This window comes from Ruegeria sp. HKCCSP346, assembly GCF_017872595.1.
Taxonomy (GTDB): Bacteria; Pseudomonadota; Alphaproteobacteria; order Rhodobacterales; family Rhodobacteraceae; genus Ruegeria.
In genome coordinates this window covers 53,722-284,407 of sequence record NZ_JAEDOT010000001.1, presented here as the reverse complement: position 1 = coordinate 284,407, position 230,686 = coordinate 53,722, and the positions used below count along the sequence as shown (strand labels likewise).

The 230,686-nt window shown below is 58.7% G+C and carries 219 protein-coding genes, 5 tRNA genes, 1 pseudogene and 1 riboswitch (2 of these 226 running past the window's edge); of the genes and pseudogenes, 110 read left to right on the top strand and 115 right to left on the bottom strand.

Features of this window, described 5'->3' with window-relative positions:
- From I9185_RS01450 to rpiA, 4 genes are all read right to left on the bottom strand, one after another.
- On the bottom strand, nt 1-160 hold the 5' portion of the coding sequence (locus I9185_RS01450) for a protease modulator HflC (protein WP_152457590.1). It extends 737 nt beyond the left edge of the window; 160 of the gene's 897 nt are visible here — the first part of the coding sequence; its start codon is at nt 158-160; the stop codon falls past the left edge of the window.
- Complete coding sequence (hflK, locus tag I9185_RS01445; RefSeq protein WP_171633351.1) at nt 160-1,302, bottom strand: FtsH protease activity modulator HflK; 1,143 nt, start codon at nt 1,300-1,302, stop codon at nt 160-162. The genes I9185_RS01450 and hflK overlap by 1 nt, the downstream gene beginning before the upstream one ends.
- Nucleotides 1,303-1,374: 72 nt before the next feature.
- Nucleotides 1,375-2,733: a glutathione-disulfide reductase gene (gene gor, locus I9185_RS01440; RefSeq protein ID WP_210092172.1), complete on the bottom strand. Its 1,359-nt coding sequence runs from the start codon at nt 2,731-2,733 to the stop codon at nt 1,375-1,377.
- Between the two features lie 126 nt (nt 2,734-2,859).
- Nucleotides 2,860-3,648: a ribose-5-phosphate isomerase RpiA gene (gene rpiA, locus I9185_RS01435; RefSeq protein ID WP_210092171.1), complete on the bottom strand. Its 789-nt coding sequence runs from the start codon at nt 3,646-3,648 to the stop codon at nt 2,860-2,862.
- A 167-nt stretch (nt 3,649-3,815) separates the two neighbouring features.
- On the opposite strand from rpiA, the gene I9185_RS01430 reads away from it, so the two are divergent.
- From I9185_RS01430 to I9185_RS01415, 4 genes are read left to right on the top strand one after another with little or no spacing between them, the layout of a single operon-like run.
- Nucleotides 3,816-4,517 carry a glutathione S-transferase family protein gene (locus I9185_RS01430; RefSeq protein ID WP_210092170.1) on the top strand — a complete coding sequence of 234 codons (702 nt, stop codon included), beginning with the start codon at nt 3,816-3,818 and terminating at the stop codon, nt 4,515-4,517.
- A gap of 1 nt (nt 4,518) precedes the next feature.
- Nucleotides 4,519-5,892, top strand: coding sequence for an L-serine ammonia-lyase (locus I9185_RS01425; protein WP_171633361.1), 1,374 nt, complete (start codon nt 4,519-4,521; stop codon nt 5,890-5,892).
- A 23-nt stretch (nt 5,893-5,915) separates the two neighbouring features.
- Entirely contained in the window at nt 5,916-6,332 is a 417-nt protein-coding gene (locus I9185_RS01420; RefSeq protein ID WP_171633363.1) for a GFA family protein, read from the top strand.
- A 45-nt stretch (nt 6,333-6,377) separates the two neighbouring features.
- Nucleotides 6,378-7,292, top strand: coding sequence for a DMT family transporter (locus I9185_RS01415; RefSeq protein ID WP_210092169.1), 915 nt, complete (start codon nt 6,378-6,380; stop codon nt 7,290-7,292).
- Here I9185_RS01415 and I9185_RS01410 read toward each other — a convergent pair.
- A complete protein-coding gene (locus I9185_RS01410; RefSeq protein WP_348539703.1) occupies nt 7,237-7,848 on the bottom strand; it encodes a thiamine diphosphokinase in 612 nt (203 codons plus the stop codon). The genes I9185_RS01415 and I9185_RS01410 overlap by 56 nt on opposite strands.
- Before the next feature lie 219 nt (nt 7,849-8,067).
- Here I9185_RS01410 and I9185_RS01405 point away from each other — a divergent pair, with 219 nt between their 5' ends.
- Nucleotides 8,068-9,768, top strand: a complete 1,701-nt coding sequence (locus tag I9185_RS01405) for a hypothetical protein (protein ID WP_210092167.1) — start codon at nt 8,068-8,070, stop codon at nt 9,766-9,768.
- A 242-nt stretch (nt 9,769-10,010) separates the two neighbouring features.
- Here the strand turns inward: I9185_RS01405 and I9185_RS01400 are convergent, their stop codons facing one another.
- From I9185_RS01400 to nthA, 5 genes are all read right to left on the bottom strand, one after another.
- Nucleotides 10,011-10,247 (bottom strand): DUF2842 domain-containing protein, encoded by a 237-nt coding sequence (locus I9185_RS01400; protein WP_171228487.1) that lies wholly within the window; start codon nt 10,245-10,247, stop codon nt 10,011-10,013.
- Nucleotides 10,247-11,542 (bottom strand): adenylosuccinate synthase, encoded by a 1,296-nt coding sequence (locus I9185_RS01395; RefSeq protein ID WP_171723506.1) that lies wholly within the window; start codon nt 11,540-11,542, stop codon nt 10,247-10,249. Before I9185_RS01395 ends, I9185_RS01400 begins: the two co-directional genes overlap by 1 nt.
- 224 nt (nt 11,543-11,766) lie before the next feature.
- Nucleotides 11,767-12,096, bottom strand: a complete 330-nt coding sequence (locus I9185_RS01390) for a nitrile hydratase accessory protein (protein ID WP_171723507.1) — start codon at nt 12,094-12,096, stop codon at nt 11,767-11,769.
- On the bottom strand, nt 12,093-12,770 hold the full coding sequence (gene nthB / locus I9185_RS01385) for a nitrile hydratase subunit beta (RefSeq protein ID WP_210092166.1): 678 nt from the start codon (nt 12,768-12,770) through the stop codon (nt 12,093-12,095). Before nthB ends, I9185_RS01390 begins: the two co-directional genes overlap by 4 nt.
- Nucleotides 12,767-13,381, bottom strand: coding sequence for a nitrile hydratase subunit alpha (gene nthA / locus I9185_RS01380; protein WP_210092165.1), 615 nt, complete (start codon nt 13,379-13,381; stop codon nt 12,767-12,769). The genes nthB and nthA overlap by 4 nt, the downstream gene beginning before the upstream one ends.
- Nucleotides 13,382-13,532: 151 nt before the next feature.
- Between nthA and secG the strand changes: the two genes are divergently transcribed.
- The 12 genes from secG (at nt 13,533) to I9185_RS01320 (ending at nt 22,777) form a co-directional block, all read left to right on the top strand.
- Entirely contained in the window at nt 13,533-13,898 is a 366-nt protein-coding gene (gene secG / locus I9185_RS01375; protein WP_171723509.1) for a preprotein translocase subunit SecG, read from the top strand.
- 160 nt (nt 13,899-14,058) lie between these two features.
- On the top strand, nt 14,059-15,702 hold the full coding sequence (locus I9185_RS01370; RefSeq protein WP_171723510.1) for a CTP synthase: 1,644 nt from the start codon (nt 14,059-14,061) through the stop codon (nt 15,700-15,702).
- A gap of 122 nt (nt 15,703-15,824) precedes the next feature.
- The gene (locus tag I9185_RS01365) at nt 15,825-16,307 is read left to right on the top strand and encodes a bacterioferritin (protein WP_152457573.1); all 483 of its coding nucleotides are present in this window, start codon (nt 15,825-15,827) and stop codon (nt 16,305-16,307) included.
- A gap of 168 nt (nt 16,308-16,475) precedes the next feature.
- The gene (locus I9185_RS01360) at nt 16,476-17,252 is read left to right on the top strand and encodes an isocitrate lyase/phosphoenolpyruvate mutase family protein (RefSeq protein ID WP_210092164.1); all 777 of its coding nucleotides are present in this window, start codon (nt 16,476-16,478) and stop codon (nt 17,250-17,252) included.
- A 75-nt stretch (nt 17,253-17,327) separates the two neighbouring features.
- Nucleotides 17,328-17,621, top strand: coding sequence for a DUF1330 domain-containing protein (locus I9185_RS01355; protein ID WP_209833731.1), 294 nt, complete (start codon nt 17,328-17,330; stop codon nt 17,619-17,621).
- Nucleotides 17,622-17,663: 42 nt separating this feature from the next.
- On the top strand, nt 17,664-18,113 hold the full coding sequence (locus I9185_RS01350) for a TerB family tellurite resistance protein (RefSeq protein ID WP_171633393.1): 450 nt from the start codon (nt 17,664-17,666) through the stop codon (nt 18,111-18,113).
- A 20-nt stretch (nt 18,114-18,133) separates the two neighbouring features.
- On the top strand, nt 18,134-18,571 hold the full coding sequence (locus I9185_RS01345) for a TerB family tellurite resistance protein (RefSeq protein WP_152457569.1): 438 nt from the start codon (nt 18,134-18,136) through the stop codon (nt 18,569-18,571).
- Entirely contained in the window at nt 18,568-19,335 is a 768-nt protein-coding gene (locus I9185_RS01340) for a PhnD/SsuA/transferrin family substrate-binding protein (RefSeq protein WP_210092163.1), read from the top strand. The genes I9185_RS01345 and I9185_RS01340 overlap by 4 nt, the downstream gene beginning before the upstream one ends.
- A 109-nt stretch (nt 19,336-19,444) precedes the next feature.
- On the top strand, nt 19,445-20,221 hold the full coding sequence (locus I9185_RS01335) for an ATP-binding cassette domain-containing protein (RefSeq protein WP_171633399.1): 777 nt from the start codon (nt 19,445-19,447) through the stop codon (nt 20,219-20,221).
- A gap of 33 nt (nt 20,222-20,254) precedes the next feature.
- Nucleotides 20,255-21,004 (top strand): transporter substrate-binding domain-containing protein, encoded by a 750-nt coding sequence (locus tag I9185_RS01330; RefSeq protein ID WP_171723514.1) that lies wholly within the window; start codon nt 20,255-20,257, stop codon nt 21,002-21,004.
- 82 nt (nt 21,005-21,086) lie between these two features.
- Complete coding sequence (locus tag I9185_RS01325) at nt 21,087-21,974, top strand: ABC transporter permease subunit (protein WP_171170555.1); 888 nt, start codon at nt 21,087-21,089, stop codon at nt 21,972-21,974.
- Complete coding sequence (locus I9185_RS01320; RefSeq protein ID WP_209833474.1) at nt 21,971-22,777, top strand: ABC transporter permease subunit; 807 nt, start codon at nt 21,971-21,973, stop codon at nt 22,775-22,777. Before I9185_RS01325 ends, I9185_RS01320 begins: the two co-directional genes overlap by 4 nt.
- 94 nt (nt 22,778-22,871) lie before the next feature.
- On the opposite strand, the gene I9185_RS01315 is transcribed toward I9185_RS01320, so the two are convergent.
- Both I9185_RS01315 and I9185_RS01310 read right to left on the bottom strand, forming a co-directional pair.
- A tRNA-His gene (locus tag I9185_RS01315) sits at nt 22,872-22,948 on the bottom strand.
- A 47-nt stretch (nt 22,949-22,995) separates the two neighbouring features.
- Nucleotides 22,996-23,478, bottom strand: coding sequence for a GNAT family N-acetyltransferase (locus I9185_RS01310; RefSeq protein WP_210092162.1), 483 nt, complete (start codon nt 23,476-23,478; stop codon nt 22,996-22,998).
- Between the two features lie 77 nt (nt 23,479-23,555).
- Between I9185_RS01310 and I9185_RS01305 the strand changes: the two genes are divergently transcribed.
- On the top strand, nt 23,556-23,744 hold the full coding sequence (locus I9185_RS01305) for a DUF6324 family protein (RefSeq protein WP_152457562.1): 189 nt from the start codon (nt 23,556-23,558) through the stop codon (nt 23,742-23,744).
- Nucleotides 23,745-23,746: 2 nt separating this feature from the next.
- Here I9185_RS01305 and I9185_RS01300 read toward each other — a convergent pair whose 3' ends face one another.
- Nucleotides 23,747-24,178 carry an MmcB family DNA repair protein gene (locus I9185_RS01300; RefSeq protein ID WP_210092161.1) on the bottom strand — a complete coding sequence of 144 codons (432 nt, stop codon included), beginning with the start codon at nt 24,176-24,178 and terminating at the stop codon, nt 23,747-23,749.
- A 114-nt stretch (nt 24,179-24,292) separates the two neighbouring features.
- Here I9185_RS01300 and I9185_RS01295 point away from each other — a divergent pair, with 114 nt between their 5' ends.
- Both I9185_RS01295 and I9185_RS01290 read left to right on the top strand, forming a co-directional pair.
- Nucleotides 24,293-24,616: a metalloregulator ArsR/SmtB family transcription factor gene (locus I9185_RS01295; protein WP_171363162.1), complete on the top strand. Its 324-nt coding sequence runs from the start codon at nt 24,293-24,295 to the stop codon at nt 24,614-24,616.
- Nucleotides 24,609-25,034 carry an SRPBCC domain-containing protein gene (locus tag I9185_RS01290; RefSeq protein WP_210092160.1) on the top strand — a complete coding sequence of 142 codons (426 nt, stop codon included), beginning with the start codon at nt 24,609-24,611 and terminating at the stop codon, nt 25,032-25,034. The genes I9185_RS01295 and I9185_RS01290 overlap by 8 nt, the downstream gene beginning before the upstream one ends.
- 214 nt (nt 25,035-25,248) lie before the next feature.
- Here I9185_RS01290 and I9185_RS01285 read toward each other — a convergent pair whose 3' ends face one another.
- The 5 genes from I9185_RS01285 to I9185_RS01265 all read right to left on the bottom strand — a co-directional run bounded on the left by I9185_RS01285 (nt 25,249) and on the right by I9185_RS01265 (nt 28,455).
- Nucleotides 25,249-25,554, bottom strand: coding sequence for a hypothetical protein (locus I9185_RS01285; RefSeq protein ID WP_210092159.1), 306 nt, complete (start codon nt 25,552-25,554; stop codon nt 25,249-25,251).
- Nucleotides 25,555-25,613: 59 nt separating this feature from the next.
- On the bottom strand, nt 25,614-26,096 hold the full coding sequence (nusB, locus tag I9185_RS01280; RefSeq protein WP_171119535.1) for a transcription antitermination factor NusB: 483 nt from the start codon (nt 26,094-26,096) through the stop codon (nt 25,614-25,616).
- A complete protein-coding gene (locus tag I9185_RS01275) occupies nt 26,093-26,644 on the bottom strand; it encodes a 6,7-dimethyl-8-ribityllumazine synthase (protein ID WP_209833480.1) in 552 nt (183 codons plus the stop codon). Before I9185_RS01275 ends, nusB begins: the two co-directional genes overlap by 4 nt.
- 2 nt (nt 26,645-26,646) lie before the next feature.
- Nucleotides 26,647-27,768 carry a 3,4-dihydroxy-2-butanone-4-phosphate synthase gene (gene ribB / locus I9185_RS01270; protein WP_171723520.1) on the bottom strand — a complete coding sequence of 374 codons (1,122 nt, stop codon included), beginning with the start codon at nt 27,766-27,768 and terminating at the stop codon, nt 26,647-26,649.
- Nucleotides 27,769-27,867: 99 nt separating this feature from the next.
- Nucleotides 27,868-28,455 (bottom strand): riboflavin synthase, encoded by a 588-nt coding sequence (locus I9185_RS01265; RefSeq protein ID WP_171723521.1) that lies wholly within the window; start codon nt 28,453-28,455, stop codon nt 27,868-27,870.
- 142 nt (nt 28,456-28,597) lie between these two features.
- On the opposite strand from I9185_RS01265, the gene I9185_RS01260 reads away from it, so the two are divergent.
- The 3 genes from I9185_RS01260 (at nt 28,598) to I9185_RS01250 (ending at nt 33,114) form a co-directional block, all read left to right on the top strand.
- On the top strand, nt 28,598-29,896 hold the full coding sequence (locus I9185_RS01260; protein WP_210092158.1) for a capsular biosynthesis protein: 1,299 nt from the start codon (nt 28,598-28,600) through the stop codon (nt 29,894-29,896).
- Between the two features lie 80 nt (nt 29,897-29,976).
- Nucleotides 29,977-31,110 carry a polysaccharide biosynthesis/export family protein gene (locus tag I9185_RS01255; RefSeq protein WP_348539510.1) on the top strand — a complete coding sequence of 378 codons (1,134 nt, stop codon included), beginning with the start codon at nt 29,977-29,979 and terminating at the stop codon, nt 31,108-31,110.
- A gap of 3 nt (nt 31,111-31,113) precedes the next feature.
- Entirely contained in the window at nt 31,114-33,114 is a 2,001-nt protein-coding gene (locus I9185_RS01250; protein WP_210092157.1) for a capsular polysaccharide biosynthesis protein, read from the top strand.
- Between the two features lie 2 nt (nt 33,115-33,116).
- On the opposite strand, the gene ribD is transcribed toward I9185_RS01250, so the two are convergent.
- From ribD to I9185_RS01230, 4 genes are all read right to left on the bottom strand, one after another.
- Complete coding sequence (gene ribD / locus I9185_RS01245; RefSeq protein ID WP_210092156.1) at nt 33,117-34,217, bottom strand: bifunctional diaminohydroxyphosphoribosylaminopyrimidine deaminase/5-amino-6-(5-phosphoribosylamino)uracil reductase RibD; 1,101 nt, start codon at nt 34,215-34,217, stop codon at nt 33,117-33,119.
- Nucleotides 34,214-34,684, bottom strand: a complete 471-nt coding sequence (gene nrdR / locus I9185_RS01240; RefSeq protein WP_117869416.1) for a transcriptional regulator NrdR — start codon at nt 34,682-34,684, stop codon at nt 34,214-34,216. The genes ribD and nrdR overlap by 4 nt, the downstream gene beginning before the upstream one ends.
- Before the next feature lie 120 nt (nt 34,685-34,804).
- Nucleotides 34,805-35,218: a secondary thiamine-phosphate synthase enzyme YjbQ gene (locus I9185_RS01235; RefSeq protein WP_171206899.1), complete on the bottom strand. Its 414-nt coding sequence runs from the start codon at nt 35,216-35,218 to the stop codon at nt 34,805-34,807.
- Nucleotides 35,219-35,239: 21 nt separating this feature from the next.
- The gene (locus I9185_RS01230; RefSeq protein WP_171633427.1) at nt 35,240-35,644 is read right to left on the bottom strand and encodes a hypothetical protein; all 405 of its coding nucleotides are present in this window, start codon (nt 35,642-35,644) and stop codon (nt 35,240-35,242) included.
- A gap of 459 nt (nt 35,645-36,103) precedes the next feature.
- Here I9185_RS01230 and I9185_RS01225 point away from each other — a divergent pair, with 459 nt between their 5' ends.
- Nucleotides 36,104-37,144, top strand: coding sequence for an AraC family transcriptional regulator (locus I9185_RS01225; RefSeq protein ID WP_171723526.1), 1,041 nt, complete (start codon nt 36,104-36,106; stop codon nt 37,142-37,144).
- A gap of 161 nt (nt 37,145-37,305) precedes the next feature.
- Here I9185_RS01225 and rpoD read toward each other — a convergent pair whose 3' ends face one another.
- The 4 genes from rpoD to I9185_RS01205 form a co-directional block, all read right to left on the bottom strand.
- Nucleotides 37,306-39,294, bottom strand: coding sequence for an RNA polymerase sigma factor RpoD (gene rpoD, locus I9185_RS01220; RefSeq protein WP_171633431.1), 1,989 nt, complete (start codon nt 39,292-39,294; stop codon nt 37,306-37,308).
- A 113-nt stretch (nt 39,295-39,407) separates the two neighbouring features.
- Nucleotides 39,408-41,354 carry a DNA primase gene (gene dnaG, locus I9185_RS01215; RefSeq protein WP_210092155.1) on the bottom strand — a complete coding sequence of 649 codons (1,947 nt, stop codon included), beginning with the start codon at nt 41,352-41,354 and terminating at the stop codon, nt 39,408-39,410.
- An 80-nt stretch (nt 41,355-41,434) separates the two neighbouring features.
- The gene (locus I9185_RS01210; RefSeq protein ID WP_152457544.1) at nt 41,435-41,731 is read right to left on the bottom strand and encodes a hypothetical protein; all 297 of its coding nucleotides are present in this window, start codon (nt 41,729-41,731) and stop codon (nt 41,435-41,437) included.
- Nucleotides 41,732-41,850: 119 nt separating this feature from the next.
- Nucleotides 41,851-43,281 carry a Glu/Leu/Phe/Val dehydrogenase gene (locus tag I9185_RS01205; RefSeq protein WP_171723528.1) on the bottom strand — a complete coding sequence of 477 codons (1,431 nt, stop codon included), beginning with the start codon at nt 43,279-43,281 and terminating at the stop codon, nt 41,851-41,853.
- A gap of 335 nt (nt 43,282-43,616) precedes the next feature.
- Here I9185_RS01205 and I9185_RS01200 point away from each other — a divergent pair, with 335 nt between their 5' ends.
- Genes I9185_RS01200 through I9185_RS01190 form a run of 3 tightly spaced genes read left to right on the top strand, consistent with a single transcriptional unit; the run spans nt 43,617 to nt 46,382 of the window.
- The gene (locus I9185_RS01200; protein ID WP_209833493.1) at nt 43,617-45,254 is read left to right on the top strand and encodes a TadE/TadG family type IV pilus assembly protein; all 1,638 of its coding nucleotides are present in this window, start codon (nt 43,617-43,619) and stop codon (nt 45,252-45,254) included.
- Nucleotides 45,251-45,781 carry a TadE/TadG family type IV pilus assembly protein gene (locus tag I9185_RS01195; protein ID WP_171723530.1) on the top strand — a complete coding sequence of 177 codons (531 nt, stop codon included), beginning with the start codon at nt 45,251-45,253 and terminating at the stop codon, nt 45,779-45,781. Before I9185_RS01200 ends, I9185_RS01195 begins: the two co-directional genes overlap by 4 nt.
- A 4-nt stretch (nt 45,782-45,785) precedes the next feature.
- Nucleotides 45,786-46,382 (top strand): pilus assembly protein, encoded by a 597-nt coding sequence (locus I9185_RS01190; RefSeq protein ID WP_171633443.1) that lies wholly within the window; start codon nt 45,786-45,788, stop codon nt 46,380-46,382.
- Here I9185_RS01190 and I9185_RS01185 read toward each other — a convergent pair.
- Complete coding sequence (locus I9185_RS01185; RefSeq protein WP_171723532.1) at nt 46,344-46,823, bottom strand: hypothetical protein; 480 nt, start codon at nt 46,821-46,823, stop codon at nt 46,344-46,346. The two genes, I9185_RS01190 and I9185_RS01185, sit on opposite strands and share 39 nt — an antisense overlap.
- Nucleotides 46,824-46,980: 157 nt before the next feature.
- Here I9185_RS01185 and I9185_RS01180 point away from each other — a divergent pair, with 157 nt between their 5' ends.
- A complete protein-coding gene (locus tag I9185_RS01180; protein WP_209833495.1) occupies nt 46,981-47,892 on the top strand; it encodes a pirin family protein in 912 nt (303 codons plus the stop codon).
- 21 nt (nt 47,893-47,913) lie between these two features.
- Here the strand turns inward: I9185_RS01180 and I9185_RS01175 are convergent, their stop codons facing one another.
- Entirely contained in the window at nt 47,914-48,501 is a 588-nt protein-coding gene (locus I9185_RS01175; protein ID WP_171633449.1) for a TetR/AcrR family transcriptional regulator, read from the bottom strand.
- A gap of 102 nt (nt 48,502-48,603) precedes the next feature.
- On the opposite strand from I9185_RS01175, the gene I9185_RS01170 reads away from it, so the two are divergent.
- From I9185_RS01170 to I9185_RS01145, 6 genes are all read left to right on the top strand, one after another.
- Nucleotides 48,604-48,852: a hypothetical protein gene (locus I9185_RS01170; protein WP_171170524.1), complete on the top strand. Its 249-nt coding sequence runs from the start codon at nt 48,604-48,606 to the stop codon at nt 48,850-48,852.
- A gap of 127 nt (nt 48,853-48,979) precedes the next feature.
- The gene (locus I9185_RS01165; protein WP_171633452.1) at nt 48,980-50,266 is read left to right on the top strand and encodes a homoserine dehydrogenase; all 1,287 of its coding nucleotides are present in this window, start codon (nt 48,980-48,982) and stop codon (nt 50,264-50,266) included.
- 69 nt (nt 50,267-50,335) lie between these two features.
- Nucleotides 50,336-51,319: a class II fructose-bisphosphatase gene (gene glpX, locus I9185_RS01160; protein ID WP_171633455.1), complete on the top strand. Its 984-nt coding sequence runs from the start codon at nt 50,336-50,338 to the stop codon at nt 51,317-51,319.
- 93 nt (nt 51,320-51,412) lie between these two features.
- Nucleotides 51,413-53,155 carry a single-stranded-DNA-specific exonuclease RecJ gene (gene recJ, locus I9185_RS01155; protein WP_210092154.1) on the top strand — a complete coding sequence of 581 codons (1,743 nt, stop codon included), beginning with the start codon at nt 51,413-51,415 and terminating at the stop codon, nt 53,153-53,155.
- A 98-nt stretch (nt 53,156-53,253) separates the two neighbouring features.
- Nucleotides 53,254-53,328, top strand: a tRNA-Glu gene (locus tag I9185_RS01150).
- 24 nt (nt 53,329-53,352) lie between these two features.
- Nucleotides 53,353-53,427 (top strand) — tRNA-Glu (locus I9185_RS01145).
- Nucleotides 53,428-53,493: 66 nt separating this feature from the next.
- Here I9185_RS01145 and I9185_RS01140 read toward each other — a convergent pair.
- The 9 genes from I9185_RS01140 to I9185_RS01100 all read right to left on the bottom strand — a co-directional run bounded on the left by I9185_RS01140 (nt 53,494) and on the right by I9185_RS01100 (nt 61,806).
- Nucleotides 53,494-53,949, bottom strand: coding sequence for a hypothetical protein (locus I9185_RS01140; RefSeq protein ID WP_245223383.1), 456 nt, complete (start codon nt 53,947-53,949; stop codon nt 53,494-53,496).
- Nucleotides 53,950-53,984: 35 nt separating this feature from the next.
- Nucleotides 53,985-54,251 carry a DeoR family transcriptional regulator gene (locus I9185_RS01135; protein WP_210092153.1) on the bottom strand — a complete coding sequence of 89 codons (267 nt, stop codon included), beginning with the start codon at nt 54,249-54,251 and terminating at the stop codon, nt 53,985-53,987.
- A gap of 168 nt (nt 54,252-54,419) precedes the next feature.
- Nucleotides 54,420-56,261 (bottom strand): V-type ATP synthase subunit A, encoded by a 1,842-nt coding sequence (locus I9185_RS01130; protein WP_210092152.1) that lies wholly within the window; start codon nt 56,259-56,261, stop codon nt 54,420-54,422.
- Nucleotides 56,258-56,950, bottom strand: coding sequence for a hypothetical protein (locus I9185_RS01125; protein WP_210092151.1), 693 nt, complete (start codon nt 56,948-56,950; stop codon nt 56,258-56,260). Before I9185_RS01125 ends, I9185_RS01130 begins: the two co-directional genes overlap by 4 nt.
- 1 nt (nt 56,951) lies before the next feature.
- Nucleotides 56,952-57,629: a hypothetical protein gene (locus tag I9185_RS01120; protein WP_171633464.1), complete on the bottom strand. Its 678-nt coding sequence runs from the start codon at nt 57,627-57,629 to the stop codon at nt 56,952-56,954.
- Nucleotides 57,629-58,072, bottom strand: coding sequence for an ATP synthase subunit C (locus tag I9185_RS01115; protein WP_152457528.1), 444 nt, complete (start codon nt 58,070-58,072; stop codon nt 57,629-57,631). Before I9185_RS01115 ends, I9185_RS01120 begins: the two co-directional genes overlap by 1 nt.
- A complete protein-coding gene (locus I9185_RS01110; protein ID WP_210092150.1) occupies nt 58,069-59,865 on the bottom strand; it encodes a V-type ATP synthase subunit I in 1,797 nt (598 codons plus the stop codon). Before I9185_RS01110 ends, I9185_RS01115 begins: the two co-directional genes overlap by 4 nt.
- Entirely contained in the window at nt 59,862-60,467 is a 606-nt protein-coding gene (locus tag I9185_RS01105; protein ID WP_210092149.1) for a V-type ATP synthase subunit D, read from the bottom strand. The genes I9185_RS01110 and I9185_RS01105 overlap by 4 nt, the downstream gene beginning before the upstream one ends.
- Entirely contained in the window at nt 60,445-61,806 is a 1,362-nt protein-coding gene (locus tag I9185_RS01100) for a V-type ATP synthase subunit B (RefSeq protein WP_210092148.1), read from the bottom strand. Before I9185_RS01100 ends, I9185_RS01105 begins: the two co-directional genes overlap by 23 nt.
- Nucleotides 61,807-62,051: 245 nt before the next feature.
- Here I9185_RS01100 and I9185_RS01095 point away from each other — a divergent pair, with 245 nt between their 5' ends.
- The 8 genes from I9185_RS01095 (at nt 62,052) to I9185_RS01060 (ending at nt 69,611) form a co-directional block, all read left to right on the top strand.
- Nucleotides 62,052-63,791, top strand: coding sequence for an ABC transporter substrate-binding protein (locus tag I9185_RS01095; protein ID WP_171633478.1), 1,740 nt, complete (start codon nt 62,052-62,054; stop codon nt 63,789-63,791).
- Between the two features lie 83 nt (nt 63,792-63,874).
- The gene (locus I9185_RS01090) at nt 63,875-64,924 is read left to right on the top strand and encodes an ABC transporter ATP-binding protein (protein WP_171613596.1); all 1,050 of its coding nucleotides are present in this window, start codon (nt 63,875-63,877) and stop codon (nt 64,922-64,924) included.
- Between the two features lies 1 nt (nt 64,925).
- Nucleotides 64,926-66,002, top strand: a complete 1,077-nt coding sequence (locus I9185_RS01085) for an ABC transporter ATP-binding protein (RefSeq protein ID WP_171633480.1) — start codon at nt 64,926-64,928, stop codon at nt 66,000-66,002.
- Nucleotides 65,999-66,862 carry a sugar ABC transporter permease gene (locus I9185_RS01080; protein ID WP_152457521.1) on the top strand — a complete coding sequence of 288 codons (864 nt, stop codon included), beginning with the start codon at nt 65,999-66,001 and terminating at the stop codon, nt 66,860-66,862. Before I9185_RS01085 ends, I9185_RS01080 begins: the two co-directional genes overlap by 4 nt.
- Nucleotides 66,859-67,656, top strand: coding sequence for a carbohydrate ABC transporter permease (locus I9185_RS01075; protein ID WP_210092147.1), 798 nt, complete (start codon nt 66,859-66,861; stop codon nt 67,654-67,656). Before I9185_RS01080 ends, I9185_RS01075 begins: the two co-directional genes overlap by 4 nt.
- A gap of 8 nt (nt 67,657-67,664) precedes the next feature.
- Nucleotides 67,665-68,066 (top strand): DUF2160 domain-containing protein, encoded by a 402-nt coding sequence (locus I9185_RS01070; protein ID WP_210092146.1) that lies wholly within the window; start codon nt 67,665-67,667, stop codon nt 68,064-68,066.
- Between the two features lie 65 nt (nt 68,067-68,131).
- Nucleotides 68,132-68,527 (top strand): BlaI/MecI/CopY family transcriptional regulator, encoded by a 396-nt coding sequence (locus tag I9185_RS01065; protein WP_170346648.1) that lies wholly within the window; start codon nt 68,132-68,134, stop codon nt 68,525-68,527.
- The gene (locus I9185_RS01060; protein ID WP_171633486.1) at nt 68,514-69,611 is read left to right on the top strand and encodes a M56 family metallopeptidase; all 1,098 of its coding nucleotides are present in this window, start codon (nt 68,514-68,516) and stop codon (nt 69,609-69,611) included. Before I9185_RS01065 ends, I9185_RS01060 begins: the two co-directional genes overlap by 14 nt.
- 10 nt (nt 69,612-69,621) lie before the next feature.
- On the opposite strand, the gene I9185_RS01055 is transcribed toward I9185_RS01060, so the two are convergent.
- The 5 genes from I9185_RS01055 to xylF all read right to left on the bottom strand — a co-directional run bounded on the left by I9185_RS01055 (nt 69,622) and on the right by xylF (nt 75,645).
- Nucleotides 69,622-71,025, bottom strand: a complete 1,404-nt coding sequence (locus I9185_RS01055) for an MATE family efflux transporter (RefSeq protein ID WP_348539702.1) — start codon at nt 71,023-71,025, stop codon at nt 69,622-69,624.
- A gap of 150 nt (nt 71,026-71,175) precedes the next feature.
- Complete coding sequence (gene xylA / locus I9185_RS01050; RefSeq protein ID WP_171633489.1) at nt 71,176-72,483, bottom strand: xylose isomerase; 1,308 nt, start codon at nt 72,481-72,483, stop codon at nt 71,176-71,178.
- A gap of 10 nt (nt 72,484-72,493) precedes the next feature.
- Complete coding sequence (locus tag I9185_RS01045) at nt 72,494-73,291, bottom strand: ATP-binding cassette domain-containing protein (protein ID WP_210092788.1); 798 nt, start codon at nt 73,289-73,291, stop codon at nt 72,494-72,496.
- Entirely contained in the window at nt 73,291-74,589 is a 1,299-nt protein-coding gene (locus I9185_RS01040) for a sugar ABC transporter permease (RefSeq protein ID WP_210092145.1), read from the bottom strand. The genes I9185_RS01045 and I9185_RS01040 overlap by 1 nt, the downstream gene beginning before the upstream one ends.
- A gap of 75 nt (nt 74,590-74,664) precedes the next feature.
- Complete coding sequence (gene xylF, locus I9185_RS01035) at nt 74,665-75,645, bottom strand: D-xylose ABC transporter substrate-binding protein (protein ID WP_245223441.1); 981 nt, start codon at nt 75,643-75,645, stop codon at nt 74,665-74,667.
- Between the two features lie 192 nt (nt 75,646-75,837).
- Here xylF and I9185_RS01030 point away from each other — a divergent pair, with 192 nt between their 5' ends.
- Together I9185_RS01030 and I9185_RS01025 are read left to right on the top strand one after the other, a co-directional pair.
- On the top strand, nt 75,838-77,055 hold the full coding sequence (locus I9185_RS01030) for an ROK family transcriptional regulator (protein ID WP_209547302.1): 1,218 nt from the start codon (nt 75,838-75,840) through the stop codon (nt 77,053-77,055).
- Between the two features lies 1 nt (nt 77,056).
- Nucleotides 77,057-78,556, top strand: a complete 1,500-nt coding sequence (locus I9185_RS01025) for a CRTAC1 family protein (protein WP_245223381.1) — start codon at nt 77,057-77,059, stop codon at nt 78,554-78,556.
- Here the strand turns inward: I9185_RS01025 and I9185_RS01020 are convergent, their stop codons facing one another.
- The 3 genes from I9185_RS01020 to xylB are packed head-to-tail and all read right to left on the bottom strand — an operon-like array spanning nt 78,557 to nt 82,256.
- The gene (locus I9185_RS01020) at nt 78,557-79,816 is read right to left on the bottom strand and encodes a cytochrome c peroxidase (RefSeq protein ID WP_210092787.1); all 1,260 of its coding nucleotides are present in this window, start codon (nt 79,814-79,816) and stop codon (nt 78,557-78,559) included.
- A 35-nt stretch (nt 79,817-79,851) separates the two neighbouring features.
- Nucleotides 79,852-80,799 carry an aldose epimerase family protein gene (locus tag I9185_RS01015; RefSeq protein ID WP_209547296.1) on the bottom strand — a complete coding sequence of 316 codons (948 nt, stop codon included), beginning with the start codon at nt 80,797-80,799 and terminating at the stop codon, nt 79,852-79,854.
- The gene (gene xylB, locus I9185_RS01010; RefSeq protein WP_209547293.1) at nt 80,799-82,256 is read right to left on the bottom strand and encodes a xylulokinase; all 1,458 of its coding nucleotides are present in this window, start codon (nt 82,254-82,256) and stop codon (nt 80,799-80,801) included. The genes I9185_RS01015 and xylB overlap by 1 nt, the downstream gene beginning before the upstream one ends.
- 323 nt (nt 82,257-82,579) lie before the next feature.
- On the opposite strand from xylB, the gene I9185_RS01005 reads away from it, so the two are divergent.
- Both I9185_RS01005 and I9185_RS01000 read left to right on the top strand, forming a co-directional pair.
- Nucleotides 82,580-85,009, top strand: a complete 2,430-nt coding sequence (locus tag I9185_RS01005) for an FAD-dependent oxidoreductase (RefSeq protein ID WP_209547290.1) — start codon at nt 82,580-82,582, stop codon at nt 85,007-85,009.
- Nucleotides 85,010-85,039: 30 nt separating this feature from the next.
- Nucleotides 85,040-86,044: an Ldh family oxidoreductase gene (locus tag I9185_RS01000; RefSeq protein ID WP_171633509.1), complete on the top strand. Its 1,005-nt coding sequence runs from the start codon at nt 85,040-85,042 to the stop codon at nt 86,042-86,044.
- A gap of 62 nt (nt 86,045-86,106) precedes the next feature.
- Here the strand turns inward: I9185_RS01000 and I9185_RS00995 are convergent, their stop codons facing one another.
- The 13 genes from I9185_RS00995 to I9185_RS00935 form a co-directional block, all read right to left on the bottom strand.
- Nucleotides 86,107-86,814 (bottom strand): ABC transporter ATP-binding protein, encoded by a 708-nt coding sequence (locus I9185_RS00995; RefSeq protein WP_152457508.1) that lies wholly within the window; start codon nt 86,812-86,814, stop codon nt 86,107-86,109.
- Entirely contained in the window at nt 86,814-87,545 is a 732-nt protein-coding gene (locus I9185_RS00990; protein ID WP_171119617.1) for an ATP-binding cassette domain-containing protein, read from the bottom strand. Before I9185_RS00990 ends, I9185_RS00995 begins: the two co-directional genes overlap by 1 nt.
- Nucleotides 87,542-88,489: a branched-chain amino acid ABC transporter permease gene (locus tag I9185_RS00985; protein WP_209547287.1), complete on the bottom strand. Its 948-nt coding sequence runs from the start codon at nt 88,487-88,489 to the stop codon at nt 87,542-87,544. The genes I9185_RS00990 and I9185_RS00985 overlap by 4 nt, the downstream gene beginning before the upstream one ends.
- Nucleotide 88,490: 1 nt before the next feature.
- A complete protein-coding gene (locus tag I9185_RS00980) occupies nt 88,491-89,342 on the bottom strand; it encodes a branched-chain amino acid ABC transporter permease (protein ID WP_171633515.1) in 852 nt (283 codons plus the stop codon).
- A gap of 65 nt (nt 89,343-89,407) precedes the next feature.
- On the bottom strand, nt 89,408-90,688 hold the full coding sequence (locus I9185_RS00975) for an ABC transporter substrate-binding protein (protein ID WP_171170476.1): 1,281 nt from the start codon (nt 90,686-90,688) through the stop codon (nt 89,408-89,410).
- 95 nt (nt 90,689-90,783) lie between these two features.
- A complete protein-coding gene (locus I9185_RS00970; RefSeq protein WP_209547284.1) occupies nt 90,784-91,194 on the bottom strand; it encodes a Rid family hydrolase in 411 nt (136 codons plus the stop codon).
- Entirely contained in the window at nt 91,191-92,372 is a 1,182-nt protein-coding gene (locus tag I9185_RS00965; RefSeq protein ID WP_209547281.1) for a malate dehydrogenase, read from the bottom strand. The genes I9185_RS00970 and I9185_RS00965 overlap by 4 nt, the downstream gene beginning before the upstream one ends.
- Nucleotides 92,372-92,995, bottom strand: coding sequence for a BMC domain-containing protein (locus tag I9185_RS00960; RefSeq protein WP_171633523.1), 624 nt, complete (start codon nt 92,993-92,995; stop codon nt 92,372-92,374). Before I9185_RS00960 ends, I9185_RS00965 begins: the two co-directional genes overlap by 1 nt.
- On the bottom strand, nt 92,992-94,371 hold the full coding sequence (locus I9185_RS00955) for an aldehyde dehydrogenase family protein (RefSeq protein ID WP_209547277.1): 1,380 nt from the start codon (nt 94,369-94,371) through the stop codon (nt 92,992-92,994). Before I9185_RS00955 ends, I9185_RS00960 begins: the two co-directional genes overlap by 4 nt.
- Nucleotides 94,371-95,555 carry a hypothetical protein gene (locus I9185_RS00950; RefSeq protein WP_171666586.1) on the bottom strand — a complete coding sequence of 395 codons (1,185 nt, stop codon included), beginning with the start codon at nt 95,553-95,555 and terminating at the stop codon, nt 94,371-94,373. Before I9185_RS00950 ends, I9185_RS00955 begins: the two co-directional genes overlap by 1 nt.
- A gap of 22 nt (nt 95,556-95,577) precedes the next feature.
- Nucleotides 95,578-95,886 carry a BMC domain-containing protein gene (locus I9185_RS00945; RefSeq protein WP_117869464.1) on the bottom strand — a complete coding sequence of 103 codons (309 nt, stop codon included), beginning with the start codon at nt 95,884-95,886 and terminating at the stop codon, nt 95,578-95,580.
- A 40-nt stretch (nt 95,887-95,926) separates the two neighbouring features.
- Nucleotides 95,927-96,193, bottom strand: a complete 267-nt coding sequence (locus I9185_RS00940) for a EutN/CcmL family microcompartment protein (protein WP_209547267.1) — start codon at nt 96,191-96,193, stop codon at nt 95,927-95,929.
- A complete protein-coding gene (locus tag I9185_RS00935) occupies nt 96,193-97,485 on the bottom strand; it encodes a glutamine synthetase family protein (protein WP_171119485.1) in 1,293 nt (430 codons plus the stop codon). The genes I9185_RS00940 and I9185_RS00935 overlap by 1 nt, the downstream gene beginning before the upstream one ends.
- 91 nt (nt 97,486-97,576) lie before the next feature.
- Between I9185_RS00935 and I9185_RS00930 the strand changes: the two genes are divergently transcribed.
- On the top strand, nt 97,577-98,716 hold the full coding sequence (locus tag I9185_RS00930; protein WP_209547264.1) for an FAD-dependent oxidoreductase: 1,140 nt from the start codon (nt 97,577-97,579) through the stop codon (nt 98,714-98,716).
- Here the strand turns inward: I9185_RS00930 and I9185_RS00925 are convergent.
- The 5 genes from I9185_RS00925 to I9185_RS00905 form a co-directional block, all read right to left on the bottom strand.
- Complete coding sequence (locus tag I9185_RS00925) at nt 98,713-99,063, bottom strand: DUF1127 domain-containing protein (RefSeq protein WP_171633536.1); 351 nt, start codon at nt 99,061-99,063, stop codon at nt 98,713-98,715. The genes I9185_RS00930 and I9185_RS00925 overlap by 4 nt on opposite strands.
- 87 nt (nt 99,064-99,150) lie before the next feature.
- On the bottom strand, nt 99,151-99,846 hold the full coding sequence (locus I9185_RS00920) for a type 1 glutamine amidotransferase (RefSeq protein WP_209547261.1): 696 nt from the start codon (nt 99,844-99,846) through the stop codon (nt 99,151-99,153).
- Nucleotides 99,843-101,267 carry an FMN-binding glutamate synthase family protein gene (locus tag I9185_RS00915; RefSeq protein ID WP_152457492.1) on the bottom strand — a complete coding sequence of 475 codons (1,425 nt, stop codon included), beginning with the start codon at nt 101,265-101,267 and terminating at the stop codon, nt 99,843-99,845. The genes I9185_RS00920 and I9185_RS00915 overlap by 4 nt, the downstream gene beginning before the upstream one ends.
- Nucleotides 101,252-101,965 (bottom strand): glutamate synthase, encoded by a 714-nt coding sequence (locus tag I9185_RS00910; RefSeq protein ID WP_152457491.1) that lies wholly within the window; start codon nt 101,963-101,965, stop codon nt 101,252-101,254. Before I9185_RS00910 ends, I9185_RS00915 begins: the two co-directional genes overlap by 16 nt.
- Nucleotides 101,962-102,906 carry a hypothetical protein gene (locus tag I9185_RS00905; protein ID WP_209547258.1) on the bottom strand — a complete coding sequence of 315 codons (945 nt, stop codon included), beginning with the start codon at nt 102,904-102,906 and terminating at the stop codon, nt 101,962-101,964. The genes I9185_RS00910 and I9185_RS00905 overlap by 4 nt, the downstream gene beginning before the upstream one ends.
- A 128-nt stretch (nt 102,907-103,034) precedes the next feature.
- Between I9185_RS00905 and I9185_RS00900 the strand changes: the two genes are divergently transcribed.
- The 3 genes from I9185_RS00900 (at nt 103,035) to I9185_RS00890 (ending at nt 108,680) form a co-directional block, all read left to right on the top strand.
- Nucleotides 103,035-103,706 (top strand): GntR family transcriptional regulator, encoded by a 672-nt coding sequence (locus I9185_RS00900; RefSeq protein ID WP_209547255.1) that lies wholly within the window; start codon nt 103,035-103,037, stop codon nt 103,704-103,706.
- Nucleotides 103,707-103,959: 253 nt separating this feature from the next.
- On the top strand, nt 103,960-104,352 hold the full coding sequence (locus tag I9185_RS00895) for a hypothetical protein (protein WP_171723560.1): 393 nt from the start codon (nt 103,960-103,962) through the stop codon (nt 104,350-104,352).
- Between the two features lie 38 nt (nt 104,353-104,390).
- The gene (locus I9185_RS00890) at nt 104,391-108,680 is read left to right on the top strand and encodes a thiopeptide-type bacteriocin biosynthesis protein (RefSeq protein ID WP_209547252.1); all 4,290 of its coding nucleotides are present in this window, start codon (nt 104,391-104,393) and stop codon (nt 108,678-108,680) included.
- 167 nt (nt 108,681-108,847) lie between these two features.
- Here I9185_RS00890 and I9185_RS00885 read toward each other — a convergent pair whose 3' ends face one another.
- From I9185_RS00885 to I9185_RS00860, 6 genes are read right to left on the bottom strand one after another with little or no spacing between them, the layout of a single operon-like run.
- Nucleotides 108,848-111,070, bottom strand: coding sequence for a geranylgeranyl reductase family protein (locus tag I9185_RS00885; RefSeq protein WP_209547249.1), 2,223 nt, complete (start codon nt 111,068-111,070; stop codon nt 108,848-108,850).
- A 1-nt stretch (nt 111,071) separates the two neighbouring features.
- Nucleotides 111,072-112,046: a polyprenyl synthetase family protein gene (locus I9185_RS00880; protein ID WP_209547246.1), complete on the bottom strand. Its 975-nt coding sequence runs from the start codon at nt 112,044-112,046 to the stop codon at nt 111,072-111,074.
- On the bottom strand, nt 112,039-112,494 hold the full coding sequence (locus I9185_RS00875; RefSeq protein WP_209547243.1) for a hypothetical protein: 456 nt from the start codon (nt 112,492-112,494) through the stop codon (nt 112,039-112,041). Before I9185_RS00875 ends, I9185_RS00880 begins: the two co-directional genes overlap by 8 nt.
- Nucleotides 112,495-112,524: 30 nt before the next feature.
- Nucleotides 112,525-113,922, bottom strand: a complete 1,398-nt coding sequence (locus I9185_RS00870) for a S8 family serine peptidase (RefSeq protein ID WP_171633559.1) — start codon at nt 113,920-113,922, stop codon at nt 112,525-112,527.
- A 16-nt stretch (nt 113,923-113,938) separates the two neighbouring features.
- Nucleotides 113,939-118,168, bottom strand: a complete 4,230-nt coding sequence (locus tag I9185_RS00865; RefSeq protein ID WP_209547240.1) for a PKD domain-containing protein — start codon at nt 118,166-118,168, stop codon at nt 113,939-113,941.
- 48 nt (nt 118,169-118,216) lie between these two features.
- Entirely contained in the window at nt 118,217-118,960 is a 744-nt protein-coding gene (locus I9185_RS00860; protein WP_209547237.1) for a hypothetical protein, read from the bottom strand.
- Nucleotides 118,961-119,314: 354 nt separating this feature from the next.
- Between I9185_RS00860 and parE the strand changes: the two genes are divergently transcribed.
- Complete coding sequence (gene parE / locus I9185_RS00855; RefSeq protein ID WP_209547234.1) at nt 119,315-121,273, top strand: DNA topoisomerase IV subunit B; 1,959 nt, start codon at nt 119,315-119,317, stop codon at nt 121,271-121,273.
- A 3-nt stretch (nt 121,274-121,276) separates the two neighbouring features.
- Here the strand turns inward: parE and I9185_RS00850 are convergent, their stop codons facing one another.
- The gene (locus I9185_RS00850; RefSeq protein WP_209547231.1) at nt 121,277-121,957 is read right to left on the bottom strand and encodes a hypothetical protein; all 681 of its coding nucleotides are present in this window, start codon (nt 121,955-121,957) and stop codon (nt 121,277-121,279) included.
- Between the two features lie 345 nt (nt 121,958-122,302).
- On the opposite strand from I9185_RS00850, the gene I9185_RS00845 reads away from it, so the two are divergent.
- The gene (locus I9185_RS00845) at nt 122,303-123,271 is read left to right on the top strand and encodes a UDP-glucuronic acid decarboxylase family protein (RefSeq protein ID WP_209547229.1); all 969 of its coding nucleotides are present in this window, start codon (nt 122,303-122,305) and stop codon (nt 123,269-123,271) included.
- 83 nt (nt 123,272-123,354) lie between these two features.
- On the opposite strand, the gene I9185_RS00840 is transcribed toward I9185_RS00845, so the two are convergent.
- The gene (locus I9185_RS00840; RefSeq protein ID WP_171633575.1) at nt 123,355-123,966 is read right to left on the bottom strand and encodes a hypothetical protein; all 612 of its coding nucleotides are present in this window, start codon (nt 123,964-123,966) and stop codon (nt 123,355-123,357) included.
- Between the two features lie 144 nt (nt 123,967-124,110).
- On the opposite strand from I9185_RS00840, the gene I9185_RS00835 reads away from it, so the two are divergent.
- Entirely contained in the window at nt 124,111-124,458 is a 348-nt protein-coding gene (locus I9185_RS00835) for a hypothetical protein (RefSeq protein WP_209547226.1), read from the top strand.
- A gap of 39 nt (nt 124,459-124,497) precedes the next feature.
- Here I9185_RS00835 and I9185_RS00830 read toward each other — a convergent pair whose 3' ends face one another.
- Nucleotides 124,498-125,337, bottom strand: coding sequence for a DMT family transporter (locus I9185_RS00830; protein WP_171633580.1), 840 nt, complete (start codon nt 125,335-125,337; stop codon nt 124,498-124,500).
- 98 nt (nt 125,338-125,435) lie between these two features.
- On the bottom strand, nt 125,436-126,206 hold the full coding sequence (locus tag I9185_RS00825; RefSeq protein ID WP_209547222.1) for an alpha/beta hydrolase: 771 nt from the start codon (nt 126,204-126,206) through the stop codon (nt 125,436-125,438).
- A 103-nt stretch (nt 126,207-126,309) separates the two neighbouring features.
- On the opposite strand from I9185_RS00825, the pseudogene I9185_RS00820 reads away from it, so the two are divergent.
- Nucleotides 126,310-127,065, top strand: a pseudogene (locus I9185_RS00820) (hypothetical protein); the annotation flags it as partial.
- Nucleotides 127,066-127,072: 7 nt separating this feature from the next.
- On the opposite strand, the gene I9185_RS00815 reads toward I9185_RS00820, so the two are convergent.
- On the bottom strand, nt 127,073-127,747 hold the full coding sequence (locus tag I9185_RS00815) for a TIGR04283 family arsenosugar biosynthesis glycosyltransferase (protein ID WP_209547219.1): 675 nt from the start codon (nt 127,745-127,747) through the stop codon (nt 127,073-127,075).
- Nucleotides 127,748-127,820: 73 nt separating this feature from the next.
- Between I9185_RS00815 and I9185_RS00810 the strand changes: the two genes are divergently transcribed.
- Both I9185_RS00810 and I9185_RS00805 read left to right on the top strand, forming a co-directional pair.
- Complete coding sequence (locus I9185_RS00810; protein WP_171633587.1) at nt 127,821-128,558, top strand: folate-binding protein YgfZ; 738 nt, start codon at nt 127,821-127,823, stop codon at nt 128,556-128,558.
- Between the two features lie 113 nt (nt 128,559-128,671).
- On the top strand, nt 128,672-129,613 hold the full coding sequence (locus I9185_RS00805; RefSeq protein WP_171633590.1) for an ABC transporter transmembrane domain-containing protein: 942 nt from the start codon (nt 128,672-128,674) through the stop codon (nt 129,611-129,613).
- A 53-nt stretch (nt 129,614-129,666) separates the two neighbouring features.
- Here the strand turns inward: I9185_RS00805 and efp are convergent, their stop codons facing one another.
- Nucleotides 129,667-130,230, bottom strand: coding sequence for an elongation factor P (efp, locus tag I9185_RS00800; RefSeq protein ID WP_170346480.1), 564 nt, complete (start codon nt 130,228-130,230; stop codon nt 129,667-129,669).
- Nucleotides 130,231-130,448: 218 nt separating this feature from the next.
- Between efp and I9185_RS00795 the strand changes: the two genes are divergently transcribed.
- A complete protein-coding gene (locus tag I9185_RS00795) occupies nt 130,449-130,769 on the top strand; it encodes a DUF6280 family protein (RefSeq protein WP_037310273.1) in 321 nt (106 codons plus the stop codon).
- Between the two features lie 87 nt (nt 130,770-130,856).
- Here I9185_RS00795 and I9185_RS00790 read toward each other — a convergent pair whose 3' ends face one another.
- A complete protein-coding gene (locus I9185_RS00790; RefSeq protein WP_209547216.1) occupies nt 130,857-131,426 on the bottom strand; it encodes a cobalamin biosynthesis protein CobQ in 570 nt (189 codons plus the stop codon).
- A 62-nt stretch (nt 131,427-131,488) separates the two neighbouring features.
- Here I9185_RS00790 and I9185_RS00785 point away from each other — a divergent pair, with 62 nt between their 5' ends.
- Complete coding sequence (locus tag I9185_RS00785; protein ID WP_209547213.1) at nt 131,489-132,946, top strand: cobyric acid synthase; 1,458 nt, start codon at nt 131,489-131,491, stop codon at nt 132,944-132,946.
- Between the two features lie 3 nt (nt 132,947-132,949).
- Here I9185_RS00785 and I9185_RS00780 read toward each other — a convergent pair whose 3' ends face one another.
- The 3 genes from I9185_RS00780 to I9185_RS00770 form a co-directional block, all read right to left on the bottom strand.
- Nucleotides 132,950-133,723 (bottom strand): hypothetical protein, encoded by a 774-nt coding sequence (locus I9185_RS00780; protein ID WP_171723578.1) that lies wholly within the window; start codon nt 133,721-133,723, stop codon nt 132,950-132,952.
- A 73-nt stretch (nt 133,724-133,796) separates the two neighbouring features.
- Nucleotides 133,797-135,215 carry a TolC family outer membrane protein gene (locus I9185_RS00775; RefSeq protein ID WP_171633600.1) on the bottom strand — a complete coding sequence of 473 codons (1,419 nt, stop codon included), beginning with the start codon at nt 135,213-135,215 and terminating at the stop codon, nt 133,797-133,799.
- Nucleotides 135,216-135,309: 94 nt separating this feature from the next.
- Complete coding sequence (locus tag I9185_RS00770; RefSeq protein WP_209547210.1) at nt 135,310-135,963, bottom strand: protein-L-isoaspartate O-methyltransferase; 654 nt, start codon at nt 135,961-135,963, stop codon at nt 135,310-135,312.
- 225 nt (nt 135,964-136,188) lie between these two features.
- Here I9185_RS00770 and I9185_RS00765 point away from each other — a divergent pair.
- Nucleotides 136,189-136,262: transfer RNA gene (locus I9185_RS00765), tRNA-Cys, on the top strand.
- Nucleotides 136,263-136,342: 80 nt separating this feature from the next.
- On the opposite strand, the gene I9185_RS00760 is transcribed toward I9185_RS00765, so the two are convergent.
- Entirely contained in the window at nt 136,343-136,726 is a 384-nt protein-coding gene (locus tag I9185_RS00760; protein ID WP_209547207.1) for a hypothetical protein, read from the bottom strand.
- A 189-nt stretch (nt 136,727-136,915) separates the two neighbouring features.
- On the opposite strand from I9185_RS00760, the gene I9185_RS00755 reads away from it, so the two are divergent.
- The 8 genes from I9185_RS00755 to cobJ all read left to right on the top strand — a co-directional run bounded on the left by I9185_RS00755 (nt 136,916) and on the right by cobJ (nt 147,257).
- Nucleotides 136,916-138,772 (top strand): SLC13 family permease, encoded by a 1,857-nt coding sequence (locus I9185_RS00755; RefSeq protein ID WP_171633868.1) that lies wholly within the window; start codon nt 136,916-136,918, stop codon nt 138,770-138,772.
- 227 nt (nt 138,773-138,999) lie between these two features.
- Nucleotides 139,000-139,207, top strand: a riboswitch (cobalamin riboswitch).
- A gap of 91 nt (nt 139,208-139,298) precedes the next feature.
- The gene (locus tag I9185_RS00750; RefSeq protein ID WP_171633608.1) at nt 139,299-139,670 is read left to right on the top strand and encodes a DUF1636 domain-containing protein; all 372 of its coding nucleotides are present in this window, start codon (nt 139,299-139,301) and stop codon (nt 139,668-139,670) included.
- A 1-nt stretch (nt 139,671) separates the two neighbouring features.
- Complete coding sequence (cobW, locus tag I9185_RS00745; RefSeq protein WP_171231961.1) at nt 139,672-140,727, top strand: cobalamin biosynthesis protein CobW; 1,056 nt, start codon at nt 139,672-139,674, stop codon at nt 140,725-140,727.
- A gap of 3 nt (nt 140,728-140,730) precedes the next feature.
- The gene (cobN, locus tag I9185_RS00740; RefSeq protein ID WP_209547204.1) at nt 140,731-144,024 is read left to right on the top strand and encodes a cobaltochelatase subunit CobN; all 3,294 of its coding nucleotides are present in this window, start codon (nt 140,731-140,733) and stop codon (nt 144,022-144,024) included.
- Nucleotides 144,021-145,142: a cobalamin biosynthesis protein CobG gene (locus tag I9185_RS00735; protein WP_209547201.1), complete on the top strand. Its 1,122-nt coding sequence runs from the start codon at nt 144,021-144,023 to the stop codon at nt 145,140-145,142. Before cobN ends, I9185_RS00735 begins: the two co-directional genes overlap by 4 nt.
- Nucleotides 145,142-145,771, top strand: coding sequence for a precorrin-8X methylmutase (locus I9185_RS00730; protein ID WP_152457460.1), 630 nt, complete (start codon nt 145,142-145,144; stop codon nt 145,769-145,771). The genes I9185_RS00735 and I9185_RS00730 overlap by 1 nt, the downstream gene beginning before the upstream one ends.
- Nucleotides 145,768-146,496 carry a precorrin-2 C(20)-methyltransferase gene (locus tag I9185_RS00725; protein ID WP_171633615.1) on the top strand — a complete coding sequence of 243 codons (729 nt, stop codon included), beginning with the start codon at nt 145,768-145,770 and terminating at the stop codon, nt 146,494-146,496. Before I9185_RS00730 ends, I9185_RS00725 begins: the two co-directional genes overlap by 4 nt.
- Entirely contained in the window at nt 146,493-147,257 is a 765-nt protein-coding gene (gene cobJ / locus I9185_RS00720) for a precorrin-3B C(17)-methyltransferase (RefSeq protein ID WP_209547198.1), read from the top strand. Before I9185_RS00725 ends, cobJ begins: the two co-directional genes overlap by 4 nt.
- On the opposite strand, the gene I9185_RS00715 is transcribed toward cobJ, so the two are convergent.
- A complete protein-coding gene (locus tag I9185_RS00715; protein ID WP_209547195.1) occupies nt 147,248-147,979 on the bottom strand; it encodes a cobalt-precorrin-6A reductase in 732 nt (243 codons plus the stop codon). The genes cobJ and I9185_RS00715 overlap by 10 nt on opposite strands.
- On the opposite strand from I9185_RS00715, the gene cbiE reads away from it, so the two are divergent.
- The 13 genes from cbiE to mdoH all read left to right on the top strand — a co-directional run bounded on the left by cbiE (nt 147,978) and on the right by mdoH (nt 162,688).
- Nucleotides 147,978-149,177 carry a precorrin-6y C5,15-methyltransferase (decarboxylating) subunit CbiE gene (gene cbiE / locus I9185_RS00710; RefSeq protein WP_171633622.1) on the top strand — a complete coding sequence of 400 codons (1,200 nt, stop codon included), beginning with the start codon at nt 147,978-147,980 and terminating at the stop codon, nt 149,175-149,177. The two genes, I9185_RS00715 and cbiE, sit on opposite strands and share 2 nt — an antisense overlap.
- A complete protein-coding gene (locus tag I9185_RS00705) occupies nt 149,174-149,554 on the top strand; it encodes a cobalamin biosynthesis protein (protein ID WP_209547191.1) in 381 nt (126 codons plus the stop codon). The genes cbiE and I9185_RS00705 overlap by 4 nt, the downstream gene beginning before the upstream one ends.
- Nucleotides 149,551-150,345, top strand: coding sequence for a precorrin-4 C(11)-methyltransferase (gene cobM / locus I9185_RS00700; protein WP_171723587.1), 795 nt, complete (start codon nt 149,551-149,553; stop codon nt 150,343-150,345). Before I9185_RS00705 ends, cobM begins: the two co-directional genes overlap by 4 nt.
- The gene (locus I9185_RS00695) at nt 150,332-151,654 is read left to right on the top strand and encodes a cobyrinate a,c-diamide synthase (RefSeq protein ID WP_209547188.1); all 1,323 of its coding nucleotides are present in this window, start codon (nt 150,332-150,334) and stop codon (nt 151,652-151,654) included. Before cobM ends, I9185_RS00695 begins: the two co-directional genes overlap by 14 nt.
- Entirely contained in the window at nt 151,651-152,379 is a 729-nt protein-coding gene (gene cobA / locus I9185_RS00690) for a uroporphyrinogen-III C-methyltransferase (protein ID WP_209547185.1), read from the top strand. The genes I9185_RS00695 and cobA overlap by 4 nt, the downstream gene beginning before the upstream one ends.
- Nucleotides 152,372-153,142 carry a precorrin-6A synthase (deacetylating) gene (cobF, locus tag I9185_RS00685; RefSeq protein ID WP_171633636.1) on the top strand — a complete coding sequence of 257 codons (771 nt, stop codon included), beginning with the start codon at nt 152,372-152,374 and terminating at the stop codon, nt 153,140-153,142. The genes cobA and cobF overlap by 8 nt, the downstream gene beginning before the upstream one ends.
- 58 nt (nt 153,143-153,200) lie before the next feature.
- The gene (locus I9185_RS00680) at nt 153,201-153,659 is read left to right on the top strand and encodes a DUF302 domain-containing protein (protein WP_171613504.1); all 459 of its coding nucleotides are present in this window, start codon (nt 153,201-153,203) and stop codon (nt 153,657-153,659) included.
- A 78-nt stretch (nt 153,660-153,737) separates the two neighbouring features.
- The gene (locus I9185_RS00675; RefSeq protein WP_209547182.1) at nt 153,738-155,357 is read left to right on the top strand and encodes a thiamine pyrophosphate-binding protein; all 1,620 of its coding nucleotides are present in this window, start codon (nt 153,738-153,740) and stop codon (nt 155,355-155,357) included.
- The gene (locus I9185_RS00670; protein WP_209547179.1) at nt 155,344-156,528 is read left to right on the top strand and encodes a CaiB/BaiF CoA-transferase family protein; all 1,185 of its coding nucleotides are present in this window, start codon (nt 155,344-155,346) and stop codon (nt 156,526-156,528) included. The genes I9185_RS00675 and I9185_RS00670 overlap by 14 nt, the downstream gene beginning before the upstream one ends.
- Before the next feature lie 179 nt (nt 156,529-156,707).
- On the top strand, nt 156,708-158,078 hold the full coding sequence (locus tag I9185_RS00665) for a tetratricopeptide repeat protein (protein WP_209547176.1): 1,371 nt from the start codon (nt 156,708-156,710) through the stop codon (nt 158,076-158,078).
- A gap of 28 nt (nt 158,079-158,106) precedes the next feature.
- Complete coding sequence (locus tag I9185_RS00660; protein WP_209547174.1) at nt 158,107-159,324, top strand: OpgC domain-containing protein; 1,218 nt, start codon at nt 158,107-158,109, stop codon at nt 159,322-159,324.
- On the top strand, nt 159,321-160,820 hold the full coding sequence (locus I9185_RS00655) for a glucan biosynthesis protein G (protein ID WP_209547171.1): 1,500 nt from the start codon (nt 159,321-159,323) through the stop codon (nt 160,818-160,820). Before I9185_RS00660 ends, I9185_RS00655 begins: the two co-directional genes overlap by 4 nt.
- On the top strand, nt 160,817-162,688 hold the full coding sequence (gene mdoH / locus I9185_RS00650) for a glucans biosynthesis glucosyltransferase MdoH (protein ID WP_209547168.1): 1,872 nt from the start codon (nt 160,817-160,819) through the stop codon (nt 162,686-162,688). The genes I9185_RS00655 and mdoH overlap by 4 nt, the downstream gene beginning before the upstream one ends.
- On the opposite strand, the gene I9185_RS00645 is transcribed toward mdoH, so the two are convergent.
- Both I9185_RS00645 and I9185_RS00640 read right to left on the bottom strand, forming a co-directional pair.
- A complete protein-coding gene (locus I9185_RS00645) occupies nt 162,689-163,513 on the bottom strand; it encodes a PHB depolymerase family esterase (protein WP_209547165.1) in 825 nt (274 codons plus the stop codon). It abuts the gene before it with no gap.
- Nucleotides 163,510-163,983 carry a rhodanese-like domain-containing protein gene (locus I9185_RS00640; protein ID WP_245223378.1) on the bottom strand — a complete coding sequence of 158 codons (474 nt, stop codon included), beginning with the start codon at nt 163,981-163,983 and terminating at the stop codon, nt 163,510-163,512. Before I9185_RS00640 ends, I9185_RS00645 begins: the two co-directional genes overlap by 4 nt.
- Before the next feature lie 223 nt (nt 163,984-164,206).
- On the opposite strand from I9185_RS00640, the gene I9185_RS00635 reads away from it, so the two are divergent.
- From I9185_RS00635 to selD, 7 genes are read left to right on the top strand one after another with little or no spacing between them, the layout of a single operon-like run.
- Nucleotides 164,207-167,077, top strand: a complete 2,871-nt coding sequence (locus tag I9185_RS00635; protein ID WP_209547162.1) for a monovalent cation/H+ antiporter subunit A — start codon at nt 164,207-164,209, stop codon at nt 167,075-167,077.
- Nucleotides 167,077-167,436 (top strand): Na+/H+ antiporter subunit C, encoded by a 360-nt coding sequence (locus tag I9185_RS00630; protein WP_171633661.1) that lies wholly within the window; start codon nt 167,077-167,079, stop codon nt 167,434-167,436. The genes I9185_RS00635 and I9185_RS00630 overlap by 1 nt, the downstream gene beginning before the upstream one ends.
- On the top strand, nt 167,433-168,977 hold the full coding sequence (locus tag I9185_RS00625; protein WP_209547159.1) for a monovalent cation/H+ antiporter subunit D: 1,545 nt from the start codon (nt 167,433-167,435) through the stop codon (nt 168,975-168,977). The genes I9185_RS00630 and I9185_RS00625 overlap by 4 nt, the downstream gene beginning before the upstream one ends.
- Nucleotides 168,977-169,474, top strand: a complete 498-nt coding sequence (locus tag I9185_RS00620; protein ID WP_171633666.1) for a Na+/H+ antiporter subunit E — start codon at nt 168,977-168,979, stop codon at nt 169,472-169,474. Before I9185_RS00625 ends, I9185_RS00620 begins: the two co-directional genes overlap by 1 nt.
- On the top strand, nt 169,471-169,740 hold the full coding sequence (locus I9185_RS00615; protein WP_152457439.1) for a K+/H+ antiporter subunit F: 270 nt from the start codon (nt 169,471-169,473) through the stop codon (nt 169,738-169,740). Before I9185_RS00620 ends, I9185_RS00615 begins: the two co-directional genes overlap by 4 nt.
- Nucleotides 169,741-169,747: 7 nt before the next feature.
- The gene (locus I9185_RS00610) at nt 169,748-170,134 is read left to right on the top strand and encodes a Na+/H+ antiporter subunit G (protein WP_171633669.1); all 387 of its coding nucleotides are present in this window, start codon (nt 169,748-169,750) and stop codon (nt 170,132-170,134) included.
- A 5-nt stretch (nt 170,135-170,139) separates the two neighbouring features.
- A complete protein-coding gene (selD, locus tag I9185_RS00605) occupies nt 170,140-172,299 on the top strand; it encodes a selenide, water dikinase SelD (RefSeq protein WP_209547156.1) in 2,160 nt (719 codons plus the stop codon).
- Here selD and mnmH read toward each other — a convergent pair.
- Nucleotides 172,290-173,342: a tRNA 2-selenouridine(34) synthase MnmH gene (mnmH, locus tag I9185_RS00600; protein WP_209547153.1), complete on the bottom strand. Its 1,053-nt coding sequence runs from the start codon at nt 173,340-173,342 to the stop codon at nt 172,290-172,292. The two genes, selD and mnmH, sit on opposite strands and share 10 nt — an antisense overlap.
- Before the next feature lie 47 nt (nt 173,343-173,389).
- Entirely contained in the window at nt 173,390-174,055 is a 666-nt protein-coding gene (locus tag I9185_RS00595) for an SOS response-associated peptidase (protein ID WP_209547150.1), read from the bottom strand.
- Between the two features lie 94 nt (nt 174,056-174,149).
- Between I9185_RS00595 and I9185_RS00590 the strand changes: the two genes are divergently transcribed.
- A complete protein-coding gene (locus tag I9185_RS00590) occupies nt 174,150-175,763 on the top strand; it encodes a tetratricopeptide repeat-containing sulfotransferase family protein (RefSeq protein WP_245223376.1) in 1,614 nt (537 codons plus the stop codon).
- Between the two features lie 61 nt (nt 175,764-175,824).
- Here the strand turns inward: I9185_RS00590 and I9185_RS00585 are convergent, their stop codons facing one another.
- Nucleotides 175,825-177,402, bottom strand: coding sequence for a bifunctional metallophosphatase/5'-nucleotidase (locus tag I9185_RS00585; protein WP_209547144.1), 1,578 nt, complete (start codon nt 177,400-177,402; stop codon nt 175,825-175,827).
- A gap of 107 nt (nt 177,403-177,509) precedes the next feature.
- Between I9185_RS00585 and I9185_RS00580 the strand changes: the two genes are divergently transcribed.
- Genes I9185_RS00580 through arsC form a run of 4 tightly spaced genes read left to right on the top strand, consistent with a single transcriptional unit; the run spans nt 177,510 to nt 179,669 of the window.
- Complete coding sequence (locus tag I9185_RS00580; RefSeq protein ID WP_152457432.1) at nt 177,510-177,848, top strand: DUF952 domain-containing protein; 339 nt, start codon at nt 177,510-177,512, stop codon at nt 177,846-177,848.
- Complete coding sequence (locus tag I9185_RS00575; protein ID WP_209547141.1) at nt 177,845-178,276, top strand: DUF1330 domain-containing protein; 432 nt, start codon at nt 177,845-177,847, stop codon at nt 178,274-178,276. Before I9185_RS00580 ends, I9185_RS00575 begins: the two co-directional genes overlap by 4 nt.
- Nucleotides 178,273-179,331 carry a quinone-dependent dihydroorotate dehydrogenase gene (locus I9185_RS00570; protein ID WP_209547137.1) on the top strand — a complete coding sequence of 353 codons (1,059 nt, stop codon included), beginning with the start codon at nt 178,273-178,275 and terminating at the stop codon, nt 179,329-179,331. Before I9185_RS00575 ends, I9185_RS00570 begins: the two co-directional genes overlap by 4 nt.
- The gene (arsC, locus tag I9185_RS00565) at nt 179,328-179,669 is read left to right on the top strand and encodes an arsenate reductase (glutaredoxin) (RefSeq protein ID WP_152457429.1); all 342 of its coding nucleotides are present in this window, start codon (nt 179,328-179,330) and stop codon (nt 179,667-179,669) included. Before I9185_RS00570 ends, arsC begins: the two co-directional genes overlap by 4 nt.
- Here arsC and I9185_RS00560 read toward each other — a convergent pair.
- Genes I9185_RS00560 through I9185_RS00550 form a run of 3 tightly spaced genes read right to left on the bottom strand, consistent with a single transcriptional unit; the run spans nt 179,666 to nt 181,924 of the window.
- A complete protein-coding gene (locus I9185_RS00560; protein ID WP_209547132.1) occupies nt 179,666-180,982 on the bottom strand; it encodes an MATE family efflux transporter in 1,317 nt (438 codons plus the stop codon). The two genes, arsC and I9185_RS00560, sit on opposite strands and share 4 nt — an antisense overlap.
- 2 nt (nt 180,983-180,984) lie before the next feature.
- Complete coding sequence (locus I9185_RS00555) at nt 180,985-181,503, bottom strand: PaaI family thioesterase (protein ID WP_152457427.1); 519 nt, start codon at nt 181,501-181,503, stop codon at nt 180,985-180,987.
- Nucleotide 181,504: 1 nt separating this feature from the next.
- On the bottom strand, nt 181,505-181,924 hold the full coding sequence (locus tag I9185_RS00550; RefSeq protein WP_171723606.1) for a PaaI family thioesterase: 420 nt from the start codon (nt 181,922-181,924) through the stop codon (nt 181,505-181,507).
- Nucleotides 181,925-182,039: 115 nt separating this feature from the next.
- Here I9185_RS00550 and I9185_RS00545 point away from each other — a divergent pair, with 115 nt between their 5' ends.
- From I9185_RS00545 to I9185_RS00510, 8 genes are all read left to right on the top strand, one after another.
- Complete coding sequence (locus tag I9185_RS00545) at nt 182,040-182,408, top strand: MerR family DNA-binding transcriptional regulator (RefSeq protein WP_152457425.1); 369 nt, start codon at nt 182,040-182,042, stop codon at nt 182,406-182,408.
- Between the two features lie 267 nt (nt 182,409-182,675).
- On the top strand, nt 182,676-183,077 hold the full coding sequence (locus tag I9185_RS00540; protein ID WP_152457424.1) for a MerR family DNA-binding transcriptional regulator: 402 nt from the start codon (nt 182,676-182,678) through the stop codon (nt 183,075-183,077).
- A 42-nt stretch (nt 183,078-183,119) separates the two neighbouring features.
- A complete protein-coding gene (locus I9185_RS00535) occupies nt 183,120-184,901 on the top strand; it encodes an acyl-CoA dehydrogenase C-terminal domain-containing protein (protein ID WP_209547128.1) in 1,782 nt (593 codons plus the stop codon).
- Between the two features lie 53 nt (nt 184,902-184,954).
- Nucleotides 184,955-185,167 (top strand): hypothetical protein, encoded by a 213-nt coding sequence (locus tag I9185_RS00530; RefSeq protein ID WP_152457422.1) that lies wholly within the window; start codon nt 184,955-184,957, stop codon nt 185,165-185,167.
- Nucleotides 185,168-185,227: 60 nt separating this feature from the next.
- A complete protein-coding gene (locus I9185_RS00525; protein WP_209547125.1) occupies nt 185,228-185,866 on the top strand; it encodes a glutathione S-transferase family protein in 639 nt (212 codons plus the stop codon).
- A gap of 11 nt (nt 185,867-185,877) precedes the next feature.
- Nucleotides 185,878-187,089 carry an acetyl-CoA C-acetyltransferase gene (locus I9185_RS00520; protein WP_171633703.1) on the top strand — a complete coding sequence of 404 codons (1,212 nt, stop codon included), beginning with the start codon at nt 185,878-185,880 and terminating at the stop codon, nt 187,087-187,089.
- Nucleotides 187,089-187,577 (top strand): cupin domain-containing protein, encoded by a 489-nt coding sequence (locus I9185_RS00515; RefSeq protein ID WP_209547121.1) that lies wholly within the window; start codon nt 187,089-187,091, stop codon nt 187,575-187,577. Before I9185_RS00520 ends, I9185_RS00515 begins: the two co-directional genes overlap by 1 nt.
- The gene (locus I9185_RS00510) at nt 187,570-189,771 is read left to right on the top strand and encodes a 3-hydroxyacyl-CoA dehydrogenase NAD-binding domain-containing protein (protein WP_209547118.1); all 2,202 of its coding nucleotides are present in this window, start codon (nt 187,570-187,572) and stop codon (nt 189,769-189,771) included. The genes I9185_RS00515 and I9185_RS00510 overlap by 8 nt, the downstream gene beginning before the upstream one ends.
- Nucleotides 189,772-189,827: 56 nt before the next feature.
- Here I9185_RS00510 and I9185_RS00505 read toward each other — a convergent pair whose 3' ends face one another.
- Together I9185_RS00505 and I9185_RS00500 are read right to left on the bottom strand one after the other, a co-directional pair.
- Nucleotides 189,828-190,601, bottom strand: a complete 774-nt coding sequence (locus tag I9185_RS00505; RefSeq protein ID WP_348539514.1) for a Hint domain-containing protein — start codon at nt 190,599-190,601, stop codon at nt 189,828-189,830.
- Nucleotides 190,602-190,883: 282 nt separating this feature from the next.
- Nucleotides 190,884-191,819, bottom strand: a complete 936-nt coding sequence (locus I9185_RS00500) for a DMT family transporter (protein WP_209547115.1) — start codon at nt 191,817-191,819, stop codon at nt 190,884-190,886.
- A 147-nt stretch (nt 191,820-191,966) separates the two neighbouring features.
- Between I9185_RS00500 and I9185_RS00495 the strand changes: the two genes are divergently transcribed.
- Nucleotides 191,967-192,980, top strand: a complete 1,014-nt coding sequence (locus I9185_RS00495) for a hypothetical protein (protein WP_209547112.1) — start codon at nt 191,967-191,969, stop codon at nt 192,978-192,980.
- A gap of 6 nt (nt 192,981-192,986) precedes the next feature.
- On the opposite strand, the gene upp is transcribed toward I9185_RS00495, so the two are convergent.
- The 7 genes from upp to I9185_RS00460 form a co-directional block, all read right to left on the bottom strand.
- A complete protein-coding gene (gene upp, locus I9185_RS00490) occupies nt 192,987-193,619 on the bottom strand; it encodes a uracil phosphoribosyltransferase (RefSeq protein WP_171633718.1) in 633 nt (210 codons plus the stop codon).
- A complete protein-coding gene (locus I9185_RS00485; protein WP_209547109.1) occupies nt 193,616-194,602 on the bottom strand; it encodes an adenosine deaminase in 987 nt (328 codons plus the stop codon). Before I9185_RS00485 ends, upp begins: the two co-directional genes overlap by 4 nt.
- Complete coding sequence (locus I9185_RS00480) at nt 194,599-195,810, bottom strand: phosphopentomutase (RefSeq protein ID WP_209547106.1); 1,212 nt, start codon at nt 195,808-195,810, stop codon at nt 194,599-194,601. The genes I9185_RS00485 and I9185_RS00480 overlap by 4 nt, the downstream gene beginning before the upstream one ends.
- Complete coding sequence (locus I9185_RS00475; RefSeq protein ID WP_210092785.1) at nt 195,807-197,114, bottom strand: thymidine phosphorylase; 1,308 nt, start codon at nt 197,112-197,114, stop codon at nt 195,807-195,809. The genes I9185_RS00480 and I9185_RS00475 overlap by 4 nt, the downstream gene beginning before the upstream one ends.
- 4 nt (nt 197,115-197,118) lie before the next feature.
- The gene (locus I9185_RS00470) at nt 197,119-197,535 is read right to left on the bottom strand and encodes a cytidine deaminase (RefSeq protein ID WP_171723615.1); all 417 of its coding nucleotides are present in this window, start codon (nt 197,533-197,535) and stop codon (nt 197,119-197,121) included.
- 68 nt (nt 197,536-197,603) lie between these two features.
- Complete coding sequence (locus tag I9185_RS00465; RefSeq protein ID WP_209547102.1) at nt 197,604-198,707, bottom strand: cupin domain-containing protein; 1,104 nt, start codon at nt 198,705-198,707, stop codon at nt 197,604-197,606.
- Nucleotides 198,670-199,374: a hypothetical protein gene (locus I9185_RS00460; RefSeq protein WP_209547099.1), complete on the bottom strand. Its 705-nt coding sequence runs from the start codon at nt 199,372-199,374 to the stop codon at nt 198,670-198,672. Before I9185_RS00460 ends, I9185_RS00465 begins: the two co-directional genes overlap by 38 nt.
- A 185-nt stretch (nt 199,375-199,559) precedes the next feature.
- Here I9185_RS00460 and I9185_RS00455 point away from each other — a divergent pair, with 185 nt between their 5' ends.
- The 3 genes from I9185_RS00455 to I9185_RS00445 all read left to right on the top strand — a co-directional run bounded on the left by I9185_RS00455 (nt 199,560) and on the right by I9185_RS00445 (nt 205,630).
- Nucleotides 199,560-201,833 (top strand): NADP-dependent malic enzyme, encoded by a 2,274-nt coding sequence (locus I9185_RS00455; protein ID WP_171633733.1) that lies wholly within the window; start codon nt 199,560-199,562, stop codon nt 201,831-201,833.
- A gap of 366 nt (nt 201,834-202,199) precedes the next feature.
- Nucleotides 202,200-204,089 carry a propionate-CoA ligase PrpE gene (prpE, locus tag I9185_RS00450; protein WP_209547096.1) on the top strand — a complete coding sequence of 630 codons (1,890 nt, stop codon included), beginning with the start codon at nt 202,200-202,202 and terminating at the stop codon, nt 204,087-204,089.
- An 89-nt stretch (nt 204,090-204,178) separates the two neighbouring features.
- Nucleotides 204,179-205,630, top strand: a complete 1,452-nt coding sequence (locus tag I9185_RS00445) for an amidase family protein (RefSeq protein ID WP_209547093.1) — start codon at nt 204,179-204,181, stop codon at nt 205,628-205,630.
- 241 nt (nt 205,631-205,871) lie between these two features.
- On the opposite strand, the gene I9185_RS00440 is transcribed toward I9185_RS00445, so the two are convergent.
- The gene (locus tag I9185_RS00440) at nt 205,872-206,633 is read right to left on the bottom strand and encodes an NAD kinase (protein WP_245217987.1); all 762 of its coding nucleotides are present in this window, start codon (nt 206,631-206,633) and stop codon (nt 205,872-205,874) included.
- A gap of 168 nt (nt 206,634-206,801) precedes the next feature.
- On the opposite strand from I9185_RS00440, the gene glyA reads away from it, so the two are divergent.
- A complete protein-coding gene (glyA, locus tag I9185_RS00435) occupies nt 206,802-208,097 on the top strand; it encodes a serine hydroxymethyltransferase (protein ID WP_209547090.1) in 1,296 nt (431 codons plus the stop codon).
- Nucleotides 208,098-208,367: 270 nt separating this feature from the next.
- Here glyA and I9185_RS00430 read toward each other — a convergent pair whose 3' ends face one another.
- Nucleotides 208,368-208,742, bottom strand: coding sequence for a hypothetical protein (locus I9185_RS00430; RefSeq protein ID WP_209547087.1), 375 nt, complete (start codon nt 208,740-208,742; stop codon nt 208,368-208,370).
- Between the two features lie 91 nt (nt 208,743-208,833).
- On the opposite strand from I9185_RS00430, the gene I9185_RS00425 reads away from it, so the two are divergent.
- Nucleotides 208,834-209,592 (top strand): alpha/beta fold hydrolase, encoded by a 759-nt coding sequence (locus I9185_RS00425; protein WP_171724360.1) that lies wholly within the window; start codon nt 208,834-208,836, stop codon nt 209,590-209,592.
- Here the strand turns inward: I9185_RS00425 and I9185_RS00420 are convergent, their stop codons facing one another.
- The 6 genes from I9185_RS00420 to I9185_RS00395 form a co-directional block, all read right to left on the bottom strand.
- Nucleotides 209,593-209,778 (bottom strand): hypothetical protein, encoded by a 186-nt coding sequence (locus I9185_RS00420; protein ID WP_152457401.1) that lies wholly within the window; start codon nt 209,776-209,778, stop codon nt 209,593-209,595. It lies immediately after the preceding gene.
- 93 nt (nt 209,779-209,871) lie between these two features.
- On the bottom strand, nt 209,872-210,249 hold the full coding sequence (locus tag I9185_RS00415; protein WP_209547084.1) for a rhodanese-like domain-containing protein: 378 nt from the start codon (nt 210,247-210,249) through the stop codon (nt 209,872-209,874).
- A 79-nt stretch (nt 210,250-210,328) separates the two neighbouring features.
- Complete coding sequence (locus I9185_RS00410; RefSeq protein WP_209547081.1) at nt 210,329-211,681, bottom strand: HlyD family type I secretion periplasmic adaptor subunit; 1,353 nt, start codon at nt 211,679-211,681, stop codon at nt 210,329-210,331.
- Between the two features lie 2 nt (nt 211,682-211,683).
- Nucleotides 211,684-213,900 carry a type I secretion system permease/ATPase gene (locus I9185_RS00405; protein ID WP_209547078.1) on the bottom strand — a complete coding sequence of 739 codons (2,217 nt, stop codon included), beginning with the start codon at nt 213,898-213,900 and terminating at the stop codon, nt 211,684-211,686.
- Between the two features lie 38 nt (nt 213,901-213,938).
- Complete coding sequence (locus I9185_RS00400) at nt 213,939-215,879, bottom strand: type I secretion protein (protein ID WP_209547074.1); 1,941 nt, start codon at nt 215,877-215,879, stop codon at nt 213,939-213,941.
- Nucleotides 215,880-216,010: 131 nt separating this feature from the next.
- Nucleotides 216,011-218,287, bottom strand: a complete 2,277-nt coding sequence (locus I9185_RS00395; protein WP_209547071.1) for a hypothetical protein — start codon at nt 218,285-218,287, stop codon at nt 216,011-216,013.
- Between the two features lie 763 nt (nt 218,288-219,050).
- Here I9185_RS00395 and I9185_RS00390 point away from each other — a divergent pair.
- Together I9185_RS00390 and I9185_RS00385 are read left to right on the top strand one after the other, a co-directional pair.
- Nucleotides 219,051-219,641 carry a response regulator transcription factor gene (locus I9185_RS00390; protein WP_171638123.1) on the top strand — a complete coding sequence of 197 codons (591 nt, stop codon included), beginning with the start codon at nt 219,051-219,053 and terminating at the stop codon, nt 219,639-219,641.
- Entirely contained in the window at nt 219,634-220,131 is a 498-nt protein-coding gene (locus I9185_RS00385) for a hypothetical protein (RefSeq protein ID WP_245223373.1), read from the top strand. Before I9185_RS00390 ends, I9185_RS00385 begins: the two co-directional genes overlap by 8 nt.
- 118 nt (nt 220,132-220,249) lie before the next feature.
- Here the strand turns inward: I9185_RS00385 and I9185_RS00380 are convergent.
- Nucleotides 220,250-220,335 (bottom strand) — tRNA-Leu (locus I9185_RS00380).
- Nucleotides 220,336-220,721: 386 nt separating this feature from the next.
- Here I9185_RS00380 and I9185_RS00375 point away from each other — a divergent pair.
- Both I9185_RS00375 and I9185_RS00370 read left to right on the top strand, forming a co-directional pair.
- Nucleotides 220,722-221,648, top strand: coding sequence for an MBL fold metallo-hydrolase (locus I9185_RS00375; RefSeq protein WP_209547065.1), 927 nt, complete (start codon nt 220,722-220,724; stop codon nt 221,646-221,648).
- Nucleotides 221,645-222,589: an MBL fold metallo-hydrolase gene (locus tag I9185_RS00370; protein WP_209547061.1), complete on the top strand. Its 945-nt coding sequence runs from the start codon at nt 221,645-221,647 to the stop codon at nt 222,587-222,589. The genes I9185_RS00375 and I9185_RS00370 overlap by 4 nt, the downstream gene beginning before the upstream one ends.
- A 1-nt stretch (nt 222,590) precedes the next feature.
- Here I9185_RS00370 and I9185_RS00365 read toward each other — a convergent pair whose 3' ends face one another.
- The 8 genes from I9185_RS00365 to soxB form a co-directional block, all read right to left on the bottom strand.
- Nucleotides 222,591-223,649, bottom strand: coding sequence for a YeeE/YedE family protein (locus tag I9185_RS00365; RefSeq protein WP_209547058.1), 1,059 nt, complete (start codon nt 223,647-223,649; stop codon nt 222,591-222,593).
- Between the two features lie 58 nt (nt 223,650-223,707).
- Complete coding sequence (gene hemA / locus I9185_RS00360; protein WP_171638131.1) at nt 223,708-224,931, bottom strand: 5-aminolevulinate synthase; 1,224 nt, start codon at nt 224,929-224,931, stop codon at nt 223,708-223,710.
- A 1-nt stretch (nt 224,932) separates the two neighbouring features.
- On the bottom strand, nt 224,933-225,367 hold the full coding sequence (locus tag I9185_RS00355; RefSeq protein ID WP_171638133.1) for a DUF302 domain-containing protein: 435 nt from the start codon (nt 225,365-225,367) through the stop codon (nt 224,933-224,935).
- A gap of 81 nt (nt 225,368-225,448) precedes the next feature.
- Nucleotides 225,449-226,711 (bottom strand): NAD(P)/FAD-dependent oxidoreductase, encoded by a 1,263-nt coding sequence (locus tag I9185_RS00350; RefSeq protein WP_171638135.1) that lies wholly within the window; start codon nt 226,709-226,711, stop codon nt 225,449-225,451.
- 24 nt (nt 226,712-226,735) lie between these two features.
- A complete protein-coding gene (locus tag I9185_RS00345) occupies nt 226,736-227,443 on the bottom strand; it encodes a c-type cytochrome (RefSeq protein WP_171724371.1) in 708 nt (235 codons plus the stop codon).
- Between the two features lie 2 nt (nt 227,444-227,445).
- Nucleotides 227,446-228,771: a c-type cytochrome gene (locus tag I9185_RS00340; RefSeq protein ID WP_209547055.1), complete on the bottom strand. Its 1,326-nt coding sequence runs from the start codon at nt 228,769-228,771 to the stop codon at nt 227,446-227,448.
- Nucleotides 228,755-230,017, bottom strand: coding sequence for a sulfite dehydrogenase (gene soxC, locus I9185_RS00335; protein WP_171638141.1), 1,263 nt, complete (start codon nt 230,015-230,017; stop codon nt 228,755-228,757). The genes I9185_RS00340 and soxC overlap by 17 nt, the downstream gene beginning before the upstream one ends.
- 24 nt (nt 230,018-230,041) lie before the next feature.
- Nucleotides 230,042-230,686: the final stretch of a thiosulfohydrolase SoxB gene (gene soxB, locus I9185_RS00330; protein WP_209547052.1), read on the bottom strand. The gene runs 1,053 nt beyond the window's last position; 645 of the gene's 1,698 nt are visible here — the last part of the coding sequence; the start codon falls outside the window, past its right edge; its stop codon occupies nt 230,042-230,044.

The following is a 230,686-nucleotide window of genomic DNA, read 5'->3' as shown; positions in this document are numbered from 1 at the left end:
GCGGGATCTTGAACGCCAGACCCGGCTCTTCCTTGACCGCAACAACGCGGCCAAATTGCAGAACCAACGCGCGCTCACGTTCATCCACGATAAAGATCGAAGACAGTACACCAACAATCGCGATGAAAACGATCGGCAGAATAAAGGTCGCTTTACGCATCAGTTGCTCTCCTGTCCGGAATTGCGGCGCAGTTCGTTCAGCGGCAGGTAAGGTACGACGCCCTGCCCCGATCCGGTCGAGTTTTCGTCCAGAATGATCTTGTCCACGTCACCCAGAACCTGCTCCATCCGCTCCAGGTACAGACGTTTGCGAGTCACATCAGGCGCTTTGGAATATTCTTCCAGAACCGCGCTGAAACGGCTCGCCTCACCCATGGCGCTGTTGATCTGCTGTGCGCGGTAGGCTTCGGCTTCTTCCAGTACCTGGGCAGCTTCACCGCGCGCCTCAGCCAAAACCCGGTTGGCGTAGGCGTCGGCGACGTTTTGCAGCCGATCACGCTCCTGCGCGGCGGCCTGAACATCGCGGAAGGCGGCGATCACGTCCTGCGGCGGGTCGGCCTTGTCGAAGTTCACTCGGATGATGTTCACACCCGAATCGTAGCTGTCCATCGTCGTCTGGATCAGTTCCTGAAGGCGCTCAGCAATGATGCCGCGATCCCGGTTCAGGATTGGTGCCAGCTCGCTCTGCGCGATAATCTCGCGCATCGCCGATTCCGACACGGCACGGATCGTCTGACGCGGATCACGCAGATTGAACAGGAACTTGGCCGGGTCGTTGATGTTCCAGACGACCTGATAGTCGATATCGACCACGTTTTCGTCGCCGGTCAGCATGAGGCCATCGTCGCTGCCCCGGGCTCCGCCCATATCTTCGGTCTGTTCGCGGGTGACCGGAATCACCTCGGCAGTGACAAACGGCCATGGCGCAAAGTTCAGACCCGGATTACCCACGGCCGAAAACTCACCCAGAAACAGCTCAACTGACTGTTCTTCCGGTTTTACAGTATAAAAGCTGGCCAGCCCCCACAAAACGGCAGCTGCCACCAGACCAATCGCAACCGTACCTTTGGTAAAGGCCGGGCCTCCACCGCCCTGACCACCGCTGCCACTACGGCCACCGCCGCCGCGACCGCCCATCAGGACGCGCAGCTGCTCCTGGCCTTTTTTCATCAGCTCATCAATCTCGGGGATCTGCGGGCCTTCGCCTTCGGGGGGCTTGCGCCCGTCACCGTTGTTGCCCCGATTTCCTCCACCTCCGGATGAGCCTCCGCCCCCCCAGGGGCCACCGCTGTTGCCCGCCATATGTATCAATTCCTTCGTTTTGGCCCGTGTGATCACGGGCACACTTGTAACTTGTGTGCGCGCGCTTGCAAATCAAGCACAGCGTACAGGTTGCCGCATTGTCACCAGTTCTTCCGCCATAACGGGATGTACTGCAACCGTGCGATCGAAATCTTCCTTTGTCGCGCCCATCTTTACGGCAATTCCGGCCAGCTGGATCATCTCTCCTGCTCCGGGGGCGACAATATGGCAACCCAGTACCTTGCGCGTGGCCTGAGACACGATCAGTTTCATCAGAACCCGTTGCGTGCCACCGGCAAACGCCTTCTGCATCGGTTTGAACGAAGTGGCATAGACCTCGATCGGTTCCTGGGCCGAGGCTTCTTCCTCGCTCAGGCCGACTGTGCCGAATTCCGGTTGGGTGAAAATGGCGGTTGGGATCAGCGCGTGATCCACAGGGGTTGGGTTGCCTTTGAAGACGGTTTCCACAAAAGCCATACCCTCGCGGATGGCCACGGGTGTCAGGTTGACCCGGTCGGTCACATCGCCAATGGCATAGATCGACGGAACGGCGGTCTGGCTGTATTCATCCACGACGATCTCGCCCTTGCGCCCACGTTCGACGCCCAGCTCTTCCAGCCCGAGGTTATCGGCATTCGGTGCCCGGCCCGTGGCGTACATGACGACATCGAAACGATCTTCAGTGCCGTCCGTCGCCTTGACGCGGATCTGGTCACCATCTTTGGCCATTTCCAGCACATTGGTGCCCAGACGGACATCGATGCCGTTCTGGCGCATCTCTTCGCAGATCAGCCCACGCGCTTCTTCGTCAAAACCACGCAGGATCTGCGCACCGCGGTAGAATTGCGTGGTCTTGACACCCAGACCGTTCATGATCCCGGCAAACTCGCTGGCGATATAACCGCCACCAACAATCAGAATGCTTTCGGGCAGCTTGTCCAGATGGAAAATCTCATTCGACGTGATCGCAAGATCCGATCCCGGGAAGTCCGGCACCACCGGTCGACCGCCTGTTGCAATCAAGATGTGTTTGGCGGTTTTTCGGGTGCCATCGGCCAGCTCGACCGTGTGCGCATCCACCAGGCGCGCGCGCTGATCAAAGCTTTCAACGCCGTTGTTTTTCAGGATGCTGCGATAAATCCCTTCCAACCGGTCCAGTTCGGCAACCAGTTTGCCGTGAAACATGCCCCAATCAAACGGGCCGGGCTGAACATCCCAACCATAAGCTTGCGCATCTTCGATCATGCCCGAGTATTCACTGGCAAAGACCATCAGTTTCTTAGGCACGCAGCCCCGGATCACACAGGTGCCGCCATAGCGGTCTTCTTCAGCCAGCGCGACCTTTGCACCGGCTTCACCCGCCGCTACGCGTGCCGCCCGGACCCCGCCCGAGCCTCCGCCGATGACAAAAAGATCATAGTCAAAGCTCATGCCGGGTTCCTTCGTTCAACTTGCAAAATTCCTCTGGATATCTGGGCGCGAAAACCCCGGTGCCAACCCCCGGGCGCGGAATTTTCGATCTTTTGCCGACGCTTGTCCGATTGGCTTGCATAAAACTCAGTCCGTTTGGTCGGAAAACAGGTTTTCACGGGATCCGCTCAGCAGCTGATCCAATTCCAGGGTGCCCGCGTTGATATCCCGCAGTTCGACCCGCCCGTCGCCGTGGCCGATGATGACCTTGTCACAAATATCGATAAACAGGCCGTTTTCCACCACGCCAGGAACCTGGTTGAGGATCAGGGCCATCTGACGGGGATTGCCGATGCGTTTCAGGTGCAGGTCCAGAATGTGATTGCCTTCATCCGTCACGAACGGGGCCGCGCCATTCATACGCAGCGCCGACGAGGTTCCAAGTACATCCATCGCGTCCAGCGCTTCTTCGATCAGTGTTCGCGTGGTTTGCCAGCCAAATGGAACAACCTCGACCGGCAAGGGGAAAGCACCCAGCGTTTCCACCTCTTTCCCGGCATCTGCGATGACAACCATCTGATCGCTGGCCGTGGCAACGATCTTTTCCTGCAAATGCGCGCCGCCGCCGCCCTTGATCAGGTTCAGGTCAGGGTCGAATTCATCCGCGCCGTCGATGGTCATGTCCAGCCACCCGGCCTGATCCAGAGAAATGACTTCGATCCCGACTTCGAGTGCCAGCTGCGCGGTGCGGGTGGACGTGGGAACGCCCTTGATCCGCAGACCTTCGTCTTGCACCCGTTCGCCCAAACGACGGACCAGCCAGGCCGCAGTGGATCCCGTTCCAAGACCCACGCGCATGCCGTCCTCGACCATCTCGGCGGCACGACATGCGGCCACGTATTTTGCGGTGTCGATGGGCGACAGTTCTCCGGTCATGGCAGCTTTCCCAGTTTGGCCTGCCGGAGTTATAGGGAATGCGCCGCGCGACTGCGACCACATTTTGCGGTTCGGCAAGCGTAAAGATGCCTGAAGACTGCGCGTTTCCTATCGGAAACGTCGCAATCATGTCTTACGCCCTCATCTTTGTCATATAGATTGCCCGCATGTTGAACCGATACCGCCTGCACTACGCCCCTGACAACGCCTCGCTGGTGATCCGGCTGGTGCTGGAAGAAATGGGTGTGCCCTATGAAGCTGTGCTGGTCGATCGCCGTCGAAACGAACAGGACAGCGCGGCGTACAGGTCATTGAACCCCAACGGGCTGATCCCGGTGCTTGAAACTCCGCAAGGGCCGATCTTTGAAACGGCGGCAATTCTGCTGTGGCTGTCCGAGCGCCACGGGCAACTGGCCCCGGCGGCAGACGCCCCCGAACGCGCCGAGTTTTTGAAATGGCTGTTCTTTGCGTCCAACACGCTGCACGCCGATCTGCGCATTCTGTTCTATGCCGAGAAATACATCACCCCGCCACAGGCTGATACCCTGCGTGCAGGCATCCGACCCCGTTTAAAGCAGCACCTGCAACTGCTGGACGCGCTGGCAAAACGCGCGCCAGCCTGGTTCTGCGCGGAATGCCCGTCGGTTCTGACCTATTATGTCGCCTGCATGATGCGTTGGATGGCCTTGTATCCGGCCGATGCAAATCGCAGTTGGTATGCGCTGTCTGACACCCCGACCCTGCAAACCATCCTGGCACAGCTCGAGACACGCCCCGCCACCCACACGGCCATCGTGGCCGAGGGCCTGGGCCCCGCACCGTACACCTCTCCTATTTACGCCAACCCCTTAGAAGGCTCAGCTACCTGACATGTTCCTCTCTGTCTTCGATATGTTCAAAGTGGGCATCGGCCCGTCCTCCTCGCACACCATGGGCCCCATGGTGGCAGCGGCGCGCTTTCTGGATATGATGCGTGCTTCACCTTTCGAATTTGCGGGTCTGAAGGGCTCGCTGCATGGCTCGCTCGCCTTTACCGGCGTCGGCCATGCGACCGACCGGGCGACCATTCTGGGCCTGGCCGGCTTTGTTCCGGACACCTATGACAACAACAAGGCCGAGGCCGCATTGGCGGATATCGCCAAGACGCACACGGTTACCCCCGACGGCCTGCCGACGCTTCAGTTCGATCCCAAAACAGACCTGATCTTCGACTATGACACCAACCTGCCGGGACACGCCAACGGGATGATCCTGATGGCCACGGACGCGCAGGGGGACGTGATCCTGCGCCAGGTATTCTATTCCATCGGTGGCGGCTTTGTCCTGACCGAAGAAGAACTGGCCGAAGGCAAGGCAACGGATGAGGGCGCACCGGTGCCGTTCCCGTTCAAATCCGCGGCTGAAATGCTTGAGATGGCCAAGTCCAGCGGCAAAACCATCGCCGAGATGAAGCGCGCCAATGAGATCGCGCGCGGCTGCGCCGACAGTTTCGCCAAAGGATGCGCTCGTCTGTGGGACGTCATGAATGCCTGTATCGAACGCGGTTTGAGGACCGACGGCATTCTGCCCGGCGGGCTGAAAGTGCGACGCAGGGCAAAGGGTATCTATGACGCGCTGATCGCCGAACGCGGCATGAACCTGACCGCGCCGCACACGATCAACGACTGGATGAGCGTCTACGCCATGGCGGTCAACGAAGAAAACGCCGCCGGTGGGCAAGTCGTAACGGCACCGACCAACGGGGCAGCGGGCGTTCTTCCTGCGGTGCTGCGCTATTATCTGGACCACGTTCCCGGTGCCTCGGAGAGCCATATCGAAGATTTCCTTCTGACCGCGGCCGCGATTGGCGGGCTGGTCAAATACAATGCGTCCATCTCGGGTGCCGAAGCGGGGTGTCAGGCCGAGGTCGGCAGCGCATCAGCCATGGCCGCGGCGGGGCTCTGCGCCGTGATGGGCGGTACGCCCGAACAGGTTGAAAACGCCGCCGAGATCGCGTTGGAGCATCATCTGGGCATGACCTGCGACCCCGTCGCCGGGCTGGTTCAGGTGCCCTGTATCGAACGCAACGGGCTGGGGGCCATCAAGGCTGTGTCCGCTGCGTCTTTGTCCCTTCGCGGGGATGGAGAGCATTTCGTGCCGCTGGATGCGGTGATCGAGACGATGCGTCAGACCGGCCATGACATGCACGAAAAATACAAGGAAACCTCGCTTGGCGGATTGGCCGTGAACGTGCCAAACTGCTGATATCGCAACAAATGGGGGTCGATATGCGTGGACATTGCCTGTGCGGCAGCATCAAGTACGAGATCGACCCTCCTTCCCTGTCCTGCGTCACCTGTCATTGCGACAGCTGCCGACGCCAATGCGCCGCGCCGATGACAACCTATTTCGCGGTTCGTGACGGTCACTGGCGCTGGATCGGAGAAGAGCCGAAACGCTTCAACTCTTCGCCCGGAGTCGAGCGCAGCTTTTGCCCGGATTGTGGCACGCCAATCTCGTTCCGCTCGGCCAAAATGTCGGATGTGCTGCATCTATACGTCGCCACTTTGGAGACCCCCGAGGCAATGCAGCCCACATTGCACGTGGCTCATGAGGAAAGACTGAGCTGGCTGCATCTGGATGACAACCTGCCCACCTGCACCGGACCGGATTACACAAAGGTTCACCCCCTGCCCGACGCCTGACATTCGACCTTTCCACTGCGCCGCGAAGCAGATAGCGTCGCGCGCATGACTCAGGATCGTCCCGTCTTGGGCATCTTTTTGATGCTCGGTTTTTGCGTGCTTGCACCCTTGGGGGATGCGATGGCAAAGCTGTTGGGCGAAACGACACCGTTGGGTTTGCTGGTTGCAGCCCGGTTCGCGGTGCAAGCGCTGATTCTCATTCCGCTGGTGATGATGACAGGCCGGCCCTGGCGGATGCATGGACGCATCCTGCGCCTGACAGTCATCCGCACGCTGCTGCACATCATCGGCATAACCGCGATGTTCAGTGCGTTGCAGTTCCTACCCCTGGCTGATGCGGTCGCCATTGCCTTTGTCATGCCGTTCATCATGTTGCTGCTGGGCAGATACGTTCTGGGCGAAGAGGTCGGCGCGCGGCGCCTCGTGGCCTGCATCGTCGGTTTCATCGGCACACTTCTGGTCATCCAGCCCAGCTTTGCCGAGGTGGGCTTACCTGCCCTGCTGCCGTTGATCGTTGCCGTGGTCTTTGCCCTTTTCATGCTGGTCACGCGGCAAATCGCCAAGGAAACTGATCCGATTTCCTTGCAGGCGGTGTCTGGTGTCATGGCCACTGTGGGGCTGGTTCCTGTCCTTGTGATCGGAACATCGCTTGGTATCTGGAACCTGTCAGCCGCCTTGCCCGCCCCCGACATGTTTTGGCTGTTGATCGCTATCGGCATTCTAGGAACTGTCGCGCATCTGCTGATGACATGGTCGCTGCGCTATGCACCTTCGGCCACGCTGGCCCCGATGCAATATCTGGAAATCCCGGTGGCAACCCTGATTGGCTGGGCAATCTTCAGCGACCTGCCTGACGGACTGGCAGCGGTTGGGATCATGATCACCGTCGCCGCCGGTTTGTACGTTATTCTTCGCGAACGGGCCACCGCTCGCTCTGCCCCGACAGAAACACCTGCATGAGCGGATCGAGTGCGGCGCGGGGAACCATCACCAACAGGCCCGGGCCATCCATCTGCAATTCAACCACTGACAGCGCGCGATTAGAGGTGCCCACCCTGTCGTCCGGTTGCAACCGCAGGCCGTCGATGGGCCATTCCAGCCCGGTGCTGCGCCCGGTCACAGGGCGCATTGGAAACAGCGACACCACATCCCCGGGCAAAACCGGCAGCCGGATTTGGCGAGGCGCGTGAAACACCACCTCATGCGCGCCCAGCAGAATGCAGGTCTGTTCCTGACGTCTGACCAGCACGTTCAGAACAGCAAGCTGATGATCAAGCCGTCCGCCCAGAAAACCGGCCCCCAAAACCAGTGGAGCCTGCACATTGCGCAAGGCCTTGTCGAAATCGGTGCTGTCCTGTTCACGAATGGCAAAAAGCCGGTCAGACGGGATTTTGGCTTTTGTTGCTTTGTCCAGCGAATCGAAATCCCCGATGACCGCGTCCGGAATCCGGCCTGATTCTGTCAGAACTGCCGCCCCACCATCCGCCGCTACGACTGAAGTGACGCGGTTCAGCACCAAATTCAGGTCCTCGGAACCAACAAAACCACCCCCAAACAGCCCGATTGGATCAGCAGAGCGTACAATTGGTTCATTTTTCCTAAGATTGGCCATTTTTCCCGGATTTGGACACATTAAGACCACAAAATGATAGGTTCATGCATAAAGTTCAGAGCCTTCGTGTGCTCCCGATTCCGGGTAAGTGGGCTCTCGTAGTTTGTAAAGGACGTGCGTCTGATGGTACAGAATAACAAGGTATTAACCGTTTCATATGGAACCTTCTCCTGCACTTTGGAAGGATTCGACGATTCCTTTGAAACGATGAAAGCCATTGCCGAATATTTCCGCGATCTTGCTGCAGATGATCGTTACTTCGGCTCAGAGCCTCCACAACCAGACGCCGAAATGCTGACCCGTATCGCACGCCGCGACGCATCGCAACGCGTCGAAGCCAGCCAAAACGAATCCGGGCTCCTGCTGCGTGCCGCTCCAAACACCGAAGCCCCGGCACCGGTCGCGTCTGACGCACCGGTCTCGCAAGCGCAAAATGCAGATGCCATGACCACTCCCCCTCCCGAATATACCCAAGCAAGCCCGGGGCGGACCGCGTTCACGGACGCGGAGGCCGTCGACGCCACCACATCTCCGCCGGCCGACAGCATTGCCGCAAAACTGCAACGCATCCGGGCCGTTGTTTCTCATTCGGACGTCCCCCCCACTGCCTATTCCGAAGACGAGGAATCTTCGCTGCTGGCCAACACCACCCCCCCGGTGGACGCCGTGGCCGCCGCGTTCGAAGCAGGCGCTCTCAACGAAGAAGACTTTGCTGAACCTGCCCAGCCCGAGGCTTCGGAAATCGAGGATCTGCAAGCGCTTGACGCCGAAGACGTGCAAGACGACGCGCCGGCAGAATCTGAAAACCAGGCCTTCGAATCCGCCGAGCCGAATATCGACAGCAATTCCGAACAGCAGGTGCAGCTGACCCCCGACCACCTGCGGGATGAAGATATCAAGGTCGCAACCGACTCCGCGCAGCTTCCTGTTGAGCCCCTGTTCTCGGATCTTGAAGAGGATACCGACGAGGAAATCGACGAGGAGGATGTTCCAAACATCCTCAACGTCGAAGACGTGGCGATCGAATCCGAAGATGAAGCAAGTGACGATCCGCAAGACGATCAGGCGCAAGGAGTATTGTCGGAAGAGGACGAAATTCAGCTGCTGTCCGAGATTTCCGAAATCGAAAAAGACATGGCAGGCCGTTCTAGCCAAAAACTGACGGATGACGCCGATCCTGATCAGGATATCTCGCGACTGATGGCCAAAACCGGTGAACATATGGAGGATCCGTCCAGCAGCGACGCGCGAGAAACCTATTCGCACCTTCGCACCGCCGTTGCCGCGACCGAGGCCGACCGTGATGACCAACCGGCCCCGAACACCTCGCCTGTTGATGAGTATCGCGTTGATCTTGCGTCAGCGGTCAGCCCGCGCCGCCCCGAAGTAAACGTGACCAGCATACGCCCGGAAGCAGACGCTCCGGCTCCGTTGAAGCTGGTTGCCGAGCAGCGCGTGGACGATCAAAGCGAATCCAACGGCCCCGTGATGCCGCGTCGCGTGACCACTCAGGCAGAAGAAACCGGGTCGGCAGAAGGCGGTTTTGCGCAATTCGCACAAGATCAGGGTGCACAGTCGCTTCAGGACCTGCTTGAAGCGGCTGCGGCCTACCTGTCTTTCATCGAAGGACAGCAACAATTCTCGCGCCCGCAACTGATGAACAAGGTTCGTTCTTTGAAGCAGGATGAGTTCAATCGCGAAGAAAGCCTGCGTTCCTTCGGACAGCTGCTGCGCGATGGAAAAATCGAAAAAGCCGGCGGCGGCCGTTTTGCGGCCTCTGACCTGATCGGCTTCCGTCCTGATGATGAGCGCGCAGTCGGCTGACTGCCGCGCCAATTGACAAAAAGGGCCGGGTGAACCCCGGCCCTTTTGCTATGGCACGTCCAGAGACAAACGCCCGCTGTTAAACAAGACCCAGCGTTGCCCATTGTACCCGGCCCGACCAGCCGCCTTGGTCCGAGCAATGGCCCGGCTCAATTCAGCAAAGTCACAGAACCCACGTATAATTGCGCGCGTTTACACGCACGGCGTTTGCCCGCTTAATCTTTTGCAGTGCCAAACCCGGCTCAGGATTGATCCGGGTCCTCTTTGCCAACGCCGCGAAAAACGAACTTGAACGGCAGGGCCCAAAGAATGCCAAGAACGATATAGACCAGAAGTTCCACCCATATCGGGGGGCGCTCCAGCCAGTTCAAAACCGTCACCACCGCCACAATGTAAAGTGGCAGGCCGATCACAAGTATAACCAACGACCAGCGCCGGCGCGCTTTGTAGCTCAGGCCTGTTTTCTGCTCTTTGTTCATCAATCTGCAAACGGGTCGGTCACCAGAATGGTGTCGTCCCGCTCCGGGCTGGTGGACAAAAGGGCCACAGGGCATTCGATCAGCTCTTCCACCCGGCGCACATACTTGATTGCGTTGGCGGGCAATTCGGCCCAGCTGCGCGCGCCTTCAGTGGATTCGCTCCAGCCCGGCATTTCTTCATAGATGGGGGTGCACCGTGCCTGTTGATCGGCTGCGGTGGGCAGATAGTCCAGCCGTTGGCCATCCAGCTCATATCCGGTGCAGATTTTAAGCGTTTCAAACCCGTCCAAAACATCCAGCTTTGTCAATGAGATACCGTTCACGCCACTGGTCGCGCAGGTCTGACGGACCAGGCACGCATCAAACCAGCCACAGCGGCGCTTGCGACCTGTCGTTGTTCCGAACTCATGCCCACGTTCCCCAAGGCGCTGACCATCCGCATCCTCAAGTTCGGTCGGGAATGGGCCTTCGCCGACACGGGTGGTGTAGGCTTTTACAATCCCCAGCACAAAGTCGATCGATCCCGGTCCAATCCCCACCCCTGTCGCGGCCTGGCCTGCGATCACGTTGGACGAGGTCACAAATGGATAGGTGCCGAAATCGATGTCCAACAGCGCGCCTTGCGCCCCTTCAAAAAGGATGCGTTTTCCGGCTTTGCGCTTTTCGTTCAGCACTTTCCACACAGGTGCGGCAAAAGGCAGGATGCTCTGCGCGATCTCTTTCAATTGGGCAATCAGCGCGTCGCGGTCGACCGGTTCGATTCCCAGACCTTTGCGCAGCGGGTCATGGTGCTGCAAAGCACGGTCCACCCGAGCCTCGAGCGTGGCTTCATCCGCCAGATCCGCGACACGAACAGAACGACGCCCGACCTTGTCTTCATAGGCCGGTCCAATCCCACGACCTGTTGTGCCGATCTTGGTCCCCTTGCTGGCCGCCTCTTCACGAGCGCGATCCAATTCACCGTGGATCGGCAGGATCAACGGGGTGTTCTCGGCAATCATCAGCGTATCGGGGGTGATCTCTACACCTTGTGCCTGGATGGTCGCGATTTCCTTGACCAGATGCCAAGGGTCCAACACCACGCCGTTGCCGATTACGCTCAGCTTACCGCCGCGCACGACACCGGACGGCAGAGCGTGCAGCTTGTAAACTTCGCCATCAATCACCAGCGTATGTCCGGCATTATGCCCGCCCTGAAAACGCGCGATCACGTCCGCCCGTTCGCTGAGCCAGTCGACGATCTTGCCTTTTCCTTCGTCACCCCACTGGGCGCCGACAACAACCACGTTGGCCATATCCGGTCCTTTTGCGCTGAGTTATCAAACCCGGCTCATATAGCTGGGCGGAAACGACAGGGAAACCGATATTTCGCCGCAGATGAAAATCGCGCGAACACGCGATGCCTCCGGCGGGGATATTTATGGCCAGATGAAAAGCGGATCCCCTGCTTCATCTGGCTGAAAATATCCCGGGGGAGCCGCACGGAACGGGCGGCGGGGGCAGAGCCCCCTGCCCGGCATCAACGCAGATGCACCGGTTGCCCATGAGGTGTCGTCAGATAAGCCTTTTCCCAAGATTTATGTAGCCCTTTCACCTCCTGCGGCGACGAGACGCCCTGCTCGGCCAGCAACCCTTCGAGCGTTTCCAGCCATGCACGGAAATAGTCGTCGCCGCCGTCCAGCTCTCGCGCGAGCCCGTGGCGCTTCAACGTGTCCGAGAACCGGGCCGCCCAATCCGCCCATTCGAACCGCCCGGCCTCGTTCAGGGCAACGGTGACGGCAAAGACCTGAGCGTGCCAGGGTTCGGCAAACACCGGTTCTGGGGCTGAATGTTCGTTGCAGCCGCTCATGCCGGTTCCAGATAGCTTTGCCAGAGATCCAGTACCACTTCGTCATCCGGATGCTCCGGGCTGGTCCAAAGTTCCGATGCGGGGAAGACCACGGCATAGATCGGTTCAGGCGCTTCGCCCAGCCCATGAGCATTGGAATCGGGCAGGACATGGGTTCCGTGCAGGCGCAGTATTCGACCCCTGGCACCGGACGCATAATTCGGCAGGCGTGTGTGCCCTCCATCCACAATGCGATTTCCCGCCGGACGGGTCGTGACCACCTGTTGACCGACAGAAAACTGCACCGCCACGTTCGAAGGTCTGTCCGCCGGTCCACCTTTGGCCAGAGCGGCTGACACGGCGTCCGCCTTGAGCATCCGTTCCGCCAACGGATGCGGCCCATCCTCTCCGCCGCTGCGCAGGTCATCCAGGGAAAGAACGCCGTGTTCTACCAACAGGTCAGCCAGGCCCGAAATCCATTTCTCGTAATATGAAAACCGGGTATAGTCCTTTGGCGACAACCGTTCCCTTGCGTGGCGGGATACGTCGATATTCCACTGCCCCAGAAAGCCGGATGCAAGTGTCACTGCCAGCGCCCGTGCGTGCCAGTCTTCGGCAAAAACCGGCGCGTCCTCGGCCTCGGGATTTATCGGACCATCTCCAAAGCGGCCGCCCATATCGTGAACGCGGGTCATGAAGGGGCCTTCGGCAAACCCGTGCCGATCATGCTGTCACGTGTCACAAGTGCGGCAAGCGCCTCCTCGCTCATCCCATCAGTTCCATCGGGACGCATCGGCAGAACGAGATAGCGAACCTCGGCGGTCGAATCCCACACCCGCACCGAAGTGTCTTCAGGCAGGGTGAGGCCGAATTCGGCCAGTACCTTGCGGGGTTCACGCACCGCTCGGGCACGGTAGGCATCAGATTTGTACCAGCCCGGCGGGATACCCAGCAACGGCCAAGGATAGCAGCTGCACAAGGTGCAGACGACCATGTTGTGTCGGGTTGGCGTGTTCTCGACAACAACCATGTGTTCGCCCTGGCGTCCATAGTAACCAAGATCCGCGACCATCGAGGTGGCGTCTTCCAGCAGAGCGGCCTTGAAAGCTGGGTCGCTCCAGGCTTTGGCAACCACCCGCGCGCCGTTCTGCGGGCCAATTCTGTTCTGATAGGTGTCTATGATTTCGTCCAGAGCCGCCGGGTCGATCAAGCCCTTGCGGGTCAGAATCGTTTCCAGCGCTTTGACGCGAAGCGCGGGTTCGGGCGGCAAAAGGGCGTGCGAGTGGTCGTGGTCGTCATGAGGCATGGGCCGCAGCCTGCGTCACGCATCGGCGTTCTGTCCAGTCCCTTTGACGTGATATGACATATCACGTGCGGTGATGCGAACTCCTCACTTGCCCCCGCTGGCAAACTTGCATAGATACCACGCGATACACGCCACGCTGTACAGGAACACCATGGAAAACGTCGTTCTCATCATCCACCTTCTTTTGGCCCTAGGCTTGATTGCCGTTGTTCTGATGCAGCGGTCCGAAGGCGGTGGCCTTGGCATGGGTGGCGGTGGTGGCGGAGCCATGACAGGCCGTGCAGCAGCGACCGCTTTGGGCAAACTGACCTGGATCCTTGCCGCTTGCTTCATCGTGACCTCGATCACGCTGACCATTCTGGCGGCGCAGAAATCTTCGGGCAGCTCGGTGATCGACCGTTTGGGCGTGCCGGCTCCGGCTTCAAACGAAGAAAATACTCCGGCAATTCCGTCGGCGGATGACCTTCTGCCGCCTGCACAGGGCGACAACGCGCCGCTGATCCCGCAGGCCGACTGACCTACAAAACCTAGAAACATGGAAGAGGACTGCAACAGCATCTTGCGGTTCTCTTGCGCTTTTGGCGCGAATCCTTTATACGTGAAGTCCCGTGATGCAGCGGTTTTTCGAAACCGTCGGGCAGCTGATTTTGACGTCTCACGGGAGCAGCCGAAAAACTATGGCGCGATTTATTTTCATCACTGGTGGTGTGGTTTCGTCCTTGGGCAAAGGACTGGCTTCGGCGGCGTTGGGCGCGCTTTTGCAAGCCCGGGGATATTCGGTGCGGCTGCGCAAGCTGGACCCCTATCTGAACGTCGATCCCGGCACGATGTCTCCGTTTGAACATGGCGAAGTGTTCGTCACCGATGACGGGGCCGAAACCGATCTGGACCTGGGCCATTACGAACGATTCACCGGCGTGGCCGCGCGCAAGACCGACTCGGTCAGTTCGGGGCGGATCTATTCCAACGTGCTCGAAAAGGAACGCCGCGGGGACTATCTGGGTAAGACCATTCAGGTGATCCCGCACGTCACCAACGAGATCAAGGATTTCATCGCCATCGGCGAGGATGAGGTTGATTTCATGCTGTGCGAAATCGGTGGCACCGTGGGCGATATTGAGGGCCTACCGTTTTTCGAGGCGATCCGCCAGTTCAGTCAGGACAAGCCGCGCGGGCAGTGCATCTTCATGCACCTGACGCTGCTGCCTTATATCAAGGCCTCGGGCGAGCTGAAAACCAAACCGACTCAGCACTCGGTGAAGGAACTGCGCTCGATCGGTCTGGCGCCGGATATTCTGGTCTGTCGCTCTGAAGGTCCGATCCCGACCAAGGAGCGCGAGAAACTGGCGCTGTTCTGTAACGTGCGCCCCGACAGCGTGATCGCAGCGCAGGACCTGAGCACCATCTATGACGCGCCGCTGGCCTATCACCGCGAAGGTCTGGATCAGGCCGTTCTGGACGCGTTCCAGATCAGCCCAGCGCCCAAACCCGATCTGGCAAAATGGGAAGACGTCAGCGACCGCATCCACAACGCCGAGGGCGAAGTGAAGGTCGCCATCGTAGGCAAGTATACGCAGCTTGAAGACGCCTATAAATCGATTGCCGAGGCGCTGACCCATGGCGGCATGGCCAACCGGGTCAAGGTCAAGGTCGAATGGGTTGACGCCGAGGTGTTCGACAACGAAGACGTCGCCCCCCATCTTGAGGGTTTCCACGCCATCCTCGTCCCCGGAGGCTTTGGCGAACGCGGCACAGAGGGCAAAATCAAGGCCGCGCAATATGCGCGCGAGCAAAAAGTCCCCTACCTGGGCATCTGCCTTGGGATGCAGATGGCCGTGATCGAGGCCGCCCGAAATGCGGCTGGCATCAAGGAAGCTGGTTCGGAAGAATTCGACCACGAAGCCGGGAAGAAACGTTTTGAACCTGTCGTGTACCATCTGAAGGAATGGGTGCAGGGCAATCACAAGGTCGAACGCAAGGTCGGTGACGACAAGGGCGGCACCATGCGCCTGGGCGCTTACAATGCGGTGCTGGCAGAAGGATCGAAAGTCGCTGAAGTTTATGGCGGCACACAGATCGAAGAGCGCCACCGTCACCGCTATGAAGTGGACATCAAGTACCGTGAGCAGCTTGAAAAGGCCGGGCTCAACTTCTCGGGCATGTCGCCGGACGGACGCCTGCCAGAAATCGTAGAATGGTCAGATCACCCATGGTTCATCGGCGTGCAGTACCACCCGGAACTGAAGTCCAAACCGTTCGACCCGCATCCCCTGTTCCGCGATTTCGTGCGCGCTGCGAAAGACACTTCTCGCCTGGTCTGACCCTGGGCTGTGTCGGACTGTCACCCCGCGTTGTTTTGTGCGGGCTGATCTCTTAACTGTATGTGCAAGCAGAATTTCTGCTTCGCAGGCTCTATGCCGTTCAGAGTTTCAGGAGATTTCCGATGAGCAACGCAACAACGATTACCAACCTCCAGCAAGCGCTTCATATGGAGCTGACGGCAGCGCACCAGTACCAGCTGCATGCCCATGTGCTGGAGGACTGGGGGCTGGACATCCTTGCCGAAAAAATGCGCGCTGAAATGCAGGAAGAATTGGGTCACTCCGACGCGTTCATCGAGCGTATCCTGTTCCTTGGCGGCGTGCCCGAGCTTGCGTTTCAGAAAAGTCCAGTCGCAGCGGGGTCTCTGGAAGACATGTTTGCCGCGGACCTGAAGGATGAAACCGAGGCGGTCGACTTCTATACCAAGGCCGCGTTGCAGGCCGCCGAGGTCGGCGATGTCGGGTCAAGGACCCTGTTCGAACGCATCTTGCTGGAAGAAGAAGGCCACAAGGACTGGCTGGACACTCAGCTGAACCTGTTGAAGCGTTTGGGTGAGGCCAACTTCAGCGCAAAATTTGTATCCGGCGCGGCAGAAGAAGCCTGAGGCACGCACCGCCGTTTGCCCATGCACCAGCATGACCCGGACCATCTTGCCGTGGACCGGGCCGTGCGGTTTCCGTCACTTCAATGTGACGCTGCCGAGCAAAAAAACCTCTACTCGGTCTGCCCTCATGGGGTTAACTGTTGATCACACCACGACAGGAGAGCCTCGATGAGCGATCAATCCCAACGCGCGAAGACCTTTGCCAGCCTTCACAAAAAGGGCGACCCCGTCATTCTGTTCAACATCTGGGATGCCGGCAGTGCCGGCGCGGTGCGGGATGCTGGCGCGCAAGCCATTGCCACAGGCAGCGCACCTGTCGCCATGGCACAGGGTTTTGGCGACGGTCAGAACATCCCGCTTGAGACCGCATTGGACAATGCGCGCCGCATCGTTGCAGCGGTTGATCTTCCGGTGACACTGGATTTCGAAGGGGCATATGCCGAAGATCCACAGGGCATTGCGCAAAACGTCAAGCGTGCGCTGGATTGGGGCGTGGTTGGTTTCAACTTCGAAGATCAGATCATCGGCGGCGACGGGCTGTACGATACAGCGGTTCAGGCCAAACGTATCGAAGCCATGCGCGCGGCCTGCGAAGACGTGGGCATACCTGCCTATGTCAACGCAAGAACTGACATTTTCCTGAAGGCCCCGGCAGAAACACATGATGAGGCCATGCTGAACGACGCCATTGCCCGTGCTTCGGCCTATGAGGCAGCGGGTGCCAGCGGTTTTTTTGCTCCGGGGCTGAAAGACGAGGCGATGATCGGCCATCTGTGCGAGCGTACCAACCTGCCAGTCAACATCATCGCCCTGCCCGGCACCCCCGGCACTCTCCGCCTGGCTGAACTTGGGGTGGCGCGCGTCAGCTATGGCCCGGTTCCTTATCGTCAGATGATCAAGTGGTTAACAGATCAGGCACACGCCGCTATTCACTACCGCGACTGATCACCCTGAAGTTGTGGGATTGCAATTGCCGCCACTTCTCATCACCCTGCTTTTGAAACCGAACAGGAGGCAAGCCTGATGAAAGGCTATTGGGTTGCACATGTCGATGTGGACGACATGGACACGTACAAGACCTACATTGCTGCAAATGCGGAGCCCTTTAAAGCTTATGGTGCGCGCTTTCTGACACGCGGAGGAAAGCGCGAAGTGAAGGAAGGCGCAGCGCGCGCCCGGACCGTTGTGATCGAATTTCCCAGCTATGAGGATGCGCTTGCCTGTTACGAAAGCGAAGCATACCAGAAAGCCAAAGCACTGCGCGCCCCGGTATCGATGGGCGATCTTGTGATCATTCAGGGCTATGACGGGTAGACTACGCTTGGCGCACCACAAAATATGGAATAATCTTTTACCATGTTGAAAAAGTTCCTTCAGGCGCTCAGACCGCCCCAGCATGAACATCTTCCGGACCCGGATGCCGAACTTGCTCTGGGCGCGCTCATGGTGCGCGTGGCGCAGGCTGATCGGGACTACAAGCTGGAAGAGATCCGCCTGATCGACAAAATCCTGGCCCGTCTTTACCAGCATAACGCAATCGAAGCAGCCAAGGTGCGCGCCACTTGCGAAAAGCTTCATGCGGCCGCGCCGGATACCGATACCTTCGGCAAGCTGATCCGCGAGACCACGGATCTGAAGGAACGCCTGGCCGCTCTGGATGCGCTGTGGGAAGTTGTCTTGGCAGATGGAAACACCGACGAAGGCGAGGTGAAAATCGTCGAGGAAGCCCGCGTTGCCATGGGGTTAAGCTTTAACGACAGCAAGGCTGCGCGTGAACGCGTTCAAAGCCGCTTGGATGTGGGTTAGACGCTCGCTATATCTAACGCATGTTCAGTGAGTTTCTTTCCAGGCTTACGCAGCCTCAGCCCGATCCTCTTGTCGACGATGATGCCCGCCTGGCCCTTACGGCCCTGCTGGTGCGTCTGGCGCGGTCCGACAATGACTATTCCGATACCGAAATGGCCCGTATCGACCGAATTTCGGCGCAACGCTATGGCCTGTCCCCGTTCGAATGCGCCGCCCTGCGTGCCCGCGCCGAAGATCTTGAGGCCGAGGCCCCGGACACCGTCCGCTTTACCCGAGCCATCAAAGAGGCGGTTGCCTATGAAGATCGGCTTGCGGTCGTTCAGGCGCTGTGGTCCGTGGCATTGGCCGATGGGCACCGCACCAGCGAGGAAGATTCGCTGCTGCGTCTGGTGGTCAGTCTTCTGGGCGTAAGTGACGTGGATTCCGCTTTGGCACGGCAAAAGGCTGCAAAATCGTGATTGCCACGCTGGGCATGTATGACATGCCTGCCCTGCAAGCCGCCAATGACAGGTTCTGGAACCTGATTCGTGCCCAACTTGGATCAGGTCCCGAACACCTTAACCGCGACAAAGACGTGTGGGCGGTCTGGCAGGACCCAAACCTGATTCTGGCACAAACCTGCGGCATGCCGTTTCGAACCCGATTGCATGGTCACGTGCAACTGGTTGGCACTCCGGACTATGACCTGCCTGGATGTCCCCCCGGATACTATTGCTCGGTCTTTGTGGCACGGAATGACGACGACCGGGATCTGGCGGGGCTGAGCACAGGGGTTTTCGCGTATAATGAGGGCTTGTCCCAATCCGGCTGGGCAGCCCCGATCACACATATGATCCAGGCAAACCTGCACCCCGCCGGACTGTTGGAAACCGGCGGGCATGCGCTGTCTGCCCAAGCCGTCGCAGGTGGCAAAGCGGACTTTGCCGCGCTGGACATGTTGACGTGGCTGATGCTGCAACAACATAGCAATTTGGGAACCAAACTGCGCGAACTGGCAAGAACGACTCCGACTCCGACCCTTCCCTACATCACATCGATGAGTCAGAATCCGCAGGTCATTGCAGGCGCTGTTCGGGCCGCAATTGACCAGCTTTGCGACGACGACCAGCGATTGCTGCATATACGCGGGTTGATCGATATTCCCGCGGCGCACTACCTGGCTGTCCCCACTCCGCCTTCTCCCAAAGATAGCGGATCAGCGACTGCCCAATTTGACGACTGATTTTGGCCAATTTGGATGTTTCTCCGCTTGATTCTGTCATTTGCGCATTGCATTGACCTTTTTTTTCGGTCCTAGTACCGCACCAACACCACCAACCACTGGACTGCCCGTGACAGAAACTGCCCCCGTCATCGAAATCAAAGACCTTCACAAAAGCTTCGGAAATCTAGAGGTGTTGAAGGGGGTCGATATCACGGCACATCGCGGTGACGTGGTATCACTGATTGGGTCGTCTGGGTCCGGCAAATCGACGCTTTTGCGGTGCTGCAACCTTTTGGAGGACAGCCAGCAAGGAGAAATCCTTTTCAAGGGTGAGCCTGTCAAATGGTCCGGGGAAAAGCACGGGCGCCGCCCCGCCGACTCCAAACAGGTTCTGCGCATACGCACCAACCTGTCGATGGTGTTTCAACAGTTCAATCTTTGGGCTCATATGACCATCCTGCAAAATGTGATGGAGGCCCCAGTGACCGTTCTGGGGCGCGACAGGGCCGAGGTTGAAGACAGCGCGCGCAAGTATCTGGACAAAGTTGGCATCGGCGACAAATGCGACGCCTATCCGGCGCAATTGTCGGGCGGGCAGCAACAACGCGCCGCCATCGCCCGCGGCCTGTGCATGGAACCCGAAGCCCTGCTGTTTGATGAACCGACTTCGGCTTTGGACCCTGAACTGGAACAGGAAGTGATAAAGGTGATCAAGGACCTGGCCGCCGAAGGGCGCACCATGATCATCGTAACGCATGACATGAAAATGGCCGCCGACATTTCAAGCCACGTGGTGTTCCTGCACCAGGGCCTGATCGAGGAAGAAGGCACGCCGGAAGATATCTTCACATCTCCTGAATCCGAACGGCTTCGGGGTTTTCTCTCCGCCACTCAGGCGGCTTAACTTCAAAAACAGAACCAAACTGGGGAGCAACCAATGAAAAATCTGATTCTGTCCACTGCCGCACTGGCCCTGACCGCCGGTATCGCCATGGCCGACACGGTCCGCATGGGGACCGAGGGCGCCTACCCTCCGTACAACTTCATCAATGATGCAGGCGAAATCGACGGCTTCGAGCGTGAAGTCGGCGACGAACTGTGCAAGCGCGCAAATCTGGAATGTGAATGGGTCAAGAATGACTGGGATTCGATCATTCCGAACCTGGTCTCGGGCAACTACGACACCATCATCGCAGGCATGTCGATCACCGACGAACGTGACGAAGTCATCGACTTCACCCAGAACTACTTCCCGCCTGCGGCTTCGGCCTATGTCGGTGCGTCCGAGGATGTTGATGTCTCCACCGGCGTCGTTGCCGCACAGACCGCCACCATTCAGGCAGGCCACGTAGCCGAGTCGGGCGCGACACTGGTCGAGTTTGCAACTCCGGAAGAAACCATCGCAGCCGTGCGCAACGGTGAAGCCGATGCCGTGTTTGCCGACAAGGACTTCCTGGTGCCGATCGTCGAGGAATCCGCCGGAGAGCTGGTCTTTGTGGGTGATGACGTGCCGCTGGGCGGTGGCATCGGGCTGGGCATCCGTGAATCGGATGGCGAACTGCGTGGAAAGTTCGATGAGGCGATCACATCGATGAAAGCGGACGGTTCGTTGAATGAACTGATCATCAAGTGGTTCGGCGAAGGCGTTCCGACCTACAACGCTGACGGTTCGGTCGTTACAAACTAATCCGTATCAAGCGGTTCGGCGCGTCCATCGCGCCGAACCCTGCCCGGTGGAATAACCGGGTATGACGTTCGAAAGACGCTTCATGTTTTCCTATTGCGCTGACCCTGACACGCTCGGAACATTCCGCTGGTTCTCCTGCTACCTGACCAACGGCGTGCACTGGTCCTTCTACCTGTCGTTCCTCAAGGTGTTGGGATTGCTGGCGGTGACCGCGCCGGTCGCATTGGCGTTTGGTTTTGTTGGCGCAATGGCCGCCCGATCACATTTCCCGCCCCTGAGTTGGCTGGGCAAAGGGTATATTGCCATCGTGCGCGGTGTCCCGGACATCGCTTTCTTCCTGTTTTTCGTGATAGCCCTGGATCAGGCGTTCGAATGGACGCGGCACAAGATATTGTGCCCCGAATGGACCGACCCGATCCGGCAGGGAAATGACTTTATCGTCTGTCAGGCGGCCAAGCTGCCATTGGGGACTGCACCGGAATGGGTGCATGAAACCTATGGCTTCTTCCTGGCCGTCGTTACCTTCTCGATTGTTTTCGGGGCGTTTGCGGCAAACGTTCTGTTTGGTGGAATGCGCGCCGTGCCCCACGCGCAGCTTGAAACCGCCGAAGCATATGGCATGTCCCGTCGTCAGACCTTCTGGCGCATCCTTGTGCCGCAGATGTGGGTTTATGCCCTGCCCGGCCTGTCAAATCTTTGGATGGTTCTCATCAAGGCTACTCCGCTGCTGTTCCTGCTGGGAATCGAAGACATCGTTTATTGGGCCCGCGAACTTGGCGGCACCAAGACGTCCAAGTTCACCCAGTATCCGCATGGCGACTGGCGCATGTGGTACTTCCTGTTCCTGCTTGTCTTCTACCTCGGCATGACGCGCGTGTCTGAACTTGGGCTTGAAAAGCTGATGCGAAAACTATCCCACGGGCAGGCCACGTCCGGCGGCGAGCTTCTGCGCAAGGAGACCACGGCATGAGCTGCTTGCAGACGATTCAAGATTACGGCCTTCGGTCCCTGGGTCTCGGCGAGCGGCTACTGCCCAAAAGTGACTTCACCCTGTGCGAACAGTTCACGCTGATCGGGTCGGGGATGATCTGGAATGTCTATTTCGGGATCATGGCGCTGGCGACCGGCTTCTTTCTGGCCACGGCCCTGGCCGTCGGCAAGGCGTCAGCAAACAAATGGCTTCGCAAGCCTTCGGAATGGTTCATTTTCCTGTTTCGCGGCTCGCCCTTGTTTATCCAGTTTTTCTTCGCTTATTTCCTGTTCCTGTCGCTGAAGAAATCCAACCCGATGTTCGACGCCTTCACCTCGGCCTGGCTGGGGGCGCTGATCGTGCTGTTCCTCAACACTGCCGCCTATTCAGGCGAGATCTTTTACGGAGCGCTAAGGTCCATTCCCAAGGGCGATATCGAAGCCGCAGATGCCTATGGCATGTCAGGCTGGGCCCGTTTTCGCCGGATCGTCTGGCCCACCATGTTGCGGCTTGCCTGGCCTGCCTACACAAACGAAGCAATCTTTCTTTTCCACGCGACAACGCTGGTCTTCTTTTCAGCCTTCCCGGCCTGGCAGCAACGCGGAGACGCCCTGTATTACGCCAGTTACTTTGCGGACAAGACGTTCAACCCGTTCATCCCATACCCGATACTGGCGTTCTATTTCATCCTGCTGACGCTGGTAATCGTCGGGGGCTTTGGCCTGATCAACAAACGCCTGAACCGGCACCTACCGGTCGCAAAACGGGCCAAGATGCGGTTCAAACTGAACCTGGCGCGCTGAGTTTCGGCGCGCCAGTCACGTCTGGACACCAAACCAAATCAACGCCAATCACCGCGCGCCCACACGTTTTTTAGCACATTCAAAAGGGGAGAAGTGGTACCGCCTCCCTGGCTTGAACAGGGGACCTCTGGATCCACAATCCAGCGCTCTAACCAACTGAGCTAAGGCGGCACTCGTGAGGGGCGATGTACCGAACACGCCCGCGGAATGCAAGAGGATTAAAGCCGAAATTTCCAGCTTTGTTCGACAAGGTCGACACCGAAGGAATGCACCGCTTTGCTGTCTGTCAATTCCCAGCCGGACGCCTTGTAAAGTGCGCAGGCGGCGGTATGGCTTTCGTGCGTCCACAGAACCATTTCTTTGTATCCTGCCCCGCGTGCGAAGGCAGTGCATGCTTGTAGCAGGCGCTTTCCCAGCCCCAGCCCTCGTGCTTTCGGGACAAGCAGAAACAGCCGCAACTTGGCGATATTCCGGTCAACAGCAACGCAGAAAATACTGCCCAGACGCTGCCCGTCCTGCTCGGCGATCCAGCCTCTTTCAAGCTCGGGGTCACTGTTGGCGATGAAGTCGTCAAGGATGCTGGCCACCAGGGGCGCAAAGCTGTCATCAAACCCTTCGTCGCGCGCATAAAGCAGACCGTGCTGTTCAACCAGCCACGCGGCGTCATCGGGGTGAAAGGGTCTGAGAACGGCGTCTTTCATATCTTATCTGACCGCAAAGGTGACTTGATTCTCAACCCCGTGCGCGCTAGCAGGAACGCTCAGTCTCGGAGGCACAGATGGGCATCAATACCGAACGCGACATTCAGGCAAACCTGCAAATCGGTCCGACCGATCAGGGTATGGTCCGCCTGTTCATCGAAGCTGACGGCATCGAAATACCGATGGATTTTGACCCGGAAGAAGCAGAAGAAATCGCCGACGAAATTCGCGCTGCGGTACAAGCCGCCCTTGCGGTCAAAGGCTGACCTTACAGCCTGGGATCCCGAAGCGCGTGTAAACGGCGCGCGGCATCCGTTGCAAATTTCTGGATCATCTTCTTGCGCCGCGCCGGTGCGATTTTGTCCTCGGGCGCCATGCGCACGATTTCCGCATCATAGGCATCGGCGATGATCAGGCCTGTTTCATCAGGCAACAGATCGGTCGGGAAATCTGTGTCGACGGCCCAGAAGAATCGGTCACACCATTCCAAATAGCCCTGCCACTTCGAATCCGACTGATAATCGGCACGGCTGGATTTGCACTCAATCACCCACAACTCACCCTTTGGCCCCAGCCCCATCACGTCCACGCGCAACCCGCGCGCGGGTACGAATTCCTCTACGGAAACAAAGCCATGCGCCGCAAGATGCCGCGCGACGCCACGTGCCAGTCTCTGTCCAGGTTGCAGATCCAAAGTCATAGCCGAAAATGTGAACAATTAGCGAACAAAAGTAAAGCACCTTTGCGTCTTGACATAGTACCTTTTGGTATCGCATTAATGTAGTACCAAACGGTACTATTCCTGAGGTTGCTTATGGAGAACCAAACTCAAAACGCGTTTCGCGCGCTGGCCGATCCCACACGCCGGAACATCGTGCGACTGCTCTCGTCACAGGACATGACGATCGGGCAGTTGACGGACCGGTTCGACATGACCCGCGCTGCGGTCAAAAAACACCTGACGATTCTGTCCGACGGTGGGTTGATCACAGTCGAAGCGCGCGGCCGGGAACGCATCAATCGACTTGAACCTAAGGGCATGGCCCCGGTGCTCGACTGGCTCAGCTATTTTGACCAGTTCTGGGACGACCGCCTCAACTCTCTCAAGGAAGCTATTGAAAGGAAACAAAATGACTGATGCCGTATTGAAGAAATCGATTTTCCTCAGGGCGGAACCGGAAACCGTTTGGGCCTATCTGACGGAGCCGGAGCATCTGGCGGAATGGTTCCACAAACCGGAAAGAACACTGGCAGAAGGTCAGAAGCTTGAGATGTTCGGCACGACAAGCGGCGACTTACTGATCTGGGGAGAGGTCCGTATCGCCCGCCCCCCCAAATATCTTGAACACACCTTTACCGTCAAACCGATGGGGGACGCTGTAAGCGTGGTCAAATGGACATTGGAACCGGTCTTGGGCGGCACACGTCTTGAGCTTGTGCACGAAGGATTACCGCAAGGCGTCGCAGCATTTGATCTGATCCTGGCTCTGGACAAAGGGTGGGATGAACATTTCGGCAAGTTGCGTGTGTCATTGCACGAAACTGTTGACGCCTGACCTCTTGCGCGAACCCGTCAGACACCCTACTTAAGCGCGTGGCGGGTTCTGCCCTTCTTGTGACAGGTAGCATTCTGGTGGCCTTAAGCAATTCCGAGGGGGCTGGCTCTGTTCAGGTCCTGGCCTGATTACCCGGCGCCCACCTGTACATACAGGTCCTCGGGAATCAAACCGCACGGTTGACTGGTGGTCCCGCCGCACTTTCCCTGAAATATCAGCGCCCTGCGTGGGCTTCCTGTTTCACGGTTGCCGGCTCGAAGCTGTGTGCGACCGGTGTTCCCCGACGCGGCCCCTGCGGCTTTTCCGCCATGCTCATGATCTTGTACGCGAACTGAACGCCGGCAAAGACGATGCCGTTCATGAACCAGATCATCACCAACGCGATCAGGCCGATTTCCGACCCGGAGATCAGATGCCGAAGGTTCGCGATGTTCAGCGCCAAGAGCACCCCGACAAACACGGCCGAAATGACAAAACCCCAGGCGACTTGCGTGATATACAGGCGGATCAGTTTGGGCATGGCGAACCTCCTTGCGCTTCGACAACAATGCTAGCGCATGTCTGGTTCAGGTAAACGTGTCAGAACGCCTCGGGCTGCGCCTCGCGCGCCATGTGATCCAGCACGGCATTGACGAATTTGGGTTCTTTACCTTCTGGAAAAAAGGCACGTGCCACATCGACAAACTCGGTGATCACCACTTTGGGCGGTGTGCCGCTTTGGGTCAGTTCCGCACCCGCCGCGCGAAACAGCGCGCGCAGGGTCGGGTCGATGCGCGCGATCGGCCATTTCGCCACCAGCGCGCGGTCGGTCATCTGGTCGATCGGCGCCTGATAGTTCACCGCGTCATCCACCAGCTTGCGGAACAGCGTGCTGTCGCCCTCAAGCATCTCGTCGCCCTCGTAGACCGCGCCGAACCGGTGGTCCAGAAACTCGTTGACCACCTGCTCGGTCGTCTGGCCCGACTGCTCCATCTGGAACAGCGCCTGCACGGCATAAAGCCGCGCTGCGGATTTCATCAGGCGTTTCCGGTTTGCCGGTTTCGGCGTGTCTGTCTGGGTCATGTTGTCGTTGATCCGTTGCTGTCGCCCGCCACCAGGATGGACTCGGACGGCGGCTTGAATCCGACGCCCTTTTTCGAAGCGCCCCACTTACGGCTGAGCGCGATCAGATGCAAGGCCGCAGCGGCCGCGCCACCCCCTTTATTCATCTTTTCCGGATCGGCGCGAACTTCGGCCTGCTCGTCATTCTCGACCGTCAGGATGCCGTTGCCGATGCACAGCCCCTGTAGGCCCAGCAGCTGGATCGCGCGGCTGGAGTCGTTGCAGACGGTTTCGTAATGCGTGGTCTCACCGCGGATGACGCAGCCAAGCGCGACATAGCCGTCAAAGTTGCACTGTCGGTCGGCCATGGCGATGGCCGTGGGAATTTCCAGCGCGCCGGGCACTTCGACCACTTCGCAGGTGCCGCCAGCCGCTGCGATCTCGGCCGTGGCACCTGCAATCAGGTTGTCGGCGATCGAGCGGTAGAACGGAGCGGCCACGATCAGCAGTTTCACCGGCTTGTCGAAGCTGGGTGTCGGCAGAATTCCGTGTTTGTCTTGTTCAGCCATGTTCAGTCTTCCTTCAGAATCGAGCGGGTGCCGACGATTGACAGGCCAAACGCGTCCAGCCCAAGATACACCGTTTCAGGAGAGTCGGTCAGAAGCACCAGTTCCTGAATCCCCATCTTGGACAGGATCTGCGCCCCAAGACCGGTTTGCTTGATGGTGCGCGGGCCTTCATCCTCGACCGCATACAACGAGTTGCGCGGCTGGCGGAACAGGCAGACCACTCCGCGGCCCTCTTCGGCGATCTTTTCCATCGCGCGCGGCAACTCGCGGGATGATTTCGGACCAAGCCCCAGGATATCCGGCGCTTCATGCAGGGCGTGCGTGCGCGTCAGAACGGGCTCGGGCGTGGTGATGTCGCCTTTGATCATGACAACATGTTCAATGCCGTGGGTCTGATCGGTGAAAATCCGCATTTCCCACTCACCGCCGTATTCCGAGGTGACTGTTTGACGAGAAGTCTCGACAACCAGATTGTCATTGCGCGACCGATAGCTGATCAGATCGCTGATCGTGCCGATTTTCATGTTGTGGTTTTTGGCGAACTCGACCAGATCCGGCAGGCGCGCCATGGTTCCGTCTTCATTCATGATCTCGCAGATCACGCCTGACGGGTTCAGCCCGGCAAGCCGCGAGATATCCACGGCGGCCTCGGTATGGCCTGCGCGCACCAGCACCCCGCCCCGCTTTGCCCGCAACGGGAAGACATGGCCCGGGGTGGCGATATGCGCCATCGTGTTCTGTTCGTTGATTGCGGTCGCCACGGTCAGCGCCCGGTCGGCGGCTGAAATCCCGGTGCTGACACCTTCGCGCGCCTCAATCGAAACCGTAAAGGCCGTCTCGTGGCGGGATGAGTTGTTCACGGCCATCATCGGCAAGCCCAGCGCATCTATCCGTTCCGCCGTCATCGGCAGACAGATCAGGCCGCGCCCGTGGGTCGCCATGAAGTTGATCGCCTCGGCATCCGCAAACTCCGCCGGGATCACCAGATCGCCTTCGTTCTCGCGATCTTCGTGATCGACCAGAATGTACATCCGGCCGGCGCGCGCCTCTTCGATGATTTCTTCGATCGGGCTGATCGCGTCACGCAACTGGGCCTCGACCGGTCCGGGGGTTTCAAAGCTCATGGGGCAGCCTTTCACATGGCAGGTTTGCTCGGCGGAATAGACCACTGAGGGCGCAAAGACCAGTCCACAAACGGCGCTGGGGTTTTCCGACGCGACGTATCAGGACATCTCGGCCAGGCGCGCGACGTACCGGGCCAGCGTATCGATCTCAAGATTGACGCGATCGCCCACACCCACGTCGCCCCAGGTCGTGACTTCTTTGGTGTGAGGGATGAAATTGATGCCAAACTCGCAATCATTCACGTCATTGACCGTCAGCGATGTCCCGTTCAGCGCAACCGACCCTTTGGGCGCTATGAACCGCGCCAGTTCCTTCGGTGCACGCAAGGTGACACGTGTGCTGTCGCCTTCATCTTCGACCGCGACCACATCGGCCACGCCATCCACATGACCCGAAACGATGTGACCGCCCAGTTCATCACCGACTTTCAGCGCTCGCTCCAGATTGACACGTTTGCCGACGGCCCAGGTATCAAGATTGGTCTTCGAAACCGTCTCGGCGCTGATCTGAACATCATACCAATCGTCGCCCAGCGCGATCACCGTCAGGCACACACCATCACTGGCAATCGAGGCTCCGATATCGATACCGGCCGTGTCATAGGCCGTCTTGATCCGGGCGCGCAGATCCCCCTGCTGTTCCAGCTCGGTGACGGTGCCGATGTCGGTGACGATCCCTGTGAACATTCCGTTAACCCTCAGTTCCTAACCTGTGCCTGCTTTTCACCGTCGAGGTAAGCCCAATGGGCCGCGCGGGCAAGCCCCGCCTTGCCGTACAAGGCCCAAACGGGCATAGTTTCGGCAACAAAACCAAAAAAGAGCAGTCCAGATGCCGCAAATGCCTTCAGGCTCAGACAAACGGGTCTTCCTGTTTCTTCAGGGACCTCACGGGCCGTTTTTCTCGACACTCGGGCAGATGTTGCGCGCCACGGGGGCACAGGTCTGGCGGGTTGGGTTCAATGCGGGGGATCAGGCGTTCTGGTTCGACAAGGCAAGTTTCATCGCATTCCGGAACACGCCCGGCGATTGGCCCGAGACATTGAACAGGTTGATTGCCGACAAAGGCGTCACGGATATCGTTCTTTATGGCGACACGAGACCGGTCCACGCCCGCGCAGTTGAGATTGCGAAGTCTCAAGGGCTGACAGTTCACGTTTTCGAAGAAGGCTACCTGCGGCCCTGGTGGGTCACGTACGAGCGGGACGGGTCAAACGGGCATTCGCGCCTGATGTCACTGGATGTCGACCAGATGCGGCAGGCTCTGGCCCGGTCGGAAAGCAAAACGCCCCCGCCACCGTCGCATTGGGGGGATATGCGGCAACACATATTCTACGGTGCCCTCTATCATTGGTTCGTCATGTTCCTGAACAAGAGATACCGCAATTTCCGGCCTCATCGTGATCTGTCGGTTTCACAGGAATTCCGGTTGTATTTCAAACGTCTGATGCTGATGCCTGTTCATCGCCTGCAACGCGGCATTGCCACGGCGCGCGTCAGGTGGGGGGGCTTCCCCTATCACCTCGTGTTGCTGCAACTGGGGCATGACAGTTCGGTTCAGGCCCATTCCGAATTCTCCTGCATGTCCGATTTTCTGGAACTGGTCATCGCAGGATTCGCGCAAGGCGCACCGGCACATCACAGGCTGGTCGTGAAAGAGCACCCTTTGGAAAACCACCGTGAACCATTGCACCTGCGCGCCATGGAGATTGCCAGGAAACACGGGGTGCAGAACCGTGTTCACTATGTCCCAGGCGGAAAACTGGCAGGTTTGCTGGATGAGGCAAATTCGGCCGTCACCGTGAATTCCACTGCGGGGCAGCAGGTTTTGTGGCGGGGTATTCCGCTGCGTATTTTCGGACGTTCGGTTTATGACAAGACCGACTTCGTATCACAGCAGTCGATCGCCGTATTTTTTGCTGAACCAGACGCGCCGGATGTCGACGCCTATCGCTGTTACCGGCAATTCCTGCTGGAAACCAGCCAGGTTCCGGGCGGGTTTTATTCCCGGCGCGGCAGGCGGCAGTTGCTACGCCGCGCCGTGGACATGATGCTCAGCAGCAGTGACCCTTATCAGGCCCTTCTGAACAAGAACGAGGCACCGACGCCACAGTTGAAAATCGTCGAGTAATTCGGTCGCCCTGTGACTGGAAGTTGTGCTGCTTACCGGCTAATCTTCCCGCAACAACAAAAGACTGAGGATATCCGGCAGTGCAATTCTCTCCTAAGCGATGGATGCGGGGGGTTTCCCTTGTGGCCGCAATCGGCTTGATGGCGGCCTGCCAACTTCCGAAATCCGGGCCGAACAAGACCGAAATTCTGGCGGGTGCAGTCCAGAATGGCGGCAACGCGTTTGTCGTCGAAGTCGATGACCGCGTGACACGCCTTACATCCGCCGTGCCTCAGTTTGGCTTTTCGTCCTCGTTCAGCAGCGCCCAGGCCTTGACCGCCGACACTGTCCGCCCCGGTGACGTGCTGGGCCTGACCATATGGGAAAACGTGGACGACGGGTTGCTGTCCGGCGAAACCGGTGCGGCGACCATTCTGGATGAAGTTCAGGTCGACAGCGATGGTTTCATTTTCGTCCCCTATGCGGGTCGGATTCGGGCCGCGGGCAACACGCCCGAACAGCTTCGCGTTTTGATCACGAACAAGCTGCGGGAACAGACACCCGACCCACAGATCGAAGTGCGGCGTGTTGCGGGTGACGGTTCCACCGTCTCGCTGACGGGTACAGTCGCAACCCCCGGCATCTATCCGATCGAACGCCCAACCCGTTCCTTGCTTGGCATGCTGTCCAAGGCGGGCGGGGTCTCAGTAGCGTCAGATATCGCGTTGGTGACGCTGATCCGGGGGGATCAAAAGGGCACCGTCTGGTACGAAGATCTGTTCCGCAACCCGAAACTGGACGTCGCTTTGCGTGGCGGCGACCGCATCTTGGTGGAAGAAGACAGCAGATCATACATAGCACTCGGCGCGACCGGGGGTCAGTCTCGCGTGGCCTTTGACAGTCAGGACCTTACCGCCTTGGAAGCTTTGGCTCAGGTCGGTGGTCTGCTAACACTGTCCTCTGATCCAACCGGCATTTTCATTCTGCGGAAAGAGCGTCAGGACATCGCGCGCAGCATCACGGGACGCGCCGACTTGAAGGGGGATCAACGCATGATCTACCTGCTGAACCTGACGGCCCCCAACGGCCTGTTCATCGCGCGGGATTTCGTGATCCGCGACGATGATACGATTTATGTGACCGAAGCACCCTATGCACAGTGGAGCAAATCGATCTCGCTGATCGCTGGTGGCCTGACCCCCATCGCAAACGTCGCCACGCTGACCGGCAACTGATGCATGGTAGCCGATCCGGACAGCGCAGCCGGGGCCGAGCGCACCCGGCTGTTCGTCTACAACGGCGGGTTTCTTACGCAAAAACGCCTGAGACGGATTCTGACGCTTGCCGGATATGACATTCGTCTGGGTCTTCCCAAGGATGGCGATTGCGTGGGCATTTGGGGCAACAGCCCGACCGCGTATCGGGGCCTGCGCATCGCCGAAAAACACCGCGCCCCGGTTCTGCGGGTCGAGGATGCCTTTCTCAGGTCTCTGCACCCGGGGCGCGCCGGTGAACCGCCCTTGGGTCTTTTGCTGGATCGTTCGGGCCCGCATTTCGATGCAGCCGCACCTTCGGACCTTGAGAAGCTGCTGAACACCGATCCCTTGGACGACACCGCGCTGCTGAACCGCGCACGTGCCGCGATGGAGCGGGTCAGGGAATTGCACCTCAGCAAGTATTCCGCGTTTGACCCCGATCTTGCCGCACCTGACCCCGGTTATGTACTGGTCATCGATCAGACGGTTGGCGATGCCGCCGTCTCGGCAAGCGGTGCCGATCGTGCCCGTTTTCTTGAAATGCTTGTGGTCGCGCAGGAGGAAAACCCAGGCGCGCGCATTCTGATCAAGACACATCCAGAAACGATGGCAGGTCATCGTCAGGGGCATTTCACCGATCAGGACCTGTCAGACCGGGTCACGTGGTTTGACAAGCCCATCAGCCCCTGGCCCCTGCTCGAGGGCGCCGTTGCGGTTTATACCGTTTCCTCGCAGCTGGGCTTTGAAGCAATCCTGGCCGGTCACAAACCGCGCGTTTTCGGTCAACCGTTCTATGCCGGGTGGGGCCTGACGCAGGATGAATTCCCAGTCCAGCGCCGTCAGCGCAACCTGACCCGCGCGCAACTGTTCGCGGCCGCGATGCTGCTTTACCCGACCTGGTACGACCCCTTTCGCGATCAGCTGTGCGAACTGGAAACGGTTCTGGACATTTTGGAGGCGCAGACCCGCGCATGGCGGCAGGACAGGCAAGGTTGGACGGCCGCCGGTATGCGCCTGTGGAAACGCAGGCACATGCAGCAGATTTTCGGGCGGCATGGCACGTTGCGCTTTACGGCCACACAACCTGATGCCTCGGATCGCCCCCACATGGTCTGGGCCAGTCAGGCGCGCGACAGCGAAGGGGCCGTTCGTGTGGAAGACGGTTTTTTGCGTTCCCGCGGACTGGGGGCGGCGCTTGTTCCGCCCCTATCCCTGGTAACCGACGAAGTCGGTATCTACTATGACCCCACAAAGCCCAGCCAGTTGGAAAACCTGATCAGCGAGCGTGCAACTTTGCGCCCGGATCAGGAATTGCGCGCTGAACGGCTTGTTGAGAGATTGCTGGCCGATGGTTTGAGCAAATACAACACGGGCCAATCCGCGCCGGTTCTGCCCCATGGGCACCGAATTCTGGTGCCCGGACAGGTTGAAGATGACGCCTCGATCCTGCTGGGCACCAACACGGTGCGCAGCAATCTGGGCCTGCTGCAAACAGCGCGCGAGGCCAACCCCGAAGCTATCCTGATCTACAAACCGCACCCTGATGTCGAAGCTGGGTTGCGGGATGGCCAGATAGACGCAGAGTCAATTGCGGACCTTGTCGTGACCCGAACTGACCCTGCCTCGCTGCTGACGCAGGTGGACGAGGTGTGGACGATGACATCGCTATTGGGGTTCGAGGCATTGTTGCGCGGGGTGAAGGTCACGACTCTGGGCGCGCCCTTCTATGCGGGATGGGGCCTGACCACCGATCTGGATACCGTCCCCGTCAGGCGAGGTGCACGGCCGTCGCTGATGGGCTTGGTACACGCCACCTTGATTGACTATCCACGCTATTTCGATCCGATCACCAGACGACCCTGCCCTGTCGAAGTGGCTGTTGAACGTTTGGCGCTGGGGTATTCGGCACCGTCCGGTCCGTTCAACCGGTTTCTGTCAAAGCTTCAGGGCGCGTTCGCAACGCACGCTCATCTTTGGCGTTGACGTTATTCCGACGCTCTGCGCCAACGATGTAATACATCCCCGCCGACCGCCTGCGTCTCGATCAATTCGAATCTGGGGGCGGCCTCCAGCGTTTCCAGACCTAGTGTCCCGACCGCGGCCAGGCCTTCGGCCCCGATGGTTAAGCCGGCAGTGAACCCGATCAGCTCGTCCACCAGATCTTCGGCCAACAGCGAGGCCCCAAGCGCGGCACCGCCTTCGCAGAAGACACTGGTCAAACCGGCCTGACCCAGTTGCTGAAGCAGATCCACCGCGTCGATATGGTGATCTTTCAACGCACAGGGGATCAGCTTTGCTCCCAATCCCTCCCACGCCTGTGCACGTTCGGCATCCGGGTGATGCGCATGGCAGAGCCAGACAGGTATCTTTGAGGCTGTGCGCGCCAGCTGCCCCATCAGAGAAATATCCATATGGCGGGACACCACGACGCGGACGGGTTGATGCTCAACGCCAAGATCCCGCACGGTCAGCGAGGGGTCGTCGGCGCGCGCCGTCCCTGCCCCGACCATCACCGCATCGTGACGTGCACGCATGGCATGGACCACACGACGTGCCTGCGGTCCGGTGATCCATTGGCTGTGCCCTGTCGAGGTTGCGATGCGCCCGTCAAAACTGCTGGCCATCTTCAGCGTCACAAAAGGCCGGCCTTGTTCAGTCTTGAGGAAAAAGCCTTCCAGATCCCGTTCTGCCTGTTCCGCAAGAACGCCAGTTACAACGTCAATTCCCGCCTCGCGCAACATGGCAAAACCCTGCCCGGCCACGCGCGGATCGCTGTCTTCGACAGCGGCCACAACACGGGATACTCCTGCCGCAATCAAGGCCTCGGCGCAGGGCGGCGTTTTGCCGTGATGGGCACAGGGTTCCAGCGTTACATAGGCGGTCGCACCACGCGCACCCTGCCCGGCCTGAGCCAAGGCTTCGGTCTCGGCATGAGGGCGGCCACCCGGCTGTGTCCAGCCCCGCCCGATGATCCGGTCATCACGAACGATGACACACCCCACAGCGGGGTTCGGCCAGCACATCCCCTGACCGCGCCGCCCCAAAGACAGGGCAAGCGCCATGAATCGCTTATCTGTTTCGTTCACTCGTCAGTCGAAGGCTGCGGCGGGCGCAGTTCGTGGACGAACTCCTCGAAATCATCGGCCGCCTGGAAATTCTTGTACACACTCGCAAAGCGAACATAGGCGACAGTGTCGATCCGCGCCAGAGCTTCCATAACGATCTCACCGATCTTGTTGGACGGGATATCCGTGTCGCCCATGCTTTCCAGACGGCGCACGATGCCCGAAATCATCTGATCGATCCGTTCGGGATCAACGGGGCGTTTCTGCATCGAGATGCGGATCGAACGCTCCAGCTTGTCGCGATCGAAATCTTCGCGTTTACCATTGGTCTTTATGACAACCAGATCACGCAGTTGCACACGTTCGTAGGTCGTGAACCGTCCGCCACAGGCCGGACAGAACCGGCGTCGGCGGATTGCCACGTGGTCCTCTGCCGGGCGTGAATCTTTCACCTGAGTGTCGATATTTCCGCAAAACGGGCAGCGCATCCGCCGTCTCCTCGTCCCATGTTCGGCCTCTTTTTGTAAGCGCTGCGGCTTACTTATCCACAACTATAGGGCAGCCGCTAGGGTTTGGGTAGTCGGAAATTCAAACCGCTAAATAGTGGGTCAGGCCAGATACGCCGCAACCTTCCTTTGATGCGGCGCAGTGCGGTGTTCAAACAGGTAAATCCCTTGCCATGTTCCCAGAACGGGTCGTCCCTGCGACACCGGGATCGTCAACGAAACCGGCAAGAGCGCGGCCTTGATATGCGCAGGCATATCGTCCGGGCCTTCGTAGGTGTGCCGCAGATACGACATGGCGGGGTTGTCTGACGGTGGAACCAGCCGTTCAAAGAACGCCTGAAGATCTGTTTGAACTTCGGGGTCCGCGTTTTCCTGGATCAGCAATGAGCAGGAAGTGTGGCGAACGAACAGGGTCAAGACCCCATCTTTCGCCACCCGTTCAAGCCATTGCAGAACGTCGGACGTGAATTCGTAAAGCCCCGGTCCATGGGTGTGCAAAACGAACTCGGTCTGCATCGTGACTATCCTGCGGGTTGGTCAGTCGTTGAAGAACGGTCGATAATTACACCGTGCATTCGCACCTTGTACAGATTCACTGTTGCCAGGCTGAAACCCGAACGAGACAAAGCTGCTTGGTTGTGCATCGACCGTTTGAGGCGGCTTGATGGAAAACTGAACCGCTGTTCTGCGACCGGTTGTGACACTGGGCCCGTATCCTCGCAACACGTAAATCCGGTCCGTCCAGCCCGACCCCAAGGTTCGACGTGCATAATCCGCGGCGGCGCACCAATAGCCTTCGGCGCGCATGTCGCCGCGGGGGATGACCTCAAAATCAGTGGCGTTTATGGGTTCCGTTCGAAACCCGTTCCGCGCAGCGTCTGCTGTCAATGGAACACTGAAGGCCAAGGCTGCCAACGCGGCGAAAGTGTATGACTGTTTCATGGTAATTTCTTCCCTGATTGCTTGTTCCAAATTGTGACCTCTGAATAGGTTAGTCGAACTTCACTGCGCGCACAGGGTGCCTCACGATCAATTCAGCCTGCCTGGTACATAGCGTGATCCGGTGTGAGCCAGCCTTGACGGCGGATCAGCAGGCGCAAGCCCGGCGTCGCAGAACAACGCGTTACTTGCAGGAAAAAGAGCGTGCCGGGGAGCCCTGAGCAGAGATTGGTGATTTCTCCGAGGCTCTGACCTCATCCCCATGAAGGTCCCGACCCGGCAACAAAGCTGATTTGGACAGCCGCGCGCTACACTTCATGCGCGTTCCGGTCAAAACCTTTCGAGAACTTGCCAACAAGTAGTACTCAAGTGCAAAATCCTTTCTGCCAAAAGCCAAAGTCAACAAAGGGATTTCCCTGATAAACTGTTAATGTATTTGAGAACGTAAGGTGTTGTACCACGATGGATGTAGATATCGACCGACTACATTTTTTGATCCAGGCGCTGGATCGCCACGCCGGCAACAGCGAAGTATCCCAGCGGGTATTGCAACAGACCGGGCTGTGTCAGCAGGATATCGCGCCCCCTGCCGCAGTCTACAGCGCACATAAAGAGGCCCTGTTCATCCGGCACGCCTGTGACGCCGTTGGTGACATCACATTTGCGGCGCGCACTGGGCTCGAGGTCACGTCGGCCTCGACCGTAACAGGGTATATCAGTAAATACTCACGCGATTTGAGGCAGGTGATGGAAAACCTGTCCCGTTTTCATGGCATCATCGATCCGGCCATCGGGCTCAGCTTTCGTGTTGCCGGCAACTTCGCGGCCCTTGAGGCCGATTGGAAAGACGCCAGCTTTGCCCGCTATCATCGGCGCACGGAATTCCTGTTGTTCGCTGCGCTGGCCAGGATGAGAAACCTCACGCAGGTGAAGTTGCACCCGATCGAGATGCGCTTTCAGCACAAAGTTGGAAGCCACGCCAAAACCTACGAAAAGCTGGCAGGCTGCCCGGTGGTTTTCAACGCTGAAAAAATCGAGATCATTCTGCCGCTATCTGCGCTGGAATTGAAAGTGCCGACCTATGATCCAAAGCTGCGTGAGCATTTGCTGGAATACGGTGAACGTCTGCTGGCCGAAAAACCCCCCCCCAAGCACAAGACCCGCGCCCGTGTCGAAGGTCTGATCACCCGATCCCTGCCCGGCGCAATCCTGCAAGCCGAAGATGCGGCGGCTGATCTGGGGATGAGCCTCAGAACCTTCAGTCGACGCCTCAAGGATGAAGGCACAAGCTATCGCGATATTGTGGACGATCTAAGATGTGATCTGGCCCAGACTTTCATCACAAATGGCATGACTCTGTCTGAAATCTCATACGCGCTGGGGTATGCCGATCAGGCTGCTTTTTCGACCGCCTTCAAACGGTGGACAGGTCAGCCGCCCAGCGCCTTCAAGACCCGAGTGGAACATCCCATTCGGACAGCTGGCCGGGGGTCATCAGCCTGAAAAACCTCGCCCCGGCCTGTCCCATGAGTGGACAAGACCGATATAGAAAGGCACACCGCCACGGCCTTGTGCTATCGCGCCAACGTGATGCGAGAACCAGCCAATGTGAACAAAAAAAGGCGCCTCTGACGGGGCGCCTTTGTTCTGATAGATCTTTGTTCTTATTGATCCAGGAAAGACCGGAGTTTTCGTGAACGGCTGGGATGCTTCAGCTTCCGCAGCGCCTTGGCCTCGATCTGACGAATCCGTTCGCGGGTCACGCTGAACTGTTGGCCGACTTCTTCCAAAGTATGGTCGGTGTTCATACCGATGCCAAAACGCATCCGCAGAACCCGTTCTTCGCGCGGGGTGAGCGAGGCCAGAACCCTTGTGGTGGTTTCCTTGAGGTTTTCCTGAATGGCGCTGTCCAGGGGCAGCACGGCATTCTTGTCCTCGATGAAATCGCCCAGTTGGCTGTCTTCCTCGTCGCCGATGGGTGTTTCCAGAGAAATCGGCTCTTTGGCGATCTTCATCACCTTGCGCACCTTCTCGAGCGGCATCTGCAGCTTTTCGGCCAGTTCTTCCGGCGTCGGCTCACGGCCGATTTCATGCAGCATCTGACGGCCCGTGCGCACCAGCTTGTTGATCGTTTCGATCATGTGAACCGGAATACGGATCGTGCGGGCCTGATCCGCGATCGAGCGGGTGATCGCCTGGCGGATCCACCAGGTCGCATAGGTCGAGAACTTATAGCCACGACGGTATTCGAACTTGTCCACCGCCTTCATCAGGCCGATGTTGCCTTCCTGAATAAGATCAAGGAATTGCAGGCCACGGTTGGTGTACTTTTTGGCGATCGAGATCACCAGGCGCAGGTTGGCTTCGACCATTTCCTTCTTGGCCTGCCGCGCCTCTTTCTCGCCCTTCTGAACCTGCTGCACAATACGGCGGAATTCCGAGATATCCAGACCGACATACTGGCCGACCTGAGCCATGTCGTTGCGCAGCTCTTCGACCTTCGCGGTCGAGCGTTCGATGAACATCTGCCATCCCCGGCCCGGCTTTTCGGCCATCTCGGCCAGCCAGTTCGGATCCAGTTCACGGCCCCGATACGCTTCGATGAACTCACGGCGGTTGATGCGTGCCTGATCGGCCAGCTTGACCATCGCGCTGTCCAGAGACATGACGCGGCGGTTGATGCCATAAAGCTGGTCGATCAGCGCCTCGATCCGGTTGTTGTGCAGGTGAAGGCCATTCACCAGTTCGACGATCTCAGCCCGCAGTTTCTGATAGGTTTCTTCATCCTTTTCACTGAACGTACCGTCTTCGTTCAGCGTGGCCGAAATCCGGCTGTCCTGCATTTCAGAAAGCATCGAGAAGTCGGTCGAGATACGCTCCAACGTGGTCAAGACCTGATCCTTCAGCGCCGCTTCCATCGCGGCCAGCGACATGTTGGCCTGATCGTCGTCATCGTCATCGTCATCGTTGTTCAGCGGGTTGCCATCCGCATCCAGCTCGGGGCCGGTATCCTTGGCTGGCTTGTTCGCCTGCACGGCCGAGGTATCGACGACCGGCTCTTCAACGTCACCGTCTTCGTCCAACTGGTTTCCGAACGTGGTTTCCAGATCAATGACGTCCCGCAAAAGAATGTCTTCGGACAACAATTCGTCATGCCAGATTGTGATCGCCTGAAAGGTCAGCGGGCTTTCACACAGGCCCGCAATCATCGTATTGCGACCGGCTTCGATCCGCTTGGCGATTGCGATCTCACCCTCGCGGCTCAGCAGTTCGACCGACCCCATCTCACGCAGATACATGCGCACAGGGTCGTCGGTGCGATCCAGCTTTTCTGTACCGGAACCGGCCAGTGCAACCTCACGGTTGCTTTCCGCGGCAACCAGTTCGGTCGATCCTTTGTTCTCTTCTTCTTCGGCCTCTTCATCTTCGATGATGTTGATGCCCATCTCGGACAGCATCGACATTACGTCTTCGATCTGTTCCGAACTGACCTGATCAGGCGGCAAGACCTGATTGAGCTGGTCGTAGGTAATGTAACCTTTCTCGCGAGCCTCGGCGATCATCTTCTTGACGTTCGCCTGGCTCATGTCCAGCGAGATTTCCTGTTCCTGCTCGTCGGATTTGCGGTCTTCGTTCGTATCCTTGGCGGCCATTCAATGCTCCTGCAGGGATGGGTGATTCGTCTCAGCCGAATCATTAGCGCGTATAAGTGATTCGGCCACCCGTTTACCCGTTTTTCTTTTCCAGTGCCTTACGAAAACACCACTTATCGGCGTTTCCGCTCGAATTTGATGCCAGACATGATCGCCGCAAACGCGTCTTTCTCGTCACGATTGATTCGCGCCCCATTGTCAGCAATGTCGAAAACGGCCCTATCCTCGTTCTGGCTTCGACTCGTGCGGTTGCGCTCTTCGGCGGCTTGCGCCAGCCGATATGTCAGCGCCTCATCGGCCAGATCAGACAACTCTTCTGCCGCTTCGGCAATCTCGGCATCCAACCCCCGGAGCGCTTTGATCTTTGCGAGTTCCTCGGCCAGTGTCATCTCGGCCTTTTCAACGTCGCCTGGCTTGGACACACAGGGGATGACTGCCACATGGCGAAGGGTCAGCAGGTTTTCAAGGGCGTCAGGCCCCATTGATGCGATAATGTGGTCTTTCAGGTTGTCCGGGTCATCAATTGCGTGACGCAGGACAGCATCGCGCAATGCCGCATAGTCAGGATTGTGACATTCCATTTCTTCCAACTGTTGCTCAAATTGGACAACAACCTTGGGATTCAGAATTGAGATCGCCAGAATAGCGGCTTCGCGCAGCTGGATATCCGCGTTTTCCGATGAGGCCAGAAACGAACTGCGCGCGCCCGGCGTCGCGGTCTGCTGCGGCTGCCATTTTCCCCGCGGTTGCCACGGACGGTTTTGAGGTTGTCGTCGCGGGCGGAACAGTTGCCAGCGCAGGTCTTTGATTTCCTGACCGTAATGCAAGCGGATCGAGGGATCTTGGATCAGCTTGATCTTGTCCCGCAGTGCCTTGTCCAGTGCTGCCTTGCGTTCCGGGCTGTCGAATACCTTTCCTTCGGTTTCGCGCTGCCACAACAGTTTGACCATCGGTATGGCCCCTTCCAGAACGGCCTGAACGGCGCCCGGGCCTTCTGTGCGCAACAGATCGTCCGGGTCCTTGCCTTCGGGCATCAAGGCAAAACGCAAGGATTTTCCGGCCTCCAGCAGCGGCAGTGCCAGATCAACCGCCCGCATGGCCGCCCGCAGACCCGCGGCATCCCCGTCTAGTGCAATGATCGGTTCATCCGCGATCCGCCAGAGCAGGAGCAACTGATGTTCAGTAATGGCCGTTCCCAAAGGTGCAACCGACGCGCTAAACCCCGCCTCGGCCAGCGCGATCACGTCCATATACCCTTCGGCAACGATCAGCGGCTGCCCTTTGCCCGCCGCCTGCCGCGCCGGACCTTGATTGTAAAGGCTGCGCCCCTTGTCGAACAACTCGGTCTCGGGCGAGTTAAGGTATTTCGCGTTGTCATTCGGATCCATCGCGCGGCCACCGAATGCAATGCAGCGCCCACGCGGATCCCGGATCGGGAACATGATCCGGTTGCGGAAGGTGTCATAGGGTTTTTTGCCTTTGTTTGAAGGCTTGGCCAGCCCGGCGCCAAGGATCAGTTCCTTTGGGATGCTCTTGCCGCGCAGGTGATCCCAAAGCGCCTGCCAACTGTCCGGCGCAAACCCGATCTCCCACCGATCCAGCGCGCTTTGATCCAAACCCCGGCGCGACAGGTAATCCCGTGCCTCTGCCCCCGCCGCTGTTTTCAGCTGCAAGCGGAAAAACTGCACCGCCTGTTCCATCACATCGGCAAGTTGACTGCGGCGATCCTGCTTTTCCTGTGCTTTCGGATCCCGCGCAGGCATCGGCATGCCAGCCTCTCGGGCGAGGATTTCAACCGCTTCGATGAACGAAACATTTTCCGTTTCTTTCACAAAGCTGATCGCGTCGCCCTTGGCGTGACAGCCGAAGCAGTAATAAAACCCCTTCTGATCATCGACATGGAATGAGGCCGTCTTTTCGTGATGAAACGGGCAAGGCGCCCACATGTCACCTTTGCCTTGATTGGATTTGCGCTGATCCCACATCACCTTGCGTCCGACGACCTGAGACAGGCTCAGGCGGGTGCGCAGTTCATCCAGAAATCCGGGGGGCAGTGACATTTGTCAAACCTGACAGAAACAGGAACGCGCGCCAAGGGGATGGCGCGCGTTTGTCCACAGGGAAATGTCCGGGCTGTGGATTATTGCTGCAAACACAACTCAAGCCAAGCAGCGCCCAGATCCTTTTTGCGCACATCGCGCATCTTTTGTTCATAGACCCACGGCGTGATCAACGGAATCGCGGCATTGTAGTTCTCGGGCCATGTCGGGCCACTATCCGCCACGGCTTGCGCCACATCGCGTTCTTTCACGCGGTCCAGCCGCGCCTTTTGGATCGCGGCCACCACATCCGCCTGATACTTGCAGCTTTGTTCCTTAGTTTCCTGAGCGGCCAAAGGGGTGGCCAGCAGAGCCGCGACAATGGCTATACGCAACATGGAGGTCTCCGGGATTCGTTTCTCTGAGTGTCTACTATCCGTCAAACTAACGGGCCGCCATCGACATTCAAGCCGCGGCGTGTACCGGCGGGGCGAAATGATCACCCCGCCCGCCTGCTTTACAGCCCCTTGGCGCGATAGCTTTTGGCCACGCGGTCGATCGCCACGATATAGGCCGCAGTACGCAGGTCTTCGACATCGTCGCGGCTGTGCCACACTTCACGCATCGACTGATAAGCGATACGCATCGTGTCATCGAGGCCCGAGCGCACCAGTTCAAGCTCATCGGCACCCTTGAGGTATTTTGCCTTGAAGTCCGGAGACATCGACCACGCGTCACCCAGATAACGGTCCAGCCGCTCCAGTTCGCTGACGATCAATTCATGTCGCGCCTCTTCCTGCCGGCGCTGCATCCGGCCGAAACGAATGTGGCTTAGGTTCTTGACCCATTCAAAATAAGACACCGTCACACCACCCGCGTTGGCATACATATCCGGGATGATAACGGTGCCTTTCTTGCGAAGAATCTCATCCGCGCCAGCGGTGACCGGGCCATTCGCTGCCTCGATGATCAAAGGTGCCTTGATCCGCTCGGCGTTGGAAAGGTTGATGACACCCTCAAGGGCAGCCGGGATCAGAATGTCGCACTCAGCCTCCAGAACGCTTGCACCTTCCGCTGAATGAGTCGCGTCCGGATAATCCTTGACGCCGCCATGCTTGACGATCCACTGGCGGACGGCTTCGACGTCGATACCATCCGGGTTAAAAAGAGCTCCGTCCCATTCGATGATACCCACAATGCGCGAACCGTCTTCCTCGCTCAGAAACTTCGCGGCGTGATACCCCACGTTGCCGAGCCCCTGCACCACAACACGCTTGCCGTCCAGCTTGCCCGACAGGCCGGCCGTCTTGACGTCTTCGGGGTGACGGAAAAATTCACGCAGAGCGTATTGAATGCCGCGTCCGGTCGCTTCGACCCGCCCGGCGATGCCACCTGCGTTCAATGGCTTGCCGGTCACACAGGCCCGTGCATTGATGTCGGTGGTGTTCATCCGCGCGTATTGGTCCGCCATCCAGGCCATCTCGCGTTCGCCCGTTCCCATGTCGGGCGCCGGAACGTTCTGCGACGGGTTGATCAGATCCCGCTTGGCAAGTTCATAGGCAAAGCGGCGCGTGATCTGTTCCAGTTCGTGTTCTTCGTATTTCCGCGGATCAATGCAAAGACCGCCTTTCGATCCGCCAAAAGGCGTTTCGACGAGGGCGCATTTGTACGTCATCAACGCAGCCAGCGCTTCGACCTCATCCTGATTCACCGCAGTGGCATAGCGAATGCCGCCTTTGACCGGCTCCATATGTTCGGAATGGACAGACCTGTACCCGGTGAAGGTGTGGATCTCACCGCGCAGACGCACACCGAACCGAACTGTGTAGGTCGCGTTGCAAACCCGGATTTTCTGCTCCAGCCCCGGCGGCAGTTCCATCAGGGCGGCCGCCCTGTTGAACATCAGGTCAACACTCTGGCGAAAGCTTGGTTCTTGGATGCCGGTCATAAAATCCTCCGTACCGCTGGATGACGAAACGTCATGACGTTTTGTCGCACCACTCAAGTCTGGCTGCAATCAAACAATGCACTTTTTTTCATCACCTACCTAACACAGACTTGAGTTTCTGATGGTGAGTCGCCCAATCCGGTCAATCGCTTAACGGATTGTTTTCATTTCATCGACAGACCATGGGAAAACGTGAAAATTATACCCCCTGAGCACCCAAAAAGGCCAAAACCAAGCCTTTTTCGCCCAATTCACGCCACGTTTGAAAATTAACTTTGTCCCAAATCTCTTTTTCTTTGACGCACGAATTCGACGTGTGAAGCGGAGTAACCAGAATGCTGAATTCCTTGCTTTGTAACGACGGCTCGAAACCGAAGCGCAAAACGTTCAAATTAGAGCAGTTCGCTCGCAACGAAGATGGCGCCTTCACTATTTTCGTATTGTTTATGGTGGTCTTGATGCTGGCGATTACCGGCATGGCCATGGATGTCATGAAATATGAACGCGACCGTGCCAGCCTGCAATCCACACTGGATCGCGCTGTGCTTGCCGCCGCGGACCTCGACCAGGACCTTCCCGCCAAGGCGGTCGTCGATTCTTACATGGACAAGGCCGGGCTGGGCAATTTGAACGCCATTACGACGGTTGTTGAAGGTTTCGGCTCCAAAAAAGTAAGTGCTACAGCCGAAGCCGTTGTTCCAACCCGCTATCTGAGGTTCGGCAAAGTCACCGAACTGGGTCTCGTTGCGACCAGTGCAGCTGAAGAATCCATTGGCGCCGTTGAAATCTCATTGATTCTCGACATCTCCGGCTCAATGTCGCGCTCGTCTGCCACACCATCGAAGACAAAAATCGCAGTTTTGAGAGAAGCTGCGTCAGAATTTGTCAGGCTCATGCTGGACAAACCGAACGAAACGCAGATTTCAATCTCGATTGTTCCTTACGCAACGCAGGTCAACGCAGGAGCATCGATTCTGGACAAGTTCACGAATGTCACCCAAGAACACAGCTATTCGCACTGCGTAAACTTCATTCCAGAACAGTACAGCGATTCTGATCTGGAACGGGATGACACCCTCGAACGCACCGCGCACTTCGATCCTTTCACCTATTCTGAAGGGACTATCGACCTGCCCGTTTGTCCGGTCCGCGCAGGAAGTGCGATCACCCCTGTCACCGACAATATGAACAAACTGCTTGCCCAGATTGCGTCCCTCACCCCAGGTGGGAACACATCGATCGACATCGGGATGAAGTGGGGTACTGCCCTGCTGGATCCGAGCATGCGCGGAATTGTTCGCGACCTGTCGCTGGAACAGGATCCGTCCCATGCAGGTACAACAATTGTGCCATCAAAATTCTCGGTCCGTCCCTCGGACTATGGCACCGACGTTCTGAAGATCGCCATTGTTATGACCGATGGTCAGAACACCGATCAATACATGCTTAACCCATCGCTGCGCGAAGGTATGTCAGACGTCTGGTACAACCCGGAAGCTGATGAATACACCGTGTACCATTCTCAGGGTCGTCCGAATTTTTTCTGGCCTCAGCAAGACGTTTGGGCGGATCATCCCTACGGAAACCCGGAACCTGAGACGCAGCTGAACGAAGAACCTGGAACAGCCGTTAGGTTGTCATATCCTGAACTGTTTAACCGAGTATCTTTGGCATGGAACGCACGGTACAACTATTACTGGCAGTCCAGCGGTTGGGCGGAATGGTATTCAAAGGCCTACGCGAAAGTTGAAACGTCGGCCAAGAACCAGCGCACCAAGCATATTTGTGATGCGGCCAAAGACCAGGGTATCATTGTTTACGGCATCGCTTTCGAAGCGCCCAGAAGCGGGTACAGGACCCTCAAAGACTGTGCCAGCTCTGACAGCCACGTCTATGACGTAAGTGGCCTGAACCTTGAGAAAGCCTTTGAATCCATCGCATCGTCGATCCGCAAACTGAGGCTAACCCAATGATCAGCGGAAAGCTGTCGCAACTCCGCCTGTTTCGGCAATCCGAGGCAGGGAATGCGACAATCGAGTTCATCATGCTCGTACCCTTCTTCCTGGCGCTTCTCGTGGCAGGAGCCGAACTGTCCATCATCACAATGCGGCATGCTGCTTTGGAGCGTGGGGTGGACCTGATCGTAAGGGATATTCGGCTGGGTACGGGTACGGACTGGAATCACGACGTGATCAGGGATCGGATTTGCGAAGTGTCCGGAATCAAGGATTGTACAGGGAATTTGCGACTACAAATGGTCAAGCAGGACGCGTTCGCTGGTATCGTGCTTTCAGACAGCATCCCCTGCACGGACAGTTCCGAAGATCCCAAGCCGGTTTTGGATTTCAAAAGCGGCCAATCCAATGAGTTGATGATCCTGCGAGCCTGCCTGCGCATAGATCCGGTTCTTGAGACCTCAGCCATTGCCAAGCTTGTCCCGGACGCTACCGGCCACTATGCGGTGACCGCAACAACGGCATTCGTACAGGAGCCAGAGTAAGATCATGTCTGTACTCCAATATCTGAAAAATCGCGTCAAAGTCTTCAAGAAAGACGAAAGCGGCATACTGACCGTTGAAGCCCTCATGATTTTTCCATTGATGTTATGGACGATCACGTTCACGTTCACTGCATTCGAGGGGTTTCGTCAAAGCGCCTCCAATCTGAAGGCAGCTTATACGATCAGCGATCTGATTTCGCGTGAAACGCGGGCCGTGACCGATGTGTATATCGACTCGCTGCACGATTTGGCAGGCAAGATGGTCAACAACCGGTCAGATGTGAAGATGCGTATTTCTCTGATTATTTACGATGAGGACGATGATCGCCACTACGTTCGCTGGTCGACCGTACGCGGCTTTGATCAGGAATGGGATGACAACAGGATCGATGAAATCGAAGACCGCCTGCCACCGATGCCCAATCAGGACACCGTTATTCTAGTTGAAACGTCCAATGAATACATCCCCACGTTCAGACCGGGCTGGGATTTTGCGACAGGTATCACCTTTGAGAACTTCATCTTTACCCGTCCCCGCTTTACAAACGAAGTTGCTTGTAACTTAACTCAGACCCCGTTCGTCTGCACAAATAGCGGATAGAATTTCGGACATGAACTTGGCCTCGGCGGCAGATGTCATGCCGCCCACGCCAACCCGGCGACCGATCCGCCACCACAAGCCGGGGGCCCATTGGTTCGTATCTTTGAGCTTGGTGCGAACCAGAAAACCGTTTGACGGCTTGAACGCAAACACACCGCGATCCACCGATTCAATATCAGCCACCTTCGCGATCAATCGGCCTGACCCGGTACGCAATTCCGACTGTGTCAGTTCAATATGGTCCTGGGTCGCGTGCCATACACGATAGGCCAGCCAAAGCGACGCGCCCCCTACAGCAAAAAGAAATACTTGCCACGCCGGTTCGGGCGGCGATGCCAAAGCGACGTATGTGACCAACATCCCAACCGTCGACAGCATCCCTACTCCGATCCACCGTCTGGGGGATGATGCCTGAATCGTTGCCAGCACTTCGTCCTGCATGGATGTCTCCTGTCCGTTCCGCTTCGACTTAGCGATTTTCCGGGGGAAACAACAGGGCTTTGGTTGCGCAGCAAATTTGCACAGCTCCGGTTAATTGACGCTGATTGACCGCATTCACGCAGGGGTTACATGCTGATCAAACGAACCGGAGGCGAATATGTCCCTTAGACCCACACTTGAAACACGCAGGGCCACCCCGACGATGGAAGGGGCTGGCGTGAAACTTCACCGCGCATTCGGGTTTCAGGACCCGTCCGAACTTGATCCATTCCTGTTGTTCGACGATTTCAGGAACGAACGCCCGCAGGACTATCAGGCCGGTTTTCCCTGGCATCCGCATCGCGGAATCGAGACGATCACCTATGTTCTGGCCGGATCGGTCGAGCACTCGGATTCGCTGGGCAACACCGGCACTTTGGGCGCGGGCGACGTGCAGTGGATGACGGCGGGGTCCGGAATCCTGCATCAGGAAATGCCGCAGGGAAACACCTCGGGGCAGATGCACGGGTTTCAGCTTTGGGGCAACCTGCCTTCGGATCAGAAGATGACTGCCCCGCGCTATCAGGATGTTCAAAGCAAGGATATCCCCGAAGTCACTGATGACGACGGCACCACCGTTCGAGTGATTGTAGGAGAGTTCTGGGGCAAAACCGGCCCCGTGGACGGCATCGCGGCAGATCCGCAATATCTGGACATCTCGGTTCCCGCGGGTGTGAAGAAGACCTTCCGCATCGACACGTATCGCCGAGCCTTTGCCTATGTCTTTCAAGGTCAGGCAGCCTTTGCAGATGCGTCACGCCCGTCCGGTGTGCTGTTGGAAAAAGAGGTCGCCGGGCAAGAGGTGAATATCAGGGATATGTCGGGCGACCGCACGCTTGTCCGTTTCGGGACGGGGGACGAAATCACCGTTCAGGCTGGCCCCGAAGGCGTGCGATTTCTGTTGATCTCGGGGGCTCCGATCAATGAGCCCGTCGCATGGCACGGGCCTATTGTGATGAACACGCGGGCCGAACTGGAACAAGCCTTTCGGGAGTTGCGTAACGGGACCTTCATTCGCCCTGCGCACTGACACAGTGACGGTCTGGCCCTGTCAGGCCGTTACTGCCTTATGCACCATGTTCCAATAAATCTGTTCGACCTCGTCCAGTGACAGTCGCCCTCCGGACCTGTACCAGGTCATCACACCGTTCAACATGGCAATCACCGCCAGCGTGGCGATCTTGGTGTCCGGTATCGCAAACTGACCAGCCTTCTGGCCAGAGTGAAGGATGTCTTCCAACGCGTTTTCATACTGACGCCGAAGATCTTCGATTTCGGCGAAGTTTTCGGGTGAGAGGTTGCGCAGTTCCATATAGGCGATGAACACCTCGTCCGGGCGTTGCAGGTGGAAACGTATGTGAAAACCGACAAATCGGCGCAACGCTTGCTGGCAGTCATCGCAGCGCTCCAGCGCGTTGAGCGCCGAAAGCAGATCCTGCATATGCTCTCGCATCAACCGATACAGCAAACTCTGCTTGTCCGGCGTGTAATTGTATAGCGCCCCCGCCTGAACGCCGACCTCTTTCGCGATCTGCCGCATCGAAACCGCCGCATAACCGTGGCGGGCAAACAGGTTCAGGGCCGCCTTTCGAATGCGCGGGCCTGTGATATCAGAGTGGGAGCCTTGAGTACGTGCCATCCGCCCACAGTATCTGAACAAATGTTCATATAGAACCCCGCTTGATCGGCGCCGGCAAAAGGTGCATCACGAAAGGACGAACGAAACCGAAAAGCGTGCCACATGAAACTGCTGCCTGTTCTGCCTATTATTCTTGTGTTTGCCGGGTGTTCAGACTTTCCCGAACTTGAAGGCAGTGAACCGGCCTCGGTCAAATCGGCCCCCTACCCGCGTCTTATTCCGGTGCAGGAAACGTTGGGGCCTTCGATTGATCCCGTCAGCCAGGCCGCAGAGGTGGAAGAAGACCTGACGCAGCGCAGCGAGGCGCTGGCGAAAAAGGCTCAGGCGTTGCAAAACGCGCAAACCAACTGAAGCGTGACATTTGACCTCGACAATCCCCCGGTGACGGATTGCACCCTTGGCCTGAACCCGATAAGGCAGCGCTGATCGGGCAGGCGTCCGAATTCAGACAAGTTTCGAGCGGAAAGGAACCCACGACATGACACAGGCACTGCGGCTGGGAATTGCGGGCTTGGGAACTGTCGGCGTGGGTGTCGTCAAGATTGTTCGCCGCCATGCAGATTTGCTGAAGGCGCGCACGGGCCGGTCGATTGAAATCGTGGCCGTATCGGCGCGGGATCCGAACAAGGACCGCGGTGTGAACCTGTCGGATTATGCCTGGGAAACCGACCCGGTTGCGCTGGCGAAACGTGACGATATCGATGTCTATGTCGAACTGATGGGCGGTGAAAACGGTCCGGCCAAGGCCTCGGTCGAAGCCGCGCTGGCCAGCGGCAAAGACGTCGTGACCGCCAACAAGGCATTGCTGGCCATTCACGGGCAGGAACTGGCCGAACAGGCCGAAGCTGCTGGCCGCGTCATCCGGTTTGAGGCCGCAGTCGCGGGCGGTATCCCCGTCATCAAATCCCTGACCGAGGGGCTGGCCGGAAACGAGATCACACGCGTGATGGGCGTGATGAACGGTACCTGCAACTACATTCTGACCCGGATGCAATCGCAGCGTCAGGGCTATAACGCCCTTTTCGATGAATGTGCAGAACTTGGGTATCTTGAGGCCGACCCCAATCTGGATGTCGGTGGCATCGACGCCGCGCACAAACTGGCTTTGCTGGCCTCGATCGCTTTTGGCACCAAGCCGAATTTTGACGGGATTGAGATCGAAGGCATTCAGCAAATCAGCCTCGACGATATCGACCAGGCCGAGGATATGGGCTTTCGCATCAAACTGCTGGGCGTGGCACAGCGCACCGCGCGCGGGCTGGAACAACGCATGCAGCCTTGCCTTGTGCCCAGCGACTCGCCCTTGGGGCAATTGGAAGGCGGCACCAACATGGTGGTGATCGAAGGCGACGCGGTTGAACAGGTTGTTCTGCGCGGCCCCGGTGCGGGTGAAGGCCCGACGGCCAGCGCCGTGATGGGCGACGTGTGCGATCTGGCACGCGGGCTGCAAATCCCGACCTTTGGCCGACCGGCCAAATCGCTTGAGGCTGCGGCGCCCGCCGTCACGGGCCTGCCAGCGCCTTATTATCTGCGGCTGGGTCTGCTGGATAAACCGGGCGCACTGGCCAAGGTTGCAGCCATTCTGGGCGATGCCGGTGTTTCCATAGACAGGATGCGCCAGTACGCCCATGCCGAAAGCACGGCGCCTGTGCTGATCGTTACCCACAAAACCACCCGCGCCGCGCTGGACGTTGCGCTGGACGGGTTCCTGGAAACGGATGTGGTTGCCGGTGCCCCCGTCGCGTTGCGGATTGAAGAGGTTTGAACTTGCGACCTGTATGAAACGCAAGCTATGCCGATAGAAACGGCTTAAATGACCAGAGGATACATGACAATGAGTGCTGCCAAAACCGATTTCAACGACCGCCTGCTGTCTCTGGGGCTGGCAAGGGTGGCGGAACAGGCTGCGCTGGCCTCGGCTTCGCTGGTGGGGCGTGGTGACGAGAAAGCCGCCGATCAGGCCGCCGTAAATGCGATGCGCGAACAGCTGAACCTGCTGGACATAGCTGGCGTCGTGGTGATCGGCGAAGGCGAACGCGACGAAGCTCCGATGCTTTATATTGGCGAAGAAGTCGGCACCGGAAACGGCCCCGGCGTGGACATCGCACTGGATCCGCTGGAAGGCACAACACTGACCGCAAAGGATATGCCCAACGCGCTGACCGTGATTGCCATGGGCCCGCGCGGCTCGATGCTGCATGCGCCCGACGTTTACATGGACAAGCTGGCTGTTGGTCCGGGCCTGCCCGAGGGTGTCGTCAATCTGGACATGTCTCCACGTGAACGGGTGGAAGCCTTGGCAAAGGCCAAGAACTGCAAGCCTGCGGACATCACCGTCTGCATTCTTGAACGCCCGCGTCACGAGGCGATGATCGCCGAAGTGCGCGAAACCGGAGCATCGATCCGCCTGATCACCGATGGTGACGTGGCAGGTGTCATGCATTGCGCAGAAAGCGAAGTGACCGGCATCGACATGTATATGGGCCAGGGTGGCGCCCCCGAAGGCGTGCTTGCCGCTGCCGCGCTGAAATGCATGGGCGGTCAGATCTTTGGTCGCCTGTTGTTCCGCAACGATGACGAGCGGGGCCGTGCTGCCAAGGCGGGCATCACCGATCTGGACCGGGTCTATTCGCGCGATGAAATGGTGACCGCGGATGTGATCTTTGCCGCAACGGGTGTAACCGGCGGCTCTCTGTTGCCGCGCATCAAGCGCGAGCCGGGTTGGGTGGAAACCACGACGTTGCTGATGCGTTCAAAGACCGGGTCCGTACGCCGCATGTCGTATCGCACCCCCACGTGGCCGCACGATAACGCCTAACGGCTTGCGCCGTTGCCTCCGGCGGGAGTATTTGGGAAAAGATGAAAAGGCCGGGTCCGAAAGGATCCGGCCTTGGTTCACAAGGGGCAGGCAATGGGTTTTCTTGGCGTAGAACAATCACTGACCGGGCGGCGCTGGGTTGGCCCGGAAGCCGAGCTGGAACGGGCTGCCGAGATGATGAAACAACAGACCGACCTGCCGCGTGCGGTATGTCAGGTTCTGGCCCGTCGTGGCGTGCCGGTCATGGAGGCGCGCGGCTTTCTGGAGCCCAAGCTCAAAGAGCTGCTGCCAGATCCCCGCGATATGAAGGACATGGAAACGGCGGCGGCGCGTTTTCTGGACGCCGTACGCCATCGCCAGAAAATCGCGGTGTTCGCGGATTACGATGTTGACGGCGGCTGTTCTGCCGCGCTGTTGCTGGTTTGGCTTCGGCAGATGGGGTTGCAGGCGACGCTTTATGTGCCGGATCGGATTGATGAGGGATATGGTCCGAATGTTCCGGCAATGCGGGAACTGGCAAGCAGCCACGACCTGATCATTTGCGTCGATTGCGGCACGCTCAGCCATGAACCGATTGCCGCAGCCACGGGGGCGGACGTGATTGTTCTGGATCACCACCTCGGCGGCGAAACCCTGCCGGATTGCGTTGCAGTCGTGAATCCCAACCGGCAGGATGAAAGCGGTGATCTGGGCTATTTCTGCGCGGCGGGTGTCGTGTTTCTGATGCTGGTCGAAGCAGGCCGCCAGCTGCGCGCGGCAGGCGCAAAGGGGCCTGACCTGATATCGATGCTGGATCTGGTGGCCCTGGCAACCGTAGCTGACGTGGCGCCTTTGATCGGTGCCAATCGCGCCCTGGTTCGACAAGGCCTGAAAGTGATGGCGCAAAGGCAACGCCCCGGACTTGTCGCGTTGTCCGATGTCTCGCGCATGGACACGGCGCCCAACAGCTATCACCTGGGTTTTCTGCTTGGCCCCCGCGTGAACGCAGGTGGTCGCATCGGGCAGGCCGATCTGGGCGCCCGCCTGCTGAACACGGATTCCCTGCACGAGGCACAGGCCCTGTCCGAACGTCTGGACGCGCTGAACACGGAACGCCGGGATATTGAAAACGCCGTGCGCGCTGCCGCGATGGAGCAGGCCGAGGGTCGCGGGCTCGACGCGCCCCTGGTCTGGGCCGCCGGTGAAGGCTGGCATCCGGGTGTGGTGGGCATCGTGGCGTCTCGTTTGAAGGAAACCGCCAACCGTCCGGCCATCGTGATCGGCTTTGACGGTGATGAGGGTAAAGGCTCGGGGCGTTCGGTCTCGGGCGTGGATCTGGGGGCGTCGATCCAGCGGCTCGCGGCCGAAGGGTTGCTGGTCAAGGGTGGCGGTCACAAGATGGCCGCTGGGCTAACCGTCATGCGCGACAAACTGGAACCCGCCATGGAACGCCTCAGCGAGCTGCTGGCAAAACAAGGCGCAGGTCAGGGCGGCCCTGCCGATATGAAGCTGGAAGGCGCCCTCATGCCGGGTGCCGCGACAGTGGACCTTGTCCAACAGATCGAACAGGCCGGACCGTTTGGCGCCGGAGCCCCTGCCCCGCGATACGCACTTCCGGATCTTCAGGTGCGTTTTGCCAAACGTGTCGGGGAAACGCACCTGAAGTTGTCATTATCCGATGGCATGGGTGGTGGGCTGGATGCGATTGCCTTTGGTGCCTTTGACGGTCCGATGGGCGAGAGACTGTCAAATCATGGTGGCGCACGCTTTCATTTTGCAGGCCGGCTTGAGGTGAACACCTGGGGCGGGCGGCAATCCGTGCAGCTCAGGCTCGAGGACGCGGCAGAGGCAAATTGACGTCTCGCTCGGACGGCATAAAAAACTTTCTCATCCCTGCGTTTTTCGGCTTGCGGGGGTCACGGTGAAACCGTAAAAGGCCCTCCACAAGCCAGCGTGGCCCGTTCGTCTATCGGTTAGGACGCCAGGTTTTCAACCTGGAAAGAGGGGTTCGATTCCCCTACGGGCTACCACTTGCGCTTGCGTCACTACCAAGTGGCCCGTTCGTCTATCGGTTAGGACGCCAGGTTTTCAACCTGGAAAGAGGGGTTCGATTCCCCTACGGGCTACCATTTCATCGCATCCTCAGCCTTTGTTTTCTGATCTGACGATTGGTCTTTGCTGGCGCGTGATTTGTGTCACGCCGCATGAGGTTCCCCTGCTTTCGCAACCTGTTCGTCGATGCCCCAGCGGTCAAAGGGCTTGGCCGTCGCCCCTTTCGGTGCCGCGTCTGTCACAAGCGTATGCACCAGACGCGGATCCGGCCCGACATAGGGGGCCTTGTCGCCAAATTTGAAATGCGCGGAGGCCATGACAAGAAGATCCGCCCGACCGGCCACGACTGTGGCAAGATCTGCCTCTGCCGGGCTGTGATACAGAAACCCCGTGTTGTCCGAGGTGGCATCCGTGCTGGGGATCGCAAGGTCAAACGCATGTCGTTGCAACTGCCTCTGGGTGACGTGGCCGAAGGTGCCCCGCTCATCGCTTTGCAGTTCTCCGCCCAGCAGATGCACACGTTTTCCGTTGATCCCTGCCAATGTCTGCACAACGCCGATGGAATTGCTGACAACCGTCAGACGGTTGGCCCGGCGCAATTCCTCGGCGACAAAGGCCGTGGTCGAGCCGACATTCAGGAAACCGTCATCTGATCCCGCACCATTTTGCCCGTACGCACCGCGATCAGACGCTTTTCGCCGGCATGTTGCGAAATGCAGCGAAAGAAACCGGGATCCCCTTGCGCCCCGGCAAGGTAGGCCCCGCCATGAACCCGTTCGATCGTGCCCGCCTTGGACAAGGACTTGATCGTGCGTCGCACCGTTTCTGCGGACACACCCACCACATTCACCAAATCAGAGTTGCGCGCCGTCCCGCCCAGACGCCGCAATGCGTCAAGCAATTCCAGTTCACGATGGGTGTTTAGGGTTTTATTTCACTGCCGGCTCCGAATACTCGGTTTCGCATCATAAGGGCATGGATCGCTGCATACGACAAGCCGGTGCAACCTCTGCAACGCGCGGTATTTCCGGCCTTCGGGCATCACCGGAATAATTTGCCGTGACCTGTCTCAACCTCCGAACTTTTCTCGGCACAGGTTCTCGATCTTTTGCCAGGTGGATTTGTATTCGGGTGTGTTTTCTGCCGCGTAGTGAAAGTTTTTCATCAGCCCGGTCAGTTGCGTAAACACCTGCCTTACCTCGGCCTTGTCGACAAAGACCGCCTTGGATTGCGTCACATCATACACAAGCTTGAACGTCTTTATCTGCCGTTCAAGCGGCACTGTCGCATCGACTGTGTCAAATGCGTCCTGCTGCAAGTAGACCATATCGACGAACAAGGCTTTCTGTTGGGTTACAAAGTCGTCAATTGTGACGCCCTCTTCCCCAGTGACCTGCATCATCTGATCGACCTGTTCGCCTTTTTCGATCAGGGCCAACAGGGTGCGCACTTTGGCTGTCCACCCCGGTTCGGCGTTCCTGTCATACCAGTCGGACAATTGGTCAGTATACCGAGACCAGCTGAGCATCGGATCGACCGCTGGATAAAATCGCTTGTAGGCGCGTTCGGATGACAACCCGAGGAAACACTTGACCGTCGACAAGGTCGACTGGGTTACCGGCTCGTCAAAATTGCCTCCAGCAGGCGAAACCGTTCCGATCAGCGTCAGGCTGCCAAGATCGCCGTCATTCGTTTTCAGCGCCCCGGCACGTTCATACAAACCCTTGATCGAGCTTTCCAGATAGGCCGGGAACCCCTCTTCGCCCGGGATCTCTTCGAGCTTGCCCGAGGTCTCGCGCATGGCTTGCGCCCACCGGCTGGTGCTGTCGGCGATCAACAAGACATCATAGCCCATCTGGCGGTAGTATTCCCCCAACGTGATCCCGGTGAAGATCGACGCCTCGCGCGCGGCAACCGGCATGGATGACGTGTTGCAGATGATGATCGTCCGATCCATCAGGCTGCCACCGGTGGTTGGATCGGTCATCTTCGGAAATTCCTCGATGGTCTCGACCACCTCACCTGCACGTTCGCCGCAGGCCACGACGATCACGATATCAACTTTCGCGTTCCGTGCGATCAGGTTTTGCAGCACGGTCTTGCCCGCACCGAACGGCCCGGGAATACAGGCGGTGCCGCCGCGTGCAATCGGAAAGAACGTGTCGATCAGCCGTTGCGACGTCAGAACCGGTTCCGTGGGATACAACCGCTCGGACAGTGCGCGCTTCAGTATGTTTTCCGGCAATGGTCGCCGAACCGGCCATTTCTGCAAAAGCGTCAGCGTATGCTCGCCACCGTCTTCGTCTTCCAGGCGGGCCACGATGTCATGGATCGTGGCCGCGCCTTTTTGCACCCAGACCACCTTGTACGCGCCGGTCCAGTTGAACGGCAGCATGATCTTGTGGCTGAAATGGCCTTCGGGCACCGTTCCGATACTGTCCCCGGCAGTGACCGTGTCGCCCACCTTAACGGACGGCGTAAAGGACCATTTCGCGTTTTCATCCAAGGGCGCGACATCTGCGCCGCGCGGCAGGAAGGTACCAAATGCTGCCGCCACCTTGGGCAAAGGCGACTGCAACCCGTCAAACACCTGCCCCAGCAGCCCCGGACCCAGCTCTACCGACAAGAGCTGACCTGATTGCTCCACCGGGTCGTCGACCGCCACCCCATCAGTGCTTTCATAGACCTGAACGTCCGCCATATCCCCACGTACGCGCAGCACTTCGCCCTTGAGCCTTTCCTGACGCCCACCGGGACCGGAACGCGAAGGCAATATGTAAACCACTTCGTTTTTGACCAGTTGACCGGGGTGGCCGGTCGCGTCCGGATTGGCCTGTATCCGCACAAGCCCTTCCTGAACCAGGACGACGCGTGCGGTCGATGAATGTTTGGCTGAGATTGGGGCTGTCATGCGCTTGCTCCCTCAAAATCGACATCAGCGAAGTCGGCCATGGCCTGTTGTGCCAGTTTCTCAAATCTCTTGGCGGCTTCCGCAGCGCTGCTTTGCGCCCAGCGGTCGAAGATGTTCCAGATCAGAACGTAGATGGCGACCGCCTCGAAATCGAACATGTGACGAGCCGCGTGCCGCTTGAGCTGCTTGTGGCTTATCGACAAAAGCAGACGTTCCAGACCCAGCGGATCTTCGTTTTCCAGCAATTGGGTTGCCTCTTTGATCCAGGGCATGAGCCGTTCCAGCCGAAAGCTGGGATCACCCCAATTTGCGGGGATGTGGCGGCTCCATCGTCCGACTCCGAATGCGCCTGAAGGTGCTGGTTCTCCGCGTTTCCGCAATCGCAGCGCCGCGACCACAGAGCGTAGTTCCATGCGTTCCATGAGGAGTTTACGCAAGGTGGGCTGAGGGATGTCCACCATCGCTTGTTTGCAGCGCTGGATCGCCTGTACGTCGGTGACATCCATGTCGTAGGCGTTCCAGCTCAACGCGTGCTCGAGGATCTTTAGAACTTTGCTGTCCTCCGGTGTCAAAGCCGTCAATCGACGGTCCAGCCTGATACGTGACAAGGGCGGCTGCCTGGCAACGAACAACCGTTCCGAACCCGGAAGGCTGCACATCAACGCGATATAGGCGTCCTGCTTTGACATCTCAGCGGATGACCCCTTCCAGAACGGCGCGGAACCGGGGCTGCAAATGCTCCATCAACAGCGACGCCACCGCCTTATCCGTCAGGTCCAGAACAACACCCTGATCTTCTGCGCGAACGCGGATGCCTTCCTGCACGTCATCGGCTGCGTGCAACTCGATATTCTCGCGCAGCATCTTCGCAGTCAGCCCAAGAACATATTTTGTCAGCTTGCCGGATTGAATGTCATCGGCGTTTTGCTTGATGTCTTCCTGCGTGGCGACCCGGGCAGGAAGAACGACGGAAACCCTGCCATTCAAATTTGCACCTTCCCCGGCCCGGCCTACCACCTCGAGGATCATCTGCCTCAGAAGCTCGGGATCGGACATCTCTTTGGTCACGAGGCGTTCGACGTCTGCCCTGAAGCGATCCGTCAGACCCGCCTTCATGGTCAGCACGGCATCCCGCATCGCCGTGTTCAATGCTTCTTCGCCGGCGGCCCTGTAATTATCTGTCTCCGTGCGGGCTTTCTTTTTCAACTCATCGGCTTCGCGCTTTGCCTCTGCCACGATGCGCGCGGCTTCGGCCTTGGCGTCTGCGCGCAATTTCTCGGCTTCGGCCTGACCAGCGGCAACCCCATCGTTGCGCAATTTGTCGATCAGCGCGTCAACCCCATGCGCAATCGTTCTGTCTTGTGCCATCAGCTGATCCCCGCACTGATGACCAACGCAAACACGAACGCAAAAACACCAAACCCTTCGATGATCGCGGCAGGGGCCAGAGCAAGGCCAAAAATCTCGGGCTTTTCCTTGGTCGCATTGATCGCAGCTGCACAGGCCCGACCCTGCCAGATGCCGCAATACATCAGCGCGATACCCGACAGGATGCCAATTCCGAACAGACCGCCCGCGTTTTCAGGTGTCACGTCGCGGTTCAGGGTGAACATGATGACGATCCCATAGATGACCATCGTTGAGGGAAACGCGGATACACCCACGAAACGGCCATAGCCGCCCTCGGTTTCCGTCATGGCCCCGATACTGGCCATACCGGCGATCGAACACCCTATGGCGCTGGCCGCAGCCCCCAACGCCATTGGCGCATAGATACCCAGCCAACCCAGTGTAAGAACGAGCTCATTCATTCCTGAACCTCCTTGCGGGCAAATGGACGAAAGATGACACCTTCATCCGGCAGACCCCATTTAAAGAATTCGATGTAATTGAGACGCAAGCCGTGCACGACGCCGCTCATCATCGCGAGCGCGAAGTTTAATACATGACCTATGATCAATATCAGCAACCCAAACAGAATGCCCGGCCCCCTAAGGGCCTGCATGACCGACACCGCCAGATCATTGAACGTGATCGCCAGCGAGGCCGAAGCAAGGCCCAACGCGAAAAGACGCATATAGCTGAGAACATCCCCAAACCCGCCCATCGCCCCGGCAAGGCTTTGAACCCCTTCGAGCAAACGCCGGATCCAGTCCATCGGCCTCTGGATGACCCGCTCGCTAGAAAACAGGACAATCGCCACGATGCCGGCGGTCAGGATAGCTGCGCCCGGCACCGGCGACTTGCCGTTCATGTAGCCGAGCCAAAGGACAAACCCGCCGATCAGGGCCGCAATCCAGCCCAGATTGGCAACCGCCTTGCGTTGCCCCCACGCCACACGGGCCGCAAGGGCGTTGGCCAGGACAAGGTGGATAACGCCAACGACGATCGAGACCATCATCATCGCGCCGAAATCGTTCAAATCCAGCACCTTGAGCCTTGCCCAAATCGAGTCCGCAGCCGGTGATACCCCAAAATAGCTGCCCACCATGACCCCGTAAAATATCGTAACAGCCGAGATGATCAGGCCGAACAGACGCCAAGATCTTTGACCAGCGGTGCGGTCCATCCGTCTCCAAAAGGCCAGCACCGCCAGCAGGATGACAGCACCGTACCCGGCATCCGCCACGATCATGGCAAAGAAGATCGCGAAGGACGTCGAGACGATGACGCTGGGGTCCCAGTCCTGATATCCGGGCACTTGATAGAACAGCGCCAGATCGACAGCGGCCCTGCGGTTTTCAGGCTGCTCCAGCAAGGTCGGAGGCGCGTCGCCCGGCCCCGGATCTTCAATCAGGACGGCCGAGCCCTTGGCGTTTGCCATGGCAAGAACAGCATCCACCTGATCCACGGGAACCCACCCCTGCAAAGCAAATAGTGCCTCTTCGTCGCGTACTTTCTGCGTTGCATGGGCAAGCTCAGCGGCACTTTCGGCGACGGACAGGTTCCGGCGCATCAATGTCAGATAGCGCGTCAGCGCCACGCGTTCGGCTTCCAACGCCTCGAGGGCGATCTCGGCCTCTTCCAACTGGGCCTCAAGCTCGTGTACCGGCAGCGAACCGACATGGGTTCGCGGAACAGGAAGAACACCATCATCGGGTTCGTCAGGTGAAATCAGAACGGCGTAAAGGTACCGGTGATCTTCCTCCAATATTGCCCAAGGAAGCTTGACCTCGGACATGGCATCCCGGTGCTTCAGCGGCAGTTGATAGAACCACAGCCTGTTGCCAGCCAGCACATCGGTCGGCGGAAAATCCAAATCACCCCAGGGTCGCACCTGGGCGATGCGATGCGCCAGAAAGTCACGCCGGTCCATCGTATCCCGAACGCGCTGCATGAGGTCGGTCACCTCGCGCACGAAACGATCCATGTCGAAATCAGGCGCACGCTGGACCTGGCGGCGCGGGTCAGGCACTTCTGCAAGGAAACGCAATGCCTTATACGCCTCTCTTGCACCGCGCTCACTGATCTTTTCCGGCTCTTTCGGTGCGGGAACAAGCGGCAAAACATGCATGCAGCCAAGGGCCTGAAGCGCCTCAAGCGTTTCCGCCTTTCGGGCAGCAGGCCCGATCAGAGACATCTTTTTCAGACGCGCAACGCTCATATCAAAGCCTCCTGCGCGTGTTTGCGTTTCGATATCTTCGACCGCACAACGGCCTGCATCTGTTCGTCGCTCAGGTAAATGCGGATTTTCTTGATGTTGGCTTTGGCGCGCGGGATCAGAACCTTTTCGAACAGGTTGACCCGCTGGGTAATGGTGGCCACCGCCTTGTCAAAGATTCGAACGCGTTCTTCGGCAATCTTCACCCGCACCCGCGCTTCGATGACGTCGTGCAGCAAAAGCGCAGCGGCATCGACCCAATGGGGCTTGGCCAAAACGGAATACGGGCGCACCACCAACTCGATCCGATCAAGGTCAGGCAGTTTGACCCCTACCACATTGACCTCTTTGACCTTGTAGTCCTTGAGTTTGACCAGCCCATCCAGAGCGACACCCTGCTGGGCCAGCATCGGCAGCTTTTCGCCAACCTGCTGCACCAACGCCTGCACATTTTGCTCAAGGCGGTCGACCTCTTCCCGGGCCCGGACCCGTTCAGCCATCAACTGTTGTCTCTTCAGGTCCAGCGACGGCAGGAACCGCTCATAGCTTTTCAGCTGCGTCTGCTCGCGCGCAAGCGACGATTTATTCAGCTGCAACCGCGCCATTGGCATCCTTCGGGAAATACTTGTCGATCAACGCCTGCTTCATCAGCAACTGTTCCGGCGCAAAACACTCTGCCAGCGTCTTCCAACCCAGATCCAGCGCCTCTTCCAGCGGGATCGAAACATTGATGTCCATGAACCGAGACCGGAACAGGCCGCCGAATTTCAGCAATTGGTGATCATAGTCTGACAGGTCGAAGGCCATCGCCTGTTTTTGCGAGGCATCGCGGCTTTCAGAATAGAAACGGATCATCGTGTTCATGATCTGCCCGTGATCTTCACGGGTGCTCTTGCCGATCACGTTCTGCTTGAGGCGCGACAGGCTGCCGAACGGATCGATCACGCCGGAATGCAGATAGAACTGCCCTTCGGTGATATAGCCGGTGTTGTCAGGCACCGGGTGGGTTACGTCGTTGCCGGGCATGGTCGTGACGGTCAGAACCGTGACCGACCCGCCTTTGGCATAGTCACAGGCTTTTTCGTATCGGCGCGCAAGCTGCGAATACAGGTCCCCCATATAGCCGCGCTGAGATGGCACCCTCTCCTGACTGATGCCTACCTCTTTCATCGCGTCAGCATAGGCGGTCATGTCCGTCAGCAGGACCAGCACGCGTTTGCCCTCTTCCACAGCGAATTTCTCGGCCACTGCCAATGCCATGTCCGGCACCAGCAGACGTTCGACCAAAGGATCCATCGCCTGATTGACGAACATGACGGTGCGCGAAAACACACCTGCATCTTCGAACGAGGTACGAAACGCGTGGTAGTCGTCAAAAATCAGCCCCAGCCCGCCAAAGATCACGATATCCGCGTCGGCCTGAATACCGATTCGGCTGAGGAACGCGTTGAATGGCTCGCCTGAAACCGAGAAGATCGGAATTTTCTGGCTCTCGACCAATGTGTTGAACACGTCGATCATCGGCACATCCGTGCGGATCATTCTGTTTGGAACCGCGCGTTCCGCCGGATTGACGGTCGGTCCGCCAATATCGATGTGCGGTTCCGCAGACAGGTCGGGGCCTCCATCAATGGCCACACCGGCGCCATCAAAAACGCGGCCCAGAATGTTGGCCGAATAAGGTGTCTGCATCGGGTGACCGAGAAAGGTTGCCGTTGCTTCGGTCGATATGCCCTTGGTGCCGGAAAACACTTGCAACGTGACGACATCGCGGTCGATGAAGATCGTCTGAGCCAGTGTTTTTCGGCCATCCACCGTCTCGATCACAGCGAGGTCGTTGAACCGGACAGCCGGTCCCCCCTTGCTCTGGATCGGAACCCGGACCTTGATTGTGTCCCCGACGATTTCCAGAACACGCGTGTACTTCAACAGACTTCGGGACATTGCTTATCCTCACTGTTCCAAGTCGTTTTTCGTAATTCGCGCCGCACGTCTCAGCGGTAATTTTTGTAATGACAATCCTAGCTTACAACGAATTCAAAAATTGGCAAACGAGTTCGGCCCCGCCCCTTTCGAAATGCCTGAACGTCAATTACTAAATTTTTAGTTTGACACATACGCAGGAAATCGCTGATGCTGTGCGTCATCCGGTTTCCGCCGGAGAACCATAAATTTTTGGGAGGAGACAGATGCGGAGACATCTACTTTCCGCAGTGGCGGCGGCTGCCGTCATTGCGGGGCACGGTCCTGCTTGGGCCGACGAAGCCGCAGCACAACGTTGGATCGACGACGAATTCCAGCCATCGACCTTGTCGAAAGACGAACAAATGGCCGAGATGCAGTGGTTCATCGAAGCTGCACAGCCTTACGCAGGTATGGAAATCAATGTCCTGTCCGAAGGTATCCCGACACATTCCTACGAATCCGAGGTGCTGACCAAGGCGTTCGAGGAAATCACCGGTATCAAGGTCAACCACCAGATTCTGGGTGAAGGTGAAGTGGTTCAGGCCGTTCAAACCCAAATGCAAACGGGTCGGAACCTTTATGACGGCTATGTCAACGACAGTGACCTGATCGGCACCCATTCGCGTTTGCAGCTGGCCTATCCGCTGACGGACATGATGGGCGGTGACTGGGCCGCGACGACTTCGCCGACGCTGGATCTGGATGACTTCATGGGCATTCAGTTCACCACCGGACCGGACGGCAAGCTGTATCAGCTGCCCGATCAGCAGTTTGCGAACCTGTACTGGTTCCGCAAGGACTGGTTCGATGATGAGGCGAACAAAGCCGCGTTCAAAGAAAAGTACGGCTATGATCTGGGCGTTCCGGTCAACTGGTCCGCGTATGAAGATATCGCCGAGTTCTTCACCAATGATGTGAAAGAAGTCGATGGTACCACGATCTACGGCCACATGGATTACGGCAAGCGCGCGCCCGACCTCGGATGGCGCATGACCGATGCCTGGCTGTCGATGGCCGGTGCCGGCGACAAGGGCGAACCGAACGGTGTGCCTGTCGACGAATGGGGCATCCGCATGGAAGCGGGCACCTGTAACCCTGTTGGCGCTTCGGTGTCGCGTGGTGGTGCTGCAAACGGTCCGGCTGCGGTCTATGCGATCCGGAAATGGGATGAATGGCTGCGGGCCTATGCGCCTCCGGGTGCCGCGTCTTATGACTTCTACCAGTCACTGCCGGCACTCAGCCAGGGCAATGTGGCCCAGCAGATCTTCTGGTACACGGCCTTCACCGCCGACATGGTCAAGCCGAAGTCCGAAGGCAACAACACCGTGGATGACGAAGGCACGCCGCTGTGGCGGATGGCACCCAGCCCGCACGGCCCCTATTGGGAAGAAGGCCAGAAGGTTGGCTACCAAGACGTGGGGTCCTGGACGTTCCTCAAATCGACCCCCTCGGATCGTGCCCAGGCAGCCTGGCTTTATGCCCAGTTCGTGACCTCCAAAACTGTCGACGTGAAGAAGTCCCATGTGGGTCTGACCTTCATCCGCGACAGCTCGGTCAACCACGAGTCGTTCACCGAACGCGCACCCAAGCTGGGTGGTCTGGTCGAGTTCTACCGCTCGCCTGACCGCGTGGCATGGTCGCCGACTGGCATCAACGTGCCGGATTATCCGAAGCTGGCCCAGATCTGGTGGCAGCAGATCGGTGACGTGAACTCGGGCGCCTTCACCCCGCAAGAGGCGATGGATCGTCTGGCCGAAGAGATGGACATCACCATGGCCCGGATGCAGGCCGCGGATGAAAGCGCCGGTGTCTACGGCGGCTGCGGTCCACGCCTGAACGAGCCGCAGGATCCGTCCTTCTGGTTGGAAAAAGCAGGTTCGCCCAAGGCCAAGCTTGAGAACGAAAAGCCGCAAGGCCAGACCGTCAACTATGACGAACTGGTTCAGCGCTGGCAGTCTCAGTAAGCCGTTGAAACCCAGGGGGTGCCGCATCAGGCACCCCCACTTCAAGACCAGTGCATTGCACTGAAGGACCGGAACCCACGGACATGATCGAACTTCAAGACGCGACCAAAAGGGTCGGCAACGTCATCCATATCAAGCCCACAAACCTGACCCTTCAAACAGGCCACTTCAACGTGCTGCTGGGCGCGACGGGCTCGGGCAAGACCTCTCTGATCAAGATGATGGCCGGGCTGGACCCGATCGCCTCGGGCAAGGTCCTGATGGATGGGCAGGACGTCACACGGCTGAATACGCAGAAGCGAAAAATCAGCCTCGTGCACCAGTTCTTCGTGAACTACCCGCATATGACCGTATTCGACAATATCGCCTCGCCATTGCGCGTGGCAGGCATGGCGCAATCCGAGATCGAAGGTCGCGTGGAAGAGGCCGCCGACCTGCTGCAATTGCGACCGATGCTGCACCGCCGCCCGCACGAGCTGTCGGGTGGGCAACAACAACGCACAGCGCTGGCGCGTGCCATTGCCAAAGAAAGCCGCGCCGTGTTCCTTGACGAACCGCTGGCCAACCTCGACTACAAACTGCGTGAAGAACTGCGCGAGCAGCTGCCCGACCTGTTCGCAGGTCGCGGGGCCGTGGTGGTCTATGCCACGTCCGAGCCCGAAGAGGCGCTGCTGCTGGGCGGCTACACCGCCCTGATGGAAGATGGTCGCGTGACCCAGTTTGGGCCAACCGCTGACATCTATCGCAACCCCGAGAACATCGCCGCCGCGCGGGTCTTTTCGGACCCGCCGATCAATGTCGCACGCATCACCGTTTCCGCTGCGCAGGCGCAACTGGCTGGAGGAGGTGGCTGGGCCGTAACCGACATGGCCGACGGAGATTACATGGTCGCGGTGCGGCCGCATCGCGTGACGCCGTTCCGTACGTCTGACGCGGACGTGGAACTGACCGGCCGCGTGATCGTGACCGAGCTTTCGGGCTCGGATTCCAGCGCGCATTTCCAGCATGGCGAGGACGCCTGGGTGTCGCTGGCCGCCGGGGTCCACCCCTATCAGGTGGGCGAGGACCACACATTCTTCATGAACCCGGCCCATTGCCGGTATTTCGGCCAAGACGGCAAAAGGGTGGCCTGACATGGCACAGATCAAACTTTCAAACCTCCGCCACAGCTACATGCCGTCGCCAAAAGGCCCCGAAGATTATGCGCTGAAGGAAATCGACGTGACCTGGCGTGATGGCGGGGCCTATGCCCTGCTGGGCCCGTCGGGCTGCGGCAAGTCCACGCTGCTGAACATCATCTCGGGCCTGCTGACCCCGTCCGAAGGGCAGATCCTGTTCGACGACCGTGACGTGACCGCTCTGCCCCCTGATCAGCGCAACATCGCACAGGTGTTCCAGTTTCCGGTGATTTACGACACGATGACCGTGGGCGAGAACCTGGCCTTTCCGCTGAAGAATCGCGGCGTCGATCCGGCGACGATCAAGCGCCGCGTCGATGCGATCGCCGAGATGCTGGATGTCACCGACATGCTGAACACCCGTGCCAGCGGCCTCAGCCCGGACAACAAGCAGAAAATCTCGATGGGTCGCGGCCTGGTCCGCGACGACGTAAACGCGGTGATGTTCGATGAACCTCTGACCGTGATCGACCCGCATCTGAAATGGAAGCTGCGGTCCAAGCTGAAAGAACTGCATCAGCGCGTCAAGGCGACGATGATCTATGTCACCCACGACCAGACCGAGGCCCTGACCTTCGCGGACGAGGTCGTGGTGATGCAAGAGGGCGAAGTGGTGCAGATCGGCACCCCGGTAGAATTGTTCGAGCGCCCGCAGCATACGTTCGTGGGCCATTTCATCGGCTCGCCCGGCATGAACGTGCTGCCTTGCGAAGCGCGCGGCGACCGCGCCCTGTTCGAAGGGCACGAAGTCATGCTGGAAGGTCCCATTCATGGTGATGGCGGCCGCACCGATCTGGGTATTCGCCCGGAATATGTCGGCTTCGGCGAGACCGGCATCCCGGCGCATGTGACTAAGGTTTCCGACATCGGTCGCCACTTTGTGGTCAGCGCGATGGTCGGCAATACCGCCCTAAAGGCCGTGACCGAACACAGCGCGCCCGAACCCGGATCACAGGTCTTCCTGCAATTCAAACCCGAACAATCCCGCGTCTACCGCGACGGCTGGATCGCAACCGAGGAGCGGGCCCAATGAGAACAGAAAATCAAAAAGCGTGGTTCTTTGTCCTACCCGTGCTGGCACTGGTCGCGTTCAACGCGTTGGTGCCGATGATGACAGTGGTCAACTATTCGGTGCAGGAAACCTTTGGCAATAACCAGTTTTTCTGGGAAGGCCTGGGTTGGTTCGAACAGATCCTGCGGTCGGACCGGTTTCAGGCAGCACTTGGACGACAGTTCCTGTTTACTTTCCTGATCCTGATCATCGAAGTGCCTCTTGGCATCATCGTGGCCCTGTCGATGCCGCGCAAAGGTTTCTGGGTGCCTGTCTGTCTGGTGCTGATGGCCCTGCCGATGCTGATCCCGTGGAACGTTGTTGGGTCCATGTGGAACATCTTCACCCTGCCCAAAATCGGTCTGTTGGGATATTTCCTGAATGACGTTCTGGGCATCAACTATGACATGACGCAACAGCCGCTTTCGGCCTGGATCACCGTGATCGTCATGGATGTCTGGCACTGGACGTCGCTGGTCGTGTTGCTGTGCTATGCAGGCCTCGTGTCGATCCCGGACGCCTACTATCAGGCGGCCAAGATCGACGGCGCAAGCCCATGGTCGGTGTTCCGCTACATCCAGCTGCCCAAGATGAAGACGGTTCTGACCATCGCGGTCCTGCTGCGGTTCATGGACAGTTTCAACATCTATACCGAGCCCTTCGTGCTGACCGGGGGTGGGCCCGGCAACTCGACCACCCTGCTGTCGATCGACCTTGTGAAGATCGCGCTGGGGCAGTTCGACCTTGGCCCTGCGGCTGCGATGAGTCTGATCTATTTCGCCATCACGCTGCTGGTTTCGTGGCTCTTCTACACCCTCATGACAAAGGATGACGCGCAATGAAGAAGCGGTCCATCATCCCGATCCTCTATATCGCGTTTCTGATGCTGCCGATCTATTGGCTGGTGGCGATGTCCTTCAAGACTACGAACGAGATCCTGTCGGGCTTTTCCCTGTTCCCCCAGACCTTTACGCTGGGGAATTACATCACCATCTTCACGGACCCGACGTGGTACTGGGGCTATATCAACTCGATCACCTATGTGACGTTGAACACGGTGCTTTCGGTCAGCGTTGCCTTGCCCGCTGCCTATGCGTTTTCGCGGTATCGGTTTTTGGGCGACAAGCAGCTGTTCTTCTGGCTGCTGACCAACCGGATGGCCCCGGCAGCGGTCTTCGCCTTGCCGTTCTTCCAGCTCTATTCTTCGATCGGCCTGTTCGACACGCATCTGGCTGTGGCACTGGCGCATACATTGTTCAACGTGCCGCTGGCAGTTTGGATTTTGGAAGGCTTCATGCGGGGAATTCCAAAAGAGCTGGATGAAACCGCCTATGTCGACGGCTATTCCTTCCCGCGTTTCTTCGTGACGATCTTCCTGCCCAATATCAAAGCGGGCGTGGGCGTGGCGGCCTTCTTCTGCTTCATGTTCTCGTGGGTGGAAATGCTGCTGGCCAAGACGCTTACGGCGGTCGAGGCCAAACCCATCGCCGCCGTGATGACCCGCACCGCGTCCAGCGCGGGCTATGAATTGGGCCTGCTGGCCGCCGCCGGCACCCTGACCATCATCCCCGGCGCCATCGTCATCTGGTTTGTCCGCAACTACATCGCGCGTGGTTTCGCGATGGGACGTGTGTGAGGTTCGATATGCGTAAACTTCTTCTCATCCTTCTTTTCCTGCCTTCCACGACCTTTGCCCAGCAGGCCGGATGGGGCAGCGTCGGCCAGCAAGAGGAAAAAGGCTTTTCCTGGACTGCGCCACTGTGGCCCGACTTCTGGATGGCCTGGACCCCGGCGACACTTGCCGTATTTATCGGCATCTTTTCGGCCATCGCACTGATTGGCATTCTTGAGGGCTTCAAGTATCGCGATGGCATAGAACGGCGCGGTGTACTGGGGCTGACAACCACATTGGGCGATCGGCTCTTCATCACCCTTCTGGGGTCCGCCTATATCTTCCTCGCCTGGCTGGGCCTTGTCGGGCAGCCGGTATGGACACCTCTTTTCCTGTCTATCGGCTGGGGCGTTTTTGTGTTCTGGAAAGTTTAGACTTTGAGAAATCGCGAAAGGATGCTTGTCTGTCAGGCATACTAAACATGACAACACCGAGATCGATGCGAAAGAAAAAGACAACAAATCTGCTGACCGAGGTTGAACTGGAGTTCATGAACGAGCTCTGGGCCCTCGGGCAAGGCTCGGTGCGAGATGTCCTGGACCGCCTGCCTTCGGAGCGCAATCTGGCCTATACATCCGGTGCCACGATCCTGCGTATTCTGGACGAGAAAGGTTTTGTGGAAAGCCGCAAGACAGGAAAGACCCTGATCTATACGCCGCTTCTGGAAAAGGACAGATATCAGGCCCGGTCTTTGCAAAACCTGTCCCGCACTCTGTTCGACGACACACCCGCCACACTGGTGGCCCGGCTTGTCGATGATGCGGGGCTGAGCGAAGCCGACCTGGAGGAAATTCGAGCACTGGTAGAAAGGAGACTGCAAAATGACAGCGGTTAGACCGGTTCTCGACACGTTTATCGAACTCAACATCGTGCTGGCCTTGTCAGCCGTCATCTGGCTGGCGGCCCGCGCAGCCCTGACCCGAACAGCCCTGCGCCACAGCTATGTCGCGCAGTTGCGTGCGCTCAAGGCGCTGTGCGTGTGCGTCCTGATCAGCCCGTTTCTTGCGTTGGGCGTGTCATCATTCGCCTCTTACGCATGGCCGGGCAGCGCCATGGCGCTTGGCGACATCGCCGTTGCCGCCTATCTGCGCGGCGATATCGCCATGCCCGCCACCCAGTTCGAGGCCTTGCTGAACACCCGTGAACGGTGGGTGGACCTTGCATTGTCAGGGCAACAGCCGGTGATCACTGCCCTTGCAACGCTGCTTGTTTTGGTCGCCGCCCTGTTTGCGGCCCGCGCTCTGAGGGACGCGGCGATGATCCGTCAGACAGTCAAATCCAGCTTTCTTTGGCGGCAGTCGGCCAAGGTAGACATTCGTCTTTCGGATCGCATCACCGTACCGTTCGCTGTGCGCGGATTGCGCCGTCGCCATGTCGTTCTGCCAAGCCATCTGCTGGATACCCCGCACGAACTGCGCTTTGCTTTGGCGCACGAGCTTCAGCATGTTCGGGCCGGTGACGTGGAATGGGAACTGGGCTTTGAAATGCTGCGCCCGTTGTTGTTCTGGAACCCAGCCTATCTGATGCTCAAGTATCAGTTCGGCCGCTTGCGTGAACTGGCATGCGACCAGTCCGTGGTGGCCCGCAAACGGATCGATGCGCGCGAATACACTTCCTGCCTGCTGGATTATTGCGCGCGTACGATCTCGGCAAACAATCCTCGCGTTCTGAATGTTGCGTTTGTGACGGGCGGCAAGGCCAAGCGCGTGCTGCGTCAGCGCGTGCTTGCATTGACCGATGCACAGCCGGCGGTGCCCACCCTGCCCGCTCTGTTCCTGGGGATGGCATTGACCTTCGCCACCCTTCTTGCATTGGGGTCTGCGTCGATCCAGCAAACGCAGGACTGGAGCCATGACCGCCTGATGCTGTCAACCGTGGTCAATCTGGAACGGCTGGAAGCACGCAATCAGGGGAACTGATCCGACCTGATCACCAGCCGCGACGCCCGAACAGCGAATGAAGCCGACCCTGATCTGAAAAAGGCTCGAGCGCTTGCGAGCGCTCCAACCGCGCCACGACCCGCGCGACCATAACCCAGCCTATGACTGCAAAGATGACGCCTCCAAACGCCTGCCCCAGCAGAACGCCGGATGCGCCGGCGATCTGTGAACCAATCGTCGCGAAAACCCAAGTGCCGATAGTGTGACGACCCCAGTTTATCCATGTGGAATAGACCGGATGCCCCAGATTGTTGAAGCTGGCATTTGTCACGAAGATCACGCCATTGAAGAACGAAGCCAAAGCCAACGGGCCGCAGAACAGATAGATCAGACTTCGGGTTTCGCCCTCGGCTGCGAACAGATCCGCAATCGGTGCGCGCAGCAAAAACAAAATGGCCGACATGCAAACGACATAAAGGGCCGTGAACTTGATCCCTGCCAGAAAGGCAGCGCGCACACGATCGAACTTTTCGGCCCCGAAATTCTGCCCGATGATTGGCCCTATCGCGCCTGACAGAGCGAAGATGACCGAAAACGCCACCGGCAAAAGGCGCCCGATCACGGCCATGCCCGCAACCGCATCCGTTCCATATTGCGCGATTTCCCGCACAACGATTGCATTGCCGATCGGCGTGGCGACATTTGTCAGCACCGCTGGAATTGCAATCGCCCGCACGGGTCGCAAATCCTTTGCAACCTGCTTCAGTGAAGGGTGCGCAAATCCCCGATGCACCCGAAGCGCTGGCCACAACGCCGCCCCCAACATGCACAGCCGCGCCAGGACCGAGGCGATAGCGGCCCCATCCAGCCCCAGCCCGACCGCAAAGATCAGTATCGGGTCCAGAACCGCATTCACCACTCCGCCGTAGATCGTGGCCATCATTGACCTCCGCGCATCGCCATGAGCGCGCAGCACGGCCATCGCCGTCATCGCAATGGACATCACGAACATGGTCGGAAGGATGATCGACACATAACGCGTCGCCAGCCTCAGAACCTCTCCTTCCGCGCCAAGCAAGGACAGCAGGTAGCTGAGGTTAAACAAGACCAGTCCCGAGGTCGTCAGCCCGGCAATCAGCCCGATAACGGCCACGCTGGACGCGTAATGCCTTGCTTGTTCAGCCCGCCCGGCCCCCAGTTCGCGCGCAACCAGCGCCCCGGCGGAAATCGACAATCCGATATTGATCGCGTTGGTGAAAAACAGCAGCGTCCCGGCATAGCCCACCGCCGCCGCCAGCGCATCGTTGCCCAACATCGAGATGAAGATCATATCGACAAAGTCGACGGCAAAAATGGCCATCAGGCCAATGCTGGTGGTCAATGACATGCGTGTCACATGCAGCATCAGACTGCCGCTCAGAAACACCGCTTTGCCTGCCGATTGATCCGCCAAAACCCTGCTCGCCCCACTTGTTCGACCCCGACGGGCCTTTGATGCCGTTGCGCCCAGCAAGGGAAAGCCCCGGGCAACGCTGAAGCAAACTCACGCGTTTCCGGGGCATTGTACACAAGTTATTTTAAGGACCGGCTGATCCCACGGGGATCAAACAAATCGGTTCACGTAGTTCTCGAGGATTTCCTGACGCCCCGAGCGCGGATCTGGATTGAGATCCTCGGCCAGCACCCGCGCTGCAATCTCGTCAAGACCAGAGGTCAGCATTGCCTGCGCCTCGGGCGTATTCCAGCCCGTGTACCGATCAGCCAGCGCTTGTTCCAATCCGCCATCTTCGATCATCGCTGCCGCTGCTTTCAGGCCCCGGGCACAGATATCCATCCCGCCCACATGCGCGGCGATCAGATCTTCGGCGTCGATCGACTGCCTGCGCAGCTTGGCATCGAAATTGGTACCGCCGGTGGTAAATCCACCCGCTTTCAGGATGTGGTAATAGGCCAGCGCAACCTCGGGAGTGTTGTTGGGGAACTGATCCGTATCCCACCCGGATTGATAATCGTTCCGGTTCATGTCGATGGAGCCCAGCATCCCTTCGGCTGCGGCTACGGCAATCTCATGTTCAAAACTGTGCCCCGCCAGAATCGCGTGACCCTGTTCGAGGTTCAGCTTGACCTCATTCTCAAGCCCGTATTTGCGCAGGAAACCGATGCAGGTCGCGGCATCGAAATCATATTGGTGCTTTGATGGCTCCTGCGGTTTGGGTTCGACAAGGATCGCACCTTTGAACCCGATCTTGTGCTTGTACTCGACCACCATGTTCAGGAACCGGCCCATATGATCCAGCTCGGTTTTCATGTCGGTGTTGAGCAGCGTCTCGTACCCTTCGCGCCCGCCCCACAGCACATAGTTTTCGCCGCCCAGTTTGTGGGTGGCATCCATGCAGGATTTCACCGTGGCGGCAGCAAAGGCAAAGACGTCGGGGTCGGGATTGGTGCTGGCACCGCCCATCCAGCGGCGATGGCTGAACATGTTGGCCGTACCCCACAACAGCTTGGTGCCGGACACTTGCATCTTTTCACCGATATAGTCGGTGATCTCGTTCAACGTGTGGAGATTTTCGGCGAAGTTCCCCTGTTCAGGTCGGATATCGGCATCATGCCAGCAGAAATAGGGCTGTCCCAGAATCTGGAACATCTCGAACGCGATATCGGCCTTCATCTTGGCGCGGCCCATGTCATCCTGTGGGTGCCAGGGGCGCTCGAAAGTGGGGCCGCCAAACGGATCTCCACCCTCCCACGCGAAGGAATGCCACCACGCCACGGCAAAACGCAGGTGATCCTCCATGCGCTTGTCCAAGATGATCTCGTCCGGGTTGTAGTGGCGGAATGCGAGCGGGTTCTTGCTGTCCTCGCCTTCAAATTGGACTTCTTCAATTCCCTGAAAGAAACCGCTCGTCATTTCGCTTACCTCATTCCGTCTTTTCGCCGGGCTTTTTGCCCAGAATGATCATCGACAACAGATCGTCATCGGTGACGTCTGCGATATCGACCGTTCCAACCAATTGCCCGTTCTTCATGACCGAGGCCCGGTCACACAGCTCCATCACCGCGTGTACATCATGGTCGATCAGGAAAATCCCGATCCCCTGCGCCTTAAGCTGTTGGATCAGGTCCGCCACCATCTGTGTTTCGTGCGGGCCAAGTGCGGCCGTGGGCTCGTCCATGATCAGGATACGCGCGTTGAAATACACCGCCCGTGCAATGGCCACCGATTGACGCTGACCGCCCGACAGGGCCGAGACCGGATCATTGAACTTCTGAAAGTTCGGGTTCAGCTGCGCCATGATCTTGCGGCATTCCGCCTCCATCGCGGCGTCGTTGACCAGGCCAAAGGGCGTGACCATTTCGCGGCCCAGAAACAGGTTTGAACTTGCATCAAGGTTGTCCGCCAGCGCCAGCGTCTGATAGATCGTCTCGATATTGTTGGCGCGCGCGTCGCGGGGGTTGTTGATCTCGACCTTCTTGCCGTCGATCAGGATTTCGCCATGGTCCATCTGATAGGCGCCCGAAAGAACCTTGATCAGGGTGGATTTACCGGCCCCGTTGTGGCCCAGAAGGCCCACGACCTCGCCCGGGTAGAGATCTACCGACACATGGTCTACCGCCTTGATACCCCCGAAGGAAATCGAGATATCGCGCATTTCCACCAGCGGAGGCTGGCCGGACCCACGGCCCGAAGCTTGGTTCTGTGTTTCTTGAGTTTGCATCATTTCGCCCCCAGACGTTTGCGATAGACGATGTCGATATAGACGGCCAGAACCAGGACGGTGCCGACGACAATGTTCTGGAACGGCGCGTCAACGCCAACCATGGCCATGCCCGATTGCAGCGCCTGCATGATCAACGCGCCAAGGATTGCGCCGTAGATCGTTCCGATGCCGCCGGACAGCGCGGTTCCACCAATCACGGCAGCGGCAATCACGCGAAGCTCATCCAGCGTTCCGATATCATTCGAGTGATTGGCCAGCCGGGCCGAGGCCACAACCGCCGACAGCGCGCACAGGAACCCCATCAGGGCAAAGATCTTGACGGTCATCAAACGGGTGTTGATACCCGACAACTCGGCCGCGTCCGGGTTGCCGCCGGTGGCAAAGATGTAGCGGCCAAAGCGGGTTTTGCGGGCCACGACGGTCAATGTCACCGCTACAATGATCAGGATCAGGACCGAGATCGGAATGCCGTATCCCACAACCAACCCTTCCGGCATGGTCTCGCCGCGCGCTTCGAACATGCGTTCAAGACGGCGGGTCGGGATCGCATAGCTGTTGACGATCAACACGTACCCCATGATGGCAAGGCCGATGATCCCGGCCAGCGTTGTTTCAGCCCAAACCGGTTTGACAGGGAACCCATGAGCGGCTTTGGACCGGCGACCGCTCCACAACGCCCAGACCGCAATAGCGGTGGCGGCAAGGCCGAACAGAAGGCTGACGGTTGTACCCAAGGTCCCGTTGGTTCCGCCAAATATCAGGAACGTGCTGTCCAGCGGGCCGATTGTCTGGCCGTCAGTCATGTACCAGGCGACGTTGCGCCAGACCAGAAACCCACCAAGCGTTACGATGAAAGCCGGAATGGTCAGATACCCTACCATCCAACCGTGGAACGCACCGATCATTGTCCCGACCGCAAGACCCACCACCAACGTGATCGCCCATGTCGCGGGGTGGTTCAATCCCATCCCCAACACGTTCGGCAACAGCTCGGTCTGTGTCATCGCCATGACGGCAGATGTTGTCGCCAGAAGTGCGCCGACCGACAGGTCAATGTGGCGCATGACGATGATGAACACCATGCCGCAGGCCATGATGGCGACCGAGACGGTCTGGATCGACAGATTGAACAGGTTTCTGGGCGTCAGAAAGCGGCCGTCCGTAAAGATGTTGAAGCCGATGCACAGGATGATGAAGGCGCCGATCATGCCCAATAGCCGCATATCCAGTTCCAGTTGCTGAAACAGGTTGGACTTTGCTTTTTGGGGTACCGGCTGAGACGAAGTTTCGGTCATATCCGATCTTTCATGTTCAGCTATGATCTCTGGCCCACCCTTGCGGGCCAGAGATATCATGGTTTGGAACTTGGATTAGTTACAGGGTGCAGGGCCGTTTTCGACGCCCTGACACAGGTCTTCCAACGGAATCCAGCCAGCATCGACCACAACGGACAGGTTGTCTTTGGTGATCGGTACAGGCGCAAGGAAGACCGAGTTCATCTCGGTTCCGCCGGGCGACGTCCATTTGATGGCGCCTTCAATGTCCTCGGGGCTGGTTCCGTTGCTCAACGCAACTGCAATTTCACCGGCAGCTTTGCCCAGCTCACGCGCATCTTTCCAGACAGAAACGGTCTGCGTGCCCTTGGCGACCCGGTTCAGCGCCGCGTGATCGCCATCCTGACCCGAGACCGGAATGCCTTCCATGCCCTGTGCGGTCAGTGCTGCAACAACGCCGCCAGCAGTACCGTCATTCGAGGCCACGACGGCATCAACGTTGTTTTCGTTCGCAGTCAGGATCTGTTCCATGTTGCGCTGCGCGTTCGCAGGCAGCCAGCCGTCGGTATAAGCTTCACCCACGATGACGATATCGCCGCTGTCAACGGCGGCCTGAATGATCTCTTGCTGACCGCCGCGCAGGAAATCCGCGTTCGGATCCGTGGGCGAGCCCTTGATCATCACATAGTTGCCTTTGGGCATCGCTTCGAACACCGCGCGCGCCTGCATCCGGCCAACTTCAACGTTATCGAATGTCAGATAGAACGCACGGTCATCTTCGATCAGACGGTCATACGCGATGACCGGAATGCCTTCGTCTGCTGCTGCCTGCACTGCCGGGCCGATGGCCTGGGAATCCTGCGCCAGAATGATCAGCGCATCAACGCCCTGGGCGATCAGACTTTCAATATCCGACAATTGCTTGGCAGAAGAAGATTGGGCATCAGACGAGATGTATTCCGCACCGCCCGCTTCCAGTGCAGCCTTGATCGCCGCTTCGTCGGTTTTCCAACGCTCTTCCTGGAAATTCGACCAGCTTACACCGACCGTGGGCTCTGCAAATGCAACTGTCCCCATCAGGACCGCCACAGCAGAGGCGCTGAGAATTCGTTTCATGATTTCCTCCCGGTTTCAATGAGCCATCGTTTCATGATTCGTGGCCCCGACAATTCTGAGTAGCATATTTATTTCAGTCGGTAAAATATTTATGCTATCGGTAACAGAAAAAACCACCTAGGTTGAAACAGAGATTAGATTCGCGAGGGCAAGATGCTGAAAAGCAGAGCTTCTTCAAATGCCACGGACCAAAGGAACATCACTCGCCTGCGCGTTCTGGAAAAAATCCGGGCCAGGGGAGCCATTTCACGAATCGACATCGCCAGCGCGTTGGAGACCAGCCCAGCGACCATCACGTCCGCCACTGCCGATCTGCTGTCCGCTGGCCTGATTGAGGAAATAGAAAGCGAAACACCTTCCAAATCAGCGCGCCGCGGCAGGCCGCGAGTACAGCTGAAACTGAATGGCGCGTCACATCTGATCGCGGGCGTGAAAGTCGCCCGCCAGCAGGTTTCAGTCATTCTCGTGGACTTCGAAGGAACCGAAATCACTTCGTACACGCATCCGCTGGACCAAGCCCGCATGGCCCCGGATGCGTTTGCCGCGAAGATCCGCGCCGTGCTTGATCAGGCCTGCGCCTCGGCAAACCGATCCCTTGCCGATTTGTCCGGTGTCTGCATCGGCATCGCCGGCCTTATTGATGCAAATCAGAACTTCGTGCATTGGTCATCTTCCCTGACGGAACGAAATGTGGATTTGAGCCCGCTGTTGTCCAAGGTGCTCCCCTGCCCTGCCTTCATCGAAAACGACGCCAATCTGGTCGCAAAAGCGGAACAGCTTTTCGGATTGGGAAAGGGGCTGAAGAACTTCTTGGTTGTTACGATCGAGCACGGCATCGGCCTGGGCATCGTTCTTGACGGCAAGCTCTATCGCGGCGAACGCGGATGCGGAGCAGAATTCGGGCACCTCAAAGTTCAGTTGGACGGCGCCTTGTGTCAGTGCGGGCAGCGCGGATGCCTCGAGGCCTATGTGGGGGAATACGCCCTGATCCGCGAAGCCACGATCGCCAGTGAAGCGACGGACCCCCGCACTCTTGTCGATATACTCGCAGCAGCAAAAGCCGGCGACGCCCGATCCATTTCCGTTCTGGCCCGCGCTGGCCAAATGTTCGGCATGGGGGTTTCGAACCTGATCAATCTGTTCGACCCCGAATGCATTATCCTGTCCGGCGCCAGAGGCCGCTTTGACTACCTGCATTCAGACGAGGTGATGGCACGTGTCCAAAACGGTGTCGTCAGCGTCGACGCGCCTTTGCCCGAAATCAAGGTCAACCACTGGGGTGATTCAATGTGGGCAAAAGGGGCAGCGGCTTATGGAATTGAACAGGTCTCTATCCTGAAGGTCAGGGAACTGGCGGCTCATGCGAACTAAGATGGCAATCTTGCTTGCGGTGGCTTCCGCTGCCGCTGCGGACATCGCTCCACCCCGCTTTCAAAAGGTGGAAACCCCCGGCCATGTTTACGATGGCGGCTGGGAACATTTCGTCGGCGGGGGTGTCGCGGTCTTCGACTGCAATGATGACGACCGCCCTGAAATGTTCGTGGCTGGCGGATCAAACCCAGCACAATTGTTCATCAACACATCCGACACAGATGTCAGTTTTCTTCCGGATGCGCCAGGTCAGTTATCCTTGACCCGTGTGACCGGCGCATACCCGGTAGACATTGATGGCGATGGGATCCTGGACCTTGCGGTCTTACGCGTAGGCAAAGACCTGTTGCTGCGCGGCAAACCGAACTGCGCGTTCGAGCCGTTCACGGCACTGGGTTTTCAGCCTCAGGACCATTGGACCACCGGCTTTTCCGCCACTTGGGAACGCGGGCAAACCCTGCCAACGCTGGCCTTTGGAACCTATGTCGACCGAAGCAATCCGGACGGACCTTTTGAGGCTTGCGGGCCGACGCTTCTGTACCGACCCCAAGGCGAAAAGTATGGCGATCCTGTCCGTTTGGAACCCGGTCACTGTTCCCTTTCGATCCTGTTTTCCGATTGGGCGCGCACGGGCCGCGCGGATCTGCGTGTCAGCAATGACCGCCACTACTATGTGCGTGGCGGGCAAGAGCAATTGTGGGCTATGGAAGACACCCCGCGCCTGTACAGCGAGGCCGATGGATGGCTACCCTATTCGATCTGGGGCATGGGGATCGCCTCGCGGGATCTGACCGGTGACGGGTTTTCCGATGTTTATCTGACGTCCATGGGGGACCAGAAGTTCCAGGTTTTTGATCCTGCGTCAGATGGGCCGACATGGCGGGATGCGACTTACGACCGTGGAACAACGGCACACAGGCCACATGCAGGAGGTGACGGCCGCCCCTCGACCGGCTGGCATGCACAGTTCGGGGACGTCAACAATGACGGGCTGGACGACATTTTCGTCGCCAAAGGCAATGTTGAGCAGATGCCCGACGCGGCGCAGAACGACCCCAACAACCTGTTGATGCAGACCGCCGACGGTCAGTTTGTCGAAACAGCATCAGAGGCTGGTGTCGCGTCCATGGCAAAGTCCCGCGGCGGGGCGCTGGCGGATTTCAACGGGGATGGGTGGTTGGATTTGGTGGTGGTCAATCGCGGCTCGGACCTTGAGGTTTTCCAGAATGAACCGACGACCGGCAACTGGCTCATGATTGATCTCGGCCAGAGCCACCCCAACAGACAGGCAGTCGGCAGTTTTATCGAGGTCAGGACGCCCGAGGGCATTCAAACCCGTGAAGTGACCATTGGCGGGGGGCACGCCAGCGGAATTGCTGGGTTTCACCACTTTGGTCTAGGAAACTTCGAAACTGCGGAAACAAGGGTGATCTGGCCTGATGGTGAGCATGGAGATTGGCAGAAGGTAGATGCCAATCAGGTAATCCGCCTCGGCCGTTGATCATTGATCGACGGGCATTCCGCTGGGAACCGTTTTGGGAACACCCAGCCGCACAGCCGGATCTTCCAGCGTGCCCAGAAAACTCAAGATGGCATCGACCTCGTCATCACTCAGGTCGATGGGCGCCAGATCGTTCGACGCTGCTATGGCTTCGACATGCTGGGGGTCAAGCAAAGGCTTTTGATCCTCTGCCCCGAAAAACTCTGGCAGGTCAGCCATTTCGATGGCGTAGTTCCGCAACGCGGAAACCGGATCCAGATGATGACGCACGACATCCTCAAGCCGTGCGTAGGCACCGCTGTGGCCATATGGCGCCGTCAGGGTCACGTTGCGCAGCGAAGGCGTGCGGAATGCGAAGGCATCATCCTTGTCGCCCGTGACGCGCAGTCGCCCGTCATCCCGCACATGATTTTCGAATCGGGCTGATTTTCCGGGGCCGATCTGAGGCATGGCGATGGAATGGAACCCGTGATCGGTCTGGAACCAGCCGGAATGGCAGGCACTGCATCCAGCCTTTCCGTAGAACAGCGCCATCCCCAGCTGCGCTTGTTCGGGCAGCCTGTCTTCGCCGCGCATCGCACGATCAAACAGGCTGTTGTCAGCCCGCCACTCAAACGCGATGAAATCGGCAATGACATTGGCGATTGCGGTAAAGGAGATGTCTTCTCCGGGCGCGATGTCATCAAATCGCCTTTGATACTCTGGTATCGCCGCCACGCGCGCGGCGATCAGATCCCAGGCGCCACCCTCTTGGGTCAGCAAGCCGAGTCGTACGGCCTTGCTCACCTCGTTTTCAGAATAATGCCCCGCCATTTCGTCAGGCGACAGCACCGGAAACATCGCCTGCGCTGCCAAAGCCGATTTGAACCCCGGCCTCATATGCGTCCCCAACGGCGTTCTAATGCCATTGGGCTGTGACGGATCCGCCTCGAGGCGACCGTCATGAAAAAACGTCGTGAATTCCAGCGCCCCGAGATTCCACATCGCGGGCGAGTTCCGGGGAATGCGCTGTTCGGGCGCATTGTCTTGTGTGACCTTGCGCTGACCACCCAGCCCGATCCCACCTTCGCCGATACCCAGTGAAAGCCCGTCGGACGTTCCCAGCTTCGGATGATGACAGGTTGCGCAGCTTATGTTCTTGTTGCCCGACAGGATCGGATCGTAGAACAGCAGTTGCCCCAACTCTGCGTTAGCAAAGTCAGGTTCGATGAATTCCGGTTTCGGACCAAAGTCTTGCGCCTGAGCAATTGAAAGCGACATCCAGATGCCTACGGCATTTGCTGCAATCTGAAGTCTCATGATCGTTCCTCGGAAATCTCAAGTGTCAGAGTTTGTCGATACGGGTTGTCCGGCGTATGGATGACGGACGGGAACGCAGGGACATTCACGGCGTTCGGATATCCTGACGGCTCAATGCACAGCCCCGCACACGGGCTAAATCGGCCTGACAGATGTGCCCCGGCATAGACCTGTGCGCCGGGTTGATCTGAATACAGGTTCATCCTCAATCCCGAAGGTGCCGTGACCTCTGCCACCGGATGGTCACGGTTTCCACTTTGATCAAACACAAAATAATGGTCCAGCTCGCGCCCCTCTGCCCCGACGGTGCGGGACAACGCGAAATCTGGCACATTATCGCCGGCGGCGGAGATATCTCCGAAAGGAACGGAACGCGCGTCCAGCTCCAGCACCCGGTTCGATCTTAGCCTGAGCCGGCAGTCCATGATATCCTCTGGACAGCCCAGAGTGTAATAATTGTGCTGCGCGATGCTGATCGGCGTTGGGCGATCCGGGCGCGCCCTGATTGTATAGATCAGACGCGGACAGGTCAGTTCGACATGCACCTCGAAATTGACCGCTCCGGGAAAACCGCCTTCACCGTGAGGTGAAGTCAAGGACAGAACCGACTGATTTGGAGAGGTTTTCACGATATCCCAGTATTTGCGTGACAGCCCGCTCGGACCACCATGCAGCGTGGTCGGCCCTTCGTTTGCTGTCAGGTGATGAACACGCCCCTGCAATGCAAACTGTGCCCCGCCGATGCGGTTGGCCACTCGCCCGACCATCGCGCCAAGGTAGAACGGGTCCGACAGGTAATCCTGCGGGTTTTCGTAGCCCAATATCAAAGGTGTTTCGCCAAGCCACCAGCCTTGCGTGATTGCGCCATAGTTCAACAGGGAAACGGACATGTTTCCGTCTTCCAGAAGGACCTGCTCGACAGGCATGCGTTTGGGATCAGCCATCAGCGCGCGGCCAAAGGGGACAAAGCAGCATAGTATTCGCGATACCGCTGATATTCCGCCTCATATGCGCCGGTCAGTTCGAGACGTGGTTCAACACGCTCAGCGACTTCCGGGGACAGCATGACATCCTTGGGGTCGGCGCCGTCCACCGCACATGCAGCAAGACGCGCTGCGCCTATGGCTGCGCCAAACCCACTTCCATCGGGCACAGCAAGCGGCGTGTTCAGAACCGTGGCCAGCGTTTCCAGCCAAAACCGCGACCGCGCCCCGCCACCGACGACCAGCAGACTTTCGGGATTGGTGCCCGTGCTTTTGAGCGCCTCCAAACAATCGCGCATGGCAAAGGAAACCCCCTCTGTCACGGATTGCGTCAGGTCAGCGGGTTCCGACGCGATATCCAGCCCCAGGAATGCCCCGCGTATGTCACTGTCGTTATGGGGCGTCCGTTCACCGGACAGGTACGGAAGGAAGGTGATCTTTGACGGCCCCTTCACCGAATCCGGCAGGGTCGACGCCAGCGCACCGACGGGTTGACCGAGGTGACGCGACAGCCAGTTGAGACTGTTGGTGGCCGACAGGATCACACCCATTTGAATCCAGCGATCCGGAACCGCATGACAAAAGCAATGAACAGCTGTTTCCGGCGCGGGCGCATAGCTTTCCTTTGCGACCAGCAGCACACCCGAAGTGCCCAAGGAAAGAAATCCGCGGCCCTCACCAATACTTCCGATACCGCAGGCCGCTGCCGCATTGTCACCGGCCCCGCCGGCAACCACGACGGGCCCGGGCAAGCCCCACTGCCCGAGGATCTCTGACCGCAGTTCTCCGCCTGCCGAACTGCCTTCAACCAGGTCTGGCATTTGGTCCCAGCGCATGTGGCTTTGATCCAACGCGGTGACTGACCATTCTCGCTTTCCAACGTCCAGCCACGCCGTACCGGCGCTGTCGGATATGTCGCTGACATAGGAACCGGTGAGCCAGAAACGCAGATAATCCTTCGGAAGCAACACTTTGGATGTCTTTTCAAACACGTCGCGCTCGTGTCTGCGCACCCATTCCAGCTTGGGTGCGGTGAAACCCGGGAAAACGATGTTCCCGGTGATCGCGCGCATCGATGGCAGACCATCCAGCTCCGCAGCTTCCTGCGCTGATCTCGTGTCGTTCCAAAGGATACAGGGCCGCAGCACTTTGCCATCCCGATCCAGCAACGTGGCACCGTGCATGTGGCCGCTCAGACCAACGCCGCGCACCGCAGAAAATGCAGCACCATTCAACGCGCGCAATTGGGCAACGACGTTTTGGCAGGCTTCCACCCAATCGGACGGATCTTGTTCCGACCAGCCGGGATGCAACGTCGATGTCTCAACACCTGCTTCGGCTTCGGCGACGACTTTGCCCTCTTCGCTGACCACAATTCCCCGAAGACCTGACGTCCCCAAATCCAGACCGAGATACACGCGATTTTCCCCCTTCGTATGCCGCACGGATCGCGGGCGCAACAAAGCGCACCCCAAGCCGATGTCAGACCTTACCAGCACAGTTTGCGCTAACACAACAATCCGAAACAAAAGATGGCCGGTATTTTTGCGGGCCGCCTCACAGACCGCGTGAGATCACCGGCAAACCCGATCATGGTTTAACTGAACTCAGCTGGACCGGAAAATTTTTCGAATTGCCTGACGCAGATTTCACGTAAACAGTTCAACTAGTTCTCAGCCCGCTGATTTCGTTTTGACTGACCCTCTGGAAACGAAAACAGCCTCACGAAGGAATGCGTCGAATGCAGTCACATGCCAAGGTTGTCGTCGTAGGAGGCGGATGCGTTGGGGCTTCGGTTCTTTATGGGCTGACGCAGCACGGGTGCACAGATGCAGTCATGCTGGAGAGAACGACGCTGACCTCCGGCTCTACCTGGCATGCGGCGGGTCTGCTGGTCACCTTCGTGCGATCCCACAACGTTTCGAAGATGACGATGGAGACCATCCGCATCTATTCCGAAGTCGAAAAGAAGATCGGCGCCTCGGTCGGACTGCGCCAGGTGGGCCAGTTGCGCGTTGCCAATACGCAGGAACGCTGGGACGAGTTCCTGTCCTATGTCTCGATTGCCGAAGCTGCCGGTGTTCCCTGCAAACTGCTGACGCCAGAAGAAATCGCCGAACTGCACCCTCTGCTCAACCAATCGGAACATATTCGCGGCGGCATCCTGCATACCGAGGACGGCTATGTGAACCCTGCTGACATCACCATGGCAATGGCCAGGCTGGCGCGCGAGAAAGGCGCCAAAGTGTTTCAGAACACCGAAGCGCTGGCTTATGAAAAACTGGAAAACGGTCATTGGAAGGTGACAACCAATCAAGGTGAGATCACTTGCGAACATCTTGTCTTCGCGACCGGAAACTATGCCCGCGAAAACGCGCGCCGTGTTGGTCTGGATCTGCCTTGCATTCCAATCGTTCACCAATATTGGACGACCGAAACCGTTCCGCTGCTGAAAGAACGCCGCGCGCAAGGGTTGCCCGAGTTCCCGATCCTGCGGGATGAAGATTACGGTGCCTATCTGCGCGAAGATGTGGGCGGCATTCAGTTCGGCCCATATGAGTTCACCAAAGACCTCAAGCTATTTGCCGAAGATCGCGTGCCGCCTGACTTTGGCGCCGACCTCTTGCCCGAAGATTTCGACGCGGTCCAAGCGCAGTGGGAACGTGCCATCGAGAGGGTTCCGACACTTGCAGAGGTAGGTATCAAGGCCAACACCCGAGGTCCGTTCCAGATGACACCGGACGAGTTGCCGCTTGCGGGACCCGCACCGGGGCATGAAAACCTGTGGCTGGCCGAAGGCATGCCCGGCGGCATATTGTGGGGTGGAACCGTTGGTGAACGTCTGGCCCGCTGGATTGTCGATGGGGATCCGGGCATGGACATGTCTGAACTCGACCCACGCCGTTTTTCGGATTACGCGTCCAAGCGGTGGACCATGGACAAGGTGCGCGAAACGTGGGGGACCCACATGAACGCGCACATCCCCGGAGAAGATTTTCCCGGTGCGCGCCCGATGAAAACGATGGGGTCCTACGATCTGCTGAGCGCGCATGGCGCCGTCTGGACCAGCTTCAACGGATATGAGTTTCCGCGCTGGTTCGCCAAATCGCGCAAGGAAGCTGTTCCGGAACATTCCTTCCGACGCACCAACCACATGGAACGCGTTCAGGAAGAGGTGCGCACCACCCGTGACGTGGCCGGGTTCATCGAGATGTCGCCGATGACCAAGTTCACCGTGCGCGGACCGGGGGCTGCCAAATGGCTGGATGGCGTTATGGCGAACAGGCTGCCCAAAGTGGGGCGAATGACCCTGTCGCTTTTGTTGAACCCAAAGGGCGGCATGGATGCGGAATACACGGTCGCCCGCTACGCCGAGAATGATTTTTACCTGGTTTCCACCCCGAACTGGCGCGCCTACAACTGGGATGAACTGCAACGTTTGCTGCCCGATGACAGCTCTGTCATTCTTGAAGATGTTTCAGAACAACTGGGCGTGATTGCACTGGCAGGCCCCAAGGCACGAGAGATCCTGCAACCATTGACCGACAATGATCTGTCGAACGAAACCTTCCCCTGGCTTTCTGCGCAAATGGGTGAAGTGGGGTACGCCAAGGGCGTTCATCTGCTTCGCGTGTCCTATACCGGCGAGCTGGGGTGGGAACTGCATCATCCGGTCGGTTACAACCGCCATCTTGTTGACCTGCTGCTGAAGGCCGGTGTGAAACCTTTCGGGCTTGAGGCACTGGAATCCATGCGTCTTGAAAAGTCTTATCGCGCCATCAATCGCGAAATCTGCAAGGACATGACGCCATACGAGGCCGGCCTTGATCGGTTCGTGGTAACAGATGGTCGCGACTTCATAGGCAAGGCCGCTCTTTTGAAACAGAAAAAGGATGGCGCGTACCGGCGGTTGGTCACGCTGAAACTGCCCTTTGGCGAAACATCGGTGATGTTTGACGAGGGTGTCTATGCTCAGGGCAAGCTGATCGGCCGTGTTACCTCGGGCGGGTTCTCTTATTATTGCAACCACGACATTGCGATGGCACTACTGCCACAGAACATGACGGCGCCCGGAACGAAAATGCAGGTGCTGGTCCACAATGAGATGCGCGACGCCGTGGTCATCGACACATGTGCTGTCGATCCCGCAAACACACGCCCGCGCGCTTGAGTGCGAAACAGAAAGACGGGACTCGAACGGATGACCGAACAACCGACAAAAACGCTTTCTCTTGCCGAAGTTCGGGACTTGGCCAAATCGGTTCTTGTTTCTGCCGGAGCGGACACGCGCAGCAGTGATGTACTTGCCGATATCGTCACCCGGTCTGAACGGGACGGCCCGCGCAGCCACGGGTTGCGCATGTTGCCGGTCTATGTCCAAAGCTTCACGTCCGGCTATGCCAACGGGCACGCGAAGCCCAAAACCGAAAAGGTTGCCCCGGGCGTTTTGCGCTGTGATGCCGACAACGGGTACTATCAAGTTGCAGCGACAGCAGCCCGCGAGGATCTGATCGCGATGGCCCGGGAAAACGGGATTGCCGCGTTCACCTGCGCGAACTGCCACCATCTGGGTGCGTTACGGTTTGACACAGAACCTTTGGCCGAAGCCGGATTGGTGGCCTTTGCCGTGATCAACTCGTTGTCCATGGTGGTTCCGCAAGGTGGGGTTCGCCCGGTTTTTGGCACCAACCCCATGTCTTTTGCCTGCCCGCGTGATGGCGATGCGCCCGTGGTCTGGGATCAGGCCTCGTCCATGGTGGCCCTCATGGATATCCGCATGGCCGCCGCCGAGGGGCACGACCTGCCCCGCCCTGCCGGTCTTGATCCCCAAGGCGAGCCCTCGACAGACCCAAATGCCATCCTTGAAACCCGCAGCCTATTGCCGTTCGGAGAGCATAAAGGGGCCGCGATCGCCTTCATGGTAGAGGTGTTGGGCGCCGCGCTGGCGGGAGGAACCCTGTCCGTTGACAACAAAGAGCGCGAATCTTTCGGCGCCCTGAACATCAAAGGTGGAGCGACCCTGATTGCCATCGATCCCACCCGGTTCGGCAACGCGGCCTTCAACGAATATGTCGCCCGCATCTGCGCCGAGATTTCCGGCAACGGGTCCGCCCGGGTTCCGGGCGACGGTCGCCTTGCAAAACGGGCAGCCGCCGAAGCCCAAGGCATCGCCGTGAGTACCGAGGTTCTGGCCGCACTTGGCTGAAACTGAAATCACCCGCCATCGAATGGCCGGACGGCACCTGCCCGGCTTTCCAACCACGCCACTCAATGGCCGCCGAAATAGGCCTCGAGCAAGCGTTTGTCATTTCTCAGTTCGTCAGCCGTGCCCGACGTCTGCATCCGCCCGGACTCCAGCACATAGATGCGGCTGGCAAGCGACAGGGCAAAATTGGCATTCTGTTCCGTGATGACGACGGTCAGCCCGTATTCCTTGTTCAGCTGACGGACGACTTCGGCAATCTCGTGACAGATCTTCGGGGCAAGACCGATCGTCGGCTCATCGACAAGCAGCAGTTCCGGGCTGGTCATCAAGGCCCTGCCAAAGGACACCATCTGCCTTTCCCCGCCGGATTGGGTCGACGTCTCCTGCCCTTCCCGTTCTTGCAGACGCGGGAAAAGACTGTGCACCATCTCAAGGTTGTTTTCGATGTCGTCTCGTGCGGTGAAGGCCCCCACCATCAGGTTGTCGCGCACCGACATATAGGGGAACAGGTTGAACCGCTCGGGCGCATAGCCCACCCCGTGACGCACGATTTCCGAAGGGCTTCGACCGGCAAGGCTGTGCCCGCGCAACCGGATGTCGCCTTCGATTTTCACAAGGCCCATGATGCTGTCCAACAAGGTGGATTTACCTGCACCGTTCGGGCCGACCACGGCGACAATCTCACCGGGCTGCACCGTGATCGATATATCGGTCAACGCCTGGGCCTTGCCGTAAAACGCGGACAGGTTCTCGATTTCCAGATAGGACATCAGACGCTCCCCAGATACGAGGCTTGAACGGCCGTGTCGTTCATCACGTCGCTGAACGCGCCTTCGGCAATCATGGTGCCCCGCTCGATGGCGATGGCGCGGTCGATCAGCGGTTCCAGCGCCGGCAAATCATGGCTGACGATCAAAAAGGTCATCCCGTCCTTGCGCATGGATTGTATGAGATCGGAAATCTGCGCGATTTCACCGACTGTCAGACCTGCAAACACCTCGTCCAGCAACATGACACGCGGTGCGGTGGCCATGGTTCGGGCCATTTCAAGCTTGCGCAGATCACCCATGGCCAGTTCGGCGGGTGAGCGGCTCAGATCCGTTTCCGTGAACCCGACACTCAGCGCGAGCTCTTTTTCCCTGTCCGTATCCGGCGGCGAAACGATCATGCGCCAGATGTCGTCCGGCATCAGGCCCACCCTGATGTTTTCTGCAACACTCATGTCGCCGAACGGCCGAGGTATCTGATAGGTTCTACTGACCCCGGCCCGGATACGCTGAGGCGTCGACAGCGCCGAAATCTCATTGCCGAACAGCTCGATCGTACCGCTGTTCTGCCGCAATTCGCCCATGATCTGGCTGAATACCGTCGTCTTTCCCGCGCCATTCGGACCGATCAGGCCCAGCGACTCTCCTTCTTGCAGGGAAAAGGACAGATCATTCGTGGCCACCAGCCCGCCGAACCGTTTGACAAGACCGGAAACTTTCAGCGCAACGGTCATGCCAGCCCCCCTTTCCGCAGTCTTTGAAAGCCGCGTTGCACAAGTTCAACCAATCCTTTTGGCTGATACATGTAGAGAAGCAGTGCGATGGCACCGTAGACGAAATACCGTTCAGCCCCGGGAAGCACGGGGCGCAGGAATTCCAGAAGGAACGTCATGAAGAACGCACCGATCATGGGGCCGATGATGGTCGATGTTCCGCCCAGCAAGGCCGCCACGATGATGGTGAAAAGAAAGTTGATGTCAAACAGCGCGCGGGGCGCAAGTGAGCCCAGATAATGGACATAGAACGCTCCGCCCAGACCTGCGATGAACGCGCTGGTCAGAAACGCAAAGGCCTTCAACCGCGTGGTGCTGAGGCCCGAACCGCGCACGCTTTCTTCATTCATCCCGATGGCGGCCAGTGCAGTGCCCAGCCGGGTTTTCATCAGCAGCCACATGCTGACCGCCACGCTGAGCATCAAGGCCGTGGACAGGTAGTAGCCGTTTGCAGCGCCTCGTGTCAGGGTTTGAATTCCCGACATCCCGCGTGTGCCGCCGGTCAGATCCGGACGGATCACCTGAACCAGCTGATAGAGCAGCTCCATGAAAGCCAGTGTGACCAGCGCGAAGTAGCTGCCGCGAATGCGCAGAGCGGGCAACAACACAATCAGGCCTGCGATCATCGTAACCAACACGGCCACAGGGATTGAGATTTCGACTGGCACGTCAAACCGTTTGGTCAGGATGGCAGTCGTATAGGCCCCGATACCGATCAGGAAGGGATGCCCGAAACTCACATACCCGGTCCTGCCCGACAGCACATCCCAGCTGATGGCGAAGATGGCCAGATAGTTGGCAAAGATCATCGTGCGCAGCGTCCCGTTCGAGACGACCTGGGGCAACAGCAGCATCCCCGCAATCAGGCCGCCCCAAAGGACAAAGTGAAACCAGCGCAGACCCATGTTACAACTCCTCGCGGCCGAACAGGCCCTGCGGTCGCGTCACCAGCACGCCGATGATCAGCAGCATGGTGAAGACACCGCGCAGTTCCGGCGCCAGGGTGGCGACAACGATGACTTCGAGAAAGCCGACGATATGAGCAACGACCAGCGTGCCGATGATCGACCCGATGCCGCCCACAATGACGACGGCCACCGAGATGATCAGAGGTGCAACCCACATTGACGGCGAAAGCTGCGTATAGCTGGCGAAAAATACGCCGCCCAGCGCACCCAGTGCCCCTGAGATACCCCATGTGATCAGGTTGATCCGATCCGGGTCGATCCCTGAAATCGCGGCCCCCTTGGCGTCCATCGACACCGCCTGCATCGCCCGCCCCGTATGTGTCAGGCGGACAAAAGCATACAGGCCCAGCAAAATGGCCCAACTGATCATCGTTGCGATCAGGATATTATAGGTGACGGACGCTCCGGCCACGTTGATCACGCCCGGCACGATCGGCAGCAGGATCTTGCTGCTGTCGCCAAAGACAAGAACGATCCCGGCCTGAATCACGACCGCCAGGATCAGCGTCGATATTTCGACGGCTACGTGATCCCCTTTCAGGGTCTTGACGATCAGGCGGTATTTCAGCACCCCCATCAGAACGCCCAGAACCACGGCCACTGCGACGCCCATCAGCTTTGGCATTCCCAGCGTCTGGGACACCCAGAAATACATATACCCGCCGACCATCAGATAGGCACCGTAGGCCAGGTTCAGGACCCGACCGATGCTGAAGATCAGCGTGAAACCCATTGCGATAAGCGCATAGAGACCGCTGAGCAAAAGCCCCTGGATCAGTATCTGCAACATGTAAGGATCCCTGGCTGCGGGTGCGCGCGCCCGCGCACCCATTTCAAGCTAAGCGAACGGACAGGTTACTGTTTGACCCAGCTTGGCAAAGTGAATTCACCCGTCGCGTATTTCTCGGGATAGACAACGGCGGCGGTGCCGTCCTCGTACCACTGGACCACGACCATTGACGGCGCGGCATCGTCGAACGGCTCGGACAGATCAAAACGGATATTGTGCGGGTAAGTACGGCCAGTCACGGGCTCTACCTCGTCATCGCCCCAGAATGCGTAACGCAGCCACAACTGGCCATCCAGTTCTAGAACCAGATCCTGTTTCTTCATCGCATCGGCCCAGCCTTCGACATTGTCGAAACCGCCAGCCTCTTCGGCTGCGGCCATCGCCTGTTTCAGCCCATGATAGGCGTTGAACCCGTTGAAATGCGGCAGCAGCGGGCGGCTGTCATACTTCGCCTGATAGGTATCGACAAACTCCTGGCTGGCCGGATCGAGCCGAAACCCGACCGAAGGGATCGGAGACAGGGTCGAGATACCGCCACCGGCACCACCCGTATCTTCCCAATATTCCATACCCAGCGCAGCGACGTTCACGCCCGTCATCGCCATCGGCACCTGGAGTTTCACGTATTGCGATGACACAACCTGCGAATTCACCGACGAGACCTGATAGATGAAGTCCGCCCCGGTATCCTGCGCACGGCTGAAGATCGGAGCAAAATCGACGGTGGCGACGTCATACGTGATGATGTCCTTGACCTCGATACCCGCAACCGGTGCAAGCGCTTCGGTGACAAGGCCGGTGATCGCCTCGCCAAAGGCCGTATCTTCCGCCAGAATGACGACGGAATCCCACCCCATTTTTTCCTTCAGAACATCCGCGCCAAAGTTGATGTACAACGTGGCCAGCGCCTCATCCGAGGCGATGTTCATGAAATAGGGCGCCATGCTTTCAGGGTCTTCGACCACCATGTCGATGATGCCGATGTAGGATGTCCAGGTGTCCAGCGTCGGAATCCGGTATTCCTGCATGCGGGGCAGCCATCCCAGCGACACATCGTCAATCGAGCCCGAGATGATGAAATCAACCTCTTCCGTTTCCGCAAGGTATTCATAGGCCCGGATGCCCTCGGTCGGGTCCTGTCCGGTATCCGCCGAGACCAGGGTGATCTGTTCGCCCATCACGCCGCCATTTGCGTTGAGCTCTTCAATCGCAATCTCGGCCCCGCGCAGCGTCGACAATCCGGTGTCCGAGGAAAGCGACCCAATGAATCCTACCTTGATTTCCGCTCCGGCCGCCGAGGCCATGAGCGCGATGCATGTTCCGCTGAGCAGCGCTGTCTTGATCATCACATTAGCTCCCTGTGTCTCATTATGCCCTCTTGTATTCTGTATACAGTACACAAGAAGATGGTTCGATCAATTCCTTTCTTGAAGACTCATGTTCAGAATCCGCTGATTTCGCCGTTTTCATCGTGGATCACGGCATCCACGTCGATTTCCACCATCAGCCCCGGCTGAGTCAGCCCAGCCTGAACAGCCGTCAGAACCGGATCGATCCCCTTAAAAACTTCGCCATGCGCCTGCGCGAACGCGCCCGCTTGGGAGAGATCGGTCAGATAGGCGCGAACCCGCCCCACATGTCGCAGTTCGGCGCCAACCTCTTTCAGTGCGTCATCGATGCGAGACAAGATGTAAAAGGTCTGCGCACCAACGTCCCCGGGCGCATGGATGCGGCCCGTCGGCTCGATGGCCGTTGTTCCGGCAACCCAGACAAAGGGGCCGATGCGCTTGGCCCGAGAGTACGAGGCCACCTCTTCAAACCGTCCGCCGGATTTCCAAAAACGCAGGGTCACAGGCCCAGCCTCACCCGGATCGCTTCGGCCGCGTTTTGCAATGCCGCGTTTTCTTCGGCGGTTAACCGCAACTCCTCGACCTCAACCAATCCGCCTGCACCCAGATGGGCTGGCACGCCCAGCACGACACCGTCGATGCCGTATTCCCCGTGCAGCATGACCGAAACCGGAACCGGGCCTGTACGCGCGCCCCGAATGTGATCAATCAATTCGATCGAGGCATGAGCCGGAGCTAACGTTGCAGAACCTGATTTCCGAAGCGCGACCACCTGACCGCCCCCGGTGATCGCATCCTGAACACAGGCTTCGATCTGTTCGCGGGACAGAAATACATCCAGCGGACGGCCTTTGATCCTGGCCCGGCTGGGGATCGGGGCCATTTCGTCCCCATGACTGCCAAGCGTGAAGGCTTCGACGTCCGCAGGCGTGACACCCGCAGCCATTGCCAGCGCGTTGCGAAACCGGCTGCTGTCCAGCGTTCCTGCCATACCCAAAACCTGTTCGCGGGGGAAACCTGTTGCACGCAGCATCTCGACCGTCATTTCGTCCAGCGGGTTGGTCACCACGATCACGATGGCATTTGGTGCGGCTGACCGGATCGCTTCGGCCGACTGACGGATCACGCGGGCATTCACATCGATCAGATCGGCACGTGTCATGCCCGGACGGCGGGCTCGTCCGGCCGTGACGACGACCACATCCGCCCCGGCCACCAGATCCATCGCTTCGCCACCGACACATCGGGCCCGCGCACCGGTGATCCCGGACGTATGATTTAGGTCCAGCGCAGTCGAAGCCGCCAAACCCGGAGTGATGTCGATCAGCGCGATTTCATCCGCCATGTCCGCCATTGCCGCCAGATGCGCGATATTGCCGCCAACACCCCCCGCCCCGATCAAGGCAAGTTTGCCCAGCCTGCGGGCTTTGCGCGGCGCACGCGAAGGGGCAACCCATTTGGGTGAACGGCGGTACAGCACCCGGCGCATGGAAACAGCACCATCCGTACGCGGCGGTTTCGGTCGCTCGAGCGGGCCATCCACCAAGGAGATACCAACACGCTCTGCGGTTTCACGCGCAAGGGCCGTCACGATGTCACCCGGCAAAACCTCGAATACGATCCTGCCCCGACGGCGCGCATCCTCGACCGCATCCGAGCCTATGACGCGAGGGGTTGCCATCAGCTGTCCTGCCCGTCCACCGCCTCGATTGCACGCGTCGCGGCCTCGACGGCGGTTTTGACCGAATTTTCGGACCCCGAGATGAACAAGCGACCAAACCGCCCCACCGCACGCACCTCGACGATGTCAATCTCGGCGGCCTTTTCGGCCTCATTCGCGGCAATCGAGATATAGGCGGCCGGCGCGCATTCCACGATCCCCAACGTCTGCCCCGGCACGATCAATGCGCCCTTGCGCCATTTGTTCAAAAGCTGCGCCTGATAGGGCTCGACACTTGTGATGATTTGCGTGGAACTGATGGCAGGCTTCAATCGATCCGTCATGGAAGCCCCAAGTTCGGCCAGCATCGCGTCCCGTGCAGCGGACACTTCGGCGTTTGAAGGCGAGCGGAGGATGAAGAATCCGAACTCGCGCTCGACCATCTGCGTCGTCGCTTCGACCGAGGACGCCTTGAGCGCCCGGTCGATCAGCGAGAATACACCATTGCCCGGCGCGAACTCTCCGATCAGCACGGTGTCACCGGACAAAGGCACTGACCCTTGCACCGTCGCGCCGTTGTAGGCGGCGAATTTCGGTTGCAGGTTGTCGATCTGCATCAGCGCCCGGATCGTGATCTCGCTCATGCGCCATACTCCTCGTAAATGTCGCGCCAGGGTCTGCTTTCATACGCGACCCGCTTGATGTTGATGAGATGCAGGGCGGTGACGTTGTCCGAGGTGATCGACCCCGACCACGTACCGGTACCCAGCATAAAGGATGGTTCAAGGTCGGTGGAATACCCCATGCCGCCCATGATCCCCGGCGTATTCACCAGGACCCGCCCCGTGGGCACGGTGGAAAACCGAGCGACCACCTCGGGGTCATCGGAATGGATGACCGAGGAATGTCCCCAACCTTCGAATTTGGCAATGGATTGCGCCAGTTCGATGCCGTGATCGGTGGACTTCGCCTCGTAAAAGGCCAGCACCGGGTTCAGCTTTTCAGCCGAAAGCGGGCGTTGCCACCCCACTTCGGTCTCTTCCGACACCAGGCAGCGCGTGCGCGGCGGAATCGAGAACCCCGCAGCATCGGCCAGCGCCTGAGGGCTTTGGCCGACGCGTTCGGGATCCATTGCCTGAACACCCTTGAAGATGACCCGAGCCAGCCGATCGGCCTCGGCCGGGGTACAGAAATAAGCGCCTTTGAGTTTCAGTTCATGGCGCAGATCGCGTGCAATTTCAGGATCGGCGACCACGGCCTGTTCGCTGACACAAGCCGTGCCATAGTCAAAGCTTTTTGACGTCACGATCATCTCGGCAACTTCGGACAGATCGCGCGCCTTGGACTTGTGCACGTAACACGGCACGTTCCCCGCCCCGACCGCAAGCGTCGGTTTGCCGCTGGAATAGGCAGCCTTGACCATGGCAGGGCCACCTGTCGCCATGACAACCGACGTGCGGCGATGCTTCATCAACTCGGCGGTGCCCTGAATGGTCACGGCGTCCAGGCATTGTATCAACCCTTTGGGCGCGCCCATCTGTTCGGCAACGCGCGCCATGATGCGGACGGTTTCCTTCCCGCATTCCACGCCGCGCGGATGCGGGGCACAGACGACGGCATTTCCCGCCTTCACCGCAGACAGAACCTTGTAGATGATCGTGGAGGTCGGATTTGTCACCGGGATAAGCGCCGCGACCACACCCATCGGCTCTCCGAAAGCCGCGATCTTTGTCGCATCGTCCCGCCAAAGCAGACCCAGCGTCGTGACATCCCGCAGGTAATCGGCGACCGACAAGGCGTTGAACAGATTCTTGACCCGCTTGTCTGCTATGTTGCCGTACCCGGTTTCCTCGACCGCCAATTGCCCCAAACGTTCGGCTTCAGGTTCGATCGCCCGAGCCATGGCATCGACGATGGCATCCACCTGTGCCGGGTCGGTGCCGAGAAAGGCGCGATAGGCTTCGAAAGCCGTTTCAGCAGCGCGCCGTGCGGCGGCGATGGATTTCAGATCAGCGTCCATCACGAGGCTCCGGTGGCAATGGTGTCAAAGATACGGCGGGCCTGATCGACATCGCCTGCGGAAATTCCGATGGTTTCCAGCCTGCGCCCGGACGCGGCCACGTCAGCGCCCAGGATGCGATCTGTCATGCAGATCAGGCTTTCCGTCAGAGGCGCAGTCAAACCTGCGAGCTGTGCGGCGGAAACAAGGGGCACCAATGACCCCAAGACGCCGTCGCGCATCAATTGGCGCGCGGCCTGCCGATCCGGGACCGGACGCGCGCCCGCCCCCCGCTCGGCGCCGGCATAGGTCGCGATCCAGTCATCGGTCTCGGGCAGGTTTCGAACGCCAAAGGCCTTTGCGACCTGCCGCCTTTCGCCAGCCAACCCGTGGATCACCTCATGCTGTTCCGGCCCTATGAGCGCAGAGAATGTCCGGTTGCCTTCCAGCGGCACCCCGCCCATCGGCACATCCGGTCCACCGGCCCCCAGCCCCGCGCCACCAAGGATCAACGCCGGAATCTCGACCGCAGCGGAAAGATCGGCAAAGCCTGAGGCCAGAACCGAATCCAGCGGCTGGATGTTCGAAAGAAAGGGTTGCAGCGCTTCAAGAACGTCCGCGCGGCCTCGGGGCAAAGTCGCAGCAGCCATCGGTGCTGCCTGCGTCAGGGTCAGGCCCGCACCTTCGGCCTGATACCAGTATGGCAGGCCCTGCGCCTCGACCAGAGTAACGTCGGCGGTGCAGCCGCCTATTCGCAGCATCCAAACCGCTTCGACCGCGCCCAAAGAGCGACCGGGCGCCAGAACAAGCACCTGCCCATCGTGCAGATGATCGGCCAGCACCATCGCATAGGTGCGCTGTTTGTGGATCGGCCCGGTCAGAAAGATCGCCTGCGCGTCCCGCACTGCTGCATCCAACTCTGCCGTGGTGCGGATCGAAGGCCCGTCGCGATCCACCTGATACGTGCCCACAGGCCCTTCGCCGCGAATGCCGATACCCGAGGATTGGGCAAGCAGTGACAGTTCCGCCCCATAGGCCGAAAACAGCGTAACCTCAGCCCCTTCCGCCAGACACAGCGCTGCCAGAAGACGGGCATCCGGGCCGCCACCCAATACAGCAATGCGCTCAAACCTTTGGGCAACGGGTGCATCCCGTGTCGCGCCACGTGTCACCGCGCGCGTGAAATCCTCGAAACCGGCTGACATGGTACCTCCTCAAAGGGGTTGATCAGGCCGACGACCCGGCACCCAGCCCGTCGATGATTGCCTCAAGCTCGTCATGCGGCCGTGCGATCACGTGAACCGAGACCACCTCGCCCACCTTGTTGGCCGCTGTCGCGCCTGCATCGGTGGCGGCTTTGACCGCGCCGACCTCGCCGCGGACAAGGGTCGTCACCAGCCCGCCGCCAGCTTTGGTCTGACCCACGATGGCAACGCTGGCTGCCTTGACCATCGCATCCGCGGCTTCAATCGCGCCGACCAGGCCGCGTGTTTCGATCATGCCCAGGGCCATCTGCCCCGCCACTGGTTTCGCCATTTTCTGTTCCTCCAAAAAAAGATGTTTCGCGTATTGTGATTCAGGTCGTCGAGACGCGGTCGATCACCGCGATGATGGCCATGTCCACGGGGGCCGTGGACAACCCGGCCGCCATGCGGGCGGCAGACCCGCTGACAACCAGCACCGTATCCCCGACCCCAGCGCCGCAGGTATCGACCGCAACCCGCGCCGGATCGATCAGGGTGCCCTTGCTGTCGACCAGATCCGTCACCAGCAGCTTTGTTCCGACCAGCCTGGCGTCCTTGGCAGTTGCCGTGACAGTTCCAGCGACCTTGCCCAAATGCATCAGAACGCCCTCAGGTAGCGGTCCAGTTCGACCTGTGTGACCTGTTGATTGAAGAATTCCAGCTCTCGCTCAGCCTGTTGCAGGACCAGTTCCCACTGCATTTCGCCCATGACATCGCGCAGCCATTCCGATCCGCGCGCCAGATCGATGGCGGTTGGCAAATCGGTTGGAATTGGGTCTCCGATCCCTTCTTCATACCCGTTGCCTGTCGTCGGTTCCGAAGGGGACAGCCCCTGTTCGATCCCGTCAAGCCCGGCGGCAATCTCGGCCGCAAGCAACAGATACGGGTTGGCGTCTGCACCGGCATCGCGCTTTTCCACCCGCACGGCACTGTCCGAGCCTTCGATGACACGGATACCAACCGTCCGGTTGTCATAGCCCCAGCTCGCGTTGATCGGGCAGAACGTATAGGGCTGGCGACGGCGATATCCGTTGACCGTGCCGCTGCCGCAAATCGCCGTCTCGCACATGCGCTTTTGCAGGCCTGCGATAAAGGATTTTCCGGTGTCGTTGATCTTGCCGTTGTCGGCAAAGGCGTTTTTGCCGTCTTTCCACAGCGAGTAATGCGTATGAAACCCGTTGCCCGATTGATCAAAAAACGGCTTGGGCATGAAAGTCGCCAGATAGTCGTGCGCGATCCCCAATTGTCGGATCAGGGATTTGAACAGAACGACACGATCCGCAGCAGCCAGAGCTTCACCATAACGAATGTTGACCTCGATCTGGCCGGCCGCATATTCCGGGTTCGACTGTTCGATCGGAATGCCACATTCGTTGATCTGCTGACGGATCGGGCCAACGATGTGTTCCATCCGGGCGGCGCGGCCCAGACCATAGACCTGGATGCCCGTGTCGCGCGGCTGGCCGGTTTCCGGATCCAGCAGATAGAATTCCAATTCCGTGCCGACATTCACCTCGAACCCCATGTCGCGGGCCCGGTCCACCTGCCGCACCAAAGCCTGACGCGGATCGATCGGCACCGGTTTGTGATCCATGCCCTCAGCGCGGCCAAAACAGACGGCCACGCCCGGTTCCCACGGGACGGCGACAGGCTTTGTCATCGGAAAGACATGCATGTCGGGATAGCCATTGTCGAAATTGACGTATGGCGTATCCCAGACGTCGCAGGTCATATCGATCGCCAGCAGCGCAATCGACAGAGCATTGCCGCTTTTGCAGACATGATCCCAATGGCTGGCCGGAATGCGCTTGCCACGCATGATGCCGTTGAGATCCCCGACACCAAGAATGACGGTATGTGTGCCCTCGGGCAGATCAAACCCCGAACTCATTTGCGCGTGCTCCCTGTTTTTAGCTTTATAATTGCTGTATTCTGTATACAGTATTCACAAAGCCAGTCAGGAAACAAGGAAAATCTGCGCCATGTCCAAAAGCTCGGTCATCGTTGTCGGAGGCGGCATAGTCGGCGTCATGACGGCGCTTACACTGCAACGGCGCGGCGAAGCCGTGACATTGATCGACAGGTGGGAGCCGGGACATTCCCGTGCATCTTCAACAGATTACAACCGAGTGATTCGCGCCATATCCGGGCGGGACGAGTTCTATACACGCTGGGCGCGCGAAAGCCGCCTGCGCTGGCTGGAGCTGCAAGCCGAAAGCGGCCAGAACCTGATGTATGAATGCGGCGCCTTGATTCTGGCGACAGCGGGGCATTGCGACTGGGAAGACGCAACCGCACAAACTTTCGACCGGGTCGGGGTGCCCTATTACAAATTCGGTCGGTCGGATATCGAATCGCGGTTCCCTCAGTTCAAGGTCACCGACATCGAATTTGCGCTGTTCGAACCCGAAGCCGGAATGCTGATGGCGCATCGATGCGTTCTGACCGGTTTGGATCTGTTCCGAAAGGCAGGAGGCAAAGTACAACGTGGTCGCGTCACCACGGATGGATCGGAACGTCCGATGCTTGACGGCAAACCGCTCGAGGCTGATCTGATCATCATGGCGACTGGCCCATGGATGGCTGACATGTTTCCCAGAACGATCAAGCCGATCTCGACCGTGGTTGGCGTTAATGTCCTCTACACCTCAACACCCGACGGGTCGGAAGATTTCGACATGAGCCGGATGCCCTGCTGGATCGATCACGGGCAAGGGTCATTTGGTCTGCCGTCGTCCGAAGGCTCCGGCGTAAAGGCGGCGGTTGTCATCCCGGACAAGATCGATCTGGACAATGATGAACGGCTGATCCGTAAGGAAACACTGGGCCGCACACGCAGCTATATCCGCCACCGGCTTCCGGGTTTAGAGGGGCAAAGGGTCGTGGATTCCAAGTTCAACCAGATCATTCTGACCCCGGATACACATTTCATTGTCGACTGGCACCCCGAGCATGAAAACGTGCTGTTCGCCGGCGGATGCTCTGGTCATTTGTTCAAGCACGCCCCGGTGTTTGCAGAATTTGCAGCAGGCGTTGGGCTGAAGGATTTTGGAACCGCGGACCGGTTCAAGATCAGCGGCCGCAGAAAGCTGAGCCCGAAGGAAAGCCCCAGTGGACGCTAACCATCCAAGAGGGCGCGATAAATTCCAGCATTTGGGCATTTGCCCTGGGGAAGTCGCGCGCCCGCCCGGATCGCGTCACGGCAGGTTTCGGCCTGAAGGCAGTGCCCGCATTTTTCCGCCAGTTCCAACCCCAGCTCGGGGTGCGCGTTCAGGTCTGCCTCGGTCAGTCCGAATTGTCCGGCCATGGCGAGTATACGCTCTCGTGCCTGTGGTGCGCCCGATCGCAACATGGCCAGATCCGCGCGGGACAAGCCAAGGTCTGAAAGCTCTCTGTCACTCAGGTTTTCATCCCGAGGTGAGCTGACGATGCGCGCTATTTTCTGAAAGAAATCTGTGTATCCCGACATATCGCGGCCTCCTCCACCACGTTATGGATACAGTATACACAGTGTTTCAAAGCCGGAATTGATCAGGATCAAGCGGGTTTTCAGGTTTTACGTCCGACCGCAGGCATTGCGAAACAAGTCAACCGCCTGCGCGGCGGCCAGATCCTTCGGCACATGTGCCATCTCAATCGAGGCCAGCCCCTCATCCGCCTTTTGCGGTGCAAGGAACACGTCGCGCCCGCGCACGAACAATTCACGCAGATGGCTTGCCCGGTATTCGGGATGGAATTGCACGGAACGGGCCGGGAAATCATAATCCAAGGCCCCTACCGGGCAGTGATCCGCCGACCCTGTCACCTGCGCCGAAGGCGGAACCTGCGTGACCTGATCCTGATGCCAGACAAAGGCATCTACGCTGGTTCCACCATAGTCGAAGCCTCGTGCGCCGACGACATTGCCGATCTCGGCTTTCTCGGCTTTGCCGCCATAGACATCCGCCATGATCTGATGACCAAAGCAGATGCCGAAGACCGGCTTGGCATGGTCCCGGCACAACTCCAGGAAATCGCGAAGGGGCCGCATCCACTTCGTGTCATCGTAGACGCCGAATTCGGACCCTCCGACAACAACCCCATCAAAATCCCCGAGCTGAGGCAATGCCTCGCCGTCGACCACATCCACCGAGGAAAGTCGGGCTTCGGGCAGATGCGGTTCAAGCCATGCGCGGATCTGCTGGGCCGTCCGCGGCAGCCCTTCAAGCAGCGGCAATGGATGAAGGGTCAACTCAAGAAGTGCGATCCTCACCAGTCGAAGGCCCGGTCGATGCCCGCCATCTTGACGCCGGTAAAGGCCGAGGCCTGAAAACTGAGCGCGCGCAGATCTTCGGTTTCCAGATTGTGCACCGAAGATTTGCCGCAGGCCTTGGCAAGCGCCGTGATCTCCATTGTCATCGCGGTCAGATACCGCGCGACGCGCTCTGCACCCGCATGCGGGTTCATACGCGCCTCAAGGTCAGGATCCTGCGTTGCGATCCCAACCGGGCAACGGCCCGTATGGCAGTGATGGCACGCCCCCGGCGATGTTCCCAGCGCCTGGTAATCGTCCAGATATCTGGGAGTGTTGCATCCCAGCGCGACCATCGCGGCATTCCCGATCATGACCGCATCCGCCCCAAGCGCCAGACATTTGGCCGCGTCCACACCTGATCGAATCCCGCCCGCGGCGACAAGCGAGACCTTGCCGCTCATCCCGCACTCATCCAGCGCTTCGCGTGCCGCGCGTATGGCACTCATGGTCGGTATGCCCGTGTGATTCAGCAGCAACTCGGGTGACGCACCGGTGCCGCCCTCGGCCCCGTCCACCACGACGACATCCGCGCCCGCCTTTGCAGCCACGGCCACGTCGAACCGCGGCCGCGTGGCCCCCATCTTGATAAAGATCGGCACCTGATAGTTCGTGGCGATGCGCAATTCCTCGATTTTGACGGCCAGATCGTCAGCCCCAAGGAAATCGGGGTGCCGGATGGTGGATCGCTGATCGACCCCTTCGGGCAAAGTGCGCATTTCGCTGACCCGCGGGCTGACCTTCATTCCCAGCAGTAGACCGCCGGTGCCCGGTTTGGCCCCCTGCCCGACCACCAGTTCAAGCGCATCGGCGCGGCGCAGGTGATCCAGATCGACCCCATAGCGGGCAGGCGACATCTGGTAGAGCAGGCGTTGGGAGGCTTCGCGCTCCTCTTCCAGCATGCCGCCTTCGCCGGTGCAGGTCATGGTGCCCACCTTCGAGGCACCATAACCAAGCGACGCCTTGGCCGAGGCCGAGAGCGCGCCGAAAGACATTGATGCGATATAAATCGGGATTTTCAGTTCCAGTGGCCGTTCCACCAATCCGCGCCCGCCGCCAAGAACCGTCGTCGTATCGCAGCTCTCGCGGTATCCTTCCAGCGGAAGGCGGGTCATCGTCGCCGGGACAAATGTCAGATCGTCGAATGTCGGCAACTGCTTGTTGAACGTGTTGTAGCCACGCACCTGATACCGCCCAAGTTGCGCCAATGCGTGAACTTCCGATATCGCTTCGGGCGTCCAGCGGGTTGATCCCCCTTCATCATAAGACGAAGGCACACCAGCCGGTCGTCCATCGACCGCACCTGCGTCGCGGAACCGTATTTCTTCCTCTGACGCGACTTCGAACGGGTAGTCATAAGGTTTACTCAGATCATGAGCCATGCGCTTGCGTCCCTGCTTTCAAAATACCAAAGGCGCTGGCCAGAGACCATTTTGCGCCAGTTACGAGAGCTGTCGACAAGCCCCAGAGGGTCAAGGATCGCATCGACCTCGGCCACCTCTTCGGCAGTGGGTTCGATCACCGAGACGTCCACACCCAGGCTGTCAACTTCGCCTGCGACCCAAACCTCGCCTTGCCACAAAGCGTCCGCACAGGATTCACCCGCACCGCCCAGCGCAATGATGCGTCCCGCATGCGCCATGAAACCGGATTGGTATCCGATCTTGCCCTCGACCACGATGTTGCCGCCCTTCATGGCAACACCGACACGCGGCCCGGCATCACCTTTGACATGAATGGTGCCGCCAATCATCGCCGCCCCGCAGGACATGCCCGCATAGCCACCGACAGTGATGTGACCCTTGGCCATCCCTTCGCCCACGGCCCACCCGCAATTGCGTTCGATAGAGATGTTGGCGCCAGTGTTCAGACCGCCGCAATAGTACCCCACCGAACCTTCGAAGGTGATGTCCACATTGTCCGGCAGGCCCACGCCCAGATTGTGTCGCGACAGCGTATCGACAACCCGGATCGGCCGTCCTGATGCGCAGGCTGCCATGATATCCCGGTTCACCTCACGAATGTGCCGCTTGCCGACTTCGATGACGATTTCATCCATCTGTCTTGCTACCTCGCTCATGCTGCCAGGCTCCGGTTGCCGACACCCCAGATGCCGGTCAGCGATGGGCCATCATAGTTGATCACGTCGCATTCTTCGGCCATCACGCGACGCACCGCCTGTTCTTCGGTCGCGGCGGCCAGGTCCCCATTGCGATTGACCACAACCAACGGCTTCATCGCGAACCGATCCTTGGCAAATCCGATCCCGTCCGGCGTTGCGATCATGTAGGTGAATACTCCGTCGATAGAGGTAATCGACTTCTTCAGCGCCTGTTCCATCGTCAGACCCGCTTTCATCTGGTCACTGACCCAGACCGCAATCAACTCGCTGTCATTCTCGGTCAGAAAGCGATAGCCCTTTCGGCTCAACTTGTCGCGCCATGTGAAATAATCGGTGATCTGGCCGTTATGCACGATCGCCACATCCGAAAACGGCCGCGCCCAGAACGGGTGTGAAGCGTTGGGCAGAACCGAGCTTTCCGTCGCAAGCCGCGCGTGGCCAAGACCATGGGTGCCGATGATGTCGCGCACGCCATGCTTTTCGGCAACCGCTTCGGCGCCGCCGATGTCCTTGATGATCTCAAGACTGCGGCCGCAGGACTGCACTTCGAACCGGTCCGTCAGCTCATCTGCATCCCGCACCCAGGCCTGCAAATCAGTCGGGTCCGAAATTTCCGCGCGAAAGCAATAATGCCGGTTCTCATCGGTTACGATCTTCGGATCGGACAGAAAGCAAGAGCCGTGATCCTTCAACACCGCCTCAAACGCATTCAGGTCAGCATCCTGCCGGGATTTGTCAAATCCCATCCCTCGTAAAACATATCCGGTGTCTCGTGGCGGTCCATAAACTGCAAACCCGGTGCTGTCTGCGCCACGGTGTTCCTGCGCATCCATCAGGTCTACCAGGTCCGCCCCGACCTGCCCGGGTACGGTAAGAATCCTTCCAGCGATTCCACACATGAAGAGCTCCCTGTTCAACTGCGTCTGTATACTGTATACAGTACACGAGCAATAGCAAGCCCATTCGCCTTGGCACCAGATGCTTTTTTGAATACAGAATTCACAAAACACGGAAAGAGAGGCTCCGAGTGGCTCTGAAACAGATAAAAACACAGCGCAGACGGCTGGCGGACGAGGTTTATGATCAGTTGGTCGAAGCCATAATGAGCCGCGAAATCTCTGCCGAAGACCGATTGGTTCAGGAAAAGCTGGCAGCGGAACTGAACATTAGCCGCACCCCGGTTCGCGAGGCTTTGATGCGGCTGGAAACCGAAGGTGTTCTGGAAGTCGCCGCAAGCGGTGGTTTCCGGCTGGCCCGCATGGATCAAGCCGAAGTCCGGCAGCTGTATCAGGCCCGCGCCGCAATCGAAGGTCAGGCCGCCCGGATTCTTGCGGCCCACGCAGACCCCGCGGTTCTGGAGGGTTTGCGCGCGCTGATTCGTCGTGAAGAAAACCTGACCAACCCTACGACGCGCGACTATTTCATTGCCAACCGGCGCATTCACCGCGCCTTCATGGTTGAAGCGGGAAACAAGTTCCTGCTGGACATGTTCGACATGATCTGGGGCAAGGCCATGGCCTTTCACCTGTTTTCCGCAATCGAAAATGTCGATATCTCACAGTCTCTGGGTGATCATCAGGCGCTTGTCGACGCGATTGAAACCGGAGACGTGACAGAAGCACTGGAAACCTTTACCGCCCATATTCAGGCCGGGTTCGATTTGCAGATCGAGGGGCTAAAAGAAGCGGCCAACGGCTGACGCACGGAACCGTCGGCAGGGCGGACCGCGCCGGTTCGCCTGCCTGAAACCGGCTCATGCATCGCGGGCAATGCCACCAAGTATCCGCGCGCTGTTCTGACGGCTTCATGACAAAACGGTCATTTTCGTCTATTATTGAAATCTCTCATTACAAAGACCCTCCGATTCCATCGGAGTTGATATTTGAACGACACGTTTTTCCACAGGCGGTCCCAAGTCGACTATTCGACCACCTCAGATTCCGGAGAGAGAAATGAGTGCTGACGAAAACGACAATCGCAAAGAACACGATTACACCGAAAGCGAAAAGACAGATCCGGAATGCCGGTCTGTCGATGACAGGCTGACCGCGATCGAGCAGCGCCTCGACCAGTTGATGCGCGTCATGGAACCAGGCCCGGAAGACAGGCTGGAAACCGTCGAACATCGCGTGGACGCGCTTTTGACATCCATCGAATCCCTAGGCGAGTTGGGGGATCATTCTTCTGGCTTCAATCCCACGTCCACCGGTCCTGCCTTCGGCTTCGTTGACGCCGGCAGCGTTGGGGCCCCGACGCGCCGCACGTTCAGCTGGGCCAAAAATTGCTGCAAGAATTGGTGCAGCATCCGTGCCAGCAGCAAAGGGTGCCATCCAAACGCCTGCTGAATGGTAAATCTCGCGTGGCGGAGAATTTATTTTGTTCAATGTCTATTTCATCAACGCGGATTGAAGCGGCAATACAGTCCATTGCAGGGTCGATTGTGGCGGCCCCGATCAGAACTGATGTTATCGGACTGGGAAGCGCCGTCGCCGGAGAGGCGATGGCATTGCTGGCGGCAGACAAGTTTCTGAAGGATGATCGCGTGCGATCCGCCGCGTCACGTCGCCTTGCGACCATCTGGGCTTGCGACCGAGACCTGCGCGGAGCCCCTGTTTCTCTGTTCGATGGCCGCGCCGGCCTTGGGTTGCTGGCCTGTCATGCTCTGGACGCCAATCCACACGATCCCGAAGCGCAACTGGCGCTTGACCGTGCCCTGCGTTCGGTTGCGCAACGCCTTCTCGAAGCCCCCTGGATGGGGCACTTCGATCACGTGTCCGGTCTTGCGGGTATATCCGTATTTCTGTGCGAACCGAAATCCCGGACGGCCCGTCTTGGGGGAAAGTCGCTGTGCCTGCGTTTGTCAGAGGAGCTTTGGAGGCACTCGGCACGAACAGAACGGGGGCTTGCGTGGACAGAACCTTTTTCCTCACCGGAAGACGAGACCGGCCCCATGAAAACAACGCGGTACCTCGTCAACATGGGGCTGGCGCATGGTTCTCCCGGCGCCGTTCTGGCTCTGTCCCGCCTGGGCCGGCGGCACGCGTTCACGCCACGACACATCGAAGACCTCAAAGACGCGGTCCTGTTTCTGCTTTCGCACCAGGGCGCGTTTTCAGACAGCGGCCTGTCATCCTGCTTTCCCTGCATGTCAGCGCTCAGTCATGCCTGGGAGGTACCGTCACGTCTTGCGTGGTGCTATGGCGACCTTGGTATCATATACACCACGCTCGCGGCGGCGAGGCTGGTAGGTATGGAAGACGAAATACGCGATGTCGCATCGCGAGTTCTGATATCCTGCGTCGACAGACCTTTTCATGAGACGGGTATCAATGATGGCGGGCTGTGCCATGGCGATGCCGGAATTGTGGTGATGGCCCTTGCCATTCGATCGCTTTTTCCCAAAGCAGACGTTGATCCCCTGATCGAAAAGCACGCCGAACGGCTTTTGTCCCTCGTTGAACGGGAATTGAGCCCGGACGGGCTTCCCGCAATCGGCGCAGGCTGGAAGACGTTTCAATCGACGGATCTATTGACCGGGTCGAGCGGCGTTTTGTTGGCACTGCTTGCCCTACGGGACGCGGATTACCTCGGATATCTGAAGTTCATGGGGCTGGATGTTGAACAGAATGTCCACTGCCCGTCCCATCCGGAACCGCACAGATCTCGTCCGTTCCTCGGGATTCGTGTTTGTACGCGTTCACCGCAGCACGATCTTGGCGGAGTCATAAAAAGCACCCGAAAAAAGGATCTGGAAAAGCGTGCTTCAGATTTAATTCGCGATCCGTCCTTTGCCTTGTCGTTGTTCATTGCACGACCCAGTTTTTTCTCGAAAGTCATGCGGGAAATCGAGAAAGGCGAAGGCCTCTCCCCCGCAGTCCTCGGCACATTGTATCGGTTTGTTTACAGAATGTGCTTCCGCCCGACGCCGTACGGCGCATTCGCGGCAGTGGGCACGGCAATACCTGTTGCAGGCAAGGATATCGTCACCGTGGCAGACCACCATCTGGATATGGATCTGGACTGTGGGTTTTTGTCCCATATTGCCGCCGGACTCGCCGAAACGCAAAGCACGAGGGTGCGATGCAATCCATCGGCCTGGTGGGAACAGGGCGTTCTGCACTGGATAACCAACGGCGATCTCGACGGGCCCTGGAACCACGAACAGATCATTGCAGCGGCGGATTCCGATCTGGCAGAGTTCATCTTTGATGTCGATTCCGTCCCGATTTCCGATCTGGAAACGGCCCTTAGAGACCGATCTTTCAAATCTGGCGTGACGATCTCGGATCTCTGTCGGTCCGAGGCTCTGATACCACGAAAAGACCCAATACTTCTGGGACATGACGCAACCGCCAGAACCCTGAAGCGGCTGGGAAGAGATATGACCGCCCGCCAAAAGAGAGGTTTGGCGGCGCTCGGGCATGATCTTGATGCCGCGCGTGAAACCCCTTCGATGATCGCGTTAAAGCAACTGAGGCGAACAGCTGACTCTTTCGCCCCGGGTTGGAGAGGTGATTTTCTGCATGTCGATGCGCATTGCGTCGGCACGTTGGAAACACCACTGCGCGCGGTGCAGGCACTGACCGACGCATGGAACATTTTGGAGAAGATCGGCTTTCGCGTGCCAAAGCCAAACCGTTTTCTGGAATTTGAACGGCGTTTCCTTGACCGTTACGGTGACCGCGCCGTGTTGCTGGGTCAGGCCGTGGATGCCGAAAGCGGGCTTGCATATCTCGGCATGCCGCTGCGAATGGATTTCGTTACAGGTACGGGGTCGTCAAGTGATGCCCCTAGGCAAAACCTTCAGGAATTTCCGCTGGAACCCGATTGGGACGCGCACAAGTGGGTGCTTTGCGCGCAGGATATCGAGATCCTGCATGCCCGCAATACGGATCAGGCCCCTTTCGCCATCCAGGATGGCGTTCTTCTAAGCAAAGTAGGACGCAGTGTAGGGCACAACCCCGTCTGGACGGCCTATCCCGAAGGTATTTTCCCGGGCGGGCCCAAGGCGATTTTCGGCCGTTTCTCAAGGCGAAATCAGTTGATCGCAGACGCGTTGATGCAACACAGCCCCACGCGTGAAGAGGATTCGACAATTGTCGAAGCAGACATCCTGTGCGCCACGGACCCCCGGTCATCAAACATCCTCAGACGCGCCAGCCTTTCCCGGTATGTCATCGAGATCCTCGGCGACAGCGGGTTACCGCCCGAACTGAGGATTCCGCTGCACGATCTGTGGATTCGTCACGATGGCAGTCGGTTCCGGCTGTTCTGGGGCAGCCAAGGCGTCGAGGTCATTCCACAGCTGCATGCTGCCCACCAAAGCCCTCCCGGGGCGCCGGCTGTCTATCTTCTGCTCATCGACATCGCCACGCACATGCGGCAACCGTCTGTGATCTGGTCGTGGCAATCGCAAAGCAATCGGAACCGGCTGCCCAGGGTCTGTGCTGGAAATGTGGTCCTTGCGCCGCAACGGTGGCGGCTTTGTATCCCGACAGAGGTGATTAGATCAGGCAAAGCGGAATTCTGGCTGGAAGCAAACCGACAAATACTGGAATTGCCGCGATATGTGGCCCCTACGGATGAGGCCAGCGACATGGCCACGCCATGGGATCTGGACAACCCCTTTTCCACTGCCAACCTGATCAAGACGTTGAAAAAAGGGCCGCTTTCGATCTGCGAGTACCTTCCGGCGCCCGAGGATTGGTGGATCGACTCGCCGCATGGTCGATTGGCCTCTGAACTGGTTTATGCCCCAGCAAAGCCCGTTTATACGTCCTTTGTCGATTACGATGCCAACCCGACCGCATGGCAACCGCTGGGGCACGGCACTGATGAGGCCGGATCATGGTTGTATCTGCGGCTTTTCGGGGATGCCATAAAGCTGGAACAGTTCCTGAAACTGCAATCGAACAGGTTGACGCTTTGGCAGAAACGCAACCTGATAGAGAACTGGTTCTTCGTAAGATATGCAGACCCGGAACTTGAACTGCGCCTCCGCATCAAATTTTCAAACGATCATGACAGAGTTCTGAGGAACCGGGTGCTTGTTCACTTGCAGAATACGGCCGGTGGATTGGTGGACAGGTTTCTTGTTGACGAATACCTGCCTGAAACGGCGCGCTACGGCGGAGAACTGGGGCTCGGCGCATGCGAGAGGATATTCGGCGCCGACTCGCTCACTGCGCTTGACGTACTCAACGATCCGAAGATCAGCCGGTCCAGACGGTGGATGGCGTCAGCCGCCAGTATCGATGCCCTGTTCGAAGATTTGGAACTGCCCACAGGTGTTCGGCTGGCGATCTCCGAGCGCTGTTCACAAAACTACGGGGGCGGCCCGGCGTCGCGCCGGATTGCGCGTCGTGCTACTGGAAAGGAATGGAAAAGTGCATGCGTTGTTCTGAGTGAACTCGGTGTAGGCAAAGGCATTCATTCGCGGCCATCGCGCTGGAACGCACGTGCGGCCAGGCTTTATCCGGATATTGGACTCCTTCAGCGAGAAGAACAGGATGGCCGGTTGGGAAACAGCTTGGCCGACGTTCTGGGAAGCCTCGCTCATATGTCCATCAACCGGATCCTTCACTGGGGAACCGCCGCGGAAGAGGCAGTCATCCACGAGGCGCTGTGTCGACATTATCGAACCAAATTGAACCACGGGTGGAAATCGCCCTAGGCGGCATACTCATGGCAGCGGATTGGAACCTGAACCCTCCGTCCGAAGCATGAGCTGTCCACACATACCCCCTGCCCCTGAATGAAGCTCCGGCGCATGGGGCAAGGCAACGTGGATCACTGCGCTTTTGACCGGCAGCGGGACACCTCGGAACCTGGATCACACCTTTACAGCACGCGGCGTTTTGGGACCTGTCGACTTACCGCGTAACCTGCAAGCGCCGAAAGCGATTTTGCCACGCCGCCCCGTGGCAAGGGGCTTAGCGCCGCTATTGCCTGATCGCGGTATTCTTCAGGCAATTTCCGCCTCTTGATATGGCGCGTGGCCGGAGAAAGCTCTGCCAAAAACCGCGCAGGGTCGCGGTGACTGAGGAAAGCACGGACTGCTGCGCCCCCCGTTTGCCGCTGGGCTGCCTCGAGAACAGGCACGCTGAACAGGCCGCTCGAGAGGTCTGACGCAAATGGGGTGCTGCCCGGGGGGCGGTCCAGGGCAAGTTCATCCTCGGTCAGCAGGTAAGCTAGGCCAAGATTCTCGCCATAGTCGCGAAGGGCACCTGACAGATCGTTTTGTTCGGCAAGCATCGCACCGAGTTCGCAAGGCAGTCGGAAGAATGCAGCCATGCATTGCCGCATCTGCGCGATGCGCTTTTCGACAGCCATATCCGGTTGCCATGCAGTCCGAAGCTCGGACACTCGGCCTTCACAGGCCGAGGCCATGGCGCTCAGGATTGATGGCACCAGATCCGGGCAGTCCCGTGCGCCGACTTCATGCGCCTTCGCCAAAAGGTAATCACCTGTGAGTATCCCAAGCTTGTCGCCCCAGTTGGCCGTGGCGTCGGCTGTTGCGGCCGCAGCCTCGATCCCTCGAATGCCGCTTTGGGCAAGAAACCCCAGATACGCAAGCTCCAGCGCCGTGGCCGCGGCACGACGTCGTTTTGCCTCAACATCACCCAGATAGGACGTCAGCAAAAGCAACAGCGAAGGTCGAAACGCAACCATGTCAGCCCGCTTGCCCGCGAAGGACATGCGCGTCAGAAACGGCCAATCGGTGCGTACGATGTGATTGAGGCGCGCACCCACATCGCGCAGGTCGTCCCCAAGCGGCATCTCGGGCACTCGCACAAGGGGCGACACATCGTCCAACATGGCGCTTTCCACATCACCGCCAGTGCCTTCAGGCACCAAAACGGCGCGGCGCAGCATGTTGTGGACCGGCTTTTCGCTTTCGAACGTATCGTCCAACACGCGCCAGATGAACTCGTATCTGCGGCTTGCGCGGTTCCCGAGCGTGAAGTACCCGGCAAAGCGATCCCCCAACAAAAGCGCATAGTCGTCTGCCGCCACCCAAGGGCCTGCCCCTGTGCGGAGACATCGATCAGTGGTTTGCGCCGCAAGCACACCGGATTCCAGCGCAAAGCTAATTCCTTCGCCTGTAAACGGGCTGATAAGACCGGCGGCGTCCCCTACCAGCAACAGACCTGAATGGGCGGCGCGTTCCGGTGCGAAATCGAACCTCAGCGGTGCCCCCAAGGTCGTACCGGACAACTGAATGCCCGAATATTCCGGATATTCCTTTCGGAGCGCGTCCAGAAATTGGTCGAACAATGTTCTGACATTGGTGTCAAACGCCCTGCAGAACAGCCCGACACCGACATTTGCAGTTCCCTTCCCCGTTGGGAATGCCCAGCCATAGGACGGCAACAAGTACCGGTCCGTAACATCAGTCAACGGCAGCATTATTTCCAGCAGTGGCGGAGTGTCTCCGCAGCCATCGACATAACCGCGAAGCGCGGTGCCATAGCCTTGTTCCGGTGTTTCCCGCAATCCCGCTGCTTTCGCCAATCGAGACGCGGCCCCGTCTGCGGCGATGACCATGTACCCGGTCAGAACCACTGTCGTGCCATCCTGCATCCGAGCGGTGACACCTGCGACAGTCCCGCTTTCATCCGTTACCAGATCGTCGGCACGGCATTTCGGCAAGAAAGCCGCTCCTTCCGCGCGGGCCTGACGCAAAAGACAGTCATCCAGTATCAAACGGGGTACAACCAGCCCATAGTCGTCTTCGCCCTCGTATCGAAAATCCCGGTGGCCCCTGTTGCGCATATGGACACGCACGCCTTCGACCTCCTGTTGATCTGTAAGCGCAGACAGGATGCCGAGGCGTTTCAGCTGAGAGATACCGGACCGGGTGATTCCGTCTCCACAGCTTTTGTCCCGAGGGAAATCCTCACGGTCGATCAGAATGACCTTTCGACCTCTCCGCGTCAGCTCAATGGCGGCAGCGCTGCCGCCGGGCCCCGCACCGACAATGATGGCGTCCCATGTCTCGGCGGCGGCTTCCGCAGGTGTCGCAAGCGGCAAATCCTCGGCAAGAGGGCCGTAACCGTCCATGTCAGGCCCTCCTTTCCACAGAGAGCCGGGCGAGGTTTGCCAGCGAGTCGCGTAGCACATGATCGTCCAGCCCCGAGATGACCTGTACGGCCGCTTCGGATTTGTCCCGCGCCAACTGTTCCGTAGCTTCGACCGCACCCGAATTGCGAATGATCTCTACAGCGCGCGAAATATCCGCATCCTGCATTTCAGCCAGCCTCAACCTGGCCCGCAATTCATCGGCGGCCTGACCGTTCTGACCCAGGCACAGGAGCACCGGCATCGTATAGGCCCCTTCGCGCAGATCAGAGGCGGACCCCTTTCCAAGCTCGGTGCTGCTTGCAATGTAGTCCAGAACATCGTCGCGCAGCTGAAATGCAAGGCCGAGGCACTTTGAATAGGTGATCAGTGCGTCTCGTTCCTGATCACTTACGTCTGCCAACATCGCCCCCAGCGATGCGGCGAGAACAAACAGCTCGGCCGTCTTGCCCTCGAGCATTTCAAGATGCTCTTCAATGGTCCAATCGGCGTTGTAGGCGTTTTCTGCTTCGCGCAACTGCCCCAGACACAGCGCGGAACAGTGTTTGCCAGCCAGCTCAGAGGCTTTGGGGCTGATGGAATCCAACAGGTTTAGTGCACGGGCCAGAATGAATGTTCCGGCGAAGCTGGCGATGGGCGAAGACCAGCGACGGTTCACGCTTTCCGCTCCACGCCGAAGTTCGGCCCGGTCCATGACGTCGTCATGATAGAGCGACGCCACATGGATCATTTCGACAGCCGCCGCCGCCTGAATTGCGCGCTTGCGGCCTTCTGTGTCGGCGAGGCTTCGCGCGGTAAGCAGCAGAAGAATTGGCCGCAACCGTTTCCCGCCAGCGCCGATAAGCCAGTGGGCTATCTCTTCAAAACCCGGCTGGTCCGAGGCGACAGCATCCAACATGAATGCTTCAACCTGGGGTATCGTGGCCCGGATCTGTTCGTCCTGCAACCAGTCAGACATCCGCAATCTTGCGGAACTGCGCCAGCGTCTTCTGCAAACGCTTCGACCTGAGCGCCGCTTCAGAGTTCCTGATGAAACTGTCGTAGCCCTCGTGCAGTGCTGCGGACTCGGCGCGAACAACAATCTCACCACGGTGGAAAGCGTCCATTACGGTCATCCTGCCTTCGGAAATGGCCACGAGAGCTTCCGGTGAGATCGCGCCGACGCCCCGGCCTTTCCCTTTGCGCTTTTGGCTCGGGTTGATGTGAACTTCACCGCTCATCACCGAAACTTCGACCAACCCCATACCAAAAACACCAACCGTTGCACTGGCGCCCTCGTACTGCTTGACCAGTTCAGCATATTCCTTCTTGGCGTCCGCCTTGAAACCCGCCAAAGCATCTTCGGCCAGTTTTTCGACTGCCTTTGCACCCTCTTCCGGCTGCATCCGCTGTTCATAGTCTGCCACGTTCGTATCCTCCGTTCCAGAATTTCCAAATCAGACCGAGCCGACCGCCGCCCGAGCATCCACACGCCCGGCGCCCTGCTGCGTGGTCGGTGCGCCGATATCGACGGCGGTGGCCATGAGAACTGCCTTGATGTCAGCCGGCAGCAGTGTCGGGTTTCGCTGCAACATCAGCGCCGCGACCCCGGCGACATGGGGGCAGGCCATCGAGGTGCCGCTGGCCTCGAGATGAAGCGGATCTATCACCGTCGCGCCGCCATTCATGTCATTGCCGGTCGCCGATCGCGATGCCACGATATCCACGCCGGGGGCGGTGACATCCGGTTTGTCGCGTCCATCCGGCGTTGGTCCGGGACTGGAGAAACCGGCCATGTTGTCGCTGTCATCGCTTGCGCCGACGGTGATCACGCTCTGCGCAATACCCGGACAGCGAATGCGCGTGTCATAGGTGCCGCAACTGTCATTGCCCTCGTTGCCCGCGGCCACCACAAAGGTCACCCCGGCGGTCGAAGCCGCATCAGCGGCGACACACAAAACGCATGTTCCGTCCGGATCGACCCAATTGCCGTTTCTGTGCGAAAAGCCCCAGGAATTGGAAAGAACATCCATCCCGTCCGCGACGGCCTGTTGGATTGCCGAAACGCAGTTTGGAGCGTTCCCACTGCCAAACTGATCCAGCAGCTTGTAGTCGTGGATAACCGCCCCCGTGGCGACACCACGGAACGTCGCGCCATTGCTGGCGACAACACCCGCACAATGAGTACCGTGCCCGTTCAGGTCGCCCAACCCCTCGCCGGTAAAATCCTGTTGGGTGCCGAAATTTCCGGCAAGTTCGGGATGTGTCTGGTCCACGCCCGTATCCAGAACGGCAACATCCACTTCGGCACCGTTGATCCCGCTGGCTTCCACGACATCGGCATTGATCAGCGGACGACTGTTATCCAGGTCGATCAGGATCTGGTTTTTGCAATGAACCATCTTCAGGACATCGGCGCGCCCCGCGATATCCGTAAGGCGCTGATCATCGGCAAGGACAACCAGACTGTGAGTCAGCCAAAACGACCGTTCGACCTCAATCCCCCGCTCTTCAAAGCTTCGGGCGATTTTGCCCACCACGTCTTCACCATGGCGTCGGTGTTGCATGATTGAACGGCGGCGCTGGCGCCGGTCGAACGCACGGGGCGGGCGATCCGGCGATGCCCTGCCGCTGCGCAGCGAGACCAGCACGCGATGCCGGGGAAGCTGGGCGGTTTCGGTTTGGCCAAGCAGGGCGTTCAGGCGCGCCTCTTTTCGGTTGGCCAAGAGGTCGCGCAAGATAATGCTGTCCATCTTCAAGATGGACTCGCTGCCAAACTCGGCACGAAGCTTCTCGATTTCACGACGTTCCGCTCTTTCGAAGCGATCAACGTGTTCCCGGCTTAACTCGGACATTTCGTGCTCCTTTAGATCATGGTCTTATGGGGTTTTCAGGAATGGCCTGACGTTTGGTGGAATGGGTAATCATCACCACGGAAGGATCGTTGGCCATTGTCGCGATGGCCCCGGGCGAAAGTTCGACGGCAACACTGTCGATCAGCCACAGTTCGGTAATCCCGACACCGCCCAGGCTTTCCAGGGTGCCGACCAGGGGCCGTGTGCGTCGGCGGAAATAATCTTCGCGTGCCTTCGTTTCGGCGCGCCGGAAAGAGGGCGCATTGCCTTCGGTGTCTGGCGCCAAGCGCAATATGACCTGCACCGAGTTCCCATCATCGCCGTCTGTTGCGGCCTTCGCCAATTCCGATCGCAGCTGAGTGTCCAGCTTGCCCCAAGCCGCCTCGGACAGGCCGAACGGATGAGGGCTGTTGGTTTCGGTCAAGGTCCTGTCCTCCGTGGTCGTCCCTGCACTGAACATGGCCGGTGCGACGGCACGGTCGAAGCGCGGATTCACGACAATGCCGGGCCCCGGTTCAGGTTCTGCCGAGGGCGTACTGCGCGGGTGTTCCGGCAGGAAACACAGTTCGATCAACGCCGCTTCCTGCGCGCGCATGGCGAGGGTCACCATACCGCTCGCCTGAACTTCGATAATCTGTACCCCCTGCTGCTGCGTTCCTGTCTGGGTCGTCAGGACATTGCCCGCCGCATCAAGTGCGATGATCGTTATGGGCTTTCCGCCAGCAAAGCTCAGCTTGAGGCGGGCCCAATCAGCAACGACCGGCAGATGGGCAAAGACACCGGCGATGGAAAGCAACAGTTTGGGTGTGCCTTGCGGCTGGAACCCGCCAATGATCTGAAGAAGGCTGCCCTTGGACGGCAGGAACCGCACACCGCCGACGTTCAATACCGGATGGCGGGAAGGCAGTTTCTGGCCGCGAAAATCAATGCAACGTTCACGCGGTGGAATTTCCGGATCGGGCTTCGGCTGCTCCGGACAATGCGGCTGAATCGCGATGAAAGCGCAATCATCAATATAGCCAAGCGCATCGTTGCGCGGATCATCTCCGCTGAACTCCAGAAACACCGTCACGGCCTCGGCTTCCGCCGTCACGCGGCCCCGCAATTGCCGCCAGGCACCGTCTAGATTGCCGGTCCACCATTCCACCCAGGGCGCCCGCGGATCATCACCACCGCGCGGATCCAACCCTAGAGCATAGCCGCCTGCGTCGCCGGCCTCCTTCGCGAACCAACACGAGAACTCATAATCCCACCCCGGATTCGAACCCAGCGATTGCCACAGGCCGACACGAAGGCCGCGCTGCGCGATGACCCTTTGGGACCTGTCCCCGGTCCGGACGATGCAACCTTCGCAGTCAAAGGCATCGGCGGGGATCGGGGCCAATTGCGGAACGGGATTTCCCTTTCCGGCATGAAAGGCTGCCAAGTCGGTCAGCCATGCATAGGGTGTCCAGAAGCGACCGACATTGCCCGCTGGAAGCGAACGGAAACCATCTTCGAAACCAGGGTTCAGCAAATGCACGACCCGGACGGTCAGGTCATCCTGACCAAAGGCGCCATCGTCATCCATGACGGTACAGATGGCCCGGAAGTCACCACAGTTTTCATAGATATGTGAGGCGGTCGCCGTGCCTTCGGCTGCCGGTGGTTCATTCGTTTCCTCGATCAGGGCCGTGCGGGGTTCACTGCAATCGCCGAAATCCCACTTGGCCGTATGCGTGTCGCACCAGCCGGGATCCCCGAAATCGGCGACAAGCGTGATCGGTGTGCAGACATATGCATAAAGGTCCGGGCCAGCTTCGACTTCGGGCGGAACATTGGTCACGGTGACACGCAAGGTGTCGATGGCCTCGCCCCCGTTGACGTCGCGAATACGCACCGTGACGGTGTATTCGCCATTGTCGCACCAGGCATGGGTCACGGTCGACGTGCCTGTCGCCGCAGGAGGAGCATTGGTTTCAGAAATAACGCCGGGTTTGGGCGCGTGGTGATCACCGAAATACCACATGGACTCGTGGGTGTCGGGGTATTCGACATCTCGGAACCGTGCGACCAGAGTGACCTCTTCGCCCTCCTGCACCGTCAGATCAGGGCCGGCATCCACTGTCGGCGGCACATTTTCGACGGTAACAAGCGAGAAACTGCGACTGCGCGCGCCGCCCGGCTGGTTGATCGTCAGCGCATGTTTTGCGGTGTAGACACCGCTTGCAGCATAGACATGCTGAATCGAGGGCAAGACCGCGGCCGGTGTTCCGTCACCCGGCAACCACTCGTACCCTGCGTCAGGATGTTCATTCGCAGCCGCAAGCGACATGGCCGATGCGGCCGCACCCGACCGAGCACCACCCGAATCCGCCGGGACGACATCCGTGGCTTCGCAACTGCTTATGACAGTGAAATCTCCGGCAATTTCAAGACCGTCGGTATCAATCACGATCGGGTCCGAAAATACCGCTTCGACCCGCCCGATCCTGGCAAGGTTCTCCGGCCAGCCGGTGATACCCGTGACCGTATTGGTAACTTCATCTGACAAGATTTCACTGCCCATGCTTTCGGCAATTCCCCGGACGACAAGGGCCACGATCACAACGACCAATGCGCCCAGAATTCCGAAAGCGCCGAATGACAATATCGCGGCGATTGCCGTCAGCACCCAAAGCAGCACGGATTCTTCGGGATCGACATCGCTGTCGATTTCAAAGTGATCCATTTGCTGCCCACCGGTTGGGCCCAGCGAACCGTTCGGCTGCCAGCGCAATCCGACATCATTGAAAAAGTCGGCATCCACATCAATACTGCCCAGGATCGCGTCTACGACCGTCACCTTGCCCGATATTCTGATCGCCCCGGCCCTGAGGCTCACGTCCAGATCGGTCAGCCGGACTTCGCGCCCGTCAGGTGTAAAGGTCTTTGGAAGGTCATCATCCGACAATTCGGCTTCGATGCGCGCCGTTTCAATCGATGCTTCGACCTGGGCCGCGCTGATGGCAATTGCAAAATCCCTGTCAGCAGGAATGAAATTGGCAAGCCCGCCTACGTCACCACCGCCATCATCGTTCAAGGCGATCGCCAGAAACTCGTTTGTCACGCCAACGGTGATACTGTCGACTTCAAACTCTTCGTCCGTTGCCTCTGGCCCCCAGATGTAAACGAAATCGCGGGCCTCAAGATCCTGATGAAAAAAGTCGCCGATGAATTCTTCGATCTCGGCTACTGTCGGGGCCGCAATTGAAATCTCGCCCAGCCCACTGGCCAATTCCTGCCCCCGCGACACCAGTTCGCTGGATATCTGGGCGTCGAGGTCAATCGCGACCAACGGGATCGCCGCCAGTTGATCACGGTTGTCGATGTAATTGTCACCCTCTGGCCCATATTCCGGACCGGCGGGGTTGATCGCGTCCACGGTAACGATGGCCGCGTTTAAATCCGTGCGGAATTCCGAACCGACCCGATTGAAAGGTGCCGTGATGTTGATCCGCGTTTCGATCCCCATGGGGTCCTGCGGATTGAAAAAAAGCTGTACCGTCGGCCCAACGACAATGTTGAACATGCGCAGATAGACCGGCAACGAAATTGTTATGTCACCGCCTGACACGGTGGTTTCAATATCGTGCGCCGCGTCCGAGGCGTCGTTGAAGATTTCCGCATGGACATCCGTCGTCAACGCTCCCAAGGCAAATTGCAGCTCGGTCTCATCGATGACATGGGGGATGGAGGGAAAGGCCGGATCGATCGGTCCGCCGGGGCCACCGTTCTCATAGGCTTTGTCCACGAATTCACTTGCGAACAACTCGATATTGGACGCAATCGGATCGCCGCTGGTCAGCGTGGCGGACACCTGGTTGCGAGGCAGGCCATCCAACAGCCATCCCACATCCTGACGCCCGGGAATTAGACCGATCGGCGCAGCCGCAGCAAGATCGGCCGTCATCGTCAGCATTTGCGCCGATGGAACCGGGGGGTTTTCGATTTCGATCTGGATCAGGACACCAAGTCGAATTTCGGCACCGGTGATGTCCGGACGCAAGCTGGCGTCCAACTGGTCTTCGGGAATCTGAACAGACCCGTCAGCGACGACAAAACCGCCAAAGGTTTCACCTGCGGGAACATCCATGAATTCGGGAATGCGGCCTTCATCGCCGGGATCATCGTCGCATTCCGCGGACTTCCACGCCCCCCGAATGACCTTTCGCAGGACCTCTTCCGAGGCTTCGACGACAACTTCATATCCTCTTGTATTTGCCATCCTGACGTCCTCGGTGTGACGGCGCGAGGAAATCGCGCCCGGGTGTCTTCAAGCAGTGCCGGTGACAACGGCGCGGGGCGTGATATTGACCAGCCTACGTTTCCCGGTTCGCACGGCATGATACAGCGCCTCAGTCGCAAAACGCGGTGTCGATGCATCAAGTTGCCGGTAGGCAAGTAACGGAGAGATGATTTTGTGCGCCTTGCCCAGCGCTTCCAGCGGATCAGGAATCTTCACGGGCTCAATCAAACTCGGATCGAGCCCGGCGACGGATTTGCCTTTGGCTTTCCCAGGAAACCGGCGCGCGATTTCAGATGCCTTGACCTTGGCCACCTTCACTTTGGAGGTGGAATAGCGCACTTTTCGCATCGGCAAGGACAAGGGAGACAGGTCAGGGCGTTTCGAAGTATCATCGACCAGCTTCAACTCGTCGAAAAGGACCACAGCCAGATCGTGTTCCTGCCCGGGGTCAAATTCATGCCCGGACGCGGCGAAGATCTTTTTTCGCAAACTTTTGCGTTCAACGATCTGTTTCTTGGAAAACCGCGCTCTGTCCTCCAGCTCAAGTCGGCCAGACAGGTCCAATTCGAACCCAAGCTCCTCAAGCGCCAACACGGGGTTAATCAGCGCAGCACGAGCAAGCTCTGGGGTGACATTCAAACGGGCAGCAATATCATGCACTGCTGCTTGAACGTCCTGAAACGTAGCCATAGCAGCCTTCCAATTACGAAATAAACGTAACTCTTGAACGCTTGGAACTGATAGATAGATACTTTGGGAGTCTGCCTTCACGATATATTTTTAAAGCGATTCCGTCAATGAGCCGGAGACGCAGCAAGGCTGACCACAACCCGATCGCGTAACGTTATTTGTCGCGTCGCTGGTTTTATCGGACGGGATTATCGTGAATTTTGCGGCCTGAAATACAGGCCCTGACCAACTATCGATAACAGCAGTACGGAACCTTCCCTCGCCATGGCCAGGGGCGGTGGTTTCAAGCAAAACCGCCAATCGTGACGCTCGACGAATTGCCCACGCAATCCGCGGCCCCGCGCCTTCTATCCGTCCACAACACCTCGCGCCCCTCTTCCCCCGGACCACATCACCTGCCATAATGGGGGAAACTCAAAAACAAGAGCAGCACCCATGCCCGACGATCTGTTGACGCCAGAAGCGACCACAACTTATGACGCCTCCTCGATCGAGGTGCTCGAAGGTTTGGAACCGGTCCGCAAGCGACCCGGCATGTATATCGGCGGCACGGATGAGCGCGCTTTGCACCATATGGTGGCCGAGATCCTCGACAACTCGATGGACGAGGCCGTGGCAGGCTATGCCAACCGGATCGAGGTGGAACTGCACGCCGATTACGCCCTGACCGTACGTGACAACGGGCGCGGCATCCCAATCGATCCGCACCCCAAGTTCCCGGACAAATCCGCGCTCGAGGTGATCCTGTGCACATTGCACGCCGGCGGCAAGTTCTCGGGCAAGGCGTATCAGACCTCGGGTGGTCTGCACGGCGTGGGCGCTTCGGTGGTGAACGCGCTGTCGGATTCGATGGTCGTGCAGGTGGCGCGCGACAAGACGCTGTTCGAACAACGGTTCTCGCGCGGTGTTCCGCTGGGCCCTGTGGAAAAGGTCGGCGCCGCCCCCAACCGGCGCGGCACGACCGTAACCTTCCACGCGGATGATGAAATTTTTGGCCACCACCGGTTCAAACCGGCGCGCCTGTTCAAATCGATCCGGTCCAAGGCCTACCTGTTCTCGGGTGTGGAAATCCGTTGGAAATCAGCCATCGACGACGGTGAAACCCCGACCGAGGCCTCGTTCCACTTTCCCGGCGGCCTGTCGGATTACCTGAAAGAGACGATGAACGGCTCGTCCACCTATGCCGAGCAACCTTTTGCGGGCACCGTCGATTTCAACGAGAAATTCGGCACCCCCGGCAAGGTCGAATGGGCTATCAACTGGACACCGTCGCGTGACGGGTTCATCCAGTCCTATTGTAACACCGTTCCCACCCCCGAAGGCGGCACCCATGTGGCCGGTTTCTGGGCCGCGATCCTCAAGGGGATCAAGGCTTATGGCGAGTTGATCAACAACAAGAAGGCCGCCCAGATTACCCGCGACGACCTGCTGACCGGGGGCTGCGCGCTGGTCTCGTGCTTCATCCGCGAACCGGAATTCGTCGGCCAGACCAAAGACCGCCTTGCCACTGTCGAGGCGCAGCGGCTGGTGGAGAACGCGGTACGCGACCATTTCGACAACTGGCTGGCCGCCGATACGAAATCCGCCGGCGCGATCCTCGACTTCCTGATCCTGCGGGCCGAAGAACGCCTGCGCCGACGGGCCGAGAAGGAAACACAACGCAAGTCCGCCACTAAAAAACTTCGTCTTCCCGGCAAGCTGGTGGACTGTTCCAGTTCAACACGCGATGGCACGGAATTATTCATCGTCGAAGGCGATTCCGCGGGCGGTTCGGCCAAGATGGGCCGCGACCGCAAAACGCAGGCCCTGCTGCCCCTGCGCGGCAAGATCCTCAACGTGCTGGGCGCAGCCAGTTCGAAACTGGGCACCAATGCCGAGATCAACGACCTGACGCAGGCGCTGGGCGTTGGGCTGGGCAGCAAGTTCAACCTCGACGACCTGCGCTATGACAAGGTCATCATCATGACCGACGCGGATGTGGACGGCGCGCATATCGCGTCCTTGCTGATGACATTCTTCTTCACCCAGATGCGCCCGATGATTGACGCGGGCCACCTGTACCTGGCCTGCCCGCCTCTGTATCGTCTGACCCAAGGCGCCAAGCGGGTTTACTGTCTGGACGAGGCCGAGCGGGACGAGTGGCTGAAAAAAGGTCTGGGCGGCAAGGGCAAGATCGACGTGTCGCGTTTCAAAGGTCTGGGCGAGATGGACGCCAAGGACCTGAAAGAGACCACGATGGACCCCGCGTCCCGGAAATTGATCCGGGTCACCATCGACGAGGACGAACCCGGCGAAACCGGCGATCTGGTCGAGCGTCTGATGGGCAAAAAACCCGAACTGCGGTTCCAGTACATTCAGGAAAACGCGCGGTTTGTGGAGGAACTGGATGTTTGAGGGTTAAGAGTCTATCGGCGGTTCAGACCTCTTGAGCCAATCGGGCATTTCTCTCAACTTGTTTCTTTCCTCATACCTGCCCTGAAGGGAAAGCTGTTTAGACAGTTCGCGTTTACGTTCCATCTCCTGTTTTCCTTCATAAAGACAACGAAGAAACGTTCTCTCGTCGGAAAGCGGCGGTATTGGATGAGTAATCAACGTTGTATCAAAGTGGTTTCGCGCGATCCATTTGATGATTGTCGCGATACTTTCTAAAGCCTTCTCGACCTTTGCTCTGCTGGCGGGTTCGAGTTGCGCGTTTCCTACACGGTATTCAAAATCCGAATGTGCAATCCGCTTGTCTGACCAGTTTCGAGCAAAGCTCGAAGACTTAAGGCTACTCGAAACAAGTTTGGTAAGTGTCTTTTCACCATCGTCGAAGTACTTTGGCAAAGCACGTATGGAAACAGACTTTGCACTCATTCTTCTACCATGCGGTGGATCAGTTAGCTTTCTCAATCCAAGTAGAACTCTTTCAAAAACGATTGCCTCCAAGGTTTGAGAGGTTGAAGCTGAAATTGACTGAAGCATATCAAAGGTTTCTTTATTGGTCCCCCATAGCGACCGGTACAATCTCCATTCAACACGCAACCTAAAGAAGTCCGTCTTTAAGTGTTCGAAGAGGTTTTCAGCTTCATTTACCATTTAGTTTCTTTCAGAAGTTTTTTCGCAGCTAGCGACCGCAGGGTGGATGTTCGCACCTATCAAATTGCCCGCATCGAGATGGGTGTAAACACCCATCCTACCCGATCAAAATTCTCGCGCCCGGCCCGAGGGTGGGTGCGGAACGCGCCCGCCCATGGGGGCGGGTCGGGCGCGCGCTTGATGCTTTGCATCAAGCATTGGATGGATAGGAAGACGCACCCACACCACACGCGCCCTCAAAAAACCAAAATCTACTGCAATTCAAACCCCTTCGGTTTACAAATCAAACCAAGAACCGGCTTCCCCATGACAAGCTGGCTTGGATTTAACGATTAAGGATTTGCAATGGCCCGCCTTTATGACAGTCGAAAACGTGTTCTCGTAACCGGTGGGGCCGGTTTTTTAGGCTCGCATCTGTGCGACCGGCTTCTGGATCAGGGGCACGAGGTTCTGTGCGTCGACAACCTGTTCACCGGCACCAAGCGCAATATCGACCATCTGCACAACAACCCGCGTTTCGAGTTCATGCGCCACGATGTGACCTTCCCGCTTTTCGTGGAAGTGGACGAGATCTATAACCTCGCCTGCCCGGCCTCGCCCGTGCATTACCAGCACGATCCGGTGCAGACGACCAAGACCAGCGTGCATGGTGCGATCAACATGTTGGGTCTGGCGAAACGGCTGAAATGCAAGATCTTTCAGGCCTCGACCTCCGAGGTCTATGGCGACCCGACCATTCATCCGCAGACCGAAGATTATTGGGGTAACGTCAACCCGGTTGGTCCGCGCTCGTGCTATGACGAGGGCAAGCGCTGCGCCGAGACCTTGTTCTTCGATTACCACCGGCAGATGGGGCTTGAGATCAAGGTGGCCCGCATTTTCAACACCTATGGGCCCAGAATGCACCCCGCCGATGGGCGCGTCGTGTCGAACTTCATCATGCAGGCCCTGACCGGCGAGCCGATCACGATTTTTGGTGACGGTACGCAGACCCGGTCTTTCTGTTACGTGGATGACCTGATCGAAGGGTTCATCCGCCTGATGGAGACCGGCCCAGACGTCACCGGCCCGGTCAATCTGGGCAATCCCAACGAATTCTCGATGAACGAACTGGCCCGCGAAGTGCAGGCCCTTGTGGGGGCCGAGACTCCTGTCAGTTTCAAGGAGTTGCCAGAGGATGACCCGAAACAGCGCCAGCCCGATATCACACTGGCGCGCACCCTGCTAGGCTGGGAACCCAAAGTGCAACTGAAAGAAGGATTGCACGCAACCATCCGGTATTTCCGAGACCTTCAGGCCGAAGTCGAGACCTAGGGCCAAGGCCCGGTTTAAGATCCGGGCACGCCCCCAGCCCCTGTCCTGCCCCGGCGCTTGCAGAACCTTCGCAAGGCACCGCCTTATTCGAAATCTGCCTGATCCAGCAACGTATAGGTGAACTTGTTGCCAAACGCGTCGCGCCCGGCTTCGCATTTCAGCAGAAACTCGGCAAAGTGACGCTGATCGGCGAATACCTGACACCCGGCGGAATAGATCGTATTCGCCGTGTCATCGTCACCGTTGTTTGGCCCCTTGTGCAGATTTATGCCGAACATCCCGCTTTGAGGATTAACAAGGTTCAGGTTTCCATCCCTGTTGTTGTCCCGAAACACGGTAACGTTTCCCAGCCTTTGACACAGCGCCTTGTGGCCTCCGGGCCGGCCTCGTTTATGAATATCGATCTTGTAGCAGGACCGATATTGCCCCGACGCCAGAATGGCCGTCCCATCCGGGTTTATCGGGTTCTTCAGGTAGTGATCGCTGGGATCGGCCGTCATCGGGTAATACGCTATATCCCAAACGCCAAGAAACCGGTGAAACACCGTCATGACATCATCGAATTTCTTGGGTGAAACCGGGTGGGCGCGAATGCCCACTATGTTCAGGTTCCAATCGACAGTTGGGGTGTCGAAAACTACGTAATCCTTTTGGGACATGACATCCATAATCGCTTCCACAGAGGGTCTGAACATCTCTCAATTCTCCTTAAACAATGCGGCCATGTTACCACAGAAGTGACCGACCGTAAAAATCGTCCCCTTGGCTTGTCGCTGAGCGCGTAGGATTTTCGTTGCCTAACCCGTTGATCTCGTTCAAACTTGCTGAAACAAGAAACCATGATTGAGGTCCGGGCGTCCAAACCCTTTTTGATCGACAACAGATTTGCAGGACGAGAGGACGACCTGAAAACACTGACCTATGGGCTGGCCTTTGCTATGCTGGCGACCCAGGCCCCGGCGCAAAAGACGCTCAGCCTGGCATCTCCGATCCCGGACGGAACGGAAACACGGTTTTGCTATTACAAGGGGCTGGCTTTTTCCCCGGATTCCTTCATCGTGATCTCTGGCCACAACACCGTCACAGAAACGATCAACACGCACGAGGAACGCCTGCTGCGATGCGTAAGCAGCGACAAAGGCACCATGCACTGCAAGCCACAATGCACGTTTCAGGTCGGCCGCTAAGCCAGAGGTATCACTGTCGCCCGAGGCTTTTCCGCCGGATCAGACCGTCATTCCGATCAGGGCGACACCCACGGCCATGAGCACCGCGGCACCCAACCGTCGCGCCCAGTTGCCTTCCTTGAGGAATACGAACCCGATCAGTGCGGCAAAGATGACCGAAGTTTCCCGCAGCGCCGAAACCGCGCCCAACGGTGCGAAATTCTTGGCGTACAGCACCAGACCATAAGCTGTCATCGATACCAGCCCGCCAAGAATGCCGATCATCCATACTTTGGCCGGCAGGTCTTTTAAGGTCGCACGTTTCCGAACCCCGACAAACCCGGCAATGAACAGGTGCAGAAACGCCCCCCATGCCCAATAGCTGAGCGTGTTGCCCGACAGCCGAACACCGATCCCGTCAACGACCGAATAGATCGAAATGCAGAACCCGGTGCCCAGCGCAAACATCAGTGCACTGCGCCCAACGCCCGAGCGCAGAGCTTTCCAACTGCTCAGCTGGATGCCCACGGCAATTAGGGCGATACCTGTCCAGGCCTGAAAAGGCAGCACTTCTCCGACCAGGACCATTGCCCAAAGCGAAACCAGCGCCGGGACAATCCCACGGGCGATGGGGTAGACCACACTCAGATCACCGTGCTGATAGGCTTTACCCAGCATGAAATAATAACCGAAATGCACAACGGTCGAGAGCAGGATGTAAATAAAGCTCTCTGGGTTTGGCAGCGGCAGCAGCATCACCATGACCGCCGCAGGCAGCACTTGACCCAGAGCGACCAAACCCAGCATCGTGGTTCGATCAGCCGCTGTCTTCACGATTGCATTCCACACCGCGTGCAGCAAAGCAGCCGAAAGAATAATAAGGACAACGAACAGGGTCATGTCCGGACCTTTCCCGCAGAGGTTTCGCGCCAAAAGGGTCAACTGCCCTATTCACTTGGCGCCATGTCTGCAAAGGGTGGATTGTTGTCAAGCCCGTTTCAGGTCACCTGGGTTGTCATCCAAGTCTCGATCATCGAGGCCGGCCCTTCCCAACCCGGCTCCATGAACAGGAAATGCGCATGGTCTTCGACCAGCAAAAAGGTTCCGCGATCCCCATAGCGCGCTGCCAGTGCGCGGCAGGTATCGGGGTTAACAGCCCTGTCTTCGGCACCCGAGACCACCAGAACCGGGCAGTCAACCTTGTCGAAATCAACCTTGATTGCGTGATGGTCATCAAACATCCAAAAGAACATTTCAAACATCACGCGCCCGCTTTCTGCGCCCAATCGGTCGAATACAGCGTGTTGTTGCGCCTCATCCATCTTGTTCAGAGCAAACGGGGCCATCAAATCGAACCCGACCCGCATCGGCTGCTTCCAGAATGGGCCGCCTTCCATCAAGGTGCGCGGTACAGCGCGTTCATCATCGGTTTCGGGCAAGGTGCCCCAAGGCGCATTGGGATTGATCAAAACGATGGCACTGGCCAAACCACAAGACGCCACTTGCTGTGCCACCACCCCAGCAATGGCATGCCCCAAAATGACAGGTTTGCGATCCAGTCCTTTTACAAAATCGGCGATGTCGTTGGTGTAGTCCATGACACTAGTATCGGTCAGACCCGGGTCGGGGTCCGCTTTCGGATCACCGTCATGGTACCGCAAGGCAGGAACGTGAACCGTCCAACCTCGGTCCCGAAAGAAGTCCGCGTAATCCTGCATACACCAAGGTCCGGCAAATGCTCCGTGGATAAGAACGATTTCTTTGGTCATCGAAGTCCCCCCTGCGCTGTTTCCAGTATGGGGATATGGTAAGACGTTACAACTGCCCGTGATCCCTGTTGCAGGTCGAAGCACAGGTCCTAAGATTGGACCCATGAGTTTTGTGACCGACAATCAATTGCCCCTGCTGATCCTGTTCTTTATCATCGGCTCTATCGGCACTGCCTTTCTGTTTCGCAAACCGGCCGGGCACCGGGCGTGGAAACTGGCTGATCTGGTATGGGTTGTGCTGGGTGGCATCGGGGCATTGGTGGCTGTTTTGGCCGGGCTTTACACCTCGGACAGCTCGCGACTGGACCGACAGATCGACGTAGCCTATGCCGCGACGCTGGCATTTGACAGGGACGCGGCCCGGTTCCGCCTGCGGTTCTGTGATCCGGCCTATGATCCGGATACCGCCGTTTTATGCGAAAAGGTTGAATTCCTTTCTGCTTCGACCGCCAGCAACTCGGAACTACCCCTGTTCATCGCGGTCACGAACGAAGTGGCCCCCCTACAGGGGCTTCACTTCCTGGTTGGGGGTCAGTCCAGGGACGAAATGGACGAAATACGTGACATGGCCGCCAAGGCCGATGCCTTTGACATCGACCAGTTCCTTGTCTTCACTTCACTGGACGAAAGCACACAGACCGCCATTGACAATATGCGTCGCAAGGTTCCCGCGATTGCGGGCGACTATCTGATACTTGCGCAGAGCTACGATGACCTGATCGCGCAGGTCGGGAAGCTGAAAGAAGAATGGGAATACCTACAGGACAATGCTCATATTCTTGTTCTGCAAATCGTGGCCCTATGCCTTGTCAGTTTTGCGGCACCGTTTCGGCTGGGGAAATCCGTGGTCGAGCTGCGCACCACGCTCAGCGACGATACGTCTGCGCCAAAACTTGCGGGTCAGCCCCAAGAAAGTAACGCAGAAGAGTCCACAGGTTCCGAGCTCCGCGCCGAATCCACCCCGCCCGCTCATACCGCTCCGCACTCGTAAAGGCGCGTGTGTTCAGAACAGTTACCTTTGGCAACGCGCGCACCAAAGCCACATCTTCCATCAACGGCTGGTCGGGAAACCCGCCTGCCGCTTGATAGGTGTGACGCGGAACCAGCAACCCCTGATCTCCGTAGGGCAATCCCAGCATCCTGCTGCGCAGATTGGCCCAGCCAGCCACCCAGGCCGGCGCGATCCCGCGCGCGCGGAACGCCAGCTGAAACGCGGCAGGTTTGGTTGACGGCAAGTGGGCGCTGACGGTCTCGCTCCACCCCTTTTGCAGCACTGTATCGGCATGAAGAATCAGCAGCCAATCCCCTTTGGCCTGCGCGCACCCTCGGCGCAACTGGCCGCCTCGGGATGGCGGGCCGGTCACGACCATCGCACCGGCCTCTTCCGCAATATCCGGCGTGTGATCGGTTGAGCAGGCATCGCTGATGATCAATTCCCGGATCAACCCGGCACGCACCCCTTCCATCAAAGCCCCGAGACATTCGGGCAAAGCGTCGGCAGCGTTGAGGGTCGGGATCACGACGGTAATAGGCGCGGGCACGTCTGATAACCTCTGGTCTTGGCATCGGAACTTCCTATATCACGAGGCCTGAGGAAATGACGAGGACCAAGCCATGCCCACCCGCCGCATTCTGCGCCTGTCCGGCTCGGATACCGAAAGCTTTTTGCAGGATCTGATCACCAACGACATTAAGGGGTTGGACAACGGGCTGGTCTACGCCGCTTTGCTTACTCCGCAGGGAAAGTACCTGGCGGATTTCTTCCTGAAACGAGATGACGACGGAGTTCTTCTGGATGTGGCCGAACACCTTGCGGATGATCTGGTCAAACGTCTGACGATGTACAAGCTGCGTGCGGATGTGACGATCGAGGGAACCGATCTGAACCTGCAACGCGGCACCAAGGCTGCGCCGGAAACCGCCCTGCCCGATCCCCGCCACCCGGAGATGGGCTGGCGCAACTACTCCCCAGAACCCGAGGGCGATGACGGAACCGACTGGGATGCACTGCGCGTCCGGCACTGCATTCCCGAGTCAGGCATTGAACTGACCCCGGACAGTTACATCCTGGAATCCGGGTTCGAAGCGCTGAATGGCGTGGATTTCAAAAAAGGATGTTATGTCGGGCAGGAAGTGACCGCGCGCATGAAGCACAAAACCGAATTGCGCAAAGGTCTGCGACGCGTCGTTGTCCAGGGCTCGGCCCCGGTGAGGACCGAGATCAGTGCAAATGGCAAACCTGTCGGAACATTGTACACACAGGCCGGCGGAAACGGGATCGCGTATCTGCGATTTGATCGCGCAGGCCCTGAGATGCAGGCCGCAGACGCCACGGTGCGGCTGGAGGACTGAGCCCACCTTGTTGCCAAATCGGCACGACCCGCGCATCAGCTTGTATCGAAAAGTTTGAACCCGTTGTCCTGCACTGCCAAAGTGCAGGCAAACAGGATGAACCGGATACCCGCATGTTTCGACTTTATTCCGCGATCTGGCGCGCCAGTGCGGGGCGGCAGATCATCCTCATCATGCTGTCCGTCGCAATTGCGGGCCTTGCCGCCGTGCCGCTTGAGTTTCAGCGCGACATCGTCAACCACCTGACATCCGACGATGTCGGGACTGAAAAACTGATCCAGCTGGGCATCGGCATGATGGCCGTCATCCTGCTGAGCCTCGCCCTGAAATGGGTACTAAGCTATCGCGCCGGAACCTTGGGCGAAGACATGATCCGGCTGATCCGCCAACGCCTGCTTTGGCGTTCGACCGACCTGAAGGATTCAGACGAAGGCCTGCGCAAAGGCACCATGACCACCGCCATTTCGGCCGAAGCCGAAGAGTTGGGCAAGTTTGCCGGTGGAGCTTTTTCGGATCCGGTCGTTCAGATTGGAACGCTGATCAGTGTGATCGGCTATATCTCGTCCACGCAACCAGGTCTGGGGTTGATTGCGTTGTCAATGATCGTACCGCAAATCATCATCGTTCTGGTCTCGCAGCGCAAAGTGAACACTTTCGTGGCGGAACGGGTTCGCATTCTGCGCGGTGCCACCGACCGGCTGACGACCGAGGATATCGAAGCCGTCGAGCGGGATATCAACACCATGTTTGATGACATTTACGACACGCGGCGGCGGATGTTCCTATGGAAACTGTCGGCAAAGTTCCTGCTGAGCGTGATCAACGGGGCCGGCACCGTCGGTATCCTGATGCTGGGGGGATATCTGGTCTTGCAGGGCAAAACGGATGTGGGCACCGTGGTGGCCGCCACCAGTGGGCTCAGCCGCATTCAAGGACCCACTGCCTTTTTGATCGCATTCTATCGTCAGGTCAGTGCCAATCGCATCAAGTATGAACTGATGCTGGAATTGTTTGGCCCCGACCCAACACGGTATCGTTATCGCCCTAACGCATAAAAAAGACCGCGCGGCGAATGCCTGCCCGGTCTCTTATAAAAAGTGACGAAACGTCACGCGCGTTCGGAATATTCCATCGTTTCCGTGTTCACGACGATCATTTCGTCCTGGCCGATGAAGGGGGGAACCATGACTTTCACGCCATTGTCCAGCAGCGCGGGCTTGAACGAGTTTGCCGCCGTCTGGCCCTTTACGACCGGTTCGGTCTCGACGATCTTGCAGGTCACTTTCTGCGGCAGCGTCGCGTTCAGCGCCTCGCTTTCGTAGAATTCGACAACAATGGTCATGCCATCTTGCAGAAACGGACGACGGTCACCCAGCAATTCTGCTGGTAATTCAATCTGTTCGTAGGTTTCTGAATCCATGAACACCAGCATCCCGTCGGATTCGTACAGGAATTGCTGATCCTTCTGCTCCAGACGCACGCGTTCGACCTTGTCCGCCGAGCGGAAGCGTTCGTTCAATTTCGAGCCATTGCGCAGGTTGCGCAGTTCCACCTGTGCAAAAGCCCCACCTTTGCCCGGCTTTACATGGTCAACTTTGACCGCTGCCCACAGGCCACCGTTATGCTCAAGCACATTGCCGGGGCGAATTTCGTTCCCATTTATCTTGGGCATTACATAAATCCTTCACATACGGTTGATGCATCAGTTGCGGTCCCTATATCTGGCGGGAACACACCTGACAAGACAACGACACCTAGTGCTGCAGGTGCAGCAAGCCATGCAAGTGACGCAACGCAACTATGCATTTTAGCTGTATCCGAATCGCACCTAATCGGTCATAAGGACCCTCACGCCGAAAATGCAAGAGCAAGAACAACAAGGAAGACGAGATGAGAGATTTCGTTGACGGCACTGCCTTTAACAATGAGCAAGGCAATCGTGCGCGCAAACTTTTCGCGGCCGTTGTCCTGGCTGCGCTTGATGATGCTATCGCCGATGACAAGAAATACGGCAATGGCCCCGAACAAATCGCCCGCTGGGCGCGTTCGCGCGATGGGCGCGAAGTTCTGTCCTGCGCAGGCATTGACCCGAACGAACGGGTCGTCAGCGGATTGATGGAATTCGTTGGACGCGGCGTCCGTACCTCGGTCGCCCTGTCGCGGGAAGAAAGCGAACGCCGCAACGCTGCACAGCAGGCCGAAGCTGCCTGAACCAAGGTAGATTTGGATTGAACAAACGCGCTCTGCCTATCAGAGCGCGTTTTTCTATGCCTGATCGACAGGCATGAAGCCAATGGCTCAAAAGAACAACAGCCATTGCCGAACCACCCAGAATTCAGCCGCCAGCATGGTTGCGAACAGGGCTTTGCCCCAAACCGGCAATCCACGCTGCCAAAGCAGAACATATGCGGCCAGACAGACAAGGGCTGACACCGGAGCCACCCACAAAGCATGATGGTCGCTGTCCCAATAGCTGACAGGGCTTTGGAACACCCAGTCGCTGATGGGCCAGAACTGTGGCCGTCCGTCGCCCGCATGAAGCAGGAAATCTGTCGCAAGATGCAACAGACCCGCCGCTGCACCGACAGCCAGAACATGCCAACCTCTCCAGACTGCCAGCAGGAATGCCAGCCCCCATAGGATAAAGGAATTGTCTATGGCGAATACGGTCTGCCACGCCGGGGAAAAGTAAAGCTGCCCGAAGACCACCTGCTCGGGGATGCTCAGAACAAACAGGGATACGCCCGCCATCACGTATAGGGACAGATCCGGCAATAACGCTCCCAGCAGCGCAGCCCAGAGGACAGGCCCTTGCGGCGGCCGGGCGAACACGGCAGCCCCGATCAAAAGATGCGCAGGCGTATTCATCCGGGGCTTTCCCTTTCGGCTCAAATCAGATCATCTGCGCCCAGACTTATAGGAGACAAGGCATGGTTCGCGCCATCATGATTCAAGGGACCGGCAGCAATGTCGGAAAATCGGTTCTGGTGGCCGGGCTGGCGCGCGCCTACACGCGCCGGGGCCTTCGGGTCGCGCCGTTCAAACCGCAAAACATGTCGAACAATGCAGCCGTCACTGAAAACGGTGGCGAAATTGGCCGCGCACAAGCCCTTCAGGCCCGTGCGGCAAAGCGGGAAACGCACACGGACATGAACCCTATTCTGCTCAAACCCGAGACGGATACCGGCGCGCAGATTATCGTTCAGGGGCAGCGCGCTGGCACGATGAAGGCCGGTGACTATCGCAAGGACAAATCCAAGCTGCTGGGCGCAGCGCTGGAAAGCTTTGACAGGCTTTGCGCCGACGCTGATCTGGTTCTGATCGAGGGCGCTGGCAGCCCGGCTGAGACCAACCTGCGCAAAGGTGACATCGCCAATATGGGATTTGCCCGTGCAGCGGACATCCCTGTTGTACTGGTCGGGGACATTCATCGTGGCGGAGTGATTGCGCAGATCGTCGGTACTCAGGCCGTTCTGGACGAAGGCGACGTGGCGCAGATCAGGGGTTTTGCCATCAACCGCTTCAAGGGCGACGTGTCCCTGTTTGACGAAGGCCGTGATGACATCTCGGCCCGAACAGGCTGGCCCTGCCTTGGGGTCGTGCCCTGGTTTCACGACGCCTGGAAACTGCCGGCCGAAGACATGATGGACATCCGTTCCCATACCGGCGGCGTGTGCAAGGTCGTTGTGCCCCAACTGGAGCGTATGGCCAATTTCGACGATCTCGATCCGTTGTCCGCCGAGCCCGGCGTGAGCGTCGAGGTCATTCCAGGCGGACGTCCCCTGCCCGGCGATGCGGATCTGGTTCTGCTTCCCGGCAGCAAGTCCACGATCGGAGATCTGAGCTATTTTCGTGCACAGGGCTGGGATATCGACCTGTATGCACATGTTCGCCGCGGTGGACATGTCCTTGGGTTGTGCGGCGGCTATCAGATGTTGGGCAAGACCATTTCCGATCCTGATGGCGTGGACGGCCGGCCGGGCAAAGTTGATGGATTGGGGTTGCTGAACGTCGATACCGTAATGGGCGGGCAGAAACAGGTCATCCTGCGTTCCGCCCATGCCCTGCCAGACCGAGAACCGGTCAGCGGATACGAAATCCACATGGGCCATACCGACGGCCCGGACCGCGCCCGCGCATGGCTTGAGGTCGAAGGCAGACCAGAAGGCGCCGCCAGCAGCAACGGTCGGGTCAAGGGCAGCTATCTGCATGGAATTTTCTCGTCAGACGCATTTCGTGCCCGTTATTTGTCAACGCTGGGCGTGACGTCGGACATTGCCTACGAAGACGGTGTAGAGCAGGCGCTGGATGATCTGGCCGATCATCTGGAGCGCCACATGAATCTTGACCGGATGCTGAGCCTGGCCCAGCCACCACAGCGCGGTTGAATCTTATCCCAGATCTTTCGCGGCGAGCGCGCGCGCGATTTCCCGCCGCACCATTTTGCGCACGTTTCGCGTGATCCGCTCGCCCATCGCGCCTTGCAACTCCTGGCGGACAACTTCCGCGATCAGCTCACGCAATGTTTCTTCATCCAAATCCGTTGCCGAAACGTTTTCAACGACTTCAGTGGCACGATCGGATTCAGCCGGTCGTCCCGCCCGGATGAACTCTGCGTTTTGTACCGAAGCGGACTCGGGCTGCGGATCGTCCGTATCTTCCTGATCAGTCAGAACGACGGTCCTTGCGGCCGCAAACTCCTCTTCGACGTTCCACGGCAGGGAATGCGTTGGTGTGCCGGAATAGGCGTCTGCGCTGTCGCCATCCGGCTCCCATTGATCCTCGGTTTGCGCAATCGCCGCTTCCAGCGCTTCGATCTTGGCACTCAGACTGATCGCGGGATCATCGGTTGAACCGGTTGCCGCGGAATGTCCCTCGGTCGCGTCATCCGCAGTGTTGGCAGGATCACCTGCCCTGACGATGTCGCAGGCACGCAGCAGCATCGGCTTGGCCGAGTCGGCAACATCAGCAGACGGCTTGGCGGGCATGATCTCGGGCTGAGCGGGTTTGCTGATGCGCAGCGCGTCCGTCAGCACCAAACGCCCCGGCTTTCGCGTAGCACCCTGTTGATCCGAAGAGGATTTACCGCGACTGTCTTCACTGACCAGACGTTTGACCGAAGACAGAACGTCTTCGATCCCTGCTTTCACGACATTATCAGACATTGTTCTCTACCGCTCTATCGTTGGATCGAGTGTAGCCAAACAATCCGAGCCCTACAACAAATAGTATTGCCGGTTAGTCCCGACGCAACGCTTTGAGGACTCGATCCAGATCCTTGCTCTGTTTGCTGACACGCGCGGGGGCTTTCTTGACCAGATTATAGTACAAAGTCGGGTCATAGATCTGAACCGCCAGGCCAAGACGTTCCGCCGTCAAAAGGCCCTGCGCCTGCAACAGCTGATACGCTGCGCGGGATCGTTCCGTTCGCGACGCCACTTCGGCCAGCTGCGCGTCCAGCAAATCCTGCTGAGCATTCAGAACGTCCAAAGTGGTCCGGGCACCCAAGGTCGCTTCTTCCCTGATGCCATCAAATGCAACCTGTGATGCGCGAACCCGTTCCGTCGACGCCCTGAGGCTGGCACTGGCTGCCTGGAACGCTGCATACCGGTCCGTAACGCCCTGTGTGATATTCTTTTGAACGTTCAGAAGATTCGCACGAGACGCATCCCGGTTTGCCATAGCGCGCCGCACGTTCGCGGCCAACCGGCCACCGGCGTAGATCGGCTGTGTAAAGTCCAGCGACACGGTCGCGTCATTCACATAGTCGTTGTTGTCATAGCTTTCACGCACACCCGCATCCGCATTCAAACTGACATTCGGCCCAAGGTTGGCCCGCTGCTGCTGTACAATCAGATCAAAAGCGCGGACCTGATGCTGCGCCGACAGAATCGCCGGGTGGTTGCGTTGCGCGAGGCTGATCGCTTCTGCCTCGCTCCGTGGAAGATTGGGCAGGCTGGGTTGACCGGCCGTCCTCCCTGGCGCCTTGCCGACCGCATTGACATACTCAGCCTGCGCGATGCTCAGTTCACCACGAGCGACAGCCAGATCAGCTTGAGAACTTGCCAACTGCGCTTCGGAAAGCGCCACGTCCGTGCGCGTCACTTCGCCAACCTCGAAACGATCATTCGATGCGCGAAGCTCTTCCGCCGAAACATCCACGTTGTTCTGGCGAATTGCGACTGTCTCTTCCTGAAGCAGCACGCCCAGGTAAGCATTTGCAGCGCGGATAAGCACCTGTTGCTCAATGTCGATCAGGGTTTGCCTGGTCGACAGAACCGTTTCCTGCGCCGATTGTTTGCCCAGAACCGAGGCGCCACCATCATACAGAAGCTGGGAAAGCCTCAGCCCGGTGAAAAACCGGGACGGCTCGGTCGTTGTGACCACATTGTTGGTCCGAGACCGGGTATAATCTTGGCTGACCTGTACAGTCCAGTTGATGATTGGCCGCAATGCGGAAAGCGCGATTGCCACGTCTTCATCTGCCGCGCGCAGCAGCGCCCGGTTCTGCTCCAGCAAGCCACTTGTATTATACGCGCCGATGAAGGCGTCTGTTATGTTGTCAGCCCACGCCGGACGCCCTGGCATAACGCTGATGGCAAGTCCTGCGGTCACTGCGAATGCCCTGACCAGCTTGCCTGTCGCTGAACCACGCATACCGAAATCCTCTCAAACGAAATTACACTGCCCTGAAGGCAGTTTGCGGTCTTCTTTTCAACTAATCAAGGCGCCAGCAGAATCTATCGGCGAACTATAGCGAAAATGCACACTCCGCCGAAAAGCTCTCTAGTATCGGCGCACTGGCGTTGAACGCATCCCGCCAGCTGACCCGGCCTCCGGTCTTTCGACCGATCCGCACAGTTCCAAGATTGCCTTCAACAAACAGGCATGCAATCCGGCCATGTTCCTTGAGCTGATCCAACAGCGCGTCGGGAATCCGTTCAACACCGCCCTGCACCATGATCGCATCGTAAGGACCGTGCTCAGCCGCACCCTGCTCCAAAGGACCGACGTGGATAATGGCATTGTCCACATCAGCCTCAGCCAACAGGCTTTGCGCCTCGGACGCCAGCGAGTCGTCGCTTTCCACACCAACAACCAACTGGGCCATACGCGCGGCAACCGCAGTGGAATACCCCGTCGCCGGAGCGATATCGAGGATCATCTCGTCGTTCGAAATGTTGAGCGCATCCAGCATTTTAGCAAGGGTTCTCGACTCGAGCATGCAGCGCCCGTTGCCCAGATCGATCACACTGTCGGCATAGGCGGCCTCACGCTGTGCGTCAGGCACGAAGTTTTCGCGCGGGACGTTCAACATCGCCTCAATGATCGGGAACTTAGTAACATCCGAAGGCCGGATTTGCGTATCAACCATAGTGCGGCGCCGGGCAGCGAAATCTGTCATAGGATCTCTCGAGTCATTCCCAAAGTTACCCGGCTTTTGCCACATCCTGAAACGCCCAGCAACGGCCCTGTTGACGCAACCCCCTTGCACCTGTGCGTTTGCGGTTGCGGGCTTCGGCAAATTTCAATCTGGTCGTCAAAAATGCGCGCAATCCTCTGGACGCCCCTTGGGAAAGCTGCTAAAACCCCACGCACACCACGGCAAGTATTTGATTTTACTTGAAAAGGCGAGTTGGCGGAGTGGTGACGCAGCGGATTGCAAATCCGTGTACACCGGTTCGATTCCGGTACTCGCCTCCACTACCTCCAACGACTTGAGATACTTTTTCCCTCCTCGAGGTTCAATATCCAACCAACTATTGGATTTTTCATCCAACCAACTATTGGATTTTTCGTGTTGCGATCTTGTTCTGTTCCATCCGACTGCGAGCATTCTGGGCATATGCCGCCAGCTTGCGTTCAGGCAACACCCCGCCGTACTTCCTTGGCATCTTCACCTCGAAATGATCAGAATTGGTGACCTGAATTATTTGTCCGGCCCGTTTAGGTGTAAACCATTCTTGTGGGCAGTTTGCGATCAGGGACGGCCAAGCCGGCCCTTTGCCCGGTTCAGGCGGCGGCAGAATGGTACTGCAAACAAAGCTGTCGGATTGTCTGTTGTTCGTGGCTGGAATTGACTTGCCATTACCTGTGCTGCTTCGACCTTGTTGGAACGGCATCGCGCCGGTACGAAACGTGCTGGTTTCTTCATGCAATTTGGTCAATCCTTCTTTCTGACGTGTTCGTCAAACGGGGTTCCCGAAAGCATTGCTCCCACAGCAACCATTGAGCAACATTATGTCTCAACATCGCCGAAAAACGAAACTTCATGACAAGTCGGGAGGGATGAACTAGGAATCTAACAAAGAAAAAGTTCTGGACGTATTGTGGAACATATTGCCTTTACCTTCGAGATGGGGGTCGTTTGCACCCTTCTGGCTTTCACCGTTTTTCTGTTCGTTTCCGAGATCATAAGGATCGACCTTTCCGCCATATTGGTTCTGGTTCTCATAGGCTTGCTCAGCTACGCGCCCGGGCTGGAAAATTTGGCGGATGTCACCCTTCTGTTCGACGGCTTCGCATCCAATGCCGTCATCTCGATCATTGCGGTTATGATCGTCGGGGCCGGTCTGGACAAGACGGGGATCATGAACAAGGTGGCTGCCGTCATACTCAAATACGGCGGCAAATCCGAAGGCAGGGTTGTACCAATCATTTCCGGCACCGTTGGCGTCATATCCTCGTTCATGCAGAATGTAGGCGCCGCTGCTCTGTTTCTGCCGGTTGTCAGCCGAATTTCCACACGGTCAGGCATACCGCTGTCGCGCCTGCTCATGCCAATGGGATTCTGCGCCATTTTGGGCGGCACAATGACGATGGTCGGGTCGTCTCCTCTTATCCTACTGAACGATCTGATCCTGACGGCAAATGACAGTCTGCCGGCCTCTCAAAAAATGGAGCCCTTCGGCCTGTTCTCGGTCACGCCGATCGGTGCGGTTCTGATCCTGACGGGAATTGGTTACTTTCTGCTGTTGGGACGCTGGGTTTTGCCCGAGGCTGAAGGACCTGACAATACGGGTACCGGACAAGGGACACAGGAATACCTGCAAAGGGTCTATGGCCTCAAAGCTGATGTGTTCGAAGTCGTGGTGCCCGAGGACAGCCCCCTGGTCGGCGAGATTCTGGCCGACATCAACCACGAAAACCACCTGTACATCATTTCAACCTTCTATCGCGGCAAAACCTCGATGGTTCAGGTTTTGACAGCGGAAATTGCAGCGCCGTGTCGGCTGGCCATCGTCGGCCGCCGTTGGGAGGTCGAGAAGTTCGCCGAGAAATACGGGCTGACCGTTCTTCCGGACTTGGACATTTTCGTCGAAGAGTTCGCCCCAACCAATGCAGGCGTGGCCGAGGTGGTCATCACGCCTGACAGCAAGCTGATCGGCAAATGCCCCCGCGAGCTTTTGTTTCGCAAGACCTACGGGATGTCGCTGCTGGCCATTCACCGCGGCGAAGAGACGCTGAGCCATGTCGAGACCGAGGATCACGAATCCACTCAGATCGGGCTCGAAAAGTTTCAGGCGGGCGACATGCTTGTGGCCCATACCAGATGGGACAACCTGATGCGGATCAAACGAGATCCGGATTTCGTCGTTGTGACGACAGACTTTCCTCAGGACGAGCTGAGGCCGCAAAAAGTCGGCTGGGCCCTGGCATTCTTCGCCATTTCGCTGTCGTTGATCCTGTTCACGGACGTCCGGCTTTCACTCTGTCTTCTTACCGGCGCGGTGGGCATGATGCTGACCCGTGTGCTCAGCGTGGACGAGGCGTACCGCGCGGTCGGATGGAACACCGTATTCCTGCTCGCCTGCCTCATACCTTTGGGACAAGCCGTGCAGAACACAGGCACGGCCGCGTGGATCGCCCAGCAGATCATGATAATTCTGGACGGCTGGCCGCTCTGGTCGCTGCAAACCGGCATCGCCATTCTGGCGACGGCCTTTTCCTTGGTCATGTCCAATGTGGGGGCCACGGTCCTGCTGGTGCCTCTGGCGGTATCGATTGCGGTGGCGGCGGGTGGAAACCCGGCCGTCTTTGCCCTGACGGTCGCCATATCGACCTCGAACAGCTTCATCATCCCAACCCATCAGGTAAACGCGTTGATCATGGGTCCGGCCGGATACAAGGTGATGGATTTCGTCCGCTCCGGCGGAATAATGACAGCGCTGTTTCTGGTCGTCTCGCTGCTCATGATAAACGTCATCTATTAGCGCAAGAGGATCCGCGGTGTTCGGTGGTCTTTTCCCATCATCGGGACAGGTTCAGTCAAGGCACCCGTTCACCATAGTCTACGCCCCTTGCTAACATACTGTTCGTCGCCCGGCCCATCTCAGGCTGGGTCCCGGCACGCCATGCCGCCCATCGACGCCCACAGGTCGCTTTCCATGCCTCTGCATCATTGTTGCGCGCGACTCGCTTGACAAGCAGGCCAGCGGTGCCGCATGTCCCTTTCGTTGGTGTCGGTGACAGCCGATGAAAAGGGAATGCGTCAACGGTCTTGCCGCCAAACGCAGCCGCCCCCGCGACCGTGAACGGAGAGGATGCCCAATGCCACTGGCCCAAAAGCCGGGAAGGCGGGACATCCGACAGAGGCCCGCCTCTGGCATCCGCAAGCCGGGAGACCTGCCAACAACCGAAGTTGAAACCGGGCGGGGTGTTCCGGTGTCGGGTCCATGACCATTCGTGGCCCGCATGAAACCCCGTCCCCCGCGAAGAGGATTTGGGGGGATGAGAGACATGACCGATACCGCACCAGTCGAGTTGCTGGTCTGTACCACCTGCCGTCGCGGCCTGCCTGTGGAAGATGACACGCAACGCCCGGGCGCTTTGTTACACAAGGCTCTGGAACAGGCGGACCTGCCCGACGGTGTCACCCTGAAAGCCGTTGAATGCCTGTCAAACTGTGATCAAGGCTGTTCGATCGTGTTGCGCGGGCCGGGCCGCTGGACCTTCGTGTATGAAAACCTGAACGAAACAGATCATGTCGACGTCATCGTCGACGGCGCGACCAAGTATCTGGCCACCGAAGATGGTTTGGTGAAATGGCGCGAACGCCCCGAACATTTTCGCAAGAACTGTGCCTCGCGCATTCCCCCCATTGGAGCCTGACATGTCGAACCTCGAAAAACTCCCCGTCACAGTGATCACCGGCTTTCTGGGATCGGGCAAGACCACTTTGGTGCGTCACCTGATGCAGAACCCACAGGGCAAGCGCCTTGCTGTCGTGGTCAACGAGTTCGGCGATGTAGGCGTCGATGGCGACATCCTGAAATCCTGCGCCATTCCTGATTGCCCGGCGGAAAACATCATGGAACTGGCCAATGGCTGCATCTGTTGCACCGTGGCAGATGATTTCATTCCCACCATCGAGGCCCTGATGGCGTTGGAGCCACGCCCGGATCACATCCTGATCGAAACCAGCGGTCTGGCCCTGCCGAAACCGCTGCTCAAGGCATTCGACTGGCCTGACATCCGCTCGAAGATCACCGTCGACGGCGTGATCGCCCTGGCCGATGCCGAGGCCGTGGCCGCAGGCCGCTTCGCGCCCAATGTCGAAGCAGTGGATGCGCAGCGCATGGCCGATGACTCGATCGACCACGAAACGCCCCTGTCCGAGGTGTTCGAGGATCAGATCTCGTGCGCTGACATCATCCTGCTGACCAAGCCCGACCTCGCCGGCCCCGAAGGCGTGGCCAAAGCGCGCGAGATCATCGCCGCCGAGGCGCCGCGCCCCCTACCCGTCGTCGAAGTGGCCGAAGGTGCCGTGGACGTGCGCGTTGTGCTGGGTCTGGAAGCCGCCGCCGAGGATGACATGGACGCCCGACCCTCGCATCACGACGGCCATCACGATCACGAGCATGACGATTTCGAAAGCATCATCGTCGAGCTGCCCGAGCAGACCGATCCGGCCCAACTGGTCGCCAATATCGAACGCCTGGCCAATGAACTGAACATCCTGCGCGTCAAAGGGTATGCCGCCGTTCAGGGCAAACCCATGCGCCTGCTGGTCCAGGCAGTGGGTGCCCGCGTGCGTCACCAGTATGACCGCCCGTGGGAACCCGGTGAAGAACGCCGTTCGCGTCTGGTCGTCATCGCCGAGCATGACGATATCAAAGAGGCGGAAATCCGCGAAATCCTCGTGGGTGTGCGTGAGGCCGCCGAGTAAGCCATGCACGTCGTCTTTCGCGAAAGCCACGGGCTCGAGGAAACCGAGACCCCAACCGATCTGGGCCAGAGCCCGGCGGACCTGGTGGTGCTGTCCTTTTCGGACAGCGACCTAGGCGCTTTCGCGGCGGGCTGGCATCGTGGTGGCGGACCGGAAGAGCGAATGCCGACCCTGCGGCTGGCGAATTTGACGGCTCTGAAACACCCGCTGTCGGTCGATACCTATGTCGAACAGACGCTTCAAGGCGCCAAGGGCATTCTGATCCGTCTGATCGGCGGGGTGCCCTACTGGGCTTATGGGTTGCAGCAGGTTCTGGCGCTGGCGCAGGCCAAGGGCATCGCACTGGCGGTGCTGCCCGCCGACGGGCGCGAGGACACGCGGCTGGATGACTATTCCACCCTGCCGGTCTCGACCCTGCGGCGTCTGGCGCATCTGTGCGATACCGGCGGCGAGGTCGCGGCACAGGCCGCGCTGGCGCAGATGGCTTTGGCGGCGGGGCTTTATGCCGGTCCGGTGATGGGCGCCAAGACCTTGCCCGAATGTGGCGTGTGGTGTCCGGATCGCGGCGTAATCCCGGTGGAAACCGCATTCGAAGGCAAGACTAAACGAATCCTCGTCACCTTTTACCGCGCTTACCTGACCTCGGCAGACACCGCCCCGATCGCAGCCCTGATCCGCAGCCTGCGCGCCCGTGGATACGCGGCGGTGGGCCTGTTTGCCCCGTCTCTCAAGGCGCCTGTAGCCGCCGAATGGTTGCGGGAACAGGTTGTTGCGCTGAACCCATCTGCCATTGTCAACGCCACTTCGTTTTCGGGAAAAGGCGCGTCGGGAACGTCGCCTCTGGACGCTGCAGGCGTGCCGGTGTTTCAGGTCGCTCTCGCCACCTCGCGCCGCAAAGCCTGGGCCGAGGCGGAACGCGGTTTGTCCCCGGCCGATCTTGCCATGCATGTGGTACTGCCCGAGGTGGATGGACGGATCTCAGCAGGAGTTGCGTCTTTCAAGGAACCCGGAAAACGCGATCCGCATCTGGAATACGCGCGCTTTGCACACCGTCCCGAACCGGACCGGATCGAAGCGATCATCGACCGTGTATCGGGCTGGCTTGCACTGAACGACAAACCCAAGGCAGATCAGATTCCTGCGTTGGTCCTGTCCACCTATCCCGGCAAAGACTGGCAGATGGCCCATGCGGTTGGCCTCGACGCGCTGGCCTCGGCCCAGGCGATGCTGTCCGATCTTGACGAAGAAGGCTATGACATCGCGACTGGCGAGCCGATTGCCGACACTCTTCTGGACGCACGGATTTCGTGGTCGCTTGGGGATTATCAGGATGCGCTTGCGGAATTGCCCGAGACCCTGCGCGCTGATCTGCACACCGTTTGGGGCGCGCCCGAAGATGATCCGGCCTGTGCCGATGGGGCCTTCCATTTCACCGCGCTTCGGCGCGGCAAGGCGCTGGTCGCGCTGCAACCCGAACGCGGCACGCCCGAGCTGCGGGATGACGACTATCATGACCTCTTGCGCACCCCGCGCCACGGTTATGTCGCCTTCTATCTGTGGCTGCGCAAAGGGTTGGGTGCCGATGCGCTGATCCATATCGGCGCGCATGGAACGCTGGAATGGTTGCCCGGAAAATCGGTCGCCTTGTCTGCCGATTGTTGGCCCGAGGCGCTGATCGGCGATCTGCCTGTAATCTACCCGTTCATCGTGAACGACCCGGGCGAGGCCGCGCAAGCCAAGCGCCGGATCGGAGCCGTCACGCTGGGCCACATCCCGCCCCCGATGAAGGAAAGTGGCACGCCGGATCGGATGGTGCGGCTTGAATCGCTGCTGGATGAGTTTTCGAACGCCGACGGGCTTGACCCCAAACGCCGCGACCGCTTGCAGGAAGATATCCGTGATGAGGCGCAGGCGATAGGGCTGGAAAGCGATCTCGGCCTCGATCAGGCTACCTGCACCGCCGAGGCCATCACCCGCATCGACCGCTTTGTCTGTGACATCAAGGAAAGCCAGTTTGGCGACGGGCTGCACATCTTCGGGCGCGTGCCCGAGGTGACGGGCAGTTTCGATCCGGCCCCTTCGGCCAACGCCGAACGCGACGCGCTGATCAAAGCGCTCGAAGGCAAGCGGATTGATGCCGGGCCTTCGGGGTCCCCCTATCGTGGCCGGTCAGATGTTCTGCCCACCGGGCGGAACCTTTACACCACCGATCCGCGGTCGGTTCCGACCCGTGCGGCCTATGCTCAGGGTGTGAAACTGGCCGAGGAACTGGTGCGGCGCCATCTTCAGGAAGAAGGCGATTACCCGAAGGGGCTGATCATCGATCTGTGGGGGTCAGCCACCATGCGCACGGCGGGCGAGGAATTCGCCATGGCCTTGCACCTGCTGGGCGTCAAACCCGTGTGGGACAAAGGGTCCGAGAGGGTTTCCGGCATCGAGGTTCTGCCGATCACCGACCTGAGCCGCCCGCGCCTGGACGTGACCCTGCGGGTCTCGGGCCTGTTCCGGGATGTTTTCCCGACGCTGTCCGCTTTGTTTGGCCAAGCGGTTCGCGCATTGGCCGCGCGCGATGAAGCGACGGATTGGAACCCCTATGCCGGGCAGGCGCCGGCAGCGCGGGTCTATGGACCTGCGCCCGGAAGTTACGGCGTCAATATGACCGAACTTTCCGAAGTGTATACCGACGAGGCCCGTGCGCAGGCCGGTGAAGCGTGGCTAGAGGCCAGCTCTTTTGCATTGGAAGGCGAACACATCTCGCAGGACAAGGACGGCATCACCCAACGCGTTGCAAATGCGGACAGCTTTGTCCACTTGCAGGACCTGACCGAAACCGATCTTCTTTTGGCCAACGATTATGCCACGTACGAGGCAGGCTTTGCCGCCGCCAAGAAGATCGCCGGCGGAACCGCGCAGCTGTACCATCTGGACAACACCAACCCCGAAAACCCGCGTGCCCGAACTTTGCGTGAAGAAATCAGCCGAGTCGTCCACGCCCGTGCCGCCAACCCCGGCTGGATCGCCGGAATGCAACGCCATGGTTTCCGGGGGGCGGCCGAAATCGCGGCAACGCTGGATCATATGGCTTCTTTCGCGCATCTGTCTGGCACGGTCGCACCACATCTTTTTGACCTCTACCACGATGCCACTCTGGGCAACGAAGAGGTGGACGCGTTCCTGCAAGAGGCCAATCCCAAGGCGCGTCAGGCCATGCAGGACCGGTTTCGCGCGCTGCTTGAGGCCGGGCTTTGGAACACGCGCCGGAACTCTATCAGGGCTGATCTGGAGGGATTGAGATGAGTGCACCGATCGTTCAGGGCTGGTGCCCGGGCGCCCATCGTCCGATGATGTCCGGTGACGGTCTGGTCGTCAGGGTCAGGCCCCGGCTGGCGCGTCTGGACGCCGATCAGGCACTGGGACTGTGCAATCTGGCTGACCGCTTTGGCAACGGCTCGATCGATTTGACCAATCGCGCCAATCTGCAATTGCGGGGCGTGGAAGAGGAAGACCATCAGCCTCTGCTCAAAGAGCTTGCCGCGCTGAACCTGCTGGATGCGGAACCCGGTATCGAAATACGCCGCAATATTCTGGTTACACCGCTCTATCAGGCGGGCGATTTGACTGCTCGGCTGACCCATGAACTGATTGACCGGCTTGCGGAGCTGCCGGCCCTGCCGGCAAAGTTCGGTTTTGCAATCGACACGGGCCCCGAACGTCTGCTGGCGTCGGATTCGGCTGATATTCGTCTGGAAACCAGTGCAGGCGGCCTGATCCTGCGCGCCGATGGCTGCGAAACCGGGCGGAGCGTGACCGAGACCGACGCCATTGACCACGTGATCGCGCTGGCGATGTGGTTTGCCGAAACCTACACGCCCGAGACACGCCGCATGGCGCGCGTCATCGTCGCCCTGCCGCAGGAATGGCAAGGATGTGCGCCCGGTTCTGTTGGCGCAAAGCTTCAACCGGGCCCCTGTGAACTGGGTGCCCTTTACGGCGCGGCTTTTGGGTCGCTGCCTGCGCGCAAGCTGTATGACCTGATCGAGGACAGCGGCGCTTGCGCCCTGCGCGTCACCCCGTGGCGGCTGATCCTGCTGGAAGGCGGGGCGGCGATACCTGCCCCGGCCTTTGTCGAAAATGGAACCGATCCGTTGATGACCACCGACGCCTGCCCCGGCGCGCCGTTCTGCCCGCAGGCGCAGACCGAGACGCGCGACATCGCCCGGGCGTTGGCGTCGCGGGTGGCCGGACGCCTGCATGTTTCAGGCTGTAGCAAGGGATGCGCTCGCATGGGTCCTGCCGACATCACATTGGTGGGCGCAAACGGACGATTTGATCTTGTCAAACAGGGCCGCGCGGGGGATGAGCCCAGCCAACGCGGGCTCGACCCGGAAACACTCATGACTATGGACTTCACCTGATGCCCTATACATACGAAACCGATGGCGCGGCGATCTACAAGGAAAGCTTTGCCACCATCCGGTCAGAGGCTGATCTGGCCCGGTTTGATGCCGATGAAGAGCAGGTTGCCGTTCGCATGATCCACGCCGCGGGTATGGTCGGACTGGAAGAGTTCGTGCATTTCTCGCCCGGCTTCGTGCAGACGGCCCGCACTGCTTTGGAAAATGGCGCACCGATCCTGTGTGATGCGCGCATGGTCAGCGAAGGTGTCACCCGTTTCCGCCTGCCCGCCGACAACCAGGTGATCTGTACCCTGCACGATGAACGCGTACGCCCGCTGGCTGCCGAGATGAGCAACACCCGTTCCGCCGCTGCGCTGGAGCTGTGGCGGCCGCATCTGGAGGGCGCGCTGGTCGCCATAGGCAATGCGCCCACCGCACTGTTCCATTTGCTGAACATGCTGGAAGACCCGGATTGCCCGCGCCCTGCCGCGATCATCGGCTGCCCGGTTGGCTTCGTCGGCGCGGTGGAATCCAAGGATGCGCTGTGGCAGGCGCAACCGGTGCCATCCTGCATCGTCAAAGGTCGTCTGGGCGGCAGCGCCATCACGGTGGCGGCCATCAACGCCATCGCAAGCCGGGCTGAATGAAGATGGGCACCATATACGGTGTGGGCCTTGGCCCCGGCGATCCAGATTTGATGAGCGTCCGGGCTGATCGCCTGCTGCGCAATGCAAAGCATGTGGCGTATTTCCGCAAACCAGGTCGCAGTGGTCAGGCCCGCAAGATCGTCAACGGGATGATCCCTGAAGGCGCGGTCGAGTTTCCGATGGAATATCCCGTAACCACCGAGATCCCGGTGACAGACCCGCGCTACAACGAATTGCTGGCAGCTTTCTACGAAAACTGCACCGCCCATCTCAAGGCCCTGTCCGAACAGGGCGAGGATGTGGTGGTCTTGTGTGAGGGAGATCCGTTTTTCTACGGCTCGTTCATGCATCTATACAATCGGTTGCGTGACGAAGCTCCGGTCGAGGTTGTGCCAGCCATCACCGGCATGTCCGGTGCGTGGACGGCCACGGGCGATCCGATCACCTGGGGTGATGACGTGCTGACCGTGCTGGTTGGCACCCTGCCCGAAGAAACGCTGGCGGAACGCATGGCTCTGACCGATGCGTTGGTCGTGATGAAAATCGGACGCAACATCGACAAGGTGAAGCGCGCTCTGAAGACCGCTGGCTTGTATGACCGGGCGTGGATCGTGGAATATGCGCAGATGCCGAACCAGACAGTGACCAAGCTGTCCGAAGCCTGCGAGAAGATCACCCCGTATTTCTCGATCATCGTCGTGCACGGTCAGGGGCGGCGACCATGAGCGGCTGGGTCAAGATTGCCGGTCTGGGGCCGGGTGACGAGGCGCTTGTTACACCAGAAGTAACAGCCGCGCTGGCCGAAGCCACCGATGTTGTGGGCTATATCCCATATGTGGCGCGTATTGCCGAGCGCCCCGGCCTTACACTGCATGCCAGTGACAACCGGGTCGAAATCGACCGCTCGCAACACGCGCTGCAAATGGCTGCCGATGGCAAACGGGTGGTCGTTGTATCCTCGGGCGATCCCGGCGTGTTTGCCATGGCGGCGGCCGTCTTCGAAGCACTGGAAAACGGCCCTGCGGAATGGCGTGACCTTCAGATCGATGTGCTGCCGGGGATCACGGCGATGTTGGCTGCATCCGCGCGCGCGGGTGCCCCGATGGGACATGATTTCTGCGCCATCAACCTCAGCGACAACCTCAAACCATGGTCATTGATCGAAAAACGCCTGCGCCTTGCCGCACAGGCGGATTTCTCGATGGCCTATTACAATCCCCGCTCGAAGTCTCGCCCGGAAGGCTTTGTAAAAACGCTGGAAATCCTGCGTGAAGAGTGTGAGCCCGAACGTTTAATCCTGTTCGCCCGCGCCGTATCGCGGGCCGATGAAGAGATGCGCATTTCGACACTGGCCGAAGCCACGCCCGACATGGCGGATATGCAGACTGTGGTGATCGTGGGGTCATCCCGAACGCGCGTCATCGAGCGCGATGGCGCACCCATCGTTTACACCCCTCGCTTCACTCCTGGTGAGGATCAGGGATGAGACAGCCAGTCCAGAACCTGTGCGACCTGCGAAAACTCGGTCCGCTTCGGCAGAACCGGGCGGTCGATCATCAGCACGGGCACGCCCAGCGCCCGCGCCGCGTCCAGCTTGGCGCGCGCGCCCGTGCCGCCTGCGTTCTTGGACACGACCAGCTGCGTCCCATGGCGCTGCATCAACGCCCGGTCGTCGGCTTCGGTAAACGGCCCTCGGGCGACGACCACCTCTGCGTTCGGCAAGGGCAGCTCATTGGGCGCATCCACCAGACGCAGCAAATAGCGATGCTGGGGCTGGACCGTGAAGTCCTCAAGGTGCATGCGGCCAACGGCAAGGAAAACACGCTGAGCATCGCCGGACAATGCGTCGACGGCGGCAGCGATGTCGGGCACATGACGCCAGACATCGCCGGGCTGCGACACCCAGGCCGCGCGGGTCAACGCGGCCAATGGCGCCCGCGTCGCGGCGCATGCCTCGATCGCGTTCCGACTCATCCGGGCCGCAAAGGGATGGGTCGCGTCCACGACATGGGTGATGGCATTCTCAAGGATATAGGCAGCCAGACCCTCCGGACCGCCGAAACCGCCGACCCTTACCGGCAAGGGTTGAGGACGCGGGTTTTCCACCCGTCCGGCGTAGGAATACACAGCCGCAATGCCTTGTTGCGAAACAGCTTTGGCCAGCGCGTTGGCCTCGGTCGTGCCACCAAGGATCAGGAGGGTTGTCATGTCTGAATCTCCGTGGCTGACCGTTCTGGGACTGGGCGAAGATGGGTTTGATGGCCTGTCGCCATCCGGCCGTCAAGTGCTGGACCGGGCCGAAGTGATCATGGGGCCGCCGCGCCACCTGTCATTGCTGCGCGAAACAGGGGCGGAGCGTGTCGAATGGCCTGTGCCGTTCTCGGAAGGTCTGCCGATCCTGAAAGGATTGCGTGGCCGGCAGACCGTTGTTCTGGCCTCGGGCGATCCGTTCTGGTTTGGCGCAGGCTCTGTCATTGCGCGCAATTTCGATGCCGGTGAATGGACCGCCCTGCCCGGCCAATCCACCTTTTCGCTGGCGGCTGCCCGGCTCGGCTGGCCTTTGGAAAGCACACTGACCTTCGGCCTGCACGCCGCGCCGCTGACCCGTTTGCGTCCTCATCTGGCACCGGGAGCGCACGCGATCCTGTTGCTGCGTGACGGAAAGTCCGTGGCGGAACTGGCACGGTATCTGACCGAGACAGGCTTTGCCGACTCGGCCCTGCATGTGATGCAGGCCCTAGGTGGCCCGCGCGAAAACACCCGAACAGTCACGCTGACCGAGGCGCTTTTGGGTACGTTCGACCATCCGGTCTGCGTCGGTCTGGAGGTTTCCGGTGCAGGACCTGCCCTTTCCAAGGCGTCTGGCAAACCGGACCACATCTTCGAGACGGACGGTCAGATCACCAAACGCCCGATCCGCGCCCTGACACTCTCGGCGCTTGCCCCGCAACGCGGCGAACATCTGTGGGATATAGGTGGAGGCACAGGTTCGATCAGCATCGAATGGCTGATGTGTGATCCGACCCTTTCCGCGACGTGTTTCGAGCCCCGTGCCGACCGGGCTGAGCGAATCCGCCGAAATGCAGATACATTGGGGCAAGATCGATTGAATGTAGTACACGGAACCGCACCAGAAGCGCTGTCAGGTGTCGACCTGCCGGATGCCGTTTTCATCGGCGGAGGATTGAGCGCCAATCTGCTAGCGTGGCTGCGCGATGCGCTTCCTAAAGGCACACGCCTTGTCGCCAATGCGGTCACATTGGAAAGCGAGGCCCTGCTGGCACGTTGGCACGAAGACTTGGGCGGTGACCTGCTTCGGATAGAACTTGCACAATCAGCCCCGCTGGGACCAAGGCGCGGCTGGAAGTCCGCCTATCCGGTGGTGCAGTGGAGCGTGACGCTATGATCGTTGCTGGCCTCGGTTTCTCCTCTTCCGCGACAGCCGACAGCTTGCGTGAAGCGTTTGACGCGGCAGCCGCAAACCACGACGTCGCCGCCTTGGCAACCGTGGCCGACAAGGAAGGTCATTCGGCCCTGACATCCTTTGCAGAAGAGGTGTCTCTGCCCTTACATTTCGTTGCCGCAGGCGATCTGGCCGGTCAACGTACACTCACCTGCTCAAACCGCAGCCGCGCAACCTATGGCACCGGAAGCGTGGCCGAAGCATCCGCCTTGGCGGCCGCCGGAAAGCACTTTGGCCCGGGTGCGCGGCTGCTTTCACCCAGACAGATTTCAGACGACCGGCTGGCCACATGCGCCATAGCCATCGGAGGACAAACATGACCGTTCATTTCATCGGCGCCGGACCGGGCGCCGCCGACCTGTTAACGCTGCGCGGGCGCGACATCATCGCATCCTGCCCCGTTTGCCTTTATGCAGGTTCCCTGGTTCCGGAAGAAATTCTTGGCCACTGCCCCGAAGGCGCAAGGATCGTGAACACCGCGCCAATGGATCTGGATCAGATCATGGCCGAGATCGAGGCCGCACATCAGGCCGGCCAGGACGTGGCCCGCCTGCATTCCGGTGACCTGTCGGTCTGGTCGGCGATGGGGGAACAGATCCGCCGCCTCAAGGAAATGGGCATTCCGGTCAGCGTAACCCCAGGCGTTCCGTCCTTTGCGGCGGCTGCGGCGGCTTTGGGAACCGAGCTTACTCTGCCCGGGCTGGCGCAATCCGTGGTTCTGACCCGGACGCCGGGCCGTGCATCTTCCATGCCCGAAGGCGAGACGTTGGAGAATTTCGCACGCACGGGGGCGACACTTGCCATTCATCTGTCCATCGGCAATCTGGACAACGTCATTGCCGATCTGACCCCGGCCTATGGGGCCGACTGTCCGGTCGCCGTGGTCTATCGCGCAAGCTGGCCGGATGAACGGATCATCCGCGCGACGCTGGGAACGCTCAAAGAGGCGCTGGATGACAGCATCTCGCGGACTGCGTTGATCATGGTCGGTCCGGCACTGGCGGGCGAAGGTTTCGACGAAAGCTGCCTGTATTCGAAAGATTACGACCGCCGCTATCGCCCGCAAAGCGCCGAGAGCCCCTGGTCAAGCTGGAGCCATGGTGATGATTAACCCTCCGGGCCTTCTGATTTCCGCCCCGTCTTCGGGCACGGGCAAGACAACGGTCATGCTGGGCCTGTTGCGCGCGTTGGCCGAGGATGGCCTGACCGTTCAACCGTTCAAGAGCGGACCGGACTATATCGACCCTGCCTTCCACCGAGCCGCGTCCGGGCGGGCTTCGTTCAATCTTGACAGCTGGGCGATGGGCGATCCTTTGTTGAACGCGATCTCTGCGCAGGCCGAAGGTGCCGACATCGTGGTGGCAGAAGGTTCGATGGGTCTGTTCGATGGCGTGGCCAAGCCGGGTGAGTTGGGTCATGGGTCGAGCGCCGAGACCGCTGCACGGATGGGTTGGCCGGTTGTGTTGGTGCTGGATGTCGGCGGTCAGGCGCAATCTGCGGCGGCCACCGCGCTGGGGTTCAGGATGTACAACCCCGATCTGCCCTTTGCCGGCGTGATCCTGAACCGCTGCGCCAGCCCCCGGCACGAGCGCCTGACCCGGTTGGGGATGGAACGTGCAGGCCTGCCGGTTCTGGGTGTGCTGCCGCGCAGAGGCGATCTGACCCTCCCCGAGCGGCATCTGGGGTTGATCCAGGCCGTCGAACACCCGGATCTTGAAAGCGCCATCGTAGGCTATGCCGCATTTCTGCGCGAACATGTGGATCTCGAGGCGATCAAACGGGCGGCTTCCTCAGGCCCCATTGGGCCATCGTCAGACGCGCTGCCGCGCCCTCCGGCCCAGCGGATTGCACTGGCACGGGACGCGGCATTTTCCTTTACCTATCCACATTTGCTGGAAGGCTGGCGCGCAGCTGGGGCCGAGATCCTGCCCTTCTCGCCGCTGGCTGACGAAGCGCCGGCGGCGGATGCCGATCTGGTCTGGCTGCCCGGCGGCTATCCGGAACTGCATGCCGGGACGTTGGCTGCTGCCCAAACGTTCCTCGCGGGTCTGCGCAAGCACGCGGAAACAAGGCCTGTGCATGGCGAATGCGGTGGGTATATGGCGCTGGGTCATGCGCTGATCGACAAGGATGGCGTGCGGCATGAAATGGCTGGCCTGCTGGGTTTGGTGACGTCCTACCAAAAACGCAAATTCAACCTGGGCTATCGCAAGGCCGAACTTTTGGCCCCGATGCCGGGATTTGAGCGGAATGCAGCGCTGCGCGGGCATGAGTTCCACTATTCCTCGATCGTGGATCAACCTGACCCGCCGCTGGCCCGTGTGTTTGATGCCGAAGGCGCAGAGGGACCTCAGACCGGCTCTGTTCGCGGCAATGTCACAGGTACGTTCTTTCACCTGATTGCGGAGGCAACTGCATGAGCGGATTTGTGTCTTTCATCGGCTCGGGCCCCGGCGATCCGGAGTTGCTGACGTTGAAGGCCGTCAACAGGATGCAAAAAGCCGATGCGATTTTGTTCGATGACCTCAGCAGCGGGCCGATTCTGAGCCACGCGCGCGAAGACGCCGATCTTGTGGGCGTGGGCAAACGGGCCGGTCGCCCCTCGCCCAAGCAGGACCATGTCAGCCGGTTGCTTGTGGATTACGCCCGGACCGGCCAACATGTCGTGCGGTTGAAATCCGGCGATGGCGGCATGTTTGGGCGGCTTGAAGAAGAGCTTGTTGCCCTTCGTGATGCGGGCATTGAATTCGAGATCATCCCCGGCATCCCGTCTGCGGTGGCTGCCGCAGCTGCCGCAGGTATCCCGCTGACGCGCCGTCTGACCGCACGGCGCGTGCAGTTCGTGACGGGACATGACGTCAGCGGCGCGCTGCCGGACGATCTGAACCTGACCGCGCTGGCCGATTCTCAGGCCACCACCGTTGTATTCATGGGCAAACGTACTTTCCCGCTTCTGGCAGAAGCGCTGTATTCACACGGCCTGTCATTGGACACGCCTGCCCTGATGGCTGAATCTGTTTCGACCCCGGATCAAAAGCTGACGCGCACCACCATCGGTGCTTTGGCCGAACAGCTAAAATCCGAGATCGGCACGGCTCCGGCCCTGATCCTTTACGGGCCGCTGGCGGAGTTCGAAGATGATTGATCTGAGCCTGATTGGCATCGGCACCGGCAACCCGGATCACGTGACCTTTCAGGGCGCGCAGGCGATCCGGTCGGCCGATCTGATCCTGATTCCCCGCAAGGGCGAAAACAAGGCCGATCTGGCCGGGCTGCGTGAGGACATCATCGACCGGGTAACCGAGACACCGCCAAGGTTAGCCTATTTTGACATCCCAAGGCGCCGGGCGGACGATGGCTATCTGCGCGGCGTGGACGAATGGCACGACGCCATTGCGCTGCGCTGGCACGAGGCGATCGAGGCTCACCCGGGGGCGCAGCACATTGCTCTGCTGATTTGGGGCGACCCGTCCCTGTATGACAGTTCGCTGCGCATTGCGGCGCGGCTGGACCCCAAGCCCAACACCAGGGTGATTCCGGGCATCACGGCCTTGCAGGCTTTGACCGCGGCTCATGCGATCCCGATCAATGATCTGGGCGCACCCTATGTCGTGACCACCGGGCGTCGTATCCGGGATGAAGGCTGGCCTGAAACCGCTTCGAAAGTCGCCGTCATGCTGGACGGGGAATGCTCATTCCAGTCCCTCAGGATGGCAGAGTATGACATCTGGTGGGGGGCCTATGTGGGCATGAAAGAAGAGCTGCTGATCAGCGGCCCTTTGGATCAGGTCGCGCAGCGGATCCTTGACACGCGCGCCCGCGCCCGAGCCGACCATGGCTGGATCATGGATATCTACGTGCTGAAGAAACGCGACGTGCAGCAGCGCGCGGCGAACACGGATTCGTGACTGCGCAGAACTCTCAAGTCTGGCACACAGGTCAGAGCAAGATACCGGAGACGCGTTGATGAAAGCCTTCATTCCCCTGCTCTGCCTGATCGCGTTGCCCCTGTGGGCTCAGAATGCGCCCGAGGGCTGGGCCGTATACCCAACCCAGAAACCGTATGCGGAACTGGTTGACGCAACCAAAGCCGCGATCAAGGAAAACGGGCTGATCGTCGTGACTCAGGCGGGCCCGACCAAAGCGGCGGCAGCACGTGGGATATCGATTCCCGGAAATCGCGTGATCGGCGCTTTCAACAATGACTACGCCGTGCGGGTTCTGGAAACCTCGGTCCACGCGATGATCGAGGCCCCGATCCGGTTTTACGTTACCGAGAACAAAGACGGGACGGCGAACCTGTCGTATAAAACCCCCAGTTTCGTCTTTGCGCCCTACGCCTCGGAAGGCGGTCAGAACCTGATGGATATTGCAGCAGAGCTTGACTCGACGTTTCAATCGATCGCTGAACGCGCAGTCAAATAGTCACACTGGCGTGAACCGCCTTGCGTCCGGGAACGTCCTCCGCAATCTGCTTGAAACGGTTCTATCGGAGCATGACTGATGCAAGACCCCTCGCCCCGCGCTGCGGATATTCTGGCCCAACGCTTATATGAAGCGGGGTGCCGACACGCATTCGGGATGCCGGGGGGCGAGGTTCTGACGCTGGTCGATGCGCTGGAAAAGGCTGGGATCACCTTTCATCTGACCAAGCACGAAAACTCTGCCGGGTTCATGGCCGAGGCCGTTCATCATCGCGACGGTGCACCTGCGATTCTGGTGGCCACTCTAGGTCCGGGCGCAATGAACGGGATCAATGTGGTAGCGAACGCTTTGCAGGATCGTGTGCCGATGGTCGTTCTGACCGGATGCGTCGATGCGGACGAAGCGTTGACCTATACCCATCAGGTCATGGATCACAGCCGGGTTTATCGCTCGATCACCAAAGGCACTTATACGCTGACAGCCAAAGGCGCGGATATCATTGCCGACAAGGCGGTGTCGCTGGCCATGCAGCCACGACCCGGCCCGGTTCATATCGATGTCCCGATCTCGGTTGCCGACACGCCTGTTAACGGCGTGAAACGCCGCCGGCTGGCCAAGGTCGCGCCGGTCAGCCCCGGTGGGGAATGCCTTGAGAAGGCCCGCCGCTGGGTGGCCGAGGCCGAACGCCCCATCGCCATCATCGGTCTGGATGTCCTCTATGACGACTCGCGCAGTGTCGTGCAGGCGTTCCTGGAGCATTTTGGCATTCCTTTCGTGACGACCTACAAGGCCAAAGGCGTCGTGCCCGAGGATCACGCGCTGTGTCTGGGCGGCGCGGGGCTGTCGCCGCTGGCTGACAAGCATCTTGTGCCTCTGATCGAACAATCGGATCTGGTATTGTGCCTGGGATATGACCCGATCGAAATGCGCCCCGGCTGGCGTGAGATCTGGGATCCGGAAGAAAAGCGCGTCATCGATATCTCTGCCGTGGTCAACGACCACTACATGCATCAGGCTGGATTGAACCTTGTTGCCCACACGGGCGAAACATTGGAGGCAATAGCCAAAGGCAACCCGGCCCGTGAAACATGGCCGGGCAACGAACCCGCGCAGGTCAAAGCCGCGCTGGCAAAGGCCTTCCCCACCGATGAAAGCTGGGGGCCCGCTGCCGTCATTGCCGAAACCCGCGCTGTCCTGCCGCCTGAAACACTGGCCACGGCCGACAGCGGTGCACACCGCATTCTGCTGAGCCAGATGTGGGCGTGCAGCGAAGAACGCGGGCTGATCCAGTCCTCGGCGTTGTGCACGATGGGATGCGCCGTACCCATGGCCATTGGCCTGAAACTGGCCGAACCCGACCGCCCGGTGATCAGCTTCTCGGGGGATGCGGGGTTCCTGATGGTTGCGGGCGAGTTGTCGACAGCGGCTGAAATGGGCGGCAACCCGATTTTTCTGGTCTTCGTGGATGCCAGCCTTGCCCTGATCGAGCTGAAACAACGTCAGCGACAGATGCGCAACACGGGCGTGGATTTCGGCCATCATGATTTTGCTGCCATGGGCCGGGCCTTTGGCGGCAATGGCCATACGGTTCGTAACAGGACAGAGTTGCGCGCCGCACTGGAAGCTGCTGTAAAGGCTGAGACATTTACGGTGATTGCTGCTGAAGTTGAGCGTGGAGGCTATGATGGCCGCATCTGAAGGCCCGTTGAAGGGTGTCAAGGTTCTGGACCTTAGCCGGATCCTGGCAGGCCCAACATGCACGCAGCTTCTGGGCGATCTGGGCGCAAGCGTCATCAAGATCGAAAACCCGGCAACCGGTGGCGATGACACGCGGCAATGGGGCCCGCCCTACGTAAGCGATGCCCAGGGCAACCGCTCGGATCTGAGCGCCTATTTCATGTCTGCCAACCGCAACAAGAAATCCGTGGCGCTGGATATCTCCTCGGCCGAGGGTCAGGCGGAAATCAGACGCTTGGCGTCACATGCGGACATCCTGATCGAGAACTTCAAACCGGGCGGGCTGACCAAATACGGGCTGGACTATGCCACCCTGTCGCAAGAGTTTCCAAGCCTCGTGTACTGTTCAATCTCGGGCTATGGTCAAACCGGCCCGAATGCCAGCAAGCCCGGCTATGACCTGATGGCGCAGGGCTATGGCGGGATCATGTCGCTGACCGGCGACCCCGAGGGCGCGCCCATGAAAGTGGGTGTTGGCATTGCTGACGTGATGTGCGGGATGTATGCAACCGTGGGTATCCTGGCCGCGCTGCGCCACCGCGACTTGACCGGCGAGGGCCAGCAGATCGATCTGGCGCTGGTGGATTCTCAGATCGCCTGGCTGATCAATGAAGGCGTCAACTATCTGACGTCAGGCAATGTTCCGCAACGACGCGGAAACGGGCACCCCAACATCGTTCCTTATGACGTCTACGAAACCGCCGATGGGCACGTGATTCTCGCGGTTGGAAACGACGGCCAATTCAGAAAACTCTGCAACTTCATCAATGCTCCTGAACTGGCAGACGATCCGAGATTTGCGACCAACCCGGCCCGTCTGGAACATCGTGATGCGCTGAATTCAATTCTTCGCCCCGCAGTGAAGGCGCTGGACACCCACACCGTCATTTCCGGTCTGGAGGCTGTCAAAGTGCCCGTCGGCCCGGTGCAGACGCTGGATCAGGTGTTCAACACGGAACAAGTGGCCGCAAGACAGATGCAGATTGCCATGCAGGCCCAGCCGGGTCAGGTCAACCTGATCGGGAATCCTCTGAACCTGTCTCGGACACCTGTAACATATCGTAACGCCCCACCGGTCTGCGGGGCCGATACTGAGGCTGTTCTGAGCGCCGAAAACCCGTTCGAGGATTGAAATACTTGCACATCTAGGCGACAAGTCGCTGAAACATGCCCTTGAATCGGCGGTTTTTTTCATCTTTTTCGCACACGTCATTTCACCAATTCGAGAGCAGCGTCGATACTGTTACGTCCCTCTCGCACACTCTGGTACATCGAACAGTGTCAAATATCTCAATCAGATTGGACCCAAGTATGAAACAAGACGTTTTCGGACAGATGAACACCCTGACCCAGCCGGCGGCAGTCGAAGCGTGGAATGGTGTTCTGCTTGGGTTCATGGCTCATGCCGCTGTCACGCCCCAGCACTTGGGCAAAGTGCTGGAACTCGAGCCCGACTTCGCGCTGGGTCAAGCGGTCAAAGGTCTGTTCATGGCTCTGCTTGGGCGGCGCGAGATGATGGCGGTTGCTGTCGAAGCGCTGGCTGCTGCCAACGCAGCGATGGAACGTCAACCTGTAACTGAACGCGAACGTCTCTACGTGGATGCGCTGGCCTTGTATCTGGCCGGACAACAGGCACAGGCGGTTCAGAAATTTGAAGCGATTCTGCGTGACCATCCGCAGGACACCCTGGCGATGAAACTAAGCCATGCGACCCGCTTCGTTCTGGGTGATGCAAACGGGATGCGCCGCTCGATCGAGCGTGTGATGCCCGCTTATGAGCCGGACCACCCCGGGCGCGGCTATCTGCTGGGCTGTCATTCTTTCGCGCTGGAAGAAACAGGCGCTTATGAAAAGGCCGAAATCGCGGGCCGTCAGGCGCTGTGGATGGTGTCCGATGATGCCTGGGGCCTGCACGCGGTGGCCCATGTCCACGAAATGACGGGCAATGCGCAGCTGGGCCTTGACTGGCTGGCCGGTCGCGAGGTGGCCTGGGCCCACTGCAACAACTTCCGTTACCACGTGTGGTGGCACAAGGCACTGATGCATCTGGATCTGGGTCAGGTCGATCAGGTGATCGAACTGTATGACAACCATATCCGCAAGGACAAAACCGACGATTATCGTGACATTTCAAACGGCACTTCACTGTTGATGCGGCTTGAACTTGAGGGGGTAAATGTTGGAAATCGCTGGGAAGAGCTGGCTGACCTGAGTGCCGCACGAACGGAAGACGGCTGCCTGATCTTTGCGGATCTGCATTATCTGCTGGCGCTTACCGGTGACAATCGCGCTGATGCCACGGCCAAGATGCTGAACCGCATGAACAAGGATGCGGCCCGCGCCGACGACGACACCACCTGCCGCATGGCAGACCCCGGTATCGCTGCGGCCATGGGCCTGGAGGCCTTTGGCGACGGCCACTATGGAACCGCCTTTGATCATCTGCTCGCGGCGCGCGATTCCATGCAACTGGCCGGTGGCAGCCACGCGCAACGTGATGTATTTGAACGCATTACCATTGATTCCGGCCTGCGCGCGGGTCGCCTGGACGCGGTGGAACGCATTCTGGATGACCGTCGCGCCAAGCGCGCCGGGGGCGAAGACAATTATGCCATCGCGCGTCGCGCCCTGATCGACGCGGCCCGCGACAGCGGTGACGTCCAAAGCGTCCCCGCCGAATAACAAGAAGACCAAGAAGGACAGAAAACGTATGGCGACCATATCGCCCGCTTCTGATTTTGTACCCGCTGCGGCCCCGGCCGCGGCCCCCACCAGTGCGCGGGATCCGCGTCTGGATTTCTATCGCGGCATCGCGATGTTCATCATCCTGATCGCCCATATTCCCAACGACCCCTGGGCAAAGTGGATTCCTGCCCGCTTTGGGTACTCGGACGCTACCGAGATTTTTGTGTTCTGCTCGGGCATGGCCTCGGCCATTGCGTTTGGCGGGGCATTTCTGCGCAAGGGATGGTGGATGGGCACCGCCCGAGTGGCCTACCGCATCTGGCAGGTCTATTGGGCGCATATTGCCCTGTTCTTCTTTGTTGCAATGACAATGGCCGCGTTGGATCAGACCGGCGCGTTCGAGAAAACCTATGTCTCGTCGTTGAACCTTCAGCATTTCTTCAATGACCCGGCCCCGCAAATGGTCGGGATTTTCACACTGACCTATGTGCCGAACTACTTCGATATCCTGCCGATGTATCTGGTCGTACTGGCGCTTATGCCGCTTTACATGGCGCTCTATCGAGTCAGTTTCTGGCTGATGGCGGCAGTTTGCGTGGCCATCTGGTTCGTCGCGCAAACCGGCGCGCTTGCCCTTCCCGCTGAACCCTGGTCCCAGCGCCAGTGGTTCTTCAACCCCTTCGGATGGCAATTGCTGTTTTTCACCGGCTTCGCCTTCATGCGCGGTTGGATTCCGGCCCCGCCCGTGTCGAAATCCTTGATCTGGGTGGCGATTGCCTTTGTCGTGTTGTCAGCCCCGTTCGGGTCATGGAAAGTCTTCACCTGGATCAACACGGCTGCACCCGAGCTTGGCGCAGTGATCCGCAAGGGCTGGCCCCTGACCGAAGAGCTGCGTGGCAAAACCGAGTTCGGCCTTCTTCGATATGTCCACTTTCTGTCGCTGGCCTATCTGGGATGGGTTGCAGCGGGCGAACACGGCCACCGCCTGATCGCGACGGGTCATGGTCTGGGCGCACGTATCTGGCAATTCCTGCTGGCCGTCGTCACCAAGGTCGGCCAGCAATCGCTTGCCGTATTTGTGTTTTCCATGGCTGCGGCACGGCTGATCGGTGTCGCGCTGGATCAGGCTGGGCGGGATGTCGCCACTGTCTTCGTCGCCAACATTATTGGGTTTGCGATGATCATCGGCGTTGCCTATCTGGCAGCTTGGTTCAAGTCACAACCCTGGAAGTCGAAGAAATGAATTTTACCCGTCGCGCATTCCTCGTCTCGACGACTGCTTTGGCCTTCGCTCCATCCGCTTATGCGACGAGCGGTGAGACGCCTTTTGACCGCGACTATGTAATCGAGGTGGCCCGCGATCTGGCCAGCCGCCCCTATGTGGAACGCGAGATGGTACCGCAGGAATGGCAGGATCTGACCTATCAGCAGTACCGTTCCATCCGGTTCCGGCTTGACCGGGCGCTGTGGTATGAAACCGAGACGCCCTTCAACGTGGATTTCTTCACCCCCGGCCTTTATTTCCCGCGCACCGTCAAGGTGGAAACGGTCGAGAACGGCATGACCAAGCCGGTCGCCTTCGATCTGGAAATGTTCGACAAGTCCGAAGACGTGCCGCAACTGCCGATCGATGACACGCTGGGCTTCTCGGGCCTGCGCCTGCGCACTGAAATGCACCGCCCCGGCAAGACAGATGAATTCTGCGTCTGGCAGGGGGCCAGCTATTTCCGCGCCATTGGCCTGCACGAGGTTTACGGACTGTCCGCGCGGGGTCTGGCGTTGAAAACCGGCGATCCGGACGGCGAGGAATTTCCCGAATTCATCCGTTTCTGGCTGGAACGTCCCGAACCGGGCCAACGCAACATGGTCGTGCATGCATTGTTGGACAGCCCCAGCGTGACCGGCGCCTATCGTTTCAACGTCACGGCGGGCGCGGATTGCATCATGGATGTCGAGGCAACGCTGTTCCCGCGCGAAGACCTGCCCCACGTAGGGATCGCTCCGGGTACTTCGATGTTCCTGTTCGACCAGACCAACCACAGCCGGTTCGACGATTTCCGCCCTGCTGTGCACGACAGCGACGGGTTGATGATCCGCAATGGCGCGGGCGAGGTCCTGTGGCGTCCGTTGGCCAATCCGACCCGATTGCAGGTCTCATCCTTCGTCGATACAAACCCACGCGGGTTTGGTCTGATGCAGCGCAAACGAGAGTTTTCGGACTACGCCGATCTCGAGGCCAATTACCACAAGCGCCCGGGCCTGTGGGTCGAGCCCCAAGAAGACTGGGGCAAAGGCTCGGTCACGCTGGTCGAGATCCCGGCAGATCAGGAAATCTATGACAACATCGTCGCCTATTGGAGGCCCGCTGAACCCTATGCGGCAGGCAGTCAGGTTGATCTGTCCTATCGCCTGATCTGGGGGGAAGAACCCCAGCGCAAACCGATGCCGCGCGTGATCAACACCGCGATGGGCGAGAACACCTTTGGCGAAGGCCGGCTGGCCATCATCGATTTTGAAGACAGCGAACTGTTCGAGGACCTGGGCGCAATCACGGTCTTTGTGGATTCGCCACATGCGGAAACTTCGGAAGGCGTCTTGCAGCGCAACCCGGATACCGGCGGTCCACGGCTGGCGTTTTCATTCCAGCCCGGCGAACGCAACCATGTCGAGTTGCGCGCACAATTGTTGAAAGACAAACAGCCTGCCTCGGAAGTCTGGCTGTACCGTTGGACCACATGAGCCGCGATCTGCATATCATGCCGCCCGAGGCCCCTCTGGCGATGCCTGCGCAGAACTTCAGCGCACGGTTCCGGGATGCCGATGCGCCTTCCGGTCAGCACAAATCCTCTGCCGGTTTCTGGCGCGCGCTGGCTTTTTCGCCCGCGATGGCCGCCACTCTGGCCTTGCTGTGGGTCATGAGTGACTGGTTTGACGCGGAAGGCATCAACGTGGTCGAAGCCATCCTTTTGACCTTGATTTCGTTCAACTTCTTCTGGATTTCCTTCACCGTCTGCACTGTTTTGCTGGGCATGGTGTCGCTGGCGAAACAGGAACGGCCCGAGCGTCGGACCGCGGCGCAACCCCTGCGGGTGGCCCTGCTGACCCCGGTCTACAATGAAGTCCCCTGGAACGTGTTGGGCAATGCCCGCACCATGCTGGAGGATCTTCAGGCGCGCGGCGGTAAACACCACTATGCCATGTTCATTCTGTCGGACACGCGCGATCCCGAGATTGCGGCGCAGGAACAGGCCAGCGTCGAAGCACTGCGCACCACCCTGGCACCCGGGCTTGAGCTGTATTATCGCCGCCGCGAACAGAATACCGACCGCAAAGTTGGCAACATCGCCGACTGGGTCAGCCGTTGGGGCGCGGATTGGGATGCCATGCTGGTGCTGGATGCCGACAGCCTGATGACCGGGCGCGCAATCCATCGCCTGACTGATGCACTGGCATGCGATCCGGGTGCGGGCTTGATTCAAAGCTATCCGCAGCTGATCGGCGCACAGTCAGTCTTTGCCCGGATGCAGCAATTTGCAAATGGTGTCTATGGCATCGCCTTTGCCGAAGGTCTGGCCCGTTGGTGCGGGCAAGAAGGCAACTATTGGGGCCATAACGCGATTATCCGCACCAAGGCCTTTGCCACCAGCGCCGGCCTGCCCAAGCTGCGTTCGCTCAGCGGTCAGGACAAGCTGATCATGAGCCACGATTTCGTCGAGGCCGGCCTGCTGCGCCGCGCCGGATGGGCCGTGCGATTTCTGCCGCGTATTCGCGGGTCATATGAAGAAACACCGCCGACCCTCATCGATCACGCCATGCGGGACCGCCGCTGGTGTCAGGGTAACTTGCAACACCTGAAATTGCTGGGTTCTTCCGGATTCCGTGCCGTATCGCGATTCCACATGTTCCACGGCGCGGTCGGCTATCTGATGTCCCCGTTGTGGTTTGCACTATTGTTGATGTGGGCGCTGATCGGTCAGGGTCAGGATGCCTCTGTCCTGCATTATTTCAGCCCCGACAATCCTCTGTTCCCACAATGGCCCGAGATGTCGGAAACCCGTCACGTGCTGATCATTCTGGTCATGTACGCGATGCTGTTGGCCCCCAAGGTTCTGGGCGTTCTGGCCCTGCCGTTGAGCGGTGTACGCTACGCGGATTTCGGTGGCGGGCGCAAATTCCTTGCCTCTTTCCTGGCCGAGGTTCTGTTGTCGATCCTTTACGCTCCGATCCTGATGGTGCAACAGATGATCGCTGTGTTCCGTACGGCTTTTGGCATTCAGCGCGGCTGGTCGCCTCAGGCCCGCGACGGTGGCACCTATGGTCTGCGAACGCTGATCCTGTGCCATGCGCTGGAAACCGTAAGCGGAGTGGCGCTGAGCGTCGGTATCCTGTCCGGTCTGGTGTCGGTCTGGCTGGCCCCGATCGCCATCAGCCTTGCGCTGGCTATCCCGTTGTCCGCGCTCAGCGGTGTCTCGGCAGGTGCCGCGCGCAAGATGGTCGGAATGCGGGAAGACTTCAGCGAACCCGCCATTACCCGGTCAGCGCGCCGCTATCGCGATGAACTGAAGCGACTGGTCGAAGGCAAAGGCAACATGACCCCGGCCGAGTGATCAACTGCCGGGAAGCCCTTCGTACCAATCGATTATCATGTCGGCCCAGCCCGCGGGAACGGTGTGCCCTCCGGGGAACAGAGCAAATTCCAGCGCACTGCCTTCGGCACAGGTGGTCCAGCGGCGGCGCATGAAATCACCCGTCGCGCTGAACCCGGTCGGTTTGTGATCGACACAACCGTTCGCATCGCGCCAGATTTCGAGACCCGCATAGATATCACCCTGCTGAAAGCGTCCTCCGCCCAGCAAGCGCCCTTCCAGCGGCACCACATTGTCGGTCCAGCCATGCGTATGGAACATACGGATCGGACCATTGCAGGTTTCAGGGTGCGGGCGCCAGAAACCACCGGACACCGGGACATAGGCCGAAAACGTATCGGGGCTCTCGCAGGCCAGATAGTTGACCATGAAAGCTCCGGCGGAAAACCCGCCCAGCAGGACACGGTCAGTGTCGATGCCAAACCGCCGTGCCGCGTCTTGCACCGCTTCGGTCAGAAAGGCGGCTTCGTCCCGCTCACCAAAACCGGGATAGAAATTCCAGCTTTTGGTGCCGCCCCGGTCGGGCCTTTCCAACCCCTCAGGGGCCATCACCGCATAGCCGCGCTCCAACAGCGGTTCGACCATCCCGCGATTGCGCATCGTGCCCGACCCGCTGCCGCCATACCCATGCAGGAACACCACCATTGGCGCATTGTCCGCGTCGGGCAGTTCGATGTGATAGGCACCCATGGGTGTCTCACAGGTATCCTCTTGACCGGCACACCCCGCGAAAGCGGTCTGCCCGGTCACTGCCAAGGCCAACGCCAGACTGAATTCCCGGATCATCCTGCATCCTCATCATATTTGCGCACCGGCAATCCGGCCCGAACCCATCCCGGCCCTGCGGCCGAACCCAACATACCCTCGGGCACGTCGATCACATTGGTGAATCCAGCTTCGATCAGGCGGTTGCTCAGGCCTGCCGAGCGCACGCCGCGCGCGCAAATCAAGGCCACCGGGGTCGCCGGATCGCCGCCAGCCAATTCCGTCAGTGCTTTGACAAAATCCTCGCGCCGCATGTCCAGCGGCACGGCACCTTCGCCTATGCCCGATGCGCGCCATTCACGCGGCGTGCGGATATCGATCAACAGAACGTTTCCCTTCGAGGCCTGCTCATGGGCCTCAGCAACCGTTATCCGGCCGCCGTCGTGGTCTTCGGGGATCAAACGGTATTCCCTGATCGCAAACCCGCCTGCAATCGCCGCGCATGCGCCGATCAACATCCATCTTCGGGCTCGGTTCACTTTCTCGGCCAAGCTTCAGCCTCCTGTTCGCTGACATGTGTTCTATCACAGATGGTCTGAAACGGGGGCGTTGAAAAACCCGGCCCGCATCAAGATCACGTCATTTTTTCGAATCCTTGCAGAGTTTTTGATGGGGCCAATAGGACTCTGTAAAAAAGTTACAATATCTGGACAGTCGGGAAAATATCCTTACAAAATTGGCTTCACACTGACCGCCCAGACCGGAGTATCGCACTTGTCCCTATTCCTTATCGCGGCCCTTCCCTTCCTCGGCGCTGTTTTTCCTGCCCTGCTGATCCGGGCAGGTCGGAACGCAGCCGCCTCCGCCGCCGGGTTAACCACATTCCTGGCCCTGATGGGCCTGTTGATCCATGTCCCTGCGGTGATGCGCGGAGACGTCGTGACCGCCCGGTTCGACTGGATACCGGGGCTGGGGCTGAACGCGAACTTCATGCTGGACGGCCTGGGATTTTTGTTCGCGTTGCTGATCCTCGTCATTGGATTGCTCATCATTCTCTACGCACGGTTCTACCTGTCGCGCGAAGATCCGATGGGGCAGTTCTATACCTACCTGCTGCTGTTTCAGGGGGCGATGGTTGGTATTGTCCTGTCCGACAATATCCTGCTTTTGATTGTTTTCTGGGAGCTTACATCGCTCAGCTCATTCCTGCTGATCGGCTATTGGAAGCACCTTCCCGAAGGTCGGCAGGGCGCGCGCATGGCCTTGGCCGTCACCGGCTCTGGCGGCTTGGCGATGATCGCCGGGATGCTGATCCTCGGCAATATCGTGGGGTCTTACGATCTCAGCGTCATTTTGCAGAACAAAGAACTGATCCAGGCCTCACCCTACTACATGCCTGCGCTGATCCTGATCCTGCTGGGCTGTTTTACCAAGTCGGCGCAGTTCCCGTTTCATTTCTGGCTGCCGCACGCCATGGCCGCGCCGACACCGGTTTCGGCCTATCTGCACTCTGCCACCATGGTGAAAGCGGGCCTGTTCCTGATGGCACGGATGTGGCCGGTTCTGGCAGGCACGGATGCGTGGTTCTATATCGTCGCCACGACGGGGCTGGTCACCATGCTGATTGGCGCGTCTATCGCGTTGTTCAAGGACGACCTTAAGGCGCTGCTGGCGTTTTCGACCGTTTCGCATTTGGGCCTCATCACCATGCTGCTGGGCTTTGGCACAAAGATTGCAGCCGTCGCTGCCGTGTTTCACATCATCAACCATGCAACGTTTAAAGCCGCCTTGTTCATGACCGCCGGGATCGTGGATCACGAAACCGGCACACGCGATATCAAAAGACTGGGCGGTTTGCGCCACCTGATGCCGATCACCTTCACCATTGGCACGATTGCCGCCCTCTCGATGGCCGGGCTGCCGCCTCTGAACGGTTTCCTGTCCAAAGAAATGATGCTTGAGGAAACCGTGCACACCACATGGATGCACTCTCATTACCTGGTGCCGGGGCTGGCGCTGTTGGCTGCGTTGTTCTCGGCCGCGTATTCCTTCCGCTTCGTCAGCCACGTCTTTCTTGGACCTCAGCGGGAAGATTATCCGGCACATCCGCATGATCCGCCCGTTGGGTTGTGGATTGCGCCCGCTTTCCTGGTCGTACTTGTCATTCTGATCGGCCTTTATTCCGCGACCATTGTCGGCCCATTGGTCGCAGTAGTGTCCAGCGCGGTGATCGGCGGCGAGAAGCTTCCGTATTACTCGCTGAAACTCTGGCATGGCTTCACACCGGCGCTTTACATGTCGGTCGTGGCCACGCTGGGCGGTCTATTCCTGCTGGCGTTGCACAGACGAGGTGAGCGGATCTGGAACGCCCTGCCCCGCCCCGAAGCCAAGCAGATCTTTGAAACAATAATAGAAGCGCTGACCAGGCTGAGCCGCTGGATCACCGATGAGATGCACAACGGGGTCCTCAGCCGCTATGCGATCATCTTTGTCGCCTTTACCGTTGGCCTGGGCTATTATGCGTATTCGACCGGAACCATCGGCATTGAAACCCGCGTTCCGCTACCGGCTCAGATCATTCCGATCATTGGCTGGATCTGCCTTGTGGGTGCGACGCTGGGCATTATGTGGTTCCACCGTAATCGTCTTTTGTCACTGGTATTGATCGGTGTCGTCGGCCTGATCGTTTCGATTGCCTTTAACTATCTCTCGGCCCCGGACCTTGCCTTGACGCAAATCTCGGTCGAGGTGGTGACAATGATCCTTTTGTTGCTGTCGCTGAACTTCCTGCCGACCGAAACGCCCTGGGACAGTTCAGCGGCGCGGCGCTGGCGGGACGCGGCGATTTCTGTGGTCGCGGGCCTTGGCACCGGTGCGTTGATCTACGCGATGATGATGCGCGATTTCGCGTTCCCGACGATTTCAGAGTTCCATCTGGCCAATTCCTACAAAGGCGGCGGCGGCACCAATGTGGTCAATGTGATCCTCGTCGACTTCCGGGGTTTTGATACCTTTGGCGAAATCATCGTTCTGGGCATCGCCGCGCTGATCATCTTTGCACTGACGGAATCCGTTCTCGGGACAAATGTCCGCAGCTATCTGCTGAACCGCAAACCGCATTGGCCGCAATCCGGGGATTCGCATCCGCTGATGATGGTTGTGGTCACCCGCGTCATGATGCCGATCGCACTGATGGTCGGGGCGTACATCTTCTTCCGCGGGCACAACCAGCCCGGCGGAGGCTTTATTGCCGGCCTGATCGTCGCCATCGCTTATCTGATGCAATACATGGCCAGCGGCTATACCTGGGCCATCGAGCGGCAGAGGTTCTATTACCACGGCACCATCGGCTGGGGTGTTCTGATCGCCGCGGCAACCGGGTTGGGCGCGTGGTTCAACGAACGCCCCTTCCTGACCAGCGATTTCGGCTACATCAACTGGCCTCCGCTTGAGGAATTCGAATGGGCCACCGCCATGCTGTTTGATACAGGCGTATTCCTGGCGGTTCTGGGTGCGGTCATGCTGGCATTGGACAGCCTGTCCCGCTTTGCGTGGCAACCGGGGATGGCACAGGAATTCCCGATGGATATCAATCCCCTGCGAGACAACCCACCGGAAGAGCAACAAGAGAAGGAGCAGGCTTGATGGAAGCGCTCGTAGCCTCTGCCGTCGGTATCATGACCGCTGCCGGGATCTTCCTGATCCTGCGCCGCCGGACGTTTCCGGTCATTCTGGGCCTGTCTCTGATCACATACGCGGTGAACGTTTTCCTGTTCGCGACCGGACGACTGGCGCTGAACGCGCCTGCGGTTCTGAACAAGTACAAGGACGTGCCCTATACCGACCCACTTCCACAGGCGTTGGTCCTGACGGCCATCGTGATCTCGTTCGGGATGACCGCCGTGATCGTGATGATCTCGCTCAGCGCATACCTGTCCGCCAAGAATGACCATATCGACATGACCGCCCAGGACAGTGTTGACGCGCCGGGAGATGACGCATGAACCACTGGATCGTTGCGCCGATCGTCCTGCCCGCGATTCTGGCCCCTTTCATCATCATGGTCCTGCGATACCATCTGGACTTGCAACGTATCTTCTCGGTCGCGGGTGTCGTGGCTTTGCTTGGGATTGCGCTGACAATCACGGCTCAGGCCTCGGGCGGGGACATTCAGGTGTACGAGCTTGGCGACTGGCCCGCCCCCTTTGGCATCGTTATGGTGCTGGATCGCATGTCCGCAATGATGGTTCTGCTGACCGCCCTGCTGGCCCTGCCGATCGTGCTTTATGCCATCGCCTCGGGCTGGGATGACCGGGGCAAGCATTTCCACGCGCTGTTTCATTTCCAGCTCATGGGCGTCTGTGGCGCCTTCCTGACCGGCGACGCCTTCAACCTTTTCGTGTTCTTCGAGGTGCTACTGATCGCGTCTTACGGCCTTATGACCCATGGCGGTGGCGCGGTACGGTTGAAAGCGGGTGTGCAGTATGTGGCGTATAACCTGTTGGGGTCGACCCTGTTTCTGTTTGCCCTTGGCACGATCTATGGCGTGACCGGAACGCTGAACATGGCGGACATCGCCGTGCGCGTTGCGGAGATCCCAGCCGAAGATACCGCATTGTTGCGGGTTGGTGCGGTGTTGTTGCTGCTGGTCTTCTGCATCAAGGCTGCCGTTCTGCCGCTGCACTTCTGGCTGCCCGCCAGCTATGCCAACGCCCCGCTGCCGGTTGCGGCCCTGTTTGCAATCATGACCAAGGTAGGAGCCTATTCGATCCTGCGAATGTACACTCTGGCCTTCGGTCCCGACGTCGAAGTCACGCAGGGTCTGGTTGGCGATTGGTTGCAACCCGCGGCGCTGCTGACGCTTGCTGTCGGCGCCGTCGGCATTTTGGGATCGCAGCATATTGCCCGCATGGTTGCCTTTTGCGCCATCGCGTCCATGGGTACTTTGCTGATCGCGATTTCACAGTTCACGCCCGGCGCGACGGCAGCCGCCCTTTATTACGTGTTCCATTCGACACTTGCGACCGCGTTGCTGTTCCTCATTGCTGACCTGATCATGGAACGGCAGGGAGGGGCCATAGCCCCCAAGCCGCCGATGCCGCAAAGCGGGTTGATTGCCGCCCTGTTCTTTGTCGGCGCCATCGCGATGGCTGGAATGCCGCCGTTGTCCGGCTTTGTTGGCAAGCTTTTGGTTCTGGACGCTTCGCGTGATGCATCCGATGCCACCTCGGTCTGGGCCGTTATCCTGATTGGATCATTCGTCACCATCGTCGGGTTGGCCCGTGCCGGGACGCTGATCTTCTGGAAAAGCTACGACGCTGAGGTTGTCACAACCGATGAAACCGCCGAAGGCGAAAACGCGTCTGCCGCCGCCGCCCCCGAACCGCAACCCGGCCTTGCTTTTACGGCTGTGTTCGGGGCCGTGGCAGGTCTGGTCCTGCTGACCCTGTTTGCGGGTCCGGCCCTGGAGTACACGAGCAAAACCGCAGAGCAGTTGTTTACCCCTGAAAACTACATTTCTGCCGTCTTGGGAAGGGAAGAGTGATGAAACTGCTGCGCCGAATTTTCCCGCACCCTCACCTGACGATTTTGCTGACGCTTGTCTGGATTCTGCTGGCGAACAAGCCTTCGCTGAATTCTTTGATCTTTGGCCTGATCCTCGGGATCATCATTCCATTCGTCACACAACCCTACTGGCCGGATCGTCCCAAACTTCGCAATTGGCCAATGGTTGTGGAATACATGCTGGTGGTGCTTTGGGATATCGTGGTTGCGAACGTGACGGTGGCCCGGATCATCCTGTTCAAACGCAATGACAACCGCCAGCCCAACTGGGTCTGTGTCCCGCTTGAGCTGCGCACACCCGAAGCGATCACGGTTCTTGCGGGCACCATCACGATGACTCCGGGCACCGTCAGTTGTGATTTGTCAGCTCAGGGGCATAATCTGCTGGTGCACTGTCTTGATGCCCCCGACCCCGAGGCCGTGCGGGACCAGATCAAACAGCGCTATGAACGTCGCCTGAAGGAGATTTTCGAATGATCGACTACGCGATTTATTTTGCATTTGCCTGTTTCGGTGCGGCGATCATGATGTGTCTGTGGCGTATCATCACCGCTGACGGGGTCGGCACCCGGGTTCTGGCCTTGGACACTATGGTAATCAACACAATCGCCCTGATGATCCTATATGGGTTGGATCAGGGGACCGAGATCTTTTTCGAGGCCGCCATGATCATTGCCATGCTCGGTTTTGTTTCCACCGTGGCCTATGCGCGCTTCATGTTGCGCGGCAACATTATCGAATGAGGGCGGGATGACATTCATCGTGGAACTGCTGATCGCCTTTTTCCTGATCGTCTCGGGTATCTTCGGCTTTGTCGGGTCTTTTGGCATGATCAAGCTGAATGACCCAATGTCCCGCCTGCACGCCCCGACCAAGGCAACGACCTTGGGGGTGGGCGGCGTGCTTCTGGCTTCGATCGTGCATTCTGTTCTTCTGGAAGGAAAGCTGTCCCTGCACGAGCTGCTGATCACTCTGTTCCTGTTCCTGACCGCTCCGATCACGGCCCTGTTCATTGCAAAATGGCACATACACCGGCATGAAAAACCCGAAGACCTGCCGGATGCCGGCGAGGATGAACTTTGGGCCACCCACGCCGTCGAGCAGGTCGAAGACGTTCCGGATCATAGCGCGAATTGAAACCGATGCATATTCCTCCGCTGCCCCTGACCCGCGATCTGGTTCTTGTTGGCGGAGGCCACACCCACGCGCTGCTGCTGCGCAAATGGGGGATGGACCCGTTGCCTGGGGCGCGTGTGACCGTGATAAACCCCGGCCCGACGGCCCCGTATTCCGGAATGCTGCCAGGCTATGTCGCCGGGCATTATGACCGGTGGCGGCTGGACATCGATCTGGTCAGACTGGCCCGCTTCGCAGGCGCACGCGTCATTCTGGGCGCGGTCGATGGAATCGATACCGAACGTCAGGAAATCCATGTTCCCGGGCGTCCTCCCGTGGGTTTCGATGTGGCATCGATCAATGTTGGGATCACTTCGGAGATGCCCGCAATGCCCGGCTTTGCGGAACATGCCGTACCGGCCAAACCACTGGGGCCATTCGCGGCAGAATGGGCTGCTTATCTGGCGGGCAACGGCCCTGCCTCGGTCGTCGTGATCGGCGGTGGAATCGCCGGGGTTGAACTGGTCATGGCGATGGCTCATGCGCTCAGGGCCAAGGGTCGGTCAGCGCAGGTTACGCTGATCGACAATGCCATTGCCTTGACGGCCACCAAACCCAAAGCGGCAGAGACGATCCGCCGTGCGATGCAGGATCTTGGTGTAGAGGTGATCGAAAACGCCGCGATCAGCCGGATCGCTTCGGATCACGTCGCTTTGCAGGATGGGCGCAAGATCCCGGCCGGTTTCGTGACAGGTGCGGCCGGAGCCCGCCCCTATGGCTGGATCGAAAAGACCGGGCTGGACCTTGAGGATGGCTTCATCCGGGTAAACAGCTACCTGCAATCCAGCGATCCCGTGGTTTTTGCCGCCGGTGATTGCGCCTATCTTACGGACAATCCCAGACCCAAAGCCGGTGTTTATGCAGTGCGCGAAGCACCGGTTCTGTTCGACAATCTGCGCGCGGCGCTGGGGGCTGGACGGATGCGCAAGTACGTCCCGCAGAAAGATTACCTGAAGCTGATTTCGCTGGGCGGCAAATCAGCGCTGGGCGAGCGGTTGGGGTTGTCCCACAGCGGAGCGATGATGTGGAAATGGAAGAACCACATCGACCAGACTTTCATGAACAAGTTCCGGGACCTGCCGCAGATGAAGCCCCCCGCGCTGCCGCGCGCACATGCCGCCGGGCTTGTCGAGGCGCTAGGCGAAAAACCGATGTGTGGCGGATGCGGTGCAAAGGTCGGGCGCGGAGCATTGCAGGTGGCGCTGAAATCGCAGCCCGATCCCGTTCGCCCGGATATCATCCCCCTGCCCGGCGACGACGCGGCTCTGCTTCAGACGGGCGGGGTTCGGCAGGTCATGACATCAGATCACCTGCGGGCTTTTACCAATGATCCCGCACTTATGGCGCGCATCGCCGCTGTACATGCCCTGGGGGATGTGTGGGCCATGGGGGCCGCACCTCAGGCGGCCACGGCAACGATCATCCTTCCGCGCATGTCTGCTGCCCTGCAACGCCGTACCATGTCGGAAATCATGTCGATCGCAGGAGACGTCATGCGGGACGCCGGTGCCGATATCGTGGGCGGGCACAGTTCCATGGGTGACGAGATGACAATCGGATTCACACTGACCGGCCTGTGCGACGGCGACCCGATAACACTGGCCGGCGGGCAACCGGGCGACTGTCTAATCCTGACCAAACCCATAGGAAGCGGCGTTCTTATGGCGGCCGAGATGGCAGGCCAGGCCAATGGTGCCTGGGTCGCCGCAGCCTACCGGCACATGGCGCAGCCGCAGGGAAAGGCGGCCCGCATATTGGCCGGGGCCCATGCGATGACCGACGTGACCGGGTTTGGTCTGGCCGGACATCTGCAAGGTATCTGCGACGCTTCCGGATGCGGGGCCACGATGGATCTGGATGCCGTGGAGTTGATGGATGGCGCGCAGGAACTGACGGACCGGGGTGTTCGATCAACCCTTTTTGCAGACAACCGGGCAATAGCACCTGCCCTGCCCGCCGAGGGCAAAGCCGCCCTGATTTTCGACCCGCAGACAGCGGGCGGCCTGCTGGCCGCAGTGGCGGCAAAGGATGCCGATACCGTCCTGGAAGACCTCAGGAACGCCGGATATCCGGCCATGGCAATCGGCGAGCTCACCGATGCACCGGGACTGCGCCTTCAGGACTGATCCAGCAGGGTTTCGATCCGGGTGGCCGCCTCGCTCAGGCCGGCATCGTTCAAAAGGGCGATCTCAATATCGGCCAGAACCTTGACGGAACGGAATCGCCGCGCCTTTGCGTATGCCGGGTCGTAATGCTGCTCCATCAGGGCCTGGGTCAGCACCTGTTTTTGACCTGCTTCGATCAGCTGCATCCAACCATCCACGACCTCGTGCCCGCGATGAAAGCGCAGCGGCGACAACCGGTCCCGCAAACGGTCGCCGTCAGACAGGATGTCGTCGTAGGCCTGAACGAGATAGGCGGCGCGCGCCTCGAGCGGAGCCGTGATGTTCACCCGTGGGGCTGAACACAAAGCGTTCCACAGGCTGGGCGGCAATATCAGGCTGCCGATCTTGGACGATTCCGCTTCGATGACGACCGGGCGCGCCGTATCCATCGCACAAAGCGCCCCTGCCAGGGCCGATTCAAAAGCTTTCTGGCTGGGCTGGCCGCCCGGTCTTTCCCCCAGCAGGGAACCCCGGTGATTGGCCAGTGCTTCGAGGTCAAGAACCTGCACTCCGCGTGACTGCAAAAGTGCCAGCAATTCTGTCTTGGCCGTTCCGGTATAGCCATCCAGCGCCACCAACCGATGCGGCAACGGATCATCGTACAAATACGCATTCACCAGCCTGCGGTAGGTGCGATAGCCGCCCTCGATTACATCCGCGCGCCAGCCGATTTGTTGCAGCATCCATGTGAACGACCCGGAACGCTGTCCGCCGCGCCAGCAATAGACCAGAGGGCGCCAGCTTCCTTCGTGGTGGCTTAGATGTTGCTCGATGTGGTTGGCCGCATTGCGGAACACCAGAGCGGCCCCGAGTTTACGCGCCAGAAACGGGCTTTCCTGTACATACATGGTCCCGACACGGGCGCGTTCCTCGTTGTTCAGAACCGGCAGGTTGATCGCGCCTGGCAGATGATCTTCAGCGAACTCTGCCGGGCTGCGCACATCGATGACCGTGTCAAAACCATGCGCATAAAGCTGTGTCAGATCAGAAAAGGTCAGGGCCATGCCGAAGGTCTAGCTTGCCGCGTTTGCAAAGAAAAGACCGCACGCCCTCACTCGTGCAAAGGCTTGATCAGATCAGGTCCGCTGGCCCGGTTCGAGTTCACGACCGGATCAACGCGATGAAACGTCAGCACATCCTCTGCCCCCGGCTGCATCAGACGAGCAGCGCCCTTTCCCGCTTCTCCCAACCACAATGACCAATGCTCGGGTTCGAGGATCAGGGGCATCCGATGATGGATGGTGCCAAGGTTTTCGTTGGCCGCCGTCGTCACGATGGCACAGGTGCTCTGACGGTTTTCATCCACCCCCCAGTCCTGCCAGATCCCCGCAAAGGCAGTGGGGGCGCCGTCCCTGCGATGGATGTACCAGGGCAAGCGCTTTCCCTCGTCCGTCTTGGTCCATTCGTAGAACCCTGTTGCGACAATCAGACAGCGACGCGACCGGCAGGCATCGCGAAAGGCAGGCTTTTCCGCCAAAGTCTCGGCACGGGCGTTGATCAGCAAAGGCCCGGCGGTTTCCGTCTTGTACCAATGTGGCAAAAACCCCCAGCGCAGCGCATCCAGACGCCGACCTGAGTCACCACCCCGAACCACATGCACCTGATTTGTCGGACAAACATTGAAGTTCGGCACGGTTGGCAACGCGTTCGCCGGGCGCGCGGAAAACAGCTGCGCCATCGCGTCATTGGGAAGAGTTATTGCAAACCGTCCGCACATGGGTAATCAACCGACGATACAATCTTGATACTGGCACAGGATCTTACGGGGTCATATGGATAACCAAATAACGCAATCCCTCAAGAGCAAAGCAATGGCCCTTTTGGATGCGGGCAAGCTGCCACAGGCGCTGAAAAAGGCCCAGCTGGGTATCAAGAAATTCCCAAAGGACGCTGACTACCAAGCCATCGCCGGTTTCGTTTTGACCGAAATGAAGCAGTACAGGAAATCCATTCCGCATTTCATTGAAGCCTCGCGGATGAAGCCCGATGATCCACAATTTGCCGAGAATCTGGCTAACGCCTTGATGCAAACAGGGCAAATCGTGCAGGCATTGACCTACGCAGAGAAAAAGATTGAACGATTTCCAAACAATCGGGAACTCACCAGAGTCATCGACGAAATTCAGCGCCAAGGGGAAAACTGGCGATCCATCATCCAGTTCACAACACACAAACTGGCGTCAGATCCGGACAACGCGGAATTGCTTTCAAAGCGTGCCCGCGCCTTCCAAAGCATCGGTTTTGTCGAAGAAAGCACGCGGGATATCCAACGCGCGTACGAGTTGGCACCAAAGAACACAACGATTGCATTGCAAACGGCCATCAATCTGCATCAGGCCGGTGACAGAGCCCAAGCGATCAAAGTTCTGCAAAACATACTGGAAACCGATCCCCACAACCCGAATGCCCTGTTGCAATCCGCAATATTGACCGCACCGGAAAACGTGCCGCAGATGATCCCTGCGTTGAACGAGGCCATCGCTCAGACAGATCAACCATTGCAAGAGCTCGAGTTTGCCAAAGCACATCTGATCGAAAAAAGCGAAGGCTTGGCCAAGGCGTTGCCGCAATTTGCAAAGGCAAACGCAATCCAACAGAGTATTCTGCCCTACGACCCCGAAATCGAAGAGAACAAAATATCCGATATTCTGAACCTGTTCCCTGAAGGGTCGCCTGGGGTCAGTGCAGAGCAAAACAGTATGCCGGTACCAATTTTTGTTATCGGTCAGCCGCGATCCGGAACCACTTTGATGGAGATGATGCTGAGCTCTGCGCCCGGTATCGCCGGTTGCGGCGAGCTAATGCTGATGACCGACCTTTCCGCCAAGTTTTATTCGTCTGGCACGTCGCTCGATTCAGAAGCCGCGAAGGCGATTGCCCAAAGCTACCTGGACCAGATGCCTGGGATTCCGGCGGATTCAATCGCCTTTGTCGACAAGATGCCGCACAACTATCAAAATGTCGGCTTCATTCTTGCAGCCTTCCCGAATGCCCGGATCATCAACATGTTGCGGGATCCACGCGATGTCGGTTTGTCAAAATGGATCCAGCGGTTCCTAGCAGATGGCATGAACGACACATCCAACCTTGAAGCGATCGCGCATACCGCAAATCTGTATCGCCGTTACATGTCTCATTGGGATAAGCTGTTCGGAAACCGCATTCTGACAATGCCCTATGAAGATCTGGTGGCGGATCCCCTGACCCACAGCCAGCGCGTTGCCGAGTTTTGCGGTATTGAGTGGTGCCAATCCATGGTACATCCCGAAAAGAACACCAGACAGGTGCGAACGGCCAGCGTGGATCAGGTGCGCAACAAGATCTCGACCAAGTCAATCGGACGCTGGCGCGAGGTCGCGGATCAGATCAAACCGATGCTGGATGGCTTTGACCCGGAACTTTGGCCGGAATACGATTTCAGTTGATCCGCAAAAGCAGAAAAGCCGCATCATGGTGACGCGGCTTTTGTTCTTTTCAAAAACAGAGTCACTTCTGCTGGATGCGTCCGTCGACATAAGGCTGGTACGGCGCGTTTTCGGCCAGATATTCCGCGGTTACATCCGCAAGATCCGGACCGAAGTCATAGGCGTTCTTGTCGTCGCCCTCGAACATTGAATACCCATCGCCGCCATTGCGGACGTAGTTGTTGGTTACGGCCAGGTAGGTTTTGTTCGGGTCGATCGGAACGAACCCATCACCCTCAGCGACCATCACATCAATGATACGCCCTTCGTTCGGCGCTACGCTGGGATCCCAGGTAAAGCGCAGGCCTGCCACTTGCGGGAACCGGCCCTTGACCTCTTCCACCTGGCTTACGCCGTTTTCCAGCGCGTCAATAACGGTCTGCCCGGTGATCTCAAAAGTGGACAGCGTGTTCTGGAACGGCAGCACGGTCAGCACTTCGCCCATGGTCACGTCTCCGGGGTCGATAGACGCCCGCAAACCACCCGAGTTCGCGATGGCAATCTGAACGCCCTGATCGGCAACCCGCGCCAGCATCGCATCGGCAACAAGATTGCCCATCTGGCATTCCTGTACGCGACATACAGAGCGATCCCCCTCGATGGCCTCGGCCGCGCTGGCGACAACCTTGTTTCGGATTTCATCCAGAGGCTGAGCAAGTTCCGCGATCCGATCCAATGCGGCCTGATCCTCGGTCACGGTGTTGTCCATGATCAAGGGTTCACCAACCGCTTCGACCACATTGCCGTCATCATCAAACGTGACGTTCAGTTCGCCCAGAAACTTGCCGTAGGCATAGGCTTGAACGATCTGCACACCGTTGACCACCGTCGGATAAGGGCCCACGGCCTTGTCCGATGCATTCGAAAGATAGGTGTTCGAATGGCCGCCAACGATCACGTCGACGCCGCTTGTCTCAGCCGCGACACGCTGATCGACGCCATAGCCCGAATGGCTGAGTACGATGATCTTGTTGACGCCTTCGCCCGTCAGCTTGTCGACCTCGGCCTGAACCGCGGGCACCGGGTCTGAAAAGGTCACGTTGGGACCGGGCGACGCAAGTTCATGCGTATCGATCGGCGTCAGCCCGATCAGGCCAATCTTTTCGCCCCCCACCTCGATCACGGTGGATTTCTTGATGTGGTCAGTCAGAAGTTCTTCGTCGCGAATATCGGCATTGGACATCAGGACCGGGAAATCAACCGAGTCGATAAAGCCACGCAACACTTCCGGGCCGTCGTCAAACTCGTGATTGCCCACGGTCATGGCATCATAGCCCAGCTTGTTCATGAACTCGGCAGCGACCTTGCCCTTGTAGTACGTGTAGAAAAGAGACCCCTGAAACTGATCGCCGCCATCCACCAAAATCGAATTGTCGGCACGTTCACGTGCGTCTTTCACGGCTGTGACCAGGCGCGCCGATCCACCAAAGCACTTCCCTTCGGCATTGTCTTCCGCATCGCATCCGCTGTCGTATTTGTTGACCGGCTCGAAACGAGCATGAAAATCGTTGGTGTGCAAAATTGTCAACTTGTAGTCGGCTGCCGCAACTCCGGCGGTCAGGCTCAGAACCGCGACTGAAGTCAAAATTCGGGTCTGCATTATCGTACTCCCAGTTATTATTTGTGGTGATCGTGCGCGCATGATGGCAGAGAGTCAAAGAAGAAATCCGACTTGATTCCATCTTCCGCGCGGGGCATCAGGTCCGTATGCTGATTTACAAGATTTTCCGAGCCGAAGAGTGGGCCACCTTGCAGGACCAAGGTGCCTCGAACGGTGCTCCGATCGACGTCGCTGACGGGTTCGTCCACTTTTCAACTGCTGAACAAGCAGCTGAAACCGCAGCCAAACATTTTGCCGGTGTCGATGGTCTGGTTTTGCTGGCCTGTGACGCAGATGCGATGGGCGACGACCTGAAATGGGAGGTCTCGCGCGGCGGTGCCCTGTTCCCGCATCTCTATCGCCAGATCCGGATGAGCGATGTTGTCTGGTCACGCCCTCTGCCGTTTGACGGCACCGCGCACCAGTTCCCAAAGGATATGTCATGACATCCTATATTGACCCGGACCGCGACCAGTTCGAGGCCTTCAAGGCATTGGATAGGGACAAGCCGATCGAAATGCTCAACCTGGTGAACTTTCGGGCCAAGGCGCAGTACCCACCCGCGCATGAACTGGCGGATGCAGACCTGACCGGAGCGCAGGCCTATCAGAACTACGGGGCTGAAACCGCTGCGATCATTGAACGTATCGGGGCGCGCATCCTCTGGCGTGGGGTGTTTGAATCTACCCTGATTGGCCCGGCGGACGAGGTGTGGGATGCCGTTTTCATTGCCCGCTATCCGACGGCACATGCATTTTTGGAAATGGTCACCGACCCGGCCTATCAGGCGGCGGTGATCCACCGTCAGGCGGCGGTGGAAACGTCGCGCCTGATCCGATGCGGTTCTGGTGAAGCCGGGGCGACATTCGGATGAAACTGATAGAAAAACTGGGCCTTGCCGCCCTGCACCGCATGGACCCCGAGACCGCCCACGGGATGTCGATCAGGGCGTTGAAGTCAGGGCTTGCTCCTGCACCCGGGCCGGTAACGACGCCGCGCCTGAAAACGGTCGTTGCCGGGCTGACCTTGCCGAACCCGGTTGGGCTGGCCGCCGGGTTCGACAAGAATGGTGAGGTTTTGGCCCCGCTGTCCCGCGCCGGGTTCGGTTTTGTCGAGGTCGGGGCGGTCACGCCGCGCCCGCAACCGGGAAACCCCAAACCCCGCCTGTTTCGCCTGACCGAGGACAAGGCAGCCATCAACCGCTTTGGCTTCAACAATGAAGGCATGGAGGTGATGGCCAAACGGCTGGCAGACCGCCCCAAAGACGCGGTCATCGGCCTGAATCTGGGGGCCAACAAGGACAGCGAAGACCGTGCCGGCGATTTTGTCAAAGTGCTGGCCCATTGTGCCGAACACCTGGGTTTTGCAACCGTCAACGTGTCATCCCCGAATACGGAGAAGCTGCGGGATTTGCAGGGCAAAGCCGCTCTCACCGCGTTGTTGAGCGGTGTGATCGAGACACGTGACGCGCTGCCGCGCCCGCTGCCGATCTTCCTGAAAATCGCTCCGGATCTCACCGAGGCGGAATTGCAGGACATCGCCGAGGTCGCACGCGAAACCGGGGTGGACGCTGTGATCGCCACCAATACCACCTTGTCCCGCGACGGGTTGCGCAGCGCGCAGAAAAACGAAAGTGGTGGTTTGTCGGGCGCCCCGCTGTTTGAAAAGTCGACCCGCGTACTGGCTCGGCTGAGCAAACTGACGGACGGGGATATCCCCCTGATCGGCGTGGGCGGCATCGGCACTGCCGAGCAAGCCTATGCCAAGATCTGTGCCGGGGCATCGGCCGTGCAGTTCTATACCGCAATGGTGTATGGCGGCATTTCCCTGGCGGCCGACATCGCCAAAGGGCTGGATGACTTGCTGGCGCGTGACGGTTTTGACACTGTATCGCAAGCCGTCGGCAGCAAACGAGAGGATTGGCTGTGATCGAATACTGGCACAACCCCCGCTGTTCCAAATCCCGCGCCGGTCTGGCGCTTTTGGAAGAAAACGGTGCACAGGTCTGCGTTCGAAAGTACCTGGAAGACGCGCCGTCAATCGACGAGTTGCGCGCTGCGCAATCCGCCCTTGGTCTGTCGCCGATCGAAATGATGCGCACAGGAGAAAAACGGTTCAAGGAACTGGGTCTGGCCAAAACCTCGCCCGACGAAGATCTGATCCGTGCCATGGCCGAAAACCCGATCCTGATCGAGCGCCCTCTTGCAATTGCCGGAGACAAAGCCGCCATCGGGCGTCCGCCGGAAAACCTGTTGACGTTGCTCTAGGCCACCTGGGCCTCAAGCTTGGGATAGCGCCAGCCCATCGTCACACCACGCGCGATATTGAGAACCATCAGCGCAGCCCACAGGCCGTGGTTGCCGAAGACAGGCACCAGCATGAACAAAGCGACCACATAGATCGCCACCGACTGAATCATCGCGTTTCGCATGGCGCGGGTCCAGGTGGCGCCGATGTAGATACCGTCGAACATCCAGCTTGCCACCCCGATCACCGGGGCGATCGCGGCCCAGAACAGGTATTCGCGCCCGGCTTCACGCACCTGTGGTGAAGTTGACATCAGGTCGATCAGTGCCGGTCCGGCAGCGAAGAAAACCGCCGCCAGTAACAGCGCCCCCCCGACACCCCATTGCGAGGCCATGACAGAGGCGCGACGCACCTGATACCTGTCTCTGGCACCGACTGCGCCTCCGACCAGCGCTTCGGCGGAAAAGGCAAACCCATCAAGCGCAAAGGCGGTGATTTCAAGAAATTGCAGCAAAACTTGATTGGCCGCCAGATTCACGTCACCCAGATCCGAGCCAACAAAAAGGAATGTCGTGAACGATCCGGTCAACAGAACCGATCGCAGCATGATATCACCGTTGACCTGCAACATACGCCGCAGCCGGGCGGCATCGAAAACCCGAGCCCAATCGCGCCAGATTCCATCTGCGAACCCATCCCGGCAAAGCCACAACCCCAAAGCCAATCCGGTCCATTCTGCAATCAGGGTGGCAATGGCAACCCCCTCGACCCCCCAGCCAAGGCCCAAAACGAACCACAGGTCTAGACCGATATTCAACCCGTTCATCCAGACCTGAAGGATGAACACGCCGCGCGTACGTTCGACGGCGATCAGCCAGCCGGTAACGGCATATAACGCGATGGTGGCGGGCGCCCCCCAGATGCGGATTTCCAGATAGGATCGGGTCAGGGCTTCGACTTCGGGGCTTGCCGGGGAAAGCGCGAACGCACCCGCAAACACGGCCACCTGCGCAAGGATAAAGAACAGCCCTGCCGCGCCTCCCAGGATCAGGCCGCGCATCAGCAGCGCCCGGGTTTCGACGGTATCGCCTGCCCCGCGTGCCTGCGCCGCCATCCCGGTCGTGCCCATCCGCAGGAAACCGAAGATCCAATAGACTGTGGACAGGATCACAGCCCCGATGCCGACCGCCCCGATCGGGGCCGCCTCGCCCATCTGACCGACAACGCCCGTATCCACCGCACCCAGTATCGGCACGGTGGCATTCGACAGAACTATGGGCACCGCGATCTTCAGCACCCGCCTGTGCGTGATGGGCGCCGAGGTGTCCTGCACGGTCAGCTCTTATCTCTGGGAGGTTGCGGCATCAGGAAATGTCCGGAAGCCTGCGCAAACAGTTTCGCATGGTTATCCTGCCAGGCTTCGACCCGGACCGAGGCATACCGCCGCCCGGATCTGCTGATGAAGGCCCGTGCATATGCGTCCCGTGGAAGGCCCGAGCGCAGATAGTCGACGGTAAAGTCGATGGTCTTGGGAAAGCGGATATTCGGGTCGGTCACAATCGCCTCTCCGTCGATCTCGCCACTTTCGATACGTGGGAACATATGTTCCCAACTGAGGGTAATGACGGCGGTCACTTCGAGGAATGCCGCGGTTACACCGCCGTGAATCGCAGGCAGAAACGGGTTGCCGATCAACTTGTCGTCGAAGTTCAGAACACCGGTCAGTTCGTCCCCGCGCCGGTCGAAGCTGATATTGAGAAAGCGGATATACGGGACGCCGTCAACCAGCGCTCGCAACGCTGCATCGCGTCGCTGCTTGACCACCTGCATTGGTTCGGGACGAGGTCTTGCCATGTTATTTCCCCTCAACCGTAAAGGACCCCGAGGCCGTGGCCACCGGCAGGTCTTTGTCCTGGTCCATAGCCGTCGCTCGTACAAACGCCACGTTCCGCGTGATGTGATAGCAGACGGCGTGCGCAGTCACCGTCTGACCCGGTGTCGCTGCGCGCATGTAGTCAATGCGCAGATCGATCGTGGCTGTCCCGCCGGGGGCCGAGGGGTGGCTCATCACAGCAGCACCGCAGCATGTGTCGAGAATTGTGGAAATCGCCCCACCGTGAATCACCCCTGTGCGCGGATCCCCGATCAGATCCTCATTGTAGGGCAAAGTGATCTCTGCCTCGCCCTCACCGATCTGCGTGAGCTTGAGGTTCAATGCCCGCGCATGGGGGATCGCCTCAATAAACTGGCGGGCTAAAACTGTCTTGTCGACCATTGGTTTGCGTCCTGTTCTCTGCCCGTCCTTTATGAGCCGCTGTTTCCGCAAAGGGCAAGCCCACCTGTTGCGCTTGGGATCGGGACCGCCTAGGTTGCTGACAAGGAGATCGGGAATGTCCAACAACCGTTTGTCATTCAAAGAGATGTGCGCCGAGTTCGACGTGACCCCGCGCACTCTGCGCTATTACGAATACATCGAACTTTTGCAACCGGACCGTGAAGGTCGGTCCCGGTTTTACGGCCCGCGCGAATGCGCGCGGATGAAGCTGATCATGCGCGGCCGCAAGTTCGGATTTCCCCTGGAAGAGATCCGCCAATGGCTTTTGATCTACGAAGATCAGGGCAATGAGGCGCAAATGGCCACCTTCGTCGAGATGGCGGATCGCCAGATGAACGAGCTTCAGCAGCAGCGCCAGCAACTGGACGAAGCCATGGACGAACTCAAGCGTTTGCGCGACCAGACGGCCAAGTCCTTGGGATAGCCGCCCCCAATCCGAAAAATCGAATTGATCACCCTGAATCTGCGCAAGCAGATGCGCGGTGTTTCCGCAATTGCGACAGCTTTGGCGGGAAATTCCGCATGACGCTACGGAAAGAAAATTGCGTCAGACCGTGCTTACGTGACCGGATGTTACGTCAACTTTGAAATGACGCAGCGTCTGGATTACGTAAACGTCACTCTCGTGTTGTAAAGCGCGTACCAACTGCGCAACTCATATCTCATGACGCCAGTGACGAGAGTATGACGAATGACCGAAGATGTGATGACCATCCGTGAGATGTGCGAGACCTATGATGTCACGCCACGCACCTTGCGGTTCTATGAGGCCAAGGAACTTCTGTTCCCGATCCGTGAAGGCCAGAAACGTCTGTTCACCAAGCGTGATCGGGCGCGGCTCAAACTGATCCTGCGCGGCAAACGATTTGGGTTCAGCCTGGAAGAAATTCGGCAATTGCTGGATTTGTACCATGTCGGCGACCAGCAGGTCACACAGATGACCCGCACCTATGAAATCGCGTGCGAGCGTCTGGAGGACATGGAAGCGCGCCGCGAAGAGCTGACGCAGGCCATCGACGATCTGAAAGAGCAGTTGCGCTGGGGCGAGAAAGTCATCGCCTCGATGAAACAGGAAAAGAAGGCAGCCGAGTAACCTCGACCTGTCATCCGGACATATGAATTAAGGGAGCTTCACATGCCCGTTTACAACGCGCCAACCAAAGACATGCAGTTCATCCTGCACGACGTACTGAATGTCTCGCAGTCGGACATACCCGGCTACAACGAACTGGAAGCCGAGTTTACCGGCGCGGTTCTGGAAGAAGCTGGCAAAGTTGCCACCAATGTTCTGCATCCGCTGAACGTGGTTGGCGACACCGAAGGGTGCCGGTTGGAAAACGGTATTGTGTACACCCCGACCGGGTTCAAGGAAGCCTTCGAGCAGATGAAGGAAGGCGGCTGGACTGGCCTCGACATGCCGGAAGAGTATGGCGGCCAAAACATGCCCTATGTGCTGGGCACTGCTGTGGGTGAGATGTTCTCGGGCTCTAACCAGGCCTTCACCATGTACCAGGGCCTGACGCACGGCGCGGCCTCGGCGATTCTGGCGCACGGAACGGACGAGCAGAAGAACAAGTACCTGCCCAAAATGGTCAGCTGTGAATGGACCGGTACCATGAACCTGACCGAACCGCATTGCGGCACCGATCTGGGCCTGATGCGCACCAAAGCGGAACCGCAGGGCGACGGCAGCTACAAAATCTCGGGCCAGAAGATCTTTATCTCGGCTGGCGATCACGACATGGCCGACAATATCATCCATCTGGTGCTGGCAAAAATCCCCGGCGGCCCCGAGGGCATCAAAGGTGTGTCCCTGTTCATCGTGCCGAAGTTCATCGTGAATGACGACGGCAGCCTGGGGGAACGCAACGGCGTCTCGGTCGGCAAGATCGAAGAAAAGATGGGCATCCACGGCAATTCGACCTGCGTCATGAATTACGACGAGGCCACCGGCTGGCTGCTGGGTGAAGAACACAAAGGCATGCGCGCCATGTTCACCATGATGAACGAAGCGCGTCTGGGTGTGGGCATGCAGGGCGTTTCGCAGGCCGAGGCCGCGTACCAAAACGCATTGGAATACGCCAAGGACCGTCTGCAGGGTCGCGACGTGACCGGTGTGAAAAACCCGGACGGCCCCGCCGATCCGCTGATCGTCCACCCCGATATCCGCCGCAACCTGATGGATCAGAAAAGCTTCACCGAAGGCGCACGCGCGTTCATCCTTTGGGGCGCGACCATGATCGACCAGGCGCACCGGTCGGGTGACAAGGATGCGGACGGGCTGATCTCGCTGCTGACCCCGGTCATCAAGGGCTTCCTGACGGATGAAGGTTACGACATGACCGTTCAGGCGCAGCAAGTCTATGGCGGTCACGGTTACATCGAAGAATGGGGCATGTCGCAATATACCCGCGATGCGCGGATCGCCATGATCTATGAAGGCGCCAACGGCGTACAGGCGTTGGACCTTGTTGGCCGCAAACTGGCGCAGGATGGCGGTAAGCACGTCATGGCCTTCTTCGACATGGTCAAAACCTTCTGCAAGGAAAACTCAGGCCAGAACGAGGCTTATGACAAAGCCTTCATCGAACCGCTGAAGGCTGCGTCCAAGGATCTGCAGGCGGCTGGTATGTATTTCATGCAGGAAGGCATGAAAAATCCGAACAACGCGCTGTCCGGTTCCTATGACTTCATGCACATGTTCGGTCATGTCTGCCTGGGCCTGATGTGGGCCCGTATGGCCAAGGCCGCACAAGAAGCGCTGGACAGTGGCACGTCGGACAAAGAGTTCTACGAGACCAAGATCGACACCGGCCGCTTCTACATGGCCCGCCGTCTGCCCGCCACGGCGTTGCATCTGTCGCGCATTCAAACTGGCGCAGATACGGTCATGGCGCTGGAGGCTGCAAACTTCTGATCTTTCTCCGGTTCCGGGGCCCCGCCCCGGAGCCGGTTTTCGGAGGAGATACAATGCCAAAACGATTTCGCCTGACCCGCCGATTCCCGGTCGCCATGACCGAGGACGGCTATCGAAAGCTCAGGGCTTTTGCCCGTGAGGCAGGATTAGATGAAGGCGAAGCGCTGTCTTTTCTGTTCGAAAATTTCAACAGCGTCATTGATGAAGACAACCTTACCCATCGATTGCGTCTTTTCAATTCCGAGTTGGAGGCGCGCAAGCGCTAGGCACCAGAACCGCCAAGCTAGGATGAAAGATGCACTAAACGCCACGGGAGGGGCGATTGCATGACCATAAAACTGCACTGCTTCGGAGAAAGCGGCAATTCCTACAAGGCCGCTCTGGCGCTGGAAATGTCTGGCCTCGATTGGGAACCGGTCTTTGTCGATTTCTTCAAAGGCGTCACCCGAAGCCCCGAGTTCCGTTCGGAAATCAACGTGATGGGCGAAGCGCCCTTCATGGTCGATGACGATTTCCAAACCTCCCAATCCGGTGCCATTCAGGCCTATGTGACTGAAAAATCAGGCAAGTTCGGAGGCAAAAACCGGGAAGAGAACTATGACATCCTGCGCTGGGTGCTGTGGGACAATCACAAGCTTAGCTCGATGGCGGGCCTGACCCGGTTCCTGATCAACTTTCTGCCCGAACAGCATCGCAACCCGGATGTGATCGCCTTCAACCAGGGCCGCCTGAAGGCCGCTTATCAGGTGCTGAACGCGCATCTGGAAGGCCGTGACTGGATCGTCGGCGACGGCGTGACCAACGCCGATCTCAGCTGCTGCGGCTATCTGTATTACCCCGAACCATTCGGCTTTGACCGTGCCGACTGGCCCAACATCGACGCCTGGCTGACTCGCCTGTCCGAACAGCCCGGCTGGAAACACCCCTATGACCTGATGCCCGGCAACCCGTCGGATCGAGCTTGAGGAGAAGACCCATGACCGAAGCTTATATTTATGACGCCCTGCGCACCCCGCGCGGCAAGGGCCGCAAGGATGGCAGCCTGCACGAGGTAACCTCGGTACGCCTGTCCGCCCTGACCCTGAACGCGATGAAGGAACGCAACAACCTGGAAGGCCACGCCGTCGAGGACGTGATCTGGGGCAACGTCACGCAGGTGATGGAGCAAGGCGGCTGTCTGGCACGTTCGGCGGTTCTGGCCTCGGATCTAGACCAGTCGATCCCCGGCCTGGCGATCAACCGCTTCTGCGCGAGCGGGATGGAAGCCGTGAACCTGGCCGCAAACCAGGTCAAGGGCGGCGCGGGCGACGCTTATATCGCCGGTGGCGTCGAGATGATGGGCCGTGTTCCCATGGGCAGCGACGGGGCGGCGATTGCCGTTGACCCCTCTCTGGCGATGGAGACCTACTTTGTACCGCAGGGCATCTCGGCCGACATCATTGCCACAGAGTACGGGTTCAGCCGCGATGACGCAGACGCTCTGGCGGTTGAATCGCAAAAGCGCGCGGCCGAAGCTTGGGCCGACAACCGGTTCGAAAAGTCGATCATCACGGTCAAAGACCAGAACGGCCTGCCCATTCTGGACCGCGACGAATACATGCGCCCGGGCACCGACATGCAAAGCCTTGGCGCGCTGAACCCGTCCTTCCAGATGATGGGCGAGCAGATGCCCGGCTTCGACAAGGTGGCGATGCTGAAATACCCACATCTTGAGCGGATCAATCACATCCACCATGCGGGCAACAGCTCGGGCATCGTGGATGGGGCTGCGGCCGTGCTGATCGGCAACAAGGAATTCGGCGAGAAATACGGCCTGAAACCGCGCGCCCGCATCAAGGCCACAGCCAAAATCGGTACCGACCCGACCATCATGCTGACCGGCCCAGTTCCAGTGACCGAGAAAATTCTGGCCGACAACGGCATGAAGATCAGCGATCTGGACCTGTTCGAAGTGAACGAAGCCTTCGCCTCGGTCGTACTGCGGTTCCAACAGGCGTTTGATGTCGACCCGGCGTTGGTGAACGTCAACGGCGGGTCAATCGCGATGGGTCACCCGCTGGGCGCAACCGGTGCGATCATCATCGGCACCTTGCTGGATGAACTGGAGCGTCAGGACAAGGAAACCGGTCTGGCCACGCTTTGCATTGCGTCCGGCATGGGTGCGGCAACGATTATCGAGCGGGTCTGATGCCCAAGCTGGATCTCTCTCAGATCCCGTTCAAGGGGGGCTCGTCCTATCCGGGCAAGCTGGCCGAGGCGACCGCTGGTCGTTTCGTGCAGCGCGTCGGGGATGCGGGCGGGTTGACCCAATACGGGGTCAACATCGTGCGGCTGGAGCCTCAGGGCCTCTCGTCGCTGCGCCACTACCATATGGAGCAGGACGAGTTTGCCATCATGCTCAGCGGCAAATGCGTGCTGATCGATGACGATGGTGAGCATGAGATGCTGCCCGGTGACTGCGCCGCTTGGCCCGCTGGTGAGGCCAATGGTCACCACCTTGTGAACAAGACCGATACGCCCGCGACCTTTCTGGTGGTGGGCACACGGACCCCGACCGAGACTGGCTATTACAGCGACATAGACATGATGGTGAAGGATGATGAAAACGGATTCTCTTTCACCCGGAAAGACGGCAGCCCGCTGACGGCTGACCAGATTGGAGATGACAATGACTGATTTCACTCTGACCAAAGACGCGGACGGCGTCGCCTTTGTGACCTGGGACGCCCAGGGAAAATCCATGAACGTGCTGACCCGCGAGGCTTTTCAAGAAGTCAGCCAACTGATTGATCAGGCCCTGAGCGACGACGAGATCAAAGGTGTTGTCATTACCTCGGGCAAGGAAGGCTCGTTTGCCGGCGGAATGGACCTGAACACATTGGCCACTATCCGTCAGGAAGCGGGGGACGAACCTGCGCAGGCGTTGTTTGATTTCGTCATGGGCGGGCATCACATCCTGCGCAAACTGGAATTGGCGGGCATGGACCCCAAGACCAAGAAAGGTGGCAAGCCCATCGCCTGCGCGATCAACGGAACCTGCGCCGGGATCGGGACCGAGATCGCACTGTCATGTCATCACCGCGTCATGACCAGCAATCCAAAGTCCAAGATCGGGCTGCCCGAAATCCTGCTGGGCATCTTCCCCGGCGGCGGCGGCACCATCCGTTACAGCCGCATGGTGGGCGCCATGGCGGCGGCCCCGGTGCTGCTTGAGGGCAAGATGATGGACCCGGCCAAGGCCAAGGGCGCGCAGTTGATCGACGCAGTTGCCGACGATCCGGTTGCCGCTGCCAAGGAATGGGTTCTGAATGCCAAGGACGCCGACCTGGTGAAACCCTGGGACGCGAAGGGATACAAGATGCCCGGTGGTGCGCCCTACCATCCTGCCGGTTTCATGACCTTCGTGGGCGCGAGCGCCATGGTTCATGGGAAAACGCAAGGCGCCTTCCCCGCGGCCAAAGCCCTTCTGAGCGCAATCTATGAAGGCGCGCTGGTCGACTTTGACACCGCTTTGAAAATTGAAGCCCGCTGGTTCACCAACGTTCTGATGAACCCGTCCTCGTCGGCGATGATCCGGTCACTGTTCCTCAACAAGGAAGCGCTTGAAAAAGGCGCGGTCCGTCCAAAAGGTGTGCCCGATCAGCGTGTTAAGAAGATCGGCGTTCTGGGCGCTGGGATGATGGGGGCCGGTATCGCGCTGGTTTCGGCCCAAGCTGGCATGGAAGTCGTTCTGGTCGACCGCGATCAAGAGGCGGCCGACAAAGGCAAAGCTTACACCGAAACCTATCTGGACAAGGGTATCAAGCGCGGCAAGGTCACGGCCGAAAAGAAAGAGGCCATGCTGGCCCGCATCACGTCGACACCGGATCTGGACCATCTGAAAGGGTGTGACCTGATCATCGAAGCCGTGTTTGAAGACATGGGCGTAAAGGCCGAGATGACCAAAAAGGTCGAGGCAATCATCCCCGAGGACTGCATCTTTGCCTCGAACACCTCGACCCTGCCGATCACCGATCTGGCCAAGGCAAGCGTGCGTCCCGACCAATTCATCGGCATCCACTTCTTCTCACCGGTCGAGAAGATGTTGCTGGTCGAGATCATAAAGGGCAAGGAAACCGGTGATCGCGCCGTTGCCAAGGCGCTAGACTACGTGCGCCAGATCCGCAAGACGCCGATCGTGGTCAACGATGCGCGCTTCTTCTACGCCAATCGCTGCATCATTCCGTACATCAACGAAGGCGCACGGATGATCACCGAAGGCGTGAGCCCCGTGCTGATCGACAACGCTGCGCGTCAGTTGGGCTTTCCGGTTGGTCCGATCCAACTGACCGATGAAACCTCGATTGATCTGGGGGCCAAGATCGCTCGGGCGACCAAGGCAGCCATGGGCAATGCCTATCCGGAAAGCCCCTCGGACGATCTAATCTTCTGGATGGAAGAACAGGGCCGCCTGGGCCGCAAGGCGAATGCCGGTTTCTTCGACTATGACGAGAAGGGCAAGCGCGTCGAATACTGGAAGGGCCTGCAAGACAAGTATCCGCTTGCCGATGACCAGCCTGACCTGATCGAAGTGCAGGAACGTCTGATGTTTGCTCAGGTTCTGGAAGCTGTCCGCGCGCTGGAAGAGGGTGTTCTGGAAGACATCCGTGAAGGCGACGTGGGCGCCATTCTGGGCTGGGGCTTTGCGCCGTGGTCCGGTGGTCCGCTCAGCTGGCTCGACATAATCGGTACGCCCTACGCAGCCGAAAGATGTGATCAGCTGGCCGAGAAATATGGCGAACGCTTTGCCTGCCCGCCGCTGCTGCGTGAGATGGCAGAAAAGGGTCAAACCTTCTACGGGCGTTTCAACCCCGAAGCAAAGGCTGCCTGAATCAGTGACGCAGGCGCGTGAGATCACGCGCCTGCATCGTTTTTGTCAGTGTTTGGTTAGATCTGCCATTCGGGCCGCAGAAACAGCACCGGCGCGTTTGGACGCCCCGGTCGACCCGGCCGCCTGACCCCAGAGGGCGGACGGATCGGAAATATCGGTTCCTGCGGAATGGGTGCAGGCAGGGCACCCAATGGGTTGGCAAGGGCTGACATATCTCCCCTGCTTGCAATCAGGTTGACCAGCTTTGGGCCGGTCTCTTCATCGGCGACATCGTAACCAGCCCCGCTGACCCTGCCGCGCATGTTAAACAGGCCGGAAGGGCAGTAAGCTTGCAGGCCGCCCTCGATAAAGATCACCTGATCTTCGTCGAAAAACAGGGAACGGACCTCGAACGACGATCCCGGTGCCTGCGACATAAGCCGACCCACGCCATTCAGCAGTCTTGCGGATACGACGGAACATCCGCTGACATTGGCATCAAACTGCGACAGGTTCAGAGCGATGCCCTGCTCGGGCATCAGCCAAACGGGGCGCCCGTTATACGCGGCGCGTGCCGGCACGAAAACCGGCAAATACTCGGAACGGCGCTCTTCGGCAGGAATGACCACGACGCTGGTCGAGATGCGGCGCACCTCTTTGAACCCGTGATCCAGAGTTCGGACGAGATCGCCGACTGCAATGCGCTCAACCGGTTTCCATCCGCTGGTTGTCGCAACCTTCGTGTCGCTCAAAAAACCACCACGGCGCGCGTTCACGGCATGGTTCAAACTGGTTGGATCAGTGTCGGACGACTGATCAAGATAAACAGAAATACTCGTAACTTCAGACACGTGCCTAACCCCCTTTGGCACAAACTCACTATGCCAAACAGCTAACATCAAAAATCGGGACTGTCTTATTTCAGACATATTTTTGCCCATTTTGGGCCGTCTCAGCGCATTGCCGGGGCGATTTGGTAAACACTTGCAAGACATAAACAGGCTTTTGTGCAATTTCCGAAACGGTCAGCATGAATGGATCTTACGAATCCATTTGCACCTGTTCCGTTGAAATGAACCTGCTTGTTGAGGTTGCAGCGTGCAAAAAACGTTGGCAGAGCGCTATTGTACGTGTCAGGCAAAATCTTGCTGGGTGGATGACCGCCTGGCCCGCCAGCCCAGCAAAACCCCTGCCGTCGCGATCAGGACAATCCCGGACACTTGCATCAAATCGAGGGTCTGACCCAGTGCGACGAATGCAAAGAGCGGCCCGAAAATCATCACCGAGTACTCGAACACGGCCACGTAAGAGGTCTCGCCTATCTGATAGGCTTTGATGAGCATGAAGACCGCAATCGTCGACCCGACCGCCTGAATAACAATCCATTGCAGCGCGGGCCCCACTTCCCAGACCCAACCCCGTGTAACAAAGCCGTCCGGCCCGTCCAGCGTGGCAACGGGTGCAAGAGTGAACAAGGCGGCGCCCACGCCCCCCGACAGCCCAAGGGTAATGACCATCGCAGCCAGCATCGCAACCGTGCTTTCACGCGCGCAATATGTCCGCGTCATGATCGAACTCAAGGCATAGAAAAAACCTGCCGCAACTGGAAAAACCGAACGCATGTCAAATTCGACAGGGTTTGGCTGCAAAACCAGAAGAGTGCCCGAAAAACCGACCAACACAGCCAGAATGCGCCACGGCCCGATCTTTTGCCCAAGCGCAATGGACGAAATCAACAGCACGAAAATCGGCGAGGTGAACAACCCTGCCAGAGCTTGCGCAATCGGCATCATCGACAGCGATGCAAAATAGAAAAACATGGCCGTCGTAATCAGAAGACTGCGTAAGATGACCGCCCTCCACCGTTGCGGCCTCAGCCCGCCCAGCCCCAATAGGGACAGCCCGACAATCAGCGGCAGCATCAGCAATGCCCGCATAAAATGGAACTGCCACAGCCCGACCGTCTCGGCCAGCAGGATCACAACATTGTCGATCACGCCGATAATTGCCATTGCTGCTACCATAAGGGCTGAAGCCAGCACCGGAGAGGTGGTTGTATCTGCCTGCATGTTCGCGCCCTTGTTGCGATCAAAGATCGGCGATCTTTTTCCTGACGGGTATCCAGCACAAATCGGAATACCTGCGCAACAGGTTTGCGCACGGCGTTTTCACCATGCTAAGCTGCGGCAAAAGAATTACGAGCAGACCCCAACCAGATGACGGCCCTGAAACAGTACCAGCGGATCGAAGCCACCGGTCTGTGGCGCCCTTCGCCCGATGAACAGCGGCGCGAAGTTGTGGTATCGATTGGCAAGGCGACCCTGACCATCTCCGATTTCAATGACAGGGCTTTGACGCATTGGTCTTTGGCGGCGCTTGAAAGACAGAACCCCGGTGTCTTTCCGGCTGTTTTTTGCCCCGACGGTGATCCGGATGAGACACTGGAACTGGGAGAATCCGAAACCACGATGCTTGAAGCGATCGATCGGCTGCAACATGCCATCGAACGTTCGCGCCCCCATCCCGGCCGTTTGCGCTGGATGAGCGTCGGAGGCGTTGTGGCCGCGGTTCTGGCCGTATTGTTGTTTTGGCTGCCCGGTGCGTTGCAAAACCATGTTGTCTCGGTCGTGCCCGAAATCAAACGACAGGAAATCGGAGACACGATACTGCGTCGGATCGAACGTGTCTCGGGACAGGCCTGCTCGTCTGTGGATGCGCAGGCGTCACTGGATCGGTTGGCCAGTCGTACGGGCGTACGTCAGATCATTATTCTGCCCGCCGGCGTTCAGGACAGTCTCAGCTTGCCGGGTGGCACCGTTCTGTTGAACCGGGCGCTGGTTGAAGACCACGAAGACCCTGCTGTCGCAGCAGGTTATGTTATTGCAGAACGCGCGCGGGCGGCGCTCAACGACCCGCTGGATGATCTGCTGGACAGAACCGGAGCGGCCTCGGCCTTTCGGCTGTTGACGACCGGGGAACTGACACCTGAGATCATCGACACCTATACCGAAGAGGTCCTTTCGCAGCCCCGACCTTCCCTTCCGGACGATGACTTACTGGCGATGTTCTCGCAAAGCGCCCTGCCCTCTACCCCTTACGCCTATGCTCAGGACATTACCGGTGAATCAGTACTGGGTCTGATCGAGGCCGATCCCATGGCCGGCCGGACACTGGAACAGGTGTTGCCGGACCGTGATTGGGTCCGGCTACAAAACATATGCGGTGAATAAGCCGGGTTACTTGGTTCCGAACATCCGGTCGCCCGCGTCACCCAGACCCGGCATGATATAGCCTTTCGAGTTCAGCTCGCGGTCCAATGCGGCAGTGACGATGTGCACATCCGGGTGCGCCTCTTTCATACGCGCCACACCTTCCGGCGCGGCCAACAGGCACAGAAACCGGATATCCGTCGCCCCCGCCTCTTTCAGCAGGTCAATCGCCGCGGCCGAGCTGTTGCCGGTGGCCAGCATCGGATCCACCGCGATAACCAAACGGTCTTTCAGGCTCTCGGGTGCCTTGAAGTAATACTGCACGGGCTTCAGCGTTTCTTCGTCGCGATACAGACCGACAAAGCCGACACGCGCAGAGGGAACAAGCTCCAGCACCCCATCCAGCATCCCGTTTCCGGCACGCAGGATCGACACCAGCGCCATTTTCTTGCCCGCCAGTATGGGAGCATCCATCTCTTCCATCGGCGTTTCGATATTACGCGTGGTCAGGGGAATGTCGCGCGTGACCTCATAGGCCAGCAGCAGCGTTATTTCGCGCAGCAACTGCCGGAACACGGCGGTCGAGGTGCCCTTGTCCCGCATGAGCGTCAGTTTGTGTTGCACCAGAGGGTGATCGACGATGGTCAGATGTTCGCTCATGTTTTCTCCAGTCTTTTCTTGACCCGCGCACGGGTGGCGTCATCGCAAAAGGCCGCTTCCAGGGCGGTTTCGTTCAGGGACGCAAAATCTCCGGCCTCCCAGCCGAAAGCTACGTTCAGCATTTCATATTCCCGCCGCATGGTCGTGTGAAAAAATGGCGGGTCATCCGTTGAGACGGTGACCTTCACGCCCGCATCACGCAGGGCCGCGATTGGATGTGTCGCAAAATCCGGGAAAAGCCCCAGAACCACATTCGATCCCGGACAGACCTCAAGAGTGATGTCCCGGTCGACCAGTTCGCGAACAAGGTCCGGATCCTCGATGGCGCGAACACCGTGCCCGATGCGCTCGATCCCCAGATCGCGGACGGCATCGCGCACGCTTTGAGGGCCTCCAAACTCACCGGCGTGTGTCGTCAGCCGCAGGCCGGCCTCGCGCGCGCAGTCAAACGCCCATTTGAAATCGCCCTGAGTGCCAACGGATTCATTGCCACCCATGCCAAAACCGGTGATCCAGTCGCCCGCAGTCTCTGCCGCGCAATAGGCGCTGCGCTTGGCTTGATCGGGGCCGAAATGGCGCACACAGGTAATGACGCCGCGCAAGGTGATGTCAAACTTGCGCTCGGCCTCGTCCGCCGCGTCCTGAATGGCGTTCAGATAGTCCCGCCAGGCGTGCAGGTCGCCGCCGCCACAAAAATCGGGGCTCAGAAAAGTCTCAGAATAGACGACACCGTTTTTGGCGCTTTCTTCAAGAATGGCCAATGTCAGCCGCCGGAAGTCTTCGGGCGTCTTCAGGACTTCGCAAGCAGCTTCATACACATTCAGGAAATGCGCGAAATCACGGAAATCATAGGATCCGTCCGGCTTGAAGATACCGCTCAGATCCACTCGTTTTTCATGCGCAAGCTGACGTATGAATGCCGGTGGCGCGGCGCCTTCGTGATGCAGGTGCAGTTCTATTTTCGGCAGATCGGCGACGCTCATAGAAAGTTCCTTCCCGGCCCTTGCGCCGGAATGTTCAGGTGATGGGCGATGCTGGCGGCAATATCGGCAAAGTCCACCTGGCCGATCTGCCCCGTGCCCGACCCGGAAATCAGAACCGGCACTTGTTCACGTGTGTGATCTGTCCCGGTCCAGCTGGGATCATTGCCATGATCGGCGGTCAACAACAACAGGTCGTCGGGGCGAAGCCCGGCCAGGATCTTGCCGATCTCGTGATCGAACCATTCCAACGCTCGGGCATAGCCGCTGATATCGCGGCGGTGGCCGTAAAGACTATCGAATTCAACAAAATTAGCGAAAGTCAGGCTGCCCTGTTCGGCGTCATCCACCAGATCTGAAAGGTGCCGCATGAGTTCAGCGTCCGACCCTTTGCGCAGCGTGTCGATACCCTGCATGGAAAAGATGTCGCCGATCTTGCCCACCGCGTGCACCTTCCGCCCGGCATCCTGCACCCAATTGGTCAGAACCGGTGCGGGCGGCAGAATGGCGAAATCCTTGCGGTTGGCAGTCCGTTCGAATCCCACCTCTGGCGAGCCGACAAAGGGGCGCGCAATGACGCGGCCCACTTTCATCTTGTGCAAGCGCGGTGCAAGTGCGCGGCACATACCCAGCAAACGGTCCAGTCCGAAACTCTCTTCATGGGCTGCGATCTGAAACACACTGTCGGCTGAGGTGTAGCAGATCGGCCAGCCGGTTCGCATATGCTCGGCACCCAGTTCGGCGATGATCGCCGTGCCCGAGGCATGGCAATCGCCAAGGATGCCTTCGGTCCCGGCGGCCTGAGCCGCTGCGCGGCTCAGGCCCGCGGGAAAAGCCGGAACAGTATCGGGGAAATAGTGCCAATCCCACGGCACCGGCAGACCTGCCAGTTCCCAGTGGCCCGAGGGCGTGTCTTTGCCGGGCGAATGCTCGCGCGCGCAGCCCCACAGCCCATTGGGTTTCGCGTTCAATCCGGGGGTTGCGTCCCCAGACGCCAGCCGCGCAGCCGCACCCAAACCCAGCGCATCGAGGGTCGGTAGGATCAAAGGGCCCGAGCGCCCGTCTTCGGCCCGCCCTAAGGCACAGGCTTGCGCGATATGGGCCAGCGTATTTGCCCCACTATCCGGGACGTCGCCATTGAAAAAACGATCGGCATCAGGCGCACCGCCTATTCCAACGGAGTCCATGACGACGAGAAATGCACGGCTCATACGCTGATCCTTTCGTGGATCAGATCCGGAAACGTCGGAGCCATATCGCTGATCTCAATCGCGCTCAGCACGGTTTCAGCTGCTCGGCGCGCGGCATCTTCCCGAGCAGCATGGATCACTGCAATCGGCGCGCCTTTTGACACGCGATCCCCAAGCCGAAGAACACTGGATATTCCGACGGCGGGGTCGATCTCATCACTTTCGACCTGACGGCCACCGCCCAGCGCAACCACGGCAAGACCCAGAGCTTCTCCGTCAACGGCCGAGATGAAGCCGTCCTGCGGGGCCGGAACCTCTTGGATGACATTCGCCTCAGGCAGGAAGCGGGCCCAGGTATCGACAAACTGAACCGGGCCACCAACCGCTGCCATCATACGCCCGAACCGTTCGGCAGCGCGGCCGTCACGGATGGTTTCAAAGATCTTCTCACGCCCTTCCTCAACCGTTCCGCACATTCCTGCATCGGTCAGCAGGACCCCCCCCAGCTCGGCGGAAATGTCTGCCAAAGGGGACGCATTCGACGTGGTCAGCACCTTCATCACTTCCGCGATTTCCAAGGCATTCCCCAACGCCGGGGCCAATGGTTGGTTCATATCCGTGATCACCGCCGACGTGCGGCAGCCTGCTGCGTTTGCTGTCTCGGTCAATGCGGTGGCCAATTTGCGGGCATCTTCCATCGTTTTCATGAAAGCACCGCTGCCGGTTTTGACATCCAGAACCAGCGCGTCCGGGCTGGCGGCCAGTTTTTTGGACAGGATCGACGCCGTGATCAGATCCAGGCTCTCGACCGTCGCGGTCACATCCCGCACCGCATAAAGGCGCTTGTCTGCCGGCGCGATCTGACCGGTCGCCCCGACGATGGCCGCGCCGGTATCGCGTAAAATCTGCGCAAGGCGGTCCTGCCCGATCTGAGTGCTGACTCCCGGTATCGCCTCTAGCTTGTCCAGCGTTCCGCCGGTATGCCCAAGACCCCGGCCCGAGATCATTGGGACATACGCCCCACATTCCGCCAGCGCCGGAGCAAGAACCAGACTGACGCTATCCCCGACCCCTCCGGTCGAGTGCTTGTCGATCACCGGCCCGTCCACGTCCCACGTCAGAACGTCACCGCTGTCGCGCATCGCAATCGTCAGATCCGCACGCCCCCGAGGGCCCAATCCGCCCATGCAGACAGCCATGGCGAATGCCCCGGCCTGGGCGTCGCTGACGCTTCCATCCGCAAGCCCCTGCGCAAACCAGGTCAGCTCCTCGCGACCGGGCACCTCCTGCCTGCGCAGTTTTGCTATGATCGAGCGGGCATCCATGCGTTCAGACATCCTCCATATGAGACGCGTCGAATGCGCCCGGCAACAAATCCCCGATGGTTGTCTTAAATTCAGCACCGTCCACGGTTGCCAGAGTAACCTTAACGTCGCGCTTGCCAAACTCGGCCAGTTTCTGGCGACACCCACCGCAAGGCGGCACAGGCTGAGGGCTGGAGGCGACCACATAGACCTCGGTCAGTTCCTGCTCACCTGCGGCGACCATCGCGGCAATTGCGCCGGCCTCGGCACAAGTGCCTTCGGGATAGGCCACGTTTTCAACGTTGCACCCGGAAAAGATCTGACCCGTCGAAGTCCGAAGCGCTGCGCCAACCTTGAAATTCGAATAAGGCGCATAGGCGTTTTCGCGGACTGACAAGGCAGCGTCTTTGAGCGACATGGCGATTCCCCGTTTTTTGATCATCTGGTCAGAAATTTGGATCGTTACGTAAAAAGGCCGAGGAATTGAAGCCCCCAGCCAGTGTTTTTCAGTCAGCCCAGTGTTGTCGTGAACGTACCGGGCAAGGTTACTTCCAGCAACTCGATGTTGTCCGAGGGCGAGGACAAGCGCGTGCGCATCCCGGGCGGGATGACAAAGGCATCTCCTTGCTCCAGCCGGTAGGGCTCGCGCCCCTCGCCTTCCAGTGTTACCGCCCCGTCCATCACGAAGGTAAAGTGAATGTCCGTATCGTGACTGGCCCATTCGGTATCGCCCTGCCCTTTGCGTACGACCTGGACGCCAGCGACCCCTTTGGTGTTCTCGGCAATTGTCGTATCGCGGCAGATGTAACCTGGAAGACGGAATGGCACCCATTCAGCATCCTTGGCCTGGTTGTAGACAAAGCGCTGCCCCTGCCATTCACGGTCCGGGCGAAAATGCGGCGTGGGAAGCTGCATATCATGGTCGATTTCCGTGACATGTTCCGCTGGCACACCTATCTCGATGACCTGAACATTGTCTGACGCCTCGAGCACGCGGTGACGAATTTCCGGCGGCTGGATAAAGCAATCCCCTGCGGTCAGGCGCATTTTCTCTCCCTGATCCTCGTAGACGACATCCACCCAGCCATGAATGCAGAATATCAGCTGGAACCCGACTTTGTGAAAATGCACCATATCGGGCACCGGGCCCCCGTCCGGGATGCGGATATGGCTGGCGATTATCGATCCACCCAGACGATCCGGCACCAGATCGCGATAGTGCATCCCCGCCCGACCGATGATCCATGGCGCCTGATCCTTGAGCCTGCGCACCACAAAGGAATGAACTGTTTCAGGCATCACCAGCGGCGGATTACGCTCTTCGATTTCGATCCGGGTCCCATTCGGCGCGACAAGAACGCGTTGGCCATCTGCAAAGCTTTCCGGGTCATCTGTCAGGATGCGCAATGTTCCCGGAGCTTCGGGCGCGTCTTTTTCAATCCGCAGCCGCAGACCGTGCCCCGAAAACACTGCGACGCGCGGATCGTCCGCGGGATAGATCATGTCCATCTGCATCCCCAACACCTTGGTATAAAAGGGGATGTCGTTTCGAATTTCCTGGGTAGGCAACCGGAATTCAGCTTGGGTCCGGGAAGGCGCGTATGTCTTTGTCATGAGATGTCTCGTCAGAATTCGATTTTGACCATCCGATCAGAACAGAGGCCAAAATGCCAATCGAAAAGAACATCTCGAGCGTTTCTTCCATCACAAAAAGGCGCGTCTTCACAACTGACGACAAAGCTTGGCCGTGCAGACCGGTGAATTCTTCAAGAAGCTGAGCGATGACGGCAAGACAGCCGGCCGCAATGAACACGATCAGAAAAGACGCGCGCTGTTTGACAGCACACCATCCCGTCGGGATCCCATGCCAGATGACACCGCCCAAAACAACGCAGGCCAGAACGACCCTGACCAGAGTGACGTCCAGCACCACATCCAGACCGTCAAGGATCAGAAACGGCAAACTGCCTTCAGGATAAACGCCTGCTTCCAGCTCACGCTCGGCCAACAACAGGAATGTCAGCCCGATATACAGCCGGGTGACACCTGGATATCGCCACAAAGCCGCCACACCTGCTGCAAACAAACACGCGGCGGAAATTGTTTCAAACAACCCGCCTTCCTGGTTGAGAACCAGTGCCTGTTCTGGCCAGATGCCAACAGCACCAAGAAGCACAACACCTGACAGCACCGCAAACCAAAGGGTTAGCCGCACAACTCCGGTATCCGACACCGAACCGGAAAACAGGCCATCGACCTGATCATTTGCCTTGAAAGTCATTACTGCTTCGTCTTGCCTGAGTGTTTGTTCGTTTCGCAAAGTTGCCTAGATGTAAAAAAAATATGTCAAAATTCAACCCATTTCGGGTGTGCAACTGCGCCACGTCGGCAAAATTACGCAACGTAGCCAAGCTTGGACGAATAGTTTAATGTTAAATCAAATTCTAAGAGGGAACTGAAACTTCAATGTCTGACACCCCCAGCCTGCGACAGGCCGCGCTTGACTATCACGCCCATCCGAAACCCGGAAAACTTGAGATCAAGGCCACGAAACCGATGGCCAACGGTCGCGATCTGGCGCGCGCCTATTCGCCCGGCGTGGCCGAGGCCAGCCTTGAAATCAAAGCCGACGCCGCAAACGCGGAAAAGTACACGGCGCGCGGCAACCTTGTCGCCGTGGTATCCAACGGCACCGCGGTTCTTGGTCTGGGCAATATCGGGGCGCTGGCCTCGAAACCAGTGATGGAGGGCAAAGCCGTCCTGTTCAAAAAATTCGCTGGTATTGACTGTTTTGATATCGAAGTAGACCAGCCTGATCCGGAAAAGCTGGCGGATATCGTCTGCGCACTGGAACCGACATTCGGGGCCATCAACCTGGAAGACATCAAGGCACCGGATTGTTTCATTGTCGAAAAGCTGTGCCGCGAGCGCATGAACATTCCTGTTTTCCACGACGATCAGCACGGAACCGCCATTGTCGTCGGGGCCGCGGCCAAGAACGCTTTGCATGTGGCGGGGAAATCCTTTGCGGACATCAAAGTCGTATCAACTGGCGGCGGGGCTGCTGGGATTGCCTGCCTGAACATGCTGGTGAAACTGGGCGTGAAACAGGAAAACATCTGGCTGTGCGATATTCACGGGCTCGTCTACGAGGGGCGCGCCGAGGATATGAACCCGCACAAGTCGCAGTTTGCTCAGAAAACGGAATTGCGGACTCTGGATGATGTAATCGGCGATGCGGATCTGTTTCTGGGCCTGAGTGGCCCAAATGTCCTGAAGCCTGAAATGGTTCAGAAAATGGCCGATCGTCCGATCATCTTCGCACTGGCCAACCCAACGCCAGAAATTCTGCCTCAGGCCGCGCGTGAGGTTGCACCGGACGCGATCATCGCCACGGGGCGCAGCGATTTTCCCAATCAGGTCAACAACGTATTGTGCTTTCCGTTTATCTTCCGGGGCGCTCTGGATGTGGGCGCGACCGAGATCAATGACGCAATGCAGATCGCCTGCGTTGACGGCATTGCGGAAATGGCCCGCGCGACGACAAGCGCCGAGGCCGCAGCCGCCTACAAGGGCGAGCAACTGACCTTTGGGCCGGATTACCTGATTCCGAAACCTTTTGATCCGCGTTTGGTGGGTGTCGTCTCGTCTTCCGTTGCCAAGGCAGCCATGGAAAGCGGCGTCGCAAAGCGCCCCATCAAGGATCTTGAGGCCTATAAGGAAAAACTCAACCAGTCTGTTTTCAAGTCGGCGCTTTTGATGCGCCCCGTATTCGAGGCCGCGGCCGTCGCATCCCGTCGCATCGTATTTGCCGAAGGCGAAGATGAAAGGGTGCTGCGGGCTGCACAGGCCATTCTTGAGGAAACAACGGAAACACCGATCCTGATCGGACGCCCCGAAGTCATCGAATCCCGATGCGAAAAACTGGGCCTGACCATTCGCCCGGGCACAGACTGCCAGATCGTGAACCCAGAAAACGATCCGCGTTATTACGATTATTGGAACTCGTATCATCAGATCATGCAGCGCCGAGGTGTGACCCCGGATCTGGCCAAGGCGATCATGCGCACAAATACAACCGCCATCGGCGCGATCATGGTGCATCGGGGCGAGGCTGACAGCCTGATCTGCGGCACGTTCGGCGAGTATCGTTGGCATCTGAATTATGTTGAACAGGTGCTTGACGATGGAAACCTGCGTCCGCACGGCGCGTTGTCGCTGATGATTTTGGAAGACGGCCCCCTGTTCATCGCCGATACGCATGTCCGGCAATTGCCGACACCCGAAGAACTGGCGGAATCCACCATTGGCGCCGCGCGGCATGTTCGCCGATTTGGGATCGAACCCAAGATCGCATTCTGTTCGCAATCACAATTCGGCAATCAGGCAGAAGGATCGGGAAAGCGCCTGCGCGCTGCATTGGACATCTTGGACCAGAAACCGCGCGACTTTGTCTATGAAGGCGAAATGAACCTGGATGCGGCCCTTGATGCGGATCTTCGGGCACGAATTTTTCCGGGTTCTCGCCTACAGGGCGCGGCAAATGTGCTGATCTTTGCTCATGCGGATGCGGCCAGCGGTGTGCGCAATATCCTGAAAATGAAAGCGGACGGTATCGAAGTTGGCCCTATTCTGATGGGAATGGGCAACAAGGCGCACATCGTCACCCCGTCCATTACCGCACGCGGATTGCTGAACATGGCTGCCATCGCGGGGACCCCGGTGGCGCATTACGGGTGAGCCGACCGCCCGACGCCCAAAACCGCATCCCCTACGGGGGTGCGGTTAACACAATTCTCACCTTTTGACTGCTATATGTCGTTGCATCTCCGTGGAAGCCGTGGGGTACGCGGAAGAAGGACGAATAGGCCTCGCGCCGAGTCGCCTCGGACGTGATCTTTTGCACAGTCGAATTTGCAAGTTTGCAAAATGGCCTCTTTGGCGCAGAAAATCCAATGCTGAAAAAGATGTTTGCAAAAATTTGCAAGCTGTTGCGCGAATTACTGCAAATATTTTGCGATAAACTGACGCGTCGTCATTTGACGCGCTTGCCCGATAGTTTTCTGGGTCCTAACACAAAGACCAAGTCGTTGTGAGGAGGACGAGATGGCGTATCAGGACGTTTATGACAGTTGGAAGAAAGACCCCGAGGCGTTCTGGATGGACGCCGCCAAGGGGATCGATTGGGTCAAAGAACCCAGCAAAGCTCTGTTCGACGACAACGCGCCTTTGTACGAATGGTTCAGCGACGCACGGGTCAATACCTGCTGGAACGCCGTGGACCGCCACGTGGAAAACGGGCGCGGCGAGCAGACCGCCATCATCTATGACAGCCCGATCACCCACACCAAGCGCGAGATTTCATATGTCGAACTGCGCAACCGCGTGGCCAATCTTGCCGGCGCGCTGCGGGCGAAAGGTATCGAGAAAGGTGACCGCGTCATCATCTACATGCCGATGATCCCCGAGGCGCTTGAGGCGATGCTGGCCTGCGCACGTCTGGGCGCTGTGCATTCCGTTGTGTTCGGCGGATTTGCCAGCAACGAACTGGCAGTTCGCATCGACGACGCCAAACCCAAAGCCGTCATTGCCGCGTCCTGTGGTATGGAACCTGGCCGGGTCGTGCACTACAAGCCGCTTCTGGACGGTGCCATCGAACTTGCCAAGCACAAGCCGGATTTCTGCGTCATCTTTCAGCGCGAACAGGAAGTTGCGCAGCTGATCGAAGGCCGCGACTACAACTGGCACGGGTTCCAGTACGGTGTCGAACCAGCGGAATGTGTTCCCGTCGACGGCAATGATCCGGCCTACATCCTGTACACATCGGGCACCACGGGGGCACCCAAGGGTGTCGTGCGTCCCACTGCCGGACATCTGGTGGCACTGAACTGGACCATGAAGAACATCTATGACGTTGATCCCGGTGATGTATTCTGGGCGGCATCCGATGTGGGTTGGGTCGTTGGACATTCCTATATCTGCTATGCCCCCCTGATCCACGGCAACACGACGATTGTGTTCGAAGGCAAACCGGTCGGCACCCCTGATGCGGGAACCTTCTGGCGCGTGATCTCGGAACACAAGGTTAAAAGCTTCTTCACCGCCCCTACGGCGATCCGTGCCGTGAAACGAGAAGACTCCAAAGGCGAATTGATCGCCAAGTACGATCTGTCTCATCTACGGGCACTGTATCTTGCGGGGGAACGGGCTGACCCCGACACCATCATCTGGGCGCAGGATGCGCTGAAGGTTCCGGTGATCGACCATTGGTGGCAGACCGAAACCGGATGGGCCATCGCCGGAAATCCGCTGGGTATCGAAGAGCTTCCGATTAAGCTGGGTTCGCCCGCGAAACCGATGCCCGGCTATGATGTGCAAATTCTCGACGAAGGCGGCCACCCAATGAAAGCCGGCGAACTGGGGGCCATCGCGGTCAAACTGCCATTGCCTCCGGGCACCCTGCCGACCTTGTGGAACGCCGAAGAACGGTTCCGGAAGTCATATCTGGAGCATTTTCCCGGGTATTATGAAACCGGCGATGCCGGCATGATCGACGAGGACGGATATCTTTACATTATGGCCCGCACCGATGATGTCATCAACGTCGCGGGTCACCGCCTGTCGACCGGGGGGATGGAGGAAGTGCTTGCCGCTCACCCGGACGTCGCGGAATGCGCGGTGATCGGCGTATCGGATCAGCTTAAAGGTCAGATGCCCGTTGGGTTCCTGTGCCTGAATGCCGGCGCTGATCGGGATCATGGCGACGTGGTTCAGGAGGTCGTCAAGATGGTGCGGGAAAAGATCGGCCCGGTGGCGGCCTTTAAACTGGCCGTCGTCGTCGACAGGTTGCCCAAGACACGTTCGGGTAAAATTCTGCGAGGTACGATGGTGTCGATTGCAGACGGTCAGGATTACAAAATGCCTGCAACGATCGATGATCCAGCCATTCTTGACGAGATCAAAGAGGCCTTGCAGACAATCGGTTACGCCAAGTAACCCGAGGGGCGGCATTAGCCGCCCATTTTTTGTCTTCTCTTGCAACCGGAAGCAGCCCCTCTACTGTCACGTTAAGACAGTGAGGACCCATGACACAAACCGATATCTGGCGTCTCAGCGCCACAGACCTGACCACCCTGACAAGACGCGGCGACCTGAGTGCAACCGAGGCGGTTCGGGCCTCGATCGAGCGAATGGATGAGGTCAACCCCGGTTTGAATGCGGTGGTGGAAGACCTGCGCGAACAAGCGTTGGAACGTGCCGAAGCGCTGGACAATGCGCGGGCTGGCGGCAAACCCACGGGTCCGCTGCATGGCGTGCCGGTCACGATCAAGGTGAACGTTGACCAAAAAGGCCATGCCACAACCAACGGTGTCGTCGCATTGAAAGATGTGATTGCACCGGATGACGCCCCGGTTGTGAGCAATCTGCTAAAGGCAGGGGCTGTTGTTGTCGGGCGAACCAACACGCCCGAGTTCTCTTTCCGCGCCGACACGGACAATCCGCTGTATGGGCGTACGCACAACCCCTGGGGGCGGCATATCTCGCCCGGCGGCTCTTCCGGTGGGGCTGGCGTCGCGGTCATGGCCGGAATCGGCGCGCTGGCCCACGGCAACGATATCGGCGGCAGCCTGCGCTTTCCCGCGGCGGCCAACGGAGCCGTGACCGTGAAACCCGGGCTGGGGCGTGTCCCGGCGTGGAACCCAAGCCAGAAAGTCGAACGCGGTTTGCTGGCGCAGTCGATGTCAGTTCAGGGTCTGATAACCCGGTCGGCTGCTGACCTGCATCTGTCCATGCCCAGCCTGATCGCCGCCGACGCGCGTGACCCGTTTCACGTGCCGATGCCCTGGCGTGGTCCTGATCCCGACGCGCCCATCAAGGTAGCCTTCACCAAGAACACATTCGGCTATGCCCTGCACCCCGAGGTGGAAAAAGCGCTCGACACGGCACGGGACGCACTGACCGATGCGGGTTATGTGGTGCAAGAGATTGACCCGCCTGATGTATTTGAATGCGGTCGGATCGGTTACCGTACGCTGATGGGCGAAGTGCTCACGCTCATGCAATCAGATATCGAAACGGCCGGTTCGAAAACCATTCAGAATATCTTTGCGGTCTATTTCCAGGAGTTCCCGCCAATTGTCGAAACCGAGATGGTTCAGATGCTGGCCAAACGAAGCCACTATGCGCGGGAATGGTCCCTGTTTTTACAAGATTACCCTTTGGTGCTGTCGCCTTTCCTGCCACAGCCGTTCTTCAAACCTGACCGGGACACCGAAGGCGCCGACGGAGTGCATGAGGTTCTGGGGTGCGCCGTTTATTCCTATGCGATGAACTTTCTGGGCCTGCCTGCGGCATGTGTCCCGGCCCGGCTGGCTGAATTGCCAAAGGGCCCACAGCCGATCAATGTTCAGATTGCAGCACAGCGCTGGCGCGAAGATCTGGCGGTGGATGCGGCCTCGGCAATCGAGGCACGCGTGGGCCAAATGTGCCTGCCGCTTTGGGAGAAGTCAGAGTTGCAGGGCGGCTGCAAAAAATAGACCCCGGGACATTGTACCCGGGGTCCGACTGCTAAAATAAGCCCGGATTTCTGATGACGAGCGTAGCACCACCCACCCTCGCCAGCGCAAAATCTGCGCAATCATTCGAATACGCCGTTCAGGTGGCCACTCACTCCCACCTTGGCGTGTTCTCCGGGCTATTTCACATTAGCCAATCGTTAAGGGAATTCCTGTGAACTGCTTCACATAGGCGTGAGAAAAAATTTGGAGATGGCCGATTTTACGTGAATTGTTCGGATATTAGACGTTCTTCCAACCCATGGCCGGGGTCGAAAAGGATACGGTGCGCAATGGCTGGTTCCGACCTGATCTCGACCCAGTCTATATCCGGGAAAGAAACGGAATCAGCAGCCACGATGACCGGTCGCTTGTCAGCTTCGACCACATCGAACCTGACTTTCGCCATTTTCGGCAACAAGGCACCGCGCCACCGCCGTGGGCGAAACGCCGCGATGGGTGTCAGGGCCAGAACGTCAGCGCCAATCGGAACAATCGGCCCATGCGCGGAATAGTTATAGGCGGTCGATCCCGCAGGAGTGGCAAGTAATGCCCCGTCACAGACCAATTCGGCCATGCGCACCCGGTCGTCTACGCTGATCTTGAGCCTTGCTGCCTGAGGACCGGCGCGTAGCAATGACACTTCGTTGATCGCCAAGGCTTGGTGCAGTTTTCCTGATTGGTCCATCGCCTGCATGGCCAACGGGTTGATAACCTCTTCTTCGGCATCCTCCAACCGCGCCATCAGATCGTCTTCGTGATACTCATTCATCAGAAAGCCGATCGTGCCGCGATTCATCCCGTAAACCGGAGTATCGAGATGCTGCACATTGTACAAAGTGTGCAACATGAAGCCATCACCCCCAAGAGCAACCACAACATCTGCGTCGCGGGGCGCCACATTACCGTGTTTGGACACCAGAATATCCCGGGCCGTTTGCGCCACTTTGACCTCACTGGCAAGAAAGGCGATTCTTTTTTTCATGTTTTCCGGTTTCCGGTGCTGCACATTTGGTTCCGAAACAAACATACCTTTCCCCGATAGGCCAGTCTTGACGCCGCAGCGGGCCAAATCGTCGCTTTAAGCCTTTTGCGAATGTGGCGTTTCCGATAGGAAATCCGCAAGATTTTTACCCAGCCATGTGGAGCGCCCATGAACGCCAATCTTCGTGATACCGGATTTTTCACCCAGTCCCTTTCTGATCGTGATCCCGAGCTTTTTGGCTCGATCACGTCGGAACTGGGTCGTCAGCGCGACGAGATCGAGCTGATCGCGTCCGAGAATATCGTCTCTGCCGCCGTGATGGAGGCGCAGGGCTCGGTGATGACCAACAAATACGCCGAAGGCTATCCCGGCCGCCGCTATTATGGCGGCTGCCAGTTCGTCGACATCGCCGAAAACCTGGCCATCGACCGCGCCAAGCAGCTGTTCGGCTGTGAATTCGCCAACGTGCAGCCCAATTCCGGCTCTCAGGCCAACCAGGGCGTGTTTCAGGCGCTGATCAAGCCCGGCGACACCATTCTGGGCATGAGCCTGGATGCCGGCGGTCACCTGACCCACGGCGCCCGCCCGAACCAGTCGGGCAAGTGGTTCAACGCGGTGCAATACGGCGTGCGCCAGCAGGACAACATGCTGGATTATGATCAGGTCGAGGCGCTGGCGAAAGAGCACCAGCCCAAGCTGATCATCGCCGGCGGTTCGGCCATCCCGCGCCAGATCGACTTTGCCCGCATGCGTCAGATTGCCGACATGGTCGGTGCCTATCTGCACGTGGACATGGCGCATTTTGCCGGTCTGGTTGCGGCGGGCGAACATCCCAGCCCCTTCCCACATGCGCATGTGGCCACCACCACCACGCACAAGACCCTGCGCGGCCCGCGCGGCGGCATGATCCTGACCAATGATGAAGATATCGCCAAGAAAGTGAACTCGGCCATCTTCCCCGGCATTCAGGGCGGCCCGCTGATGCATGTGATCGCGGCCAAGGCCGTGGCCTTTGGCGAGGCGCTGCGGCCCGAGTTCAAGTCCTACATCCAGCAGGTGATCACCAACGCCCAGGCGCTGTCGGATCAGCTGATCAAGGGCGGTCTGGACACGGTGACCCACGGCACCGACACCCATGTGGTGCTGGTCGACCTGCGCCCCAAAGGCGTCAAGGGCAACGCCACCGAAAAGGCCTTGGGCCGGGCGCATATCACCTGCAACAAGAACGGTGTGCCGTTTGATCCGGAAAAGCCGACCATCACGTCGGGCATCCGTCTGGGTTCGCCCGCCGGCACCACCCGCGGCTTCGGCGAGGTCGAATTCCGCCAGATCGCCGACTGGATCATCGAAGTGGTCGACGGCCTGGCCGCCAATGGCGAAGACGGCAACGGCGCCGTCGAAGCCAAGGTCAAGGCCGAGGTCGCAGACCTCTGCGCCAAATTCCCGATCTATCCGAACCTGTAACTGGTCCACCCTCAAACACGGAACGGCGCCTTGAGGCGCCGTTTTTTTGCGTCAGATTCCTGAAAACGGTCTGGATCTCGCCCAGCGCAAATCCGATGTTTTGGGCAAGGTCCCGGGCCCCACGGTCGCCCAAGCCATTCTGGTCAATACGCGCTTTTTCCGCCCCGATCAGCCTTTCGCGCTGGTCACACCGACTCCGTGCATTCGATGTTACCGCACACAGGGGTTTGCGCCATGTTCAGACCTTGGCGCGTTGTCCGGAATCCAAGCTCAGATCAAGCCGCGCCACCACAGAAAAACCAGCAACAGTGTCGTCAGTGCCAGCATGTTGAAGGCCAGCCCCCCCAGCAGACCAAGGAACCACCCCCATCTGCGATCCGCAAGATTGATGGACCCCAGATGTTCCTGCACCACGTCGGACGCCTTGATCAGCCTGGGGTTATCCAGAACCAGCCTCAGTTTGGGATGAGACGCCATCGCCTCGGCCCGGGCCAGAATCAAGGCCTGCTTATAGACGCGCCGCGGCAGTCGGCGCCTGGCCTTGCGGATCGATGCCTCGAGCGTCTTGTCGCGCACTCCGAGCTTTGCGCGCAGCAACACAACCGTTTCGGCGATCCGGGTCTGAATGTCTGGGTCCTGCGGCATTGGTGGCCTCCTGCGGAGGCAATCTAGCGGCAGCGTCTATGACCTACAATGGGGCTGGTCGTTTCCGGCGGTGGCTTGTATCACGCGGTACATGCTGAACACCATCATACATGGCGAACCGACCGCCCGACCGCCCCTTGTCATTGCCCACGGCCTGTATGGATCGGCCCGAAACTGGGGCGTGATTGCCAGACGGCTATCAGACCAGCGGCAGGTTGTGGCCGTCGATATGCGTAACCATGCCTACAGCGCGTGGGACGCTTGTCATGACTATCCCCATCTGGCGCAGGATATCGCCGAGGTCATCGAACGGATCGGCGGGACGGCGGACGTACTTGGGCATTCAATGGGCGGCAAGGCAGCGATGACACTTGCGCTGCAACACGGCGCGCTGGTGAACAAACTGGTGGTCGCAGATATTGCGCCGGTGAAATACACGCACAGCCAAATTCAGTTCATCGAGGCCATGCGTGCCGTGGACTTCTCGCGCATTGCACGCCGCTCGGATGCCGAGCAACAATTGGCCGAGCAAGGCGTTGAAAAAGCATTGCAGAGCTTCTTCACCCAATCGCTGGACATCAAGGGAAAGCGTTGGTTGTTGAACCTGGACGTGTTGGCGGACCAGATGCCAAATATCATGGGCTTTCCCGAGTTGGACGCCCAGTGGTTAGGCGCCGCGCTGTTCCTGTCGGGGGGCGAGTCAGATTACGTCTTGCCGGAACATCGGGCCAAAATCCGCGCTCTGTTTCCCGGCGCGCGATTTGCCAAGATCCCCGGCGCCGGGCACTGGCTGCACGCCGAAAAACCGCGCGAGTTCGAAGCTGCCGTCAGGACCTTCCTGAACGCCTGATCAAGCGCCTTGATACAGCCGCCTGGCCACCATCCAGGATGCCGGAGCCGCGATTACGGCCCCAGCGGCCGCGGCGCCCACAATTGCGCTGACGGATACCATTCCAGCTGAAAGCACGGCAATAACGGCCGAACCGGACAGAGCAGTTGCAATCAGGGAATACAGCATAGCGGCAAGGCGAAACATGACCGGGTTTTCCTTTTGATGGCTTCCGGCCAAATATTTCACGATTCGAATGTGTTGCGCTTTGATTTGTGTCAGATGCAGACGGTTCCGAAACTAGGATTTGGCGATTTCACCGCCCCCATTCACCCAGTCCGTCAATCCACCAAGATTGTACACCCTCTGGTATCCCATATCCTTCAAGAGTTTTCCGGCCAAAGCCGCGCGCCCGCCTGATGCGCAGTACAACACGATGGGGCGATCCTTGCGCAGTTCAGGGTCATGTGATTGCAATGCATCGTCTGCTCGAAACTCCAGCATGCTCCGGGGTATATGATGCGCCCCAACGGCGCGGCCCGTGTGTTCCAGCTCATTCGCATCGCGTATGTCCAACAGCAGCGCCCCCTGTTCGGTCATCGCCTTTGCCTTGGCCGCATCGGTACGCTCGACCACCGCGTTGGCCGCCTCCATCATCTCTTTCACCGTCACCGGCATGTGAGTTCTCCTTTACGTCACCGCGCAGAGGTTAACATGCGAATTTTGGAAGGTGTAGACACGGAAGGAAACGCGCGTGTTACTGCTCGCGAAACGCCCGCGACATGCTGTCTGATACCGGTTTGGCGATATAGGCCGCAAAGGTGCGCTCCTCGGTCTGGATCATGATTTCAGCGGGCATCCCCGGTGTCGGAACAAAGCCGCGCACGCGCTGCAACTCATCCGGGGTCAGTGAGACTCGTGCCAGATAGACTTCCTGCGGAACACCGGTCGAATCCTCAAGCAGCGCATCGGCCGAGATATAGAAGACCTCGCCATACAAAACAGGCGTCGTGCGTTGGTTCAATGCGATCAGGCGGACTGTGGCGGTCTGCCCCGTGACGACACTGTCAATCTCGGTACGCGGAATCTGTGCCTCGATGATCAGGGGCGCATCTGCGGGCAGGATCTCGGCTATCGGTTCCCCGGTCTCAATCACACCGCCCGGCGTGTGATAATGCAATCGCACCACCGTTCCAGTTACCGGCGCACGCACCACGGCCCGGTCAAGAACGCTGCGCGCCTGTCGGGATTTTTCACGCACGCTTTCCAGATCAGCTTCGATCACGCCCAGTTCATCCAGTGCGGCCTCACGATAGGCGGACCGCGTACGCGCGATCTGTTCGTCATATTTCAGCAGCATCTGGTTGATTTCAGCGGCTTCCGCCTGCAACCGGGCCTGCTGACCTTCGGCTTCGGCCTGCACACGACGGATGGTGTTCAGCTCTCCTTTGCGGACAAGGCCCTTTTCGAACAGTTGGCTCTTGGCCTCGAACTCCTCCTGCAAGATCTCGGCGCGCCGTGCCATGCTGTCCAGCTGCGCCTCAAATCCGCTTGATCGGATTTTCAGTGCTTCCATGTTGCGCTCCAGCAGGGCCAAGTCATTCAGCAGCGTCTTGCGCGACACATCGAAGCTGAGCTTTTGCCCATCCAGAATGGCCATTACTTCAGGATCGTCGGATGCTTCGACAAGCGCCTGCGAAAACACGAGGCGGTCGCGCTCCCCGTACTCGGCCAGCAACCGCTCGGTCATGGCCTGAAGGCGCAGCTTGCGAATATGCAATTCACGTTCATTGGCCTGGGCCGAGGTCTGGTCCAGGGTCATCAGAACCTGACCTGCCTGAACCGCCTGACCTTCCACAACCTTGATGTCTTCGATGATGCCGCCTTCAAGATGTTGGACAATCTTGTTGCGGCCCGTGGCCACAAAACTGCCTTGCGCGATGACCGCTGCGGCCAGCGGGGCACTGAAGGACCATACCCCGAAACCGCCGAAGCACACGACAAGCAAGACCACCCCGATCACTATCAACCTGTTGATCGAGCGCGGAACCTCGGCATACCAGACTTCTGGTTCATTGGCTGAGTTGTTCACAGGTACGAGGTCATTCATGGTCAGCCCCCCTGCTGGCCTTCAATTCCAGTCTGCTTGCGCGGCCCGTTGATCTGCTGAAGAACCTGATCACGTTGACCAAACAGGGCCACACGCCCGTCCGTCAGCAGCATGATCTTGTCGACAACATTCAACAACGTTGGCTTCTGCGTAATGACGACAACGGTGATCTTGCTTTGACGCGCCTGTTCGATCGCACATGCCAGCGCCTTGTCGCCCGCGACGTCGAGATTTGAATTCGGTTCATCCAGCACAACCATTCTGGGGTTGCCGAAGAACGCCCGCGCCAGTGCGATACGCTGCTTCTGACCACCGGACAAAGGCGAGCCATCAGCGGCCACCACGGTCTCATATCCCTGCGGCAGCGTTGCAATCATGTTGTGAACATCGGCCAGAACGGCGGCATCGTGGATCTGTTCGTCAGTGGCATCCGCCCGCATCCGGCCGATATTGTCCTTGATCGTGCCCGGGAACAGCTGAACATCCTGCGGCAGGTAGCCGATGCTTTCGCCAAACTGGCGCGGGTCCCAGTTTCGGATGTCCATCAGGTCAAGCCTTACGCTGCCCGATGTGGGCAGAATGGATCCCACCAGAGTTTTCCCAAGCGTGGTTTTCCCGGCACCGGAATTACCGATGATGGCCAAAGTTTCACCGGGAACCAGCGAGAACGTGATGCCGTTCAGAACCACGCGTTTGGTTCCGCCCGGTACATAGAGCAGGCGTTCGACATCCAGCCGACCTTCGGGGCGTGGCAGACGCAGTTTTTCGTATTGCAGGGCCGAGGTCGACAACAGCGCCTTGATCCGGCCGTAAGCTCCGCGCGTCAGCAGATAGCTGTTCCACCCTTCAATCGAACCTTCGATTGGCGCAAAGGCACGTCCGGCAATGATCGAGGCCGCAATCACCATACCGCCTGTGATTTCTCCTTGCAGCGCCAGAAACGCGCCCCAACCCAGAATTCCGATCTGCGTCAAAAGGCGAACGGCGCGCGAGATTGAAGCGAAGATCACGTTGCGGTCCTGCGCCCGCACCTGCCAGGTCAGCGATTGGGCAGTGTCCCGCCCCCAGATCCGCACGGCTTCGGGGATCATTGCCAAGGCGTTGATGATCTGGCTGTTGCGAGACATCGAATCCAGATGCAGGTTCGCCATGGACTGTGCCTTGTTGGCCTCGGCAAACGGCTTGGCAGTCATTTTCTGGTTGATCAGCGCAATCGTCATCAGGATCAGCGCAGTAACCACCACGATCATGCCCAGTTGCGGATGCACCAGGAAAATCATCAGGATGAACAGCGGCGCAAACGGCACGTCCAGAAATGAAAGCAGCGTGCCCGAGACCAGAAAACCGCGAAGCTGTTGCAGATCGCCCAATGTCTGATACTCGCGCCCGTTTCCGTGCAGCGACGCATGGGCCGCCGCGCTCAGAACCGGTGCACCCAGCCGGGCCGCCACTTCGACCCCGGTCCGCATGAGCATGAACCGCCGCACCGCATCAAAAGCAGACTGGAAGATCACCGCCCCTGCCACGATGGCCGTCAGCATGATCAGCGTATCCAGCGACCGGCTGGTCAGAACACGGTCACTGATCTGGAACAGATAGATCGGGATCGCCAGGATCAGGATGTTCGTGGCGCAGGTCAGGACCAGAACAAACGCAAGATTGCGCCGGATCGCCCGCATCGAAACGCGCAACGTGCGCTGGAAATCTTCGGGCGGGGTGCGTTTGTGGAAGGTTTGGGGTGGCCCGTTCCCATCACCGCCGCCAGAATTCGTTTGCAACAGTGGCTGGTTTGCCTTGGCCTCGATCGTGGTGCCTATGCCGTTCTCACCGGATGCGCGTGCAGAGGGGGTCTTGCGCGCAGTCGAGTCCCCGGCGGATGCCGGATCCGGGCCGTCGGCATCGGCCACCCCATTGCCGCCACCCGCCGGGTCTTCATCTTGCGCGGGTTGCGGCTGCGCACGCTGATGGGGAGGATCAGCGCGCCGTTGTTCGCGTGAGTGTTTTTGGTCTTCGAATTGCTGTGGCGCTTCGGTTTCAACCGTCGAATCTGGATCTGACTCAGACACGCGCATCTCCTGCGTCAGGTGCAAACGGGCTTTGACCCGTTGTGTCGCTGGATCTGCCCCACCGTCTGCGCGCTGGCGCTTCGGGCCCAAACCTCCCTGCCTGTCCAAGGGACTGGATAAGAGTGGACGGCGCGACGAAAAAACAATCGACATATACAAACCTTCTGGTCACTCGATAAAAACTTGGGGGGTCAGGCCAGCATGGATTGCAGGCCGTCATCTGGTGTCGTTGTGTCAGTGGATTGTGCGTCCAGTGCCAGGGCGGCATCCGGTTGCGGCACAGACATGTCCGCCATGATTGCGGCGATCGCCTCGTTGGTCATATCTGTGATTTCTTGGTTGTCTGGCACGTCAATCAGGCTGGCCTGATGAAGCAGCAGGTCAGAATAAGATCCGTCAGCGGCCATAACCGTCGAATCCACACCCATCTTGGTCAGATTGACAGAGTTCAACAGGGCGTTGCTGCCCGCGACGACATCGGTATCGGCGGCACTTGGACCGGACAGGTCAATTTGATCCTGATCCAGCATCATGGTGACCTGTTCAACAATGTTCACCTGCAACAAGTCTCCGTCGATCTTGAGCACGCGCAACTGTTCCATTCCTGCGAACAAGGGATCGTTGAGCAGCGCGTTCTCCAAGGCATCGATGTCCGTTTGATCAAGCGCCATGGCGTCGGACAGGTTCTGCTGCAGATCCTGATGTGTATCTGCGCCTATCGTTTTGACCGACGCGTCATTCATGATCACGTTTTCATCATCTCCGGCCATTGCGCCGGGCATACCGCCGTTGATGATATCGTCATCCATCAGGGCGTTGGTCTGGTACAACATGTCCACGGAAATCATATTCCCGTCGATCATGATCAGGTCGTAAAAGCTGCCCAGCTGCACGATGTCGGTGACATTGAACATTTCGTTGTCGCCCAGCGCGTACAAGGTCGATGCGGCCGAAATCTCGGTCTGTATGTTGTCTATATCCGTGGCGTCGATAACTTGCTTGACGAAGTTGGCCACAACCAGATCACCGTGGACCCAATCCACAACGATGAACTCGGGCTGTCCGGTTGTTCCGGTGCCATTGTCCAGCCAGGGGGCCTCTCGGCCTTCGACTTCGATCTTCGAGGACTGAATCACATTGGTGCCGCTGCCCGTTCCCGGCGCCCCCACATCCCAATCTGACACAAGCGCGACCTGGCTGATGGCGGTCAGGCTGATCGCCTGCCCTCCGACGGCGATATAGGGGGCATCAACCCAACCTATAGATGCCGAGACAGCATTGATCGCAAGGTTCCCTCCGGTCACGACCAGGTGTCCGTCGTCAAAGTCTGGATCTTTCGACTGATCCCACTCGGCCGGAAGCATGGCCTCTGTCTCATCCTCTCCGGCTTCATCCGGCTGATGGAACGCAGGCAGGATGTCTGTCCATACCGGAGATTCGTCAACGTACTTGCCGTTTACGATCACCCCCAACGCATCATCGCCATGAAACTGATGTACCGTGACCCCGTCTATATTCGCGTTTGCCGGGGCCAACATCTGTTCGGCCAGCGCCTCGAGCATTTCGGTCGACTTGTAATCCGCGAGCGAAAGCGTAGGGGCCGCCATGGCATGAAGCGACAGCGCCATGTCCATCATCTCTTCGCCCTGGGCGATCAGCGCTTCGGTATCGCGAAAGTCCCCTTCTCCCACCGTGTCGTTGTCGCGCATGACCACCTTTTGCACGGTGAATGTCAGTGCCGAACCCAATGGCACCGTATCCGGTCGCAGAATAATCAGTTCCGGTGCAGAAGACGGGCCGGATATGCTGTCTGGAACAAATCGCGTGGATTCCGCGCTGTCACCGTTAAGGACGATGACCGACTCATGCACCGGCCCGACAGGAGCTTTTGGCAACGGAAGTTCTGGTTGAGAGGGAAGAAAATTGAATGGCAGGGCTTTGTATTCGCCCGCTGGGATATCCAGATCAGCTTTGATGTTGATCGAGGTAGGCTCGTCAAGCCCGTCTATTTCGGCTTTACGCCTCAGGGCGCTGAATTCCTCGTACTGATCCCTCAGGCGGGCTTGTTCTATCGTAAGCTCAAAAGTTCCAACAAAATGCGCTATCGTTTCCGTAATACCGTCAAGTGCCATGTCGGTTTTCCTTTTTGCCCGCGGCGGCTCGTAATTTCCGCTTTGGGTTCAGTTGGGCCGGGGCCGCGTTTTGCGGCCCCGGCATTTTCGAAGGGTAGCAAGGCCCGAAAATGCGAGCCCCGCCTTTTGACTTAAACGTCCGTGTCGTCGCTGGCGTGGGACATGGTCATCGAACCACCCACCATGGTCGTATCGACCGTGTTGCCCAGGACGTTGGCGCCCATGATGATCGACTGGTTGAACGCAGACGTATCAACGACAGCTGCCGCCGATGCATAGGACTCGCCGGTCACGATGCCATCGCCACCATTGTTCGCGCCCCAGGCACCACCATTGCCGCCGGCACCACCGTCACCTGAATAGGCGCCGCCACCGTTACCACCGGTGATCATGCCACCCATGGTATCGCCTGACGTTGCAGTGCCCATCGAAGCTCCGCTGGTTCCGCCGTTCGCGGCGGATGCGCCACCGGCACCACCGTTGCCCGAGTCAGCCGCACCAGCTGCGTCGCCCGACCCAGTCGATGTGGCGTCATTGTCGGAACTGCCTTCGCCACCGTATCCGGCAATTGCTTCGGCCAAGCTGTCAGCCGCACCGTTTGTGTCGGCGTCTCCGAAGATGTCGGCAGCTCCGCCGTTGCCTGCGGTATTGGCCGCGTCGGCAGACCCGGCTCCGTTGCCGGTAGACGTCGATGTTGGCGTTGTGCTACCGCCCGCGCCGCCGTCGCCGTCGGCAGCCGATGTTCCGGTACCGGCCGCATCCGCTGCGCCATCTGCTGCGTTCGACCCGCCGTTACCGCCGCTGCCGTCGGTGTCCTGCGAGTTGCTGGCCGCGCCGTTCACGTCGCCGGGGCTCTGGTCGATATCCGGCCCGCTTGCCGACTGATCGCCAACACCCTGCGCATCGGAATCCGCATCAGCGGTCCCACCGGAGCCGTCGCCGCCCGAGCCGTCGCCACCTGAACCGTCGCCGGCCGTGCCGTCGCCACCGGTGCCGTCACCGCCGGTACCGTCGCCGCCTTCGCCTGCTTCGGCGTCAATCATGCCCAGCTCTTCCTGCAAAGCCATGATTGCAGCTTCGACCATCGCGCCGAATCCACCTTCGCCGTCGCCGCCGGTACCGTCGCCACCGGTGCCGTCACCGCCAGTGCCGTCACCGCCGGATCCGTCACCACCGGTTCCCGTTCCGCCAGAGCCGTCAGCCGAGCTGTCCGCGCCGCTGTCAGCAGAGCCGTCAGCAGTGTTGTCACCCGCAGTGGCGTCATTCGCATCGGTGTTGCTGTCGCTGGTGTTCGCAGCCGAACCATCTGCCGCAGCATTACCATCGCCACCATCCGCGCCGGACGCATCCGCAGCGTTGTCCGCCGTTCCGGTCCCGGTTCCTGTCGAGTCGGAATCGCTGTCGCCGCCGTTTGCGTTACCGGCTGCGTTCGAACCGGACAGACCCAGGCCCAGACCCAGACCAAACGAATCCGCGCTGCCGCCGGCTCCGCCGGTTCCGCTGCCATCGGCACTTGTGCTGCCATCATTGTCGGACGAAGCCGAACTATCCGCGGCACCGCCATCTCCACCGGCGCTGTCACCGTCGGATCCTGCGCCCGCCATACCAACACCATTGCTGGCATTGCTTGCGTCACCGGTCGATCCGCCCCGGCCGGCGCTGGAATCGGCATCTGCACTGCCGGTATCACCACCGTCAGCCCACGCGTGGCTGCCCAAGGTTGATGAATCGGCCGCTCCACCGTAACTGGTTCCACCGTCGCCCGATTTTCCACCGTTGGCATCCGAGCTGATACCTTCAGCCGCAGTTGCCGTGCCGCCATTGGCATCGCCGTTCTGGGTGAAGTCGGCGTTGTTGGATACGGTCGGTGAATCAAGCGTGTCGTCGTCGCTCAGGCTGGCGACCTGGCTGTTCACGGATGACATTGCCGTTCCGGCGTCGTCCATCGAGATATCCAGATTCATGTCATCGCCTGGATCATAGGTCAGATCGCGGCCAGCAGTGATCACGTCACCCACTGTCGCCGAGTCACCAAGATCCAGATCAACCTGATCATCGTCGCGCGGAATCCACTCACCGCCGCCGAAATCGATGTTGATTGAGTTGCTGTTGGAGTTGTCGTTGGTGTTGTCGCCGGCATTAAGCGTCTGGTCTTGATCCTGACCCTGGTCCTGATCCTGACCCTGGTCCTGATCCTGACCCTGGTCCTGACCTTGGTCTTGGCCCTGATCCTGGCCCTGCTCGTTGGCGTTTTCTACATTTTGGTCCTGCTGCTGTTGCTGCGCAGTCACATCGGCTTCGACAAGAGCCTCATCAACCTGAATTTCAACATCAACCGGAGCTTCCAGGTTTTCGACAACAATTTCGTCAACGGTCGTTACGTTTGTATTGTTTACATTACGTCTCATAACAAATTCCCATTTCTGGAACGCCTGACCGCCATTCATCTACAAAGCGGCAACGGGCGTGATTGAAACTAAAATACCCGCACAGCGTTCAAACACGCTGAATGCGGTCCACCGTCGTTTTCTTTAGGCCACCTCCTTTCCCGGCTAAGCCGAATACGCGACCGTTCACAATCGATGCTGAAATACGCAAGGAACGGGCGCGGCAGGGACAGACGCTTTCACAATTAAAGCCTGACCATGTTCGCAGTGACGCACGCTTGCGACTAGCTAACTGAAAGTTCTGGTGAGAATAACATATTGTTTTTATTGTTTATTTTGAGAATGCAGTGGAACTTTAGCCGAACTGGATCAAAAAGTTCTAAATTAAGAAAACAATAAAAAATAATGCAATTGTTTCCACTGGTTACACAATGCCACACCGAAAAACCTAAACAATAGTTCTATATCTAAGGCACTTGAACTATACCGTCTGGTTGTAGAAAATCACGTTTTCAGCTACAATAAACCTCACGTAATTCTTTGATTAGTTAACTACTTTTTCACCGGCAATTCCATTTCGATAAAGCCATTTCCGGTTAACCCCGTTTTGTGAGGGAATATAATGAGTGAGTCTTTGAACAATGAAACTGGCAATCAGAGTTTTTATTCAGAAGATTTTTCGATTGTCTTCCTCGGGAAAGAACTATTCTATTCAAATCAAACTCTAAGAAGCGTTCAAACTGAATTTGGCGTCCGCGCTTTTCGCTTCGAAACACTCGAGGCAATGCACACACATGTTCCGGACAGCGGCAAGATCGTCGTTGTGGATCAGATGTTGATCGAGGACCTTTTGACGCGCGCCGATGCATACACCAAAAGTGCAGGTTCCGGCTGTCTTGCTTTCGCCTATCGCAAAGAGGAATCCGCCCGACACCTGTTCGAAGGCTGGAACCGCGCGCAGTTTGGAGATGTCGGCTTTTTACCGATGAACGTGGCACCGGACGCGTGGCGCGCCATCCTCAGACTGCTGATGCACGAGGAACTTTATCTTCCCAGCTTTCTGGCTGACTGTGTTTCACCCCCCTGTCAGCGCGCGCCCGAGAGACCACGGCAACGGGAGGCCATTACATCCAACGGCGCAGATCGGCACGTACAGTATTCCAAGCTGACACGCCGCGAAAAACAGGTTTTGCAACTGGTTTCAGAAGGCAAAAGCAACAAACTGATTGCGGCCAAGCTGGGCATCACGGAACACACGGTCAAGCTGCACATGCATAACGTTGTCGGAAAGATTGGCGTCAGCAACCGGACGGCGGCTGCTCATTTCTATTTCGAGGTTGCGCCTCATGAGGCGCAGCAGACCGCCCTTGACTGATCCGTTCGAAGCCCGGTTCGACCGCCTGATCCTTTTGGTCGGCAGGCTGAACTATATGTGGACAAACACCGAGAGCCTGCTGATCCATCTGATCGCCGGCCTAACCGGAACGTCCAAGGACGTGGCCGTAATCATCTTTCTGACTTTGAACACCACCCGCGCGCGAATAGATCTGGTTGAAAGACTTGCAAAAATGGAAGGGCGCCCTGCCCAGGTCCGAGATCCGATCCTTGAACATACGCAAAGGCTGGCCAAGCTTTCTGGCATCCGCAACAAGTACAACCATTGCATCTATTCCTTCGACCCTGAAAGCGGAAACCCGAAAACGATCCTTATGCGGATCGCTGACCGCAAAACCGACATAAAACTCGGCCGCGAAGATACCGTGGACGACAATGCCCTGCGCCAGATCGAAGCAGTCGTTGATCAGCTGTCAGCCGCGAACAGGGACATTTGGAAACTGATCCGACAATTGGGGTTTCCGGTTTAGGCTCGGTCGCACAGCAGAGTTGAGTGGGCCCTTCGCAGCACCCGCGCGTCCCCCACGGCGCCACCTGCCACGCACGCATAAGTCACCGCGTAAGTCACTGCGTTTTATGAAAATTTTTTGGTGCGGGCGGTGGGACTCGAACCCACACGGGCATACGCCCTTCAGATTTTAAGTCTGATATGTCTACCATTCCATCACGCCCGCACGGCGCAGCCCCTGGGGCCGTGCAATTTCCTTACAAGCACAGCGGGATGAGAACAATGCGCTTTGACGCAGATGGACCAGGATTTTTCGGTGGAAAGCTGTGTCTGCCATCGCCGTCGTTCTGCGGCTGGGTCCCTCCCCTGTTTCGAGGTCACGTGACAATCGCCTTTCCGACATCATCCCTTCCTCGGCAATCCATCTTCGCGCGGATTGCGCTGTGCGTTCACTTTGCGCATGACCTTGGTGTCGCGTCCATTTGCCACCGCTGAGAACCGTTCTTCGCCCAATCGCAAAGAAGACCTGGCCGGTTTTTCAGCGTCTTGGAATGATCCTTTGTTGGTGCTTCCATCGTTTACAAATAAAAATATTCATTTTAATGATTGCGTATGAGTGAAATTCCTTTGTCCCGACGCAGCTTCCTGTTCAATGCCACGTGTCTTGCGGCACTTGGAGCTCAAGCCAGGATCGTTCAGGCAGAGCTGCGGCTCGGTCCTTCAGCCCGAATTACGACCGTGTCAGACGGATACCTGTCATTGCCACCTGATGTTGTTTTCGGAGCCATGCCCAAAGAGGCGGTCGAGCAATTCCTGACCCGCAATCAAGCGGACGCGACCAAGTACGAGCCAGAGTGCAACGTCACGCTTTATCGGGATGACGAAAACACCGTGCTGTTCGATGCTGGAGCGGGGCCGGACTTCATGCCCACATCGGGCAAACTTATGGAAACTTTTGAAGCAATTGGCTTGTCGCCCGAAAGTGTCACGCATGTGGTTTTCACCCACGCGCACCCGGATCATATCTGGGGTGTTCTGGATGATTTCGACGACCTGCTTTTCCCTAATGCGACGCACCTCATTGGACGCAAAGAATGGGATTACTGGTGGAACTCCTCAACGGTGGACACGATAGGTGAAGATCGTACCGCGTTCGCGGCCGGTGCAAAACGGCGATTGGAAGCAATTGAGGATCAGGTCGCGTTCTTCGAGGATGGGCAAGAGATACTTCCGGGCATTGCGGCACGGGCAAGCTTTGGGCACACGCCCGGTCACATGGCTTTTGAGCTTCGAAATGGGAATGAGTCCGTAATGGTCGTCGGCGACGCGCTGGGAAATCCGCACGTGGCCTTTGAACACCCCGATTGGCACAGTGGAACGGATCAGGATCCCCAGGTCGCCGCAGCTGCGCGTTACTCACTTCTGGATCAGGTTTCCGAAGAGGAAATGAGAATAATCGGCTTCCACCTGCCGAACGGTGGAATTGGCCGCGTCGAAAAGACCGGCTCGGCCTACAGGTTCATTGGAGAGGCGTCATGATACGATCATTCGTGATTGCGGTTGCTTTCGTCACACCGGCCTGGGCAAGCGAGGATATTGCAGACCAGTATCCGCAAAGCGTTCTGTATTCCAAGCCGGTCGAATTCATCCCTGGCGTCTATTCCGCCATTGGCGCAACCGCTCCGCCGACCTACGAAAACTCTGGTCACAACAACAACCTGAGCTTCATCGTAACAGGTGAGGGCGTGGTCGTTGTCAACGGCGGAGCCGCCTATGTCCTTGCCCAAGCGCTTCACAAGGAAATTCAGGCGATTACGGATCAGCCGGTCACGCTTGTCTTCAACGAGAACGGTCAGGGGCACGCGATGCTTGGCAATGCCTACTGGTCGGAAATCGGGGTTCCAATCGTCGCCCATTCGGATGCAGCAGCTGAGTTCGAGGAATATGGCCCTCAGATTCTGGAGGGAATGAAACGATACAATCAGGACAAGGCAGAGGGCACGTTTCTGGCAGGCCCAACCGAGACATTCGATGATGAATACGTGATCGAGATGGGCGACTTCCGGATCGAGGCCAAATACCTCGGACCGGCCCACAGCCCCGGCGATATCTCGATCTGGTTGCCGAACCAAAGCCTTGTCATCGCGGGTGACATGGCATTCCACGAGCGCATGCTGCCGATCTTTCAAGAGACCTATACCGCGGATTGGCTGGAAACCTGGGACAACGAGTTCGAGGCTTTGAATGCCACATATGTCATACCCGGGCACGGTCATCCCACGAATATGGATCAGGTGCGCCGTTATACGCGCGATTACCTGGTGTATCTGCGAACCAGGATTCAAGAACATATGGATGCGGGCGGCGATCTGACCGAAGCCTATTATGTCGATCAGTCCCCCTATGCCCATCTGGACGCGTTCGAGGAACTGGCAACCAAGAACGCCGGGCGCGTTTTCGAACAGATGGAGTTCGAGTAAGTCAGGAATGCTGCAATACCGGCAGCCGCATCAAAGACCTGTGCGTTCCTATCGCCCCAACCCACATGAAGAAAACTGCAAGCCAGGCTGTCAATGACAGGGCGGACCCGCCTGAAAGTCCCGCGCCCACGGCGCAACCTCCGGCCAGCATCGCCCCGAATCCCATGAGGACAGCTCCGACGAGGTACCGTTCCATCGGAGTGTCCGAGCCAAAACGCTCGATCCTCCACTCGCTGGAAATGATGGCAGATCCTGCTGCCCCAATGGCCACGCCCGGCACAAGACCGATACCGAAAGACAGCACCACATTTCGCTCTGCAACCAACGCCATCAGTGTGTCTGTGGCCGGGCCGGTAAACGTCACCGAAGACACGGGGACGACCTCAAAAGATGCCTGCGCGATGGAAAACGTCATGAACCAGCCAAGCGCCACAGCCCCGCCAACTCCGGCGGCTGTCACGATCTTTGCAGGCGCGACTTTCCTGTGAAGGGCAAACACGATCGACAAGACAAATCCAATTGCGGCGACGGCCGAATAGACCGATGGGGGGAACCCCATTATTTCTGCAAGATCGCGCTCTGCACCTCCTGAGATGGTCCACAGACCGGAAATCGCTTCACGGGCCGGGCTGAGAACGCCTGTGTAGGCGGCCTGAGCCACCAAGGTCAAAATCAACCCTGTCACAAGTGCTCGTAGATTGCCGCACGAGGCCAATACTAGCAGGCGAGATGCGCATCCGCGCGCAAGAACCATGCCGATGCCAAACATCGCCCCACCAATAACCGCACCGCTAAGGCTGCCGGTGGACGCGATGGCGCGTGCCTCGGAAAGGTCCAGCAATTCAAGCGAGACAAGCGCCTGTACAAGCGTCAGTGCCGCGGTAAAGGCGATCAGCCAAACCGCCAAGCGGGGGCCAAACTTACCTTCGGCGACTTCCACCGTCGATGCGCGCAAACAAAAATGGGACTTCTGAGCCGTCACGCCGAACAGGATACCGACCAGTACTCCGGCAAACGCCAGGGTGCCCGGGTCTCCTAGCAAATCGATGAGCCTCTCCATGGACAGAAACTCTCACTTCGTTGCGTGTGTGTCTTTGTCTTTGGTCAATTCGTCAGCGTCATTGCGCAGCCATTGGCCTGCGTGCCAATTGGCATTGCGTCCATAACTCACCCAATGCAGATACCAGCCGGTCCACGTCTTCACAGGTGTGCACCGGCGACGGCGTAATCCGCAGACGTTCCGTTCCTTTGGGGACAGTTGGATAGTTGATGGGCTGGATGTAGATCCCATAATCACGCATCAGCACATCCGAAATGAATCGACACTTGACCGGATCGCCGACCATGACCGGAATGATATGGCTTGGGTTCGGTGTATGGGGAATACCCAGATCGTCCAGCCTGTCCCGGACTTCGCGCACGCGCTTTTTGTGCTGTTGCCGCTCTGCATTGCTTTGCTTCAGGTGCTTCACCGAAGCCGCAGCTCCTGCCGCCACGGCCGGAGGCAACGCAGTGGTGAAAATAAATCCGCTGGCAAAGGACCTGACAAAGTCGACAAGCTCCTTCGACGCCGCAATGTACCCGCCGACCACGCCGAACGCCTTGCCCAAAGTCCCTTCAATCACGGTCAGGCGGTCCATCAGGCCCTCGCGCTCGGCGATGCCCCCGCCGCGCGGACCGTACAGCCCGACCGCGTGAACCTCATCCAGATAGGTCATCGCGCCATACCGGTCCGCCAGATCACAGATCCCGGCAATCGGTGCAATATCGCCGTCCATGGAATAGACGCTTTCAAACGCGATCAGCTTGGGCGCATTTGCAGGCAGGTCCGCAAGTTGCCTTTCAAGGTCTTCAAGATCGTTGTGCTTCCAGATCCGCTTTTGACAACGGCTGTGACGAATCCCCTCGATCATCGAGGCATGGTTCAATTCGTCGGACAGAACCGTGATGCCTGGAATGCGGGACGCCAAGGTTCCCAAGGCCGCCCAATTGGATACGTAGCCGGACGTGAACAGCAATGCTGCGTCCTTGCCGTGAAGGTCCGCAAGCTCCTGCTCCAACAGCACATGTTCGTGCGTGGTCCCCGAGATATTCCGCGTCCCACCGGCACCTGCACCGCATCTGTCGATCGCCTCGTGCATGGCCGCAAGAACCTTGGGATGCTGTCCCATTCCAAGATAGTCGTTCGAGCACCAGACAGTGACTTGTTCGGGACCACCCCCTGCGTAACTGCGCGCCGTTGGAAACGCTCCGCATTGACGTTCGAGGTCTGCAAAAACCCGGTAGTTTCCTTCCTGTTTCAGTAGATCAAGTTGATCTCGAAAATACTGCCGGTAGTTCATATCAATCCCCAACAGCCTCTTCAACGATTCCAGACAACAGGGTCTGGACCTTTTGCATTGGGCCGTCCGGATAGCTTCGGTATCCGACCTTCACCCCGTCATCGTCCTCGGCCACGAAAATCCCGTATGGGCAATAGCCGATATTCATCGGATCAGCTTCCATCACCTCACGCGAAATCTTTGCCGAGCAAAAAATAAAGATGTCCGCCGCCGCGAATATCTGTTTGTCGCTGCCGACATCAGCGCCCGTTCGGTTCAACATTTCTCCAACGTGGCTCACATAGTCGATGACCAGCCCCTGCCCGACAATTGCGGACTCGACCGCAAAGGTGGCATCATCAAAACTTCCGTCAAAGGGGGTCGTGATGATATCCTCGGCAAGCCCTTGACTGGCAGAGACTGCAAAGAACGCGGCCGTGATGATTGAGTGTTTCATGATCTTGATCCTCCTCCTGAGCCGCAGTTTCTCAGATTGAGCTTCGGGGGCTTTGACCCGTGTCAAAACCCCCGAAAACTTCTATCCAAACATGTCCGAGGTGATACCGGCGTACCAACCCAGCGACTCTTCATACGTTGCTTTTCTCAGATCGGCATCTTCGCCGGTCTGGCTGATGAACCCGTCCACCTTGGCGATTTTTTCCGGCGTCGCCTCGTAGGTTGCGCCAACCTTCACGCCATCATCCGTGTCGATCAGCGACCAGCATGTGTTGGAGAACTTGGCCGGGAACACCTTGGATCCGGTCAACGCGCCCCGCACGGCATTCGCGCACACTTTCGCCTGACTATTGGCCGAGAAACCCGATTTCGGCATGTCACCCTGCTGGCTGGCATCGCCCAGGACATAGATGTCCGGATCCGCCTTGGAGGACATATCCGCGGCGTTCACCGGCGCCCAGTTGCCTTCGGTCACTCCAGCCATTTCGGCAATGCGTCCGGCTTTCATCGCCGGGATCACGTTGCAGACGTCGACTGTGGTCTCTTCTCCGTCGATGGTCACCGTCATCGCGTCCGGGTTTACCGAGACATTGCCGCCACCGAAGTCTTCACCAATCCAGTCGACCATGCCTTCGTAATGGTTTGCCCAGCCTTCCTGGAACAATGCCATCTTCGAAAACTTCGGCTTCGGATCCGCCACGATGATTTTCGCAGTGGGATTGTTTGCTTTCAGAACATGCGCAACCATCGAGACCCGTTCATAGGGTCCGGGCGGGCAGCGGTACGGGTTTGGTGGTGCAACCATCGCAAAAGTACCGCCTTCGGGCATCGCCATGATCTGAGCTTTCAGAAGTTCTGTCTGCGAGCCGGCCTTGTACGCATGCGGCATCTTGTTTTGCGCCGAGACGTCCCAGCCTTCAACAGCCCCGTCGACAAAATCGATACCCGGGCTGAGGATCAGCTTGTCATACGGAACCGAGCCACCCCCGGCCAATGATACAGTCTTGGCATCGCGGTCAACACCGATGGCCCAATCGTGGACCACGTTTATCCCATAGTCGGCGGCAAGCGTGCCATAGCTGTGCGCGATATCCGACAGTTCCTGGAACCCTCCAAGATACAGGTTCGAGAAGAAGCAGGTGTAGTAGGTCCGCGACGGCTCGATCAGCGTCACGTCGATCTCTCCTTTGCTGTCCTTTGCAATATAGCGGGCAGCCGTAGCGCCGCCTGCACCGCCGCCGACAACAACGACCCGAGGCCTGCCCTGAGCCAGAACCATCGGTGCAGATAATCCGGCTGCCGCCACCCCGGCGGCTCCTAGAAATGTACGTCTATTGAGTGTCATCGCGTTTCCTCCCCTTGGGCACAATCACTCTGGGTTATTGAAATATGCGGCCAAGGCCGCGATCTCGTCATTGCTCAGCCTTCCGGCGATCATTTGCATAACCGGGTGTGGCCGCTTTTTGTCCTTGTATGCGTGCATGGCGACGACAAAATCCTCGTCGGGCCAATACACGATCGACGGGATACCCTCGTCACTTCCCTCGATCTGATGGCACGTCGTGCATTCGCTGCTGAGATATGCGCCGTATTCGGGGTCTCCCTGAATCGCCAGGATCGCTGGATCGACGGAATGGTCCGTGCCTTTCGCGGTTGGGTCCGCTTCGGGAATATCCCGAGGGTTGTCTGAAAACCCCCGCAAATAGGCAATCACATTGGCCCGGTCTTCCGGGTCTTTCAGACCGCGAAAGCTCATCCTTGTGCCCGACGCAAATGCACGTGGATCTTCGATATAGGCTGACAGAGTGTCAGCGTGCCATTCCAAACCCGAATTTCCCGCGCGCACCAGGCTTTTGGAATAATTGAAACCGTCAAGGCCCGCGGCCTTGCGCCCAAAGACACCATTCAGATGCGGGCCGATTTTGTTTTCCGCTCCTTCGCCAACCTGATGGCAGCCCTTGCATTTGGCGAACACTGTTTTCCCGGCCTCGGCATCACCAAGGTCTTCGGTTGCGTAGGTCGATGTGGCGAAAGCCGCCAAGACCGCCGTGCACGCCAGTATGTCCGGCCACCGCATGATCAGCTTCCAAACGATTTGAGGTAGACAATCACGGCCTCAACGTCGTCTGGCTTCCTGAGCCCCGCAAAAGACATTCGCGTGCCCTTCATGTAATCCTTGGGTTTCGTCAGGAAGGCCGCCATTTCCTCATCCGTCCAAACAAGGCCTGCCTCGGATGCGGCTTTCATCGCCTTGGAGTATTTGAACCCCTCGACCGATCCTGCATTGGCCCCGACAATTCCGTTCAACGCCGGCCCGGTGCCGTGCTTTGCACCTTCACCCACCTGATGGCAGGCTTTGCACTTCTTGAAGACTTTCGCTCCGGCGGCAACCAGTTCCGTTGCTTCGTCGGTCTTTTCGGCCTCTTGAACGGCTGGCTCCGCGGCGGCTTTTTCCTCGGGCTTGGGTGCCGCTGCCGGAATGAACGACGGGCCGTCCGCAGTGAATGTCGGCAACCCCTCAACGGTGGCATCATTCATCACCGAGTTCGACCCACCTTCGGGCGGCGTCTCGACCAGAAAAACGGAACGCATTGTGACAGCGGCCTCTGCCTTGCAGTTTTCCATGCAAGGCTCTTTGCGCGATTCGGCGTACTCGGTCTCGGGTCGCGTATCGACGACAAAACCGTCTTTGTTGTACATCTCGAATTCGGCGAAGTTTTCGTTGCTCAGTTCGAAATCGTCATCCACCAAATCATTTGAATACAGGATGTAGGCAACAATCGCATAGGTCTCATCCGCGGTCAAAGTGCCCGCCTCGCCAAATGGCATGGAACGGGAAATGTAATCCCAGGCAGTAGACAAATGCGGCCAGTAGGACCCGACGGTCTTCACGGGATCTTCGTTTGCAAGCGTATCGAACCCACCGGCAAGAACGGGCCAGTTGTCCACACCTTCCGCGAACTCTCCGTGACAGGAGGCGCAGCGGTCGGCAAACACTTCTTCCCCGGTCCAAACGTCGCCCGATCCGACAGGCAAGCCCCGCCCGTCCGGCAAAACGTCTACGTCCCAGGCCGCGATCTCTTCCTCCAGCGCAGGCCGTCCGAGCCCATAGGTGCCCTCGCGGCTGGGCGCAGGTGCGGTCAGGTTCGCGCCATTCGCAACCCGTTCCGCTGCGGCGGCCTGAATTTCCTGGACTTTGAGCTCAAGCTGGGCTGCTCGTTCGGCTTCTGACTTCGCTTTTTCCTGTGCGGCTGCTGCGTGGGCCTCAACCTGACCAATCCGGGTTTCCAAAGTTTCGATCTTCAGTTGGCCGAAGTTTCGGTTGGCGAACACCAACGCCCCCGCAAGCAGTAACGCTGTGCCGCCGAATACGGGCAGGAAAACATGGCTAAGAGACTTCGACATTCTCGGCGATCCCTTCTGCGCTTACGTACCACGTCTGGATACAGTTGTTGTGATAGACCGAGTTCTCGCCGCGCTTTTCGCGCAGCAGGTCTTTGGTTGGCTGTACATAGCCGGTCTCATCCATTGCTCGGGCCTGTAGGAGCATGGGCGCCCCGTCCCAATTCGTGTCGAGATAGAAACGTGTCAAAGCCTTGGTGTCGCCCTGCTTGCCAAGGCGTGCCGTCTCCCACGTGATGCCGCCGTCCTTGGATACATCCACACGGGTAATCTGTCCGTGGCCTGACCATGCAAGCCCTGAAATCACCAGCGGCCCGGGCCCATGTTTGATCGGCATTTGCGGGCTGGGCGAGGTTATGACGGATTTCGCATCCATCACCCAAGTCCATTTCTGGGCCGTGCCATCAGCATAAACATCGGTGTACTTTGATGTTTCTTCGCGGCTTTCGACCGCCCTGTCGACGACCTCGATCCTGCGCAGCCATTTGACCCACATGTTGCCTTCCCAGCCTGGCACGACCAGGCGCACAGGATAGCCATGTTCCATCCGCAGGGCCTCGCCATTTGCTTTGAAGGCCACCAACACATCATCCAGCGCTTTTTCCATCGGAATGGAGCGGCCATTGGACGACGCGTCCGCGCCCTCGACATAGACCCATTTGTCGGGCGAGATATCGGCGCCGGCCTCTTGCAACAGCGTGCGCAGCGGAACACCGGTGTATTCCATGTTGTGGATCATACCATGGGTGAATTGCACGCCGTTGAGCTGCGCACCCGCCCACTCCATCCCGGTGTTCGCTGCGCATTCGCAGAAATACACGTGGTTTTCGCGCGGGAAACGTTCGATGTCGTCATACGTAAAGACAAGCGGGCGATCGACCAGACCGTTTATCATCAGCCGATAGTCTTCCTTGCGCAGCTCGATTGCGCCCGAGTGGTGCCGTTCAAAGGCGCAGCCCTGGGGTGTGATTGTACCATCAAGCGCGTGGATCGGCGTGAAGTTGATCGACGAAATCGGAGAGGCGGTCAGCCACTCCACATTGCGGCGCACGACATGGGATTCATAGCTGATCGGCATGCCATAGGGTGTCTCGTCAACGCCTGCACCCGTGTACGATGCCCAATCCTGAAGCTCTGTTATCAGAGGGTCGGGCGTTTCTGCCACTGCCGCACCTGCAACTGACCCCGCGGCGACCGCGGCACTGCCTTTCAGGAAGGCCCGGCGGGACGGTTTGAACGCGTCATCCATATCTCTTAGGTCTCCATCTGTTTCTTAGGCGCCGACGACATCAACGCTGGTGTTCTCTTGCACCGTTACGGTTCCAAGGTTGCGAATGTGGTTTTCGACGACATCCCAGATCGGCGGACCCTCGGTGCCTTCGTTGACGCTGGCCCAGCCGGCCACGACATAGGTTTTCGACGGATCAATCGCTTCACCCGTCTTCAGCAGGGTCATCTCGCTGATCCGCTGCCCTTGCGGCTTGGTCACATCGATGCGGTAGCCCAGCCCACCGACACGGACCATATCCCCGCCCTGCTGGTAGTAGGGATCGGGATTGAACAGGTTGTCGCCAACATCCTCGAGGATCACATGGATGAATTCACCCGTCATTTCCGTGCGATAGGCATTCGGATACGACATCGAAGTGACGTTCCAGATGTCCTCGCGCGTGATCTCCTGCCCCGGCAGGATCGACGGTCCCCAACGAACACCGGGGGACATGGCAATGTCTGCCTCCCGCTCCTTAAGCAGGGCATCACAGATCAGGTCATCCCAGGTTCCGTTGAAATTGCCGCGACGATAGAGCAACGAGTCCGTTTTGCCGATCACTTCGCTGAGCGTCGCCTCATAGGGCGCGCGCTGCTCATCTATCAGGGCGGTGATCGCAGGATCCGGAGCGATAACATCAGAGAAGAT

Coding starts and splice junctions, on each gene's coding strand:
- hflK (WP_171633351.1), bottom strand. CDS start 1,302: ATGGCGGGCAACAGCGGTGGCCCCTGGGGGGGCGGAGGCTCATCCGGA.
- gor (WP_210092172.1), bottom strand. CDS start 2,733: ATGAGCTTTGACTATGATCTTTTTGTCATCGGCGGAGGCTCGGGCGGG.
- rpiA (WP_210092171.1), bottom strand. CDS start 3,648: ATGACCGGAGAACTGTCGCCCATCGACACCGCAAAATACGTGGCCGCA.
- I9185_RS01430 (WP_210092170.1), top strand. CDS start 3,816: ATGTTGAACCGATACCGCCTGCACTACGCCCCTGACAACGCCTCGCTG.
- I9185_RS01425 (WP_171633361.1), top strand. CDS start 4,519: ATGTTCCTCTCTGTCTTCGATATGTTCAAAGTGGGCATCGGCCCGTCC.
- I9185_RS01420 (WP_171633363.1), top strand. CDS start 5,916: ATGCGTGGACATTGCCTGTGCGGCAGCATCAAGTACGAGATCGACCCT.
- I9185_RS01415 (WP_210092169.1), top strand. CDS start 6,378: ATGACTCAGGATCGTCCCGTCTTGGGCATCTTTTTGATGCTCGGTTTT.
- I9185_RS01405 (WP_210092167.1), top strand. CDS start 8,068: ATGGTACAGAATAACAAGGTATTAACCGTTTCATATGGAACCTTCTCC.
- I9185_RS01400 (WP_171228487.1), bottom strand. CDS start 10,247: ATGAACAAAGAGCAGAAAACAGGCCTGAGCTACAAAGCGCGCCGGCGC.
- I9185_RS01395 (WP_171723506.1), bottom strand. CDS start 11,542: ATGGCCAACGTGGTTGTTGTCGGCGCCCAGTGGGGTGACGAAGGAAAA.
- I9185_RS01390 (WP_171723507.1), bottom strand. CDS start 12,096: ATGAGCGGCTGCAACGAACATTCAGCCCCAGAACCGGTGTTTGCCGAA.
- nthB (WP_210092166.1), bottom strand. CDS start 12,770: ATGACCCGCGTTCACGATATGGGCGGCCGCTTTGGAGATGGTCCGATA.
- nthA (WP_210092165.1), bottom strand. CDS start 13,381: ATGCCTCATGACGACCACGACCACTCGCACGCCCTTTTGCCGCCCGAA.
- secG (WP_171723509.1), top strand. CDS start 13,533: ATGGAAAACGTCGTTCTCATCATCCACCTTCTTTTGGCCCTAGGCTTG.
- I9185_RS01370 (WP_171723510.1), top strand. CDS start 14,059: ATGGCGCGATTTATTTTCATCACTGGTGGTGTGGTTTCGTCCTTGGGC.
- I9185_RS01365 (WP_152457573.1), top strand. CDS start 15,825: ATGAGCAACGCAACAACGATTACCAACCTCCAGCAAGCGCTTCATATG.
- I9185_RS01360 (WP_210092164.1), top strand. CDS start 16,476: ATGAGCGATCAATCCCAACGCGCGAAGACCTTTGCCAGCCTTCACAAA.
- I9185_RS01350 (WP_171633393.1), top strand. CDS start 17,664: ATGTTGAAAAAGTTCCTTCAGGCGCTCAGACCGCCCCAGCATGAACAT.
- I9185_RS01345 (WP_152457569.1), top strand. CDS start 18,134: ATGTTCAGTGAGTTTCTTTCCAGGCTTACGCAGCCTCAGCCCGATCCT.
- I9185_RS01330 (WP_171723514.1), top strand. CDS start 20,255: ATGAAAAATCTGATTCTGTCCACTGCCGCACTGGCCCTGACCGCCGGT.
- I9185_RS01325 (WP_171170555.1), top strand. CDS start 21,087: ATGTTTTCCTATTGCGCTGACCCTGACACGCTCGGAACATTCCGCTGG.
- I9185_RS01320 (WP_209833474.1), top strand. CDS start 21,971: ATGAGCTGCTTGCAGACGATTCAAGATTACGGCCTTCGGTCCCTGGGT.
- I9185_RS01310 (WP_210092162.1), bottom strand. CDS start 23,478: ATGAAAGACGCCGTTCTCAGACCCTTTCACCCCGATGACGCCGCGTGG.
- I9185_RS01305 (WP_152457562.1), top strand. CDS start 23,556: ATGGGCATCAATACCGAACGCGACATTCAGGCAAACCTGCAAATCGGT.
- I9185_RS01300 (WP_210092161.1), bottom strand. CDS start 24,178: ATGACTTTGGATCTGCAACCTGGACAGAGACTGGCACGTGGCGTCGCG.
- I9185_RS01295 (WP_171363162.1), top strand. CDS start 24,293: ATGGAGAACCAAACTCAAAACGCGTTTCGCGCGCTGGCCGATCCCACA.
- I9185_RS01290 (WP_210092160.1), top strand. CDS start 24,609: ATGACTGATGCCGTATTGAAGAAATCGATTTTCCTCAGGGCGGAACCG.
- I9185_RS01285 (WP_210092159.1), bottom strand. CDS start 25,554: ATGCCCAAACTGATCCGCCTGTATATCACGCAAGTCGCCTGGGGTTTT.
- nusB (WP_171119535.1), bottom strand. CDS start 26,096: ATGACCCAGACAGACACGCCGAAACCGGCAAACCGGAAACGCCTGATG.
- I9185_RS01275 (WP_209833480.1), bottom strand. CDS start 26,644: ATGGCTGAACAAGACAAACACGGAATTCTGCCGACACCCAGCTTCGAC.
- ribB (WP_171723520.1), bottom strand. CDS start 27,768: ATGAGCTTTGAAACCCCCGGACCGGTCGAGGCCCAGTTGCGTGACGCG.
- I9185_RS01265 (WP_171723521.1), bottom strand. CDS start 28,455: ATGTTCACAGGGATCGTCACCGACATCGGCACCGTCACCGAGCTGGAA.
- I9185_RS01260 (WP_210092158.1), top strand. CDS start 28,598: ATGCCGCAAATGCCTTCAGGCTCAGACAAACGGGTCTTCCTGTTTCTT.
- I9185_RS01250 (WP_210092157.1), top strand. CDS start 31,114: ATGGTAGCCGATCCGGACAGCGCAGCCGGGGCCGAGCGCACCCGGCTG.
- nrdR (WP_117869416.1), bottom strand. CDS start 34,684: ATGCGCTGCCCGTTTTGCGGAAATATCGACACTCAGGTGAAAGATTCA.
- I9185_RS01235 (WP_171206899.1), bottom strand. CDS start 35,218: ATGCAGACCGAGTTCGTTTTGCACACCCATGGACCGGGGCTTTACGAA.
- I9185_RS01230 (WP_171633427.1), bottom strand. CDS start 35,644: ATGAAACAGTCATACACTTTCGCCGCGTTGGCAGCCTTGGCCTTCAGT.
- I9185_RS01225 (WP_171723526.1), top strand. CDS start 36,104: ATGGATGTAGATATCGACCGACTACATTTTTTGATCCAGGCGCTGGAT.
- rpoD (WP_171633431.1), bottom strand. CDS start 39,294: ATGGCCGCCAAGGATACGAACGAAGACCGCAAATCCGACGAGCAGGAA.
- dnaG (WP_210092155.1), bottom strand. CDS start 41,354: ATGTCACTGCCCCCCGGATTTCTGGATGAACTGCGCACCCGCCTGAGC.
- I9185_RS01210 (WP_152457544.1), bottom strand. CDS start 41,731: ATGTTGCGTATAGCCATTGTCGCGGCTCTGCTGGCCACCCCTTTGGCC.
- I9185_RS01205 (WP_171723528.1), bottom strand. CDS start 43,281: ATGACCGGCATCCAAGAACCAAGCTTTCGCCAGAGTGTTGACCTGATG.
- I9185_RS01200 (WP_209833493.1), top strand. CDS start 43,617: ATGCTGAATTCCTTGCTTTGTAACGACGGCTCGAAACCGAAGCGCAAA.
- I9185_RS01195 (WP_171723530.1), top strand. CDS start 45,251: ATGATCAGCGGAAAGCTGTCGCAACTCCGCCTGTTTCGGCAATCCGAG.
- I9185_RS01190 (WP_171633443.1), top strand. CDS start 45,786: ATGTCTGTACTCCAATATCTGAAAAATCGCGTCAAAGTCTTCAAGAAA.
- I9185_RS01185 (WP_171723532.1), bottom strand. CDS start 46,823: ATGCAGGACGAAGTGCTGGCAACGATTCAGGCATCATCCCCCAGACGG.
- I9185_RS01180 (WP_209833495.1), top strand. CDS start 46,981: ATGTCCCTTAGACCCACACTTGAAACACGCAGGGCCACCCCGACGATG.
- I9185_RS01175 (WP_171633449.1), bottom strand. CDS start 48,501: ATGGCACGTACTCAAGGCTCCCACTCTGATATCACAGGCCCGCGCATT.
- I9185_RS01170 (WP_171170524.1), top strand. CDS start 48,604: ATGAAACTGCTGCCTGTTCTGCCTATTATTCTTGTGTTTGCCGGGTGT.
- I9185_RS01165 (WP_171633452.1), top strand. CDS start 48,980: ATGACACAGGCACTGCGGCTGGGAATTGCGGGCTTGGGAACTGTCGGC.
- glpX (WP_171633455.1), top strand. CDS start 50,336: ATGAGTGCTGCCAAAACCGATTTCAACGACCGCCTGCTGTCTCTGGGG.
- recJ (WP_210092154.1), top strand. CDS start 51,413: ATGGGTTTTCTTGGCGTAGAACAATCACTGACCGGGCGGCGCTGGGTT.
- I9185_RS01130 (WP_210092152.1), bottom strand. CDS start 56,261: ATGACAGCCCCAATCTCAGCCAAACATTCATCGACCGCACGCGTCGTC.
- I9185_RS01125 (WP_210092151.1), bottom strand. CDS start 56,950: ATGTCAAAGCAGGACGCCTATATCGCGTTGATGTGCAGCCTTCCGGGT.
- I9185_RS01120 (WP_171633464.1), bottom strand. CDS start 57,629: ATGGCACAAGACAGAACGATTGCGCATGGGGTTGACGCGCTGATCGAC.
- I9185_RS01115 (WP_152457528.1), bottom strand. CDS start 58,072: ATGAATGAGCTCGTTCTTACACTGGGTTGGCTGGGTATCTATGCGCCA.
- I9185_RS01110 (WP_210092150.1), bottom strand. CDS start 59,865: ATGAGCGTTGCGCGTCTGAAAAAGATGTCTCTGATCGGGCCTGCTGCC.
- I9185_RS01105 (WP_210092149.1), bottom strand. CDS start 60,467: ATGGCGCGGTTGCAGCTGAATAAATCGTCGCTTGCGCGCGAGCAGACG.
- I9185_RS01100 (WP_210092148.1), bottom strand. CDS start 61,806: ATGTCCCGAAGTCTGTTGAAGTACACGCGTGTTCTGGAAATCGTCGGG.
- I9185_RS01095 (WP_171633478.1), top strand. CDS start 62,052: ATGCGGAGACATCTACTTTCCGCAGTGGCGGCGGCTGCCGTCATTGCG.
- I9185_RS01090 (WP_171613596.1), top strand. CDS start 63,875: ATGATCGAACTTCAAGACGCGACCAAAAGGGTCGGCAACGTCATCCAT.
- I9185_RS01085 (WP_171633480.1), top strand. CDS start 64,926: ATGGCACAGATCAAACTTTCAAACCTCCGCCACAGCTACATGCCGTCG.
- I9185_RS01080 (WP_152457521.1), top strand. CDS start 65,999: ATGAGAACAGAAAATCAAAAAGCGTGGTTCTTTGTCCTACCCGTGCTG.
- I9185_RS01075 (WP_210092147.1), top strand. CDS start 66,859: ATGAAGAAGCGGTCCATCATCCCGATCCTCTATATCGCGTTTCTGATG.
- I9185_RS01070 (WP_210092146.1), top strand. CDS start 67,665: ATGCGTAAACTTCTTCTCATCCTTCTTTTCCTGCCTTCCACGACCTTT.
- I9185_RS01065 (WP_170346648.1), top strand. CDS start 68,132: ATGCGAAAGAAAAAGACAACAAATCTGCTGACCGAGGTTGAACTGGAG.
- I9185_RS01060 (WP_171633486.1), top strand. CDS start 68,514: ATGACAGCGGTTAGACCGGTTCTCGACACGTTTATCGAACTCAACATC.
- xylA (WP_171633489.1), bottom strand. CDS start 72,483: ATGACGAGCGGTTTCTTTCAGGGAATTGAAGAAGTCCAATTTGAAGGC.
- I9185_RS01045 (WP_210092788.1), bottom strand. CDS start 73,291: ATGCAAACTCAAGAAACACAGAACCAAGCTTCGGGCCGTGGGTCCGGC.
- I9185_RS01040 (WP_210092145.1), bottom strand. CDS start 74,589: ATGACCGAAACTTCGTCTCAGCCGGTACCCCAAAAAGCAAAGTCCAAC.
- xylF (WP_245223441.1), bottom strand. CDS start 75,645: ATGGGGACAGTTGCATTTGCAGAGCCCACGGTCGGTGTAAGCTGGTCG.
- I9185_RS01030 (WP_209547302.1), top strand. CDS start 75,838: ATGCTGAAAAGCAGAGCTTCTTCAAATGCCACGGACCAAAGGAACATC.
- I9185_RS01025 (WP_245223381.1), top strand. CDS start 77,057: ATGGCAATCTTGCTTGCGGTGGCTTCCGCTGCCGCTGCGGACATCGCT.
- I9185_RS01020 (WP_210092787.1), bottom strand. CDS start 79,816: ATGTCGCTTTCAATTGCTCAGGCGCAAGACTTTGGTCCGAAACCGGAA.
- I9185_RS01015 (WP_209547296.1), bottom strand. CDS start 80,799: ATGGCTGATCCCAAACGCATGCCTGTCGAGCAGGTCCTTCTGGAAGAC.
- I9185_RS01005 (WP_209547290.1), top strand. CDS start 82,580: ATGCAGTCACATGCCAAGGTTGTCGTCGTAGGAGGCGGATGCGTTGGG.
- I9185_RS01000 (WP_171633509.1), top strand. CDS start 85,040: ATGACCGAACAACCGACAAAAACGCTTTCTCTTGCCGAAGTTCGGGAC.
- I9185_RS00995 (WP_152457508.1), bottom strand. CDS start 86,814: ATGTCCTATCTGGAAATCGAGAACCTGTCCGCGTTTTACGGCAAGGCC.
- I9185_RS00990 (WP_171119617.1), bottom strand. CDS start 87,545: ATGACCGTTGCGCTGAAAGTTTCCGGTCTTGTCAAACGGTTCGGCGGG.
- I9185_RS00985 (WP_209547287.1), bottom strand. CDS start 88,489: ATGGGTCTGCGCTGGTTTCACTTTGTCCTTTGGGGCGGCCTGATTGCG.
- I9185_RS00980 (WP_171633515.1), bottom strand. CDS start 89,342: ATGTTGCAGATACTGATCCAGGGGCTTTTGCTCAGCGGTCTCTATGCG.
- I9185_RS00975 (WP_171170476.1), bottom strand. CDS start 90,688: ATGATCAAGACAGCGCTGCTCAGCGGAACATGCATCGCGCTCATGGCC.
- I9185_RS00965 (WP_209547281.1), bottom strand. CDS start 92,372: ATGGCAACCCCTCGCGTCATAGGCTCGGATGCGGTCGAGGATGCGCGC.
- I9185_RS00960 (WP_171633523.1), bottom strand. CDS start 92,995: ATGAGCGAGATCACGATCCGGGCGCTGATGCAGATCGACAACCTGCAA.
- I9185_RS00955 (WP_209547277.1), bottom strand. CDS start 94,371: ATGGACGCTGATCTGAAATCCATCGCCGCCGCACGGCGCGCTGCTGAA.
- I9185_RS00950 (WP_171666586.1), bottom strand. CDS start 95,555: ATGTCAGCCGGTTTCGAGGATTTCACGCGCGCGGTGACACGTGGCGCG.
- I9185_RS00945 (WP_117869464.1), bottom strand. CDS start 95,886: ATGGCGAAACCAGTGGCGGGGCAGATGGCCCTGGGCATGATCGAAACA.
- I9185_RS00940 (WP_209547267.1), bottom strand. CDS start 96,193: ATGCATTTGGGCAAGGTCGCTGGAACTGTCACGGCAACTGCCAAGGAC.
- I9185_RS00935 (WP_171119485.1), bottom strand. CDS start 97,485: ATGAGTTCGGGGTTTGATCTGCCCGAGGGCACACATACCGTCATTCTT.
- I9185_RS00930 (WP_209547264.1), top strand. CDS start 97,577: ATGTCCAAAAGCTCGGTCATCGTTGTCGGAGGCGGCATAGTCGGCGTC.
- I9185_RS00925 (WP_171633536.1), bottom strand. CDS start 99,063: ATGTCGGGATACACAGATTTCTTTCAGAAAATAGCGCGCATCGTCAGC.
- I9185_RS00915 (WP_152457492.1), bottom strand. CDS start 101,267: ATGGCTCATGATCTGAGTAAACCTTATGACTACCCGTTCGAAGTCGCG.
- I9185_RS00910 (WP_152457491.1), bottom strand. CDS start 101,965: ATGAGCGAGGTAGCAAGACAGATGGATGAAATCGTCATCGAAGTCGGC.
- I9185_RS00905 (WP_209547258.1), bottom strand. CDS start 102,906: ATGTGTGGAATCGCTGGAAGGATTCTTACCGTACCCGGGCAGGTCGGG.
- I9185_RS00895 (WP_171723560.1), top strand. CDS start 103,960: ATGAGTGCTGACGAAAACGACAATCGCAAAGAACACGATTACACCGAA.
- I9185_RS00890 (WP_209547252.1), top strand. CDS start 104,391: ATGTCTATTTCATCAACGCGGATTGAAGCGGCAATACAGTCCATTGCA.
- I9185_RS00885 (WP_209547249.1), bottom strand. CDS start 111,070: ATGGACGGTTACGGCCCTCTTGCCGAGGATTTGCCGCTTGCGACACCT.
- I9185_RS00880 (WP_209547246.1), bottom strand. CDS start 112,046: ATGTCTGACTGGTTGCAGGACGAACAGATCCGGGCCACGATACCCCAG.
- I9185_RS00870 (WP_171633559.1), bottom strand. CDS start 113,922: ATGTCCGAGTTAAGCCGGGAACACGTTGATCGCTTCGAAAGAGCGGAA.
- I9185_RS00865 (WP_209547240.1), bottom strand. CDS start 118,168: ATGGCAAATACAAGAGGATATGAAGTTGTCGTCGAAGCCTCGGAAGAG.
- parE (WP_209547234.1), top strand. CDS start 119,315: ATGCCCGACGATCTGTTGACGCCAGAAGCGACCACAACTTATGACGCC.
- I9185_RS00850 (WP_209547231.1), bottom strand. CDS start 121,957: ATGGTAAATGAAGCTGAAAACCTCTTCGAACACTTAAAGACGGACTTC.
- I9185_RS00845 (WP_209547229.1), top strand. CDS start 122,303: ATGGCCCGCCTTTATGACAGTCGAAAACGTGTTCTCGTAACCGGTGGG.
- I9185_RS00840 (WP_171633575.1), bottom strand. CDS start 123,966: ATGTTCAGACCCTCTGTGGAAGCGATTATGGATGTCATGTCCCAAAAG.
- I9185_RS00835 (WP_209547226.1), top strand. CDS start 124,111: ATGATTGAGGTCCGGGCGTCCAAACCCTTTTTGATCGACAACAGATTT.
- I9185_RS00830 (WP_171633580.1), bottom strand. CDS start 125,337: ATGACCCTGTTCGTTGTCCTTATTATTCTTTCGGCTGCTTTGCTGCAC.
- I9185_RS00825 (WP_209547222.1), bottom strand. CDS start 126,206: ATGACCAAAGAAATCGTTCTTATCCACGGAGCATTTGCCGGACCTTGG.
- I9185_RS00810 (WP_171633587.1), top strand. CDS start 127,821: ATGCCCACCCGCCGCATTCTGCGCCTGTCCGGCTCGGATACCGAAAGC.
- I9185_RS00805 (WP_171633590.1), top strand. CDS start 128,672: ATGTTTCGACTTTATTCCGCGATCTGGCGCGCCAGTGCGGGGCGGCAG.
- efp (WP_170346480.1), bottom strand. CDS start 130,230: ATGCCCAAGATAAATGGGAACGAAATTCGCCCCGGCAATGTGCTTGAG.
- I9185_RS00795 (WP_037310273.1), top strand. CDS start 130,449: ATGAGAGATTTCGTTGACGGCACTGCCTTTAACAATGAGCAAGGCAAT.
- I9185_RS00790 (WP_209547216.1), bottom strand. CDS start 131,426: ATGAATACGCCTGCGCATCTTTTGATCGGGGCTGCCGTGTTCGCCCGG.
- I9185_RS00785 (WP_209547213.1), top strand. CDS start 131,489: ATGGTTCGCGCCATCATGATTCAAGGGACCGGCAGCAATGTCGGAAAA.
- I9185_RS00780 (WP_171723578.1), bottom strand. CDS start 133,723: ATGTCTGATAATGTCGTGAAAGCAGGGATCGAAGACGTTCTGTCTTCG.
- I9185_RS00775 (WP_171633600.1), bottom strand. CDS start 135,215: ATGCGTGGTTCAGCGACAGGCAAGCTGGTCAGGGCATTCGCAGTGACC.
- I9185_RS00770 (WP_209547210.1), bottom strand. CDS start 135,963: ATGACAGATTTCGCTGCCCGGCGCCGCACTATGGTTGATACGCAAATC.
- I9185_RS00755 (WP_171633868.1), top strand. CDS start 136,916: ATGGGGGTCGTTTGCACCCTTCTGGCTTTCACCGTTTTTCTGTTCGTT.
- I9185_RS00750 (WP_171633608.1), top strand. CDS start 139,299: ATGACCGATACCGCACCAGTCGAGTTGCTGGTCTGTACCACCTGCCGT.
- cobW (WP_171231961.1), top strand. CDS start 139,672: ATGTCGAACCTCGAAAAACTCCCCGTCACAGTGATCACCGGCTTTCTG.
- cobN (WP_209547204.1), top strand. CDS start 140,731: ATGCACGTCGTCTTTCGCGAAAGCCACGGGCTCGAGGAAACCGAGACC.
- I9185_RS00735 (WP_209547201.1), top strand. CDS start 144,021: ATGAGTGCACCGATCGTTCAGGGCTGGTGCCCGGGCGCCCATCGTCCG.
- I9185_RS00730 (WP_152457460.1), top strand. CDS start 145,142: ATGCCCTATACATACGAAACCGATGGCGCGGCGATCTACAAGGAAAGC.
- I9185_RS00725 (WP_171633615.1), top strand. CDS start 145,768: ATGAAGATGGGCACCATATACGGTGTGGGCCTTGGCCCCGGCGATCCA.
- cobJ (WP_209547198.1), top strand. CDS start 146,493: ATGAGCGGCTGGGTCAAGATTGCCGGTCTGGGGCCGGGTGACGAGGCG.
- cbiE (WP_171633622.1), top strand. CDS start 147,978: ATGTCTGAATCTCCGTGGCTGACCGTTCTGGGACTGGGCGAAGATGGG.
- I9185_RS00715 (WP_209547195.1), bottom strand. CDS start 147,979: ATGACAACCCTCCTGATCCTTGGTGGCACGACCGAGGCCAACGCGCTG.
- I9185_RS00705 (WP_209547191.1), top strand. CDS start 149,174: ATGATCGTTGCTGGCCTCGGTTTCTCCTCTTCCGCGACAGCCGACAGC.
- cobM (WP_171723587.1), top strand. CDS start 149,551: ATGACCGTTCATTTCATCGGCGCCGGACCGGGCGCCGCCGACCTGTTA.
- I9185_RS00695 (WP_209547188.1), top strand. CDS start 150,332: ATGGTGATGATTAACCCTCCGGGCCTTCTGATTTCCGCCCCGTCTTCG.
- cobA (WP_209547185.1), top strand. CDS start 151,651: ATGAGCGGATTTGTGTCTTTCATCGGCTCGGGCCCCGGCGATCCGGAG.
- cobF (WP_171633636.1), top strand. CDS start 152,372: ATGATTGATCTGAGCCTGATTGGCATCGGCACCGGCAACCCGGATCAC.
- I9185_RS00680 (WP_171613504.1), top strand. CDS start 153,201: ATGAAAGCCTTCATTCCCCTGCTCTGCCTGATCGCGTTGCCCCTGTGG.
- I9185_RS00675 (WP_209547182.1), top strand. CDS start 153,738: ATGCAAGACCCCTCGCCCCGCGCTGCGGATATTCTGGCCCAACGCTTA.
- I9185_RS00670 (WP_209547179.1), top strand. CDS start 155,344: ATGGCCGCATCTGAAGGCCCGTTGAAGGGTGTCAAGGTTCTGGACCTT.
- I9185_RS00665 (WP_209547176.1), top strand. CDS start 156,708: ATGAAACAAGACGTTTTCGGACAGATGAACACCCTGACCCAGCCGGCG.
- I9185_RS00660 (WP_209547174.1), top strand. CDS start 158,107: ATGGCGACCATATCGCCCGCTTCTGATTTTGTACCCGCTGCGGCCCCG.
- I9185_RS00655 (WP_209547171.1), top strand. CDS start 159,321: ATGAATTTTACCCGTCGCGCATTCCTCGTCTCGACGACTGCTTTGGCC.
- mdoH (WP_209547168.1), top strand. CDS start 160,817: ATGAGCCGCGATCTGCATATCATGCCGCCCGAGGCCCCTCTGGCGATG.
- I9185_RS00645 (WP_209547165.1), bottom strand. CDS start 163,513: ATGATCCGGGAATTCAGTCTGGCGTTGGCCTTGGCAGTGACCGGGCAG.
- I9185_RS00630 (WP_171633661.1), top strand. CDS start 167,077: ATGGAAGCGCTCGTAGCCTCTGCCGTCGGTATCATGACCGCTGCCGGG.
- I9185_RS00625 (WP_209547159.1), top strand. CDS start 167,433: ATGAACCACTGGATCGTTGCGCCGATCGTCCTGCCCGCGATTCTGGCC.
- I9185_RS00620 (WP_171633666.1), top strand. CDS start 168,977: ATGAAACTGCTGCGCCGAATTTTCCCGCACCCTCACCTGACGATTTTG.
- I9185_RS00615 (WP_152457439.1), top strand. CDS start 169,471: ATGATCGACTACGCGATTTATTTTGCATTTGCCTGTTTCGGTGCGGCG.
- I9185_RS00610 (WP_171633669.1), top strand. CDS start 169,748: ATGACATTCATCGTGGAACTGCTGATCGCCTTTTTCCTGATCGTCTCG.
- selD (WP_209547156.1), top strand. CDS start 170,140: ATGCATATTCCTCCGCTGCCCCTGACCCGCGATCTGGTTCTTGTTGGC.
- mnmH (WP_209547153.1), bottom strand. CDS start 173,342: ATGGCCCTGACCTTTTCTGATCTGACACAGCTTTATGCGCATGGTTTT.
- I9185_RS00595 (WP_209547150.1), bottom strand. CDS start 174,055: ATGTGCGGACGGTTTGCAATAACTCTTCCCAATGACGCGATGGCGCAG.
- I9185_RS00590 (WP_245223376.1), top strand. CDS start 174,150: ATGGCCCTTTTGGATGCGGGCAAGCTGCCACAGGCGCTGAAAAAGGCC.
- I9185_RS00585 (WP_209547144.1), bottom strand. CDS start 177,402: ATGCAGACCCGAATTTTGACTTCAGTCGCGGTTCTGAGCCTGACCGCC.
- I9185_RS00580 (WP_152457432.1), top strand. CDS start 177,510: ATGCTGATTTACAAGATTTTCCGAGCCGAAGAGTGGGCCACCTTGCAG.
- I9185_RS00575 (WP_209547141.1), top strand. CDS start 177,845: ATGACATCCTATATTGACCCGGACCGCGACCAGTTCGAGGCCTTCAAG.
- I9185_RS00570 (WP_209547137.1), top strand. CDS start 178,273: ATGAAACTGATAGAAAAACTGGGCCTTGCCGCCCTGCACCGCATGGAC.
- I9185_RS00555 (WP_152457427.1), bottom strand. CDS start 181,503: ATGGCAAGACCTCGTCCCGAACCAATGCAGGTGGTCAAGCAGCGACGC.
- I9185_RS00550 (WP_171723606.1), bottom strand. CDS start 181,924: ATGGTCGACAAGACAGTTTTAGCCCGCCAGTTTATTGAGGCGATCCCC.
- I9185_RS00545 (WP_152457425.1), top strand. CDS start 182,040: ATGTCCAACAACCGTTTGTCATTCAAAGAGATGTGCGCCGAGTTCGAC.
- I9185_RS00540 (WP_152457424.1), top strand. CDS start 182,676: ATGACCGAAGATGTGATGACCATCCGTGAGATGTGCGAGACCTATGAT.
- I9185_RS00535 (WP_209547128.1), top strand. CDS start 183,120: ATGCCCGTTTACAACGCGCCAACCAAAGACATGCAGTTCATCCTGCAC.
- I9185_RS00530 (WP_152457422.1), top strand. CDS start 184,955: ATGCCAAAACGATTTCGCCTGACCCGCCGATTCCCGGTCGCCATGACC.
- I9185_RS00525 (WP_209547125.1), top strand. CDS start 185,228: ATGACCATAAAACTGCACTGCTTCGGAGAAAGCGGCAATTCCTACAAG.
- I9185_RS00520 (WP_171633703.1), top strand. CDS start 185,878: ATGACCGAAGCTTATATTTATGACGCCCTGCGCACCCCGCGCGGCAAG.
- I9185_RS00515 (WP_209547121.1), top strand. CDS start 187,089: ATGCCCAAGCTGGATCTCTCTCAGATCCCGTTCAAGGGGGGCTCGTCC.
- I9185_RS00510 (WP_209547118.1), top strand. CDS start 187,570: ATGACTGATTTCACTCTGACCAAAGACGCGGACGGCGTCGCCTTTGTG.
- I9185_RS00500 (WP_209547115.1), bottom strand. CDS start 191,819: ATGCAGGCAGATACAACCACCTCTCCGGTGCTGGCTTCAGCCCTTATG.
- I9185_RS00495 (WP_209547112.1), top strand. CDS start 191,967: ATGACGGCCCTGAAACAGTACCAGCGGATCGAAGCCACCGGTCTGTGG.
- upp (WP_171633718.1), bottom strand. CDS start 193,619: ATGAGCGAACATCTGACCATCGTCGATCACCCTCTGGTGCAACACAAA.
- I9185_RS00485 (WP_209547109.1), bottom strand. CDS start 194,602: ATGAGCGTCGCCGATCTGCCGAAAATAGAACTGCACCTGCATCACGAA.
- I9185_RS00480 (WP_209547106.1), bottom strand. CDS start 195,810: ATGAGCCGTGCATTTCTCGTCGTCATGGACTCCGTTGGAATAGGCGGT.
- I9185_RS00475 (WP_210092785.1), bottom strand. CDS start 197,114: ATGGATGCCCGCTCGATCATAGCAAAACTGCGCAGGCAGGAGGTGCCC.
- I9185_RS00470 (WP_171723615.1), bottom strand. CDS start 197,535: ATGATCAAAAAACGGGGAATCGCCATGTCGCTCAAAGACGCTGCCTTG.
- I9185_RS00465 (WP_209547102.1), bottom strand. CDS start 198,707: ATGACAAAGACATACGCGCCTTCCCGGACCCAAGCTGAATTCCGGTTG.
- I9185_RS00460 (WP_209547099.1), bottom strand. CDS start 199,374: ATGACTTTCAAGGCAAATGATCAGGTCGATGGCCTGTTTTCCGGTTCG.
- I9185_RS00455 (WP_171633733.1), top strand. CDS start 199,560: ATGTCTGACACCCCCAGCCTGCGACAGGCCGCGCTTGACTATCACGCC.
- prpE (WP_209547096.1), top strand. CDS start 202,200: ATGGCGTATCAGGACGTTTATGACAGTTGGAAGAAAGACCCCGAGGCG.
- I9185_RS00445 (WP_209547093.1), top strand. CDS start 204,179: ATGACACAAACCGATATCTGGCGTCTCAGCGCCACAGACCTGACCACC.
- I9185_RS00440 (WP_245217987.1), bottom strand. CDS start 206,633: ATGAAAAAAAGAATCGCCTTTCTTGCCAGTGAGGTCAAAGTGGCGCAA.
- glyA (WP_209547090.1), top strand. CDS start 206,802: ATGAACGCCAATCTTCGTGATACCGGATTTTTCACCCAGTCCCTTTCT.
- I9185_RS00430 (WP_209547087.1), bottom strand. CDS start 208,742: ATGCCGCAGGACCCAGACATTCAGACCCGGATCGCCGAAACGGTTGTG.
- I9185_RS00425 (WP_171724360.1), top strand. CDS start 208,834: ATGCTGAACACCATCATACATGGCGAACCGACCGCCCGACCGCCCCTT.
- I9185_RS00420 (WP_152457401.1), bottom strand. CDS start 209,778: ATGTTTCGCCTTGCCGCTATGCTGTATTCCCTGATTGCAACTGCTCTG.
- I9185_RS00415 (WP_209547084.1), bottom strand. CDS start 210,249: ATGCCGGTGACGGTGAAAGAGATGATGGAGGCGGCCAACGCGGTGGTC.
- I9185_RS00410 (WP_209547081.1), bottom strand. CDS start 211,681: ATGAATGACCTCGTACCTGTGAACAACTCAGCCAATGAACCAGAAGTC.
- I9185_RS00405 (WP_209547078.1), bottom strand. CDS start 213,900: ATGTCGATTGTTTTTTCGTCGCGCCGTCCACTCTTATCCAGTCCCTTG.
- I9185_RS00400 (WP_209547074.1), bottom strand. CDS start 215,879: ATGGCACTTGACGGTATTACGGAAACGATAGCGCATTTTGTTGGAACT.
- I9185_RS00395 (WP_209547071.1), bottom strand. CDS start 218,287: ATGAGACGTAATGTAAACAATACAAACGTAACGACCGTTGACGAAATT.
- I9185_RS00390 (WP_171638123.1), top strand. CDS start 219,051: ATGCACACACATGTTCCGGACAGCGGCAAGATCGTCGTTGTGGATCAG.
- I9185_RS00375 (WP_209547065.1), top strand. CDS start 220,722: ATGAGTGAAATTCCTTTGTCCCGACGCAGCTTCCTGTTCAATGCCACG.
- I9185_RS00370 (WP_209547061.1), top strand. CDS start 221,645: ATGATACGATCATTCGTGATTGCGGTTGCTTTCGTCACACCGGCCTGG.
- I9185_RS00365 (WP_209547058.1), bottom strand. CDS start 223,649: ATGGAGAGGCTCATCGATTTGCTAGGAGACCCGGGCACCCTGGCGTTT.
- hemA (WP_171638131.1), bottom strand. CDS start 224,931: ATGAACTACCGGCAGTATTTTCGAGATCAACTTGATCTACTGAAACAG.
- I9185_RS00355 (WP_171638133.1), bottom strand. CDS start 225,367: ATGAAACACTCAATCATCACGGCCGCGTTCTTTGCAGTCTCTGCCAGT.
- I9185_RS00350 (WP_171638135.1), bottom strand. CDS start 226,711: ATGACACTCAATAGACGTACATTTCTAGGAGCCGCCGGGGTGGCGGCA.
- I9185_RS00345 (WP_171724371.1), bottom strand. CDS start 227,443: ATGCGGTGGCCGGACATACTGGCGTGCACGGCGGTCTTGGCGGCTTTC.
- I9185_RS00340 (WP_209547055.1), bottom strand. CDS start 228,771: ATGTCGAAGTCTCTTAGCCATGTTTTCCTGCCCGTATTCGGCGGCACA.
- soxC (WP_171638141.1), bottom strand. CDS start 230,017: ATGGATGACGCGTTCAAACCGTCCCGCCGGGCCTTCCTGAAAGGCAGT.